At 50.7% G+C, this 230686-nt stretch carries 197 protein-coding genes and 1 tRNA gene (2 of these 198 running past the window's edge); 84 read left to right on the top strand and 114 right to left on the bottom strand.

The genetic code is table 11. From position 1 onward, the window contains the following. Positions 1 to 21: the final stretch of a TonB-dependent receptor domain-containing protein gene (locus tag KJY73_RS04615; RefSeq protein ID WP_214340734.1), read on the top strand. 2760 nt of this gene lie to the left of the window's left edge; only the last 21 of its 2781 coding nucleotides appear in the window; its start codon lies off the left edge, out of view; the stop codon is at positions 19 to 21. Between the two features lie 126 nt (positions 22 to 147). After that, positions 148 to 822 carry an N-acetylmuramoyl-L-alanine amidase gene (locus tag KJY73_RS04610; protein ID WP_214340732.1) on the top strand — a complete coding sequence of 225 codons (675 nt, stop codon included), beginning with the start codon at positions 148 to 150 and terminating at the stop codon, positions 820 to 822. Between the two features lie 96 nt (positions 823 to 918). Here KJY73_RS04610 and KJY73_RS04605 read toward each other — a convergent pair whose 3' ends face one another. The 6 genes from KJY73_RS04605 to KJY73_RS04580 form a co-directional block, all read right to left on the bottom strand. Then, positions 919 to 3102 carry a carbohydrate-binding protein gene (locus KJY73_RS04605; protein ID WP_214340730.1) on the bottom strand — a complete coding sequence of 728 codons (2184 nt, stop codon included), beginning with the start codon at positions 3100 to 3102 and terminating at the stop codon, positions 919 to 921. A 225-nt stretch (positions 3103 to 3327) separates the two neighbouring features. After that, positions 3328 to 5898 carry a TonB-dependent receptor gene (locus KJY73_RS04600; RefSeq protein ID WP_214340728.1) on the bottom strand — a complete coding sequence of 857 codons (2571 nt, stop codon included), beginning with the start codon at positions 5896 to 5898 and terminating at the stop codon, positions 3328 to 3330. Positions 5899 to 6008: 110 nt separating this feature from the next. Then, complete coding sequence (locus tag KJY73_RS04595; protein WP_214340726.1) at positions 6009 to 7607, bottom strand: glycoside hydrolase family 3 protein; 1599 nt, start codon at positions 7605 to 7607, stop codon at positions 6009 to 6011. Positions 7608 to 7621: 14 nt separating this feature from the next. Continuing rightward, complete coding sequence (locus KJY73_RS04590; protein ID WP_206592650.1) at positions 7622 to 8410, bottom strand: ATP-binding cassette domain-containing protein; 789 nt, start codon at positions 8408 to 8410, stop codon at positions 7622 to 7624. Then, entirely contained in the window at positions 8403 to 9377 is a 975-nt protein-coding gene (locus tag KJY73_RS04585) for an ABC transporter permease (RefSeq protein WP_214340724.1), read from the bottom strand. The genes KJY73_RS04590 and KJY73_RS04585 overlap by 8 nt, the downstream gene beginning before the upstream one ends. A 1-nt stretch (position 9378) precedes the next feature. Further along, positions 9379 to 10446, bottom strand: coding sequence for a substrate-binding domain-containing protein (locus KJY73_RS04580; RefSeq protein ID WP_214340722.1), 1068 nt, complete (start codon positions 10444 to 10446; stop codon positions 9379 to 9381). Between the two features lie 160 nt (positions 10447 to 10606). Here KJY73_RS04580 and KJY73_RS04575 point away from each other — a divergent pair, with 160 nt between their 5' ends. Next, positions 10607 to 11797: an ROK family transcriptional regulator gene (locus KJY73_RS04575; protein WP_214340720.1), complete on the top strand. Its 1191-nt coding sequence runs from the start codon at positions 10607 to 10609 to the stop codon at positions 11795 to 11797. Positions 11798 to 11894: 97 nt separating this feature from the next. Further along, positions 11895 to 12341, top strand: a complete 447-nt coding sequence (locus tag KJY73_RS04570) for a YybH family protein (RefSeq protein ID WP_214340718.1) — start codon at positions 11895 to 11897, stop codon at positions 12339 to 12341. Between the two features lie 21 nt (positions 12342 to 12362). Here the strand turns inward: KJY73_RS04570 and KJY73_RS04565 are convergent, their stop codons facing one another. Continuing rightward, entirely contained in the window at positions 12363 to 14405 is a 2043-nt protein-coding gene (locus tag KJY73_RS04565; protein ID WP_214340716.1) for a S9 family peptidase, read from the bottom strand. Between the two features lie 204 nt (positions 14406 to 14609). Between KJY73_RS04565 and KJY73_RS04560 the strand changes: the two genes are divergently transcribed. Genes KJY73_RS04560 through smrA form a run of 4 tightly spaced genes read left to right on the top strand, consistent with a single transcriptional unit; the run spans position 14610 to position 18580 of the window. Continuing rightward, positions 14610 to 15752 (top strand): paraquat-inducible protein A, encoded by a 1143-nt coding sequence (locus KJY73_RS04560; protein ID WP_214340714.1) that lies wholly within the window; start codon positions 14610 to 14612, stop codon positions 15750 to 15752. Beyond that, on the top strand, positions 15742 to 17394 hold the full coding sequence (gene pqiB, locus KJY73_RS04555) for an intermembrane transport protein PqiB (protein WP_214340712.1): 1653 nt from the start codon (positions 15742 to 15744) through the stop codon (positions 17392 to 17394). The genes KJY73_RS04560 and pqiB overlap by 11 nt, the downstream gene beginning before the upstream one ends. Continuing rightward, positions 17394 to 17954 carry a PqiC family protein gene (locus KJY73_RS04550; RefSeq protein WP_214340710.1) on the top strand — a complete coding sequence of 187 codons (561 nt, stop codon included), beginning with the start codon at positions 17394 to 17396 and terminating at the stop codon, positions 17952 to 17954. The genes pqiB and KJY73_RS04550 overlap by 1 nt, the downstream gene beginning before the upstream one ends. Positions 17955 to 17998: 44 nt before the next feature. Beyond that, positions 17999 to 18580: a DNA endonuclease SmrA gene (gene smrA / locus KJY73_RS04545; RefSeq protein WP_206592641.1), complete on the top strand. Its 582-nt coding sequence runs from the start codon at positions 17999 to 18001 to the stop codon at positions 18578 to 18580. Here the strand turns inward: smrA and KJY73_RS04540 are convergent. Then, positions 18552 to 18698 carry a hypothetical protein gene (locus tag KJY73_RS04540; RefSeq protein WP_206592640.1) on the bottom strand — a complete coding sequence of 49 codons (147 nt, stop codon included), beginning with the start codon at positions 18696 to 18698 and terminating at the stop codon, positions 18552 to 18554. The two genes, smrA and KJY73_RS04540, sit on opposite strands and share 29 nt — an antisense overlap. A gap of 884 nt (positions 18699 to 19582) precedes the next feature. After that, entirely contained in the window at positions 19583 to 23464 is a 3882-nt protein-coding gene (gene purL, locus KJY73_RS04535) for a phosphoribosylformylglycinamidine synthase (RefSeq protein WP_214340708.1), read from the bottom strand. Positions 23465 to 23730: 266 nt separating this feature from the next. Between purL and mltF the strand changes: the two genes are divergently transcribed. Both mltF and KJY73_RS04525 read left to right on the top strand, forming a co-directional pair. Continuing rightward, positions 23731 to 25170 carry a membrane-bound lytic murein transglycosylase MltF gene (mltF, locus tag KJY73_RS04530; RefSeq protein WP_232848391.1) on the top strand — a complete coding sequence of 480 codons (1440 nt, stop codon included), beginning with the start codon at positions 23731 to 23733 and terminating at the stop codon, positions 25168 to 25170. Positions 25171 to 25284: 114 nt separating this feature from the next. Continuing rightward, a complete protein-coding gene (locus KJY73_RS04525) occupies positions 25285 to 25437 on the top strand; it encodes a hypothetical protein (protein WP_206592637.1) in 153 nt (50 codons plus the stop codon). Here KJY73_RS04525 and tadA read toward each other — a convergent pair. Next, entirely contained in the window at positions 25434 to 25904 is a 471-nt protein-coding gene (gene tadA, locus KJY73_RS04520) for a tRNA adenosine(34) deaminase TadA (protein ID WP_214343237.1), read from the bottom strand. The two genes, KJY73_RS04525 and tadA, sit on opposite strands and share 4 nt — an antisense overlap. A 194-nt stretch (positions 25905 to 26098) precedes the next feature. On the opposite strand from tadA, the gene KJY73_RS04515 reads away from it, so the two are divergent. Continuing rightward, on the top strand, positions 26099 to 26308 hold the full coding sequence (locus tag KJY73_RS04515; protein WP_373284977.1) for a hypothetical protein: 210 nt from the start codon (positions 26099 to 26101) through the stop codon (positions 26306 to 26308). Between the two features lie 62 nt (positions 26309 to 26370). Here the strand turns inward: KJY73_RS04515 and guaA are convergent, their stop codons facing one another. Together guaA and guaB are read right to left on the bottom strand one after the other, a co-directional pair. Continuing rightward, positions 26371 to 27948 carry a glutamine-hydrolyzing GMP synthase gene (gene guaA / locus KJY73_RS04510; protein ID WP_214340706.1) on the bottom strand — a complete coding sequence of 526 codons (1578 nt, stop codon included), beginning with the start codon at positions 27946 to 27948 and terminating at the stop codon, positions 26371 to 26373. A gap of 145 nt (positions 27949 to 28093) precedes the next feature. Beyond that, positions 28094 to 29563 (bottom strand): IMP dehydrogenase, encoded by a 1470-nt coding sequence (guaB, locus tag KJY73_RS04505; RefSeq protein ID WP_214340704.1) that lies wholly within the window; start codon positions 29561 to 29563, stop codon positions 28094 to 28096. Positions 29564 to 29662: 99 nt separating this feature from the next. On the opposite strand from guaB, the gene xseA reads away from it, so the two are divergent. Then, a complete protein-coding gene (xseA, locus tag KJY73_RS04500; protein ID WP_214340702.1) occupies positions 29663 to 31000 on the top strand; it encodes an exodeoxyribonuclease VII large subunit in 1338 nt (445 codons plus the stop codon). Positions 31001 to 31007: 7 nt separating this feature from the next. On the opposite strand, the gene KJY73_RS04495 is transcribed toward xseA, so the two are convergent. From KJY73_RS04495 to ndk, 10 genes are all read right to left on the bottom strand, one after another. After that, entirely contained in the window at positions 31008 to 31490 is a 483-nt protein-coding gene (locus KJY73_RS04495) for a SixA phosphatase family protein (RefSeq protein WP_214340700.1), read from the bottom strand. Between the two features lie 9 nt (positions 31491 to 31499). Continuing rightward, on the bottom strand, positions 31500 to 32945 hold the full coding sequence (gene der, locus KJY73_RS04490) for a ribosome biogenesis GTPase Der (protein ID WP_214340698.1): 1446 nt from the start codon (positions 32943 to 32945) through the stop codon (positions 31500 to 31502). A 322-nt stretch (positions 32946 to 33267) separates the two neighbouring features. After that, on the bottom strand, positions 33268 to 34515 hold the full coding sequence (gene bamB / locus KJY73_RS04485; RefSeq protein ID WP_214340696.1) for an outer membrane protein assembly factor BamB: 1248 nt from the start codon (positions 34513 to 34515) through the stop codon (positions 33268 to 33270). Positions 34516 to 34526: 11 nt separating this feature from the next. Next, a complete protein-coding gene (locus KJY73_RS04480) occupies positions 34527 to 35150 on the bottom strand; it encodes a YfgM family protein (RefSeq protein ID WP_214340694.1) in 624 nt (207 codons plus the stop codon). A gap of 12 nt (positions 35151 to 35162) precedes the next feature. Continuing rightward, positions 35163 to 36446 (bottom strand): histidine--tRNA ligase, encoded by a 1284-nt coding sequence (gene hisS / locus KJY73_RS04475; protein WP_214340692.1) that lies wholly within the window; start codon positions 36444 to 36446, stop codon positions 35163 to 35165. A 90-nt stretch (positions 36447 to 36536) separates the two neighbouring features. After that, positions 36537 to 37652, bottom strand: coding sequence for a flavodoxin-dependent (E)-4-hydroxy-3-methylbut-2-enyl-diphosphate synthase (gene ispG / locus KJY73_RS04470; protein WP_214340691.1), 1116 nt, complete (start codon positions 37650 to 37652; stop codon positions 36537 to 36539). Positions 37653 to 37688: 36 nt separating this feature from the next. Beyond that, complete coding sequence (locus KJY73_RS04465; protein ID WP_214340690.1) at positions 37689 to 38597, bottom strand: RodZ domain-containing protein; 909 nt, start codon at positions 38595 to 38597, stop codon at positions 37689 to 37691. A 43-nt stretch (positions 38598 to 38640) separates the two neighbouring features. Next, positions 38641 to 39669 carry a type IV pilus biogenesis/stability protein PilW gene (pilW, locus tag KJY73_RS04460; protein WP_214340689.1) on the bottom strand — a complete coding sequence of 343 codons (1029 nt, stop codon included), beginning with the start codon at positions 39667 to 39669 and terminating at the stop codon, positions 38641 to 38643. Between the two features lie 23 nt (positions 39670 to 39692). After that, on the bottom strand, positions 39693 to 40814 hold the full coding sequence (locus KJY73_RS04455) for a bifunctional tRNA (adenosine(37)-C2)-methyltransferase TrmG/ribosomal RNA large subunit methyltransferase RlmN (protein ID WP_214340688.1): 1122 nt from the start codon (positions 40812 to 40814) through the stop codon (positions 39693 to 39695). A gap of 112 nt (positions 40815 to 40926) precedes the next feature. Continuing rightward, positions 40927 to 41358, bottom strand: coding sequence for a nucleoside-diphosphate kinase (gene ndk / locus KJY73_RS04450; RefSeq protein ID WP_206592624.1), 432 nt, complete (start codon positions 41356 to 41358; stop codon positions 40927 to 40929). Between the two features lie 186 nt (positions 41359 to 41544). Between ndk and KJY73_RS04445 the strand changes: the two genes are divergently transcribed. The 8 genes from KJY73_RS04445 (at position 41545) to KJY73_RS04410 (ending at position 48755) form a co-directional block, all read left to right on the top strand. Continuing rightward, on the top strand, positions 41545 to 42330 hold the full coding sequence (locus KJY73_RS04445) for a hypothetical protein (protein WP_214340686.1): 786 nt from the start codon (positions 41545 to 41547) through the stop codon (positions 42328 to 42330). A 308-nt stretch (positions 42331 to 42638) separates the two neighbouring features. Continuing rightward, complete coding sequence (gene sufB, locus KJY73_RS04440) at positions 42639 to 44075, top strand: Fe-S cluster assembly protein SufB (RefSeq protein ID WP_214340684.1); 1437 nt, start codon at positions 42639 to 42641, stop codon at positions 44073 to 44075. 103 nt (positions 44076 to 44178) lie between these two features. Then, on the top strand, positions 44179 to 44940 hold the full coding sequence (gene sufC / locus KJY73_RS04435) for a Fe-S cluster assembly ATPase SufC (RefSeq protein ID WP_214340682.1): 762 nt from the start codon (positions 44179 to 44181) through the stop codon (positions 44938 to 44940). Continuing rightward, positions 44937 to 46184 (top strand): Fe-S cluster assembly protein SufD, encoded by a 1248-nt coding sequence (sufD, locus tag KJY73_RS04430; protein ID WP_214340680.1) that lies wholly within the window; start codon positions 44937 to 44939, stop codon positions 46182 to 46184. The genes sufC and sufD overlap by 4 nt, the downstream gene beginning before the upstream one ends. Then, complete coding sequence (locus tag KJY73_RS04425) at positions 46181 to 47398, top strand: aminotransferase class V-fold PLP-dependent enzyme (RefSeq protein ID WP_214340678.1); 1218 nt, start codon at positions 46181 to 46183, stop codon at positions 47396 to 47398. The genes sufD and KJY73_RS04425 overlap by 4 nt, the downstream gene beginning before the upstream one ends. Positions 47399 to 47407: 9 nt before the next feature. Further along, a complete protein-coding gene (locus tag KJY73_RS04420; protein ID WP_214340676.1) occupies positions 47408 to 47764 on the top strand; it encodes a HesB/IscA family protein in 357 nt (118 codons plus the stop codon). A gap of 8 nt (positions 47765 to 47772) precedes the next feature. Further along, positions 47773 to 48306 (top strand): putative Fe-S cluster assembly protein SufT, encoded by a 534-nt coding sequence (gene sufT / locus KJY73_RS04415; protein ID WP_206592913.1) that lies wholly within the window; start codon positions 47773 to 47775, stop codon positions 48304 to 48306. Positions 48307 to 48347: 41 nt separating this feature from the next. After that, entirely contained in the window at positions 48348 to 48755 is a 408-nt protein-coding gene (locus tag KJY73_RS04410) for a SufE family protein (RefSeq protein ID WP_214340674.1), read from the top strand. Positions 48756 to 48771: 16 nt separating this feature from the next. On the opposite strand, the gene KJY73_RS04405 is transcribed toward KJY73_RS04410, so the two are convergent. The 4 genes from KJY73_RS04405 to trmJ form a co-directional block, all read right to left on the bottom strand. Further along, positions 48772 to 49935, bottom strand: a complete 1164-nt coding sequence (locus KJY73_RS04405; RefSeq protein ID WP_214340672.1) for an IscS subfamily cysteine desulfurase — start codon at positions 49933 to 49935, stop codon at positions 48772 to 48774. A gap of 8 nt (positions 49936 to 49943) precedes the next feature. Continuing rightward, a complete protein-coding gene (iscR, locus tag KJY73_RS04400; RefSeq protein WP_214340670.1) occupies positions 49944 to 50417 on the bottom strand; it encodes a Fe-S cluster assembly transcriptional regulator IscR in 474 nt (157 codons plus the stop codon). Positions 50418 to 50508: 91 nt separating this feature from the next. Further along, positions 50509 to 51312 (bottom strand): serine O-acetyltransferase, encoded by an 804-nt coding sequence (gene cysE / locus KJY73_RS04395; RefSeq protein WP_214340668.1) that lies wholly within the window; start codon positions 51310 to 51312, stop codon positions 50509 to 50511. Between the two features lie 16 nt (positions 51313 to 51328). Continuing rightward, complete coding sequence (gene trmJ, locus KJY73_RS04390; protein ID WP_214340666.1) at positions 51329 to 52042, bottom strand: tRNA (cytosine(32)/uridine(32)-2'-O)-methyltransferase TrmJ; 714 nt, start codon at positions 52040 to 52042, stop codon at positions 51329 to 51331. Positions 52043 to 52215: 173 nt separating this feature from the next. On the opposite strand from trmJ, the gene suhB reads away from it, so the two are divergent. Continuing rightward, positions 52216 to 52992 carry an inositol-1-monophosphatase gene (gene suhB / locus KJY73_RS04385; protein ID WP_214340664.1) on the top strand — a complete coding sequence of 259 codons (777 nt, stop codon included), beginning with the start codon at positions 52216 to 52218 and terminating at the stop codon, positions 52990 to 52992. Between the two features lie 105 nt (positions 52993 to 53097). On the opposite strand, the gene KJY73_RS04380 is transcribed toward suhB, so the two are convergent. The 9 genes from KJY73_RS04380 to queA form a co-directional block, all read right to left on the bottom strand. Then, positions 53098 to 59127, bottom strand: coding sequence for an Ig-like domain-containing protein (locus KJY73_RS04380; protein ID WP_214340663.1), 6030 nt, complete (start codon positions 59125 to 59127; stop codon positions 53098 to 53100). After that, entirely contained in the window at positions 59124 to 60359 is a 1236-nt protein-coding gene (locus tag KJY73_RS04375) for a TIGR03032 family protein (RefSeq protein ID WP_214340660.1), read from the bottom strand. Before KJY73_RS04375 ends, KJY73_RS04380 begins: the two co-directional genes overlap by 4 nt. Before the next feature lie 5 nt (positions 60360 to 60364). Continuing rightward, complete coding sequence (locus tag KJY73_RS04370) at positions 60365 to 61549, bottom strand: S8 family peptidase (RefSeq protein WP_214340658.1); 1185 nt, start codon at positions 61547 to 61549, stop codon at positions 60365 to 60367. Between the two features lie 30 nt (positions 61550 to 61579). Continuing rightward, a complete protein-coding gene (locus KJY73_RS21900) occupies positions 61580 to 63538 on the bottom strand; it encodes a TonB-dependent receptor plug domain-containing protein (protein WP_214340657.1) in 1959 nt (652 codons plus the stop codon). Positions 63539 to 63649: 111 nt separating this feature from the next. Continuing rightward, positions 63650 to 64591: a protein translocase subunit SecF gene (secF, locus tag KJY73_RS04360; RefSeq protein ID WP_214340655.1), complete on the bottom strand. Its 942-nt coding sequence runs from the start codon at positions 64589 to 64591 to the stop codon at positions 63650 to 63652. Positions 64592 to 64602: 11 nt separating this feature from the next. After that, the gene (secD, locus tag KJY73_RS04355) at positions 64603 to 66447 is read right to left on the bottom strand and encodes a protein translocase subunit SecD (protein WP_214340653.1); all 1845 of its coding nucleotides are present in this window, start codon (positions 66445 to 66447) and stop codon (positions 64603 to 64605) included. A gap of 62 nt (positions 66448 to 66509) precedes the next feature. Continuing rightward, positions 66510 to 66848: a preprotein translocase subunit YajC gene (yajC, locus tag KJY73_RS04350; RefSeq protein ID WP_206592608.1), complete on the bottom strand. Its 339-nt coding sequence runs from the start codon at positions 66846 to 66848 to the stop codon at positions 66510 to 66512. A 139-nt stretch (positions 66849 to 66987) separates the two neighbouring features. Then, positions 66988 to 68103 carry a tRNA guanosine(34) transglycosylase Tgt gene (tgt, locus tag KJY73_RS04345; protein ID WP_214340651.1) on the bottom strand — a complete coding sequence of 372 codons (1116 nt, stop codon included), beginning with the start codon at positions 68101 to 68103 and terminating at the stop codon, positions 66988 to 66990. Positions 68104 to 68243: 140 nt separating this feature from the next. Then, positions 68244 to 69287, bottom strand: coding sequence for a tRNA preQ1(34) S-adenosylmethionine ribosyltransferase-isomerase QueA (queA, locus tag KJY73_RS04340; protein ID WP_214340649.1), 1044 nt, complete (start codon positions 69285 to 69287; stop codon positions 68244 to 68246). Between the two features lie 208 nt (positions 69288 to 69495). Here queA and KJY73_RS04335 point away from each other — a divergent pair, with 208 nt between their 5' ends. Beyond that, positions 69496 to 71136 carry a methyl-accepting chemotaxis protein gene (locus KJY73_RS04335; RefSeq protein WP_214340647.1) on the top strand — a complete coding sequence of 547 codons (1641 nt, stop codon included), beginning with the start codon at positions 69496 to 69498 and terminating at the stop codon, positions 71134 to 71136. A gap of 47 nt (positions 71137 to 71183) precedes the next feature. On the opposite strand, the gene KJY73_RS04330 is transcribed toward KJY73_RS04335, so the two are convergent. Beyond that, positions 71184 to 71456 carry a DUF6471 domain-containing protein gene (locus KJY73_RS04330; RefSeq protein ID WP_214340645.1) on the bottom strand — a complete coding sequence of 91 codons (273 nt, stop codon included), beginning with the start codon at positions 71454 to 71456 and terminating at the stop codon, positions 71184 to 71186. Between the two features lie 167 nt (positions 71457 to 71623). On the opposite strand from KJY73_RS04330, the gene KJY73_RS04325 reads away from it, so the two are divergent. From KJY73_RS04325 to KJY73_RS04275, 11 genes are all read left to right on the top strand, one after another. Then, positions 71624 to 72013, top strand: coding sequence for a YjfI family protein (locus tag KJY73_RS04325; RefSeq protein WP_206592603.1), 390 nt, complete (start codon positions 71624 to 71626; stop codon positions 72011 to 72013). A 13-nt stretch (positions 72014 to 72026) separates the two neighbouring features. Beyond that, a complete protein-coding gene (locus tag KJY73_RS04320; protein ID WP_206592602.1) occupies positions 72027 to 72707 on the top strand; it encodes a PspA/IM30 family protein in 681 nt (226 codons plus the stop codon). Between the two features lie 65 nt (positions 72708 to 72772). Then, positions 72773 to 73771: an ion channel gene (locus KJY73_RS04315; protein ID WP_214343235.1), complete on the top strand. Its 999-nt coding sequence runs from the start codon at positions 72773 to 72775 to the stop codon at positions 73769 to 73771. Beyond that, positions 73761 to 74408 (top strand): YjfK family protein, encoded by a 648-nt coding sequence (locus KJY73_RS04310; RefSeq protein ID WP_214340643.1) that lies wholly within the window; start codon positions 73761 to 73763, stop codon positions 74406 to 74408. The genes KJY73_RS04315 and KJY73_RS04310 overlap by 11 nt, the downstream gene beginning before the upstream one ends. A gap of 82 nt (positions 74409 to 74490) precedes the next feature. Further along, positions 74491 to 74907 (top strand): DUF350 domain-containing protein, encoded by a 417-nt coding sequence (locus KJY73_RS04305; RefSeq protein WP_206592600.1) that lies wholly within the window; start codon positions 74491 to 74493, stop codon positions 74905 to 74907. 9 nt (positions 74908 to 74916) lie between these two features. Further along, positions 74917 to 75531, top strand: coding sequence for a DUF1190 family protein (locus KJY73_RS04300; protein WP_214340641.1), 615 nt, complete (start codon positions 74917 to 74919; stop codon positions 75529 to 75531). 124 nt (positions 75532 to 75655) lie between these two features. Next, positions 75656 to 76054, top strand: a complete 399-nt coding sequence (locus KJY73_RS04295) for a hypothetical protein (RefSeq protein WP_214340639.1) — start codon at positions 75656 to 75658, stop codon at positions 76052 to 76054. A 3-nt stretch (positions 76055 to 76057) separates the two neighbouring features. Further along, positions 76058 to 77221 carry a glutathionylspermidine synthase family protein gene (locus KJY73_RS04290; protein WP_214340637.1) on the top strand — a complete coding sequence of 388 codons (1164 nt, stop codon included), beginning with the start codon at positions 76058 to 76060 and terminating at the stop codon, positions 77219 to 77221. A gap of 54 nt (positions 77222 to 77275) precedes the next feature. Beyond that, on the top strand, positions 77276 to 77836 hold the full coding sequence (locus KJY73_RS04285; protein ID WP_214340635.1) for a rhomboid family intramembrane serine protease: 561 nt from the start codon (positions 77276 to 77278) through the stop codon (positions 77834 to 77836). A gap of 163 nt (positions 77837 to 77999) precedes the next feature. Then, on the top strand, positions 78000 to 78722 hold the full coding sequence (locus KJY73_RS04280) for a YebC/PmpR family DNA-binding transcriptional regulator (protein WP_214340633.1): 723 nt from the start codon (positions 78000 to 78002) through the stop codon (positions 78720 to 78722). A 133-nt stretch (positions 78723 to 78855) separates the two neighbouring features. Continuing rightward, positions 78856 to 79728 (top strand): substrate-binding periplasmic protein, encoded by an 873-nt coding sequence (locus tag KJY73_RS04275; protein WP_214340631.1) that lies wholly within the window; start codon positions 78856 to 78858, stop codon positions 79726 to 79728. Positions 79729 to 79730: 2 nt separating this feature from the next. On the opposite strand, the gene KJY73_RS04270 is transcribed toward KJY73_RS04275, so the two are convergent. Together KJY73_RS04270 and KJY73_RS04265 are read right to left on the bottom strand one after the other, a co-directional pair. Continuing rightward, positions 79731 to 80147: a VOC family protein gene (locus KJY73_RS04270; RefSeq protein ID WP_214340630.1), complete on the bottom strand. Its 417-nt coding sequence runs from the start codon at positions 80145 to 80147 to the stop codon at positions 79731 to 79733. A gap of 98 nt (positions 80148 to 80245) precedes the next feature. After that, positions 80246 to 81841, bottom strand: coding sequence for an isocitrate lyase (locus tag KJY73_RS04265; protein ID WP_214340628.1), 1596 nt, complete (start codon positions 81839 to 81841; stop codon positions 80246 to 80248). Positions 81842 to 82003: 162 nt separating this feature from the next. On the opposite strand from KJY73_RS04265, the gene KJY73_RS04260 reads away from it, so the two are divergent. After that, the gene (locus tag KJY73_RS04260; RefSeq protein WP_214340626.1) at positions 82004 to 82942 is read left to right on the top strand and encodes a LysR family transcriptional regulator; all 939 of its coding nucleotides are present in this window, start codon (positions 82004 to 82006) and stop codon (positions 82940 to 82942) included. On the opposite strand, the gene KJY73_RS04255 is transcribed toward KJY73_RS04260, so the two are convergent. Next, positions 82934 to 83689 (bottom strand): hypothetical protein, encoded by a 756-nt coding sequence (locus tag KJY73_RS04255; RefSeq protein WP_214340624.1) that lies wholly within the window; start codon positions 83687 to 83689, stop codon positions 82934 to 82936. The genes KJY73_RS04260 and KJY73_RS04255 overlap by 9 nt on opposite strands. Before the next feature lie 272 nt (positions 83690 to 83961). On the opposite strand from KJY73_RS04255, the gene KJY73_RS04250 reads away from it, so the two are divergent. Further along, positions 83962 to 86136, top strand: a complete 2175-nt coding sequence (locus tag KJY73_RS04250; RefSeq protein ID WP_214340622.1) for a malate synthase G — start codon at positions 83962 to 83964, stop codon at positions 86134 to 86136. Positions 86137 to 86179: 43 nt separating this feature from the next. On the opposite strand, the gene KJY73_RS04245 is transcribed toward KJY73_RS04250, so the two are convergent. After that, on the bottom strand, positions 86180 to 86557 hold the full coding sequence (locus tag KJY73_RS04245) for a 3-phosphoshikimate 1-carboxyvinyltransferase (RefSeq protein ID WP_232848390.1): 378 nt from the start codon (positions 86555 to 86557) through the stop codon (positions 86180 to 86182). Between the two features lie 61 nt (positions 86558 to 86618). Beyond that, the gene (locus tag KJY73_RS04240; RefSeq protein WP_214340618.1) at positions 86619 to 87755 is read right to left on the bottom strand and encodes a beta-ketoacyl-ACP synthase III; all 1137 of its coding nucleotides are present in this window, start codon (positions 87753 to 87755) and stop codon (positions 86619 to 86621) included. A gap of 538 nt (positions 87756 to 88293) precedes the next feature. Between KJY73_RS04240 and KJY73_RS04235 the strand changes: the two genes are divergently transcribed. After that, entirely contained in the window at positions 88294 to 88989 is a 696-nt protein-coding gene (locus KJY73_RS04235) for a PEP-CTERM sorting domain-containing protein (protein ID WP_214340616.1), read from the top strand. Positions 88990 to 89351: 362 nt separating this feature from the next. Here KJY73_RS04235 and KJY73_RS04230 read toward each other — a convergent pair whose 3' ends face one another. Both KJY73_RS04230 and KJY73_RS04225 read right to left on the bottom strand, forming a co-directional pair. Beyond that, positions 89352 to 90164, bottom strand: a complete 813-nt coding sequence (locus KJY73_RS04230; RefSeq protein ID WP_214340614.1) for a PIG-L deacetylase family protein — start codon at positions 90162 to 90164, stop codon at positions 89352 to 89354. A 42-nt stretch (positions 90165 to 90206) separates the two neighbouring features. Further along, a complete protein-coding gene (locus tag KJY73_RS04225) occupies positions 90207 to 92765 on the bottom strand; it encodes a TonB-dependent receptor (protein WP_214340613.1) in 2559 nt (852 codons plus the stop codon). A 186-nt stretch (positions 92766 to 92951) separates the two neighbouring features. On the opposite strand from KJY73_RS04225, the gene KJY73_RS04220 reads away from it, so the two are divergent. Next, positions 92952 to 94997, top strand: a complete 2046-nt coding sequence (locus KJY73_RS04220) for a winged helix-turn-helix domain-containing protein (RefSeq protein ID WP_214340605.1) — start codon at positions 92952 to 92954, stop codon at positions 94995 to 94997. Between the two features lie 3 nt (positions 94998 to 95000). On the opposite strand, the gene KJY73_RS04215 is transcribed toward KJY73_RS04220, so the two are convergent. Beyond that, positions 95001 to 96386, bottom strand: a complete 1386-nt coding sequence (locus KJY73_RS04215; protein ID WP_214340599.1) for a TonB family protein — start codon at positions 96384 to 96386, stop codon at positions 95001 to 95003. Positions 96387 to 96677: 291 nt separating this feature from the next. Next, positions 96678 to 99242 (bottom strand): TonB-dependent receptor, encoded by a 2565-nt coding sequence (locus KJY73_RS04210; RefSeq protein ID WP_214340598.1) that lies wholly within the window; start codon positions 99240 to 99242, stop codon positions 96678 to 96680. A gap of 763 nt (positions 99243 to 100005) precedes the next feature. Between KJY73_RS04210 and KJY73_RS04205 the strand changes: the two genes are divergently transcribed. From KJY73_RS04205 to KJY73_RS04180, 6 genes are all read left to right on the top strand, one after another. Further along, positions 100006 to 100413, top strand: a complete 408-nt coding sequence (locus tag KJY73_RS04205) for a GFA family protein (RefSeq protein ID WP_232848389.1) — start codon at positions 100006 to 100008, stop codon at positions 100411 to 100413. Positions 100414 to 100550: 137 nt separating this feature from the next. Continuing rightward, complete coding sequence (locus KJY73_RS04200) at positions 100551 to 100859, top strand: hypothetical protein (RefSeq protein ID WP_214340597.1); 309 nt, start codon at positions 100551 to 100553, stop codon at positions 100857 to 100859. A 398-nt stretch (positions 100860 to 101257) separates the two neighbouring features. Then, the gene (locus tag KJY73_RS04195) at positions 101258 to 108601 is read left to right on the top strand and encodes an Ig-like domain-containing protein (protein WP_214340591.1); all 7344 of its coding nucleotides are present in this window, start codon (positions 101258 to 101260) and stop codon (positions 108599 to 108601) included. A gap of 166 nt (positions 108602 to 108767) precedes the next feature. Then, positions 108768 to 108959 carry a hypothetical protein gene (locus KJY73_RS04190; protein WP_214340588.1) on the top strand — a complete coding sequence of 64 codons (192 nt, stop codon included), beginning with the start codon at positions 108768 to 108770 and terminating at the stop codon, positions 108957 to 108959. Continuing rightward, positions 108950 to 109588 (top strand): hypothetical protein, encoded by a 639-nt coding sequence (locus KJY73_RS04185; protein ID WP_214340586.1) that lies wholly within the window; start codon positions 108950 to 108952, stop codon positions 109586 to 109588. The genes KJY73_RS04190 and KJY73_RS04185 overlap by 10 nt, the downstream gene beginning before the upstream one ends. 81 nt (positions 109589 to 109669) lie before the next feature. Next, a complete protein-coding gene (locus tag KJY73_RS04180; RefSeq protein WP_214340585.1) occupies positions 109670 to 110014 on the top strand; it encodes a hypothetical protein in 345 nt (114 codons plus the stop codon). Positions 110015 to 110132: 118 nt separating this feature from the next. Here KJY73_RS04180 and KJY73_RS04175 read toward each other — a convergent pair whose 3' ends face one another. From KJY73_RS04175 to KJY73_RS04160, 4 genes are all read right to left on the bottom strand, one after another. After that, positions 110133 to 111050, bottom strand: coding sequence for a hypothetical protein (locus tag KJY73_RS04175; RefSeq protein WP_214340577.1), 918 nt, complete (start codon positions 111048 to 111050; stop codon positions 110133 to 110135). A gap of 21 nt (positions 111051 to 111071) precedes the next feature. Then, positions 111072 to 111719, bottom strand: coding sequence for an anti-sigma factor family protein (locus KJY73_RS04170; protein WP_214340575.1), 648 nt, complete (start codon positions 111717 to 111719; stop codon positions 111072 to 111074). Further along, the gene (locus KJY73_RS04165) at positions 111712 to 112254 is read right to left on the bottom strand and encodes an RNA polymerase sigma factor (RefSeq protein ID WP_214340573.1); all 543 of its coding nucleotides are present in this window, start codon (positions 112252 to 112254) and stop codon (positions 111712 to 111714) included. The genes KJY73_RS04170 and KJY73_RS04165 overlap by 8 nt, the downstream gene beginning before the upstream one ends. A gap of 113 nt (positions 112255 to 112367) precedes the next feature. Beyond that, on the bottom strand, positions 112368 to 113273 hold the full coding sequence (locus KJY73_RS04160; protein ID WP_206592576.1) for a hydrogen peroxide-inducible genes activator: 906 nt from the start codon (positions 113271 to 113273) through the stop codon (positions 112368 to 112370). A gap of 184 nt (positions 113274 to 113457) precedes the next feature. On the opposite strand from KJY73_RS04160, the gene KJY73_RS04155 reads away from it, so the two are divergent. Genes KJY73_RS04155 through KJY73_RS04140 form a run of 4 tightly spaced genes read left to right on the top strand, consistent with a single transcriptional unit; the run spans position 113458 to position 119063 of the window. Then, positions 113458 to 115716 (top strand): TonB-dependent receptor, encoded by a 2259-nt coding sequence (locus KJY73_RS04155; protein WP_232848388.1) that lies wholly within the window; start codon positions 113458 to 113460, stop codon positions 115714 to 115716. Between the two features lie 3 nt (positions 115717 to 115719). Next, the gene (locus KJY73_RS04150; RefSeq protein ID WP_214340571.1) at positions 115720 to 116673 is read left to right on the top strand and encodes an alpha/beta hydrolase; all 954 of its coding nucleotides are present in this window, start codon (positions 115720 to 115722) and stop codon (positions 116671 to 116673) included. A gap of 20 nt (positions 116674 to 116693) precedes the next feature. Next, a complete protein-coding gene (locus KJY73_RS04145; RefSeq protein WP_232848387.1) occupies positions 116694 to 117941 on the top strand; it encodes an esterase/lipase family protein in 1248 nt (415 codons plus the stop codon). Positions 117942 to 117989: 48 nt separating this feature from the next. After that, positions 117990 to 119063 (top strand): helix-turn-helix domain-containing protein, encoded by a 1074-nt coding sequence (locus tag KJY73_RS04140; protein WP_214343221.1) that lies wholly within the window; start codon positions 117990 to 117992, stop codon positions 119061 to 119063. Positions 119064 to 119274: 211 nt separating this feature from the next. Here KJY73_RS04140 and KJY73_RS04135 read toward each other — a convergent pair whose 3' ends face one another. The 6 genes from KJY73_RS04135 to KJY73_RS04110 form a co-directional block, all read right to left on the bottom strand. Further along, positions 119275 to 120543 carry an inorganic phosphate transporter gene (locus KJY73_RS04135; protein WP_214340569.1) on the bottom strand — a complete coding sequence of 423 codons (1269 nt, stop codon included), beginning with the start codon at positions 120541 to 120543 and terminating at the stop codon, positions 119275 to 119277. Positions 120544 to 120555: 12 nt separating this feature from the next. After that, the gene (locus KJY73_RS04130; protein ID WP_214340567.1) at positions 120556 to 121233 is read right to left on the bottom strand and encodes a TIGR00153 family protein; all 678 of its coding nucleotides are present in this window, start codon (positions 121231 to 121233) and stop codon (positions 120556 to 120558) included. Between the two features lie 92 nt (positions 121234 to 121325). Beyond that, complete coding sequence (gene phoU / locus KJY73_RS04125) at positions 121326 to 122042, bottom strand: phosphate signaling complex protein PhoU (protein ID WP_214340565.1); 717 nt, start codon at positions 122040 to 122042, stop codon at positions 121326 to 121328. A 138-nt stretch (positions 122043 to 122180) separates the two neighbouring features. After that, positions 122181 to 122993: a phosphate ABC transporter ATP-binding protein PstB gene (pstB, locus tag KJY73_RS04120; RefSeq protein ID WP_214340563.1), complete on the bottom strand. Its 813-nt coding sequence runs from the start codon at positions 122991 to 122993 to the stop codon at positions 122181 to 122183. Positions 122994 to 123011: 18 nt separating this feature from the next. Next, the gene (gene pstA / locus KJY73_RS04115) at positions 123012 to 124571 is read right to left on the bottom strand and encodes a phosphate ABC transporter permease PstA (RefSeq protein ID WP_408611359.1); all 1560 of its coding nucleotides are present in this window, start codon (positions 124569 to 124571) and stop codon (positions 123012 to 123014) included. Positions 124572 to 124578: 7 nt separating this feature from the next. After that, positions 124579 to 126726, bottom strand: coding sequence for an ABC transporter permease subunit (locus KJY73_RS04110; RefSeq protein WP_214340558.1), 2148 nt, complete (start codon positions 126724 to 126726; stop codon positions 124579 to 124581). 152 nt (positions 126727 to 126878) lie between these two features. On the opposite strand from KJY73_RS04110, the gene KJY73_RS04105 reads away from it, so the two are divergent. The 4 genes from KJY73_RS04105 to KJY73_RS04090 all read left to right on the top strand — a co-directional run bounded on the left by KJY73_RS04105 (position 126879) and on the right by KJY73_RS04090 (position 131580). After that, on the top strand, positions 126879 to 127382 hold the full coding sequence (locus tag KJY73_RS04105; RefSeq protein WP_214340556.1) for a glycine cleavage system protein R: 504 nt from the start codon (positions 126879 to 126881) through the stop codon (positions 127380 to 127382). A gap of 79 nt (positions 127383 to 127461) precedes the next feature. Next, positions 127462 to 129543 carry a polyphosphate kinase 1 gene (ppk1, locus tag KJY73_RS04100; protein WP_214340554.1) on the top strand — a complete coding sequence of 694 codons (2082 nt, stop codon included), beginning with the start codon at positions 127462 to 127464 and terminating at the stop codon, positions 129541 to 129543. Further along, positions 129540 to 131069, top strand: coding sequence for an exopolyphosphatase (ppx, locus tag KJY73_RS04095; RefSeq protein WP_214340552.1), 1530 nt, complete (start codon positions 129540 to 129542; stop codon positions 131067 to 131069). Before ppk1 ends, ppx begins: the two co-directional genes overlap by 4 nt. A gap of 238 nt (positions 131070 to 131307) precedes the next feature. Beyond that, positions 131308 to 131580 (top strand): HU family DNA-binding protein, encoded by a 273-nt coding sequence (locus tag KJY73_RS04090; RefSeq protein WP_188692109.1) that lies wholly within the window; start codon positions 131308 to 131310, stop codon positions 131578 to 131580. Positions 131581 to 131632: 52 nt separating this feature from the next. Here KJY73_RS04090 and KJY73_RS04085 read toward each other — a convergent pair whose 3' ends face one another. The 3 genes from KJY73_RS04085 to KJY73_RS04075 form a co-directional block, all read right to left on the bottom strand. Beyond that, positions 131633 to 133495, bottom strand: a complete 1863-nt coding sequence (locus KJY73_RS04085) for a HAMP domain-containing methyl-accepting chemotaxis protein (protein ID WP_214340550.1) — start codon at positions 133493 to 133495, stop codon at positions 131633 to 131635. A gap of 145 nt (positions 133496 to 133640) precedes the next feature. After that, complete coding sequence (locus KJY73_RS04080) at positions 133641 to 134567, bottom strand: porin (RefSeq protein ID WP_214340548.1); 927 nt, start codon at positions 134565 to 134567, stop codon at positions 133641 to 133643. Between the two features lie 121 nt (positions 134568 to 134688). After that, a complete protein-coding gene (locus KJY73_RS04075) occupies positions 134689 to 135789 on the bottom strand; it encodes a PQQ-dependent sugar dehydrogenase (RefSeq protein WP_214340546.1) in 1101 nt (366 codons plus the stop codon). Positions 135790 to 135911: 122 nt separating this feature from the next. Between KJY73_RS04075 and KJY73_RS04070 the strand changes: the two genes are divergently transcribed. After that, on the top strand, positions 135912 to 136352 hold the full coding sequence (locus KJY73_RS04070; RefSeq protein WP_214340544.1) for a hypothetical protein: 441 nt from the start codon (positions 135912 to 135914) through the stop codon (positions 136350 to 136352). Positions 136353 to 136364: 12 nt separating this feature from the next. Here KJY73_RS04070 and KJY73_RS04065 read toward each other — a convergent pair whose 3' ends face one another. The 7 genes from KJY73_RS04065 to KJY73_RS04035 all read right to left on the bottom strand — a co-directional run bounded on the left by KJY73_RS04065 (position 136365) and on the right by KJY73_RS04035 (position 142907). Then, positions 136365 to 137573, bottom strand: coding sequence for a methyl-accepting chemotaxis protein (locus KJY73_RS04065; RefSeq protein ID WP_214340542.1), 1209 nt, complete (start codon positions 137571 to 137573; stop codon positions 136365 to 136367). A 124-nt stretch (positions 137574 to 137697) separates the two neighbouring features. Then, positions 137698 to 138480 carry a YggN family protein gene (locus tag KJY73_RS04060; protein ID WP_332874160.1) on the bottom strand — a complete coding sequence of 261 codons (783 nt, stop codon included), beginning with the start codon at positions 138478 to 138480 and terminating at the stop codon, positions 137698 to 137700. Positions 138481 to 138596: 116 nt separating this feature from the next. Beyond that, entirely contained in the window at positions 138597 to 139079 is a 483-nt protein-coding gene (locus KJY73_RS04055) for a PAS domain-containing protein (protein ID WP_214340538.1), read from the bottom strand. 2 nt (positions 139080 to 139081) lie between these two features. Beyond that, the gene (locus KJY73_RS04050; protein ID WP_214340536.1) at positions 139082 to 140077 is read right to left on the bottom strand and encodes a response regulator; all 996 of its coding nucleotides are present in this window, start codon (positions 140075 to 140077) and stop codon (positions 139082 to 139084) included. 562 nt (positions 140078 to 140639) lie between these two features. Next, positions 140640 to 140969 (bottom strand): hypothetical protein, encoded by a 330-nt coding sequence (locus KJY73_RS04045; RefSeq protein ID WP_206592555.1) that lies wholly within the window; start codon positions 140967 to 140969, stop codon positions 140640 to 140642. 150 nt (positions 140970 to 141119) lie between these two features. Beyond that, positions 141120 to 142205, bottom strand: coding sequence for a methanobactin export MATE transporter MbnM (locus KJY73_RS04040; RefSeq protein WP_214340534.1), 1086 nt, complete (start codon positions 142203 to 142205; stop codon positions 141120 to 141122). Next, positions 142206 to 142907 carry an MbnP family copper-binding protein gene (locus tag KJY73_RS04035; RefSeq protein ID WP_214340532.1) on the bottom strand — a complete coding sequence of 234 codons (702 nt, stop codon included), beginning with the start codon at positions 142905 to 142907 and terminating at the stop codon, positions 142206 to 142208. It lies immediately after the preceding gene. Between the two features lie 143 nt (positions 142908 to 143050). On the opposite strand from KJY73_RS04035, the gene KJY73_RS04030 reads away from it, so the two are divergent. The 4 genes from KJY73_RS04030 (at position 143051) to KJY73_RS04015 (ending at position 148037) form a co-directional block, all read left to right on the top strand. After that, positions 143051 to 145753, top strand: a complete 2703-nt coding sequence (locus tag KJY73_RS04030) for a choice-of-anchor B family protein (protein WP_214340530.1) — start codon at positions 143051 to 143053, stop codon at positions 145751 to 145753. A 43-nt stretch (positions 145754 to 145796) separates the two neighbouring features. Beyond that, entirely contained in the window at positions 145797 to 147197 is a 1401-nt protein-coding gene (locus KJY73_RS04025; RefSeq protein WP_214340528.1) for a YdgA family protein, read from the top strand. Positions 147198 to 147415: 218 nt separating this feature from the next. Then, positions 147416 to 147492, top strand: a tRNA-Ile gene (locus tag KJY73_RS04020). A gap of 227 nt (positions 147493 to 147719) precedes the next feature. After that, entirely contained in the window at positions 147720 to 148037 is a 318-nt protein-coding gene (locus tag KJY73_RS04015; RefSeq protein ID WP_214340526.1) for a hypothetical protein, read from the top strand. A gap of 17 nt (positions 148038 to 148054) precedes the next feature. Here KJY73_RS04015 and KJY73_RS04010 read toward each other — a convergent pair whose 3' ends face one another. Continuing rightward, a complete protein-coding gene (locus KJY73_RS04010; protein ID WP_214340524.1) occupies positions 148055 to 149464 on the bottom strand; it encodes an aminotransferase-like domain-containing protein in 1410 nt (469 codons plus the stop codon). A gap of 116 nt (positions 149465 to 149580) precedes the next feature. On the opposite strand from KJY73_RS04010, the gene ccoG reads away from it, so the two are divergent. From ccoG to KJY73_RS03995, 3 genes are all read left to right on the top strand, one after another. Continuing rightward, a complete protein-coding gene (ccoG, locus tag KJY73_RS04005) occupies positions 149581 to 150954 on the top strand; it encodes a cytochrome c oxidase accessory protein CcoG (protein WP_214340522.1) in 1374 nt (457 codons plus the stop codon). Between the two features lie 349 nt (positions 150955 to 151303). Continuing rightward, positions 151304 to 152338 (top strand): AraC family transcriptional regulator, encoded by a 1035-nt coding sequence (locus KJY73_RS04000; protein WP_214340520.1) that lies wholly within the window; start codon positions 151304 to 151306, stop codon positions 152336 to 152338. A gap of 85 nt (positions 152339 to 152423) precedes the next feature. Beyond that, the gene (locus KJY73_RS03995) at positions 152424 to 153581 is read left to right on the top strand and encodes a nuclear transport factor 2 family protein (protein WP_232848386.1); all 1158 of its coding nucleotides are present in this window, start codon (positions 152424 to 152426) and stop codon (positions 153579 to 153581) included. Between the two features lie 76 nt (positions 153582 to 153657). Here the strand turns inward: KJY73_RS03995 and KJY73_RS03990 are convergent, their stop codons facing one another. From KJY73_RS03990 to KJY73_RS03975, 4 genes are all read right to left on the bottom strand, one after another. Then, on the bottom strand, positions 153658 to 155724 hold the full coding sequence (locus tag KJY73_RS03990; protein ID WP_214340516.1) for an amidohydrolase family protein: 2067 nt from the start codon (positions 155722 to 155724) through the stop codon (positions 153658 to 153660). Positions 155725 to 155834: 110 nt separating this feature from the next. After that, the gene (locus KJY73_RS03985; protein ID WP_214340514.1) at positions 155835 to 156740 is read right to left on the bottom strand and encodes a DMT family transporter; all 906 of its coding nucleotides are present in this window, start codon (positions 156738 to 156740) and stop codon (positions 155835 to 155837) included. A gap of 147 nt (positions 156741 to 156887) precedes the next feature. Continuing rightward, entirely contained in the window at positions 156888 to 157382 is a 495-nt protein-coding gene (locus tag KJY73_RS03980) for a DUF6436 domain-containing protein (RefSeq protein WP_214340513.1), read from the bottom strand. Continuing rightward, positions 157379 to 158860: a methyl-accepting chemotaxis protein gene (locus tag KJY73_RS03975; RefSeq protein WP_214340512.1), complete on the bottom strand. Its 1482-nt coding sequence runs from the start codon at positions 158858 to 158860 to the stop codon at positions 157379 to 157381. Before KJY73_RS03975 ends, KJY73_RS03980 begins: the two co-directional genes overlap by 4 nt. A 226-nt stretch (positions 158861 to 159086) precedes the next feature. Here KJY73_RS03975 and KJY73_RS03970 point away from each other — a divergent pair, with 226 nt between their 5' ends. After that, on the top strand, positions 159087 to 161204 hold the full coding sequence (locus KJY73_RS03970; RefSeq protein WP_214340511.1) for a TonB-dependent siderophore receptor: 2118 nt from the start codon (positions 159087 to 159089) through the stop codon (positions 161202 to 161204). A 59-nt stretch (positions 161205 to 161263) separates the two neighbouring features. Here the strand turns inward: KJY73_RS03970 and KJY73_RS03965 are convergent, their stop codons facing one another. The 3 genes from KJY73_RS03965 to KJY73_RS21995 form a co-directional block, all read right to left on the bottom strand. Beyond that, complete coding sequence (locus tag KJY73_RS03965) at positions 161264 to 163846, bottom strand: TonB-dependent receptor (RefSeq protein ID WP_214340502.1); 2583 nt, start codon at positions 163844 to 163846, stop codon at positions 161264 to 161266. Between the two features lie 248 nt (positions 163847 to 164094). Next, positions 164095 to 165777: a M20/M25/M40 family metallo-hydrolase gene (locus KJY73_RS03960; protein ID WP_214340500.1), complete on the bottom strand. Its 1683-nt coding sequence runs from the start codon at positions 165775 to 165777 to the stop codon at positions 164095 to 164097. A 125-nt stretch (positions 165778 to 165902) separates the two neighbouring features. After that, on the bottom strand, positions 165903 to 166709 hold the full coding sequence (locus tag KJY73_RS21995; RefSeq protein ID WP_214340498.1) for a transporter substrate-binding domain-containing protein: 807 nt from the start codon (positions 166707 to 166709) through the stop codon (positions 165903 to 165905). A gap of 169 nt (positions 166710 to 166878) precedes the next feature. Between KJY73_RS21995 and KJY73_RS03950 the strand changes: the two genes are divergently transcribed. From KJY73_RS03950 to KJY73_RS03920, 7 genes are all read left to right on the top strand, one after another. Beyond that, positions 166879 to 167832: a DUF1835 domain-containing protein gene (locus KJY73_RS03950; protein WP_214340496.1), complete on the top strand. Its 954-nt coding sequence runs from the start codon at positions 166879 to 166881 to the stop codon at positions 167830 to 167832. Between the two features lie 115 nt (positions 167833 to 167947). Further along, positions 167948 to 168598 (top strand): signal peptidase I, encoded by a 651-nt coding sequence (gene lepB / locus KJY73_RS03945; protein WP_214340495.1) that lies wholly within the window; start codon positions 167948 to 167950, stop codon positions 168596 to 168598. A 188-nt stretch (positions 168599 to 168786) separates the two neighbouring features. Next, the gene (locus tag KJY73_RS03940; RefSeq protein ID WP_232848385.1) at positions 168787 to 169263 is read left to right on the top strand and encodes an HPP family protein; all 477 of its coding nucleotides are present in this window, start codon (positions 168787 to 168789) and stop codon (positions 169261 to 169263) included. 67 nt (positions 169264 to 169330) lie between these two features. Then, entirely contained in the window at positions 169331 to 170197 is an 867-nt protein-coding gene (locus tag KJY73_RS03935; protein WP_214340494.1) for a LysR family transcriptional regulator, read from the top strand. 93 nt (positions 170198 to 170290) lie between these two features. After that, on the top strand, positions 170291 to 170929 hold the full coding sequence (locus KJY73_RS03930) for a DsbA family oxidoreductase (RefSeq protein WP_214340493.1): 639 nt from the start codon (positions 170291 to 170293) through the stop codon (positions 170927 to 170929). Continuing rightward, complete coding sequence (locus KJY73_RS03925) at positions 170926 to 171942, top strand: cyclase family protein (RefSeq protein ID WP_214340492.1); 1017 nt, start codon at positions 170926 to 170928, stop codon at positions 171940 to 171942. Before KJY73_RS03930 ends, KJY73_RS03925 begins: the two co-directional genes overlap by 4 nt. A gap of 133 nt (positions 171943 to 172075) precedes the next feature. Next, positions 172076 to 172987 carry a sensor domain-containing diguanylate cyclase gene (locus KJY73_RS03920; RefSeq protein ID WP_214340491.1) on the top strand — a complete coding sequence of 304 codons (912 nt, stop codon included), beginning with the start codon at positions 172076 to 172078 and terminating at the stop codon, positions 172985 to 172987. On the opposite strand, the gene KJY73_RS21710 is transcribed toward KJY73_RS03920, so the two are convergent. Then, on the bottom strand, positions 172956 to 173744 hold the full coding sequence (locus KJY73_RS21710; protein WP_232848384.1) for a hypothetical protein: 789 nt from the start codon (positions 173742 to 173744) through the stop codon (positions 172956 to 172958). The two genes, KJY73_RS03920 and KJY73_RS21710, sit on opposite strands and share 32 nt — an antisense overlap. 134 nt (positions 173745 to 173878) lie before the next feature. Then, entirely contained in the window at positions 173879 to 174901 is a 1023-nt protein-coding gene (locus KJY73_RS03910; protein WP_214340490.1) for a LysR family transcriptional regulator, read from the bottom strand. A 134-nt stretch (positions 174902 to 175035) separates the two neighbouring features. On the opposite strand from KJY73_RS03910, the gene KJY73_RS03905 reads away from it, so the two are divergent. From KJY73_RS03905 to KJY73_RS03890, 4 genes are all read left to right on the top strand, one after another. Continuing rightward, complete coding sequence (locus tag KJY73_RS03905) at positions 175036 to 176277, top strand: efflux RND transporter periplasmic adaptor subunit (RefSeq protein ID WP_214340488.1); 1242 nt, start codon at positions 175036 to 175038, stop codon at positions 176275 to 176277. Between the two features lies 1 nt (position 176278). Further along, positions 176279 to 179452, top strand: a complete 3174-nt coding sequence (locus KJY73_RS03900; RefSeq protein ID WP_214340486.1) for an efflux RND transporter permease subunit — start codon at positions 176279 to 176281, stop codon at positions 179450 to 179452. Continuing rightward, on the top strand, positions 179445 to 180866 hold the full coding sequence (locus tag KJY73_RS03895) for an efflux transporter outer membrane subunit (RefSeq protein WP_214340484.1): 1422 nt from the start codon (positions 179445 to 179447) through the stop codon (positions 180864 to 180866). Before KJY73_RS03900 ends, KJY73_RS03895 begins: the two co-directional genes overlap by 8 nt. A 198-nt stretch (positions 180867 to 181064) precedes the next feature. After that, a complete protein-coding gene (locus tag KJY73_RS03890) occupies positions 181065 to 182507 on the top strand; it encodes a DUF3300 domain-containing protein (RefSeq protein ID WP_214340482.1) in 1443 nt (480 codons plus the stop codon). Between the two features lie 61 nt (positions 182508 to 182568). Here KJY73_RS03890 and KJY73_RS03885 read toward each other — a convergent pair whose 3' ends face one another. Both KJY73_RS03885 and alr read right to left on the bottom strand, forming a co-directional pair. Continuing rightward, the gene (locus tag KJY73_RS03885) at positions 182569 to 183120 is read right to left on the bottom strand and encodes a carbohydrate binding domain-containing protein (RefSeq protein ID WP_214340480.1); all 552 of its coding nucleotides are present in this window, start codon (positions 183118 to 183120) and stop codon (positions 182569 to 182571) included. Positions 183121 to 183398: 278 nt separating this feature from the next. Then, the gene (alr, locus tag KJY73_RS03880) at positions 183399 to 184481 is read right to left on the bottom strand and encodes an alanine racemase (protein WP_214340479.1); all 1083 of its coding nucleotides are present in this window, start codon (positions 184479 to 184481) and stop codon (positions 183399 to 183401) included. Between the two features lie 130 nt (positions 184482 to 184611). Between alr and KJY73_RS03875 the strand changes: the two genes are divergently transcribed. After that, entirely contained in the window at positions 184612 to 185346 is a 735-nt protein-coding gene (locus KJY73_RS03875; protein ID WP_214340477.1) for a L,D-transpeptidase family protein, read from the top strand. Positions 185347 to 185496: 150 nt separating this feature from the next. Here KJY73_RS03875 and KJY73_RS03870 read toward each other — a convergent pair whose 3' ends face one another. The 12 genes from KJY73_RS03870 to ccmA all read right to left on the bottom strand — a co-directional run bounded on the left by KJY73_RS03870 (position 185497) and on the right by ccmA (position 195821). Beyond that, positions 185497 to 186516 (bottom strand): SDR family oxidoreductase, encoded by a 1020-nt coding sequence (locus KJY73_RS03870; protein WP_214340475.1) that lies wholly within the window; start codon positions 186514 to 186516, stop codon positions 185497 to 185499. Between the two features lie 3 nt (positions 186517 to 186519). Continuing rightward, positions 186520 to 187809: a Vi polysaccharide biosynthesis UDP-N-acetylglucosamine C-6 dehydrogenase TviB gene (tviB, locus tag KJY73_RS03865; RefSeq protein ID WP_214340473.1), complete on the bottom strand. Its 1290-nt coding sequence runs from the start codon at positions 187807 to 187809 to the stop codon at positions 186520 to 186522. 223 nt (positions 187810 to 188032) lie between these two features. After that, a complete protein-coding gene (locus tag KJY73_RS03860) occupies positions 188033 to 188833 on the bottom strand; it encodes an MlaA family lipoprotein (RefSeq protein WP_214343215.1) in 801 nt (266 codons plus the stop codon). A 5-nt stretch (positions 188834 to 188838) separates the two neighbouring features. After that, positions 188839 to 190047, bottom strand: coding sequence for a c-type cytochrome biogenesis protein CcmI (gene ccmI / locus KJY73_RS03855; protein ID WP_232848488.1), 1209 nt, complete (start codon positions 190045 to 190047; stop codon positions 188839 to 188841). Between the two features lie 2 nt (positions 190048 to 190049). Further along, entirely contained in the window at positions 190050 to 190508 is a 459-nt protein-coding gene (locus KJY73_RS03850; RefSeq protein ID WP_214340470.1) for a cytochrome c-type biogenesis protein, read from the bottom strand. Then, positions 190505 to 191074, bottom strand: a complete 570-nt coding sequence (locus tag KJY73_RS03845; protein WP_214340469.1) for a DsbE family thiol:disulfide interchange protein — start codon at positions 191072 to 191074, stop codon at positions 190505 to 190507. The genes KJY73_RS03850 and KJY73_RS03845 overlap by 4 nt, the downstream gene beginning before the upstream one ends. After that, entirely contained in the window at positions 191071 to 193050 is a 1980-nt protein-coding gene (locus tag KJY73_RS03840) for a heme lyase CcmF/NrfE family subunit (RefSeq protein WP_214340468.1), read from the bottom strand. The genes KJY73_RS03845 and KJY73_RS03840 overlap by 4 nt, the downstream gene beginning before the upstream one ends. Before the next feature lie 3 nt (positions 193051 to 193053). Continuing rightward, the gene (ccmE, locus tag KJY73_RS03835; RefSeq protein ID WP_214340467.1) at positions 193054 to 193530 is read right to left on the bottom strand and encodes a cytochrome c maturation protein CcmE; all 477 of its coding nucleotides are present in this window, start codon (positions 193528 to 193530) and stop codon (positions 193054 to 193056) included. Beyond that, complete coding sequence (gene ccmD, locus KJY73_RS03830) at positions 193530 to 193760, bottom strand: heme exporter protein CcmD (RefSeq protein WP_214340466.1); 231 nt, start codon at positions 193758 to 193760, stop codon at positions 193530 to 193532. The genes ccmE and ccmD overlap by 1 nt, the downstream gene beginning before the upstream one ends. Positions 193761 to 193762: 2 nt before the next feature. Next, positions 193763 to 194509 (bottom strand): heme ABC transporter permease, encoded by a 747-nt coding sequence (locus tag KJY73_RS03825; protein WP_206595200.1) that lies wholly within the window; start codon positions 194507 to 194509, stop codon positions 193763 to 193765. A gap of 23 nt (positions 194510 to 194532) precedes the next feature. Further along, the gene (ccmB, locus tag KJY73_RS03820; RefSeq protein ID WP_206595199.1) at positions 194533 to 195201 is read right to left on the bottom strand and encodes a heme exporter protein CcmB; all 669 of its coding nucleotides are present in this window, start codon (positions 195199 to 195201) and stop codon (positions 194533 to 194535) included. Next, entirely contained in the window at positions 195198 to 195821 is a 624-nt protein-coding gene (ccmA, locus tag KJY73_RS03815) for a cytochrome c biogenesis heme-transporting ATPase CcmA (protein WP_214340465.1), read from the bottom strand. Before ccmA ends, ccmB begins: the two co-directional genes overlap by 4 nt. Before the next feature lie 187 nt (positions 195822 to 196008). Here ccmA and KJY73_RS03810 point away from each other — a divergent pair, with 187 nt between their 5' ends. Together KJY73_RS03810 and KJY73_RS03805 are read left to right on the top strand one after the other, a co-directional pair. Then, positions 196009 to 198162, top strand: a complete 2154-nt coding sequence (locus KJY73_RS03810) for a flagellar hook-length control protein FliK (RefSeq protein WP_214340464.1) — start codon at positions 196009 to 196011, stop codon at positions 198160 to 198162. A 4-nt stretch (positions 198163 to 198166) separates the two neighbouring features. Further along, on the top strand, positions 198167 to 198478 hold the full coding sequence (locus tag KJY73_RS03805; protein WP_214340462.1) for an EscU/YscU/HrcU family type III secretion system export apparatus switch protein: 312 nt from the start codon (positions 198167 to 198169) through the stop codon (positions 198476 to 198478). Between the two features lie 206 nt (positions 198479 to 198684). Here the strand turns inward: KJY73_RS03805 and KJY73_RS03800 are convergent, their stop codons facing one another. The 12 genes from KJY73_RS03800 to flhA form a co-directional block, all read right to left on the bottom strand. After that, positions 198685 to 199107: a DUF2802 domain-containing protein gene (locus tag KJY73_RS03800; RefSeq protein WP_214340461.1), complete on the bottom strand. Its 423-nt coding sequence runs from the start codon at positions 199105 to 199107 to the stop codon at positions 198685 to 198687. Between the two features lie 72 nt (positions 199108 to 199179). Beyond that, a complete protein-coding gene (locus KJY73_RS03795; RefSeq protein ID WP_206595195.1) occupies positions 199180 to 199668 on the bottom strand; it encodes a chemotaxis protein CheW in 489 nt (162 codons plus the stop codon). Positions 199669 to 199691: 23 nt separating this feature from the next. Next, positions 199692 to 200369, bottom strand: a complete 678-nt coding sequence (locus KJY73_RS03790; RefSeq protein ID WP_214340460.1) for a chemotaxis protein CheW — start codon at positions 200367 to 200369, stop codon at positions 199692 to 199694. Next, positions 200366 to 201145 carry a ParA family protein gene (locus tag KJY73_RS03785; protein ID WP_214340459.1) on the bottom strand — a complete coding sequence of 260 codons (780 nt, stop codon included), beginning with the start codon at positions 201143 to 201145 and terminating at the stop codon, positions 200366 to 200368. Before KJY73_RS03785 ends, KJY73_RS03790 begins: the two co-directional genes overlap by 4 nt. Positions 201146 to 201180: 35 nt before the next feature. Further along, the gene (locus tag KJY73_RS03780) at positions 201181 to 202287 is read right to left on the bottom strand and encodes a protein-glutamate methylesterase/protein-glutamine glutaminase (protein WP_206595192.1); all 1107 of its coding nucleotides are present in this window, start codon (positions 202285 to 202287) and stop codon (positions 201181 to 201183) included. Further along, complete coding sequence (locus KJY73_RS03775; protein WP_214340458.1) at positions 202287 to 204488, bottom strand: chemotaxis protein CheA; 2202 nt, start codon at positions 204486 to 204488, stop codon at positions 202287 to 202289. The genes KJY73_RS03780 and KJY73_RS03775 overlap by 1 nt, the downstream gene beginning before the upstream one ends. 13 nt (positions 204489 to 204501) lie before the next feature. Beyond that, a complete protein-coding gene (locus KJY73_RS03770) occupies positions 204502 to 205248 on the bottom strand; it encodes a protein phosphatase CheZ (RefSeq protein ID WP_214340457.1) in 747 nt (248 codons plus the stop codon). Positions 205249 to 205283: 35 nt separating this feature from the next. Then, the gene (gene cheY / locus KJY73_RS03765) at positions 205284 to 205667 is read right to left on the bottom strand and encodes a chemotaxis response regulator CheY (protein WP_206595189.1); all 384 of its coding nucleotides are present in this window, start codon (positions 205665 to 205667) and stop codon (positions 205284 to 205286) included. A gap of 46 nt (positions 205668 to 205713) precedes the next feature. Next, positions 205714 to 206439, bottom strand: a complete 726-nt coding sequence (locus tag KJY73_RS03760; RefSeq protein ID WP_206595188.1) for an RNA polymerase sigma factor FliA — start codon at positions 206437 to 206439, stop codon at positions 205714 to 205716. Beyond that, positions 206436 to 207308, bottom strand: coding sequence for a MinD/ParA family protein (locus KJY73_RS03755; RefSeq protein WP_206595187.1), 873 nt, complete (start codon positions 207306 to 207308; stop codon positions 206436 to 206438). Before KJY73_RS03755 ends, KJY73_RS03760 begins: the two co-directional genes overlap by 4 nt. Beyond that, on the bottom strand, positions 207305 to 208606 hold the full coding sequence (gene flhF / locus KJY73_RS03750; RefSeq protein ID WP_214340456.1) for a flagellar biosynthesis protein FlhF: 1302 nt from the start codon (positions 208604 to 208606) through the stop codon (positions 207305 to 207307). The genes KJY73_RS03755 and flhF overlap by 4 nt, the downstream gene beginning before the upstream one ends. A 19-nt stretch (positions 208607 to 208625) precedes the next feature. Beyond that, complete coding sequence (flhA, locus tag KJY73_RS03745) at positions 208626 to 210725, bottom strand: flagellar biosynthesis protein FlhA (protein ID WP_214340454.1); 2100 nt, start codon at positions 210723 to 210725, stop codon at positions 208626 to 208628. A gap of 565 nt (positions 210726 to 211290) precedes the next feature. Here flhA and leuA point away from each other — a divergent pair. The 6 genes from leuA to KJY73_RS03715 all read left to right on the top strand — a co-directional run bounded on the left by leuA (position 211291) and on the right by KJY73_RS03715 (position 218521). Next, positions 211291 to 212844, top strand: a complete 1554-nt coding sequence (gene leuA / locus KJY73_RS03740) for a 2-isopropylmalate synthase (RefSeq protein WP_206595184.1) — start codon at positions 211291 to 211293, stop codon at positions 212842 to 212844. After that, complete coding sequence (gene leuB / locus KJY73_RS03735; RefSeq protein WP_214340452.1) at positions 212845 to 213942, top strand: 3-isopropylmalate dehydrogenase; 1098 nt, start codon at positions 212845 to 212847, stop codon at positions 213940 to 213942. It begins immediately after the preceding gene. Next, positions 213942 to 215342, top strand: a complete 1401-nt coding sequence (gene leuC / locus KJY73_RS03730; RefSeq protein WP_214340450.1) for a 3-isopropylmalate dehydratase large subunit — start codon at positions 213942 to 213944, stop codon at positions 215340 to 215342. Before leuB ends, leuC begins: the two co-directional genes overlap by 1 nt. After that, entirely contained in the window at positions 215339 to 215938 is a 600-nt protein-coding gene (leuD, locus tag KJY73_RS03725; protein ID WP_214340448.1) for a 3-isopropylmalate dehydratase small subunit, read from the top strand. The genes leuC and leuD overlap by 4 nt, the downstream gene beginning before the upstream one ends. Before the next feature lie 442 nt (positions 215939 to 216380). Continuing rightward, complete coding sequence (locus tag KJY73_RS03720) at positions 216381 to 217091, top strand: hypothetical protein (RefSeq protein ID WP_214340447.1); 711 nt, start codon at positions 216381 to 216383, stop codon at positions 217089 to 217091. A 236-nt stretch (positions 217092 to 217327) separates the two neighbouring features. After that, the gene (locus KJY73_RS03715) at positions 217328 to 218521 is read left to right on the top strand and encodes an HD-GYP domain-containing protein (protein WP_214340446.1); all 1194 of its coding nucleotides are present in this window, start codon (positions 217328 to 217330) and stop codon (positions 218519 to 218521) included. A gap of 19 nt (positions 218522 to 218540) precedes the next feature. On the opposite strand, the gene KJY73_RS03710 is transcribed toward KJY73_RS03715, so the two are convergent. The 8 genes from KJY73_RS03710 to KJY73_RS03675 all read right to left on the bottom strand — a co-directional run bounded on the left by KJY73_RS03710 (position 218541) and on the right by KJY73_RS03675 (position 223982). After that, positions 218541 to 218945: a GFA family protein gene (locus KJY73_RS03710; RefSeq protein WP_214340445.1), complete on the bottom strand. Its 405-nt coding sequence runs from the start codon at positions 218943 to 218945 to the stop codon at positions 218541 to 218543. A gap of 66 nt (positions 218946 to 219011) precedes the next feature. Further along, positions 219012 to 219998 carry a general secretion pathway protein GspB gene (locus tag KJY73_RS03705; protein ID WP_214340444.1) on the bottom strand — a complete coding sequence of 329 codons (987 nt, stop codon included), beginning with the start codon at positions 219996 to 219998 and terminating at the stop codon, positions 219012 to 219014. After that, the gene (locus KJY73_RS03700) at positions 219991 to 220902 is read right to left on the bottom strand and encodes an ExeA family protein (RefSeq protein ID WP_214340443.1); all 912 of its coding nucleotides are present in this window, start codon (positions 220900 to 220902) and stop codon (positions 219991 to 219993) included. The genes KJY73_RS03705 and KJY73_RS03700 overlap by 8 nt, the downstream gene beginning before the upstream one ends. A 147-nt stretch (positions 220903 to 221049) precedes the next feature. Beyond that, entirely contained in the window at positions 221050 to 221304 is a 255-nt protein-coding gene (locus tag KJY73_RS03695; protein ID WP_232848383.1) for a hypothetical protein, read from the bottom strand. A gap of 95 nt (positions 221305 to 221399) precedes the next feature. Next, the gene (locus KJY73_RS03690; protein ID WP_214340442.1) at positions 221400 to 221756 is read right to left on the bottom strand and encodes a hypothetical protein; all 357 of its coding nucleotides are present in this window, start codon (positions 221754 to 221756) and stop codon (positions 221400 to 221402) included. Further along, the gene (locus KJY73_RS03685) at positions 221756 to 222433 is read right to left on the bottom strand and encodes a hypothetical protein (protein WP_214340440.1); all 678 of its coding nucleotides are present in this window, start codon (positions 222431 to 222433) and stop codon (positions 221756 to 221758) included. Before KJY73_RS03685 ends, KJY73_RS03690 begins: the two co-directional genes overlap by 1 nt. Positions 222434 to 222442: 9 nt before the next feature. Further along, positions 222443 to 222775, bottom strand: a complete 333-nt coding sequence (locus tag KJY73_RS03680; protein ID WP_214340439.1) for a hypothetical protein — start codon at positions 222773 to 222775, stop codon at positions 222443 to 222445. Positions 222776 to 222827: 52 nt separating this feature from the next. Further along, on the bottom strand, positions 222828 to 223982 hold the full coding sequence (locus KJY73_RS03675; protein WP_214340436.1) for an esterase: 1155 nt from the start codon (positions 223980 to 223982) through the stop codon (positions 222828 to 222830). A 163-nt stretch (positions 223983 to 224145) separates the two neighbouring features. Between KJY73_RS03675 and KJY73_RS03670 the strand changes: the two genes are divergently transcribed. Beyond that, positions 224146 to 225384, top strand: a complete 1239-nt coding sequence (locus tag KJY73_RS03670) for a multifunctional CCA addition/repair protein (RefSeq protein ID WP_214340434.1) — start codon at positions 224146 to 224148, stop codon at positions 225382 to 225384. 173 nt (positions 225385 to 225557) lie between these two features. On the opposite strand, the gene KJY73_RS03665 is transcribed toward KJY73_RS03670, so the two are convergent. Further along, positions 225558 to 226430, bottom strand: coding sequence for an AraC family transcriptional regulator (locus KJY73_RS03665; RefSeq protein WP_214340432.1), 873 nt, complete (start codon positions 226428 to 226430; stop codon positions 225558 to 225560). A gap of 168 nt (positions 226431 to 226598) precedes the next feature. Between KJY73_RS03665 and KJY73_RS03660 the strand changes: the two genes are divergently transcribed. After that, positions 226599 to 227402, top strand: coding sequence for an NlpC/P60 family protein (locus KJY73_RS03660; protein ID WP_214340431.1), 804 nt, complete (start codon positions 226599 to 226601; stop codon positions 227400 to 227402). Further along, the gene (locus KJY73_RS03655; protein WP_214340430.1) at positions 227338 to 227883 is read left to right on the top strand and encodes a hypothetical protein; all 546 of its coding nucleotides are present in this window, start codon (positions 227338 to 227340) and stop codon (positions 227881 to 227883) included. Before KJY73_RS03660 ends, KJY73_RS03655 begins: the two co-directional genes overlap by 65 nt. Positions 227884 to 227897: 14 nt before the next feature. Here the strand turns inward: KJY73_RS03655 and yghU are convergent, their stop codons facing one another. After that, the gene (gene yghU, locus KJY73_RS03650) at positions 227898 to 228740 is read right to left on the bottom strand and encodes a glutathione-dependent disulfide-bond oxidoreductase (RefSeq protein ID WP_214340429.1); all 843 of its coding nucleotides are present in this window, start codon (positions 228738 to 228740) and stop codon (positions 227898 to 227900) included. A gap of 176 nt (positions 228741 to 228916) precedes the next feature. On the opposite strand from yghU, the gene KJY73_RS03645 reads away from it, so the two are divergent. Next, on the top strand, positions 228917 to 229816 hold the full coding sequence (locus KJY73_RS03645; protein ID WP_214340423.1) for a dienelactone hydrolase family protein: 900 nt from the start codon (positions 228917 to 228919) through the stop codon (positions 229814 to 229816). A gap of 28 nt (positions 229817 to 229844) precedes the next feature. Here KJY73_RS03645 and KJY73_RS03640 read toward each other — a convergent pair whose 3' ends face one another. The 3 genes from KJY73_RS03640 to KJY73_RS03630 form a co-directional block, all read right to left on the bottom strand. Further along, positions 229845 to 230063, bottom strand: a complete 219-nt coding sequence (locus KJY73_RS03640; protein WP_214340421.1) for a DUF6500 family protein — start codon at positions 230061 to 230063, stop codon at positions 229845 to 229847. Between the two features lie 48 nt (positions 230064 to 230111). Next, on the bottom strand, positions 230112 to 230447 hold the full coding sequence (locus tag KJY73_RS03635; protein WP_232848382.1) for a hypothetical protein: 336 nt from the start codon (positions 230445 to 230447) through the stop codon (positions 230112 to 230114). A gap of 91 nt (positions 230448 to 230538) precedes the next feature. Continuing rightward, on the bottom strand, positions 230539 to 230686 hold the 3' end of the coding sequence (locus KJY73_RS03630) for a LysE family translocator (RefSeq protein ID WP_214340420.1). The gene runs 485 nt beyond the window's last position; the window shows 148 of its 633 coding nt (coding positions 486–633); its start codon lies off the right edge, out of view — the gene reads right to left on this strand; the stop codon is at positions 230539 to 230541.

Raw genomic sequence — 230686 nt, 5'->3', positions numbered from 1 at the left:
GGCTTTACCCATACTTTCTAATTGAGACCTTCCCATAATCAAGGCGCATATTGGCAACAGTATGCGCCTGTCTTATTGTTAATCCCGCTACGTCTCGCCTCTGGGGCAATAAGGAACCTAATACCAGTCCCACATCAGGAGAATAATATGAAAAAGTTACTACTTAGTTTGTGCGCAATCAGTTTGACAGCGTGCGTGCCACAAAAGCACGCCACGGACATCGAGATAGTGCAAAAGCCGATTATTTTTGATCAGCAACGTAAAGCGCTGACTTTGCAGTACATGCAAGAACGTTATGGTATCGAACAGGACGAACCTACCATTAACCCGACTATGGTAGTGGTGCATTGGACGGTCATTCCAACGCTGGAAAAAACCTTTGACGCATTCAACCCAGCCGTATTGCCTTCACACCGGGACGGCATCAAAGCCGGGGGAGCGCTGAATGTATCCAGCCAATTTGTTATCGACAGAGACGGTACTATCTACCAATTTCTGCCAGAGACCACCATGGCACGTCACGTCATAGGCCTTAACTATACGGCGATTGGCATTGAGAATATTGCCGATGGCAAAACCTTGCCGATGACAGATGCCCAGTTAGACGCAAATGCCAAGCTTATCCAATATCTGGCGGCAAAATACCCTATCGACTATGTGATAGGACATAGCGAATATCAGCAGTTTAAAGGCACGGAATTGTGGAAGGAAAAGGACGATAACTACCTGACTCATAAGACGGATCCTGATCTTGCCTTTATGCATAAGCTGCGAGACAGATTGTCAGGTTTGAATCTAAAACCATTGCCACAAAGTAAATAAACCAGCCGGGACGAGAGGGCCAGTCCCGGCCGGTTTGACCTATCGTTACATCAATCATTGATTTGGCACTGGGAGCTTCCCCAGTGCCGACAAGCCTTAGCTACAAGGCCCAATGACTTTCCAGGGGTCGCCCGCGGTTGGCAGATTATTCTGCGACCACCACTTGGCTTCATATATCACGCCGTTATAGGTAGCTTGCATTCCACCGGTATAAACAGCGCCCGGGTCCCATGCAGCCGGACAAGTTGGCCCGGTGGTACCGACCTTGAACGTTACCACCAAGGAATGGGCGGCATTCAGGTTATTGAAGGTATAGCTTGAGGCTGCGGCAACAGCGACGCCATCCACGGTGATGGTATCGACGGTATAACCACTATCAGGCACAAAAGTCAGGGTAAAATTCTGCCCCCCCTGTGCACTGATAACGCCGCCGACCGGAGCCGGGCTGATGCTACCGTTTCCACCAGAAACACTGGCTGAAATATCAAAGTACACCGGATTATCTATGGTGATATCGCTGAAATTGCCAGATACACCGGAGAAGTTGGCAGCACTCAGCTCTGAGACCAGGGTATTTTTCAGCACCACTTGCTTATTATTGCCACCGGATGCGGCTGGTGTCAGAGACAAAACCGTGTCAGCGCCACTTTGCGTCAGTTGCAATTGACTGAAGCTATACTGGAATACGCCCAGGCTGATTTCCGTTTTTGCTGGCAAGAAGGTGTCCACTGTCACCACCATATTCCATCCCCAGGTTTGCCAGCCGAGCGACACAATGTAGCCCAAGCGGTCAAAGCTGCCGGTCATATTGTCAAACATGCCAACATGCAAATCAGCCAATCCGAGTCCAGGCATTTCCACATAACTGTAAATGCCACCATCAGCGGCCTGCACACCAACGAACAAGGAGCCATTGCTCTCATAAGCTTTCAGGTGTTTAAAGCCGATGCCCGCCGTACCACGGATCTTATCTACCGCCGGATTGAAGTTGTTCGCTACCTGCGTGCCACTCCAAGCCATAGTGTAAACCTTGGACTGCACAATGACGGCGGAGGTATTGGCATTCACTTGAGCCGCCGTAGCGCCTTTGAGCAACACAGATTGAGAAGAGAAGGACAGTAGCGCTCCGTCGGTGGTATCAGAGACCACCAGATTTGATAACGGCGCAGGATCAGCCCAGTCTCGCAGGATGATCAGGTCTTCTCCCAGGGTAAAATCATTCACCGTTACTGCTGAGCCAGACTGTTCATTTAGTAACAGAGTGTCAACACCGCCACCGGTAATCACTGTGTCATTACCCCATCCGGCTGACAGGGTTTCATCGTAGCTGGAACCTTGGATGGTTTCGGTAGCGGGGGTATCGAATAACGTATTGAAACCACCGAACTTATGCACGTACTTGGTGATACAAGTACCCAATTCATCACAGGTAATCTGGTCGTTAGTCAACAGCGCACCGGTTCCCCAAGCACCGCGTAGATGAGCTGCCGCCAACAAACCCGACATGGTGGCCTGTACTTGTATCGGATTACCGTTATCATCGGTGTCTGGCCAGCTTTTCGCTAGCGCCTGGGCCCAGGTCATGTTGGCGTCTTCGAGTAGCTGGGACATAACGTTGTAATTAAAACGCATGGCATCGCGCATCACTAATTCCTGTTTCTCAGGAATACGTAAATCAGCAAAAGAGTTAATACCGTTTTTACCTATAAAGGTACCTTCCCAGTTATTCAGGGAAGTGGCCACCACCTTGTTACCACCAGAGCCCACGACTTCGACCAAGGCTTCGGTCTGACAACCAATCCAGTTGCTGTCATCCACGAAGATATAGAAACTGTCGTACTCAACACCATTAACCACTTTGGTGACTGGGCTGTAGTAACCGGTGTCAATAAGTAGCGCTTCTCCCAACTGATAGCCCACAAAGCCCCAGGCATTTAGCGAGTTGTACTGCATATTGCGGTACATTTGTGCGTCATAAGGCGTTTGCGAATTGTAGTAGCCATCTACTCCTAATTTGGTGAAAAACTCACTGATAGTGGTTGGCTCCGGGATCATACTGCCTGTGGTACAGTCTCGCACCATCTTGCCCGGCGCTGATACTTGCGCGTAGGTATAAACAGGATTATTCAAATTCTGCAGATAGAAATCTGCCAGATTGGGGTTAATGCCTGATTCAAAGTTACGTAACGCATCCAGGAAGTCCTGAATGCCACCATTGTTGGCTTGTGCGCTGACAGATACCGCACAACAGGCGGCCAGCAAAGACAATCTCAATTTCATATCCGATCCTCTGGTTAGTGATGGTATGAGACCGACAGCTACAGCATCTCAGTGGGTAAGTTGACCGTCCTTTCCAAAAGCACGTATTCGCTAAACACTGGATTAAGGTTACTGTGCAAAAGCCAGCAGCACTTCCTTCTGCGCTAAGGCAAAATTGCTCTCAAAAAAGAAAATGGTCAGTGAAACAAAAGAGAGGTGAGTCTGATGACTCACCTCTGCAAGTGGTTACATTTTGAAACTTGCGCCAATAAAGTAACGCGCACCAAATTCATCCAATGCGTGCATGTAGCCAAACTCCGGGCGGTTAATTCGGCGTACTTCATTGAAGATGTTGACGGCTTCCAATGAGACATCTATGCGTTCACTGACATGCCACACTAGAGATGCGTCAACCTGTTTAAATGGTTCAGTTGTACCTTCAACACCATTGTACTTCTGGCGCCATTCATCCCTGCCATTGTATGCAATACGGGCACTAATGAGCTCATCTTCGTAATAGGCCGACAGGTTGTAGGAGTTTTCCGAAACACCGTATACAGGACCTTTACCAGACACGGCACTGTTTAATTCGCTGTCTGTGTAGGTGTAACTCGCCTGGAAACCAAAACCATTACCCAAATCTTGTTGATATTGCAGCTCCAAACCTTGCACATCTGCATCACCGGCATTGCGATAAGTTGTAACCAAGCAACCTTCACAACCAGGTATGCTGTCCAGTTCCTGTGTCTGCTCGATATAATCACTGATGTCTTTTCTAAACAGTGTCGCACCAAACAAAGATGTTTCATCGAAATACCACTCAATGCCTAAATCAAACTGACTGGACTTATAAGGATCAATGTCCGGAGAACCAACCGTTGCGGTCTTTTGCTGAATGGTAATGTTAGAAGACATCTTCATCTGTTCATACTGCGGACGAGATACCGTTTTACTGGCGGCAAAACGCAGTAACAAATCATCCTGAATGTCGTAAACCAGATTAACACTCGGCAACAGGTTGCTGTAGTTCTTGCTTCCTTTGTCAGTCAGGTTACTGGACAACACATCAGTATCAACCCAACGAAGGCCAATATTGCCTCGCAGGTTCTCACCTTCAAAGTTACCTTTGACGTAGGCAGACGTGATTTCTTCGTCAATGTTAAAGAAGTTCAAGAAGCTCACACTGCTACTTTTATTGGCATCACCGAATGCCAAGACACTTGCATCAATAACCGCGAAGTCACTTAAAGCACCACTGCCTGACACTTCGCCCAGAATGCCACTCACAGCGCCGCCATCAAAATCTGCCATCGTCAGGCCAGCCGCCACACCTTTTTCTAACAAACCCGCGTCTCGGGCATGCTGAGAATTATGAAAGCTTTGTTCTTGATATTTAATTCCAGCATCAATACTGGTAAAACCCAATACGTCCAGATGGTATTGCGTATCTAACTGGTAATATTCGATTTCATTGTCCCGAACGATGTCGAGATAAGAGAACTCTTGAAATAACTTCATTTGGTTGTGGTCGAGCAACACCGCCGGATCATCTGGGACAAACTTGTGCGGCCCACGAAGATCAAAGGTCACGCCAGCATTCTGCTTGTTGTCTAAGTCACCCCACCAAGTGCTAGACTGCAGCCCCCGAGTCTTTGCCTTTGAACGCCCTACAAGAGCAGTTAACTCCCAGTTATCCCCCTCATAATCCGCTCGCAGATTAATAACATCAGAGATCATGTTGGGTGTCCTGACCACAGTATTGTTGAATACCGGCATCGACGCGCCATTTTCATCACGGATTTCACTGCGACCAGCTACTAATACTCCTTGCTGATTGTATACCGCTGAGTCAGCGTCAATTTGTCCATTGATAAACACAAAATCAAAAAGTGCTGTGTTTACGTGTTCATTGTCTAGTTCAAAACGGAAGTAGTCGGCAGAGAACAGCAACTTATCACTGGCCTGATATTGAAAAGAAAGCTGTGAACTGCTGCGCTCTCGTTTTTCGTCAAACAAAATGGAAGCAAAACCCAGTGGCATAACAGGATAGCCACCATCGGTGTCAGGGATCTGTGGTCCTCCCCCCGCACCTGTCCAGCTGATTGCACCACCGAAGGTACTCTGGGTTTCACGCACGATATCGCTCTTTTCAATAGAATGGGCAACCAAAATACCTATCTGTTCATTGTCGTCCTTCCAACTCACCAAACCAGATAAACCAGGCTCCCATCCGTCACCATTGGTGTTTTTACTGGCTTCCACCGAACCAAAAACAGTAAAAGCGTCCATATCTAGGGGTTTACGTGTTTTAAGATCTATCGTTCCCCCCATAGCACCTTCATTAACATGCGCTTCTGTAGATTTATATACATCCATGCCCGCGATCTGCTCAGCCGACACCAACTCGAAGTTGAAGCTACGTGTGATACCGTCATTGTCGAACCAACCTGTGGACGCAACGTTTTGTCCATTAAGCAACAAAATGCTGTGCTCTGGAGCAGTACCACGGATATTGACACCATCAACCTCACCGTAAGTCCGGTTTACCGTGATGCCAGGTATACGTTGCAAGGCATCACCGATATTTTTGTCAGGGAAATCGCCGATGTCTTCAGCCGACACGCTGTCCAAAACAGAATCGGACATACGTTTGGTAGCTAGCGCCTGGGTAAGGCTTCCGCGAATTCCGCGGACTTGAATAACTTCGGTATTGTCAGCCCCCTGAGCGCCAGCAGCGGCAGTTTCCTGGGCGGTAACGGGTAAGGCGCAACAGCCGGCCAGAATGGCCAGAGTCAAGCGGCTAAATGATCTGTTCATGTTCCCTTTCCTCTCGTAGTAATTGCTATCTGGTGTTGAAAGATATGTCATTCAATTTTACTTATTATTTATCCATCATTTAGACTAATGTCAACTCTTTGTTAAAAAAGTTAATGATGGGTTATTAAAAACTCAGCCAGGGCCTGGGCTGACACCCAGCGACTTGAGTAAGTGCAGATACAACTTTGCACATCAGAGAAATGGCGGAGCGGGTAATCCGGACCTAACAACAACAAATGCAGGTTGTCCGGATACAGCGTGATTAACTGAGTCAGTCTCTGTCTTTGCTCAGGGTCAAAATCTTCACCGGGTAAGGGGTAATCTTCCCAAACGGCAAAAATAGGCTTGTCGGCGAAGCGTCCGTCAGGGGCATGCAAAAATGCCTGAAACTGCGTGAAACTCACCGGAATCAACTGATTTGGTCTTTTAGCTTGCAGCGCACTATACAACTCAGTGCTGGCTGCACGGGGATCATTGGGACCAATCCCACGGCTGTTCACCAGCAGCTCCTGGTTGGCAGGGTCTGCCAATGGAATAAAGTAGCAAGGCTGGTGCGGCGGTGGCAGTGGGGTTTGGGCACGAAGCTGCCTGATGGCCTTCTGTGCGGCCAGCAAAGACAAGGCTGCGTCCTGTTCTTGCCCAATAGCAGCAGGAGGTTTTTGCAGCTTCTGATAGCGCAATGTCAGTGCGTCACCCAGGCGGCTGTTTAGTACAGACTCGCTCAGTCGGCCCGTTTTAAACGCTGCAACCACCCCATCCAAAGTCGCTTGCTGTATGGCCTTATAGTCAGTTGTCTGATTCTCGTAGTGCTCTTCTGACAACATAATTAGGTGTGCTCCAGCCTCCAGAGCCATCAGAACCGCTTCCACCGGATCGTATTGGCGACGCATCGCCCACATATTCATACTGTCGGTAATAATGATGCCATTGAAGCCCATTTGCTGTTTTAGCAAATCCGTGAGAATAGCACTCGACAAGGTAGCAGGCTTAGCCGCATCCAGCTGGGGGAAGCGGATATGGCTGGTCATGACCAAATCGACACCGCTGTCCACTGCGGCCTGAAAAGGCGCGAGATCCTCATTTATTAAGTGTTCTAGCGGCTTATCCACCACTGGTAAGGTTTGATGGCTGTCTTCGGCGGTATCACCGTGACCGGGAAAATGTTTGGCACAGGCCAGTACACCGCCTTGATGCAGCCCCTTAACCGCCGCTTTGACCTGACGACTTACGGCCTCAGGCCGCTCACCAAAGCTGCGCTGACCAATAATAGGATTATCCGGGTTAGCATTAACGTCTGCGCAAGGACCCAGAATACAGTTATAGCCGAGGGCCCCTATTTGCCGGGCGAACATCTGATAGACCTCACGGGTCAGGGTGTCGTCATCAGCTTTGCCCAAAGCCAGATTACCTGGTCCAAGATCCAGGTACTTAGTCAAAATACCCCAGGCACCTTCCTGATCCACTGCCAGCAATAAGGGCGCATCACAAGTACGAAGACTAGCCACATGTTGCAGATGACTGGCTAATGCGCTTGCCTGCTCCAGCGTGGCAGCATTATCGTCGGTGAGATAGAAGCCCCCCACATGGCGCTCTCTGACCAGATAGCTGGCATAGTCTTTATCCTGGCCGGCGAAAGCCAGTACAAAGAGTTGCCCGACTTTTTCCTCCAAGCTCATGGCGTCGATAAGCTGTTTGATATTACGCTGCATATCCTTTGCTCCTTTTATGCCGACTCAGCCAATTGCAATCCAGAGGCACCGGTAATCAGCGACACCAAATCGTTCTTGTCCACATCGGCAATGGCCACGTCTGCACTGCAGCGGCCTTGATAAAGCACTACGGCCCGGTCACAGGTATCCATCACATGCTGCATATTGTGGCTAATCAGTACCACAGCCACCCCCTGTGAACTGATTAACTTAATCAGTTCATTAACCTGAGCACTTTGCTCAACGCCCAAGGCGGCGGTCGGTTCATCCATAATCACTACTTCCGCACCCCAGCTGACCGCCCGGGCAATAGCCACAGCCTGGCGCTGCCCACCGGAAAGATTAATGATCTTTTCACTCAGGCTTGGGATCCGGCTATTCAGACGATTCAGGGATTTCTGACTACGTTTGGTCATGGCCTTGGTATCCAGCCAGCCAATCCAGCGCAGCAGCGGATTAGATGAACGGATCTCACGATTCAGATAAAGGTTCTGCACCACATCAAATTCGGGCACGATGGCCAGGTCCTGAAACACGGTTTCCACCCCCGCGTTTCTGGCGTCCATGGGTGAGTTAAATCTGACTGGTTTATCGGCAATCAGAATGTCCCCTTCATCGGGTGGATGAATCCCGGATATACACCTGACCAAGGTGGATTTACCGGCACCGTTGTCGCCCAACAGGCCAACCACTTCACCTTTATTGACTTTAAAGCTCACTCCACGCAGGGCTTCAACTCCGCCAAAACGTTTGGTGATACCTTTAACTTCCAGAATGGTCTGGCTTAATGCATTTCTAACCATTTCTTGCCTCCCTGGCACCAATGGCCACAGCGGTGATTAAAATCAGACCACGGGTGATCATTTGCTCGTCAGTTGAAAAGCCGGAAAGGATCAAGCCGTTGTTTATCATGCCCATCAGCCAGGAGCCGATGACCGCGCCAATAATGCTGACCCGTCCTCCAAACAGGCTGGCACCACCAATGGCCACGGCGGCAATCACGGTCAGCAAGTCAGCTTCCCCTAAGGTATAACGGGCACCAGCCAAGCGACCGGCGTACAGCAGACCGGCGATAGCGGCACATAAGGAGCACACCACCAGCGCTTTGATACGCACATTTTCGATACGAATACCCATGGCTCTTGCTGCATCAGGGCTGCCGCCCACCGCCAGCAGATGGCGACCAAACACTAATTTGTTCATCACCAGATAGCCGATCAGGGCGAAGATTATCGTCCACCACAGTAAGCCGGGAATACCCAGAAACTCACCATTACCAAACAAGGCCCTGAACATAGGATCGATAACAGGAATGGACTCAAGGTTACTGACCTGGCGGGTAATACCGGTGATCACCCCCATGGTGCCTAAAGTGATAAGTAAAGAGGAAACACGCAGCCGCTCAATCAGTAAGCCGTTAATCAGGCCAACCAATACGCCGGTTAGCAAAGCACCGGCCACGGCCAAAGGCATGCCCACATACTGCAACAAAATCGCCCCGACAATGGCACTTAGCGCCACCACCGAGCCGATGGATAAATCAATATGTCCCACGGCCAGCGCAAAACTCAGGCCCACGGCCATGATGGTTATAGGTGCCGTCTGGCGGATAATATTCATAAAATTGCTGAGGCTTAAAAAGCCCGTATCATTTAAGAACAGGGCAAAGCCCGCCAGCACAAGAATGAACATGTAATAAATAAAGTACTGTCGCTTTAGCAGCCTGGCACTCCAGTCATGGCGCCCCAGTACAGAGGAAGTGGTGGACATCTTAGTCTCCAAGAGCAAGGTTAATAATTCGCGGAACATCGGCCTGATAAGCTTGCTGCCAGACGTCCTTAATATTGTCACGGGTTACCAGGTCAAAAGGCACCAGAGTGAAAAGCGGAGCCTGTTCACCTAACTTTGCCAGCATGGCGATTCTGGCCATAGTAGCCCCTATTTCGTAAGGCCTATCAGAGACTGAGGCGAGCATATTGCCGCGCTGTGCCATATCCAGCAGGTTATTAACCCCCAAATCGTGAGACACCACTTTAACCTGCGTAAAGCCATCTCCTCTGAGGGCCTCTACCACACCTTCGGCGGCTGCATCCCAGGCCACATAAATCACATCAATGTCCGGGTGCCTAAGCATCATGGCTGAGGCGATGGCACTGGTATCTTGCTCTTTGACAAAGCCTTTGCGCGCCACAATGTCGATACCAGGATAAGCTTCCAATGCCTGTAAAAAGGCATTATCTCTGGTGTTGGTTACAAAGTAGTTCACATCATGGAAAATCACGCCCACCTTGCCTTTACCCTGCAAATACTGATTCACCGCCTCGGCCGCCATGTTGCCCATCCCCTGCATATCGTCAGATACGATACCGGCGTACTCTTTACCATGTACAAAACCAGGAATAGGATTACTGAGCAGTACAAGCCCGCTGCCATTATCTACGGCTTTTTGTAGCCCGACTTTGGCGCTGACACCGTCGATCACTAAAGACAGCAGCATGTCAGGCTTAAGTGCCTGGATATTTTCAATATCAGCCACCTGTTTGGCCGGGTCATATTGCGCATCCGTGGTCACCAGCACTTTTACACCATGACGCTCGAATGTCTCCTTAGCGCCACGGTTAACCGCACTGATCCAAGGGCTAGCGCCATGCCAAGCCATTGCTGCAGTCAATCCCATGCCTTTTAGTTTATACTGCTGAAGTTCATTAATGATGACCTCATTGGCTTTGGCAGCCTGCGCCAACGCCGCAACGAAATCCGTGTCGCCGTTGGTCTGGGCGATGGCCGGTGCCGCCAGCATCATCAGGCCACTCAGTAGTGGTATCAACTGCTTTCGCATTCACAACCCTATTACGTTAACTTTACATTTTCAGTTAGTGTAGAGACCACGAAACATATGTCAATCATTTTTACTTAACTATAAAAACGCGAAATAGTGCTGGCAGGGGTTGGCATAATACGTACAATGATCGCGCTAATTTGTACCCAGAGATCCTTAGTTGCAGGCTTCAAATTCCAAACAAAACAAAGCGTTAAATCTTAGGCTGGTGTTGTCGCATATTGCCACCCTTAGTCCCATTTCACGGGCTGAGATTGCCAAGATTACCGGACTGACCAAGCAAACCATTACCAATATGGTGGATGAACTGTTGGCTGCAGAACTGGTTGCTGAGTTAGGAATAAAGAAAGAAGGCGCTGTCGGCAAACCGTCAAAAATGCTGGCATTATCTGCCAAAGGCACATACAGCCTGGGCTTTCGGGTTTTCAGTGGTCACTGCCAGGTTGCCCTGTATAACCTCACTAACAACAAGTTAGGTGAAATGCAGATTGAGCGCACTACGCCGTTGGAGCAGGGTTTGCAGCACGCTGCGCAAAGCTTGTTGAATGAGCATAAGGTCAGCAATGAATCTGTGCTTGGGGCAGGCCTTAGCTTTGTAGACCAGTTCGATCAGCACTATCCCAGCCATCAAGCCAGGCAGAAATTTGCCCAATTACTGGCTGACAAGCTCAGTCTGCCAACGGTATTGGAAACAACCGCCGCCGCCTGTGCGGCCTGCCATATGCTGCATGGCGAAGCCAAGGGGTTGAACAGCTTTGTTTATATTCACCTGGGTTTACAAATTGAAGCCGCGGTGGTGCATAGCCGCAGAATTATGCTGGGTCATAATCAGCTGACCGGCGCCCTGGGTGAGATTTTTGTGACACCAGAGACCAGCGGTAAAGATGCAGAGTTAGGTAGATTAAATGATTTTGCCTCCCTGGATGCCCTGCGCCAACAAAGCCGTCAACCCAATATGGATTTGGCCGCCATGTCGTCCTTGCTGGATGAACAACCTCAGTTAGTTCAGCGCTGGCTGGAACTAGCGGCAGAACCCATGCGCATTGCCATACATATGCTGGAATCTGTGCTAAATAGTCAGACCATTATATTTGGTGGAGATATCACTCCCGAATTGCTGGACTTGCTGATAGCTCGGTTGCGCCCATTGATCCCATCCATTGCCCAGCATGGTGAACGGGATGTGCCAAGAATGATCAAAACCCCCAATGTGCAGGATATTGCCATCAGTGGTGTCGCCACCCTGCCCTTGCACAGTGCGCTGGATATGACCCAACCCTATGCCGCGTACTTGCCACAGATGTCTGAGCTGTCAACAAAGCAAGCATTACTCTTTGTTGGCCCTCAATAACAAGCACTTAGCCCGTATCCCCGTATTTTACCTGTTTGCCTTGGCCTGACCTCTGAACATGGCTTATACCTAAGGCCAGACAAAACAGGAGTTAGCCATGTTAAAACCCACCGACGTAACAATTGCGACCTTATTAAGCTTGTGTATTCAGTCTGTCCAGGCCTCAGACACGGCCATTAAGCAGGTATGGCAAGCGGAAGCCGCGTTTGCACAAAGCATGGCCGATAGAGACTTTGCACGTTTCGCGACTTTGGTCTCAGAGTACGCCGTCTTTTTTAATGGAGAGTCCGTATCCAGGGGAAAACCTCAGGTACTAGCACAGTGGCAAGGCTACTTTAATAGCGAAGCCGCGCCATTTTCCTGGCAACCAGAACAGGTGGAAGTATTAGCATCCGGGCAACTTGCGCATAGCAGTGGACCGGTGTTCAATGCTGCCGGACAACAGGTTGCCACCTTTAATTCGGTGTGGCAAAAAGAAGCGGATGGGGTATGGCGAGTGGTGTTTGATAAGGGCACCCCGCGGTGCCCTTCAAAAGAACGCTAGATGCGCTCTGCTCTTCTATCATTAGTGGTTTTGCGTTTTTTTATAACGTTCAAACCACGCCAGGGTATGCTCAATTTTCGCTATCATTCTGGACGGCTTGCCCGCAATACCATGGGGAGCACCAGGCACTCTTACCAGCACAGTGTCCACTTTTTGTAGCTTAAGCGCCTGATAGTACTGCTCTGATTCAGATATTGGCGTACGTCTGTCGGCTTCGCCAGTCAGAATCAGGGCTGGCGTCTTCACATTAGCGACCAAGGATAAAGGCGAACGCTGCCAGTAATGCGCCAGATTATCCCAAGGCATGCCGGGAAACTGGTTGCGGATCTGGCCAAGGTAGCTGTCGGCAGTTAATACCTTACTAACCCAGTTAATCACCGGCTTGGTAATTGCCGCGGCATTGAACCTGTCGGTTAATCCAATAGCATACGCGGTGGCAATACCTCCCGCAGAGCCCCCCGCAATAAACAGATTGTCCTGGTCGATAAAGCCCTTGGCTATCATGGCATCCACCCCGGAATTATGATCGGCAAAGTCTTCCTTGGAGCTGTATTTGCCATCCAGCAACATAGCAAATCGCTCTCCGTAAGAGGTGCTGCCGCGATGATTGTCGTAGAAAACTACATAACCTTCTGCGGCATAGCGCTGTAGCTCAGCGGCAAAATGCGGACCATAGGCCAGATGTGGACCACCATGGATCTCCAGTAGCAAAGGATACTTTTTGGTCGGGTCAAAATCAGGCGGTGTGATATACCAGCCCTGAATTTTCTCGCCGTCAAAGGAAGAGGCATACTCAATTTCATGCACCTGCCCCAACTCTTTGTGGGCAAGCAAGTCTTCATTTAGTGCCGTCAATTGACGCGTCTTACCTTTGTACAGATAACCAACGTCTGCAGGGCGCTGTGCATTGCCACTGGTAAAGGCAATGGCGCCGTTATCTGCCAGGCTGAACTGGCCACTAATGTAAGGGCGCCCTAAACTGGTTCCGGACAGGGTGTCGGTCAATTCTTTGAGTTTTCCTGACAAGTTCAGCTCGGCAAGCTTACGTTTACCCTTGTCGTCATATTGGATCACTAAATTACGGCTGGCCTGCCACGCCAGGGCATCCACTGAGCGGTCCAGCTTCTCGGTTAACACTTTCGTGTCTTTGCTGTCCCATTTCATCAGCGCCACTCGGCTGGTGTGATATGGTACGGGCTCATTCCCTTCTTGCAAGTAAGCCAGGTATTTACCGTCCGCACTGAAGCTTGGCTGACTTTCACTGCCGGGCTGTTCCGTCAAGGTGGTTAGCTGACCACTTTGCACATCCACCTGGTGCAGGTCGGACTCACCAGTTTGATATTCCCACTCTGGGTGGAAGTTAGCGGAAAAGACAATAGACTTGCCATCAGGATGCCAGGCGAGCGGCCCTTGGTGCTGAAAATCGCCATGAGTTAACTGTCTGGGCGTACCGCCGGTGGCTGGCAATACAAAAATTTGTTTAAACACAGGCTCAAGCAGACCTCGGCCATCAGCCTGGTAGCGCACCTTATCGACAATAATAGGTTCCTCCGCCCACTTAGCCCCTTTAGGCTTAGTCAGGCGTTTCACCGATTTAGCATAGTCAGATTTCCCTTGGGGAACATCCATGGTAAAGGCCAGCCACTGACCATCAGGCGACCAGCTTAAGTTGCTCACACCGCGTTGCAATTGTGTCAGTACGGCACTCTTGCCCTGTGCCAACCAATAAAGGTGAAGTTGCCGACTACCGCTTGCATCCGAGATATAGGCCAATTTACTACCGTCAGGCGACCAGCGAGGCTGGCTGTAGTTGTGCCCATCGGCCAGCAGAGGCAAGTCGAGTTGCTTATCCAGATTGTACAGCCACAGACTATGACGATTACCATCGGTCATAATGTCGTAGCCACTGCGCACATAAGCAATTTGCTCACCATCACGGCTTATTTGTACATCACTGGCATATTCCAAAGCGAAGATGTCTTCGGCGTTAAACTTGCTGTCCTGCGCTATGGCGTTGCCTGCCAATAACACTGACCCGACTAGCAAGGTGGTTTTTATTGTCATGTTAGTTATTCCACTGATTGGGTTTTCGCTACCTTAAGAATAAAAGCCGCGGGGAACAAGTCTGGGCAGGATTAACCCCAGACATTTCACGCCCGGCAACCTGTACAAGCTGGGCGACAAATCTAAACAATTCTTGGGCTTGCAGATCTTAAGGTGGGATGATTACACTGGGTCTATGTCCGCAAAGGAACCGTCGATTTTCCGATGTCTGCCACCCAGCATATCCGCTGCCACGAATGTGATCTCAAGGTTCAGATCCCGCTTCTGGCACATCGCCAGAAGGCGGTCTGTCCCCGATGTGGTTACCTGCTTAGCCAGTACCGATACCTGGCGCTGGATAAGATCCTGGCATTCAGCCTGGCTGGCTTGTTCTTTTTAGTGGCCTCCCTGCCATTCGATTTTATGATCTTCGATGTACGTGGCCAGTTTCAAACCATGAGTATGCCGCTGAGCATAACGACCTTGGTAGAGCAGGATTATCTGATGTTGGCAGTACTGCAAATTCTGGCCATCTATGTGATTCCTGCCTGTATTCTCTGTGGCCTGACATACCTGACAGTGTTTATCCGAAACGGCCAATATCCACCGCGCGGAGCCTGGGTAAAAAAGCTGGTGTTTACCTTACTGCCTTGGAGCATGGCCGAAATCTTTTTAATCGGAGCCCTGATCAGCCTGATAAAAATGCAGTCAATTGCGGTGATTGAGCTAGGTATGTCGTTCTACGCCTACCTGCTATTTACCTTGTGCCTGGTCACTGTGGTGCTGTATCTGGATGAATTTCAACTGACCGACCGCCTAAGAGAATTGGGGGAAGACCGCTGGCAATCTGCCAAACGCATTCCCCCCTCTCGCCGCAAGACAGTGCAACGTACCTGGGCCCTGCTGATAGCCTCGGTCATTTTGTATATTCCTGCCAACTTGTTTCCTATTATGACCACCATGTTGCTTGGTGTTGAAGAGCCCAATACCATATTGGGTGGTGTAATTACCTTGTGGCGGGGCGGCTCTTACCCTATTGCCTTGATAATTTTTGTCGCCAGCCTGTTTATTCCCATCGCTAAATTGCTGGTGCTGGCGTGGCTGAATTACAGCATCCAGACCAACAGCCCGAGCTTGCGCCTATGGCGAACCCGGCTCTACCGAATCACCGATTTTATTGGTCGCTGGTCAATGATTGATGTCTTTGTCGTTGCCATACTGGTCAGTCTGGTACAACTGGGTAATACCATGGCAGTGTATCCGGGACCGGCAGCCCTGGCTTTTTCCGCGGTTGTGCTGCTCACCATGCTGGCGGCGAACAGTTTTGATGCACGATTGATTTGGAACCATAAACAAGATGACAGATAACTCTGAACTACAGCAAGCCCGTGTCGAACCGGTCACCAGTTGGTCCAAGGTTTGGCTGATCCCGCTGCTCGCTTTAGGGGTCGGGGTATGGATGGTTTATCATCAACTAAGCCAGCAAGGACCAATGATTCAAATCGAGTTTCGTTCAGCAGAAGGGTTGGAACCAGGAAAAACCAAAATTCGCGCACGGGATGTAGAAGTAGGATTGGTCAAAGAGATTACGCTTGGAAAGGACCTCAGCAGCGTTTTGGTGACCGCCAGAATGACAGCAGATGCCGCCCCTTTGCTGACACAAGATGCTAATTTTTGGGTGGTCAGACCCAAGGTTAGCCTAAGTGGCATCAGCGGTCTGTCGACATTACTTTCAGGCGCTTATATCAAGCTTGAACCAGGCAACAGTAGCGAGCAAGCCTTGCAATTTAATGGCCTGGATACGCCACCGCTCACCCCTGCTGGTGCGCCAGGCTTACATCTGACCTTATCCAGTGGGCAAGACTTTGCCTATGCGGCCGGAGACCCGATTTTGTACAAAGGCATGGAAGTGGGCAAAATTGACCATGTACATTTCAACGTGGCCGAGCGCACGGTTTACTACAATGCCTTTATTCAAGCGCCCTATGACAAACTGATCACCACCCATACCCGCTTCTGGAATATCAGCGGCGTCAAAATGGATCTAAGCGCAGAAGGGGTTAGCGTACAATCCGGCACCTTCCAAACTTTACTGACCAACGGCGTCACCTTTGGCGTACCTGAGCATCTGCCCCAAGGTGAGATTGTCAAAGAGCGCACCTATTTCAAAGTGTACCCAGACTATGAGCAAGCCACAGCTCCGGACTACAAGTTCAGTAAAGAGTTCTTATTGCTGTTCAATGATTCAGTGAAGGGCCTATATGCCGGCGCCCCTGTTACCTATCGGGGCCTGAACATAGGTAAAGTCCTTTCTGTGAATCTTCCCTTGGGACTGCCTAAGGCCTATTTGGACACCCACTATCAGATCCCGGTACTTATCGCGCTTTACCCTGGACTGGTCGGAATGAGTGATGATGTCGCCGGTCGTCGGTTGTTGGTTGAGCAAATGGATGAATGGCTGCAAAACGGCCTGCGAGCCTCTCTTGGTAACGGCAATCTGCTAACCGGCAAGCAACTGATTGAGCTGTCTTATGCCCCAACCCAGGAAAATGATATGCAGCTCGCCAAAGTGCAAGATTACCGGCTTATTCCCACAGTTTCTGGTGAGCTATCCCAACTTACCGAGAAGTTCTCAGCACTGCTGGATAAGTTCAATGCCCTACCACTGCAAGACTTAAGCAACAACGTTAATGACATGCTGACCAGCAGCGCTCAAACCATGCAGGAGCTGCAGACCACCTTGCAGGATATGCAATCCATGCTGGGCGATGTTAAGGAACAAAAGTTAATCAGCCAGTTAAGTGCCACTTTGAACAGCGTAGAGAAATTTGCGCAAGACTTCTCCCAAGGTTCGAGCACCCAAGGGGACATTCAGCAAACCTTGCAGCAAATCCAACGCACCTTGCAACAAAGCCAGCCACTGCTGCAACAATTAAACCAGTCACCTAATCGCCTGATTTTCTCAGGTCAGGGCGAAGAGCCCACACCTAAGGCCAAAGGAGCGCAATAATGCGAATAATCATCACGCTATCTACCCTGTTTGCGCTGGCGGCCTGCAGCAGTGCGCCGCCATCTTTGCAGTACTATTTGCTTGACTCCCCGGCCAAGGTCTCAGCGCCACACACCCAGACCAAAAGGCAGATACGTCTTGAGTTACTGCCCCTACCCGAATATCTACAACAAGATGGTCTGGTCATGCGTTTGTCAGACAGCTCACTGCATGTCTCCCGCCAACACTTGTGGGCACAGGCCCTGCAACAAAGCGTGCCACAGGTGTTAGTGGATGCGCTGAACAATCACCAAGAAGTACGCTTTGTAACCCAAAACGAGCCTGGCGCGCTACAAGCCGGAGAGCGTCTGGTAATACAGATCCGTCACTTACTTATCGACCAGCAGCAAGGTGCGATATTAAGTGCGCAGTACTGGTTGCTCGACCAACAAGGAAGCATCCATTTTCAGGGCAGCTTTAACCAATCCCAGCAGATGGCACATGACGGTTATCCACATGCGGTGGAAAACTTGCAGCTGTTACTTAAAAACCTGGCTGCACAGATCCAAACCGAGCTGTAAGGCGTAATCCCTTGGGTATAATAGCAGGCAAGAGGAAGGGTGATATGCAAGACAACCAGCAATCCGACGATTTTCTGCAAGCAATGAGTGATGTCACACCTATTGCACAGGACAACAGGGTTATCAATCTTGCTCCCAACACTATCACGCTGGCGCAGCACTTAAAGCGTCAGGCCCTGGAAAAACAGCAACAGCAAGACGGCAATTATCTGAGTGTGGAAAAGGTCGATCCCATCGATCCCCATGATTTTCTCGACTATAAAAAAGACGGAGTACAAGAAGGGGTACATAAAAAACTTCGCCTTGGCCAATATCAGATTGACGAGATCCTAAATCTGCAAATGCAGCCCATCGAAACTGCGCGACATAATTTGTTTGAAACTCTGATGCAGTCGCACCGGCGGGGAATTCGGACTCTGTTGATCCAACATGGCCTGGGGTTACACAGCAAACCTTTTCCCGCCTTACTGAAAAGCTATGTAAATCAGTGGCTAAAGCAAATTCCACAGGTGTTGGCCTTTCATACGGCGCAAAAACACCATGGCGGCCTGGCAGCCACCTATGTACTGTTAAAGAAAAGCGAGCAACAGCGTCTGATTAATCGTGAACGTCACCAGAAACGCTAAACTCTTGCTGCGTCATGGCCGCAGCGTCGGCCCTGGCACCAAAGAACGCGGTGATAACCATAATGATCACCACAAATACCACGCCTGCCAGACCAAAACCTCTCGATGAGCGATTCATAAACTGTCTCTGTTATTATTTTTTACTGTCTACAAATCCATGCTCGGCTCCCTCTCCCTCCGGTATTTCCGCATCTGCCAAACCGACAGCTGAAAGAGCCTGGTTTCGAAACCAGCAACAAGTCATCACACTTAGTTACGAAACGGTACAAATACTAAACACAGTTTATTTATTTAACAACAGCTTAGCGAAAAAAATGTCAATTTTTTGGCGAAAAAGATGGTTATCCCCACAAAATTCTCAAGTTCAGCCCCATTTCAGCAACTTTTCCTGAAAGATCAAAGCCTGATCGCCTCACCTCAGCAAATCTTGCAAGAACTAGGGTAGAACAGGTAGCTAAAATCATGGAAAGGGTGAAAGCAAAGAAACGAAGGTAGGCGCTAACCCCGCTTAGGTAGATGGAACGCAGATTAGTAACACTGCCTATTGGTTGCAGATTCACAAGCGGCATTAGGTATATCAAAGAAGGGTAGCAGACTGGGAGCAAGTACTAAGCCTTCGTGAACATCGTTGTGCCAGAGAGAGTGGCGAGAATGCACGACTCCAAGGATGGAGGAGGTAGAGCGACTCAGTAGACTAAGCCGAGGAGCACCATAGCACCGGAGTGCTATGGAACAGCTTTAGCTGGCCTGCATTGCAGGTAAGCTACATGGAAGTAGCTTATAATTTTCGGCCCGTTCGTCCTGAACATCGCTGCCCCTTGGCATCCGTGCCACCGCAGCATACGCGCTCCAGGGATGGAGTTAGTGGCGAAAATGCAGGAGCAATTTTCGGCCCGTTCGTCCTGAACATCGCTGCTCCTTGGCATCCGTGCCACCGCAGCATACCGTTCGTCCTGAACATAAAAGCGGACCTGATGGTCCGCTTTTTTTAGCCTTTATGGCTTATCCGACAAACACTCTGGCGTTGCGGAAGATGCGCATCCATGGGCTGTCTTCCTGCCACTCATCCGGGTGCCAGGAGTTAGCCACAGTACGGAAGACCCGCTCAGGGTGCGGCATCATAATAGTGGCTCGCCCATCGGCGCTGGTCAGCCCCGTGATCCCAAGCGGTGAACCATTAGGGTTAGCCGGATATTGCTCAGTGACCTTGCCATAGTTATCCACATAACGCAGGGCTGCCGACTGGTTGTCCAACACCGCCTGAGGACCAGATTGCAGTGCAAACTCGGCACGTCCCTCACCATGAGAAACCGCTACCGGCATTCTTGAACCCGCCATACCTTGCAGTAGTACAGAGTTAGACTCCATCACTTCCACCATGGCAAAACGCGCTTCAAAACGCTCGCTACGGTTGGTCACAAAGTGTGGCCACAAATCGGCGCCGGGGATCAGGCTCTTCAGATTAGACATCATCTGACAACCGTTACACACCCCCAACGAGAAGGTCTCATTGCGATGGAAGAAACGGCTGAACTGCTCGCGCGCCATGTCATTAAACAGGATGGACTTGGCCCAGCCTTCGCCGGCACCCAGTACGTCACCGTAAGAGAAGCCACCACAAGCCACCAGGCCTTGGAACTGCTCCAGGGTAATACGACCCGACAGAATGTCGCTCATATGCACGTCGATGGCATTGAAACCGGCGCGGCTAAATGCAGCCGCCATTTCCACATGGGAGTTAACCCCTTGCTCACGCAGGATAGCCACCTTAGGCTGAACACCTTTAGCAATATAAGGCGCCGCTACATCCTGATTTAAGTCGAAGCTTAAACTGGCGTGCAAGCCTGGGTTTGCTGTATCGGTTTTAATTGCCAGCTCTTGGGCAACACAGTCTGGGTTATCACGCATAGATTGGATTTGATGCGTGGTTTGCGCCCACAGTGCACGGTAATGACTGCGGGTTTCAGACAGCACACTCTGACCAGCTAAGGTGAACTGCAATCGATCATCGCTAACCGGCTCACCAATCACATGTACTAACGCCGCCAAACCATTGTCAGCAAATACCTGCTTAATGTCATCCAGCTTGGCCGCCGGCACTTGCAATACCGCACCCAGCTCTTCGTTGTAAAGCGCGGCCAGGGCATCCCCCAAACCATCCAACTGAACATTTGCACCACAGTTGCCGGCAAACGCCATCTCAGCGATGGTGGTAAACAAACCACCGTCTGATCTGTCGTGATAAGCCCATACCAGTCCCTGACGGTTCAGGGTCTGCACGGCATTAAACATACCACGCAGCAATTCAGGGTTATCCAGATCCGGTGCTTGGTCGCCCAACTGGTCATAAACCTGAGCCAAACAGGAAGCACCCAAACGGTTCTGACCGGCACCCAGGTCAATCAGCACTAACTTAGAGTCACCTTTATCCAGTCGCAGTTGCGGGGTCAGGGTACGGCGTACATCTTCAACCCGGGCAAAGGCAGTAATGACCAATGAGAGCGGCGCAGTGACGGCCTTTTCGGCACCATTATCCTGCCAACGCATCTTCATAGACATGCTGTCTTTACCCACAGGAATAGTTAAATCCAGTGCCGGGCAAAGCTCTTCGCCCACGGCTTTCACCGCTTCATACAATCCAGCATCTTCACCAGGGTGACCGGCTGCGGCCATCCAGTTAGCGGAGAGTTTAATGCGTTTCAGCTCACCAATATCGGCGGCAGCAATGTTGGTAATGGCTTCGGCCACTGCCATTCTTGCAGAAGCACCGTGGCTAAGCAGTGCCACCGGGGTGCGCTCACCCATGGCCATGGCTTCACCGTGGTAAGTATCATAACCGGCGGCAGTAACTGCCACGTCGGCCACCGGGATCTGCCAGGGACCCACCATCTGGTCACGATTAACCAAACCGGTTACCGTGCGATCGCCTATGGTGATCAGGAAGGTTTTTTCAGCAATAGTCGGCAATTGCAGCAAACGCTCTGCCGCCTCGGCCAGGCTAATCTGCTCAGTTACCAGTGCTGAGCCTGTCACTTGCAGCGACTGTACATCGCGATGCATTTTGGGTGGTTTGCCCAGCAATACATCCAGCGGCAAATCCACTGGCTTATTGCCAAAATGGCTGTCGGCCAACGTCAGGTGAGGTTCTTCGGTAGCTTCGCCAACCACAGCAAAAGGTGCGCGCTCACGCTCACAGATTGCCGCAAAGCGCTCTAGGTTATGTGGCGCAACGGCCAGTACATAACGCTCCTGAGACTCGTTACACCAGACCTGCAAAGGTGACATACCCGGTTCATCGTTAGGGACATTGCGCAGTTGGAACTGACCGCCACGACCACCGTCGTTAACCAGCTCAGGGAAGGCATTAGACAAACCACCCGCCCCCACATCGTGGATAAACTGGATTGGGTTGTCTTCGCCAAGCTGCCAGCAGCGATCAATCACTTCCTGACAACGACGTTCGATTTCAGGGTTGTCACGCTGTACAGAAGCAAAATCCAGATCTTCATTGGACTGACCTGCCGCCATGGAAGAGGCTGCACCGCCGCCCAGACCGATATTCATCGCCGGGCCACCCAGTACAATCAGCTTAGCGCCAACAGGGATATCGGCTTTTTGCGTATGTTGAGCACGAATGTTGCCCATACCACCGGCCAGCATAATCGGCTTGTGATAACCACGCACTTCTTCGCCGTTAAAGCTATTAACTTGCTGCTCGTAAGTACGGAAGTAGCCGAGAATGTTCGGACGACCAAATTCGTTATTAAAGGCAGCGCCGCCGAGCGGGCCTTCAATCATAATATCCAGGGCGCTAGCGATATGTCCGGGTTTACCGAAGTCTTGCTCCCAGGGTTGCTGGTTGCCCGGCAAACGCAGGTTAGATACGGAAAAGCCCACCAAACCAGCTTTAGGTTTTGCGCCACGGCCGGTTGCCCCTTCATCACGGATCTCACCACCTGAGCCGGTTGCGGCACCAGGGAAAGGTGAAATAGCTGTTGGGTGGTTATGGGTTTCCACCTTCATCAGAATATCGATATTCTCATGGTGGTATTGATACGAACCTGAATCCGGAGATGGGAAAAAACGTCCGGCATAGGAGCCTTCCATCACCGCAGCATTGTCTTTGTATGCGGAATGCACATAGTCAGGGCAATGTTCAAAGGTGTTTTTAATCATTTTGAACAGTGACTTGGGCTGCTGCACACCGTCTATGGTCCAATCGGCGTTAAAAATCTTATGGCGACAATGCTCGGAGTTAGCCTGCGCAAACATGTAAAGCTCGACGTCATTGGGGTTACGACCCAGACGCTGGAAACTGCCAACCAGGTAGTCAATTTCATCTTCGGCAAGGGCCAAACCTAATTCCTGGTTGGCCTTTTCCAGGGCCGAGCGGCCCTGTCCCAGCACGTCCACACTGCTCATGGGTGCCGGCTGCTGTTCAACAAATAATGCCTGAGCCTGCTCCAGGCTGCTGAAAGTGGCTTCTGTCATGCGATCGTGCAACAACGCGGTAACTTCGCTTAACTTACCTGCTGGTACACCCTGCAGATAAAAAGCAATACCACGCTCTAAACGTTTAACCTTACTTAAACCACAGTTGTGGGCAATATCAGTTGCTTTGGATGACCAAGGCGAAATGGTACCAGGACGAGGCACAACCAGAACCAGTTCTCCATCGTTACTGTGGGCCCCGGCTTTGGGACCATACACCAGCAGGCTGTTTAACAGCTCGGCTTCGCGGTCAGTCAATTCACCACTCACTTGGGCAAAGTGGACGTACTCGGCGTACAGGCCGTTCACCTCCAGTTGCTGTTCGGCCAACTGCGTCAGCAGTTTTTGAATTCGAAAATCGGAAAGGGCTGGCGCACCGCGGAGGATTAGCATGTTTTAGTCATCCAAGTTGGTAGTTTAAGATTCATCCGCGCAGCTGCTATGGCGGATGATTCGCTCGTCAGGATTTTGCGCGGCGGATTATAGTCGAAAATGCCTCGTCTGATAAGCTTTGCGCTGCTCCGACCTTGAATCAGCTGTTTATGCAAAAATCCCTTACATTATTGGTGCTTGCCAGAGGGCATGAATCAACTCCGGGACTGGCACCAGCGTCTATTTTTCGTCACAATGGCGTCCTTCGGATTTTAAACAGGCAACCGATGGCCGTACTGCTGCCCCCCAAAATAATGCATAAACTCAAGGTTTTGCTGGTCGTTGCAACAGCCGTGTTGTTGGCATCCTGCGATCGCACACCGCCGCAAAGCAGCCTGGGGTTGGTGTTAGAGCGAGGCGTATTAAAAGTCGGTACGTTATATGGTTTAACGACTTACTATACCGGTGCAAGTGGTCCCGAAGGCTTTGAATATGAGCTTGCCAAAGGCTTTGCCGACTATCTGGGCGTTAAACTGGAAATATTTCCTTACTACAGCCTAAGTCAGTCTTTTTATCATTTAGAAGAGCAAAATCTGGATCTCTTAGCAGCGGAGCTCACCGTTACCGACCAGCGGGCCGAAAAATTCCGCTTCGGTCCCCCCTACCAGCAAGTCAGCCAGAAATTGGTGTTTAAACAAGGCAAAGAGCGGCCCCGGGAAGTCAGTGATTTAACCGGCAGCCTGGTCGTTGTAGCCGACTCCAGTCATACCGATACCTTGGAGCATTTAAAACAGCAGTATCCAGGCTTAAACTGGCAGGAAAGCAACGATATGGACTCCGAAGAACTGATGGAGGCCGTTATTGCTGAACAGTTTGATTACACCATCACCGACTCTAATATTCTGGCTTTGATGCGTCGCCGCCATCCCGAGCTTGCTATTGGCTTTACCCTGCAAGAACCTCAACGGGTGGCCTGGGCCATGAATAAGCAGCTTGATGACTCGTTATTTTCTGCCCTGCTGGACTACTTTGGCACGCTGCACCAATCCGGTCGACTGGCAGCGTTAGAAGATAAATACTTTGGTCATGTCAGGCAGTTTAATTACGTCGATACCCGACTGTTTATCCAGGCTGTGGATAATATTCTACCTAAATTCAGAAAATGGTTTGAAGGGCACGCGGGCGGCCTCGACTGGCGATTGCTGGCAGCCATGAGTTATCAGGAAAGCCATTGGGATCCCAAAGCGAAATCCCCCACCGGCGTGCGCGGTATGATGATGCTGACCTTACCTACTGCCAAGGATTTAGGTGTCACTTCCAGATTAGATGCCGAACAAAGTATTAGAGGCGGCTCCCAGTATCTGCAGGAATTGCTGCGGCGCGTACCCGATCGCATACGCGATCCCGATAGAGTCTGGTTTGCCCTGGCGGCCTATAACGTAGGCATGGGGCATCTGGAAGATGCCAGAGTATTAACTGAGCGTCAGGGTGCCAATCCCGATCTGTGGGTGGACGTTAAACTGCGACTGCCCATGTTACGCCAGAAAAAACACTACAAAACCACCAAGTACGGCTACGCACGTGGAGACGAGGCCGTAACCTATGTATCTAACATTCGTCGCTATTACGACACTCTGGTATGGCTAGAAGAACAGCGAGAGAAACAACTGCCACAAACGGAACCTGAATCGCAAAACGGAGAAGAAAAGTTACAAACTACCGATTGAAAGGGAATTAATCGCCATCATATCCTGTCTAACAAACAGCCTATGAAGAAAGCTTCAAAAAACTGTCACACTGATATGTAACAGTAAGGCTGTGATTAAGAGATGGAGATAGATATGCGTAAAAGAAGTTTGTTTAAGGCACGTAAACCTGTTGCTTCAGGTCAACGTCGCCGCCAAGTGTTGAAGAAAGTACTGAAAAAAGTCCAGCTACGTCGTCAAACCTTTCAAGCCACCGACCTACCTGAGGGGATGGCGCAAGCCTGCTAATCCTGCTCTTGCTGCTTTAGGGCTTTTTTCTGTGCCCGGCGCCACCTGAAAAAATCAGACAACAATTCTCCGCAAGGCTCGGCCAGTACACCGCCAGTGACTTCTAACTGATGGTTAAGCTGAGGATGACGCACTAAATCCATTACCGAGCCACAGGCCCCGGTTTTCAGGTCTGATGCACCGTAAACCACACGTTGAATACGGCTGTGCACCAACAAGCCAGCACACATTGAACAAGGTTCAAGGGTGACGTACAAGGTCGTATCAAGCAGACGATAATTGCCAATCTTCTGCCCCGCATCCCGAATTGCCAGCATTTCTGCATGGGCAGAAGGATCATGACTGCTAATGGGTCTGTTCCAGCCTTGGCCAATGATTTGCTCATCTTTGACTAAGATTGCCCCGACCGGAATCTCGCCTTCCTGCCAGGCATGCTTGGCCAGTTCAATGGCTTTTGCCATCCACATCTCATCGTTCACAATCAATCATCCGGTTTACTTGGCGAAATTGGCTATCTGTTAGCTTGATTCACTAACTTTATGCAAAGACGCTTTCTGCATATAATTTTAATTGCATGAATTATATAGCATTTTTGATTGGCTAACTATTTGCAAAAAGAGTTAGGATACTAATCAAACAAGCTTAAGGATAAACCATGAATTTGACTGCCGTTGCCATTGTAGCCATCGTTTGTTGGGCACTCGTTGAGCTGGTCAATTCCAGACATAAAAAAGCACCAAAGCTTAACGAAACAGAGCTAAATAATCTCAAACAGGAACTAAGTACTTTAAAGGAAAGAGTGCAAACCTTGGAAAAAATCGTTACCGACGAAAACTACGATCTAAAACGTCAGTTCGATAACCTGAAATAACCACCGAATGAAAAGAAAAGGCGCTTATGCGCCTTTTCAATTCAATACCCGCTCAGCTGGGATTATTCCCACTCAATAGTGGCTGGTGGCTTACCTGAAATATCATAAACCACACGGGAAATTCCGTCGATTTCATTGATAATGCGGTTAGAAACCTTACCCAGAAAATCATACGGCAGATGTGCCCAGTGGGCGGTCATAAAGTCGATGGTCTCTACTGCACGCAGTGACACTACCCAGTCGTATTTACGCGCATCGCCCATGACCCCAACCGAGCGAACCGGCAGGAATACAGTAAAGGCCTGACTGACTTTGTTGTACAAATCGGCTTTGTGCAGCTCTTCGATAAAAATAGCGTCGGCGCGGCGCAGCAGATCGCAATATTCTTTTTTCACTTCGCCCAGTACACGTACACCTAAGCCTGGTCCAGGGAAGGGGTGGCGATACAACATATCGTAAGGCAGGCCCAATTCCAGACCGACTTTGCGTACTTCGTCTTTAAACAGTTCGCGCAGTGGTTCAACCAAGCCCAGTTCCATATCTTCCGGCAAACCACCGACGTTGTGGTGAGACTTAATCACATGTGCTTTGCCAGTGGCAGAGCCAGCAGATTCAATCACATCCGGGTAGATAGTGCCTTGTGCCAGCCATTTAGCATTAACGCACTTACCCGCTTCTTCATCGAAAATCTCCACGAAGACACGGCCGATAACCTTGCGCTTGGCTTCAGGATCTTCAACCCCAGCCAGCTCACTTAAAAAGCGCTCCTCAGCATCAACCTTAACAATATTCAGACCGAAATGGTCACCGAACATGTCCATGACCTGCTGGCCTTCGTTCAGACGCAACAAACCGTTGTCGACAAATACACAGGTCAGCTTCTGACCTATGGCGCGGTGCAGCAACATAGCAGTTACCGACGAATCTACCCCGCCGGAAAGGCCCAGGATCACTTCATCATCGCCCACCTGAGTGCGAATACGCTCTACCGCATCTTCGATAATAGACGCCGGGGTCCAGAGCTTTTCGCAACCACAAATGTCCAGTACAAAATGCTCCAGCAAACGCTGCCCCTGGCGGGTGTGGGTCACTTCCGGATGGAACTGCACGCCATAAAAACGCTTATCTTCGTTCGCCATCGCCGCGAAAGGACAGCTATCAGTGCTGGCCAGGGTGCTGAACCCTTCAGGAATTGCACAAACCTTATCACCGTGGCTCATCCACACATCCAGCAAGGCATTGCCGTTGTTGCCGATATGGTCTTCAATTTTGTCCAGCAGAGGGGAGCTTTGCAGCACTTCTACCTGAGCATAGCCAAACTCACGGATATCTGAGCCTTGTACTTTGCCACCTAACTGCTCGGCCATGGTTTGCATGCCGTAGCAGATACCAAACACTGGAACCCCAGCATTAAATACATAATCAGGCGCGCGCGGCGAACCTGCTTCGGTAACCGACTCGGGGCCACCTGACAGGATAATCCCCTGCGGATTGAACTCGCGAATTTGCGCTTCAGTCACATCCCAGGCCCATAGTTCGCAATATACGCCGATTTCACGAATGCGACGTGCGATAAGCTGAGTGTACTGGGAGCCGAAGTCCAGAATCAGTATGCGGTGATCATGAATATTTGCAGTCATGGAGTTCCCATTTTGAGTTAATCTGCGGCCAGGCCGCCGGAAATAATTACTACCTATTCCACTAAGCTTTTCAGTCTTATGAGTCCTAAAAGCCTAACGGAATAAGTAAGGGGGCGAAACCGCCCCCTTGGCAAAGACAGCGTGCTTAGCCTAAACGGTAGTTAGGCGCTTCTTTGGTAATAGTCACATCATGCACGTGTGACTCGCCCATGCCTGCCGAGGTTACCCGCACAAACTTCGCCTTGGTGCGAAGTTCGTCGATAGTACCGCAGCCGGTTAAGCCCATGGCACTGCGCAGACCGCCCATTTGCTGATGTACGATATTGGCGATAGGCCCTTTATACGCCACACGACCTTCAATCCCTTCAGGTACCAGCTTTTCGGCGTTCTTGCTGTCCTGGAAGTAACGGTCAGATGAACCATGGCTTTGATTCATGGCACCCAGTGAGCCCATACCACGGTAAGACTTGTAGTAACGACCTTGATACAGTTCCACTTCCCCTGGCGCTTCTTCAGTACCGGCCAGCATACTGCCAACCATCACGCAGCTAGCACCAGCGGCAAGGGCTTTAGCAATATCGCCAGAGAAACGAATACCGCCGTCGGCAATGACAGGTACATCAGTCCCCTTAAGGCCTTCGACTGCATCAGCAATCGCGGTAATCTGCGGAACACCACAACCTGTTACAATACGAGTAGTGCAGATAGAACCAGGGCCGATGCCCACTTTCACTGCATCCACACCTGCATCGGCCAAGGCTTTGGCGCCCTCTGCCGTAGCGACGTTTCCGGCAATCAATTGTAGCTGAGGGTAATCAGCCCGCACTTTTTTCACGCGGTCAATTACGCCCTGCGAATGACCGTGAGACGTATCAATCAACAACACATCAACGCCGGCTTCCACCAGCAGCTTGATACGCTCATCAGTACCCGCACCAACGCTTACCGCTGCACCAACACGCAAGCGGCCTAGCGCGTCTTTACAGGCGTTGGGTTTACTTTCGGCTTTTTGGAAATCTTTAACCGTGATCAGGCCTTTTAGTTTAAAGGCACTGTCGACCACCAGAATCTTTTCAATACGGTGCTCATGCATCAAACTCAATACTTCCTCCGAGCTGGCACCTTCTTTCACGGTAACCAAGCGCTCTTTGGGCGTCATCACATTGGAAATAGACAGGCTGAGGTTATTCTCAAAACGCAGGTCACGGCCGGTGACAATACCCACCAGGTTGTTGTCTTTGTCGACGACCGGGAAACCAGAGTAACCGTGTTGCTTGCTTAGGGTATTGATTTCACCTATGGTGGCGTCCGGTGTGACGGTCATAGGATCGGAAACCACACCACTTTCGTACTTCTTAACCTGACGTACATGGCTGGCTTGATCTTCAGCGGTCATGTTTTTGTGAATAAAGCCGATGCCGCCTTCCTGGGCCAATGCGATAGCCAAACGGGCTTCACTGACAGTGTCCATTGCGGCAGAAATCATCGGAATATTCAACTCAACGCCACGTGTTAAACGTGTCTTGAGATTAGCGGTATGAGGAAGGACGGTAGAATGACCTGGAACTAACAAAACATCATCGAAAGTCAGGGCTTCTTTTTCGATTCTGAGCATCGCAACAACACCTATAGAAAGAGGATTTAGTTGCGGCGCAATTGTAGCTGTTTTGCCCTTTAGGGTAAACTTGTTTTCTCTTCGTTGGATAAGTTTTTTATGTCGTCCCCCAACCAGCATATTTACACCATCAGCCATTTGAATCGTCATGCACGTCAAGTACTGGAGTCGGAGATCGGCCAGGTTTGGGTCAGGGCCGAAATATCCAACTTTGTTGCGGCCAGTTCAGGCCACTGGTATTTCACCCTTAAAGACGAGCGAGCCCAGGTACGTTCGGCCATGTTCAAAAATGCCAACCGCCGCATTCAACAGCTCCCCAAAGAAGGAGACAAAGTACTGGCAAGGGCATCTATCAGCTTGTATGAGCCCAGAGGCGACTACCAGCTGATTGTCGAACATATGGAGCCCGAGGGCGAAGGCTTGCTCAAGCAGCAATTCGAACAGCTCAAACGCAAACTGCTGACAGAAGGGTTATTTGATCAAAGTCACAAGCGCCCGCTTCCCCACCCTATTTTAAAAGTAGGAGTCGTCACCTCGCCAACCGGCGCGGCCATGCACGACATCCTGACGGTACTCAAACGACGCAACCCGGCCATTGAGGTCATACTCTATCCCAGCCAGGTACAAGGCGAACAAGCACCGTATCAGTTAATTCATGCCATCGAAAACGCCAACCAGCGCAACGAGGTCGATGTACTGATTGTTGGACGGGGCGGCGGCTCACTGGAAGATCTCTGGTGTTTTAATGATGAACGGCTGGCCCGCTGCATTTTTCACTCCAATTTGCCTATAATCAGTGCCGTAGGCCACGAAGTAGATGTCAGCATTGCGGATTTTGTTGCCGACCTGCGCGCGCCAACTCCGTCGGCGGCGGCCGAGCTGGTCAGTCAGGACAAAGACGAGCTGCAAAACCGTATTCAGCAGTTGGCCATTCGCTTGCGCCAACGTCTGCAGGCATTGCTGGAAGCCAAATCATACAATGCCCAGTTACTGGAAAGCCGCCTGACCCGCCACCATCCGCAAACCCGCTTACATCAGCAGGCCCAGCAACTGGACAGACTGGCAGAAAACCTAGGCTTTTATATGCAGCGAAAGCTGGCTAATTTGCAAGAAAATCAGCAGGCCTTGGATACTCGTCTTAGCAAGCAATCTCCGGCAGATCGTATCAAAGGGGAAAGCCAACGTTTGCGCTTTATGCATCAGTCTCTGCTTCGCAGTATTCAACAGTTACTTAACGAGCGCAGGCAAATGCTGGCCAGTACCGCACACCTACTGGATACTGTCAGCCCTCTGGCTACGTTATCGCGTGGCTACAGTATCAGCCTTAAGCAAGGCAACGTGGTGAAAAGTGTCGACGATGTACAGGATGGCGATATGCTGACCACTAAGCTGGCAGACGGTGAAATCGTCAGCCAGGTTAAAAAGCCTTCGCCCTGAACAGGCCCTAAAGCGCCGGAATACGTAAAGGGATAAGCCTGACGTTATCGCCTTTAATATTGAGCTGGTACAGATCGCCATAATTGGACTCATTCATCTGCATATCGCCCGCACCAAGCAGCTTGAGCAATTGTGGGGTGGTATTGCTGTGTCCCACCACCAGCGCATCCTTTCCCTGCGCAGTAAGTTTAGCAGCCAGTGCCGGTAACTCGTCAGGGGCATACAATTCCACCGTCAAATGACGAACCTCGGCAAGTGGGGCAACAGTTTGCTTGGTACGCTGATAGTCAGTGCTGTAAATATGCCTAAGCGGCACATTGGCCAGTAGCTGCCCCAAGGCCTTTGCTCGCTGCAGCCCCGGCTCAGATAAGCCAGGGTCCTTGCCTTGTGCGGATTGCTTTTCGGCATGTCTGAGTAAGTACAAGCTATACTCTTCAGCCAGCGTAAACTGGCTGCACAGTAAGCTCAACATGACCAGCATCCAACGCATTTCAAACACCTACTTTTTCTTGTGGAAAGACATCAAACGCTTACGTTTACGCTGCTGCGCCAAGGTGAGCTGATTTTTCTTGCCTTCAAAAGGGTTGGCCCCTTCACGGAACTCAATTCGGATGGGTGTACCCATAACCTTCAGCGACTTTCTGAAATAATTCATCAGGAAACGTTTGTAGGAGTCGGGCAAATCCTGCACTTGGTTACCGTGTATAACAATAACCGGCGGGTTGTAACCACCCGCATGAGCATATTTCATTTTCACCCGGCGACCACGTACCAAAGGCGGCAGGTGATCTTCCTGCGCCATTTCCATAATGCGGGTCAGCATGGAGGTATTAATACGGCGGGTGGCCGACTCATAGGCCTCCTGAACAGATTCGAACAGGTTACCCACCCCCGTACCATGGCGAGCAGAAATAAAATGCAGGCGGGCAAAATCAATAAAGCCCAGTCTTCTGTCCAGCTCACGTTTTATCTCATCTTTGACCGAGGTATCCAGACCGTCCCATTTATTTACTGCCAACACCAGAGAACGACCAGAATTTAATACAAAGCCCAGCAGGCTTAAATCCTGGTCGGTAATACCTTCGCGGGCATCCACAACGACCAACACTACGTTGGCTTCTTCAATGGCTTGCAGTGTCTTTACGATGGAGAACTTCTCCACCATATCCGAGACTTTCTTACGTCTGCGTACCCCGGCTGTGTCAATTAGCACATATTCGCGCCCGTCACGCTGCATAGGGATAAAAATACTGTCTCTGGTGGTACCTGGCTGGTCAAACACCACCACCCGCTCCTCGCCCAAAATGCGGTTAGTCAGGGTTGACTTGCCCACATTGGGTTTACCCACTATGGCCAGTTTAATTGGCAGATTAAGCAGCTTTTCCAACTGTGCTTCAGCGTCCTGCTCTTCCTGCTCGGGGTCTGCCTCAGGTATCAGCATATCGGGGAACTGTTCAGACAACGGCTGAACAAGAGTGTCCAGCAACAGGCCGATACCACGCCCATGAGCCGCCGCAATCTGATGCACGTCACCCAGCGCCAGGCGGTAAAACTCAGCCACTTCGCTGTCACCGTCGATGCCGTCAACCTTGTTGGCCACCAGATGTACGGGCTTATTTTGCATGCGCAGATGGTGGGCAATGGCCTCATCGGCAACGGTCAGCCCGGCCCTGGCGTCGAGTAAAAACAACACCACATCGGCTTCCTCGATAGCTAACAGTGATTGTTGTGCCATCTCGGCATCAATACCGTTTTCATCGCCGCTGATACCGCCAGTATCCACCACAATAAATTGCAGCCCTTCATATTTGGCCTGACCATACTTACGATCACGGGTTAAGCCAGGGAAATCAGCCACTAGGGCATCTCGACTGCGGGTCAAACGGTTAAACAAGGTAGACTTGCCCACATTGGGCCGTCCCACCAGAGCAACAACTGGTAGCATATAAATTCCTACTTGCCGACCACCTACAGGGTGGCACTTGGCTTAAAGTTTACCGTATCAACACCAAATTGCTGGCACGGCCTAACGATTGTTTTTAAATTCCCATTCGATTAACCCGTCACCAGAGGACATACGGCAACACACTTAATCGAATGAGCGACATATGACGCAAATGCAGATCACGCAGGAGCGCATCTGCACAGCCTATCCTGGACATCGTCGCTCCTGAACATCCATGCGATCGCGACATACCGTCCATCCCTGGACATAAAAAAGCGGCCCTGGATGGGCCGCTATTCTATCAGCTTTCAATCCACTTGGATCAGGGGGTTTGAATAGCTCTTAACTGACCATCTCGGGTTAAGGTGTATAGTACCTTACCTTCCACTACCGGCGCGGCAAAAATAGCTTCGTCTTCATCGTTATCGCCGACTTCCAAACGAGCAACCAATTCGCCCCCAGTTTGGCTGAGCCAGTGCAAGTAACCAAACTTATCACCCACTACCAGGTAATCACCTACAGGTTCTGCGGCGGTTAACTGACGACCACGCAAGCTGGTTTGGCTCCATAACTCAACACCATTGCGGCGGTCTAATCCGTAAACAACGCTATCGGCATCGACCACATACAGATTATTGGCATCCATAGTCACACGGCGATAAGAGCGATATTCACGTTTCCAAATCACTCGGCCACTGCGCAGCTCAACTGCCGCCAGGGTACCGTCGAATGACACCACATAAATTACGCCGCCCAGAATAAGGGGCTCAACATCGATATCCACCATACGGTCGAGTTCGGTGGCACCCGTTGGCGCGGTTACAGCCTGCTCCCAGGCTACCTGACCATTTTCCATAATCACAACAGCAAGCTTACCTGATGCCGTTCCCACCATGGCGCCACCAGAAGCCACTGTTGGGGCTGAAATACCGCGCAAGGACAAAGGCGGTACCTCGGACTCATACAACCACTTCTGCTCACCGCTTTCTGCGTCCAGAGCAAACATGATCCCTGCGCCGGTATTCACTACGACCAGACCTTCAGATACCGCAGGTTTAGCCAGCACTTCACCTTTTACCTTAGTGTGCCATTTGGTTTCGCCGGTGTTGGCATCAAGTGCGACAACATCACCATTCTCGGTACCAAAGAAAACTTTCTCATATGAAGCGGCCATGCCACCTGCAATACGGGCCGATTCGCCCGATTGCCAAATGCGCGAAACACCTGAATACCAGTCGCTATCATCAAACTGTGCGAAGTTACGCTGCCAGACCTGCTTACCTGTTGTCTTGTCAAAGGCGACAACTTCGCCATGACGGTCCGCAGCAAAAACCTTGTCATAGGCAACGGCAGGCTTTAATCGGGAGAAGTGGCTGCCGACACCATCACCGACTTCTTCTTCCCACAAGGTTACCGGCACAAATTGCGCATTGATGGGTTTAAGCTCTTTGATCTTAAGCTCTTCCTCATCAGCAAACCACGTTGTCGGATCCATCCACTGTGGCAGAATAGAACACCCTGACAGGCCCAGCACTGACAGTAGGCACAGCGCCCTGATTGGCTTTATCACTGCAGCACTCCTTATACGCTGGCAACAGCTGGCAAATTATCCAACTTCATTTTTATCAAATTGTTGCCACTATGGATTTCCATTGCAGCACTGTAGGCTGCCCGAGCCTTATCCAGATTACCTTGCTTGACGAACACATCGCCACGCAATTCCTGCACTTGCCCCTGATAGTTATCAGCGCCAATAGCATCCAGCACAGCCAGAGCCTCAGGATATTGTTCTAACTGCACATGCACACGGGCCAAACGCAGATTGGCGATGGCAGTAATAGCCGGCACACTGGATTTTTCCGCGGCAAACTTCAGTTGCTTGGCAGCTTCACTTAAATCATCACGAGTAACCGCTTTATTAGCCAGCTGCATGGCTGTCAGCAACGCATAGTTATTGTCGGAATGGGTATTCACATAGTCCAGCGCTTTACTGAACCCCTGGTCATCGCTTTCCAAGCCCTGCATCACCTGCTGGTATTGGCCAGAAGCCTGATCCATGCCAACAATGCGTTGCTCATTGTAATAACGCCAGCCCCACAGCCCACCTAACCCAATCACCGCCCCCAAAATGATGGCGGTACCGTTGTCTTTCCAGAATTTTTTGATGGCTTCAACTTGTTGTTCTTCGGTAGTGTAGATTTCCATCCCATTCCCCTATTAATGATTCTGCTTCAGCTCATCGCTCAACAGCGACGGCAACTGCTCAATACTGACCTGTAATTGCGGTTTGTCCTCGCGCAGGTACTTTACCCCCGCCACACCCGCATCAACTTCTTGCTCGCCAATAACAAGGGCAATACCTGCCCCACTTTTATCCGCGCGCTTCATTTGCTTTTTCAAGTTGCCGCCACCGCAATGGGTCTGCAGCTTAATTCCTGGCACGGCATCACGCAGTGACTCGGCTAATGTCAAACCAAAGGCTTCGGCTTTTTCGCCCAGCAAACTCAAATACACATCGACTTCAGCTGGCAACTGCACCAGTTGCAGAGATTCCAGCAACAGCACCAGACGTTCCAGGCCCATGGCAAACCCAACTGCTGGTGTACCTTTGCCCCCCAGTTGCTCGACCAAACCGTCATAACGGCCACCGGCACACACTGTACCTTGGGCCCCCAACGCATCGGTTACCCATTCAAAAACGGTGCGGTTGTAGTAATCCAGTCCACGAACCAGGCGCGAATTAACCCGGTATTGGATACCCGCCTGAGTTAAACGTTCACATAACAGCTCAAAATGTTGTTTGGACTCCTCATCCAGATAGTCCAGTAAGTCTGGAGCATCCTTCAACAGAACCTGCACTTCCGGATTTTTACTATCCAGTACCCGAAGCGGGTTAGTAGTCATGCGACGCTTACTGTCTTCATCCAGCTGTTCTGCATGCTGAGACAAAAATGCAACCAAAGCATCACGGTAGTTAGCTCGCGCTTCACTGGAACCCAAAGAGTTAATTTCCAGACTGACCTTATCGGCCATGCCGAATTTCTGCCATAACCTGGCAGTCATCAAGATCACTTCAACATCAATGTCTGGTCCAGGCAAACCGAAGGTTTCCACACCAAACTGATGGAACTGGCGATAGCGGCCTTTTTGCGGACGTTCATGACGGAACATTGGCCCCATGTACCATAGGCGCTGCTGTTGATTGTATAGCAAGCCATGCTCGTTACCGGCACGCACACAGCTGGCCGTACCTTCCGGACGCAAGGTCAGACTGTCGCCATTACGGTCTTCAAAGGTATACATTTCTTTTTCAACGATATCGGTCACTTCACCGATAGAGCGCTTAAACAGCTCGGTGCTTTCGACAATTGGAGTGCGGATTTCCTGATAGCCGTAACTTTTTACGACTTCTCGAATAGTCTGCTCTACCCACTGCCAAAGACCGGATTGTTCCGGAAGGCAATCGTTCATTCCGCGAATGGCCTGGATTTGCTTACTCACCTGTGCAATATCTCAATTCGTTTCGGCGTTTCTAAATTAAACGCTGGTTAAAAATAAAAGCCGCGATTATAGGGGCTTGTTGGCTAAAGGTCAGGCATTTTTCACGTCAATGCGGTTCTTCTCGTCAAGCACCGCAGCTTTAGCACGAATACGCTTTTCCAGCTGTTCAACAAGATCATCATTGGCCAAGCGTTCTTTCTGACGCACGCCGTCAAGATAATAACCACTCATATTGCGTGCTCCAGTCAGGCCCAAATCAGAAACTTCAGCTTCCCCTGGTCCATTAACGACGCAGCCAATAATAGACACATCCATTGGCGTCAATATGTCTTCCAGGCGCTGCTCCAGGGCATTGACCGTGCCGATGACATCAAACTCCTGACGGGAACAACTTGGACAGGCGATAAAATTAATACCACGAGAACGTATGCGCAGGGACTTAAGAATATCAAAACCGACCTTGATTTCTTCAACAGGATCCGCGGCTAGCGATATGCGAATGGTATCGCCGATCCCCTCAGCCAGCAGCATACCTAACCCCACCGAACTTTTTACTGCGCCGGCTCGTTGGCCACCCGCCTCGGTAATGCCCAGATGCAAAGGCTGATCAATCTTCTGCGCCAGCAACCGATAGGCCCCGACAGCCAGGAAAACATCAGAGGCTTTGACACTGACTTTAAACTGGTCAAAGTTGAGTCTGTCGAGAATATCCACATGGCGCATCGCTGATTCCACCAACGCCTCAGGGGTTGGTTCACCATATTTCTCCTGCAAATCCTTTTCCAGTGAACCACCATTTACACCAATGCGAATAGGGATGTTCTTATCGCGAGCACAATCCACCACCGAGCGGATACGTTCCTCATTGCCGATATTGCCAGGGTTTATGCGCAGACAATCCACCCCGTACTCGGCTACCTTCAGGGCAATGCGGTAGTCAAAATGAATATCTGCAACGAGAGGTATATCCACCTGAGCGCGAATATGTTTAAAGGCTTCCGCAGCATCCATAGTAGGAATAGAAACCCGCACAATTTCCCCCCCCACGGCCTGAATACGCTTAATTTGTGCCACTGTTGCCTCAACATCAGTGGTCGGCGTATTGGTCATAGACTGCACCGCAATAGGCGCACCGTCACCGATGGGCACCTTCCCTACATAAATACGGGTGGATTTGCGACGAATGATAGGCGATTCAGCAAACATGGTAATGGGAGTCCAGTAAAGGTCTAGGAAAACGAATTAGTTAAGCGGCAAATTGAATTTTGCTGTACGTCCTTTAGGGAAACCTGTCATATCTACAGCTTCACCGTCATATTGGATCTGTACGACATCCGGTGCGCCCAGCGTAATCTCAAAGGGAGGAACACCGCTTACCGGCATAGTGCGTCCGGCCTTTTTAACACCAAAAGCAATGGCCTCGCCGGTTGCATCCATAATATTCACCCAGCAATCCGCACTAAACTGAAAAACTAACTCCACCTGGGCAGGTAGCTCACCAATCAACTCTGGCAAGCTAGCCTCGGCAGCCTGAACTGTCGTATCGTCGTTCAATTGAGGCTCAGCAGCTGGTGTATCTTCAGACGCGACCACATCTAACGAGGGTTGCTCAACCACTTGCTGTTCCTCTAGGGGCGCATCTGGCTGAACAGGTTGCTCGGATTGTTCGGATTGCTCGGACGCTTTGGTTTGCGGAGCAGAAGTAACAGTTGAGCTTGCCGGTACAGTCTCTGTGGCGCTGGTGTTGCTTTGCTGAAGCCACCAAACCACAACCAAAGCAAGAATAATGGCCAGAATAACGTAAGACACCATCATCAGCCGATCATCACTGGCTTGCTTGGCGACCTTGCGGGAAAAGCTTTGTAACTTGGCGGGTTCCTGCTTAGCAGCATTCAGAGCATCAAAGGCTTGCTGTACGTCAGCTTGTGGAACATCGAGTAATTTAGCGTAGTTTTTATAGTATCCGCGGATAAAGGTAACAGAGATGCGTTCATCAAATTTCTCGGCTTCCAGATCCTGGACATTACTGGATTTCAGGTTAAGCCTGTTTGCCACATCTTCAACCGTCAGGCCTTTAGCAACACGTGCTTCCCTGAGCATTTGTCCCGGTCCCATGGCTTGTGTCTGCTCGGCTACCTGTTCATCTGTCATAATACTGCTGATACCTGCTTGCTAAAAATGTTCGCTCTACCTGTTATGGCTGAGCGACCAGAAGTTTCATCCCAACATAAATGGACGATGGATCCTGCATTTGGTTCCATTCCATCAGTGTTTTCATTTTTATATTGTACTTGAGTGATATCCGATACAGGTTTTCACCTTCAGCCACTATATGATATTGGGGCTGCGCATCTTCGGCGGCGTCAACATCCTCACTGACTTCAACGTCCTTGGTGACGACTTTAGGCTCAGGCTCCGGCTCTGCCAAAACAGGCTTAGAAGCTGGTCTCTGGGGAGCCACAGGCGTCGATACAAGTTGCTGATATTGGGTCGTGGCCGAATGCTGAGGATACAGCTCTTTGAGCATATTACCGTATCCCTGAGCACTTTGCAGATTTCCTTGGCCTGCTTCAATTTTGTAGCCAAGTAACAGCATTTCGGGAGACACACGTCCAAGGCGTTCTAACTTAGTCAGACTTGCTTTCGCCTCGGCCCAATTCTGTTGTTGCACCAACACTTCGGTCAACAACAACAAACTCTTACCTCTTGATGGCTGATGATTAAGGGCCGCCTGCAGATACTGGCGGGCGTCATCCAGATGATGCTGATTCTGAGCGCACAAGGCCATATTTTCATAAGTCTCAGCACTGCGAATATAAGCTTGATTATCTAAAGCTTGCTGGAAGTACTGTTTGGCATCGTTGTAACGGCCTTGCTGGCAAAGAAAAGCACCGTAACTATTCACGATGTCAGGGTTATTCTTATCCAGGCGCATTGCTTGCTTGTATGCGTCTTCCGCATGTTTATTCTCTTCGACTAGCTGATAGTAGTAAGCAAGGCTGTAATGAGCATCCGCCATACCCGGCGCATACTCCAAGGCTTTATCCAGATTAAATTTAGCCTGGGTATAGTTGCCATTTTTAAGGTAGGTCAAACCCAATGAAATACGCGTTCTGGCCGCATCTTCTGCATTAAAATCCGTATCCGTCACACGCCCATTGACCTGAGTCTGGCTAGCGCAGGCAGTCAGCAGGAACAACAAACAAAAGAATAACTTGCGCATCAGAACCCCAATATTTAGGTGAATCAGGCCATTTTTACTGAAATTGGCTCACCCTTCATCTGTTTTTTTAACATTCGTTTGGTTCGGTCAACCACATCGCCTACTAATTGACCACAAGCGGCATCAATATCATCGCCGCGAGTTTTACGTACCACTACGGTAAAACCGTATTCCATCAGTACCTTAGAGAAACGGTCAATACGAGAATTACTGGAACAGGTGTAAGGTGAGCCAGGATAAGGGTTAAAGGGGATCAGGTTAATCTTGCTGGGAGTGTCTTTCAGCACTTTTGCTAGTTGGTGAGCCTGGTCCGTGCTGTCATTAATACCGTTGAGCATGACATATTCAATGGTCACCCGCCCCTGGTTGGCATTAGATTTAGTCAGATAACGACGCACACCAGCCAGCAGCTCTTCAATAGGATACTTTTTGTTGATCGGTACAATCTCATCGCGCAGTTCATCAGTAGGCGCATGTAAAGAGATGGCTAATGCCACATCAATCTGATCGCCCAACATGTCTAAGGCCGGCACCACACCGGAAGTACTGAGAGTGACCCTGCGCTTGGACAAACCAAAACCAAAATCGTCCAGCATGATGTCCATGGCTGGTACCACGTTTTTGAGGTTCAGCAGCGGCTCGCCCATGCCCATCATCACAACGTTGGTAATAGGACGTTTTGATGTATCCTTGGACAACCCAATGGTTTTAGCAACTCGCCATACCTGCCCAATAATCTCGCCCACCGACAAATTGCGGTTAAAGCCCTGTTGAGCCGTTGAACAAAATGTACATTCCAGTGCACAGCCTACCTGAGATGAAACACAAAGGGTCGCTCGATCGGTCTCGGGGATCCATACCGCCTCAACTTCCTGGCCACCTTGTAACAGCAACGCAAACTTAATAGTACCGTCAGAGGCATTCTGCTGACGGGAAATGACTGGCGCCTCGATAACGCAACCTTCCATCAACTTGGCCCGCAGCACCTTGTTAAGGTTGGTCATCTGCTCAAAATCATCAACGCCCGCCTGGTAGATCCATTTCATGACCTGATCGGCACGGAACGGCTTCTCACCTATACTGGCAAAAAAGTCACGCAATCCCTGACGGTTAAGATCCAACAGATTGATTTTAGCTTGGGCCATGAATGATCACCTCTTCAAGGGGCGGAATTGTACATTTTTTAGGCGCGATTGAAAACCAACCGCTACTGGCAAAAAAGGGAGCCGCAGCTCCCTTTTTCCACTCGTCAACGAATTAACGAGTACGAGGACAAATTTCTTCGTCAGCGAAGAAATAAGCAATTTCACGCGCTGCAGATTCAGGCGCATCAGAACCGTGAACTGCGTTCTCATCGATAGATACAGCATAGTCTGCACGCAAGGTACCGGCCAGTGCATCAGCAGGGTTAGTTGCACCCATAATTTCACGGTTCTTACGAACAGCATCTTCACCTTCCAGAACCTGAACCATAACAGGACCAGAAGTCATGAAAGCAACCAAAGCGCCGAAGAAAGGACGCTCTTTGTGTTCTGCGTAGAAACCTTCCGCTTGCTCTTTGCTCATGTGCAGCATTTTAGAAGCAACAATGCGCAGGCCAGCAGACTCGAAACGGTTGTAAATAGCGCCAATTACGTTTTTCGCAACGGCATCAGGCTTAATAATGGAAAAAGTACGTTCCAGAGCCATGTAAAAGTCTCCAAATAAAGGGGTTAAAATTTTTGAGGGCGGATTATATGCAAATTTATAGCGCTTGACTATTCACCACGATGAATTCTTATCAAAAGCTAAATTAACGGTGTCAAATTGAAAGATATTTTTACAGCGAAATAAGTTTGGCTACTATTGAGTAATAGTCCTCTGCGATGTGAACAGATGTCTGCCTGCAAGATATTGAACTTCCTGATATTAGCGTTCATTTGCCAGATGAGCTGGGCGAAACCCGCAGATAGTATTGTGGTGGCAACGGCGCTTTGGTCACCTCACTTTGTCAATGATCAAGAGAATGGCATATATCAGTTGCTGCTTAGCGAAGTTTATCCTGGTAAGCATATCCGATATATCTACACCAGCTATGCGCGTTCAAAGCATTTAGTCTCGACAGGCAGGGCTGATTTGTGGCTGGGTTCCTATGAGCAGGAAGAATCCTGGGCGCTGTACCCGCATCATGCCCATGATGCTGATTTGGTCGCAGCAATTCACCTCAAGGATACCCCATGGGAGGGTTCATCAAGTCTGTCGCAGCAGACCGTTTCTTGGATTAGTGATTACGGATTTGAAAAGTATCTGGCCAAATGGCAAATGACATTTTACGAGGCCTCAGATCTCGATATCGCACTTAAGCTCCTGCACGGAAAACGTGTCCGCTATGTGTTGGATGACATATGGGAAATCAATACCTATCTGAATGAGCATCCCGCTATGCGAAACGAGCTGCAAGTCACGCCCTTTGCCATCATCAAGATCTACCCGGCCTTTAAAGATAACGAGAAAGGTCGAGGTTTGGCCAATCAATGGGACAAAGCCATGCAACGCTTGTCACAAGGAAAGTTACAAGCAATCTTTGCTGAAAAGGACGAAGAGTTTCTGCTGGACGCTTGCAACCACCCCGCCGCTACCCCGCAGCAGTACGAATGTCTCGAAGCACCAGGCGTTCCCTGACTCACTATTCGGCTTACCAATATCAATGACATGATGGTATAGTGCGCGCCCTGTTCATACAGGACGGTTTTGGCCGAGTTAATACTTGAGTAAAATGCTCAGGTAATATAAAATCCGCCCTGTAGTGAGCCCTTATTTGTTTCGTGCCTGGGCACAATCATAACAGGCCAATAGCCTGACAATTCTATAAAATACCGGTACGGCAGGCTTAACTAGTAGTAAGGCGTGGACGCATTCCTCGCCACCAAGGTCAGATTGCGTTAATTAACGACGTCACAGGCCAAAACCGATGATAGAGACCAGATCCTATGAGTGAACAAATCGAACAGGCGCTTTCGCGTAAATATGAGGCGGGTTTTGTCTCTGATATTGAGTCAGAAACCTTCGCAGCCGGCCTGGACGAAGAGGTAATCCGTAAGATTTCCGCCATGAAGAACGAGCCCCAGTGGCTGCTTGAATGGCGGCTCAAGGCTTTCGAATCCTGGCAGAAAATGGAAGAGCCAGAGTGGGCGCATCTGCACTATGCCAAAATAGATTATCAGGCGATATCCTACTACTCCGCGCCCAAGAGCATGAAAGACAAGCCAAAGTCGCTGGATGAAGTTGATCCAGAATTGCTACGCACATATGAAAAGCTTGGTATTCCTTTATATGAGCAGCAAATGCTGGCCGGTGTGGCGGTAGACGCGGTATTCGATTCAGTATCCGTTGTCACCACCTTCAGAGAGAAGCTCGAAGAGGCCGGGGTAATATTCTGTCCTATCTCCGAAGCGGTGCATCGCTTCCCAGATTTAGTGAAAAAGTACCTGGGTACGGTAGTTCCCCGCTCTGACAATTATTTCGCCGCACTGAATAGTGCCGTGTTCACCGATGGGTCCTTTGTTTACATTCCCAAAGGTGTGCGCAGCCCCATGGAGCTGTCTACCTATTTTCGTATCAACGAACAAAATACCGGTCAGTTCGAGCGCACCTTAATCATTGCCGATGAAGGCAGCTATGTGAGCTATCTGGAAGGTTGTACTGCACCACAGCGTGATGAAAACCAATTGCATGCGGCGGTAGTTGAGTTGGTCGCACTGGACAATGCCAAGATTAAATATTCCACGGTCCAAAACTGGTACCCAGGGGATGAAAACGGCAAAGGCGGTATCTACAATTTTGTGACCAAGCGTGGTATCTGCCACACCAATGCCCATATCAGCTGGACCCAGGTGGAAACCGGTTCGGCCATCACTTGGAAATACCCAAGCTGTATCCTCAAAGGTGACAACAGTGTCGGTGAATTCTATTCAGTAGCGCTGGCACGCGGTAAACAGCAGGCGGACACCGGCACCAAGATGATTCATCTGGGTAAAAACACTAAGTCCACTATCATCTCCAAGGGTATCAGCGCAGGCGATGCCAACAATGCTTATCGTGGTCTGGTGCAAATGGGCCCGAATGCCGATGGCGCGCGTAACTTTACTCAATGTGATTCGCTATTGATCGGCGATCAATGTGGTGCACACACCTTCCCTTATATCGAGAGCCGTAATCCAAGCGCCATTGTTGAGCACGAGGCGACCACGTCCAAGGTCAGCGACGAGCAGCTGTTTTTGTGTCAGCAGCGTGGACTGGATGCCGAGAAGGCGGTGTCGATGATAGTGAACGGTTTCTGTAAAGAAGTATTTAAAGAATTACCGATGGAGTTTGCCGTGGAAGCCGGCAAATTGCTGGAAATCAGCCTCGAAGGCTCGGTAGGCTAAACCGAATTAAAGTTTAATCCGGCGCTTGGCGCCATCAGGCCGGAAACGGCCAGTAGTCAGCCTGAGAGCAATGGCTACGACAAACGTATTATTGGGGTATTTCATGCTAAAGATTCATAACCTGCACGCCAAGGTGGAAGACAAAACCATTCTCAAAGGCCTGAGCCTGGAGATTAAACCCGGTGAAGTTCACGCCATAATGGGCCCCAATGGTGCGGGTAAAAGTACCCTGGGCTATGTGTTATCCGGGCGTGACGGCTATGAAGTTATAGATGGACAAGTTGAGCTGGGTGGTAAAGATTTACTTGAGCTGGAAACCCAAGAGCGCGCCCGCGAAGGCTTGTTTTTAGCCTTCCAATACCCGGTAGAAATACCCGGCGTCAGCAATATGGAATTTATGAAAGAGTCGGTTAACGCCATGCGTGAGGCCCGTGGTGAAGAACCGCTGAGCGCCGCCGAATTTTTGAAAAAAGCCAAGGAAGCCTGTAAGCAAGTGCATCTGCCGCTAGATTTTTTGAAGCGCGGCGTTAATGAAGGTTTTTCCGGCGGTGAGAAAAAGCGTAATGAAATTATGCAAATGATTTTGCTGGAGCCCAAGTTGTGCATCCTGGATGAATCAGATTCCGGCTTGGATATCGACGCCCTGCAGGTGGTTGCCGATGGCGTTAACAGTCAGCGCAGCCCAGAGCGCAGCTTTATTGTCGTCACCCACTACCAGCGTTTGCTTGACTACATCAAGCCCGATTTTGTGCATATTCTGGCCGACGGCAAAATTGTTAAAAGTGGTGATGCCTCCCTTGCCCTTGAAGTTGAGAAAGAAGGCTACGCCTGGCTGGGTGGTAAAGCCCAGGAGGCAGACGCATGAGCCAATGGCTTGAGCAAGTAATTGCCCGTGGCGAGCAGGCCAACCTCACCGGCCCACGCTTACAAGCATTAACCGCCTTGAAACAGCAGCGCTGGCCGACCCGTAAATCGGAAGCCTGGCGCTATACCTCGGTGACGCCCGTTGAACAGCTTGAGCTGTCTACAGAGTCAGCCGCACCTGCCAGCCCCACAAACATCGCCGGGCTGGATAGCCTGGATCTGGTGTTTATCGACGGCGTATTGCAACAGCAGTTGAACACCCTGTCTTTACCTGAGGGCCTGACCATTCAAGCGCTGACCGCGCTCAACACCGAAGAGCATTCCGCTGCTGCACTTTTTGCCCAAGTAAAACCCGCCCATCATTTGTTTGGTCTGGTTAACGATGTGCTGGCCGAGCAAGGGCTGATTATTGATGTGGCACCCGGCGCTGATATCACACTACCGGTGCGTATTATCAATCTCTCCACTCAGGGTAAAGAGTCTCACGTGCGGGTTGTAGTTCGCTTGGGTGAGCAAGCCAGGCTTTGTGTGATTGAGCAAGGTGAAGGACAAGATCCCTGCTTGCATACCTACTTTGCGGAATACCAGATTGGCGCCCAAGCGCATCTTGAACATTATCGTCTTGCGCTGCACACCGCCAAAGCCTTGCAAGTGGGCGGTAACCATTTCCGCCTTTTAGAGAAGGCTCAGCTGAACAGCACCTTGGTGGCTTTTGGCAGCGATTTATCCCGACTGGACGTGGATATCGAACACGCTGGTGAACACGCCAACGCAAAATTCAACGCTATTTACCTGTTAGGTACCGGCGAGACTTTCGATCTGCATAGCTGTATTGAGCATGCGGTGCCAAACGGTACCACCGAAGAAAATGCCCGCGGCATTGTCGGCGACCGTGCTAAAGCCGTATTTAACGGTCGCATCCATATTCATCGTCATGCACAAAAGACCCTGGCAGAGCTGAATAACCGCAACTTGTTGCTGTCCCGTCGCGGCCAGATCAATACTAAGCCGGAGCTGGAAATTTACGCCGACGACGTAAAATGTGCTCATGGCGCCACGGTTGCTGAAATTGAAGAAAAGGCCCTGTATTACCTGTTGTCGCGCGGCATCTCCCGCTCACAGGCTTTGATCATGCTTAACTTTGGTTTTATCCAGGAGCTGATCAACGAAATCCCGAATGCACCGCTGGCGAACTGGTTGCATGACAAACTCCGGCATAAGTTCAGCCAGATGGAGGTCAAGTGAGCCTGGATCTTGCTGCGCTACGCGCACAATTCCCTATTCTGTCCCGTCAAATTGACGGTAAGCCACTGGTTTATCTGGACAACGCCGCCACCACGCAAAAGCCGCAGGCGGTAATTGATGCGCTGGTAAGTTACTACACTGAATGTAACGCTAATGTGCACCGCGGTGCCCATGCACTGGCCGATGAAGCCACCCGTCGTTATGAACAAGCCAGAGACACCGTTGCGCACTTTATCCACGCCGCGAGTCGCCAGGAAGTCATCTGGACTAGCGGTACGACTGAGGCCATCAATATTGTCGCCAACGGTATGGCCCACCGCCTTAAGGCTGGGGATCAGGTGCTGGTCACCGAAATGGAACACCATGCCAATCTGGTCACCTGGCAACAAGCTTGTCTGCGTAGCGGCGCCGAGCTCCATATTGCTCCTATTCATGACAATGGCGAGTTGAATGTAGAGGCTTTTGCCAGACTGCTTAGCCAGCACACCCGTTTTGTTTCCCTGCCCCATGTGTCCAATGCCTTAGGCACAGTCAATCCCATCAAGGATTTGACCGCCATGGCGAAAACCGTGGGTGCGCTTGTCTTGATCGACGGCGCTCAGGGTATAGCGCACGGACAGGTAGACGTGCAGGATATTGGCTGTGATTTTTATGCTTTTTCCGGTCACAAGCTTTTTGGTCCCACTGGTATAGGGGTTTTGTGGGGGCGCGAGGCGCTGTTAGAAAACTGGCCGGTGTGGCAGACCGGTGGTGAGATGATTGCCAAGGTCACTTACGAGTGCTCGACCTGGGGCAGCTTGCCCAACCGTTTAGAAGCTGGCACCCCCAATATTGCTGGCGCCATTGGTATGGCCGCCGCTATTACCTGGTTTATGCAACTGGATCTCAAAGCCGTTCAAGCCCACGAACATGCTTTGATCCAAGCCGCCACTGAACAGGCTGAGGCTTTTAATAGTCTGACAATTATCGGTAACGCCAAAAACAAGGTTGGCGTGCTTAGCTTTATATTGGATGGCAGCCACCCTGCTGATGTGGGATTTATCTTGGACAGACAGGGTATTGCGATTCGTACCGGCGATCATTGCGCTCAGCCTTTGATGCGCCGATTAGGCGTGCCTGGTACCGCCAGGGCGTCGTTTTCAATCTATAACAGCCTGGACGAGGTCAACGCACTCTTTACCGCGTTGAAGAAAGCTCAGTCCATGCTGGCCTAGGAGTGTGTTATGACGGTTGAGACCTTTGTACCCAGTACGACAGTGATCAGTCTCACTGACGCTGCAGTCAAACATTTTGAAGCCAGCCTGGCGAATAAGCCGGGTAAACTGGTGCGCTTGTCCACTAAAGTCAGTGGCTGCACAGGTTATGCTTATGTGCTGGATTTAGTAGACAGTGCCAAAGCCGACGACCTGCTGATAGAAGCCAGTGACAAGCTGACTGTGGCGGTAGCTGCAGATGCGGCAGATCTACTGCGTAACACCGAGATCGACTATGTCAGGGAAGGCATCAACGGTATGATCAAGTACAACAATCCCAACGTAGTCAATGAATGCGGCTGCGGTGAGAGCTTCAGCGTTAGCTGAGAGGCAGTCTGATGCAGAGAATGGTTGTCACCCAGCGTGACTGTAAAGCCAGACGCGTACCGTCCGGGCAGATCCAGGTTATTCCGGAAGGTGAATTTGTTAACCTCACCCAGGATCTCGGCGGCAATTACACCGTCACCTGGCAAGGCAACATGCTGCGCATAGATGGCACCGATGCCGACGCGTTGGGGCGTAAACCTCAGGTGCTGGAATTTGAGCCGCCAAAAGATGATCAGATCATTGAGGCTCAGGTTTGGCAAGCGCTGGAAACCATCTTCGATCCCGAAATTCCCATTAACCTGGTATCACTGGGTTTGATTTACCAGGTTGCCATTGAGCAAAGCAGTAAAACCGTCACCATCCAAATGACCCTGACTGCACCAGGTTGTGGAATGGGCCCGGTTTTGGTTGGCGATGTAGAGTATCGGGTCGCTATGGTACCGAACGTTGAACAGGTTAAGGTAGACTTGGTCTTCGACCCGCCCTGGTCACGCGAAAGAATGAGTGAAGAAGCGCTGCTTGAAGCAGGCTTGTTTTTCTAATCCGGTCAATTGGAAAATACAAACAGGACAGCATTATCAGTATGAGCTTACCGACTACCGAGGAAATCATTGACGATCTGGCTTTTTTTGACGATTGGGAACAGCGTTACCAGTATATTATCGACTTGGGTAAGGCGCTGCCCGCCATGTCGGAGGCAGATAAAACCGAGGAACGTCTGGTGCGGGGTTGTCAAAGCAGTGTATGGCTGAAAAGCCAGAGCCAGGGTGAACAACTGCATTTTGACGTGGCCAGCGACGCCATTATTGTTAATGGCTTACTGGCGCTGGTGATGGCCGCCTATCAGGACAAAAGCGCCGCCCAAATTCTGGCCTTTGATATTGATGGGTATTTTCATTCCCTGGATCTGGAGCGTCATATCTCCCCCACCCGCGGCAACGGCTTAAGAGCGATAGTGGCTATGATCCGCGCACTGGCCGAACAACACTAAGCCTGCGTTTCGCAGGCTACCATCCAAGATTCATACTACGCAGGGCATGCAGACTCTCACGGATATGCGTGATAGCAAAGTCCACGTCCTCATCACTGGTAAAACGTCCCAGGGATAAGCGAATGGCACTGTGCGCCAGCGCATCCGACATGCCCAGTGCTTTTAGCACATAAGAAGGCTCGACACTTACCGAATTGCAGGCAGAGCCGGACGACACCGCCAGGTCTTTTAGCGACATCAGCAGCGCTTCCCCTTCCACATCGGCAAAGCTAATGTTGAGGTTACCCGCCACACGCAAAGTGGCATGGCCGTTTAACACTATGCCCTGAATATCCTGGATCCCCGCCCATAGTTTCTTGCGCAGCGCTAAGAGCCGAACGCCTTCCTCGGCCATTTCCTGGCGGGCTAAGGCAAAGGCTTCCCCCATGCCGACAATTTGATGGGTAGCCAGGGTGCCGGAACGCATTCCGCGCTCATGGCCGCCACCGTGAATTAACGCGTGCAATTGGACTTTAGGTTTGCGCCTCACATAGAGTGCGCCTATGCCCTTTGGCCCATATACCTTATGGGCAGAAAATGACATCAGATCAACCGGTAAGCTCTGCAGGTCAATGGGCTCTTTGCCAGCACTTTGGGCGGCGTCAACGTGAAACAAAATACCGCGCGCTCGGCAGATTTCTCCTAGCGCATGAATATCCTGGCACACGCCAATTTCATTATTGACGTGCATCACTGACGCCAGAATAGTGTCGTCCCTTAGTGCGGCGGCAAACTGTTGGGCATCCACCAGCCCGTCTTTATCCGGGCTTAAGTAGGTTAGCTCGAATCCTTGCTCTTCGAGCTCCGCACACACATCCAATACCGCTTTATGCTCGGTGGTAATTGTGACTATATGTCTGCCTTTTTCGCCATACTGATGTGCCACACCTTTGATGGCCAGGTTATTTGATTCAGTAGCCCCCGAGGTGAAAATAATTTCCCGGGCATCCGCGTTGACCAATTCAGCAATCTGATTACGCGCCACATCTACCGCTTCTTCGGCTTGCCAACCGTATTTGTGCGAACGGGAGGCTGGGTTGCCGAAGATACCGTCCATTGTCAGATGCTTCATCATTACATCCGCCACACGCGGATCAACAGGGGTGGTAGCGGCGTAATCCAGGTATACAGGCTTTCTCATGGAAACAGTTACACTTGCAGAGTTATTTTCAGATCGGGGTGAGATTTATGTTTGTCCTGGCGCTGTGAGACTTGCTGAACATCATGCTTGGCCATCAATTCACCCAGGGTGATACTGTCCAGAAACAGCGCAATACGTTCGCTTAAATCACTCCACAGGCTGTGCGTCAGGCAGCGTTCACCGCCCTGGCAATCGGATTTGCCGCTGCAGCGCGTCGCATCCACCGACTCATCTACCGCATGGATCACTTCACCTACCGAGATATTGTTCGCGTCACGGCCTAACTTATAGCCACCGCCAGGTCCGCGCACACTGGAGACCAGTTTATGGCGACGCAGACGGGAAAACAGCTGTTCAAGATAGGACAGGGAAATCTCCTGGCGCTCAGAGATATCTGCCAGCGGCACGGGGCCGCGTTGGGAATGCAATGCTACGTCCAGCATGGCAGTAACAGCATAACGTCCTTTGGATGTCAGTTTCATGCCAAAACCCTAAGTTTTTCAGGGTTCAAAGCATGCCATACCTGACTAATTTAGTAAAGTATAAGTCCCTACATTCCACTCAAGTATTCACCTAAATCTTAGGATCAAAGTCGTCCAACTTAGCATGGCTTTCAGTGCTGTTAGCTAAGCCATCAAATTCATCCAGATCAATGCTGGGAAGTGCATCGGTGCAAACATTGCCGCCGACCTCATTGACCGCTTTACAAAGCTCTTCGACTTTGGTGTCGAGCAAATGCACATGATCCAACATCCGGCCAATAGCATTGGCGACCGGATCAGGGTTGTCGGGAGAAACGGCATAGGCATCAAAGCCATATTTTTTGGCAATTCTATCTCTGTGGCTGGTTTCGGCGTCGGCCGTTTTGACCGTGACGATACGGCCAGGGATCCCCACCACGGTGGCCTCGGGCGGCACATCCTTGACCACCACTGAATTGGAGCCGACCTTGGCGCCTTTGCCAATCCGGATGGGTCCCAGCACTTTTGCGCCAGCGCCCACTACCACACCGTCTTCCAAGGTGGGGTGGCGCTTGCCCGACTGCCAACTGGTCCCCCCAAGTGTCACGCCGTGATACAGCGTCACGTCGTCACCAATCTCGGCGGTTTCCCCAATCACCACACCCATACCATGATCGATAAAGAAGCGGCGCCCCAAGGTAGCGCCGGGGTGAATTTCCACGCCGGTTAACCAGCGGGCTAGTGTAGATAAGGTCCGGGCCAGCCATTTCCAGTTTGCTTTCCATAGTTTGTGACTAACACGATGCCACCAGATGGCCTGCAAGCCAGGATAATTCGTCAGTACTTCAAAGGTAGTGCGGGCCGCCGGATCACGGTGAAAGACACTTTGGATATCCTCTTTAATACGTTCGAACATAACAGGCTTCCAATAATTAAGATGAGTGCTTCTTATCTATCGAGGCCAGGATGCCGCGCAGAATATTCAACTCCTGCGCTTCCGGGCGGGCCCGGTTAAACAATCTGCGCAATTTGGTCATCACCTGGCCCGGATGGTTTGCCACGATAAAATTCGTGTCGGTCAGCGTTTGTTCAAGATGAGTATAAAAGCGTTCCAAATCTTCAACCAGCGGGTATTCATTCTCCATGGCTGGCAGGGCTTCCCGGTTCAGATGCGCCATGCGCACTTCATAGCAAAGGGTTTGCACCGCCGCCGCCAGATTCAGCGAACTGTATTCGGGATTAGCGGGAATGCAGACATGGAAATGACATTGCTGTAGCTCTTCATTGGCCAGGCCATTATTTTCCCGTCCAAACACCAGCGCAACCGGATAATTGTCAGCCTCCACTACCAATTTCTCACCGCATTCACGGGGATCCAGCATCGGCCAGGGTAAAGTACGGGAACGCGCGCTGGTGCCCACTACCAAGCCACAGCCGGCAATCGCGTCTTCTAAGGTGGGGACTATTGTACAGTTGGCCAGAATATCGGTAGCCCCTGCCGCTAATGCACTGGCCTGACCGTCAGGTGCCTTTACCGGGTCAACCAGATAAAGCTCCTTCAGCCCCATAGTTTTCATCGCGCGGGCGGTAGAGCCAATGTTGCCGGTATGGGAAGTGTTGACCAGTACAATTCGGATATTCTGCATTCAGGGGTTCTCTTGATTCAAAACTGCTGCGCATCATAACATAGCCTTTGCAATTTTCTGTTGGTCTGGTAGACTGCGCGCCGCTTTTGACGCTGGTGATTTTTCCATCAAGCCGTTTAGGCCTGACAGAAACCAGCACAACTCTGTTCTTTCAAAATTGGTGGTGACTCTCTATGCATGCAATGCTGAATATTGCCGTGCGCGCAGCTCGCGCAGCCGGAAACGTTATTGTCCGTGGTTATGAAAACCGCGCCGACCTGATGACTGAAGCCAAAGGTGACAATGATTTCGTCACACGCATAGATAAAGAAGCCGAACAAACCATTATCCACAAAATCAAACAGTCCTATCCTGAGCACAGCTTCGTCGGCGAAGAGGGTGGTATCGTGGATGGCGACGAAAACTTTAAATGGGTTATTGACCCATTAGACGGCACCACTAATTTCATCAAAGGCATCCCCCACTTCGCAGTTTCTATTGCATTGCTGCATAAAGGCAAGCTAGACCAGGCCGTGGTATTTGATCCGCTGCGTGGTGAGCTGTTTACCGCCTCTAAAGGTGCCGGTGCCCAATTAAACGGCTACCGCGTACGTTGCACTAAGCCTCGTGACCTGAACGGCACCGTACTGGCTACCGCCTTCCCCTTTAAGCGCAAAGAAAACCTCGGCCAATACCTGAACAGCTTTAACCAGATTTTTGATCAGTGTGGCGATGTGCGCCGCAGCGGTTCAGCGGCACTGGATATGGCCTATGTGGCCGCCGGTCGTTACGACGGCTTCTGGGAAAAGGGCCTGAAGCCCTGGGATATGGCAGCAGGTACACTGCTGGTACAAGAAGCGGGCGGTCTGGTTACCGACTTTGACGGCGGCCACGAGTCTATGCGCACCGGCAATGTTGTATGCGGCGGCCCGAAAGTGGTGCAGTCCATAGTAAAAAGCCTGAAAGCGTAAAACTTCCAAATGTAAAAAAGGGGACCTAGGTCCCCTTTTTTGTTTCGGTTTCTCTGACCAGACCAGCGTGAAAAGGTAATCTCGCCAGCCTGGTATCGAATCGCCTTATTTGGCCGTTATCGTCAATCGACGCCAGGCCCCCAACGCGCCAGCCATCAGCAATAACCATAACGGCAGACTACCGCCGCTGTCGCGGGTTACAACAACCTCTTCAACCACAGTAACCGATACTTTCACCTGCCCCTGAGCCTGCACCCCCAACTTATCGCTGATGGTATAGGTAATCACATCGGTGCCGGCAAAACCGGTTTTGGGCGTATAAGCCAACTTGCCGTCGCTATTGACACTCACGCTACCCTGCTGGGCAGAGGCCGTCACAAGAGTGAGGCTATCATCATCCGCATCCGTATCATTAGCCAGAACATCGATCACAATCGCGCTGCGATCATCTGTACTGGCCACATCATCCATGGCTTGTGGCGCGCGGTTAAACAGTACAGACACAGTTACCTCGGCAACCGCCACACCACCTTTACCGTCGCTCACGGCATAGTTCAGCGCAATGTTTCCTGCTACATTCTGTGGAGGCGTGAAGGCCAGTTTATTATCTTCCACCGCTATCTCCCCCAGGTCGGCAGAGGCGCTGAGAATATACAGGCTATCCCCATCGGCATCGCTGTCATTAGCCAGCACATCAATCAGTGAGGTGGAATTCCAGGCCATCTCTGTGCTGTCGGCAACGGCAACCGGTATCTGATTGCCATTATTAGGTACCGCTACACCGCCAGGGTCAACCACCGAGCCATTGACAGAGCCATCATCGTCATTGGGGCCACCATCTTCTATTTTCAGTTGCACACACCAGTGACCTTCGGTTAAACCTGGTTGGTAGAGGACATCCCCCGGCGGCGGACAATAACCCGGCTCACCCGAGTAACTGAATACTTCATTGTTGTTATCCTCAACAAAGGTGTGCCAGTTGCCGCCTTTGAACTTACGATATACTGCCCCAGCAGGAATTGGCATCTGTTGCGGGATAGCCAGGTAAGTGTGCTGATTAATAATGGGGGTGACACTAAAATCGAATACCCCCCCCACAGGGATAAACGAGTTGTCTTTCGGCAGATTAGGCTGTCCCGGAGGGGCTATCTGCAAACCCGTATCTTCTAACATCCCGGTACTACCTTTACGCAGGCAGTTACCAGGCTGCGATTCAATCAATAGGCTGGTCTGATTACCCAAAGTCTGCGGCATAACATTACAACCGTTGGCGCTGTTATCCTTGAAGTTGGCAATACCATCCCTATCATCATCACCCAGCCCTTCCTGTGCATCAGGTGTTGAATCGCCGTCGCTATCACCGTTGCCTAACTGCGGTTTACTGTCCTTGATGGCAAAGTTCACGGTTTTAGCGGTGGGGCTGAGTCCGCCATTCTTCTCGAAATAACTCAGACTGACAGACCCTGAGCGCGCAAAAGGAGAAACCTGTTTGGGATCGAACACATATTCCGTGGCGCTCGAAGAAACCTGCCCTTCGGTTACATTGGTTAACCAGGTAGCCGATTCTGTATAACCATCAGGGTCGGTAATATCTGCCTTAACCGTTACATGACCGTCATCGCGATATACGGTGCTGCGCTCTTCCCCACCTTGCATAACGCTAAAAATGATAACAGGGGGAATATTGATCTCTTTGATAGTAACCGTAGTGCTACTTCGCACACCAAGATTCAGTTGATTGCCCAGGCTGAAAATTACGGTTTCATTGTCATCAGAGATAGAGTCAGAGATGGTGTTAAAACTGACTTCACCCTGCAGGCCGCTGTTAATGGTCAAGGTACCACTGCGCGCACTATGGTCGAGCGTATCTATTGATGACGCCGTGCCACCGACTGAATAAGGAACTTCTAGCGGGTAAACCGGGCTGGGGCCGTTTAAATGCACAGTTACCGTGGCCGGGTCGCCTTCTCGTACGAATTGGCTCTTGCCGAAAGAAATAATCGGGTTAACCTCAATGAGCTGCTGCGCCGTCGCGCTCAGACCGTTACTCCCTGTGGCTCGCCACGTCAGGATATGGCGCCCCGGTGCAAACTTATCGTTGTCTTTATCGGGGGTAACTGCCAAAGGATTCCCCTCGTGATCCGTTGCCGATGGCGCGTCAAAAGGCACCTTAGTAAGCAATCCGATGGCGTCTACACGTTTAACTGTAGGCTCACTGATAATCGGCAGTTGTGAGGCGTCTGCATCAATACTCACCTGCACTACCGCCTGACTCGTCCCTTCCTGGGTTTGTAACTGGTAACTTAAGTTAACCTGGCCGGTAAAACCAAAGTCCGTGCTAAGCAACAAGGCTTCAGCCTGCGATGATATGGTGACGCTGCCGGTATCGGTTTGCGCATTGGTAATGACCAGTGCCGCAGCATCCCCTTGCTTATCGTTTGCCAGTACATTCAGGTCGTATAACCCATCTTCGCGGTAGGTCAGAAGGAAGCTGTCATCCACCGCCACTGGCTCTTCATAGGGATCGGATTCAATTACTTCAATATTAAATGCTGGCAAAGAGCTGGTGTTTTGCCCATCACTCACTCGAATAACAATAGCGGGGTAGGTTCCAACCTCCGTTGGCGTGCCGCTGAGTGTGCCAGTGACAGTGTTAAAACTGGCCCAAGCAGGTTGATTACTGATGCTAAAGCTCAGTTCTGCAGCTGGGCTGTCATTGTCCACCACCTGCGGGGTGAAACTGTATAGCTGCCCTTCCTCAATTTGCGTGGCAGGGCTGCCGCTAATAGTTGGCGGCATACTGGGCTCTTCGACCAATATGCTAAATGGGTTAAGAGATGCGCTCGCCTGACCGTCGCTGACCCGGATAATGATATTGTTGTACAAGCCAGCATCGGTAATAACAGGTGCACCGCTTAGCTCACCCGTAATAGGGTTGAAATCCAGCCAGGCGGGCTTATTGCTGATAGAGAAGGTCAAGGTATCGCCATCCGCATCGGACGCGGTAGGCACGAAAGTGTAGGAAAATCCGGCGACAATAGAGCTCGTTGCTGTGCCACTGATTAGCGGCGGATTATTTGGCGGAACCGGATTGGTGCGGGTAATTGTCGGCACATTTACATCAGCAGAGGTATTACCGGCTTTATCGCTGGCCGCTACCACATAATTATTTGCCCCCACACTTAAACTCGGGACGGTTAGATTCCAGTTTGTACCGGTCACCTCTGCACTGGCCAATGCCGTGGTATTGTCTGCTATGTCATTATTGTCTGCGTCTGCGTAAAGCTTAACCGTCACACCGTTTTCAGTATGTGTACCGCTGATGGGATAGCTGCTGTTACTGGTCGAGCCTAAGAAAGCTGAAACCACTGGGTCAACTGGCGCAGTTGAGTCTTCGGTAATCAGGCTTAGCACCACATAAGCAGAAGCATTGCCAGCGCTATCTACGGCACGCACCCGGTATTGATGTTCGCTATCCGGTGTTAAGGGCTGACTAAACTGCCAGCTATTCGCTGCGACAGTGGTGGTGGTGACAGGCACATAGTCCATGGCAACAGCACCATCATAGATTTCTAACTCAATAGTGACGCCATCATCAACATGAGAGCCCTCTATCAGGTAGTTATTGGCATTGATAAACACCGCTGAAGTTGGCGCACTCAGCACAGGTAACACTGGCACAATAGTATCTGCGGTGGCATTGCTGGTATCTGCGGTGGTGATACTGTTACCCACATCATCGCTGGCCGTCACAGAGACATTCAGGTTATTAGTACTGAGGTTATTTGGCAGTAGGAAAGTGGCCGTCCAGATATCGCTGTTATTGGTGGCAGTTACCGCCGCGCCGCCACCAAAATCGGTAAAGTTGACAGTAACACTGCTAATGGTATCGCTATTATTATCTCCCGCCCCACTGTTATCCCAGGAAACGGCTAGCGTATCGCCAGCTTTATACGCACCACTGGTGCCCGTTGCTCCTGAAATCGCAATGTTCGCGTCGGTTAGCACAGGTGGCTGATTATCTACCGTGGCATTGGTCGTATCCGCGGAGGTCGTCACGCCACCAGTGCCGGTGGCAGATACCGATACATTCAGGTTGCTGCTGTCTATGGCACCACCAACAATCACATATGTGGCCGTCCACACCCCAGCATTTTCAACCGCACTAACCGCTGCGCCACCGCCAAAGGCACTGAAGTCCACGGTAACATTGCTGATGCCGCTGTTATTGTCGCCACCGGCGGTATTATTCCAGGTCACGGTAACAGTATCACCCGTTCTGAACGCGCCACCGGGCCCGCTAGCGCCACTAATGGCAATATTGCTATCGGTTACTGTGGGGGGAGTTCCGGAGGTAATATTGGTGCTGTTTGCCGTTGTTAATCCGCCAGATGTCGCCTTTAGTGCCAGGGTGTCTGTTGCTGCATTATTGGTATACTGAATTGCCAGTCCGGTAAATGTCGCCGAACCTGATGACGGAGTTAATGTCACTGTTGTTCCTGAACCATCACTATCACCGGTGCCGGTCAGGCTATTTACCGTACCGTCCACCACGCCATCATTTGGGTCTGTTACTGACAGCACAATATCTGTGCTGTAGCCACTATCCAGGATGTTGTTCCCATCAAGCGCTTGTACCACTGGCGGTGTGCTAAAACTGCTCGACACCCCTGTAGTAATTGAATTTGGTGCAGGTTGAGTAGTAAATTGCAGCCTTGTGGCGATGACATCTGAAACAACAGATGCAGAAGTTCCGTCGTTCAATCCACCTGAGGTTGCCGTCAGGGTGAAGCTCTGCTGGTCTGCCGTGGCGGCATAGACTAAATCAGTAAAAGTGGCTACGCCACTGACAGCGGCGACAGTAGTGGTACCGCTCAAGGAACCGGCACTGGCCTCAGTCAGGCTGACGTTACCAGTGAAGTCCACATCCGGATTATCATTGGCATCAACTGCCTTAACCACCGGCTGTGTTGTTAACGATGAGCCAGACACCGAGCCAGCAGGCTCGGTGGTGAAGAGCAGCTTAGTAGCCGTCACCTCAATGCTGCTGCCCGAACCGTTAGTTACGTCACTCTGCGATCCTGCCATCTGCGTACCGCCAACGGTGACATCAGCAGCATTCAAGCTAAGGATTATCGTATTATCTTCGGTTAAACCTGTTGTATTGTTGTAATAGGCGTTTATTGCATAAGTTTCACTATCGCCATCGGCAATGGAAATGCTCAGGCTAGAAAAAGTCAGGGTATCGCTACCACTATTGTAAATGCCGGTAACATTGTTGGCGTCAGGGCCATTTAAGCGCCAGGTAATATTGTCCCGTTCGCTATCTGAAGACGAACCTGACACCTGGACAATCAACTGGCTAATTGTCATCGCCATAGCGTCTGAAGTCCCCCCGTCACCCAAGGTAAAATCAAACACATCAATTGCTTCTAAAGTAGTGTCAATGTTGGTATTGATGCTGACAGGCTCAGAAACACCCGTCGCTGTGGTAAGGCTGCCATCACTGTCAGGGCTTGCAGAACCACCCAGACAACTTTTATACGCTACGACGCAGGCGTTATTAGTTTGAGGCCTTCCTATTATTGTGGATGTTGATGTTGATACTCCACCAGAAACCTTATGACACATAAGGCTATTGGTGCTCGCCGTAATTAAAAACACTTCACCAGGTGCCGAACAAGTCACGGTTTGCAAAGCAAAGTTACCTTGAAAGCTGGTATTGGCGGTATTTAGCAGCGGAAAGCCTGCCCCGGCGAACAGTTTGCGCCCTTGCAACGTATTACCGGATAAAGACACGGCTTGTTTACCCGCACCAGTAATAAGCTGCTGCTGTTTTAAAAAGGCCAGAGTTTGTCTGACGGCAGCATCGGCTGTTGATTTATCGGTGACCGCTACCTGCTTGGCAGAGGACTGGGTGGAGAAGGTCGCAAAAGGGCTGTGGGCTGATGCTTCACTATGCTTTGCAGTTGAAAACGGTGACGTCGACACCACCGCCGTTTTACTGCGTACCCCACTTCGGCTACTTAAGGTGCGGCTTGATGCATGTCCCAGCAATGGCTGCGCCAACAACAAGGCAGGCAATGCCAGTTTCAGCGATGCTTTTTTGACAGGTTGGTTGTTTTTATAGCTCATAAAGACTCTCGCTCCGGCTGCCCAGGCAGGCAGAAGTGGTTACGCATTCGAGGATGTTGAGGTTCAATTAATTCAGGAAAACTGCAATCCGGCAGCACCGCGATATCATAGATTTGATCTACATTGCCGGTAAAACTCAGGCTGGCGACCAGGCTATTATCATCCAGATTTAGCACCCAAATACCTGAGTAAGTTTGTTCGTACATATCACTCAAAGGTGACGATTTGGTCTGCTCAGATTGACGCACCTTGGACAAACCTAAAAACAACAGCGGGCCGTAAAAGTCCATGCCGCGGGTAAAGCCAGGCAAGCGGGCAATCACCTCGACGTCACCCGTCGTTGGGTTGTAGGTGCAAAGTTCGCCAAAACCCGAATTACAAAAATACACTTTCCCGTTGTACCAGCGTGGTGAATGTGGCATCGCCAATCCTTCAACCAGCACTTCATTACTGGCCACATCCATTAAGGTACCGCAGTGGTCTTTGTTGTCCCGCCACTTTGCCAATTCATTGAACTGAGAAAAGGTAGTGACATAAGCAGGGACCCCATCTTTAAGCGCCATGCCGTTTAAATGACAACGATCTTCAGGTACCAGCTCAGTAATAAAATGCGGTTGCCAACGGGGCACAAAACTAAAATCAGGTTCAAGCGTACAAAGGCAAGAAAAGCTGGAATTGACAGCCCATAAACCATCCGTCCCCCAGGCAATATCATGAATATTAATCATGCCGGTATAGTGGCTGGCGCGGGTAATAAAGCACGCATCAGTGCGTTCATCCACAGGTTCAAAAAGCTTAGCCTGATAGGCTTGCCATTCAGCCTCTTGCTGCGCTTGCTCGTCCGGCGCAGCGTTGTTGTCCTGCTCTTGTTCAGGACGGGTTTTCATTCTCGGGGCCGTGATATCGTCTTCAATGGGTGCCAGCGACTGTTTGATTTGTGTCAGTAAGGCGTCTTCACGACTAAAGCGCAACACTTGCGTAAAAGTACCGAGGGTCAGGCTGTTGGTATCGGCTGCCAACCCCATTGGACGGGGGAAACTTTTATAGCTTATATCCAGTTCGGCACCATCGCTGCGCACCAGCATAAGCCTTGACGCCTGGTAAGAGGTAAACGCCAGGGAAATATTTAATTGTTTTAGAAGCCCCGGTAAATTTCCGGAACATTCTGCGCGAAAATCCATTTCCTCATAGTAATCCTTCAAATTCGTCAAGGATTGCTGAGCTTTGGGCATACTTACTACCGTACTGTTAACTTCCGCTCACGAACAATCGCTTCGATATCGTGCAGAGATAGCTGAGGTTTTTTGGTTATCAGTTGTGCAATATACCCGCTGGCTAATGCCGTGGCCAGCGATGTACCAGAAAAGTAACTATATTTCATATTGTTATCTAAAGACAGCTGATTTTCGCCGTAAAAATAACCATCAATGGTAGGCCCCCAATTGCTAAATGAGGTTTTGTTTCCTTGCTTATCAACGGCACCAATCACAATAGCGCTGGCCAGGCCTGCCTCAGTCTGATTTTCTTGCACCGGCTTACCTGCATTTCCTGCCGCAAACAGCACTGCGACGCCTTTGCCAGCGCGCCCGTTCTCTGCCAAATCATCAACCACATCTTTTAACGGCTCAACTAACCAGGGGCTATTCCAACTGCAATTAATAACATCCGCTTGCATAAGCTTAGCGACTTGAAAGGCCAGCAACGTATTGGACGTCCAGGTATCGGGTTGACGAATAGCAACGAGTTCAGCATCAGGAACTAATCCGTTTACCCTTTGGCTGTTCGCAAATAAGACACCTAGCACTTTCGTTCCGTGGGTATCAGAAGGGTAAGCCGGGGAAACATCCTGGCTTTTGGATTGTGTATCATAGCTGAAGGCCAGGTTAACACCTGCCAGTGCAGGATGGGATAACACAAACCCATCATCAATCACTGCGATTCTGACCGCGCTGCCCTTTCCACTCACTGATCTAGCCAAGATACCAGGGGATAAAGGTGCAGTCATTGCCATTCTCGCTGCATCAAGTTGAAGCAGATCCGGCTGCACCAGCAGCACCCCTGTATCGAGCCTGAGTGCCTCAAGGATTGCCACCATGTCGGTGAGGCTCGATAACTCCCACAGGAAGTACGAAAAACCACGCCCCTGGTAAAGTAAGGCCACGCTGTTAACAGCGTCAAAGCGAGCAGCAAGCGCATGACCATACTGCTCGGAACTGACTTTCACCACTAATCGGCTAGCCAGTTGTAACTCAGCTTCCTGACCAGGGATCTTAAAGTGCCCGGCATGAGCAACCAGCTCTATGCTCTGCCCGAGGTTATCAAAACGAATCAGAGCGTCTTTAGTGGTTGAGTTGGCCTGAAGAAACGGGGAATGAAACGCTAACAGGCTAAGAAGCACAAAAGCGCCAACTTGCTTTAGCATAGTGTGTCAGTTTTCATTAAAAGCCCTCATTTACCACGCGAAGGTCAATCCCAGGTTCGCTCGGAGGCCACTGCGCATGGGGTGGCTGTTAATCGTGCGACCGGCTATCTCGGGCTGATACACCTCTTCGTCCAGTAAGTTACTGACCGTCAGTGCCAATTCGGCGTCGTGTTGCCACCAGTAAAGATGATGTGAAAGCTTAAAACTGACTAAGTGATACGGACTAGGTTCAGGATTGTAGAATTTGGTATTGGAATTTCGAATTTGATTGGAATGAAAAGCACTAAACCAACTGTGCTGTAGACCGAGATGCCAGTCCTGCCCCAGGGCATAAATCAGACTCCATTTGAGCATATGATTCGGCATTAGGGTGTAGTCTTGCTTCCCGTCAGATTCATTGTGCTGATAGCTATAGGAGTAATTCAACTGCCCCGCATCAAACAGCCACTTGCCTTCCAGCTCAAGTCCTTGGCTATGCAGTTTGCCCATATTGATAAAATCCAGAACCCGATCACTGGCACGTAAGCGCGAAACTAAATTAGACAAATCACTGTGAAACAAGGTCAGCGCATGGCGGCTGTTTTCTGTAGTGCGATAATACTGCAGGTTAACGGTTGCGATTCGCTCGGGTTCCAACTGAGGATTACCCCGTAATCCTCCAGTGTTGTTACCCTGCTGGTCGCAACAAACAATGAGGTTAAAGTGGGTTTCCACCCCATAGGCGGCACGAAAGGCACCACCGTAATCTAACTTAACGCCACTACGCTCATTCAGCCGATAAACCACGCCGGCACGCAATTCATAATTGGCATCGACATCGGGCACTTTGTTGTACTGGGCGCCAAAACTCCAGTTCAGGGCGTCATCCGATGCGGTCTGATACTGGCTGTACAAGCTATACCAGGTACGTGAAAAACGCGGAATAGGCGCGGCAGCTAAACCCGGCTCTGTGCTGACTTTTTGCCGCCAGGCTGTACCACCCAGCAGCCATCGCCCCTGCTCCAGCATGTCATAATCAAGCAGCGCTTCGAATAACAAATTATCTGAGTTGGCATTGTAGTTGTAATGGCTAAAACGCGACGCATTGTAACTAAGGTCAGTATCCAGACGCAGTTGCCTGGTTAAATCCCAACTACGTCCCAGTTCAAGCAGTGAACGCCTGGAGCGAACCTGGCGGGAATCCTGCGCCGGCCCTTGCCAGTTCGACACACTGCCCCAGAAACCTTGCTCACTAACAAGGTTCATGGCGCTCAAGCGCCAGTGTTGCCATTCTCCCTGCAACATCAAGGCATGATTTTGCTGGCGGGCCTCAAAGTGTCCGGGATTACCGTTATTATCCAACGCTTCAAATTGCCAACCATCATCTTGATAAAAACGCGCAGACCACTGCAAAAAACCTTCATCCCCTATTACTGCATCATGAACTTGTAGCTCCTGGCTCCCCAGATTGCCCGCTGCCGCTGTAACCCTGCCTAGCGATTCCGGCGGTTGAGTGACCAGATTAATAACACCAGCAAACGCATTGCTGCCGTACAACACCGAGCCGGGTCCGCGAACAATTTCAATACGCTCCAAACTGTTGACTGGAAACGCCGTATAGAAAGCGAAGTTCTCACCGCCGGTAAAGCTGTCGCGCACAGGTCGACCGTTTATCAGCAGCAGAACCTCGTTATTGGAATGGGTGAGCTGTAAGCCACGGATAACCGCCAGGTTATTCGGGTAAAAGAATGACCCCATCATCAACAGCCCTGGCGCGCGCTCCAGCACGTCCATCAGGGATGTTGCCCCCAGGGCCTGGATTTCGCTGCGACTGATCACTGTGGTTACGCCTGGGGCGCTATCTAACGGCTGGCTGAACTTACCGGGAGCCTGAACTTCAACGTTGAGAAGCTGCTCAAAAGACAGCGCAAAGAGCGCATCCTGATTGCCTTGTTGAGCGGCAATGCTTGCGGTGAAGCCTATTCCAAACAGCCAAAAAGGTACTTTCATGAATTCGCCGTACATGGCAAAAATTAAGAGGCGTAATGAAAAACTAACTCAAGGAAGAATATTTCACAACCGTGAAATATCCCGGCCCGTGCTGGGCCGGGTCACTTAGATTTAAGGCAGAGGATCGAGATCTGCGCCTTCTTTCTCTACTTCTGTGGGCATCAGGTCTTCTTTACTGATACCTAACATCAGGGCTACAGAACTGGCGATATAGATTGATGAATAGGTACCGACAAAAATACCGAACAATAATGCCGTAGCAAAGCCATGGATCAGCGCACCGCCTTTAAAGAACAAGGCCAGCAACACCAATAACGTCGTACCTGAGGTAATGATGGTACGGCTCATGGTCTGAGTCAGAGAAATATTGATAACTTCCTCAGGCTCGCCTTTTCTCAGCTTACGGAAGTTTTCACGGATTCGGTCCATCACAACGATGGTATCGTTTAGCGAGTAACCTATTACCGCCAACACCGCCGCCAGTACCGTCAGGTCGAATTCCAGCTGCAATACCGAGAACAGGCCTAAGGTTATGATAACGTCATGCGCTAACGCCGCAACGGAGCCCAGACCAAAACGCCATTCAAAACGCATCGCCACGTACATCAGGATACAGACCAATGCCACCAGCATGGCCAGGCCCCCCTGCTCGGTCAATTCTTCACCAACTTGTGGACCAACGAACTCAATACGGCGCATATCGACTTGCTCGCCGCTTGCGCGCAAGGCAGCCATAACCTGATCGCCCAGGGTATCTGACTTAACGCCTTCACGAGGTGCCAGGCGAATCAAAACGTCTTCAGAGCTGCCGAAGTGCTGTACCACGGCATCGCCAAAGCCCACTTCGTTCAATTGCTTACGCACCTGTTCCAGTTTTGCTGGCTGCTGGTAACCCACCTCAATGACTGTACCACCGGTAAAATCCAGGCCCCAGTTCAACTGGTTCACCGCCAGTGACACAATAGAGCCAAGGATCAACAAGGTGGAAAAAATCATCGCCGGCCAGCGCAGGGACATAAAGCGGACTTCTTTATCGAAATCAAAAACTCTCATCTTTATCTCCCTTAAATGGACAGGTTGTTGAGACGCTTGCCGCCCCACACCGCGTTAACGATGGCACGTGTGCCCACAATCGCCGTAAACATGGACGTCAGAATACCGATAGCCAAGGTGATAGAGAAACCTTTCACAGGACCGGTACCCACGGCGAACAGGATTACAGCGGCAATCAGCGTAGTGATATTGGCATCAGCAATGGTTGACAAGGCACTGTCATAACCATGGTGAATCGCCTGCTGCGGGCTACGACCATCACGAAGCTCTTCACGAATACGCTCGAAGATCAGAACGTTAGCATCTACCGCCATACCAACAGTCAGTACGATACCCGCCATACCAGGCAACGTCAGGGTAGCGCCAGGGATCATAGACATCACACCAATGATCATCACCAGGTTAGCCAGCAGTGCGGTATTGGCCACTAAACCGAATTTACGATAGTAGATAGGCATAAAGGCCAGGATTAGCACCAGCCCCCAGAAAATCGCCTGCATACCCAATTCGATATTTTCCTGTCCCAGGCTTGGGCCAACGGTACGCTCTTCCACGATAGAAATAGGTGCGACCAAAGCACCTGCACGCAACAACAATGACAGATTTTGCGCTTCGGCAGGTGAATCAATGCCGGTGATACGGAAGCTATTACCCAAACGCGCCTGGATAGTAGCAACGTTGATCACTTCCTCATGCTTCTCAAATACGATCTTGCCGTCTTTGTCTTTTTCGCTGGTAGGTTTGTACTCAATAAATACCGTCGCCATCGGCTTACCGATATTGTCTTTCGTACCGCGCGACATCTTATTGCCGCCTTCTGAGTCCAATTTGATATTGACCTGAGGACGACCATACTCGTCAAAGCTGCTGCTGGCATCCACGATATGATCACCGGTCAGCATAATACGCTTATCCAGCAGTTGTGGTTGCCCCTTACGATCCATCAACAATTGAGCACCGGGCGGCACGCGACCTTCTACCGCATCCCGAACATCATGTTCGATATCTACCATACGGAACTGCAAGGTAGCCGTAGCGTTAAGGATTTCTTTAGCACGCGCGGTGTCTTGAATACCAGGTAACTGCACCACAATACGATCAGAACCCTGACGCTGGATAACTGGCTCAGCCACACCCAACTGGTTAACACGATTGCGCATGATGGTGATGTTCTGTTTCAGCGCGTACTCGCGAATTTCCTTCAGACGCAGCTCAGATAACGTGGCGGTCATCAACAGATCGCCTTCATCTTTAAACAGCACACCCGGATTGTTCTTTTCCAGGAAGGTAATTGCCTGGTCCAGGGTTTCCTGATCGCGGAATTGCACGTCTACGCGGTCGGACTTTTGTTCAACACGACGATAGCGCAGCTTTTCTTCACGCAAGCTGTTACGAAAATCATCTTCCATCTGTTCGATGGAACGGGTGATAGCCGCTTTCATATCCACTTCCATCAGGAAGTGTACGCCACCGCGCAAATCCAGACCCAACTTCATGGGGCTGGCACCTAAGCCTTCTAACCACTCAGGCGTCGCTGGTGCAAGGTTAAGGGCCACAATATAATTATTGCCCAGGCTGGCTTCCAGTTTCTCTTTCACCACTAACTGGTCGTCACCGCTTTTCAGGCGAACCAAAAGGTGTGACTCTTCCAGCGCAATGCTTTTAATGTCGATACCGTCTTGCTGCAGCTGTTCTTTTACCTGCTCAAACAGTCGGGTATCCACTTCGGCATTGCGGCTGGCGGAAACCTGTACCGCATAATCTTCGCCGTATAAATTGGGCGAGGCGTAAAGTGCACAAACAGCGATCACTATGATCACCATCAGGTACTTCCACATCGGGTATTTGTTTAACACGAACTTATCCTTCAATACTCAGCAAAAATTAAAGAGGCGAACTGGTCGCCTCTTCATTATTGTCAGATGTTTTTCATCGTACCTTTGGGAAGTACCGCGGATACCGACGCCTTCTGTACCACAATGTTAGTGGTATCGTTCAGGGCGATTTCGATGAAGTCTTTGTCGTCGCCCACTTTAGTGATACGACCAACCAGACCACCTTGCGTCAGCACTTCGTCACCTTTACCCAGCGAGGAAATCAGGTTTTTGTGCTCTTTAACACGCTTGGCCTGCGGACGATACAGCATGAAATAGAAGATCAAGCCGAACACACCCAACATGATCAGCATCTCAAAGCCACCGCCTTGCTGACCTGCTGGTGCTGCCTGGGCGTACGCGTTAGAAATAAACAAGCTCATAAACTTCCCCTAATTTTGTTTTTATATTTACCTTTTGGCGTCCTGCCTTAAGGCAACATTGCTTTAAAAAGCGTGGTCTTCTTTGCGACATCGTTAATCAGGAATTAACGATGGTGGAGCATCCTACCCCACTGGCCAACTAACTTAACTCTGGTACCGGCATGCCTTTTTGGGCATAAAACTCGGCGACAAATTCATCCAGTGTACCTGCTTCAATGGCAGCTCTCAGCCCTTCCATCACGCGCTGATAATACCGTAAATTGTGAATAGTATTCAGCTGTGCACCGAGGATCTCATTGCACTTATCGAGATGGTGTAGATATGACCGCGAATAGTTTTTACAAGTGTAACAATCACATTTTTCGTCCAGCGGCCCCGTGTCGGTTTTATGCCTGGAATTGCGGATCTTAATCACGCCCTCCGTCACAAACAGATGACCATTTCGGGCATTACGGGTTGGCATAACACAGTCGAACATGTCGATGCCGCGGCGCACCGCCTCAACGATATCTTCAGGCTTACCCACCCCCATTAGATAACGGGGCTTATCGGCCGGGATTTTATGTGCGGTGGAGTCCAGGATTCGGATCATGTCTTCTTTGGGCTCACCCACCGACAATCCACCAATGGCGTAGCCGTCAAAACCGATACGCTCCAAGCCCTTGAGGGAGACTTCACGTAGGTCTTCGTACATCCCGCCTTGCACAATACCAAACAGCGCAGACGGATTATCGCCATGCTCCTGCTTGCTGCGCTCTGCCCAGCGAAGCGACAATTCCATCGAGGTGCGTGCCTGCTCATAGGTAGCAGGATAAGGCGTACACTCATCAAAAATCATGACAATGTCTGAGCCTAAATCGCGCTGCACTTGCATAGACTTTTCCGGCGTCAGCAAAATCTTCTCGCCGTTTATCGGTGAACGGAATGTCACCCCTTCCTCACTGATTTTACGCAGATCGCCCAGGCTGAATACCTGGAAACCGCCGGAGTCGGTCAGAATTGGCTTCTGCCAATGCATAAAATCATGCAGGTCGCCGTGCAACTTCATGATCTCAGTACCGGGGCGTAGCATCAGGTGAAAGGTATTTCCCAAACAAATTTGCGCACCGGTGACTTCCAGCTCTTCAGGGGTCATGCCTTTTACGGTGCCATAAGTGCCTACCGGCATAAAAGCGGGCGTTTCTACCACACCCCGATCAAACACCAGGCGGCCACGACGGGCTTTGCCGTCGGTCGTCATCAATTCAAATTTCATCGTTATCCTCTACGGCGAATCGGAAAACAGTCCGAAGCCGATAAATTACGTTTTTACACGCGAGCAAACTCAACCGGCGATTATAAGGGATCTGACTAGGCGCGTAACCCTTTTCTGCCATGTCCATTTAACAGGCGGTATTAACCCGCCTTGTTGATAAACATCGCATCACCATAGCTAAAGAAGCGATAGCCCTGTTCGATGGCCTGTTGATAGGCATTCATCACATGAGCCTTACCGGCAAAGGCACTGACCAACATAATCAGTGTCGACTCAGGTAAATGGAAGTTGGTTACCATGGCATCCACCAGCTCAAAGCGATAACCAGGGTAAATAAAAATATCGGTGTCGCTGAAAAAGGGTTGTAACTCAGTCCCGGCGTCCAGCGATGCCTTAGCAGCAGATTCCAGGGAGCGCACTGACGTGGTACCTACGGCCACGACGCGTTTACCGGCCGCCTTGGTTGCCAACACAGCATCCACCACCTCCTGAGGAACCTCGGCATATTCAGAATGCATCTGATGGTCGAGAATATTGTCCACCCGCACCGGCTGAAAGGTTCCGGCCCCCACATGCAAGGTCACAAACGCCGTATTTACCCCTTTTGCTGCCAAAGCCTGCAAAAGGTTGTCATCAAAATGCAGTCCCGCCGTAGGGGCTGCCACGGCACCAGGCTTTTGGTTATACACCGTTTGATAACGTTCTTTATCGGAATCCTCATCCGGTCTGTCGATATAAGGCGGAAGGGGCATATGGCCATAACGCTCCAGTAAGGTAAGTACAGGTTCGTCATGCAGGAAAGTGAGCTCAAACAAAGCATCATGGCGGGCCGTCATTTCGGCGCGGACTTTCTCTTCAAGCACCAGAACATTGCCTGGCTTGGGGGACTTATTGGCGCGCACATGGGCCAGCACGCGGTGTTCATCCAAAATCCGCTCCACCAGCACTTCCACTTTGCCGCCACTTTCCTTTTGGCCCAACAACCGAGCCGGGATCACCCGGGTATTGTTAAATACCAACAGGTCCCCTGCTTCCAGCAGAGATAAAACATCTGGAAACTGTAAATGCTGAATCTGTCCGTCCTGGCCGTTTAAATGCAACAAACGACTGGCCGTACGCTGTGCCTTTGGGTAACGGGCAATAAGTTCATCGGGCAGGTCAAAATGGAAATCAGATACTTTCATGCAATCGGCCTTTCAATCAGGGCCGCATATTTTAGGGGTAAGCCAGGTAAAATCCCACCTTTTCCGGGCTAAAAGCGATATTCTTACCTGCACAGAGTAAATTATAAATACATCACATATTTACATTTAAGATCAAAGCGATAACCTTTTATTCTCATGTTAGGCTGAATACTCATTGCAACGTCGCACTAAGCGGCCAGAGGTGTAAATGCTACCTGCACAATTAAAAAAACTACGTCCGAAGATTATTGGACTGCTGGGCCTTGGCATACTACTGGTTGGTTTACTGGCAGAATACGGCATATCACTGCTCGCTTCAGAGATTAAGCGATACGATCAATTGATTCAGCAGGAAGTTGCTGCCACTAATCTGGCCGATAAGATTAATCTGAATTTCAAGCGCCAGGTGCAGGAATGGAAAAATGTTCTGCTTAGAGGCGAAGACCAGGCCAAGCGCGACAAATACTGGAGCAGCTTTCAGACCTATCACAAACAGATTCAGCTGGATGTGGACGCTTATCTGGCCCTCCCCTTAGACAATAATCTGAAACAGATTATGCAGGACTTTAAGCATACACACCAACAGTTGCTGAAGAGTTACCAGAATGGATTTCAGGTTTTTCAACAAGCTGGTTTTAACCATACCGCGGGGGATAAGGCCGTAGCGGGGATCGACCGCGAGCCCACCGCGCAATTAGAACAATTGAGTGAGCAGTTAAATAACTACATTATCACGCGCAGTAAAGAAACCAGCGAGGCATCTCAATCTGCCGAGCGGATAAGCGCAATAGGGCTTCTTATTGCCATTGTTGTAGTAACTTCGCTGACAGCCTGGTTTATGAATGCCAAAGTGGTAAAACCGCTCACCACGCTGATAACCCATTTGCGTGATGTCAGCAACGGCAAGCTCGATAAACAAGTACTGGTGTATAGCGAGGACGAAATTGGCCAAATGTCCAAGGCCATTGAGATTTTGCGCCAGAATACCCTCAATATCTGCGAGGGCTTAGACAGCACACAGAAAGATCTGGATAAGGTCTGCTACAGCTTGGTAGACAGCGCCGGTGCCATCAGCCAGGGGGTAACTGAGCAAAACCATGGCACCAACAGTGTACAGATTTCCGTTCAGGGCATGGTAGACACAGGCCAAACCATTGCAGCGGATGCCCACAAAGCGGCCGATTCGGCCAGACAGGCAAACCAGGCGGCTGATGACAGTATTCAGGCCATGCAACATACCATTGAAGCCATTACCGCCTCTTCGAATCAAATTCAGGATACTGCCGAAGTCATCACTAAACTTGATGAAGACGCGCGTAAGATTGGCTCGGTGCTGGACGTGATAAAAGGTATCGCAGAGCAAACCAACCTGCTGGCACTGAATGCGGCTATTGAAGCTGCCCGGGCGGGTGAGCAAGGCCGGGGCTTTGCTGTGGTGGCTGACGAAGTTCGCACCCTGGCTGCCCGCACTCAGAAATCGACAGAAGAGATTCAGCAGATGATTGCTAATGTGCAACGTGGCGCTAACAGTGCCGTCAGCGCTATTCAGCAAGGGCAAGAACGGACCAGCCAAAGTGTTGATAAAGTACATGCGGCCAATAGCCAACTGCAGGATGTCACCAGTACCGTCAACTTGATTGCCCAGTTAAACGATCAAATAGTCCAATCCGCGGGGCAGCAGGCTGTGATCAGTGAACGTGCATTGGCCAATCTGTCTGAATTGCTGGATATCGCCAAGCTTAACGGGGTGCACGCCGACTCCTGCGCCGAGGACAACCAAACCTTATTGGAAGTGAAGAACCGCATGGCGGCGGTAATAGCCCGGCTAACTAACCAAGCAGCCCGCTGATACTGCATAGGCACCAAGGTCGTATCGCTCCCGTCTGACGGGTCAGGTTATTCAGGTAACCTGACCCCCATATCCGCGAAGATATCGAGCAGATCATCCCTTTCAATACGACGCACATTCAGCACCGTAATAATTTGTAACAACAAGTCGGCCCCCAGAATGCCCTTGTTAACTTTATTTCGCAGGTTATCTGCGCTTTGATTAACCCCAATGCGCGCCAGTCTGTCACTCAGATCCTGATACTTGACGCCACGCTTGGACATTTCAGCTTTAATCAGTCTTTGCACCAGTTGTCGCCAATCGGCACTTTGATTTTGCATATTCACCCCCACTAAACGTGACGTATAATTTACAACAAGAATTCATTTTATACAAAAAGAGAAAAAAATAATTTGACGAATAAGAAATTGCCTGACTAAGATTAGCGGCAATTAACGACCGCCTTTGTGGCAGTTATCACAACTACCTTAATCTGAAGGAGTGAACCATGAGCTGGGATCTTGATCAGCTTGACAGTCTGCTGACACAGCACAATGACCTGGTAGTAACCAGACAGGAAGATTGCCTGTTGATTGCCAATTCAGACGGCATCGATGCCTGGCTGGCTATCAGCGGCGAGCAGATTATTGTGGAAACCTTACTGTTCTGTTCGTCAGAGGTCCGCGACCGCGCTGCACTGAACGACGAAATTCTCAAGACCCATATGCTGTTCCCACTGACTACCGTTGGCATTTCTCAAGTGGCCGGTGAAGAGTATTACACCGCCTTTGGCGCGCTTAGCTCGCAATCAAAAGCGGAAAGCATAGTGATTGAAGTCGAAACACTGTTCCAAAACGTAGCGTCATTCCTGGATGCCTACCAGGATCATTTGAAGTAACGAGGAGCCTATTATGTCTGTTTGGAAAAAATTAATTACTGCGGTTAAAGGCGGCGTCACAGAAGCAGCCGAGGCGGTTGCTGACAGCCAGGCTATCCGCATCCTTGAACAGGAAATCCGTGAAGCCAAAGAAGAATTACGCAAGTCAGATCATGCTCGTACGCAAATCCTGGCTAAGTGCAAATTGTCGCAACAGAAAGTAGAGAGCTTGCAGCAATCCATTGCCACTTATGAGCAGCACGCTCGTCAGGCGGCGGATTCTGATCGCCAATTGGCGCTGGACTGTGCCCAGAAAGTGGTTGAGCTACGTGGTGACATGGACACCGAGCAAAGCTATCTGGATCAGTTTAAAGCGTCTGAGCAAAAACTGGCGGCCAATATCAATCAAGCCAAGGCGAATCTGCGTCGTCTTGAGCAGCAGGTAGATATGGTAAAGGCCACTGAGTCGGTACAAAAAGCCCAGGTCGCCGTTTCTTCGCGTCACCTTGGTGCCAACAGCAAGATGAAAACGGCCACCGAGTCACTGGATCGTATTCAAAAGCGCCAGACCATGCGTAGCGCCGAGTTGGAAGCAGCGGAAGAGCTGGCCAGCAGCGAATCCAATGATGATCTGGAAGCGCGCTTGGCGGCAGCGGGCATCAAAGGCGGAAAAAGCAGTGCCGATGATGAGCTGAGCCGTATACTCGGCAAGTAAACGAGAGGGAGATAAGCTTGACGTTTCATAAACTACGCAAGCTGGTTGCCCGCTATTTCCAGGATATGCGCTGGTACAGTATTGTACTGGCGTTTTTTTTGTATGGTCTGAGCTGCTGGTTATTGCTGGCCTGGGCCGACGAGCAGGCCCTGACCCAGTGGCCCGATTTTCTGTATTTCCTGGTGGTTACCAGCTCAACCGTGGGCTACGGCGATCTGTCTCCGGCAACGCAAGCCGGGCGCTATGTCGTTTCTCTGTTTGTTATCCCCGTTGGCCTCAGCCTGTTTGCCTTGATATTAGGGCGAGCAGCCGCCTGGGTATCCAGCCAATGGTTTAAAGGAGTAAAAGGTTTGAAACAACTGCATGTAGATAACCATATTCTGGTCATGGGCTGGAACGGCCAGCGCACTTTGCATTTGCTCAATCTGTTGTTGCGCGAACGTCAGCACACCGCAGAGCAGCAAAGTATTGTGCTGTGCGTGAAGGCAGAAATAGACAATCCCATGCCAGACCACATTGAGTTTGTGCGCGTGGAATCATTCAATCAGGATGGCGACATGAATAAGGCCTGCATCAGCCAGGCTGCAGTGATTATCATTGATAACGAACATGACGATATCACCATGACCACCGCGCTATATGCCAATCAGCGCAATCCTCATGGCCATATCCTGGCCTATTTTCATGACGAGAGCCTGGCCCGCCTGCTGCAAACCCACTGCCCGAATGTGGAATGCACACCGAGTGTAGCGGTGGAAATGTTGGCCAAATCGGCCTTTGATCCCGGTTCAAGTGCCTTGCATCATGATTTGTTAAGCGTGCAGGAAGGTCAGGCGCAGTATTCGGTCACCCTGCCAGAGCTTGGTAAAAAGCTAACTGTTGGCCAGGTTTTTCGTGCCCTCAAAGAGAAGCACGATGCTACCTTGATAGGCCTGGCAGACCAGCAAAAGCGTATTGAGCTTAATCCGCCGCTGGATAAATCGCTCAGTACCGGTGACAAACTCTATTACATTGCCGTCAACCGTATTCGTCAGATTGACTGGGAGAGCATGCATGTTCAGTAAATGGTTCGGCTCAAAAGAGCCGGTTAAGGGTCCCAAGGCACCAGAAATTATGGGCTTGTATCTGGGAGGCTCATTTCAACTGGATGATCTGCGCTTGCGTTTGCTCGAGCCAGAGCTGACCATTGACGGCGCCGCTCGCACGCATCTGATTCAGGCTGTGGGCGAAGTAAACTTGGATACAGGTGGTAAAATTCTGCGTTTCTACACCGATGATGACGCCTTTTTGCAAGTGGTGTTGGATGGTGGCGACACCGAACAACATATCACCGATGTAAAGCTCTGGTACTTTTATGAAACCAAGACAGTCGGCTCAGACAGCCAATGGCAGCAACTGATAAACAGCGAAATTTCGCAGCCGTCTTACGGCTTGGAAGATAATAGATTCAATCGTGTTTGGGATGCGGTTGGCGAGCAATCGCCCCCGGTTGCAATGACCGAGAAAACCTATGAACAAGACGGTGATATCAGCGAGACCGACCAGTTTGTGATGCTCTATGAGCGCCCGATTGGCCATGATGATGTAGAAGCCTTGCTGGTGTGTGGCGAGGAAAAAATTATCGATAACCGCGCCGACCGTTGCTTGGTAATCAGTACCGGCTTTAATCTGCAGCCGGCTGATATTCGCATAAATGGCTAACGGCCTGGAACCATGCCACAGAGTATCAATCAAACAGTCCATGCTTTAGCATGATAACAGAGATAATAAAGAAGGAATAAAAATGGACGTAATTAGCCAATCACTGGCCGGACTGGGCAACTTCGCCTTGTATTTCGCCGTATCTATTTTGTTGTTGTTTGTATTTAAGATCCTCTATGCCTTTGTCACCCCGCACGACGAGTGGAAGCTGGTTAAGGAAGAAAAAAGCGTGGCCGCCGCGGTCGGTTTTGGCGGCGCTATGGTGGGATTCAGCTTGGCCCTGGCCGGTGCAGCCACCAATGCCGTTTCACTGATAGATTTTGCCATCTGGGGCGCGGTAGCCTTGGTTGCGCAGTTATTGGCCTTTGCCTTGCTGCGTTTTACCTTTATGCCCAAGATTGTTGAGCGGATTAACAATAACGAAATTTCAGCCGGTGTGATGCTGGCAGCCATGTCGGTAGCCGTGGGCCTGCTTAATGCGGCCTGCATGTCATACTAGGAGCCGGCCATGACCCAAACCAACAGAAAACGCTCGTCAGGTATTAACCTGGCCAGTATGCGTAAAGGATTTGCGCCCAAGCCTCTGGCCGTTGGTGTCGCGGCGGTATTTTTAAGCGCCTGTGGCGGCAATCGTCAGGATGCAGATGTGTATACCTCTGCCAATGATTGCATCGACAAGAATCCAGAGTTTACCGAGCAGTGCACAACGGCGTATCAGGATGCGCTGACAGAAGCGTCACGCACCGCCCCAAAATACACTAGTGCAGCAGACTGTGAGTACGACTTTGGCCAGCAACAATGCCACCAGGTGCAAAGTTCTGGCGGCTCGTTCTTTGTGCCCATGATGGCCGGCTTTATGCTCGGAAATCTGATGTCACCACGCGGCTATTACTCACAGCCCTTGTTTACTTCCTATTCGCCTTACTCTCCCTATCGTTACCGCTGGACCACCTCGGATGGCTATGATTACGGCTACTACAAAGACCGCCGTTTAAAAGTGGATAAAGACGCCTTTAAACCCAAGCCTGAGGTAAACCGCACGATAAAACGCGGTGGTTTCGGCAGTACCGTCAGGGCGAAATCCAGTTGGGGCAAATCCAGCAGTAAGAGCTGGGGAGGCTAAAAGTCTCAAACACTTATGGGGTTTAATGTAAAAGCCAACGGCGCCTTAGCTCGCCGTTGGCGGCGTTACTCCACAAATTAGCTATTCGATGGTTTTGCGCTTGGTTACACATACAGGACGTCGCATGAAAAAACTATTCCTTCTCTGCCTGCTGGCCTTCCCGGTTTTGGCCGGCCAAATCCAATCCCTACCCACCATCCGGATTAATCCAGCGAATAACAGCGAGTACCAGGTGACCGCCAAAGTACATATTGTCTGGGAGCAGACTTATGTGGACACCCTGGACAGCCTGGAGGCAGAAGAGATTGTGGTAGCAACGCTTAAAACCCTCCGCGCCAACGAGTTGGCCAAAGACAACAGTGTTGATGTGCTAAAGGTGAAGCTGTTACAACAATTAAGTGGCCGGGGCAAAAACAACAAAGTGCAGGACGTGTTTGTAACCCAGGTGCTGGTTGAATTTATCGGCCAGGAAAAAACTATTGTCGAGCTGGGCAGAGAAAGACCCAGCAAAGAAAAGCATTAGTCTATGCTGAGAATACCCATTCCCCCCCGCCCGCATTGGCAGAAAACCGCCGCCGAGTTCGGTTTTTATTTCCATACCATGTACGGCGAACCTTATTGGGATGAGAGCGCTTACTACCAATTTACCCTTAAGCAAATTGAAGAGGATTTAGAAGGCCCCACCGAAACGCTGCACCAAATGTGCCTTGAGGCGGTAGATGTGGTGGTGCGGGATGCGCGCTGGTTGCAAAAATTCGCGATTCCCGAGCCCTTCTGGCAGCAAATTGCTGACTCCTGGCAACGCCGCGACCCTAGCCTCTATTCACGACTGGATCTGGCTTATCAGGGCAATGGCCCGGCCAAGCTTTATGAAAACAATGCCGATACCCCGACCTCCTTGTATGAGTCAGGATTCTGGCAATGGCTGTGGCTGGAAGACAGAGTGAATCAGGGCCATATCAGTAAAGGGGCTGACCAATTCAATTCCCTGCAAGAAAAGCTGGTCAGACGCTTTAGCGACATCGCCCGGCATTACCAGATAAAGCAAATGCACTTCGCATGTTGTGAAGACACAGTGGAAGACCGTGGCACTGTACAATATTTGCAGGACTGCGCACGCGAAGCCGGCCTTGTGGATGATTTTGTCTTTATTGAGCAGATAGGCCTGAGCGACACGGGATTATTTACCGATATGCAAGACCGGGCTATCAGTACCTTGTTTAAACTCTACCCTTGGGAGTTTATGCAGCGCGAAGATTTTGCCGAGCATATTCCTGGCGCTCAGGTAAATTGGATTGAGCCGATGTGGAAAAGCATCTTGTCTAACAAGGCCCTGCTCCCCATGCTGTGGCAACTATTTCCCAACCATCCCAACTTATTACCGGCTTGGTTTGAAGACAACTTACCAGGAAACTACAGCGGCAAACTGGTGAAAAAGCCGCTTTATTCAAGGGAAGGCGCCAATATCAGTGTGCTGGAAAACAACCAGCCCATTTTGGCAAGCGAGGGCCCTTATGGTGAGGAAGGCTTTATCTGTCAGGCCTGGCATCCCCTGCCCCGCTTTGCTGACAACCATACCTTGATTGGCTCCTGGCTGGTTAACGATCAGGCAGCCGGTATTTCGGTACGCGAAGACACGCAGGCCATTACTCAGGACATGTCGCGCTATCTGCCGCATATTATATTGTGAGGCGTGAGGCGTGAGGCGTGAGGCGTGAGGCGTGAGGCGTGAGGAAAAGAATATATGCTTAAAAATCAGTTAAAAGTCTTGTTGTGGTTATTGGCCTCCTTTGCCGCGGTAGAGCTTATCAACCTGCTAAGCGGCCGTGCGCTCAATCAGTTTGGCATATTACCCAGAGAAGTTACCTCACTTCCCGGCATTTTGTTTATGCCCTGGTTACATGGCAGCCTGGCGCATTTTCTGTCGAATATAGTGCCGCTGGCCATTTTCTGGCTGCTTATGCTGGAATACGGGCTAAAACGCACTTTGTGGGTCAGCCTTTGGATTGTGCTTTGCACCGGCTTGCTGGTGTGGCTGTTTGGCCGTTTTGCCTACCATATTGGTGCCAGTGGTTTGGTTTATGGCCAGTTTGGCTTTCTGGTACTGGCAGGGTTTTACAGCCGCCAGGTCACTAAACTGCTGATATCTCTGACTGTGGGCTTTTTATATGGCGGAATGGTGTTTGGCGTGTTACCCAGTCAGCCCTTTATCTCCTGGGAAGCGCATTTATTTGGTTTTGTCAGTGGGCTGTTGGCCGCCCGTTTCTGGCATGGCCGCCCCAAGACCACAGCTAGCAGTTCGTAATTGCCAAGGCGCTTTAATAAGGCACCTAGCAAAAACTGGTCAAAACGCCCCGTATAGCGTTAAAATCCCAGCCCTTCGATGCCCATTCGATTGGTTATCCAGATTCCAGGTAGCTAATGGAATGGGGTTATCCCACGAATTAAACAATTGAGAGAGCATTCCCATGGGTAGAGCGTTTGAAGTCCGCAAGGTAGCGATGGCCAAAACCCAGGCCGCCAAAAGCAAAGTATATTCAAAGTACGGTAAAGAAATTTACGTCGCAGCTAAAAACGGTGGCCCGGATCCTGATACCAACGTTGCCCTGAAGCGACTGATGGAAAAAGCCAAGAAAGATCAGGTACCCGCCCACGTAGTGGAAAAGGCCATTGAAAAAGCCAAAGGTGCCGGCGGCGAAGACTATACCCCAGCGCGCTATGAAGGCTACGGTCCAGGTAACTGCATGGTGATCGTTGACTGTCTGACCGACAACAACAACCGCACTATTACGGATGTACGTAACTGTTTCACCAAAACCAATTCCAAAATTGGTGCACCGGGCGCAGTAATGCACATGTTTGATCATCAGGCGATTTTTTCCTTTAAAGGCGACGACGACGAGCCAGTACTGGAAGCTCTGATGATGGCCGATGCCGATGTGACGGATGTGGAAGTAGAAGACGGCATGGTCACGGTATTTGCACCGCATACCGAGTTCTACAAAGTCAAAACCGCCCTGAGCGAAGCCTTTGACGACATCGAGTTTGAAACCGAAGAAATTACCTTCGTACCGCAAACCACCACTAAGGTAAGCGGCGACGACGTGGCTATGTTTGAAAAATTTATGACCATGCTCAACGATTGTGATGATGTACAAGACATCTACCATAACGCTGAAGTCGACGAGTAAATCTTGTTCTGCCGCCGGGTTCTCCGGCGGCAATGTCCCCGCCAGTTCTCTTATTGCATCCTGTCTATAAAAAGCGCAAGATTGAACAACTTACCATTGCCTTGGATGGGCCGAACCAAAGTTGTCTGCCTGAATGAGTCAACGCCAAGTTCTATGTGACCAACAGCTTACCTTACGAACAGGTAATAGCGGCTGGTTGCGGCTGGCTTGGAGCAAAACAAAGTTATGGTATGGCCGCCTTCTGCTTGGCACTTTATTTATTTCAACGCCAAGTCAGGCTGAGCAGCCAACCTGGCAACTGGTTACCGAGCATTTCCCCCCCTTTAATTATCAGCAGCAAGGCAAACTGACCGGCTTTTCTACCGAACTGCTGAAAAGGATGATGGAAGATAATCAGCTGGCCTATCAGATTTCTATTTATCCCTGGGCCAGAGCCTACCAGATAGTATTAGACAGCCCCCACACCCTGATTTATTCCATTGGCCGAACCAAAGAGCGCGAAGACGCCTTTTACTGGGTTGGTCCTTTAGCGAATGTGGATGTGTATCTTTGGCAATCAGTTGATGCACCGCCACTGGATCTTAAAGATCCGATGCAGTTTAAAAGAGCCCGTCTGGCCTTTATTCGTAAAAGCGCTATTGAAAAGCGTCTGCTGTCAGACAAGCGTTTTAACAAAGAAAACAATTATCCGGTCACGGAAATCGAAGACGCCCTGATGATGCTTGCCCATCGGCGCGTTGACGGTGTGTTGATGGCAATCAACATGGAGGAAGAAAAGGCCCAGCTATTAAAACGTCTTGCCGATAAAATTGAGCGACGCCAAAAAGTATTGACCTTGCCCTTATACGCAGCGCTGAATAAAGCCAGCGGCAAACAAACCGCCGAGCTACTGCAACAATCCTTATACCGACTCCGTGCTAAGGGAGACTACCAGCAGTTGTTAGATGAATATGGGCTGGGTGACGAATTGGTTAATCAGCCAGTTCCTGCACTTACCGAGCAATAGGGTTACGACCAATACTGTCCGGGCCGGTAATTACCGAAATACCACATATGCCCTTGGGGATCTTTAACCATATATCCCCTCGCGCCATATTCCTCGTCTTGCAGCTCCCTGACTACCTCTGCACCAGCCGCCACAGCCTGTTGAAAATGGTTGTCTGGATCAGCCACATACAAACTTAACATCATGGGCAAACCACCGGCCGTCTGAGGGCTAATCCAATTAAACTCCTGTTTGGGTGAACTGAGCATAATCACAGTGCTGCCCAGCGACAGCTCGCAGTGAATGACCTCCCCACTCCCTCCTAGCACCACAAAACGACAGGTAAAACCAAATGCCTCACATAACCAATTAATAGCTGACTGGGCATCGGCATAGATTAAACATGGGTAAACATCTGAACATGGAGTGTCTTGGCTCATATCATTCCTCAACGGGTAAAAGATGCGTCTTTGAGGGTAGTTGGCCAGCATAAAAAAGGCCACCGACTAGCGGTGGCCTGAGCTTAGCAAAGTGGCAATCAGCCAAATTGATTCATGGTGTTGTCTTTACCTGAGGCTTTAAGCGCAGCATCACCAGAGAAGTACTCTTTGTGATCGTCGCCCATATCCGAGCCCGCCATATTCTGGTGTTTCACGCAGGCAATACCTTCGCGGATTTCCTTACGCTGTACCCCTTGAACATAGGCCAGCATACCTTCATCACCGAAATAGCCCTTAGCCAGATTGTCGGTAGACAGGGCCGCCGTGTGGTAAGTTGGCAGCGTAATCAGGTGGTGGAAAATACCGGCTTCACGGGCCGCATCGGCCTGGAAGCTACGGATCTTCGCATCGGCTTCCTGCGCCAGTTCAGTGCTGTCGTACTCTGCGCTCATCAGGCTGGCACGATCAAAACCACTCAGGTCTTTACCTTCTGCCTGCCAGGCATCAAACACCTGCTGACGGAAGTTAAGCGTCCAGTTGAACGATGGGCTGTTGTTGTACACCAACTTGGCATTAGGCACAGCTTCACGGATGCGTTTTACCATACCGGCGATCTGGCCGATATGTGGCTTCTCGGTTTCAATCCACAGCAGGTCTGCACCATTTTGCAAGCTGGTGATGCAGTCCAGCACCACGCGATCTTCGCCGGAGCCTTTCTTAAACTGGAACAAACCGGATTGCAGACGCTTAGGCTTTAACAACTTGCCATTGGCCTTAACGACTACATCACCGTTTTGAATATCCGCAGCGCTTTCAATGTAATCGCCATCCAGGAAGCTGTTGTATTTGTCACCCAAGTCGCCCGGCTCATTGGTCACGGCAATTTGCTTGGTTAAGCCAGCGCCCAGTGAGTCGGTACGTGCCACAATCACCCCGTCTTCCACACCCAGTTCCAGGAAGGCATAACGTACGGCATTGATCTTGGCCAGGAAGTCGGCGTGAGGTACGGTAACTTTACCGTCCTGGTGACCACATTGCTTCTCGTCAGATACCTGGTTTTCAATCTGAATGGCACAAGCACCGGCTTCAATCATTTTCTTGGCCAGCAGGTAGGTGGCCTCTTCGTTACCAAACCCAGCGTCGATATCAGCAATTATAGGTACTACGTGGGTCTCAAAGTTATCAATCTGGTTTTCCAAGCTGGCGGCTTTGGCGGTGTCACCACTGGCACGGGCATCATCCAACTGGCGATACAGTCCACCCAATTCACGGGCATCGGCCTGACGCAGGAAGGTATACAGCTCTTCAATTAACGCTGGCACTGAGGTTTTCTCGTGCATGGACTGGTCAGGTAGCGGGCCAAATTCACTGCGCAGCGCAGCAATCATCCAGCCGGAAAGGTACAAGTAGCGCTTGGCGGTGGTGCCATGATGTTTCTTAATGGAGATCAGCTTTTGCTGACCGATAAACCCATGCCAGCACCCCAATGACTGAGTGTAGGCACTGCTGTCTGCATCATATTCTTCCATATCACGGCGCATAATGGCGGCCGTGTAACGCGCAATATCCAAACCGGTTTTAAACTGGTTTTGCGCCTTCATACGCGCTGCGTATTCGGGATTAATAGCACCCCAGGTGTGGCGGCTTTTGAGCAACTGTGTGAAATGTTCAATATCCTGTAAATAGGCTGACATAAGCGTTCTCCGGTTATCGCTGGCCTTGCCCGACCAGCCGCTTCAACTTTGCTGTGTACAGATAGTGAAAGTGCCTCTAATGGGCGAATCTGCTGATGACAAGCATAGACATCCGGGGTAGGATTCAACCAATTTATAAATCTCATACCGGCCATTAGTTTTATGAATATAGCCAAGGTTGACCTGAATCTGCTGGTGTATTTTGATGTGTTAATGCGTGAGCGCAGCGTCACCCGGGCTGCCGCACAGCTGTCTATTACCCAACCAGCCATGAGTAACGGCTTAAAGCGCTTACGGGAATTGTTTAACGACCCGATTCTGGTGCGCACCAGTGACGGTATGACCCCCACCCAGCGGGCCTTACAGTTACAACCTGTGGTGCGTGACGCCATCTCCCGTCTGGAAGCAGCCATACAGCCGCAAAGTGATTTTGATCCCCTCACCAGTGAGCGGACCTTTCGCATCATGGCCAGCGATTATGCCGAATCGACCCTGTTGCTTGAGGTGATTCGCCAGCTAAATCAGCAGGCCCCGAATATTACCCTGGATGTGATTACCCCGTCGGATGTGACCTTTCATGATGTGGAGCATGGCAAGGTGGATATGGCCATTAACCGCTTTGAAGAGTTGCCACTGTCTTTTCACCAGAAGGTGATCTGGTACGACAGTTTTTCCTGCGTGGTGAATAAACAAAACCCTGTGGTGAAGCATTTCACCTTAGACAAATACCTTAAAGGCCAGCATATCTGGGTGAGCAAAACCGGCTTTGGGGTTGGCGTGGGTATCGACCCTAATGAAGTGCAAAAGCTCGGCTGGGTGGACCTGGAACTGGCCAAGCTCGGCAGAAAGCGGCATATCCGGGTGTTTACCCGCCACTATCATGTGGCGCTGCAGCTGGCTCGTGAGCAAAACCTGATTGCCACGCTGCCAAGCCGCGCCGCCAAGATCTACAAAGACGACAGCAATATGGTGATCCTGGAGCCGCCCTTTGATATTCCGCCTATCGCCCTGAAAATGGCCTGGAGCGCCTTACTCCAGCACGATGCCGGGCATATCTGGCTGCGCCGCTTAATTATTGATATTGCTAAAGAATTATCCTGATTTTTGGATAAGGTAAAAAGAGACTTTTAGCGCATCCCCGGCTTTTGGCGGGGCGCTGCTGGAACTGAATGTCAATTGCAGAGGGAAGCGCTCTACCACATCATGGGAATAGTCATTGAGCAGTGAATTCAGGTAAAAATCTTTTTGCTGTGTGGTAAGCAACATACATTGCGCTGATGAGCAAATAACCGCATAGCTTTTGACTCCCCAGGTCACCGCTACCTGCGCAATATATTCGGAGATTTGTTGCTCCAACGCCTTATTGCGGCCCGCCTCATTTTCAAGCAACTGATTGATTTGTCTAGCATTGGCAAAGCGATAGCGAGTCTGGGCAAATGCCCCGGCAAGAGGCTCCGGCAAGTGATGTCGCGCCGCTTCCATATTAATGTCACCCAATTCAGCATCGCGATGCAGGTCATCCGTGCTCTCCACCGTCAAGGTAGGCGCTTGATCGGTTATCGCCTCACGAACAGATAAACCCGCGCTTGTTTCAATAGTGCCAGGCTGATTGTCATTTGCCCGATGCGAGTCTATCGCCTTAATGTGCTGCTCAGCGCTGTCCTGCTGCCCTGCTATAACGAAGGGGTTGTGTGCAGGGGGTTCGGTGTTAGAAGGGTTTGAGCCCTTCTCTAGCGTGGCATTATCCCCCACAAAAGTAGTATCTGCGGGTGACTGAGGCCCTAGATACTCATAGGCCAGCCAGCCAAGCAGTAATAATCCTATTCCCAGCCACAGATTCCCTTTCATAGCATCCTCAAGCGATTGTTTAAATCCTAAGCAACCTTATCATCTATGCACAACACTCTGTCAATCATGCTGCCCGGCACCTAAAAAGGTCTTCATAGCATGCATACGCACAACACTATAAACAGGGTGAATACCGAAAATACAGTCCATAAACTCTACAAACACAGCTGACCTGTCTAGACTGGCCAAACCAAGATTTTTCGCTGCCAGTTATTGGCGCACACATAAATATAGAGCCACTATTGGCTCAGCCCTACACAAAGGAGCCCAGCATGGCGGAAACAATCAACAAGGGTCGCTTGGCCATTTATCCCGGTCTGTATGAGTTTATACAGCAGCAGGCCTTGCCCGGCTCACAAGTAGACGCTGATGCATTCTGGTCTGGTTTTGAAGCGCTGCTTGCCGACCTTATCCCCGTTAACCAAACCCTGCTGGCCAAACGTGATGTGCTACAAGCGCAGATTGACGACTATCACCGCCAGCATCCTCAGCTTGACCCTGCCCACTACAAAGCCTTTTTACAAGACATCGGCTACCTGCAACCCGTACCGCAAAGCAGCCAAATCAGTACCACTCAAGTGGATGCTGAAATCGCCACCATGGCCGGCCCGCAGTTAGTGGTGCCAATTAACAACGCCCGCTACGCCCTAAATGCCGCCAATGCACGTTGGGGCAGCTTATATGATGCCGCCTATGGCACAGACGTGATTGATGAAACTGACGGTGCTGAAAAAGGCAAAGGTTATAACCCGGTACGCGGACAAAAAGTGGTGGCCTGGGCCAGAACCTGGCTGGATAGCATCGCCCCTCTTGCGAAGAGCTCGCACCAACAAGCAGTAAGCTACCGCCTGGATAATGGCAGTTTGCTGATTGATCTTAAAGACGGCAGCACTACAACTCTTCAAGATCCTGCCAGCTATGTGGGTTATCAGGGTAGCACTGATCAGCCTGATGCCATTTTACTCAAACACCATGCCCTGCATGCTGAGCTGCAATTTGATCGCAATCACCCGGTGGGCAAAACCGACCCGGCGGGCATTAAAGATATTCTGCTGGAGTCTGCGCTTACCACTATTATGGACTGCGAAGACTCGGTGGCCGCGGTAGATGGCGAAGATAAAACCCTGGTCTATCAAAACTGGTTAGGATTAATGCAAGGCAGCCTGAGTGCCGATCTGGAAAAAGGTGGCAAAATTCAGCGCCGTACCATGCATGCAGATCGCAGCTATCTATCGCCAGAAGGGCAGCCATTTAGCCTGAAAGGCCGCAGCCTGATGCTGGTCCGTAATGTTGGCCACCTGATGACCAACCCGGCCATCTTGTTTGAAGGCGAGGAGATTCCCGAAGGTATTATGGATGCGGTGATCACCTCACTGATTGCCAAACACGACCTGCTGGGGCTGGGTAAGTTTAAAAACTCACAAAGCGGCAGCGTATATATTGTTAAGCCGAAAATGCACGGCCCGGAAGAAGTGGCCTTTACCAACCAGTTGTTTGGTCAGGTAGAAGCCTTGCTGGGCTTGGCTGCCAATACCTTAAAGATGGGCATTATGGACGAAGAGCGCCGCACCAGCGTGAATTTGCGCGCCTGTATTGCCGCCGCCCCTGAGCGGGTGATCTTTATCAACACAGGCTTTTTAGACAGAACCGGCGATGAGATTCATACCAGTATGCTGGCCGGTGCCTTTGCCCCCAAAGGCGAACTGAAAACCCTGCCCTGGATCCATGCCTATGAGCGCGCCAATGTGGCCGCCGGCCTGGTATCAGGTTTATCCGGTAAGGCCCAGATAGGTAAAGGCATGTGGCCGATTCCGGATCAAATGGCCAATATGATGCAAGCCAAGCTGGGGCATCCACAAGCCGGGGCCAATACCGCCTGGGTTCCCTCACCGACCGCCGCTACCTTGCATGCCTTGCATTACCATCAGGTGGATGTGTTTGCCATTCAGAAGCAATTAGCCAGCGAGGACTTTGACGGCCTGGATACCATCTTGCAGATCCCACTGATGGCGAAAGACAGACAGCTTAGCGCCGATGAGTTGCAACGAGAGCTGGATAACAACGTACAGGGTATTTTGGGCTACGTAGTGCGTTGGGTACATCAGGGGGTGGGCTGCTCTAAAGTGCCGGATATCAATAACGTGGGTTTGATGGAAGACCGCGCCACCTTGCGGATTTCCAGCCAGCATATTGCCAACTGGCTGAAACACGGTTTATTGGATGCCCAGCAAGTGCAGGCGTCACTGGCGAAAATGGCGGTGTTAGTTGATGAGCAAAATGCCGGCGACCCTGAGTATATCCCCATGGCGCCAGACCTGGATAACGCCATTGCCTTCCAGGCAGCTTCTGAACTGATTTTCGCGGGTGCAGAACAGCCCAGCGGCTATACTGAGCCTGTACTACATAAAAAGCGCCGCGAAATGAAAGCACGCGTGCAGCAAGGCTAAGTTTTCAGCTTGACGGGTAACGCTTCGACCCCAACCCGAAGCGTTACTCGAAGAGCTTTTTAAACTCTGACCAAATCCCCAGCGAGAAATCGTCAAATAAGTTAATCCCCAGTGCCGATTTAATCAGGTACAGCACCAGCAAGCCCAGCAATACACAGAACACAATAAATGCACTTAACAGCGCCGCAGATGCCAGGGCAGACAGGGCTTTTTCCCGCTCGGATAATTCCCGGCGGTTCTTACCCATTAAAAACACCAGATAATAACGCCAGCGGGTAAAAGGCACCGGCAAGGTGGTACGAACATCCACCGCATGGCGACCCCAACTGCGGGCGCCCAGTGCCAGTTTCAGGTGGTTAAGCTGCTCGTCATTAAAGCTGTCGGCCACCGTCTTGGGCATACGGCCAAGCAAATTCTGCATAGCCGGTTCCTGGCGGACATCGCCGCCAGTGTTCGATTTTTGCGTCATCCCTGAAGCTCGCTTAACGTTTACGTACAACCAGACTACCGATGGAATACCCTGCTCCAAAGGAGCACAGCACCCCCACATCGCCGGATTGCATATCCTGATGATGTAAATTAAAGGCAATCATTGAACCGGCAGAGGCGGTATTGGCATAGCGATCCAGCACTATTGGTGCTTCATCTGCGCTGGCATCCCGCCCCAGCAGCTTTTTGGCAATCAGCAGGTTCATATTGATATTAGCCTGGTGTAACCACCAGCGGCGCACATCCGTAGCGCCCAAACCATGCTGCGCCACATGGCTTTCCAGGTGTGCGGCGGCCATAGGGCACACTTCTTTAAATACGCTGCGGCCATTTTGGTGAAAGAGCTTATCCACGGCAAAAGGATCGGTGTCCTGGGCACGGCTCATAAAACCAAAATTAGAACGGATATTGTTGGAAAACTTAGTTACCGCTTTGGTGCTTAAGATTTCAAACTGGTGGTCGCTGCTGGCCGTGGCGGCAGACTCCACCACCTTAGCGGTGGCCACATCGCCGAAGATAAAATGGCTGTCACGGTCGGTGTAATTAATCTGCGGCGACACCAGCTCTGGGTTAATCACCAATACCGCTCTGGCGGTGCCAGCCTTAACCATTTCATAGGCGCGGTGCAAACCAAAAGTCGCCGCCGAACAGGCCACCAGCATATCAAAGCCAAAGCCTTCAATGCCCAGGGCTTCCTGCACTTCAATGGCAATGGCCGGATAGGCGCGCTGGGTATAAGCGCAGGACACAATCACCGCGTCGATATCCTGCGGCTGCTTATTGGCTGCTTTTAATGCGGCCTTGGCCGCTTCTATGGCAATTTCAGCCTGCTGTGAAACCTGTTCATCACTGCGCTCGGCAAAGTGCGGATACATACGGTCGATATCCAGCACGCCGTCTTTACAGTAGATAAACCGGCTTTTTATGCCTGAGGCTTTTTCAATAAACTCCGCACTGGAATGCGGCTTGGCTTCCAGTGTCCCGGCCTCAATGGCGGCCTGGTTAGTTTGGTTATATTTATCGGCCCAGGCATTGTAAGCGCTGACCAATTCTTCATTGCTAATGCTGTGAGAGGGGGTCCAAAGACCGCTACCGCTAATAACGACGGCTTGAGAGGCTGCTTGCGACATGGAAAATTCCCGCTGTAATTCAGCCCATAGAATACTGAAAAGCCGCCATCTTGTCATGCAATGGCCAGACCTGTGACCTGTTAGTGACGATTTACATGCGCAGGCCCAGTAAACTTGGTAGATAAAACACGCCTTGTAGTGGGTAGTTAGCTTCTTCCAAGGCATTAAGCTGAAAGAACGGCGATCAATTAGCGCCAACGTTCCTAGTCCCACTATTTGGCTATTTTGCGTTCAAACTGCGGCACTTCGCTTTCCTCAGTTTAAGAGGAATAAGGTGCCAACTAGCGCCATAAGAAAGCGGTAAATCGACATAGGCAGTAACAAACATCCGTATCATAGCAACAGTACGGACAAGCGCCGAATTTAAACACCGTACTTGTCCGGCAAGTAAATTGTTAAGCTTCCACATCAGTGTCGACTTATTTTACAGTCTCAGAGATGTTCAATATTAAATGCTAAATAAAACAATTGGCTGCACATTGGTGTGAATTTTGAATATCCTTAATGAACAGGAGTTATAAACAACTAGGAGATGGAGATGAATAAGTTTTTTTCAGCTTCTTTATTAGTAGTTATTTCAACTTTTGGCGGCTTTGCAAATGCTGGTCTAATTGACACTACAACTGGATGGGATGGGGTAAGCAGCGTAGGGGTTTTTGGGGAAATGAGCACCGCTACCTATGGCCAGACATTCTTAGTCAATGGTCCGGACACTCAATTGGATAGCTGGACGTTTTACATAGATGACTACGTAAACCCGGATTTTGTGGACTTTGCTTTTTACATCATGGATTGGGATTCCGCAACCACGAGGGCAACTGGCTCTATTCTGTATCAAAGTGCTGCTGTTTCAACAACAAATAATGGCGGTTTTGATGGGATGGAGGCAATTACTTTCAATACAGGTGGGTTAAACCTAGTATCAGGCAACGATTATATAGCATTCATTAGTACGAGTGAGTTGTTTGATGGTTCAAGTGGAACTTCTGAGATTGGTTCTTTGCTTGATGAAACAGCTTATGTAGATGGCGGCTTTTTTTGGCAAGATAACCATAGTTCCGCTGGAACTTGGGATACAGAAGCATGGTTTCATCGGTCACCAGGTTCAGACTTCGGGGATTTAGCTTTCACCGCATCGTTTAGTTCAGCAAGTGTTCCAGAACCAGGTGGCTTTGCACTGTTAGGTTTAGGTTTGGCGGGACTTGTTCTTTCACGTAAACGAAAGGAAGTCTAACAACCGCGTAAACACGGACGGTAGAAATCGGGGCTGATGCCCCGTTTCTGATTATCAGTTTTGCAGGGCGTTACGATACTGAGTTTCTCTGTTCTAATCCTTTAGCTATCGTTTTTCTAAGTTGGTAAATCCACATTGTCGGCTCAAATTCTTGAGTGACTTACCCCGTACCCCTTAAAGGATCAAAGGGTCAGGTTTATTGAACTCAGCTATTTGTCCGAATAATCACTTCAATCAGAAAGCATTCCTAGATCAATTTCGACAGATGATGTGTTATTGCCACAAGGTCGAAGGTAGATTGTTCTAAGCTCGGTACGCCACTTGGGGCCTACACATTACACGTATCTCAGCCCCCAAACCTATTACTCAAACAAACCTTGTTTCTGCGACTGTTCAATATGTGATTGGCGCAAATAAATGTGCCTTGAGGCGCCCTCTACAAAGCGGGAGATAGCCTGTATATCAGCTGGGGTAAACTGCGATTTATGGCAGGCGATGGCCTTGGCGGCCCGCTGCATATCCGCTTTGGTAAAGGCGACTTTATGGGTTAGCCACTTATCTTCGCTGGTATGCCAGATGTTTTTAATCAACTGGCCATATGCAGACTCGCCGCTACTGTACTTGTGCAGTTCCAGCGCTGAGGCGGCGGCAAAATACAGCGCATCCGGGCTGTGTTCAGTGGCTTTTTGATAAACCTGCGCCACCAGATTGCTGACCATACGATGGTCAGGATGCCCATAGCCGCCTTCCGGCCCCCAGGTGATCACCACATTGGGTTTCACTTCGGCAAATAGCTTGGCAATGCGGGTATCGAGCGGCTCAAGGTTTTGCCACTGGGCCAGGCTGCCATCGACAAACTCGAGCATAATGGGCGGATTAATCCCAAGCGCCTTGGTGGCACATTGAGTTTCCGCCAGGCGGGCTTGCTTTAAGGCATCCCCTGCCGCAATACCGGCATGTTCGGCAACCCCGTGCTGTCCGTCTGTCACCACCGCCAGATACACATCATGACCTTCGCGAGCATAGCGGGCCAATAGCGGCCCCACGGTTACCTCGTCATCGGGGTGGGCAAAAATCGCCAGAATACTGGGCTTGGCGGGTTCACTGGCCATCGCAGGTGACAGAGCAGTAAATGCCAGGCCCAGGCTGATTGCAAATTGAGTAAGTTTGTTCATAAGTACATCCTTTTACTGATTACGTCTCAAACAGCGCTGGTATCAGAAGCGATAGCTAGCACCCACATAAAAGCGTCGGCCGTTTTTATAGATGCCCAGCGGCGCGCTGCGCACCCTGTCGTAGGAATACAGCACTTCGTCGGTCAGGTTGATGGCTTCCAGCAGTAGATCCCAGTTGTCATTGATATGCACTGTCACGTTCATATCCAACTGGCCGGTATTGTTGGCCCGCTCTTCCCCAAGCCCGGTGGCGTAACTGGTCCGGTAGTTGTAAGACAAACGGGCGCTCACCAGATCATTTTCATAGTAGCCGGAGAGGTTAAAGGTGTGTCGTGAGTTACCCGGAATTTCCGACAGCTCCTGACCCGGCGCGCCGGAGTCACGGTCGCCATCCACCAGGGTGTAGTTTGCGATGACGCCCAGCCCATAGATAAATTCATGTTGTAGGCCCAGCTCCAGGCCTTTAATGGTGCCACCCGGGCCGTTAACCGGCCGGTCGATACTCATCTCTATGCCTTCATGCACTTCCAGCGAGCGGGACACATCCACAAAAGAACGCACATTTTTGAAAAACAGCGCAACCGAGGCCAGCGAGGCTTCCTGCCAATACCATTCCAGGCCAAGGTCAAACTGGGTGGCCCGGAAAGGATCTAAATCCGGATTACCGGCAATGCCCTGAGCCTGGGTTTTGTTGTAATTGACCGACGGCATAATATGTTCGTAATCGGGTCTGGCCATCACTTTTGCTGCGGCGGTGCGCAGCACCAGATCTTCACTAAGATCGATGGATAAATTCAGGCTGGGCAGAATATCGGTATAACTGCGCTCACGGCTTAGCCAGCTAAAGTCAGGGATGCCCTCGCCTGGCAGCTGCTGATAGCCGGAGGACTGCTGGCGGGTATGCACCATTCGCAAGCCCAGATCGCCGCGATAATCCCGCCCTTTGAGGTCGAGTTTGAGGTAACCGGCCAGCACTTTTTCATCAATGATAAAACGGCTTTCTTTTTCCTCACTGACTTCAAACGGCAGGTCCTGATAAGCGCTATCCAGGGCACCGGTATCCACAAAAGCGAAATGCTTAAGTGTGTGCGCCGAGCCGATACCTTGCAAGTAACCTGTGGGGAATGCAGCGGCGTAGTCACTCATACGCCACCCCAGTTCACCTGCCAGCCCGTCATAACCGCCATTGCGGGTACGCAGCCTTTGAAGTTCACGACCATGATCTTTGTATTTGGCACCAAAACTCAGTTCCGACAGGATGGGATGGTCCATGGAACGGCTGAAATCCAGTTGCAGGTAGCTTTCCTCATCTTCGGAATAGCTGGCATCCTGACGCACTTCGCTGATAAACCAGTCCTGCCCCCGCTCGGGTGAAACCCCGTAGTTAACGCGGATATCCCGCTCCACACTGGTATCTACCCGGTAGTCGGTATTAGCCGACCACTGGGAGGTTGAATCGGCGCTGGTGTCTCCGGAGCTGGCCGTTACCCCGGCTTGAAGCTGGATTTTCCAATACTCGACAAAATGCTTCAGATGCAGCTGCGCGCTTTTTTGGTCTATACGGGAATTGCGCCAGATAGCCTCCATAGAGGTATTGAAAGCGGCATCGGGTAATTGATGATAGGTTGCCGCCAGCAAGGCGTTATCTTGAATCCGCACATCACTGATACGGCCACCGGCGCGATAACTGTTACTGGGCAGCCACAAAAAATTCTGGTTGGAATTGTCGGCATCCAGCACCGAATACAGCACATTCAGGGTCAGATCGGTGTCTTTACTGATGCGCCACTGGCCAGACAGCAACGAGCTGGTCAAATCACGGGATTGCTGGAATAAGGCCGAACCGCCACCGCCAGGTGTCCATAAGCCTTGGATGTCGGCATCGTCTGCATCAGATTGACGCAAGCTGCCATCGCTGTCCCGGTCAAAGTTGCGCTCGGCCCAGCCCCAGGACTCCAACCCATCACGGCGCAGGTTGCGCTGGTGTTTAACCAGTGCCAGCAGCAATCCCAAATCATTACTTTCGTCCCGCCAGTTATACAAGGCAGAGAATTGCGGAGCCCATTTGTCGGCAAGGTCGGTATATTGCAACTGGGCTTTGAGCATCAGTTTGCCCGGCTCAGTATCCAGAGGTTTAGGCGTGTTCAGCACCACAGCGCCACCCAACGAGCCTTCATCCAAGTCAGCCTGGGGTGACTTATTCACTTCCAGCGAGGCCACCAGTTCAGAGGGGATCATCGTATAGTTAAAGCCGCGACTAGGCTGAGAGGAGATCCACCAGTCAGAAGAGGCAATGCTGTGGCCGTTAAGTAAGGTCAGGTTCTGGCTGGGCGCCGTACCCCGTACCCCTACCCGTTCGCCTTCGCCCATGACCCGATAAAGCGACACCCCGGTTAAGCGCTGCAAGGATTCGGCAACGTTCTTATCCGGGAACTTACCGATGTTTTCTGCTGAGATGGCGTCGATGAAATTGCTGGTTTCTTTTTTACTGTTGATAGCCTCGAGCAAGCTGCTGCGAATGCCGCGGATCTTGATATGTTCAAAGGCGTCATCGGCCTGTTGGGCATAGCTACCCGACGCCACAATTGACAACGCTGTCAAAATAAAACCCCGCCCTCGCATTCTGTCTTGCCCTCGATGATGCTTAGTTTTTAGGGAGCCATTGTGTATTTGGCTTCATCCGGCACAGATTGGCCGTTGCCTTGGCGCTTCCGGAACCATAAAATAACATTGTACAGCAGTGATTTACCAATATTTTCACAAACTTACAGGGATGCTGACAATCCGTTGACAAATCAGGGTAGCAACAACCGGATCCGACTTAACCAGGTCTTGGTGGATTTCGCCGCCCTGAAGTTACAGATTGACGGGATTTGGTATGACATTGAAGCCAGGCAACTGGCCTTACTCAGGCTGCTTATCGAGCATCAGGGCCAGGCCGTTTCCCGTCAGCAAATCATGGATAATATCTGGCCAGACGTTGTGGTTAGCGACAACTCGGTCAGCCAGGCCATTACCCAGTTACGTAAATCCCTGCAGGAGCCCAAAGACAGCCCCACCTTTATCCGTACTGTGCCGCGCAAAGGCTATCAGCTGATTGCCGATATTCACTACCCTGACGACACGCCCAAGCCACAGGCCAGTATCACGCTGCGCCAAGCCGCGGGGTGGACGCTATTTTTGTTGCTGATTGTAAGTCTGTTGGTCTGGTGGCTATGGCCAATGAGCCCGCATCCTTACCATCACAAAGCGCAGTTAACCGCCAGCCCGGGGGATGAAGCATTTTTAACCCTATCGCCGGATAAGCGCTATTTACTCTTTACCCAGCAGGATGCACAAAGCGGCTTACGCGACCTGATGGTATTTGACCGCCAAAGTGAGAATATTCATGCCCTGCGCCAAAGCGGTTATGACGAGTTGTCGCCGGCCTGGTCACCGGATGGGCAAAGCCTGGCCTATATCCGCCAAAATGCCTTTAGCTGCCAAATTCGCACATTGACCTTATCCGGCCCGGTAGAAACCTGGCGACTTAGCAAAGACCTGCTGCTGACGGATTGCCAAACCGATGCCGGCCAAAGCAAACTGCGCTGGACACAAAGTGGTCTGTTCTACCTCGACCCGGTTAGCCGCCAGTTGATGCGCTTAAATCTGGATACCACGCCTGTTGAAGCGGCCGAGCACTGGCAGAACGTGGCGTATTTTGATGTGGATGTCACAGGTCGCCATTTACTGCGCGCCAGTCGTCGCGGCAAATTGCTGCAGTTGGATTATGACGATCTAAAAACCGCTGAGCAGCAATATTTACAAGCCCTGACACCGCCCATTGCCAGCCTTAAATGGCGGGTACCTGGCCAGCAATATTGGTTGGCCGGGCAACAACTGCGCCTAGCCGATATTGATGGTACTCAGCAGAATCTGGCCGCGCCACCAGGTTTTATTATGGATATGGCGCAGGTGAGTGACGAAAAAAGCGAGCAGCTCTTTCTGGCTTCGGGCACCTTGCAGGCCAACCTGGTGGTGATGGATATGCAAGCTCCGCAGCAATTGCATGCCCTGACCTCCTCGCCCAACTTTGAATACTTACCCGCACTGTCTGCCGATGGGCTGCAAACCGCTTATATCTCGCAGTACTTTGACTATGTTGACCAGCAAATACATCAGGAAGTGTGGGTTAAGCATAGCCAAAAGCCTACAGCCACCCTGCTCACCGCCCTGCCGGATGATGTACAGCCGGATTATCTGGCCTGGTCACCCCAGGGCAGTTTTTTATTGTTGCAAGACAAACAGCAAAGAGTATTTCTGCTGAACCTGTATGCGCGCAGCTTGCATCCGGTACTGACGGATTTTAAACAGGTGTCGGCATTGTACTGGCTGGAGAACGAACAGCAGCTTTACTTCAGTGCCGTGCAAGGAGATAAAGCCGTCAGTGGTCAGCTTGATCTGCAAAAGCAGCAGGTGGATTTAATCGCCCCGCAAGCCGGTGAGCCGGTGCTACTGAATGCCAGCTTCAATGACTTTAACGAACGCATATTGGAGATACTGCAACAGGCGCTACCTGAAGTGCCTGCGGCGCGGCTCTCTCAGGCCATTAGCCGGATCCGCCCGGCGCTAACGCCTAACAATCTGTATTTTGTGCTGCCCGGCCTGACTGAGTCAGACCTATTGAAACTGGACAGACAAACAGGCGAGGTACAGCTGATTCATCAATTGGCGATTCGCCAGCAGCATCTGGGCTTAACCTTAAATCTGGCGGTCAGCCCGGATGAAAAACAAATGGTGTTGAGTGTGCTAAGCTCCCAGCAGAACAACCTGATGCTCAGGGAGCGTCAGTAAGCACTAGTTACCAGTTTGTGTAAGCCAGTTCTGAATATCCTGCCGGTACCACTCTCTATTCTCGGCTTGTTTCAGGGCTTGCTCCCCTATCCCTTTGGCAGCTTTCCCCTGCCCCTGGAGCGTCAGTAGGCGGGCCTGAATAAACAGCAGTTGTGGATGCTGGTCATCCAGCGCTAGCCCCTGCTGCAGTAAAGGCTCAACGTCATTGAGCAGACCTTGTTGCAGGTTCAGTTCGGCTAAATCACGAATGGCACGAAAATGCCCCTGCTCGGCGGCCTGGGCTAACCAGCGGGCGGCCTTTTGCCATTCCTGTTGTACGTCTTTACTGTCGAGAATTTCTCTGGCCAGTCGGTACTGCGCCACCGCCAAACCAGACTGAGCGGCCTGAAGTACCCAGTTCAAGCCTTTATGGCGGTCCGACTCGGCTAGCTGACCTCTTAGCAGACTGCTTCCCAGGCGATACTGCGCCAGCGCGTAGCCATTTTTTGCGGCCTCCAGCAACACTTCTCCGGCGGCGTAATCCTGCTGATAATGGCGACGCAACAACATGGCGGCATTGCTTTGCTCAGTCATCAGCCAGTTAGAAATATAGTATTGCACCAGCGCATCCCCTTGTTCGGCGCGTTCGATCAACTCACTAATACGCTGCTGGTAGGCATTACTTTGGCGGGAAAAACTCTCCCGATAACGGCGACCTTTATGGGTGCTGAAATGATAAAGCAGTGAACGGCTGTGATATGGCTGCGGTTGACCCTCTTTAAGCAGTGGCTGATAACGCCAGCGACTCACCGCATTGTAGATAGACCGCTCAAATTCACGGGGCGGGTAGCCGTCAATAATTTCCAGATCTTTGACCGCGCCGCTGGGATCAATATCAAACTCTACCCATACCCAGCCTTCCAAGCCCTTTTTGTAGGCCTCCTCTGGATACACAGGCTCCAGAAAATGGCTGCGTTGGGGGGCCAGCAGATCTTGCTGCTCGCTGTGGGGCATAAACACGGGCTGCAAATTATGTTGATAACTGAGGTAACCGAACTCGTTGTCCAGTTGTTGCTTAAGTTCGGTAAGTTGAGTTTGCTCGGGTAATTGCTGATACACCAGGCTGGCAGCCGAACCGGCTTCAGACAGACCAAAGTCGGCGGCAATGGAAAACCAGGCGAAGGCTTTGGCGTAGTCTTTGTCCTGTCCCTGGCCATGCAGATTCATGACGCCCAGATTATACAAGGCATCCACATTTCCCAGCCGGGCCAGTTGCATAAACTCCTGCCTGGCTTTGTCAAATTGTTCCTGCTGGTAGGCAACGGTGGCCGTCAATAGATCTGCTCTCACCATCATGCTGGCGAGCAACAAAGCCGCTGAGGCAAACAAACCGCACAGAACTGATCTCAACAATAGCTTCCCAATGGTCGTAGCGTCCACGCTCGTTCCATTTTACTCAAATAATCGCCATTGTCTGCTATATACTTGATTCAAAATAAAAATTTAAAACAACTCCAGGAATGTTCGCAACCACGGCGGCATACCGGCCATCCGGAGATCGCCGCTCCTCCGCTTCCATGCGGTCACGGCATACCGTCCATCCATGGACATAAAAAAGGCCCCTGACTTGTTAGTCAGAGGCCAACACCAGACAGCAATATGAGAGGGCATCTGTTTACGCTGTCGTCGGATTCAAGTTACCTAGAAGCTGAAACGCATCCCGGCAACATAGCGGCGACCATCGCGATACAGGCCTGTCAGAGCATGTTCCACGCCTTTCTCCTGATAACTGAAGATCATCTCATCGGTGAGGTTGATCCCTTCCAGTACTAGCGTCAGATTGTCATTTACCTTGTAAGCGATATTGGCATCCAACTGACCGTAGTCGTCGATGTAACCTGGCCAGTCAAAGCCAGAGTCATAACCGGTACGGTAGTTATAGGAAATGCGACCGCTCAGGTACTCATTCTCGTAGTAAGCACTAACGTTTACGGTATGCTCCGAGTTACCAGGAATAGTAATGTCGTTACCCTGATCATCCTTGGCTTCACCATCAACGAAGGTGTAGTTAGCCATCAGACCCAGCCCTTCATAGAGTTCTTGCTGATAACCCAGCTCAATACCCTGAATGGTGCCGCCTTTACCGTTGCTGGGGCGGCTGATACGAATATCTTCACCTTCAAACTGTTCAAAGGCAGTGACGCTATCCAGGAAAGATTGCACGTCTTTATGGAAGTACGCCGCTGAGAAAATACCGGCCTCGCTGAAGTACCATTCGATACTCAGGTCAAACTGGTTCGCATAGTAAGGGTCGATATTGGGATTACCGCCTGTACCAGTGCGGGTCTCGGTGTTGTACGAGGTAGACGCCGTCATCGCGTTGTAATCCGGGCGCGACATAACGCGAGCAGCACCAAAGCGCATAATCAGATCGTCATCCAGATCAATGGCCAGGTTCAGGCTGGGCAACACATCCAGATAGTCTTTGTCTTTGGTGACCCACAGCTCTTCACCTGTCGGGCCTTCATAGGCGCTGGACGACTGCTGGGTTTGTACCACCCGCACGCCCAGATTACCGCGCATGCCTTCCACATCAATGTCGGCCATGACGTAACCGGCCAGGATCTTCTCTTCCACCTCAAAAGTACTGGCTTTCAGCACCCGGTAATTCCAGCCCAGTGCATCGCCTTCGGCGCGTACCTTGTTAGAATCGGTAATAGCATAATCACGCAAGGTGCCTGCCGTGCCTTGGCCAGACAGGAAACCACTTGGCATCGCCAGTGAGTAGTTAGCCAGGCTCCAGTTCAGGTCGGTGCGCGCGTCGGTGGTGTTTTTGGTGTTAAAACGTGAATGATCACGATACTTCACGCCAAATTTCAGCTTATTGAATACCGATAAATCCAGCGCACGGGAGAAATCGGATTGCAGGTAGTATTCTTCGTCTTCTGCCAGGTTATTGTCGTAGCGCAGGAAGCTCAGATCCCACTGATTACCGTCTTTAGGATCGGCATCATAGCTGGTCTCAATGCTCTTAACCTGGGATGCATCGTAGCTATGAACATAGTTGCCACCCCAGCCCACACTGCGGTCCGCTTGTGAACCCCCACTACCTTCGGTATAACCGGCTTGCAAGCTGCTGGTCCAGGTATTGCCTTCATGCTTGAGGCTAAAATCATACACCTTGGTCTTCAGCTTAGAGTTACGTACCTTGGTTTCATCCAGAATGTTGTCCTGACCATCAGGGGCCAGGCCCAGCGTACCGGCGGAGAGGAATTTACCCACCACATCATGGTTAGTAATAGTGACATCCTGGTACATGGAGCCGTTGTATTCCGGCAACCACAGGAAGTTCTGGTTTTCGTTATCCGCTTCTAAGGTGGAGTCCAGAATGTTCAACGTGGTTTCCAGATTGTCCTGCGGACGCCATTGCAAAACGGCATTCAGACCGGTTCTGACCCGCTCCTGACTAAAGCGCGCTGAGCCGCCGCCACCTGAGCTGTATACGTCTTCATAAACTGTGCCATCTTCTAGGGTGATATCACGGTGTCCCCAGCTCCACGCCTCAATACCGTGGCGCTGCAAATTGCGCTCCTGGCGAATAAGTGAGAACAAGGCACCGAAGGTTTCGTCTTCATTTTTCCAGCTGTAAAGACCAGACAGTACCGGGTCGGTTTCACCCGACACCTGGCTATGCTGTGCCATGGCTGAGCCAAATACCGAGTTGGCATCCAGGTCAAGTGGCTTGCGGGTTTTAACAATAATAGTCCCGCCGATGGAGCCTTCATCCACATCCGCCTGGGGCGATTTGTATACTTCCAGGCCGGAAACGATTTCGGCCGGTAGCATAGTGTAGTTAAAGCCGCGGCTGGGTGCCGAGTTGGTCCACCAGTCAGCCGAGCCAACCGCCTGACCGTTCAACAAGGTACGGTTCTGGCTTTCCGTGGTACCACGAATGCTCACCCGCTCACCTTCACCGTAGCCACGGGTAATAGACACTCCTGTGATACGTTGCAGTGATTCCGCCACGTTTTGATCCGGGAATTTACCGATATCTTCCGCCGTAATCGCATCCACTATGCTGTCTGAGAAGCGTTTGGTATTCAGCGATTTAACCACACTGCCGCGAATACCCTGCACCTGAATGGTTTCCACTTCTTCGGTGGCCGTTTGTTGCTGAGCCAATACCGCATGGCTTTGTAAGCCTAATCCCGCCATTAAGGCCAGTTGAATGGCGCAGGTTACCCTGGCCTTGTTGAACTGATGCATTGTCATGATCCCCTTGTATTTTTATTTGCTTTGCACACCCATCCCGGACGTCTCGGCGTTGCCATAATTGGTTACCGGGAGAACCCACCAAGGCCATTACCCCGGCAGATGCAAATTTTTTGTAAATGAGGCCAGATGAAGTGTCTTGAAGTGCTGTGAAAAGTTGTGAATGGGAACCTAACCAATTGAATTTACTGATGTTAAACAATTCTTCATTTGGGTTCCCATTTGCTCAACACAGGCCAAGGGAGAGCTAATTTGCTAACAACAAACCAGACGGTCTTGGCTAAAACCCAAGGAAAGTGTCTGGTATTAAGGAGCAGAGATGGAGAAAAGGATGCGGTGGATGATGCAGGATAAGCGGACAAATAAAACCGCTAACTCTGCACTTTTATTTCGCACCACTAGCAAGAGCTTAGAGATAAAAGTATGGCAACCCAACGCCAAGAAATAGCCATGTTAATAGATAGCTAGGTCACTCCCCTTATTGGCTACGCCTGAATACAACGCAAAAAAATGCTAGTTATCACTCCCCTAAAGCTCTGTATATAAACAGCGCCAAGCACATATCCGTAAAACAGCAATAGTACGGAACACATCCGACTTTCCCCGTCACCAAATTGGTGCAGCCGTCAAACTCTTGCTAGGCAAGGGCCACAGAGCATGCTAAAAAATGACCATGCAAAAGTACGGCGAAGCGCCGTGTTTAAACAAGGAACTTGTTCGTCTATTAACCTGTTATGCAACATGGAGGAAGCTAAAGATGAGTAAGACATATAAAGGTTCTTGTTTGTGCGGAGGCATTCGGTTTTCTGTTAGTGGTTTCAGTGAAAAAGCCGCAAACTGTTACTGCTCAATGTGTCGTAAATTTCATGGTGCGGCTTTTGGAACTTTGGTCGGGGTGCGAGGGTTACAGTGGCTTTCAGGTGAGCAATTGCTAAAAGAGTTTGTTGCATCGAATGGTACTATTCGAACCTTCTGTTCTGATTGCGGTTCGAGTTTAGGTTTCCGTGTTAAAGGTTCAACTCATGATGAAACTGAGTTAGCTATCTCTGCGTTCGACGATGATATACCAGTAAAAATAGACGCCCAAATTTACACAGCCTATAAGGCAAATTGGTGTCACCTAGACCCTAAATTACCTGCGTTCACAGAGGGGCGTGAAGGATAGGCGCACACCATCGCATAACAAAGCGTTTAAGAGCGATTTATAGGGGGAACATCAATTCCTCAACCTTTGCCGGTTTCGCTTCGCTCAAGATTATGGCAAACGTATCGTCACGCCTTAATGCGGCGTTAAGGGGAAATATGAATCATCGCAAACCATCGAATATAGCTCTTAAGTGTGGTGTCGGAGCGGCAGTAGTTGGTTTGATTGCATTTGCTTTAAGTTGGAGCATTTGGGATTTTTGGGGCGGCCCGATGCCCGGTATCGAAATATTGCTTTTCCCTGGGAATGTCACACTTGCTTATGTCTGGCATCCATTATTCACCGAGGAAGTAACTTTTTGGCCAAAGTTGTTGCTGCTTATACTAGGTCAGTTTTTAGTTGTTACGTTCGTTGTAGCAATATTTACCAGCATCGCAAAAAAGGGCGCTAAGTGCTGGCAGCCCTGAACAAACGCATTAACTCGCTCGCAGGCTCGCTGATATATAAAAAATGAGCATTGGCTCGACTCCCTCGCAGCTGGTTCTCTGTGGATCGTTTGGGCAACGCCATGGCTCGGGTCGCGGTGCTGAATAAAATGACCTGTTTAGGGATGCCTGAGAGCAAGATGATCCGCTAAGCGGACTGGGTAAGGGGAGCTCTGGCCTTGACGATGATTTGCTCAACAAGGCCCTGAATATATCTTGACCAATATAAAAAACCAGGTTCAAATCAAATAGTTACTTGCTTGGAAAAAGAGCCACTTAATGCCAGCTAACTACCACTATAGCTCTGGGTTCCCGCTCGGACATTAGTCAAATTTAAAAGTAGTCACCCACTTACACTTCGTAGCACCTTAGGGAACATGATGGATACACAACAAAAAACACCAGGCTATTTTCATCTGATAATACGCGGTGTATCAAACAAGCTGTTTGGTGGTGAAATGCCTAGTAACATATCCGCCAATAAAGCACCGCACACAACAAACCTAATTAGAAAAAGTGCAGTTTTGTTGGCCGGATTGCTATCTCTGTTTGCCAGCCCAACCTTTGCCACTCAAAAAACCATCAACTATGCCACCGGCAGTGGTTCCGGATTGAATGATTTAAGAGATGGTGCTAATAACGTATTAGATGTAGTACTGGATATTGCGGGCAACGTCACCTTTGTTTTTGATGGCGGTTTAGCAAACAGCTATACCGATATCAATGACTGGCAGTTTTTTAACCCAACTGCAGCTTATAGTTTGTCTTTTAACACCCAAACAACTGAGCCAAGCATTGGTATGGTGCTGTATGAAGCAAACAGCGTTAATTTTAGCTTCGACGCCATAACCTTCTATCGACAAACCAGCACCGTTGGCGATCACTCCATTAAAATAACGGGGTATTCAGATGGTTTACAACAAGTAACAACTACCTTTGTTTTGCCATACGATGCCACATCAAATACGGCATTTACCTTAGTCAGAGGGACTGATTTTCCAGATGATCCAGCCTGGAAAGACGTTGATAGGGTAACCTTTGACTTTCCCTACTCTAATACAAATAACAACATTACTTACGACAATAGATTTGCGATAGTCAATATCACCGTAGATGATGCTAGCGCGAGCGACACCACCCCACCAGCCGTTTCCAGTATTTCCAAATCTGGTTCACCTGCAGCTAATGCCGCCTCCATAACCTACGTGGTTGCATTTGATGAGTCGGCCAGCAATGTAAGCACAGATGATTTTCAGCTGACAACGACAGGATCTGCGACAGCTACGATAACGGGGATTACAGGTTCAGGTACTACTTATAATGCCACCATCGGCTCTATTTCCGGCACGGGATCTATCCGGCTGGATTTAAAAGATAATACCAACATCACTGATGCTGCAGGCAATGGTAATAATACCAATGGCTATGTGGCGGCTTATACATCAGGCGCAGTGCATAGCGTGGACAGGGATGTGCCTGCCGCACCCAGTACGCCAGACTTGGATGCGACCTCCGACACTGGCGTTTCCAATACTGACAATATCACCAGCGACAATACCCCTACCTTTACCGGTACTGCCGAGGCAAATTCTACTGCTACGCTGATTTCATCGGTATCGGGCACACTGGGCACCACCGCCGCCGATGGTTCTGGCAACTGGTCTTATACAGCAGCGGCTCTGGCTCAGGGTGACCATACTATTACCGCTACAGCCACTGATGCTGCCGGTAATACCAGTACAGCATCGTCAGGGATAAGCATAACTATAGATACTGCATCACCAACAGTGTCATCAGTGAATTCCAGTACTGCTAACGGTATCTACAAGGCCGGAGACTCTATTGGCGTCCAGGTCAACCTCAGTGAAGCAGTAACTGTTACAGGCACACCACTGTTAACGCTGGAAACGGGCAATACCGATCGCACTATTAATTACGCCAGCGGTACTGGCACCAGTACCCTAAGTTTCACCTATACAGTCCAAGCCGGTGATGTGACTGCTGACCTGGATTATATTGGAACCAACGCCCTTGTGTTAAATGGCGGCTCTATCGCCGATGCGGCCGGCAATAACGCCACCTTAACCTTGGCGACACCCGGCGCAGCTAACTCTTTGGGTGCAAATAAAGCGCTGGTGGTGGATAGCGTAGCCCCCAGTGTCACCAGTATCGCCCCTACGGGCTCCCCCGCTGCCAATGCGGCGAGTATGGATTTTGCGGTGGCCTTTGATGAGTCGGTCAGCAATATCTCTACCGATGACTTTACTTTGGTCACGACAGGAACAGCGTCAGGTGCAGTTGCCAGTGTCTCTGCTGCTTCTGGTTCCAGTGTCAATGTGACGGTTAATACCATCACAGGTACAGGAACGCTCAAGTTAAATCTCAACGGCTCAACCAATATTGCAGATGCAGCAGGTAATGGCGTAGCTACCTATAGCAGTGGCACTCCCCACAGTGTCGATCGCGATACGCCTGCCGCGCCATCAACACCGGATTTAGATGCCGCGTCGGATACCGGCGCTTCCAATACCGATAATATCACCAGCGACAATACGCCAACCTTTACCGGTACAGCTGAAGCCAACGCAACTGTGACTGTTATATCTTCCCTAAGTGGTACGCTTGGCACAACGACAACTAATGGCTCAGGCAATTGGAGCTATACCGCGGGCGCTATGGCCAATGGCGTGCACAATATTACTGCGACAGCGACCGATGCCGCTGGCAACATCAGCAGCGCGTCAGCGGCACTGGCTGTCACCATTGATGGGCCGGTGACGGTAACTACCAATGCTGATTCAGGCGCCGATGCCACTATCGATGGCAGCCTGGCGACAGATATCGCCGATGGTGCTGGCTTATCCCTTCGTGAAGCGCTTGCCTATGTTACCGCCAATGGCACATTGGATTTTGCTGTAGGCTTAAGTGGCACCACCATCACCTTAGGGTCGCCGTTAATGGCTCCAGGGGGCATTACCCTGGATGCCGATGCACTGGGTACTGCAACCATCACCGGCAATACGTTCACTCTGGGTGGCAGCCTCAGCATAAATAATGGCACTGGCGATCAATTAACCCTGGCCAGCGAATTAACGGGTGTAAGCGCATTGACCAAAACCGGTGCAGGGCGCTTAACGCTGACCAATACAAACAATTCAACCAGTTACTCCGGCGCTGTCATTATATCGGCGGGTGAGTTGTGGATTGGCAGCGACAGTGCGTTCTCTTCGGGAACCCTCACGCTGAATGGCGGCACACTCAGCAATAATATGGCGAGCTTCAATTTTGATAACCCAATAGTACTTGGTGCAAGCGGTGGCGGTGTGCAGGTGTTGAATGCCGCCCAAACACTCATTTTGTCGGGCTCAATTAGTGGCAGTGGTGCGTTAAGCAAAACCAGTGGCGGTAATTTAACGCTAAGCGGCACTAATAGTTTCTCCGGCGGCTTAACCATTTCGGGTACAAATGGTGTATCAGTAGCAGATTCTACCAATCTGGGCTCGGGTACAGTCACAATCAACGCCGCCAGCTTATTAACCCTGACCGGTACTGCCCAAAGCATTACCAATGCCATCGATCTTGCTGGTGATGCGACTATCAGCAACACCAATGCGATGACAATTAACGGTGTTATTAGTGGTTCCGGTACGTTAAGCAAAGCAGGCGCAGGGACCTTAACACTAAGCGCGACCAATACCGCCACAGGCGCAGTGAACATTACAACTGGCAGTTTAGCGCTGGCGAATGGCGCTGCACTGACAGATTCAGCGCCCGTTTCGATAAGTGCCGGCGCCAACCTGATACTACCAAGCGGCAGCGAAACCATCGGTTCTGTAGCTGGCGCAGGTAATCTGGTATTAACCAGCGGAACTCTGATTACCGGAGCAAACAACAGCAGCACGTCGCTTACTGGCGTAATTAGTGGTGCAGGCTCAATAACTAAAACCGGCACTGGTAGCTTTACGCTCGGCGGCACCAGCACCTTTAGCGGCGCGATTCAGGTATCTGCTGGAACCTTGTCAGTTACCGGCAACCTGTCCAGCAGCTCAGGTGTTAGTGTCGCATCAGCAGCAACCCTGGCCGGTACGGGTACTGTCCCGGCAGTTAACGTTGCCAATGGCGGTAATCTTTCTCCTGGCAATGCGGGACCGGGTCTGTTAACTGTTGCCGGAAATCTGCTACTTAACAGCGGTGCTAATCTGTTACTGGATATCACTGGCACTGCCGCTGTAACCCAGTACGACCAACTGGATATTGCTGGAGTTGTGTCGCTAAGCGGCGCCAATATTTCAGCAACGCATAGCTATGTTGCTGCGAATGGCGATCGCTATGACATCATCAGCAATGATGCGGCAGATGCTATTACCGGCACTTTCACCGGCCTCGCAGAAGGTGGCGCTTTTGCCTCTGGCGGCAACTCGAGCAATTTGATTGTGAGTTATGCCGGCGGCGATGGTAACGATCTGAGCCTGACCAATACGCTGCTACCGGGCGCTCCCACAGCGGTAACTGCCGTAGCAGGTAATAGTGCAGCCCAGGTTAGCTTCAGCGCCCCCGCTTCTAATGGCGGCTCTGCGATCAGCGGTTATACTGTGACGTCGAATCCCGGCGGCCTGACAGCAAGCGGCGCCAGCTCGCCGCTTACAGTAGCAGGTTTAACTAACGGTACTGCCTACACATTTACCGTTACGGCAACCAATGCTACCGGCACAGGTTCGGCTTCTACTGCGTCAAACAGCGTTACACCACAGGCGCCTAACTCAGCCCCTACCATCAGCGGCTCGCCAGCGACCAGCGTGGCACAAGGTACAGCGTATAGCTTTACTCCAACAGCCAGCGACGCCGATGGCAATACGTTGAACTTTAGCATTAGCACTGTGCCAGCGTGGGCCAGCTTTAACAGCAACACCGGTGCCTTAACCGGCACACCATCGGCTGAACATGTCGGTACAACCAATGGCATTGTTATTAGCGTGTCTGATGGCAATTTAACGGCTGCACTGCCGGCGTTTAGTATTACTGTAACAGCCACGAATACCGCACCAACTATCAGCGGTGCTCCGGCAACGTCGATTAAACAGGATGAAGCCTACAACTTTGCCCCAACGGCAAGCGACCCGGATGGTGACACGCTGACATTCAGTATCAGCAATAAACCCAGCTGGGCCAGCTTTAATAGCACTACCGGCGCGTTAACCGGCACCCCACTTAAAGAGCACGTCGGCAGCAGTAATGGCATAGTGATTAGCGTGTCTGATGGGGAACTCTCTGCTGCACTGCCGGCGTTTAACCTGCAGGTAGTTAATGTCAATCATGCACCAACTGCCATTGATGACAACTTCAGCTTGCCGTTTAGCCTGGATGGTTTTTATCCACTTGGCGTGTTGGCTAACGATACCGACCCGGATGACGATGCACTGACGATTACGTTCGCTACGACCAGCATTGGTACTGTCACGATCGTGGATAATCAACTGCGCTTTAGTGCGCCAGATAACTTTAACGGCTTAGTCAGCCTGCGTTACAGCATTACCGATGGCGAGTTTAGCGCCAGCGCCAATGTTACACTGCAGATTGATGGAGTTAACCCGGATGCACCAGTTATTACCGTGCCAGATGATTTAACCGTTAACGCCACCGGCCTATTCACTAAAGTGGATGTGGGTGTCGCCATAGCACTCGACCGCAACGGCAACCGAATAGCGGTGCACCTGGATAAAAACACCTTGCTATTTAGCCCGGGTGAGCACCTGCTTTACTGGTCAGCTACCGATGCTGATGGCCTAAGCAGCACCACAACCCAGTTGTTACGTGTGCTGCCACGGGTATCACTGAGTAAAGCGCAGACGGTAGCCAATCACAGTGCGGTAAGTGTCGACGTCATTCTTAACGGTGAGTCGCCCATTTATCCGGTTGACGTGGGTTACAGCGTCGGCGGCTCTGCCAGGGCAGGCGAGCATGACTTAATCGCCGGTACAGTGCGAATTAGCTCTGGAACGCGCGCCAGTATTAGCTTTAACGTCTTTGCCGATCTGATACCCGACGCGACAAAAGACCTGCTGATCACCCTGGTTAGTGGCCCTAACCTGGCTGTCGATGCCAGAACTAGCGTCACTATTACCGATGCCAACCTGCCACCTCAGGTTAATCTGGCAGTAATGCAGCGAGGGATTACCACGTCACTAGTCACTCCAACCGGTGGTCCGGTCACCGTCATGGCAACCATCACCGATGCCAACACAGCGGATACGCATAGTCTTACCTGGCAGTTGCATGACGACATAGCGTTTAACGAAGACGCTGCCAGCATAAGCTTCGACCCGGCTGACCTGGCAGGTGCGCATCAGGTGCAGGTATCGGTAACTGATTCGGCCGGTGCTGAGGTACAGGCGTCGACCTACTTCCGCGTTATCACCGCCTTGCCAGTACTGGATGCCAACAACGATACCGACCGTGACGGTATTAACGACGCGCTTGAAGGCAGTGACGATAGCGATGACAACGGTATTCCGAACTATCTGGATAATATGCCGTCGCCTAATATTCTGCCGCAGCAAATCAATACCACCAGCAGTTTCCTGGTTGAATGCGACCCCGGCGTGCGCTGTGGCCTGGGCTTATTTGCCCGCAGCGGTAACTCGGGCGGCGTGCAAGTTCTCGATCACGAGCTCGGCACCCTGAATGATTTAACAACCGACCCGATCTTTGAGCCTGTCGGTGGTATTTTTGACTTCACTATCCGTAGCCTGCCTACACCGGGGCAATCTGTTCGCATAGTGCTACCACAACGCGCAGCAATACCAACGAATGCGGTCTATCGTAAATTCCAGAAAGGCAGTTGGGTGAGCTTTGTGACTGATGCAAATAACAGTATTCACTCTGCAGCAGGCAATCCTGGCTATTGCCCACCGCCGGGCGCGGCGGATTGGACTCCTGGCTTAGTCGAAGGTCATCTGTGTGTGCAGCTTACCATTGAAGATGGTGGACCAAATGATGATGATGGCCTGGTTAACGCAGCAGTTGTCGACCCGGGCACCGTATCAATGCAGCGCAGCGATAATAGCAAACCCGTCGCCAATGCCGACAGCTACAACCAGCAATGGAACCAAACGCATCAGCTAATGGTGTTGGATAACGATACCGATGCAGATGGCGATAGCTTAACCATCAGCCAGGCGTCTGCCGCTTTTGGTGTGGTAACGATTAGCGAGGATGGCTTAAGCCTATGGTATACCGCGCCGCAGGATTTTATTGGTAATGACACACTGAGTTACACTATCAATGATGGTAACAACGGCAGCGCCAGTGCCACAGTGACAATTGCGCTGTATTACAACATGGCACCGGTAATCACAGACAGCAGCGCCAGCACAGATGATCAAACCCCAATTGACATCAATGTGTTACAACATGCCAGCGATGCCGACGGCGACACGCTAAGCATCAGTAGTGCCACGGCACAAACCGGTAGTGTTAGCATTAGCGCGTCGCAGCAGTTACGTTATACGCCTAAAGCCGGTTTTAGCGGCACGGATACCATTCATGTGCAAATCAGTGATGGTCGTGGCGGTGTGGCCAGTGCAACTGTGTCGGTAACGGTACAGGCTGTGCCAGTAGTGATCCCACCACCGAAAGAAAAATCCTCCGGCGGCAGCGTCGGCCAGTGGCTGCTGGCAATGTTGGCATTGGTATGTTTACACCGCCGAAGCTCTCTCAACCAATAACAGTTGCAACTATAGTAAGGCGCCATTGGGCGCCTTTACTTTATCTGTGCGGCCATATCGTTAATACTGACGTCAGCTTAGCCCAGCATACTGTAGGCCGGAGGCGGTTATAAACTTTCTGAATAAACTCAACGCAGTACAACGGCTGTTTGCACTGCTACTTTGTGTGCTAGCACTGGCAGCCGCTATTTATTCCGGCCTGCTGCAACAACCTGTAGTTCCACCCATACTGGTACCGTTAGATGACACTGCCAATAGCGCGTCGAAACAGAGTTTGATGCTTAGCAGCCCCTCTTTCGCTACCGCGCGCTTAATTGATCGCGGTATTGCTTTTGTGTTTAAAGCCGAATGGAACTAGTCCTGATTATCTTTCTGCTGCTTATGCTAAGCGGCATCTTGTTTCTAGGCGTTAGGCTAATTCTGTGGATCCTAAAAAATAAAACGCGGGCCAGAGTGTTGTACGCCACGCTGATACTGGGCCTGATTGGGTTAGGTGTTCACAATGTTTTTTATAAAAATATGCGCTTTATCCAGTCTGAGGTTTATCCCAACCTATACCTGGTAAAGTACCCTGATGAGGACGTGGACGTTCTTTATCAAGCCATACGGCAGCGCGTTATCACACACTTAAAAAGCGAGTTTCCAGCGGGTAAAACACTGGCCTACGAGAAAGAAACCTCGATTTTCTTTTATCAGTACTATAAGGCTTTCCCCATTAGTGTTTTCCAGGATGAAGGCACCGCCTATTTTCTTGAGAACGAAGAAGACCTGGGCGGAATGGTCACGGAAGAGCTAGGCATGTATGGAAAGTACAAGTTAGCGGAGTTTAACTATACCCCCTGCCAAGCCGAGGCTTATGGGCACTGTGGTGAGCTTCGCTATTTCGACGAGAATGGTTTGGTTAAATCTGACCGCCTTTCCAACCTCGTTACGCCCGTACAAACCACTAAAGATGCCAGTGACACTGCGGCTAGCCCTGGGTTTTAAGCATTGCGTGACAGCGATATTTACTGTCAAGACAGACATTTTTGCCTGTCAAATGAATACCAACATTAAGGCTCTGATTATATGACAACTATAAGAAAGTCATTGCTGGAATACCTGCTTTGGACTGTGGCAGCACTGCTACTTGGCGTTGGCTATATGCACCTGATTCTCGGTTCTGCACCAGAAGAAACCAGCAGCCTGTCGTTTCTGATTGCAAAAATATACTTCTTTGCCCTGCTTTATGTGGGGGGCATTGTCGGCTCCATCTTAGCCGTGCTTTTTATACTGTTTGATGTCTTTTATCTGAAAAGAAAATGGCAGTCATCCACTCACTTTTTCGCCATTCGTGCTGTTTCCATGTTGTTTATACTGGTGGTTGTAGCGACCTTGCACTACCTGCTTGAAAAGACCTTTGATGTGATATGAGCTTAAAGCACATTGACGTTAAGCGAAGCACAAGACTCACTCATCGCATAAAAAAGCCCGCTTTGAACAATAGCGGGCTTTTTCTCAACATCAGGCGACGTCATTTTCGCCCCTGCAACTAGAACTCGTAGGTATTGGCCTTGCCTAGCAGCTTTTGTGGGTCGAGTTTACCGCTTACACAAGACTGCACGTCTTTGTAGTCAAACACGTAAATACGATCCTGACTCTTATTGCGGCCTTTACCATCGGCATAACTGTCCAGTACCAGGGTAATATGCTCACCCGCGGGAAGACTCTTCAGGCCGCTGCCGTATTTACACAGAATATCGGCACTGTTGTGTTCAAACTCGGCCAAAAACTTTTTGCTTTGCTCCTGCGCCGCCGCCATACGTTTGTTGTTGGCTTCTCGCTGTTCTTCTTCTAACTGCTGGGCATATTTCTCCACTTCACGCTGACGCTCTTTAATCTTGGCCAGCTCTTTTTGCAGTTCCTGGGTTTCCTTTTCCAGCTCAGCACGGCGTTCACCTTCTGCGTGGCGCTTCTCAAACTCATTGTCACGGTTACGGCGCTCAACCTCACGGGCTTCCCAGTTTAATTCACGCTGTTTGTCTCGCAGTTCACTAAGCTTGTCATTAGACTCAATAAACAGTTCGCGCACGCGCTCCAGCTCGTCGCCAATGGACTCATATTCAATCACATGCCCTTCATTTTCGATCACTACTGCATTACCACGCACTTCGATTTGCGGCTCAATCGGGGGTACAGGAATGACATGGTCCAAGCCATTGAAGGAAAAACGAAAGCGATTGCTGCCGCCTGAGGTCTGGATCCTGAACACCACGCCCTGCCCAGCCAGATAGGTGCTTTGCAAAGAACGCACGCTGATGCCTTTCTTATCGCGATTTTGTTTGTAGCTGGTTTGCATGATACTGCTCATGATCTCCAGTTCTTTACTTAGCTCATCAAGCTGGGAAGCGGCCTGCACGCTGGCTGCAAACATGCCGGCTAACAACAAACAAATAGATGACTTTTTCATGGCTGACCTCATAGTTACTGGTTACAGGTTTTCCTGGGCCACAGGCTCCGGGTTTTGAAAAACCTGCTGCTGAAGCTTGTTAAACTGACGGGCATAGAACTGTTGATCGTCTTCCCGTTGCTGATTGACGAACTTAATCAATTCGGCAAAATCTTCCCGCCGCTCACTGCGGCTGGCGGTGAGCAAGTAGCTGGTCAGCTGACTGCTGACATCCTGCTGTTGCTGGCGCATGTCGCGGCTGTAATCGGCCAGTAGCACTTGCTGCTGCTCACGGAACTGGGCAATTTCGGCATCCACCTGTCGGCGAATCTCATCCTGTTGACCCTGACCGGCAAAGCTGACCGTCAGCGCGCCACTTTGTATCTGCACTTCAACCCTAAACAGCACCATCACCAGCGCTAACATGGACATACCGAAAGACAAAGACGGCATGGCTCGCAATCGCCACCAGGATGACGAAGCAGCTGGCTGTGGGCCTATGGCCGGTATTTGCCAGTTAGGCACAGGCTGTTCTTCATAGCGCTTGGCCGCATGGCTAACCTGTTTAGCCATTGCCACCTGCCGGGCAAACTCGTCGTCCCGAGCGCAAAGCTGTTCAAATGCCTGTTGCTGTGACGCCGAGAGTTGGCCGTCTAACCACAATGCAAACAATTCATGCTTGTCAGACATATTGCACCTCCATCAATTCTTTCAATTTACCCAGCCCCGTGTATAAGCGGGACTTCACCGTATTGCTGGATACCCCAAGCTGTTCGGCAATTTCTTCAAAAGTAAACTGACTAAAAAACTTCAACTCCACCACCGCCTTTTGCTCCAGTGACAGCTTTTGCATGGCCCTGATCAGTTCCCGCGATTCGGCGTCGGCAATGGTAAGGCGACTAACACAAGACTGTTCATCCATCAGTGGGTTTTCATCATCCAGCGGTTGGTAATCACGCTTACGCCGGTAAAACTCCACCATTCGATGATGGGCGATACGAAACAACCAGGCCTTAAAACTGCCTTCACCACGAAAGCTGGCCAGATTACGGAACACAGACAAAAACACTTCCTGCAACAAATCCATCGCATCATCGGCATTACCGGTCATACGCAGGCCATAGTTGTAGACAGCTTTGTCGTAGCGTTTAACCAGTTTCTGCCAGGCTGCATTGTTGCCGCTCATGGCCTTGCTGATCAGCTTCTCATCAGATTGTTCGAACAAGGCCTTCCCCAGTCATGCTCACTTTCCGTGCCGTGTTGTTATTCTCTGCTCTTAATGTCGAGGCCAGTCAGAAAATAGTTTGGTGAGATTTAAAATAATTTTAAAAAATTTAATTACAGCACCGCTTTAGGCATGAGCGGCTGCAGCAGCTCGGCTATGCGGCGGAACAAACGTACCCTGGTAGTGCCGTTACGCCACACCAGACCAATCTCTCGGTACGCCTTATCTTCGGCGGGAAAGGACACCAGCGCACTGTGTTGCAGTATGTCGCTTTTCAGCGCCAGCTCAGGCAGGAAGGTTAGGCCCAGACGGCTGTTGGCAAGCTGCACCAGGGTAAACAAACTGCTGGCTGCCAATGCGCTAACCTGCTCTTTGTGTTTCAGACCACAAGCACTCACCGCATGGCCGGTCATACAATGTTCCTGCTGCAATAAAAACACGCTGTCTTTAGGTAGGGCGCTAAAATCCATAGGTGAGGGCAGCAGGCTCAGCATGTCAGGATGAGCAACCAAATGAAAAGGATCATGGCCAATGACCATCTGCTTACAGCCGGGGGTTTCCATCGGCAAGGCCAGGATCAGCAAGTCCAGCTCACCACCGTGCAGTTCGCGCAATAAGTTTGCCGTGGTGTTTTCCTGCAACTGCAGACTTAAGTCAGGCAGTGCCTCGCCAAGCGTGCCGATCAAGCCCTCCAGTAAGAACGGGGCAATGGTGGGAATAATACCCAGTTTTAGTTTTCCGGCCTGCCAGTTACCCGCACTGTGGGCGTAGTCCACCAGCTCGCTGGCACCGTTTAGCAGGGTTTTACAGCGCTCCACCATTTCCAGCCCCAACGCAGTAAAAATAAAGGTTTTATGATCCCGTTCCAGTAGCTGGCAGCCCAACTGCTCTTCGAGATTCTGAATAGCGGTGCTTAAGGTAGACTGACTGACAAAACAGCGCTGGGCGGCACGATTGAAATGCTGTTCTTCATGCAAGACCACCAGATAGTGCAAATGTTTAAGATTGGGCCACTTCATCCCGAACTCCTTCGTGATTTAACCTATTAAAAGATATTAAGTTAATCTAATTAGCTAATCCTAACAGAAAGCACCATATTTGCCTGAGCGTATTTGTCCCCTTAGATTGAAGTTTTTTGTCCTTGTTGTTGCTCCCCCCTTACCGCAACAATCTCCTCACAAGTTAACAAAGCGTTTACACAAAATGATGTCACACAATAACAATTCATTCACATTATCGCTTAAACCCCGCAAGCAACTGCTTGCTGTGGCCGTAAGTCTGGCGTTAAGCCCAGCCGTTAGCGCACAAGAACCAGCCCAGCAGCGAGCCGAGCGCAGTATTGAAGTCATCGAGGTATCGGCCACCCGACAAACCGAAAATCTGCAAGATGTGCCTATTGCGATAACGGCACTGTCGGCCAATGAACTGGAAAAGATGCAGATCCTGGATCTGGGCGACCTTGAGTCCCATGTGCCGAACCTCAATCTGCATGTGGGAGATGCCTCAAACGCGGTGATTTATATCCGTGGTGTAGGGCAAATCGACTCCATCTCCTTTAACGACCCAGGCGTTGGTGTGTATCTGGACGACGTTTATATGGGCAGGGTACAAGGCTCGTTTCTGGACGTGGTAGACCCCCAGCAAATTGAAGTGCTGCGTGGCCCTCAGGGCACCTTGTATGGTCGTAACACTATTGGTGGCGCGGTGAAATTTACCAGTGCCAAGCCTACCGATGTAACCGAAGGCTATGTGGATGTAGGCGTCGGTAACTTTGGACTGCTGAACCTCAAAGGCAGCATAACGGGTGCCTTAGTGGATGATAAACTGCTTGGCCGTTTTGCCATGGCCAGCAGCAAGCGTGACGGCTACGCCGAAAACACCCTGACAGGTGAGGACGATTACGATAAAGACACCTTGGCCTGGCGTGGCAGCCTGCTGTATCAGATCAGCGATAATTTGTCGGCTTACCTGGTTGTAGACGGCTCTGACAGCTCGCCCAATCACTCCCGCACACCACACCGCGAAACGGCCATTTATTCAGTGTCACAAGGCAAGATGCTGCCGCCGGGTGATGATCCTTTTAAGGTCAATGTGAATTACAACGATCTGGAAAGCCTGGAAACCAGCGGCGCGGCGCTGACGCTTGAATACCTGAGCGGTAATAGTACCTTCAAGTCCATCAGCGCTTACCGGCAAATGGACTACCGTACCCACCTGGATCTGGATGGCAGCGCCGATAGCTCATTCGGGATTTACAACTTTGAGGATCAGGACCAGCTCAGCCAGGAGTTTCAATGGCTGTACAACTTAGACGGCATGTCACTGGTTTCCGGGGTGTATTACTTTAAGGAAGACGATCTGACCTTCGGTGGAGCGGTTGCACCGGAGTTTTTCGTACCGCTGGGCAATGATGTGTATTTCCCCTTCCCGGTTGTCAATGCCGGACTGCGCGACCAGACCAATACCAGCAGTGCGATTTATGCCAACCTGAGCTGGGATTTAACCCCTGAGCTGGGTTTGACCTTAGGCGCTCGTTATACCAAAGAGAAGAAGCAAGTATCCAGCCGCGGCGAAGAGTTTGCCGGTACAGGCATCAATAGTGCCGAAGAAATGGAACGGCTATTCGGCACAGGCGTTGGTTACAGCCCCTCCGGCTATGATGCCGAGCAAAGCTGGAACAACTTTTCACCCAAACTGTCGCTGGACTACAAGCTCAGCGCCGATCACCTGTTGTATGCCAGCACCAGCCGAGGCTTTAAGAGCGGCGGCTTCAACGGCCGCTTGACCTCTTTCGCTCAGCCTTTCGACCCGGAAACCATGTGGAGCTATGAGGTTGGCTCTAAGTCCATGCTCAATAATGACAACGTGCGCCTGAACCTGGCCGCCTTCTATAACGACTATAAGAACTTCCAGCTCAGTCGCTTCTCTATCGATCCAGATACCGGCGCCTTTTTATCGCTGTTCGAAAACGCCGGTAAAGCCACAATTTATGGGGCAGAAATGGAGCTAAGCGCCGTGCTCACCGATGCACTGACACTGAATATGAACGCCGGTTACCTGGGTGGCGGCTACGATGAACTGATCGGCGATTTTGATGAGGAAATCAGCGACAAACGCGAACTGGTGAACGCGCCAAAATGGAATGGCCGACTTGGTTTGGAATACTGGATGGATTTGGATAGCGGCAGTCTGAGCTGGTCGGTGTCAGCCAGTTATCGTAGTAAGACTTATCTGACCGTCAGCAGCAGTGAAGTACTGGCACAATCGGCCTACACCCTGATGGATATGTCGGTGACTTATCTGTCTGACGACGAACAGTGGCAGGTCAGCCTGTATGGCAACAACCTGACTGATAAAGAATACCGTCAGCATGGCTTCGACTTGAGCGCATCGCCTGGTGTGCAACTAGGTTACTACGGCGCCCCCCGCACTTATGGTCTTAACCTCAAATACAGGTTCTAACAGATGATGGATAAGGAAACCCAAGCGCTGCTGGCGCAATTTAACCAGCATGTCCCCAGTACCGATGAAGCACAAACCGGTATTGAAGCGTCCAGAGCCGGCGCCAGAGCGATGTTTATCGGCCTTCAGGGGCCGGTGAATCCCGATTGCCGGGTAACGGACCTGGCTATCCCAGGCAAAGACGGCAAAGTTCCGGCGCGCCTGTACCGGCCATTAGGTGACAGCCAAAAACCGCTGCCACTGGTGTTATTTATCCATGGCGGTGGCTGGGCACTGGGCGATCTGGACTGTTATGACGCACTTGTCAGGGATCTTTGCCAGCAAAGTGGTTGTTTGTTTATCAGCCTGGACTATCGCCTGGCCCCCGACCATCCCTACCCGGCAGGACTGGATGACGTTAGTCAGGCACTGGAGTGGGTATTCAAACAGGCCGAGACCTTAGGCGCTGACCCAAAGCGTATCGCCATTATGGGCGATAGCGCCGGCGGCAACCTGGCCCTGGTGGCCAGCCACCGTTTGCACAGCCAGGGGAACCAACAACTGGCAGCCCAGTACCTGATTTACCCAGTACTGGATGTGCATAGCAGTCACGACCAGTATCCGTCACGCTTGATGTTTGGCGGCGGTGACTATCTGCTGGCCAACGCGGCCATTGACGGCACCCGCGACTGGTACATTGGTGGACATGCCGGTAGCGACAATCCTGAAGTCTCTCCCATGCAGCTCACCGATCTCAGCCATCTACCCCCCACAGCACTGATGGTGGCGGGTTTCGACCCGCTTAAAGACGAAGGAGAGCGTTTTGCCAGGCGCTTGCAGCAAGCCGACGTGTTGCTGCGCTTCCAAAGCTTTGAAAGCACCATTCATGCCTTTCTGTCCTTTGGTGACCTGCCGGTTGCCAAGGAAGCCAGGCAGGCACTGGCCAGTCAGCTTAAACAGGATCTGACCACCCCGTAAACAGCACCAAGGAGAACCTAATGCGTAAGCCCGCCCCGTTGTTTCGACTTTCCCATTGGCTGAGAGGTATCAGCCTGGCCCTTTGCAGCCTAAGTATGTCGGCGCTAGCCGGCCCTACCAGCCTGCAGGCAACCTTCACCAGCGGTATCAGTAACGGCTGGGTAAAAGTGGAACGCTGGCGGGATACCAGCGGTAATATTGGTCAGGAAGCCTTTCCCAGTGATGGCCGTGGCGATCAAAGTGGTCAGCGGGCCACCTTCTTTGCCGACTCCAGCCCATCATCAGACAACTTCCTGCTTTATTACGCGCCAAACTGGAATACCAACAGCAAAGCCGTGCCTGTGCTGCTGATCCATGGTGCCAATCAGGATGCCGATCTGGCCTGGGCAAACCCTAATGATGCAGGAGACTATGGCTGTGGCCAGCAAAGCTGCCCGAGTACGGGTTTGATGCAAGCCCTGGTGGCCGACAACTTCAAAGTATTTGCCTTGTCACTGGCGCATAAAAACGGTGATGGTTATATCTGGGCAGAACAGATTGCCAATGCCATCAGCATCATCAAAAGCCAAACCGGCGCGAGTAAAGTCGACCTGGTTACCTGGTCGAAAAGCGCCTTTAACGCCCGCATGTATATTTCATCCGTTACCCAATCCTGGGGCACCAGTTACCAGGGCGATGTCAGGCGTTTGATTATGCTGGGCGGGCCAAATAACGGCATCGACTGGTCATTTCGTCATGGCTGGACCCATACCTTTGCGGTTTATCCAGGCTGTGGCGGTGTAATTAACGGCCCTACCGCTCACGATGCCATTTTATGCTACGGCATCTGGCAAAGCGGCAGCCAGTGGAGTTACGCCTCCAGCTACTTCCCAGGCTCGGTGCAAATGCTTAAACGTTGGGACAGCACTTATGCATTGCCCGTCAGCGAGCAGGATTGGTACACCACTTACGAAGGCGGCTGGGGTTTCTACACCCATGGACAGGGCATTGATGCCTTCCTGCCCTACTCGCTGGTTGATGATGTGCGGGCAGCGGGCACCGATCCTGCCGTACGGGTACACAATTTATGTGGCAACAAAGCAGATATTGCCTTGATCCACAATGAGCATACCGGCCCATCTGACGGCGTCGTATTTGTATCCAGCTGTAACGATGCCAGTGGTCTGGGTAATCACGGTGGCTCCGCCACCATTAACGTCAATCATTTGAAGCTTGGCTGGTCAAGCAGCGGTATCAACCAAATCAAAACCTGGTTGAACGCGCTCTAGCCAGTTTACGGCACCTAACGTAAGCAGGATTGATATGGCGTGACCTTTATGCTCTATTTTGCTCAACCGTCTACCATGGGGTGCCGTTTTCCCGTGACAGAAAAACAACCATTCAGCCCGGATCTCCCCATGATCCGGGCCAATGCCGTAAGTACCCTGGCACAGATTTTATCCAGTGCCGGGATGCGCCTGGACGAGCAACTACAAAAATCCGGTTTGAGTGACGCCACCCAGCTGAATATTGTGGACTTCCTGCGCATTCTTGAATCCTTCGCCGTAGAGGTAAGGGACGAGTCTTTGCATATGTCCAAGCGTCCGCTGCTGCCCGGCACCAATGATCATGTGTTATCTAACCTGGGCAAATGTCGAAGCCTGCAGGATGCCTTGCAGGAGCTGGCCGCGTCCTACAATTTTATCCATGGTGGAGCCTACAACAGAGTCGAACGCCGTGACCGGGAATTGCTGTATATCATTGATGATCGGCAATTTCCTTATCTGGATGACAGTGACCCCATACATATCCGCTTTAATCTCGACTGCGTTTTACTCTACGTTCACGGGGTGGTCTGTTCACTGGGCGGACACGCTGCTGCCAACAGCCTGGTAAAAGTACAAAGCCGTGCAGACAACGGCGATAACTCGGTACTGCAGGCCGCATTTTCGCATTTACCGCTCAAATTCGGTGCCCCCTGCTATGTATTGCATTACCAATTAGATATGGCTGACCAACCGCTACAGTGGCAGGCGCCTTTGACCTTAAGCAGTGTCTACAACCAGTTGCAGTTTCATTTAGGTCAAGGCAACGGCGACAACAATCTGGTGACCAAAGTGCGCCATTTACTTGAACAAGGTATCCAGAGCCAGGATGCGGTAGCTGCCGAGCTGGGTTACAGCGTGGCCACCTTGCGGCGCAAACTGACTGAAAGCCACAGTAGCTTTCGCCAGTGCCGTGAACAGGTGTTGAATCAGGAAGCCAAGACCCTGTTGGCTCAGCAACTGGCCCTGGAAGACGTTGCCCAGCGACTGCATTTTTCTGACGCGCGTAGCTTTAACCGGGCGTTTAAAACCTGGAATGGCGTGACCCCCAGGGATTACATAGAAAAGCTGCAAGAGGAACAATAGCCAACCGCCAGGGATGGAGGAGGTATAGCGACTAAGGAGGCAGTTTTTCTGCCCATTCGTCCTGAACATCGGCGCTCTTTCACATCCATGCCACCGCGGCATCCATCCTGAACATCGCCGTTCTCTCGCTTCCATGCGATCACGGCATACCGTCCATCCATGGACATAAAAAACCCGGCGGGTGCCGGGTTTTTTAATAAGATTCTTAGGCTTAGGCTGAGAAGATACCTTTCAGCATAAAGAAGAACATAATAGACAGGGCGGCACCAATCGGCAGAGTCACAACCCAGGACACCACAATATTGCGGATAACGCCCAGATTCAGGGCCGCGATACCACGGGCCATACCTACACCTAATACGGCACCAACCAGAGTTTGGGTGGTGGAGATAGGCAAGCCGGTACCAGAGGCCACTACAACAGTGGTAGCAGCAGCCAGCTCGGCAGCAAAACCACGGCTTGGCGTCAGGTGAGTAATACCTTTACCTATGGTTTGGATAACGCGGTGACCAAAAATAGCCAGACCCATTACGATACCGACGGCACCTAAGGGTAATATCCACCAGGCCAGTTTAGCTTTGCTGGCAATCTCACCGTGGTTTTCCACCACACTCACAACCGCAGCCAGGGGGCCGATTGCGTTAGCCACATCATTAGAACCATGGGCAAAGGCCATACAACAAGCTGTTACCACCATCAAAATGGCGAATACCTTTTCAACGCTGGCGAACTGCATCTTACGGTTAGCTTCCTGGTCAATCTGGATACGATTGATATACAGCTTACCAACCACACCGACTGCAACTGCTATAGCAAGGGCAATCAAATAACCTTCCATATTACCGATATGCAGGCCAATGTGCTTTAGGCCTTTCTTAATGGTTACCAGCGACATTACAAAGCCAGCCAGCGCCATGTAGAAAGGTACATAACGTTTGGCATTGGCAAAAGGTGTATCCGTATCAAAGATAAGGCGCTGGGCACTCATAAATATCAGATAGGCGAGGAAACCGGATATGGCAGGGGTAATAATCCAACTGCCAACAATACCCACAACCTGGCCCCATTCAACGGAGTCGGCACTGACGCCCACAGCCGCAAAGCCCACAATAGCACCCACGATAGAGTGCGTTGTAGATACTGGCCAGCCCAGATAAGAGGCGATAACCAACCAGATACCGGCAGCCAGCAAGGAGGCAATCATGCCGTAAACTAAGATTTCAGGTGTATCGACAAAGTAAGCACTGTCGACAATGCCCTTACGTATCGTAGAGGTCACTTCACCGCCCGCCAGATAAGCACCGGCGAACTCGAATATCATGGCGATAAAAATGGCTTGTTTAATAGTCAGTGCCTTGGAGCCTACAGAGGTCCCCATGGCATTGGCTACGTCATTCGCACCAATACCCCAGGCCATTAGGAATCCCACGACCGCAGCCGTGACTATCAGCATAAAGCCGTAAGTAGTTAAAATATCCATCAGAACTGCCCTTTAGCTGGCTAGCATCAATTCGAGTCGCGACCCAACGCGTTGTGATATGTCGGCAAGATCGCCGATCCATTCAATGACCTTGTACAGGAACATTACGTCTACTGGGTTCAACTGGCTCTCCAGCTTCCACAGTTCACGACGCAATACCACCTGCATTTTGTCCGTGTCGTCCTCAATCTGGTCAAGCTGGTCGATCATATCTTCAACCACCTTGACTTCACGTCCTTTGAAGCCTGTTTCCAGCAACTCGTCCAGTTCGTTTGTGACGTTCTGGGCTTGGCGGGTGGCGTCAATGGAGCGCATAACAAAATTGCGGAATAGGTCGTGCAGAGATTCGTGGATCCCCAGTTCCCGGCCTAACATCAAACCGGAAATATCCCGTGCGCGGTTGGCGATCTTGTCTTGCTGACTAAGCAGGTCCAACAGATCCTGGCGCTGAATGGGCATAAATATGCCAGCAGGCAGGTTAGCCCTCAATTCACGTTTAAGGTCGTCAGCCTTACGTTCAAGGTGGGAAATATCATGTTGCAGTTTTTCAGCGGTTTTCCAGTCTTTGCTGAAAACGGCTTCAAAAAACGGTAACAAACCCTGACTACACTCGTAAACGGTGTTGATGTGTTCTTCCAGTGGTTTTAGCGGAGATTTCGCAAAAACCTCTAGAAATGAATTAGTTGACATAAATGGCACTGTTTCTACCTTCAACGTGGTGGCGCATGATACACCACAGAATATGAACGAAATATTTCAGTTTTATGACAATCCTGTCTTAACTATCGTAGTTCTTGCATTTTCTCCTGCATTGCCTGACGGGAGATATGCCGGACATCCTTACCCTTGACCAAATAGATTATATACTCACAAACGTGTTTACACCTGTCGCCAACACGCTCTAATGCACGCATTGCCCACAGAATATCCAGCCACTGTGGCAGGGCTTCCGGCTCCTGCTGCATCTCGGCAACGGCCTGTGTCAACAGTTGCTTGTATTGCTCATCTATTTCCTGATCGCCAATGTGAATGGCCAAAGCTGCATCGGCATCCAGACGCGCAAACGCATTTAAAGTCTGACGCAACATTTCCATCACATGATTGCCGGTCGCGATCATACCGTTTTTGATGTCTTCGGACACGGGTAAATTGCCTTTCACGATCAGTTTGGCGATTCGTTCGACATCATCACCGATACGCTCAATATCCACAGTGGCTTTGTTTATCGCTAAAACCAGGCGTAAATCGCTGGCGGCAGGGTGACGCTTGGCAATAATCCGGGTGCATTCCTCGTCAATCTGCACTTCCATATTGTTGACCATTAAATCATTGAGCATGACCTTTTCAGCCAGCGCGCGATTATTGTCTCGCAGGGCACTAATGGCATCACATAGCTGCTGTTCGACCACTCCGCCCATGGTCAGCACCGAGTTACGCAGGTTTTCCAGCTCCTGGTTAAAACGCCCGGATATATGGGTATTGAGTTTTATCTGTTGCATCGTTACCTCTTCGAGTTTCGAGTTTCGAGTTTCGAGTTTCGAGTTTCGAGTTTCGAGTTTCGAGTTTGCAAATTCTGTTATATGTCCCCGAACGCCAAGTTCTGAGGAATATTTTCCATCACTCTGATATCCGTCATTTTAGCCATAACGGCCGGTAATATACTCTTCGGTTTGTTGCTGTTTGGGCCGGGTAAACAAGCGGTCAGTATCCGAGTACTCAATCAAATGGCCCTGATGCAGAAACGCGGTGAAGTCCGATACCCGGGCCGCTTGCTGCATATTGTGAGTCACAATCAATACGGTGTATTTCTCTTTAAGCTGGGTGATCAGCTCTTCGATAGTCAGGGTGGAAATCGGATCTAAGGCCGAGGTGGGCTCGTCGAGCAGCAAAATTTCTGGCTGCAGGGCTATGGCCCTGGCAATCACCAAGCGCTGCTGCTGGCCACCGGATAAGGTCAGCGCCGACTCGAATAAGCGGTCTTTTACTTCCCGCCACAATGCCACATCTTTAAGGGCTTGCTCCACCGCATTATCTAGTGTGCGCCTGTCCTTAACCCCTTGAATTTTAAGTCCATATACCAGGTTTTCATAAATCGACATGGGAAACGGATTGGGCTTTTGAAACACCATGCCCACCTGCCGACGCAGCAGCGCCACATCCTCTTTGCGGTTGTATATGTTCCTGCCGTTTATCAGCACTTCACCGTCCACCCGACACTCTGGCACCAAATCATTCAGCCGGTTAAAGCAGGTCAGCAAGGTGGATTTCCCGCAGCCACTGGGGCCAATCAGTGCGGTAACATGACGCTTGGGAATTTTCAGACTGATATTGTGTAAGGCCCGTTTGGCACCGAAGGTCAGGGTCAAATCGCGCACGTCGATGGCCACCTGCTCATCCTGCAGGTTATCTAATTCCAGGCCTTGCCGTGAAAGGTCAAAATACTCAAACATAATGCACTAACTCTGTCATTACCCCTGCCCTGCCATAGCCTGATACTGGCGGCGCAACTTGGCGCGCACCACTACGGCAACAATATTCAGGCTCAACACTACCAATAACAACAATAAACACGAGGCAAACATCATGGACGAGCCATGGCCAATACTGTTGCTGTGAAATGCGCCATCATAGATCAGCACACCTAAATGCATAAATTGCCGGTCCAGATGCAGATAGGGAAACTCCATATCCACCGGCAAGGTAGGTGCAAACTTTACCGCACCGACCAATAACAACGGCGCCACTTCCCCCGCGCCGCGGGCAATGGCCAAGATCACGCCGGTCATAATACCGGGGCTGGCCATAGGGATTACCGTGCGCCATAAGGTCTCAAACTGGGTAGCGCCCAGGGCATAACTGCCCTGGCGTAAACTATCCGGCACCCGCCTCAAGCCTTCTTCTGTGGCCACAATGACCACGGGTAAAGTCAGCATGGCCATGGTCAGGGCCGCCCAGAAAATGCCTGGCGCACCAAAGGTAGGCGCCGGCAAATGCTCGCTAAAAAACAATTTGTCGATGTTACCGCCCACCTGGTAAACAAAAAAACCTAAGCCAAATACCCCATACACGATGGAAGGCACGCCAGCCAGGTTATTTACGCCGATACGGATAAGGGAGGTAACAGAATTATTCGGGGCATACTCATTGAGGTAAATGGCCGCCATCACCCCTAGCGGAGTAACGATCAGTGTCATCAGCAATACCATCACCACAGTACCAAACAAAGCGGGGAAGACCCCACCGGCGCTGTTGGCCCGCTTCGGCGTATCGCTGACAAACTCCCAGATGTTACCCAAAAAGGTGACAAACTTTTGCAGATTGCCCTGCTGATTGATCTGTAAGTATTTTTCCACGTCGGCCAGGGGCAAATGGTAATGCTCACCCGTATCAAATACTAACAACAAACGTATTTGCGCCAGGGTTTTGCGGCGCGCATCCAAACTCGCCATCAAGGTGGAAAATTCCTGCTCAAGCTTGACCCTGGCAGGGGCTTCTTCCTCAACGGCCCGACGGTTATATTGCGCAATCTGTTGGTGGATCGCCGCCAGTCTGCCTTGCTCCACTTCTGAAATCGCCGCCACTTCTGCGCTGACCTGATCCAAAAGCTCGGGCAACTGCGCAAGCGGCAGCGGCACTTCACCGTCATTTACTCCCAACAGTCTGGCAAAGAGTCGGTTGCCGCTACGCAGTTGAATATCTATTAACTCAGGCAAGGTTTGCATGCGCAGAATCTGCTGCTCTTCCAACAGATGCTGCTGATCACTGAACTGATACAAGCGAGCCTGATTGAACAACCAACGTTTGTGTCCGCCGGTGGTGGTGAAATCTTTCGACAGCAAGGAGGCATACATACTTTTTGGCTCCCCCTTGGCGTCCTGATAAGTCACCTCGTACAAAGGCGCCGGCCAGAAATGCTGCATCCCTTTAACCAGCATAATGCCCACCATGCCACACAGCAGTAGCAGGATGATGGCCACCAGTGCCGCACCACCAACAATGGGCAGGCCCTCTTTTTGCCTGTTCAACAAGAAATGCTTAAACACTTTGATAATGCTTCCGCAGTCTGCCCCTGACCAGCTCAGCCAGGGTATTGATAACAAAGGTAAAACCGAACAATAGCAAGGCGGTAAAGAACAGCACACGATAGTGAATACTGTTAACCTCCGACTCGGGTAACTCAATGGCAATATTGGCCGTCAAGGATCGCATACCAGCAAAAATGTCCCAGTCAGCCACTGGGGTATTACCCGTGACCATCAGCACTATCATGGTTTCGCCAAATGCCCGCGATAAGCCCAGAATAATGGAGGAAAAAATCCCTGGATAAGCGGCCACAAGTACCACTCTGCGCAAGGTTTGCGCGCGGGTTGCACCCAATGCAAAAGAGGCCTGGCGTAAATGCCCCGGCACCTCAAAAATAGCGTCTTCGGCCAAAGAATAGATGCTTGGCACTATGGCAATTCCCAGTGCTAGCGCAACAACCAGGGCATTTTTGCTGCTGTGATTGTCCTGCCCAGGAAACCAGCCATCCGGCCACAGCCAGCTCTGCACTTCACCGCCCAGCACAAAGGCTCCCCAGGCCAATAGCAAAACCACAGGCACCAGCAGTAGTAATTCCCATCCTGACTGCCAGCGGATGGATAATCCGCGAGATAAGGGCTGCTGCAACATGGCCAGCGCAAATAACGACACCGGCAACAACAGCAAAAACATCAACATACCTAACAGGTAGTCTTCCACTATGGGGATAAGCCAAATTGCGGCAATAAAACCTATCACCACAGAGGGCACGGCTTCGAGCAGCTCGATGCCGGGCTTCAGCCAGTTGCGTAAGCGAGCCGGTACAAAGTAAGCCGTATAGATGGCAGCGCCGACGGCCAGCGGAATGGCAATAATCAAGGCCAGAATGGCAGCCTTCAGGCTACCTATCACCAAAGGCACCAAACTGTATTTGGCCTGACTGACATCTTCGGCTGCCGATGACTGCCACACATAAGCAGGCTCGGCATAGCCTTCGTACCACACCTTCTGCCACAGCCGTTCAAAACTAATGATGGAGCTGATATTGTCCACCTGCCACTGCTGCACACTCTGCGGCCCCCAAACATAAAGGCGCTCATTAACCAGCCACATGCCCTGCGCATCTGTCGCCACCTTAGTGCGCAAAATGGTCTCACCTGTGCTACTCAGAAACAGCCAAAGTTGTCCCTGGGCGCCAAGCAACATCCCCAAGTCCTTGCCTTGTGCCATCTGCAACTGGCTGATTGCCAAGTGTTCTTCCAGCGCATAGATAGGCCGAAAACGGAAATGACCGCCATCATTAAACGCCGACCACTTTTCGATACGGCCATCAGCGTAATTGAGCAAAAAGGCTTTGCTGCCGGGAAAGGCCAGAATGGTTGCGGCGGGTTGATTTAACTTGGCTGTGAAGCTGCTGCTCATATCGGTAAACAGCAGTTGCTGGTGGCCGACCTGCACGGCGGTGCGGATAGAGGGCAGCAAGGTCGGCATACCCGATAGGGGTAACTCAAGTTGGCTAAGCTGCGTCGGCATTTGTCTGGATGCCCAATATACCCGCCATTTTCCGGCGCTTTGCACCGCCAGCCCCAGCCAATCGTCAGACAAGGCAACCTGCCACTGCTCAGCATTCAGCGTTGTGGGCAAGTCAGGGATGAACAGCGACATCTGAGGCTCACGCAGTACCTGTCCCCCTACTCGGGTTAGTCGCTCAACCCGCAACATGCCATCAGCCCCAAGCATAAACAAATAACGCCCGCCAAGATGATGTTTGGCTTTAACCTGAGTCTGGCAACTTATTGGCACATGTTTAAGCGGCGTCAGCCCCGCCCCGTGATTGGGCTGAACCTGAAAAAAACCGAGCTGACAATCGGCTGCCCGGGTAATAAGTGCACGTTCCTGCTGCAAGTCTTCCAGCAACAACACCTGCTCCTGAGGTAACTGCCATACGGCTCCAGGCTGCAAAGAAGGTGACTGTAACAGGGGAATAGTGACATACAGCAAATGCCAAATGAGCATCGCCAGGGTAGCCAGTACTGTCCAGCCACCTATGGTAATAATGCGTGCGGCCAGCCGATCCCGGGTTCGACGCCGTCGTAAGCTTGACGATGGATTTGGGTAATCAGTTTGCACGATACAACCATTGGAACGCTGAGCTGGCGACATTGTAAAGGCCGTTTGGGCCAATTACTAACGCTTTGACTACTCAGGTGATCTTTACTCGCCGCCAGAGCGCTTGTGGATTATAGTTGGGTCATTCGGCGGTGAAGCCATCTGCGCTGCCAACCGCCCGCCCCTTCGTTGCACAGGAGAACAGCATGGATACCGTTATTTTCACACTGATAGGCAAAGATAAACCCGGCATCATGGAGGCAATATCTCGCACGGTCAGGCAATTAGAGGGCAACTGGTTATCCAGCAACTTTGCACACATGGCCGGCCATTTTACCGGGTTTGTGCAAGTGCAGTTGCCAAAAGATAACGTTCAGCCCCTGCTCACTCAGCTGGACGCCATGCCGGAATTGAATATCCGCCTGATGCAAGGGGTAGAGCCTCAGACCAACACAACCCGCCAGGTGGCAGTAGAAATTATGGGTAATGACAAACCCGGCATAGTGCAGGAGTTGACCAAAGTGCTGCATCAGTTCAATTTGAACATAGTGCGCTTTACCTCGCACTGCGAGCCTGCACCTAACTGGGGAGGCAATTTGTTTAAAGCCCAGGTGATCATTGATATTCCCGAAGATTTCGACACCGATCCCTTAGGTGATGCCCTGGAGCAGATTGCCAACGATTTGATTGTGGATATCGACTGGCAATAGCCCGTCATAAAAGCTTCACATTAACCCGCTGGCAGTATTGCTAAAATTTTGCGAATTTTTGATAGCCGTAGCCTAGAAGATGAGTATCAACACAATCTATTACCCCAAGGAATTAAGCTGGTTGGCCTTTAACCAGCGGGTGCTGCAGGAAGCCGCCGACAAACGCAATCCCATCGTTGAACGGATTCGTTTTCTGGGTATTTACTCTAACAACATGGATGAGTTTTATCGGGTACGGGTGGCTGATGTAAAACGCCAGATTTATATCCACCTGAACGATCAGAATCAGGAAGCCGCAGCGCAAACCAAACAGTTAATGGACAAAATCCAGGAACGAGTGCTGGTGATGACGGACGATTTTGAGCGTATCCATGCTGAGGTGGTAGCACGTTTGGCTAAATACCAGATTTATCTGATCGGCAAAGATGAACTGGACAACTACCAAACCCAGTGGCTCAGGAGTTACTTCCAGAACAAGATCTTGCGCTACATGGCACCAGTACTGCTGAGCAATAAGGTAAAACTGGTAGACAGGTTAAACGACGCGGCTACTTACCTGTTCGTGGCCATTCGCAAGGAAGAGCAGAAAACCCAGTACGCCCTACTGGAAGTACCGACCGAATATATGTCTCGCTTTGTGCTTATCCCGCCTGAGAAAAGCCGTAAGAAGAAGCACATTGTGCTGCTGGATGACATTATCAATTTGTGTCTGGAACAGATTTTCCGCGGTTTTATCGAGTTTGATATGCTCGAAGCTTATTCCTTCAAGATGACCCGGGATGCGGAATATCGCATTAACGACGAGATTGATGAAAGCTACGTAGAAAAAATGTCTGAAAGTATGAAGCAGCGCTTGATTGCCGAGCCGGTGCGCTTTGTCTATGACGGTGATATGCCGCAAGACATGCTGGACTTCCTCAAAAAGCAACTGAAGATATCCAACTACGACAGCCTGATTGCCAGTGGTGCTTACCGTAACTTTAAAGACTTTATCGGATTCCCCAATGTGGGCAGGGAATATCTGGAAAACCCGCCTCTGCCAGCTATCAACACCAGGGAATTTGCCGATCACCATACGGTGTTCGACGCTATCAGTAAGCGGGATATCCTGCTGTATTACCCCTATCATCGCTTCCTGCACCTGACCGAGTTTGTCCGTCAGGCCGCCTTCGACCCCAGTGTGAAGCATATTCGCCTGAATATTTATCGGGTCGCGAGTAAATCACGCATTGTTAACTCGCTGATTGACGCGATAAATAATGGCAAGCAGGTCACGGTCGTAGTGGAACTGCGCGCGCGTTTTGATGAAGAAAATAATATCGAATGGTCCAAAATGATGACCGATGCGGGTGTCAAGGTTATCTTGGGTATTCCCACCTTGAAAATCCACTCCAAGCTTTGCGTGATAAGCCGCGAAGAACATGGTCAACTGATACATTACGCCCACTTCGGCACCGGCAACTTCAACGAAAAAACCGCAAAAATCTACACCGACTTCAGCCTGTTTACCCGTGACCAGGAACTGGCTCAGGAAGCGGTGGATGTATTTGATTTTATCCAATACCCCTATCGACGCTTCAAGTTCCAGCATTTACAAGTTTCCCCGGTTAATGCCAGAACCAAGATTCAGTTACTCATCCGTCAGGAAGTACAAAACGCCAAGGAAGGGCTTAAAGCGCAAATACTGCTGAAGGTAAACAACCTGGTAGATATTCCGCTGATTGACGACCTTTACCGTGCCAGTCAAGCTGGGGTGAAGATCCGCGCCATAGTGCGGGGGATGTGCTCTCTGGTGCCTGGGGTGAAAGGTTTGAGTGAAAACATATCCATCATCAGTGTGGTAGACAGATTCTTAGAACACCCCCGGGTTATGGTGTTTGAAAACGGGGGCGACCAGAAAGTATTTATTTCCTCGGCCGACTGGATGACCCGTAACATGGACAACCGTATTGAGGTGGGCTGTCCAATTCTGGACCCTGTGCTGAAAAAACGGGTTTTGGATATTTTACTTATCCAGTTCAGGGATACCATCAAGGCCAGGGTGATAGACCAGGAACAAACCAATAAATATGTGCGTCGTGGAAACAGGAAAAAGTTGCGCTCACAGGTAGAAATCTACGATTATCTGAAAGCTCTGGAAATGAACAATCAGACTCAATGAATCAATTAGCCAATGCATTTTCCGATGTCGAAGCCAGAAATGTCACCCATGTGGCAGCTCTGGATATTGGCTCCAATAGTTTTCACCTGGTAGTTGCGCGCATTAATGCGGGCAGTCTGCAAATTCTCTATAAGGTAAAACAACGGGTCAGGATGGCCGACGGTTTGGATAAAGATGGCTATCTGGACCAGCCCGCCATTGACCGAGGCATTGCCGCCCTGGAACAGTTTGCCGACAGCCTGCGCGGCTTTAAACCTGACTCGGTACGTATTGTTGCTACCCACACACTGAGAAAAGCGCACAATGCCCGGGACTTTATCCGGGCTGCACGACGTGTATTGCCCTACCCGGTTGAAATCATTTCCGGGGTGGAAGAAGCGCGGATGATTTATCAGGGTGTCGCGCATACCACCGAGGATAACGGGCAACGCCTGGTTGTGGATATCGGTGGTGGTAGTACCGAATTTATTATTGGTAAAGGTTTTAAGCCGGCTCTAATGCGCAGCCTGCAAATGGGCTGCGTCAGCTTTACCCAGCGCTACTTTAAAAATGGCGAGCTTAAGAGCAAAGCCTTTAACCGCGCCATCATGGCCGCGAAGCAAGAGCTGGAAATGATTGACCGTCGCTATCGCCAGCTTGGCTGGGATGTGTGTATCGGCACCTCAGGCACCATCAAAACCATTATTAGCCTGGCGCAAGAAATTAATCCTGACCTGAAAAACGGTACTCTATCACGCAATGAACTGCGTAAGCTGGTAGATGCTTGCGTCAAAGCTGAACAGCTCGACAAGCTCAATTTCAAAGAGCTGGGGGACGACCGCAAACCTATCTTTGCCGCCGGTCTGGCTATTCTGCTGGCCATTTTTGAAAGCCTGGATATTCAGTTGATGGAGTTTTCCATGGCGGCGCTGCGTGAAGGGGTCATCTATGAAATGGAAGACCGCCTGGAGCATCAGGATATTCGTGAACGCACCGCCGAGAGCCTGGCAGTTCGTTACGATGTGGATACCGAACAGGCCAAACGCGTGCTGAATACCACTATGGTCTTATACCATCAGGTGGCTGAGGACTGGGATATTAAGCACGAGGAGTTACAAAGCCTGTTAGGCTGGTCCGCGTTGTTGCACGAAGTGGGATTACAGATAAATTCCCGTGGCGTCCAGCGACATTCAGGTTATATACTCCAGAATGCTGATTTACCGGGCTTTAATCAGGAACAGCAAGACCTGCTGGCAACCTTGGTACGTTTTCATCGCAAAAAGATAAAGACGTCCGATTTCCCGGAGTTTTCTCAGTACCGCAATGAGCAGGTGCAACGACTTATTTGTATATTGCAACTTGGCGTGGTGCTAAATATCAAGCGATTGGACGATTTTTTGCCCCAAATCAAGGCAAAAGCCAAGCAAGATAAGTTATTACTGGAATTTGCCAACGACTGGTTGCAGAATGCGCCTCTGGTGGTGGCAGACTTGGAACTGCAAGCGGAATACTTGCAAGGTTGCGGGATCCGGCTGGTTGTGCGTTAATGGCAGCGGCTGTTAACCGTAGTGTCATACCTGTCCGGCAGAATCACCCTATCCGATACTCTATGACGGATAGCGATGATGTTAACGAACAAGTAAAGAACTGTGCCGATGGCACGTTGAGGTATAGAAATGCTGACTCAGCGTCTCAGGAATATACCTCACAAACATCGCCAATGAATTGAGTCTGGGGTAGCGTATCTCCAGCTCATTATCAACATAAAACAAAAGGAAGCATCCAATGAACAAAACTGATCTGATCAATGCTATCGCTGAGCGCGCCGACATCTCCAAAGCCTCTGCTGGCCGTGTTATCGACGCCTTCACTGGTGCTGTGACTGAAGCGCTGTCCAGCGGTGACGAAGTTGCCATCCTGGGTTTCGGTACTTTCAAAGTATCTGAGCGTGCAGCTCGCACTGGTCGTAACCCTCAGACGGGCGCAACTATCCAGATCGCTGCCTCTAAGCTGCCTTCATTCAAAGCTGGTAAAGCTCTGAAAGACGCCTGCAACTAAGCGTTTTGTGGACACGGCCTTGCTGCCGTGTCCTCCTTTTTATTTCCCCTGCCTAGACTCTGAACCTATTCACCGACGTTTTTAAGTTAGCCGCCTGTTCAGCAACCATTTCACTGGCTTGTTTGTTATGAATAGAGGCGCCATTGACCTGTTCGGCCAGATCGCGAATCTGCACAACATTTTTACCCACCTCAGCGGCCACGCTGGATTGTTCTTCAATAGCCGTTGCAACCTGGGTTGCCATGTCCATAATACTGTTCAAGTCACCGATAATACTGCTTAGCAAATCACCCACCGTACTAGCACGCTCAGCCGCTTCCTGCCCTTTACCATGGCTGCTATCTACCAAATGTACGATGGACTGCGTGCGGCGCTGTAAATTGCCCACAATGGTGGTAATTTCTTCGGTGCTTTGCTGAGTACGAATCGCCAGGTTACGCACTTCATCAGCCACCACCGCAAAGCCACGGCCTTGTTCTCCGGCTCTGGCCGCCTCAATGGCAGCATTAAGTGCCAGCAAATTGGTCTGCTCAGCAATGCCGCGGATCACATCCAGTACCGAGCCGATAACCTGACTTTCCTTTTCCAATTCGCCAACCGCACCCGCTGACTCAGTCAACTGAGTGGCCAACTCGCGGATCTGCCCAACACTCGCCTGCACCTCTCCGGCGCCGGTTGACGCATAGTGACTGCTGTCTCTGGCCTTGCTGGCTGTGTTCTCGGTATTAAGTGCTATTTCGTCAATGGTATGACTCATCTGCGTCACTGCCGTTGCCACCATATCAGTTTCCTGCAATTGACTACGCATATCATTGGCGGTCTGTTCAGCACTTTGTGCCAGCTCAGTGGAGGCATCATTGAGCATGTTGACCGAGCGGTTAATCTCTATCACCACATTACGAAACGACTCCACCAAACGGTTAAGATCTGCCGCCATATCGGCCAGTTCATTACGTCCTTTTACCTCGAGTTTCAGGGTAAAGTCATTTTCATTGCGGATGCGATGTACGGTACGACTCACATTTTGTATAGGGATAATGATGCTGCGGGCAATTAACCACGCAAGAGCAGCCACCAACACGGCAATAAACAAGGTTAAGGTAGTCACCATCAAATTGTTGAATTCGACAGCGGACTGAATCTCGTCCCGTGTATGCTCAACGACGGATTCCAATACCGCTTCGGTACTTTGGATGGTTTGTCTGAGTTTCCCTCGAATGCCGGCCTGCTCATCCAGGCCGATGATCTCTTCGGCGCTAACCAACTGCTCAAACTGCATAACGTAAGTTTTCAGAAGTGGCAGTAAGGCCTGCTGCTTCGCCGGACTCAACGCACTTTGAGAAATATGCAGGTTGAATGCATCGGCATTGCTGTGAAAGTCTTGCAGATACTTCATGTCCCGGCGCAACATAAAATCTTTTTCATTGCGGCGTAATTGCAGCATATCCACCAGCAGCGCATCGGCATTGGCACTTTTTAGTTCCTGCTCAATACCATGTACCGCCTGCCGCAAACTGCCGTACAAGCCATCCTTGTGATCCAGACCGATAAGCTGCTGCTGCTCAACCAACTTATGCATACCTTCGCGGTAAGCCGAAAATGTCTGTTTTAGGTTCTGCAATTCCTGATCTGCCAAGTCTAATTGCTGATAGGCTGCACGCAATTCATCGATTAACGCTACCGACCTCCCCATCTCGGTATCAAAGCGCTCGATATACTTCATGTCTTTTCTGGCCAGAAAGTCTTTCTCATGACGCCGCAGCATCAACATGCTGGCATTCAACTGCTCAGCTTGTGCCAGGGTATTGGCGAGATGATTTAAGGTTGAGGAAGCATAACGGGACAGCAAAAACATCAGAATGATAGCGACTAAAACGATAGCCGCATTGCTGAAGAGACGATTCTTAATAGTCATGGCTACTTACTCCATCTGCTGTCGGGCAGATTTTGGGAAACGCTGATAAACCGGCTTTCTGGCCGGTTTATCAATCCAGAGTCAGTGCAAATTGTCCATGCTGCACTTTACCTACCACACATCGCATGCGGAACGAAAAACGTGCTTAAAAACGAAACTCCAAGCCAAGACCCAGCCAATCTTTGTCTGGTAACTCCTGCTTGTCCTGACGGGTTACAAAGGCATAAAGCTTAACTTGCTTGGCAAGCGGATAATCAATGCCGGCTGACATACTCCAGTCCTGCTCCAGTTCCTGATATTGCAGTTTCAGGGCAAGTTGCTGAAGCGTATAGGCACTGCTCAGCAGCCAGCCATTTCTGGAATCCCCATCGGATTCTCTTTCCTGACGCTGTGCCATAGCTCCAATGACCCAATCGTCCAGTTTATATTGGCCACCCAAACGCTGAATATCATAGCCAGACACATTACTGTCATTAGCCACCACCAGATACCAGGGCAGGGATTTCAATCCAGCATCGCCGTAGGTGATGGAAGCTGAATAGGTAGAGGGACCATCTTTTTCACCAGCAATAAAAGTACCGGTAAATTGCAGATCCTGCCACTTGGGGCTGCGGTAAGTAATAGTGTCGCTGGGACGATTCTCGCCCCGCCACAGGTTCTTAATATCACCTTCCAGATCATTAAACTGATCCAGCTTCCCCTGCGCCATCTTAAGCGCGGTATCCTGACGTCCGAGGGAAACCTCCCCCCAATTACCGCGCAAACCAACATACTGGTTGCGGGATTTAATATTATCGTCACCAGATAGATCTGCCAGATCCACCTGCCATTCAAGCAAATAGAAAGCGGTCAGATTATCTTGTAGTGCCAATTCACCCTTTACGCCCAACCTTGACGAATTACTCTTTAAATCACTGAAGCTTCCCTCACCTTCATCGGCGTACTGGTAAGAGACGTTCAACTTTCCATAAAAGGTAAATGGCTCGGCAAGAGCATTAGAAAAAGCAGGTAAGCTCAACGCTGCTGCATAAGCTAACCGGCGAATTACAGGAGATGAATACTTTTTGGCCATACACAAACCTACAACTATTGTTGTTGCAAGTATGCATCAAAATGACGTTTTCATGACAGTTTTGTGACATTTTTTTTAATACCAGCGTATTCCAAAGGACTATCTACTCAGCAAAAAGCCTCTAACGTTCAACCACAAGTAATTGCCCTTGAGCGCTATCAGTGAGCAGGTAGATCTGACCGCGATTACCAATATGAATGTCTCTGAGACGACTTTCCAGCTCAGTAAACAAGCTTTCCTGACGAACCACCTGCAGCCCGGATAAAATCACGCGGCGTACTTCCTTTGATTTAAGCGTGGTGGAAAGCAAGTCGCCCTCCAGCTCTCTGAACATGGCTCCCCGGTATATCACCAGCGCAGAGGGGGCAATGGAAGGTGTCCAATCCACCAAAGGCGGCTGCATGCCAGGATAGGTTTTATACGGGCTGATATTGGCCCCTGAATAATCTTTGCCGAGCGTGGTTACCGGCCAGCCGTAATTCGCTCCGGCTTGGATCAGATTGATCTCATCACCACCAGCTGGGCCATGCTCGTTGGCAAATAGCTGCTCACGCACCGGATCCCAAGCCAATCCCTGGGGATTCCGATGCCCCAGTGTATAAAGTCCTGCGAGCCCTTGATGAAACGAGGGATTATCAGCAGGCAGACTGCCGTCATCCTTGAAGCGAACCAGCTTGCCGAGATGATTAGCGGGATTTTGCGCCTGTTCACGATAATCAAACCCATCACCACTGGCGATGACCAGTGATTGGTCGCCCAGGAAAGCCATTCGGGCTCCGTAGTGAACTGGTGTGGCCTTATCCGGGGTAGCGGTGAATAAAGGCTCAACTTGAACAAGACGCTCGTTATCCAGGCGAGCCCTGACAACCTGCAGATGGTTTGCCTGCTCGTCGCCTTGGGCAAAACTTAGATAAATCCAGCCATTCTTGATATAGTCGGGATGCAGCACCACATCCATTAAGCCGCCCTGCCCTTTAGCAAATACCTCCGGCACTCCGCCTACAGGCGTTACTGCGCCATCCGCACTTAACAGGACTAACCGACCGCCTTTCTCACTCACCAGCAATCGCTCGTCCGGCAGTTGCGTCACGGCCCAGGGAAAGGACAGATTGTCGGCCAGCACCCTGATCTGATAATCCCCAAACGGCTGCTCCGTGGCTGATACCCGTCCCAGACACAACCCAACCATTAACAACAACGTAATTTGATAAATCTTATACATGGCCTGTATCTCCTTGTCTGTGGATGGCAAGATGCTGACATAACCATAACCTAGTTTGCTATACGGGTTAATGTCGTTGCATGGTTATGGTGAATAATCTTTACTCTTTATGGGAGAGCAGCATGCGAACGCGCTTCTTGATCATTCGTTTTCTTCTGGCGTGGCTTGGCTGCTTTAGCCTGGCCAGCCTGATGCACAGCCAGTTTGTCCTGGCGGGCCTGGCCGGGCAAGGTATTCAGGTTGCGCTAACAGACAGGTTGCAAATGAGTTTAAGTGATTGGTGGGGATTACTGCCCACCTATGGGCTGATAATTGCCATTGGCCTGCTTTTGGCCTTCAGTATAGCCGGATGGCTGAGTAGACGTTTCTCCATTAACGCTGTGTTTTTATATCCCTTAGCAGGTTTTGTCGCCCTGCTATGCATCCACCTGGCCATGCAGCCGATTATGGATATTACTCTGATTGCCGGCGCCAGAGGCGCACTGGGTTTGCTTACCCAAGCCGCCACAGGGTTAGCTGGCGGCTGGATATTCGCAAAGTTTAGGAATCAAAGACAAGCCTGAGTGGGATGTCACCTAGACAAAACGCTGCAATTGTTTCTGGGTGGTCTCTGTTTCGACTTTTAGCTCCTGAATTTCCTGTTCAACCTGCTGCATGTCATAACGAATCTCGGCGCCTAACGTCGAGATATTCGCCACAGATTCATGTGCCGCATCATAGGTGCGACGCAGAGCGTGCACAGACTCGCCAATGGCGGCAAGACGTTCTGTATTCAGCTCAAGCTGTTCGACCATTTGACCAAACTGATCATTGGTATGTGAAATATCGCTTTGCGCTTTGTTCGCCACTTCGGTTAGCTTTGATGACTCTTGCTGGGTGTTTTTAACCAAGCCTTCCATTTGGTTAATGAAGGTATTGATTTGGCCGGTTGCTTCGTTCACTTTCACCGATAAGGTGCGAACCTCGTCAGCCACTACGGCAAAGCCTCGTCCCGCTTCTCCTGCACGCGCAGCTTCAATGGCGGCATTAAGTGCCAGCAAATTGGTTTGATCGGAAAATTCCTGCACCATTTTCAGGATGTTGCGAATATTGTCGGCATTTTCCTTCATACCGCCGACGGTATTATCGAACTCTTTGAGCAAACTGTCGATATCACCCACATCCTCTGACAACTGAACCAGTCTGGTCATAGATGACTGAGCAGCGCCCAGATTATCCTTGGTAGCATCAGCCACTTCGTCAGTACGAGTGACAATGGCCTGAATTTCATCATTGACTTGCTTGCTGGAGGCAAAGATCTCATCACTGATCTTGTCCTGACGCCGGGCATTGGCCGAGGCGTTGTTCACTTTAAGCAATACCTGTTGGTTCTTGCTACTGGCGCTGGCAGCCTGGCTACCAATCCCCTTAAGCAGTTGTGACAGATTATCCACAAAGGCATTGTAACCATCTGACAACTGGCGGAATTCATCATGGGTAAAAGCAGGCAAATGTCCGGAAAGATCACCCTGCCTGTGGTTAATCTCGTCCAGATTTTTCACCATTGCACGTACCGGACGCACAATCAGGTAATTCATATAAAAAAGCGTAAACAGAAACACCAGTACACTCATCACACCTAAGGCAATATGCAAGACCGATGATTGAGCCCAACTGGCATCAGAGAATGCCAGCCACAAGGCAAGCACCTGAAACAGATACAGGAAAGTCAGATTGCCGATAATTTTGCGGCTGAGAGTAAAGAAGAAGGTCTTCTCTATGAAATGATAGAGTTCTTGAAACATGTCCGCTCCTGAGTGACCTTTGGCGCTTAACGCTTAATCCTAATCTAAAACATTTACAATAAACATTATAAATATCATGTTTTTAGTCTTATCAGACAAGATCAATATCGTCTCGGCTTACAGGTTACTTAAGCGGATTTGCCTGACCGGTGACAATTAAATCGTAGGGAGCCAGAGCGGGTACCGTGCGGCGCAGCTCTTCCTCAACCCCGTCCAAACGTTTAATTTCATTGCAAAACCATTCAGCTTTCAGTCGCAGGCTGTTGGCTTGTGGGGCGATGTGTTTTTCTATCTCCGCGCCCATATTCTCTAGCTTGGCAGACAGCATCTCCATACGTTTTTCCAGATTTTCGTCGCCCTGCGCAGGTAATCCGCCAATAGCAGACAGAATGCCACCCACCGAGGTGGTCAATGCTTCCTCAATCTGGCTTTCTAGTTGGTTGTCCATCAGCTCGTCGACATTTTCTAAACTGCGGGGACCAATGTAATAGTTGTCGCTGGCACGAATGAACTTGGTTTTAACCTTCTGCTTAACCCGCCACAAGGCCTTTTGTAAACGCTCATAGCTCTCATGATCACTGCCAACCAAACCCACATAAACGTGATCAACTGCCCCAATGGCTAAGTCCACCCCTTCACTGGCTAATAACACCACCTTGGGCACGGCATAATGCAGACCATCAGCCAGTTCCTGAAGCATCTCCTGCTGCTCAGGTGGCAGCTCAACCCATTCACCGCGCACAATCAACTGCTTGCTCTGATTAATTTGGTAAAGCGTGCGGGAAGAATTGATCACACGAATATAGCGGTCATTCACCGCTAAACCGTATTGCAGGTCAGCTTCACATTTAAACGCCGCCTGAGCCGGTAAGCCCAGCAGTCCAAGCAGCACAACACACCATTTCACGTTGTGGATCCCATTAACCATTACGCTAACTATTTTGCCTTGACATAAGTAATTGGCATAGGGTCAGCAGACCAGCAGGATAAAAAATGGGGTAATCGGCATAACTGACATCAGGGTTAAGTACGCTCTTGCCATTCACTCAGTGTTACCTGTGTAGACTCAAGCAGTTTTTTGCTGGCTGCCACATCCGTTACGTCATAGATCATCATGCAAATATTGTCGACCTGCCCCGTAGTGCTAGTGAGAGGCGACAAGGTGATATTCTGATACATAAAATCTTCGGTACCGGTTAATGGTCGATAGTTAGAAAACCGCAGTAAATAAGGACGTTGTTCCCAGATAATAAATGCCCGGTTTCTTAGTTCGAACACGGGGCGGCTTTTATTGGTAAACCATTTTTGGTCTATTTCAGGAAACAGATCAAATAAGCACTTCTCTCGCACCTGGCTGGGCAGCAAACCCGAATGGCTCTCCATAAAACCATTCCACAGCTTTACCTTAAAATGTCTGTCCAATACCACCAAACCAACATCAACGGTTTGCAACATATCCATCATCCAGTGGAACTCTGTCATATCGCTTAGCAAGGCGTTACTCATGGTCAGTCCTCCAACAGATGGGAAAGCTTGTTGTTCAATACCTTGAGTGACTCTTCTGTAAGAAGCAAAATCAGGTCACATTGCACCTTGTATCCTTCAAGCCCGTAACTCAGCTCGATCGCCAGCGTACGTCGCCAGCGGGTGCGATTGGTATTAATCAGCTCAGTGATATTGCGGTGCTGTCCAAGTACAACCGGGTGACCTTGGCTAAAATGTATATCCAGTTGATTGGCCAGCCCATTCAAACAAGTACCAATCAGGATATTGGCAGCATCCATCAGCAGCTCCAACTGCACCCGGTCGTCCACCTCCTCTTCGATATTGAGGATTTTCGCCACGTCATTGAAGCTGGAATCACTGAGAATAAACAGCGCCTCACCACAGACTCCTGGGCCGACAAACCCCTGACAAATCCCGGATACCGTTTCTTTGTCCTCGATATCCTGCAACATCATCAGAAGTTCAGAAGCTTCAATCAGGTTTACATTCGGAATGGGGAGTTTGACAAAGACGTTGAGGATACGCGCCAGATGGTCGCCGGCCTGGCCCATGGCGATATTAGTGATTTCCTGATAACAGTCACGCAGGGCAGGATCCAGCCGGTCTAACTCTGGCGCAGGCTGAGTGACTTCACGAACGAACAGTTGATGCTTAATTAGCAGGTTACGAAGCACCTCAGGATTGATAGGTTTCTCGATAAATTCCAGTGCCCCGAGCCGCTTAACACGCTCGTGGGCCTCCGGCTGAACGTCGCCAGAAATGACCACAACAGCGGTTTGCAACCCAGCTTGCTGAATATGTTCCAAGACTTGGTAGCCATCCATAACCGGCATATTCAAGTCCAATAACAGTAGTTGGCCCTTTCCCTCTGCCAAGGCCGTCACAGCTTCTTCACCATGGCGGGCAAAATGCACCGCTACCTCCCAGTCTTGTGGAAGGCATTTGGCAACCTGCTTACGCGCTACTTGTGAGTCGTCACAAATCAATACAGAGAACATAGAGGAAAACCTGCAGATTCTGATGGATTACAACTCTGTCCATGAAATGGCACAACGCAACGGCCTTGTTGAACCTAAACTTATTGATAGCAAGATTCTTTTGAATTAACAAAGATTAATCTCTTCTCACCCCTTGGATGCACAAAAACACAGCAATTTTGGGGCGCAAGGCGTTAGTCAGCGACCACCATCTGGCTGAACAAAACGAAAAATGCGGGGTGCAAAGATCTAGCAACAAGAGAAATGACAAGCATTAGTAGCGAAAAGCGGGGGCCAAATAGGCCCCCAATCAGGGAAACAATACATATCTATAAAATATGTACAGGTTGGTTCACTAGGCCAACATAGTAAGTCTAGCGAGGGATAAGCTGTAATTGGGGGACTAAGTGACGAATTGACCGTATTGGATGACAAAAACTCAAAAACAGGCGTTCCTTAAAATAATTTTTCAGTTCACCAGCAAAAAATGTAACAAAAATACTTTCTGAGAAAACAAGTCACAGCCTGAGAATCACAAAAAAGGGCCTTAGAAGGCCCTTTTTGAAAACAGCATTAATATCTATCAGATGATACTGTCTTGGTGAATACGGATAAACAACTCAGTACCGACTTTGCTATAGTCAATTTTGTATTCTTTACCATTCAGGGTTTGAATAAACAGCAGTATCTTTTCTTCACCAAAGAAATCACCCAAGGTGACATCCAGCAGCTCCATATCCATCAGCTTAGCGTCGCGTTTACTCTCTGGAACCTGACCGGTGAATTCCTTGATTCCTTTGTGCGTCACCAGGATAGGGGGATTGTCATCACCATTGAGAACCAGCAAGTCAAACTTGCGCAACTTGTGAATGATGGTATTACGACCACTCAGCAAATAAGGCTTTTCAGTCATGTTCGTCCTCGTAGCAACTGACGTTATTGTTATAGTATGGGCTTGGTAATTGGCCAAAAGATATCAGAGTTTTCCTGACTTCGCACCCCATAATTTACCCACTTTCAGTAGAAAAAACCGGGTTTTAGCTTTGGTTTTCGAATTTAGCATTCAGGGTTGGGCATGCTGAGGATTAGTCAGAAAGTTGTCATCAGTCAGGCTGTGTAAAAACGCCAGCAAGTCCTGCTTTTGCTCTTCGCTCATGACAAAGCCCTTGATAAACACACTCTTATGCGGATTATCCTGCCCTTGGCTGCGCCCTCCTGCGGCATACAGTTCAATCACCTCTGACAAAGTTTTTACACTGCCATCATGCATGTAAGGTGCAGAGCGGGCGACGTTTCTAAGCGTGGGCGCGCGAAAATTCCCCATGTCCCTTAACTGCCCGGTCACTTCATACAATCCCTGATCAGATTTAGGATAGGCTCCTCTGTCATCTTCATCATACAAACCGGTATTGTGGAAGGGCCGCAACATCAGCGTCTGCTCTGCGTGACGGCTGGACTGACTAAAGTTAAATCCGCCATGACAATGGTGACATTCCAACTGTTCCGAAAAGAACAAGGCCATACCGCGCTTGGCTGACTCAGACAAGGCATCGTCCTGCATCTGATAAGCGTAGCGGTCAAAGGGACTGTCAAACGACACCAGGCTACGCACAAAGCTCGCCAGCGCCATCACAATACGCTCAAAGCTGGCTTCGGCGTCACCAAAGGCAGCCTTGAATAACGGTGCATAGTCGTCACCGCTAAAGCGCGCCAGCACCTCTGTGTCATGGCTGTTAATCCCCAACTCAATAGGATGTTCACCAAACAAGGGGATCAACAACTGCTGTTCCAGCTTCGTCAGTTTAGGGTTAGCCCAGGTTAAGGTGGCATTGTAGGCCACATTGACCAGTGCCAGGCTGTTACGCCTGTGCAACTCCCCTGTGCTTCCTACCGCCACAGCGGTAGGCTGGGCAAAGGCGAATGCTTGCTGATGGCAGCTTGCACAAGCCTGGCCTTGATTGGCAGATAAATTGGGGTCGTAAAATAGTTTGCGTCCAAGGGCAACTTTGGCGTCAGACATGGGGTTGTCGGCGGGAACATCCGGCTCGGGAAAGCCAGGAGGCAATTTCCATTGATAGGTAGGTTCAACAGGGGAACAGGCAACCAGTACCCACAGCCAAGTGAAAATAAGGGCCGCCGCAGGCCGCATTTAAATCCACTCAATAACGGCTTGCCGCAAATTTCCTAATAACTGCTCACAGGTGGCGCTTTCATCGGGGTGAAAGGTACAGCTGTTTTCCTGCCCCACCCGGATGCCTTCCAGCAATCTATCTATATGAAACACCAGCGTTTGTGCCTTGCCTTTAGGGCGCTTAAGGTTAAATACCAGTAAATTGGGATGCTCGCAGGCCTCAGCCGGTGCACGCATGGCTGAATCAGCGTCGCAGCCGGTGCTGCCAAGATGGAATGCCCAACTATCTGCCACAGCTTTCAGTTCAATACGTGCGAACTTATGACCGCTTTGCCAGGTCCAGAACATGCTCGACAGATTCAATGGCGAGGGTTGAGCCAAGGGGTTTTGATGATTCTGTGCAAACGGGATCCCCAGCACAAACTGCAGCTCAGACACCTCAGATAAATCCACCTCGCTATCAAAAACAACTTTGTGGTTACCAGCCATCTCCCCATCCTGCCAACATTCGCGCTGTTCAATGGAAACCAACACAGTCTCGCTGGTCTGCCACTTATTGTTGACTAAGGGTAACGCCTTGCCGTCCTGATCCCGCCATTCACTAAGATAAAACTTAGAATGCTCCAGATACCAGGGTGCGCCTTGCAGGCTTAACGCCGTGCCACAGGGCAATGCCCTGCCGTCAAAACGAAGCTCAACCTGAAGTTTGTGGGATGGCATAAAAAAGCCACACCCCGTTAGCAAAAGAGGACCACACAACACAAACAGAAAAACCCTGAGAGAAGGTTTTAAAGGTTGAAAAAATGCTGCTATGTTTGCCACAGGATTAAATGTCATATTGCTATTTTTATTAAGGTTTTAGAATGCGGCCACTGCTTCTGCCTATGATGCTGGTTTCTGCGCTATTCAGTCAAGGCGCTTTAAGCCATAGCGAACACGATAAGGCCAGATTTGTGGCCATGGATGGAAAAGATCAGGGCGTCTGTGACAATCGCTTGCGCCCTTGCCAAACTATTGCCTATGCTGTCAGTCGGGCCAATAAGGGCGATAAAGTGCTTGTAGCAGCAGGACGCTACAACACGCTGGCAGAGCCGGAACTTTTGGCATTGCTAAGCAGTTTAGTGCCGGTCCAGGGTGGCTACAGCCGTGTCGATCTGTATCAATCGCAGGCGCCCGACAGCCATCCAACATTTATAAGTGGCATTCCCCCTGAATATCTACAGCGTGTTACTGAGCAAGGCTTTATTGCCTTACAAGACCGCCACCAAGCAGCCTCCGCTGAAGTAACGCGAAGCTTGCATACCATCCAGTCATTGAACCAGCAGCAAACTGCGCAGGCATGTATGGATGGTAAGGCAGGAAGTTATAGCTGCAGCAATGTCGATTTGGTCGGGCATCTACCACTTAGCGCCCTTGGCTCCCCGTCGTCAGCCAATGATATCTGGGGGCATATCGACTTAAATACCGGCATAGAATACGCACTGATTGGGCTGGCCAACGGCGTGTCAGTGGTTAGCCTTGCCACGCCTGAAAACCCCGCGGTAGTTGGGCATATCAGCGGCGAGTCGACCTTGTGGCGGGATATCAAAGTTTATCAATATTTTGAGCCGCAGCTCGGCGTCTGGCAAGCTTACGCATACGCCACGGCCGATTCGGTCACCGAAGGTCTGACCATCATTGACCTAAACCAGTTACCTGAACGTGTAAGTTTGGTTAAGCGCCAGGCGTTGCACAATGCAGCGCATAATGTGTACATCAGCAATGTGGATTACAGCCTGAACATTCCGTTATCCGGCCAAACCCCATTGGTTAATATCAGTGGCGCCGATAACCGCTCAGGCTCCTTGCATGGCTTCAGTCTTGCCGACCCAACCAACCTAACGCTGGAGTACACCACGCCTCGTGCTGGGCGCGAAGACTACAGCCATGATGCCGCATCGTTGGTTATTACGGATGAACGGGCCACCACGCAATGTGAGCAAAATCAGCTTGGCTGCCTGGTGTTGCTGGACTTTAACGAAGGCGAATTCCGGCTATGGCAGCAAAAATTACCTGAAGCCACGCAGCTCAGCAGCACCACCTACCAAGAAGCCAATTATGTACACTCGGGATGGTGGAGCGAGGATAAAGGCTACATTCTGGTACACGATGAGCTGGATGAAGCCAGACTGGGTTTAAACACCACACTGCGAATTTTTGATATCAGTGACCTGACCGCCCCGCAATTGGCTGGCACCTGGACTGGCCCAACCCGAGCCATTGATCACAACGGTTTTGTGCGCGGCAACCGTTACTATATGTCTAACTACGAACGCGGCCTGACGATTCTGGATATCAGTGACCCAGCCAACCCAACCGAAGCCGGCTTTTTTGATACCTACCCCACCAGCGACCAAACCACCTTCAATGGTGCCTGGGGTGTTTATCCTTTTCTGCCAAGTGGCCTTATCCTGGTCAGCGATGTCAACACCGGGCTGTATATATTGCGCGACAATAGCCGCCAAAGCCCCCTTGGCAGCGTGAGTTTGAGTCAAGCCCAGGTCAACACAGAAGAAGGACTCACCCTGAACCTAGTTGTAGAACTGCAGCGCACCGCTGATGGTCTGGTTGATGTGGGTTACGAAACTCTGGAAGGCTCAGCAACCTCTGCGGATTTTACCGCCACCAGCGGCCGCCTTACCTGGAATGGTAGCGACCAGACATCCCGTACCATTCAATTGCAAATTCAACCCGATAGCTTGGATAACGAACCGCCAGAGAGCTTTTTTGTACGTTTATTTGACCCAAGAAGCGGTGTCACCCTTGGGCAGACCAACCTGACCCGGGTCGACATTGCCGGCATAGTGCCGCCTGGTGTAATTGCCTTTAGCCAAAGTGCCCTCACCTTGCTGGAAAATCAGCCTAGCTACAGTGTGCAGGTGCAGCGTATCGGCGGGCAAAGTGGCGAGTTACGTGTTAGCTACAGCCTGGTCAGCCAAACCGCTACTGCGGGTGAAGATATCCAACAAACCAGCAATACCCTGGTTTGGGCAGACGGAGACAACACGCCAAAAACCATTCAGTTACAGCCCCTAAATGACAGCCTCAGTGAAGCCACTGAAACTCTCGAACTGGTTTTACAAGCCGCGGGAGAAACGCAGCTTGGGCAACCCAGCACCTTGCAACTGAGCATATTGGATGATGACAGCAATCAGGCCCCCAATGTTAATGCAGGGCCGGATATGCAAGTAAATACCCGCGCTCAGGTGAATCTGTTGGAAGCTACTGCCTCTGACGATCAAGCCAACCTAACCTACGCCTGGCAGCAAACAAGTGGAACCTCAGTGCAACTGACCAGTGACGGTCTAGTCACCCGCTTTGTTGCGCCCAGTAGCGCCGGCACAATCACCCTGCAACTTACCGCCACAGATATATTCGGTGTAAGCACTAGCGACAGCGTCACGATTCAGGTTAATGCTCCGGCCACGAGCAGCCCAACCGACAGTGGTGGTGGCGGTACATTAGGTTATTGGCTGCTTTTGACCCTGCTGGCCTACAGAGGACTGGATAAGCGGCGCAGAATCTAGTAGGTTTCGCGTCCGCATTATATCTCCTCAACAAGGAACATTCGTGAAAAAAGGACTCATCGCCAGCGCGGTAGCCATGACTGTCGCCGGTGCACTTATCGCCCCACATTTTATTGGCCAACAAATAGAGCAACTGGTCAATGAACAGGTTGCTCAGTTAAACCAACAAGCCGGTTATCAGGCCAGCGTGAAGGAATACCAGCGCGGCTGGTTCGACGCCAAGGCCGTGATCGAAGTCCATTTTGACATGCACGAACTGGATCCCACCGCGGAATTACCAGCGTTTCCGATGTTTAACATTAATCTCACCCTAACCCACGGCCCGGTTGTCCTGTCCTCTCAAGGTCTGCTGGGATTAAGTGCCTGGCAAGCTGATGTGGCCGCTGACACCTTGCGCGAAAAGCTTAGCTGGGCAGACGATCAGCCCATTTATCGCCTAAGTGGTGTGAGTGGTTTGTTTGGCGGGCACAGCTTCAGCGACCAAATGCCAGCCTGGCGCTTCCAGGAAAAAGACAACAGCCAGATTCAATTCAGTGGCTATCAGGGCAGTGGTGAAATCTTAAGTCAGCGCATGTACTACAGCGGTAAAGCGCAGAGTCTGCTGGGTGAAGAAAATGGTGAGCGTCGCCTGGCCGTCAATGACCTGAAAATTGATATGCATGCCGATGTCGGCCTTGCCACCATGATGGAAGGGGGATTTTATAACAGTAAAACCCGCATCAGCCTGGCACAGTTGCTTATCAGCGTACCCGGCACCGAAATTGGTGAAGTGGACGCAAGCGGCCTAGCCATTGAAGTACAAAGCAGCCGCAATGCAGATAAAGGCACAGGAAATATGGAACTGGCCTATTTGGCAGACAACATCGCGGTAGCCGGTCAACCGGCCAGCGACCTGGTTATGCAGGTGCAACTGCAAGACATCAATGAAGGCGTATTGATGGAATACCAGAAACTGGCTCGCACCGGTGACGCTGCCGATCCCCAGACCATGATGCAGTTTATTGAAGAAAACCTGCCCATCGCCCTGCTGGATAGCCCAGCTCTGAACCTGTCTAAACTCAGCGGCAATTTGCCTATGGGTAAGTTTGACGGCTATATCAACAGCCGTATCAAGTTGCAAGACGACGCCATGGACAGCGACTGGATGTACCGCGAGTTCTGGCTCAGCAACCTGCTTGTGGATGCCCAGCTAAATGCGGATAAAGAGGTACTGCTGTTTGTGGCCAAGCAACAAATGCTCGGACAGATGCAAGGTGCCATCAACGCAGGCCAGATAGACGAAGAGCAAGCAGAACAAATGGCAGCAGAGCGCGCCCCTATGATGCTGGAAATGCTGCAGCAGCAAGGTTTACTGGTGGAAACCCCGGAAGGCTATCAGAGCACCTTTAGTCTTAAACAAGGTGAAGCGCTGCTAAACGGCGAGCCAATGCCTCTGCCATTGTAGATGCATTAAAGGTAAGCCCGCAGATGCCCCTGCTCTGCGGCTTACCTGTTTCGCTGTAAAAGCAATTAAGTCACAGCACATCGCCCAACACAGACCAGATTGCACAATTATTCGCCTCTTGTGCCGCCCAGACTTTGCAAACTGATGACAGCACTGACAAAACTGCTTATACTGCGCCTCGCTTTTACACCGCAATGGCGTAAAACGCGTCTCAAAATGGCCCTATAGCTCAGTTGGTTAGAGCACCCGACTCATAATCGGTAGGTCGCTGGTTCAAGTCCAGCTGGGGCCACCATTTTTAAAGGCTTTAAGCCGAGAGATTTTACCAAGTAAAGGCAACTAGACCGGGGCGGTCCACTCCATCCGCCAGCGGTGAACGCGGGTAATAATCTCACGGCCTAGGTGGGCAACGCCTTTTAGCTTCCTCACCAATTCCCCATCAAACCAGCTTTGCCATAACTTATCACTTTGACTAGGTTTCTATCTGTTACAGCCCTTCGCAACCACTGATAAGAAGGTTTCATGAATACGCTTCCTAAAGCTTCTATGCGAAAAGCACTATTAGTTTGGATTGGTGGCCTGCTAGCCATAGTGGCAGTAGATTATCTGCTAAGACTTAACTGGGATAATTTCTACCGTTTGGGACTGGGCGAGAATTTGTGGTTTATCTCGCATTGGCTTCTGGCCATGCTCTCTCTTGTCGTGCTGATTAGGGGTTGGCGCAGCCAATTGCCGAAGGGAAATTTCATGTCATTACTTGGTGCATTGCTTCTGGCCGTGGTGTTTTATCTGATGACTATCTATCTGTACGTGCTTGGCAGTGGTATTGACTCGCTTTAATGGGTAGTCGAATTCCCTTAACTGCCACCAGCAAACACCCCAGCCAATCTGGCCAGGGCCTGTCGCCGTTGGCCAGTGGCCGGATGGGCGAAGCTTAGGCGCAGGTAGTTGTTAAAATGCCCTTGGGTGGAGAACAGTGCGCCGGGGGTAATCACAATGTTTTCCTTCAGCAGCGGCTGGTAAAAACGGGCGGTGTCCTGCTGTTTTTGCAGTTCCAGCCATAGCGCAATGCCGCCTTCTGGCACGGTATAACGGAAAGGAAAATGCCATAGCTCGTTTAAGGCCTTGAGTAAGTCATCGCGCTGGCGCTTAAGTTGCTGACGATATTGCAGCAAATGGCGTTTGTAATGTCCTTCGGCCATAAAGCTGGCTAGTCCTTCCTGTATGGCCTGGCCGCTGGCCAGTTGGTTAATCAGCTTTAAATGCACAATTTTGTCATGGTGGCGGCCACCGGCTATCCAGCCCAAACGCAAATCCCTGGATAGCGATTTAGAGATCGAGCTGCATAAGATCACGTTGCCCTGTTTATCGAAGGCTTTAAGCGGTTCAGGGCGAAAGTGAAAACCCAAGTCGCCGTAGATATCATCTTCAATCAGGGTTAGAGAATATTGGTCTGCCAGTGCCACCAACTGACGTTTTTCCTCGCCAGGAATCGACGCACCTGTGGGGGTGGCAAAACTGGCCGTGATCACGCAGGCCTTCACCGGCCATTTGCGCACCACAGCTTCCAGATCCGCGGCTTTCAGGCCCAACGTGGGTGACACAGGTATTTCCACCACTTTCAGCCGTAACTGTTGCAGCAACTGCAACACCCCATAAAAGGCCGGGCTTTCCACCGCCACCGTATCACCGGGTTCACAGCAGCTCATCAGAGCAAGGAACAAGCTATTTTGACAACCCGCAGTAATACACAGCGCCTCAGCATCGAGCGGGCAGCCACGCCCCTGGTAAAGCAGCGCGATTTGTTCTCTTAAGGCAAAGCTGCCTTGAGGGCCGGTGTAATACACCGCTTTGTGCAGCGGTTGCTGGCGCATCGCCCTGCCGATATGGCGATTAAGCTGCAACAAGTGACTGGCCGGTTCGTTAAAGGGTGCGCCAGGGCACAGATCAAAAGCCGCACTTCTGGCCATAATATCCTGAAAAATCAGCGGCATATTAACCAGGCTCGGCTCTGTGTTCAGCAAACGTTTAGACGATGGCGCAGCCGGGATGGGACGCAGGCAGACAAAATAACCGGAGCGTGGCCGGGCTTCCACCAGCCCACTGGCTTCGAGTTTATGCAGAGCATGCTGGACGGTGATCTTGGCCACCCCAAACTGCTCACTCAACTGGCGAATAGACGGCAAACGCTGCTGCGGGCGCCAAAGTCCGGTGTGAATCTGTTCGCTAAAACGCTGGGCCAATTGCTCGTATATAAAACTCGTCATGCGCGTGCGTCATCTATCCAATCTGTACCTATTGTAATTTACTTTATTGTATCTATTACAGACAGAATTAATCCTTACACTTTCGCGGGTCTTTCACCAGATCCTGTGGGGGTAACATGGATAATTCATCCATCGCTGAGCAGCACATTATTCTTAAGGTGCCTGCCTCGCCGGCCAAGATTTACATCCGAGAGCAAAGCGGCCGATTCCAGCGCATCCGCCGCTATTTGAACTTCCTGCTAGTCGGGATGTTTGTGCTGCTGCCGCTGCTGCAATTCAACGGCCGACAGGCCATACAGTTCGATATCGCGCAGCAGACCCTGACGGTATTTTCCGTCACCTTGTACCCGCACGACCTGGCGATATTTGCGCTGCTGTTTATCCTCGGTGCCTTTATGCTGTTTTATATCACCCAGCTGTATGGCCGGGTTTGGTGTGGGTACGCCTGCCCGCAAACGGTGTGGACACTAATGTTCAACTGGGTTGAACGCCGGGTGGAAGGTAGTCACAGCCACAGCCGTACTCTGGATAGTCAGCCCTGGAGCACCCAGAAACTCGCCAAGAAGAGCCTCAAGCATAGCTTGTGGATTGCCCTATCTCTGGGTACGGCGCTGGTGTTTATTTCCTACTTTGTACCGGCCAGGCAACTCTATACCGAATTTTTTACCTTAGAGGCCAGCCTGCTTATCCAGGGCTGGGTATGGTTCTTTGCGGTCTGTACTTATATCAACGGCGGCTGGCTGCGCGAGAAAATGTGCCAGCATATCTGCCCCTACTCGCGCTTCCAGTCTGCCATGTTCCACAAATCCACCAAACTGGTTGCCTATGATGCAGCCCGCGGTGAGTCGCGCGGGCCAAGAAAGCGTGGGGTGGCAAAACCCAAAGGTGCCGGTGATTGCATCGACTGCAACCTGTGCGTCCAGGTGTGCCCGGTGGGTATCGACATTCGCGACGGCCTGCAATACGCCTGCATCAACTGTGGACTGTGCGTGGATGCCTGTGACGCCACCATGGATAAGTTCAACTACCCCAGAGGGCTGATTCGTTATGCGCTTGAAGCAGGCAGTAAAAGTAACTGGCCCGCCCATCTTGGCTATGGTGCCGCAGTGCTGCTGACGTTAACCATGATGTTTGTCTGGGCCACGCACCGTTTTGACTTTGAAGTTAGCGTAAACCGCGATCGCCAGTCGTTGTACCGCATCAACAACCTGGGCGATATAGAGAACACTTTTGTGCTGAAAACCCTGAATAAATCCCAGCACCCCAAGCAATACAGTATTCGTGTGGATGGCCTCAATGATCTGCAGATTAAAGGCCCAACTCAGATTGAAGTGGGCGCCGGAGAACACGCTACCACCGTACTGGCGGTGTCGGTACCGGATGCGCCAGAGCAGGAGAAAAACGACATTCACTTTTACATAGAAGAACTTACCAGCGGCGAATCTCAGGCCCGGGACACTGTTTTCTACGCTGGCAGCGGTGCCTGGTAGCCAACGGCCTTAACTGGGAAAAGGGGCAGAACACCTGCCCCAAAGCCCTGAATATAAAAGATACAAAATCCCCTCAGCATTCCCGCAAATACCTAAACAGCCAGGCTCAACTCGGATGCGTTGTTGGCATAGAGGCGGGGTTAAACATCCTATTTTATCTGGCTCAGCAGGCCAGCCGTTTGGCTCCATGTTAATAAACTGGCTTCCCCCGCTTAGTCAGAGACTTGCCACTTGCGCAGTGAAACCTATATAGCCAGTTACACTTTACGGTTGCCCTGCCCGCTCCAGAAGATATAGTTGTCGGCGAAAACCACCGCTTCAGCCATAACAATAATTTGAACACACACTGATGACAGGACAACTGCTTTTCTTTTTTAGCGCCCTGGGGGTATTTAACGCCTTATTGCTGGTAGGTTACCTGCTAAGCAAAGCTCACCGCAGCCAAAGTGACGTGCTACTTGGTGGTCTGCTGCTGATGCTTAGTATTCGTGTGGGTAAGTCGGTGTTTTTCTATTTCTCGCCGGATCTTGCCAAAGTCTTCCTGCAAATTGGGCTGTCTGCCTGTTTGCTGATTGGGCCCTTTTTATATCTGTATTGCCAGTCGATAAGCCATCAGGCCCCCCTTCCCAAGTCTCGCTGGCTCCATGTATTGGTGCCACTGTCGGCCATCCTCATTATCGGCGTGCTTTATCCATATCAAACCCACGCCCCACTCTGGGGTGATGTGCTGTATAAAGTGGTGAACTATGTGTGGCTGTTTTACCTGCTACTCAGCCTGCGGCACGTTAGCCCCTTGCTGCAGCAAGTCAGGCAAAAGCCGCTGGATTTATCCAACCCACAGACACTTTGTTTAAGTGTATGGCTGGGTACCGCGGTGATCTGGCTTGCCTACTTCACGGGTGCCTATACCTCTTATATCAGTGGTGCACTGAGTTTTTCGCTGATCTTGTATCTGAGCATCATGATGGCGGTTCTTGCCCGCCGGGAACGCCAACAACACCGCTATCAGGATAAAAAAATTCCGCATGATGATGCGGCCGCTATGCTGGTCAGGCTTAACCAATTGATGCACGACGAGCAGTTGTTCCTAAATCCCAACCTGACCCTGGCGCAACTGGCCAAGCGCCTGGGCACTAACACCTCCAGATTATCGCAGTTTGTTAACGACAACCTGGCTATGTCCTTCCCCCATTACCTGAATGAAAAACGTATTGAGCATGCTAAGTCTTTGCTGCTGTCAGATGCCTCGTTAAGTGCCGAAGATATCGCCGATGCCTCGGGTTACAACTCCCTTTCCACCTTTTACTCGGCCTTTAAGAAATTTACCGGCACCACTCCGGCCAAATTCCGCCAGCTCACACCAGCCAAGGCTTCGAAAGCATAATTCGACACTACGGAATTATCATTTCGTAGTGTTTTTCAAGGCCTTTTCGTTAACGTGGCCAGCCACTTTAACGGAGGGTACTATTTTGAAACATCGATTTTTCGCACTTATCACCTGGCTGATTTTGCTCACCTATACACAGGTAGCAGCAGCCCGGTCAGACGCAGAATTAACCGCAGCAACAGAACATGCAGCCATAGAAACCGCCATCCAAGATTATTTCCACGGCAGTGCTTACAGCGATAAAGCCAGACTAAAACAAGCCTTTCATAGCCAGGCCCGCTTGTATCTGGAAAAGCCGGACACGCCCTTTTGGGAAGTACCGGCCACTGACTATATCAATTGGTACAAGGAGGCTAATCAGGGCAAGTTCAACGGGCGTCTTGGCCGTATTCTGCATATAGACAGGGAAGGCAACCTGGCCACAGTAAAAGCCGAAATCCTGATGCCAGCCAGGCAGCAGCGCTATATCGATATGTTTTTACTGAAAAAGCTCGATGGGGTGTGGCAGATTTTAAGCAAAAGCGCGGTAGGCGAAGCCAGCCCACATAATGGCAAACGCATCCTGTTTATTCTATCCAGCGCACACTTTCATGGTGATTCCAACCTGCCTACCGGCGTTAGCTTCTCGGAAATCGTCAATGCTTACGACGAATTTGCCAAGGCAGGCTTCAGCGTAGACTTTGTCAGTCCGCAAGGTGGCGCGTTGCCACTGGCGTACATCAATACCTCAGACCCCATGCACAAAAAGTATCTGTACAACAGCGACTTTATGTATGCCATTGGCCATACCCTGAAACCCGAGCAAGTGGTGGCACAAGACTACCGGGCCGTCCATTACGTGGGCGGCACCAACGCCATGTATGGGGTAGCTGACCATCCACAACTGCAAAAAATCAGCATGACCATCTATGAACAGCATGGCGGCATTATCTCTGCGGTTTGCCACGGCACCGCCGGCATTGCCCACCTTAGGTTGAAAAACGGTGAATACCTGGTTACGGGGCGACGTATCAGCGGTTATCCTGACGTGTATGAGCATCAGGACAGGCCTTACTTCCAGGAATTCCCGTTTCTTATTACCAAAACCATTGAAGAGCGCGGTGGCACCTTCCTGTATAGCCCGCGCAACACACCACATATTGAAATCGATGGACGGATCATCACCGGGCAAAACTACCTGTCATCGGCCGGGGTAGCCAAAGCCATGATCGATATTCTGACAAAAGAGACAGCCAACTAGGGCAAATGTGACTGAACTGATAGGAAACAGGCTGGCGATATGGAAATTGCGTCGCCAGCCTGTTCATCCCTTTGAACTACAAGCTGGCGGGCACTTGCACCTTGGGAATATCGGTAAAGGGTTTAATACCAAAGCTCGGATACACCTCACTGGGGTAATAGAATACGCCACCGCGAGACACCAGGCTGATGGTTTTAATGGCATTGATATTTTCAGTCGGATTACCTGGCACTAAAAAGAAGTCCGCTAGTTTACCCGGCTCAATACTGCCGCGGTCACTATGGCCGAGGTAATTGGCCATATCATAACTGCCAAGCTTTAACAGCTCGGCCGGGCTAAAGCCCAGTTGCTCATAAAGCTCCAGCTCCCGATGCAGGTTAAATGCACCGCCCAGGTCGGTACCAGGCAACAGTTTGATGCCCCGCGCTTTCATCATTTTTAGTACCGTCAGGATTTGCTCGTAAGCACCGCGGTACGCTTGGTCCTGCTCAGGGCTGGCAATTTTTGCCAGTGACACCTTGGCGCTACGCTGCACACCTGGCGGCATATGTTCGATATAATCTCTCACCCCGGCACGGGTCTCGCCATTACGCGACAACAAAAGATATTCGTGAATAGCCAGGGTGGGGTCGATGGTAACATTATGCTCCACCATCAAATCCAGGGTTTCCTGTACCGCCGGGCTGGTCAAATCCAATGCTGGCAAGCGGTCCAGCGCAGTCAGCCGCAATAAGGTACGAGTGTCTTCATCGGGCTTTAACACCCAACCCAGCATCACCTGATTGATGTGAGTCATTTCATCAAAACCAGCGCGGATCATGGCATTGGCGTTAGAGAACGCTGGCACATGACCTGTTACCCGCATATTCAGACGTTTTGCTTCCTCGGCAATAGCCGGGGCCCACTCCCCTTTCATGCTGTTGTAGAGTTTTACCCCTTCAAAACCGTGCTTGGCATAGGTATGTACCGCTTCAATAGCTTGCTCCTGGCTGGCTACCAAAATACCGTTGTTGTTATTGGACGGGCTTTTGCCTTCAATCATGCCATAGCGGGTAATACGCGGGCCCGCCAGTACACCACTGTCGATTTTGTCTTTAAGTTCATCCAGTACTTCCAGGGCATTGCCCATATCTCGCACTGTGGTTACACCGGCCAGCACATTCATCAGCGCATCGTCATCGCCGGTATGGCTGTGCATCTCATACAGTCCGGCCACTAAGGTGCCGCCTGCACCATCAATTTCGGTTTCACCGGCCTGGGTGGCCACCTCCAATGGCTCAATGGCAGCAATTTTTTCGCCCTCAACCAGCACAGAGACTGGCGCACTCAGGCTTAAGGTTTGAGGTTCAAAAATCCGCACATTGCGGATCCGCACCGCCCCTTGGTATTGATGGGCAAATTCAGATTGAATAGCCTCAAAACGTTCGGTGGAATACTTGGCCGATAATTGGCGCAGCTTGGCTTCATCGGCTTCATAGCCTTCGCGGATCACAATAAGCCGCGGTGTAATATAGGCAAAAAACTGCTTCTTATCGTCCAGGATCAAATAGTCGGGATCCAATTGCGCGCCGCTTAGGGCAAAGGTATTGAGTGTCACCGGCCCCTTGTCGTTATCCAGGGTTAAGGTTTCCAGTGCAGTCAGGCGCATGGTACCGGCCGGCAGCGCTGCCATGCGTTTGCCTTCGGTATTCATCAAGGCCCTTGTCATTATGTAGGCTTGATAAGGGCTGCTGTTTTGCGGCACGTAGAGAGCACTGCTCTCTACTCTGGCTTCTCCCGGACCTGTAGCGTCGCGCCAGGTGGCTTGCCCGGCATGGATCTGCATTTGCTCTTCTACCGGATTACCGAAGGTGGTGTTGCCGCTTATTTGCCAGCTCTGAGGAATGCCCTGGTCATTCAGGCTTATCTGCTCTTTGTAGGCAGGCCCCCGACCATTGCTTTTGAAGTCGAAATCGATGCTGATGTCATTGCCCTGCTGCGTGGCATACAAGTGCCCCACCACATTACCGTTTAATAGCACATTAAAACGTTGTTCCTGCTGAACCTTTGCGGTGTCCGGCTGGCTTTTGGCCACATCCGTCACTGGCGGTTTGGAACACCCGGCCAGCAAGCTCAGTAAGATCCCCAGAGTCACAATACGCATGGCACACTCCCGACTTAATCAGTTTCAGTAAGTCCTCAGTGTATAAGCATATTTTGTTTAGGTACAAGGCTTTGCAAGGCTGGCAAGCTAAGGTGGTTCCGATACTTGTACTAGCTTCGCTTGGGTTTGTTCACCACCATAACCCCGATAATCACCAGGGCAGTACCCACAAATTGCAGTAAAGTCAGGGGTTCGGTCAGGATCAGCCAACTGAAAAACAAGGTGAGAACCGGTCCCAGAGTGCCAATCAACACGGTTCGCGGAGCACCGATACGTCGCACGGCGGCAGACTGAAAGAACACCGGCAGCACAGTGGAGAATACCGCCATCGCAGCACAATACAGGTAGACGGGCATGGGCTGAATTAAGTTTTCCAGCGGATTTACCAGCAGAAAGTGGGTTTGTACGGCCAAAATAGAGACCAACATGGCCAGTACTGAGAAACGCATTGAGCCAAGGCGTTTTATTGAGACTTCAGAAAATGCACTGTAGAAGGCATAGGCCAAAGCCGAGCCAAAAATCAGTAAAACGCCGGTAAGCACGGCTGAATCATCGTCTGACGAACCAAAGTCCGTGGCACATGCCAGGCTAATACCCATAGAACAAAGCAGCAGTGCCAATACCAATCGCTGGTCAAAGCGCTTACCCAAGAACAGCACGCCGAGCAAAATCGTCAGGGTGGGATAGGTAAAAAGGATTAAACGTTCCAGCCCTGCGGTGATATAAGCCAGCCCCATAAAGTCCAAAATGGATGCGCCGTAGTAGCCCGCTAACCCAAGCAGTACCAGCAACAGCCAGTCTTTTCTGGTTAACGCCGGGCCACCGCGCAGCGCCGAAAAGCCGACAATAAAGAAAATCGGAAAGGCAAATAGCATACGCAGGGTAAGCAAGGTCACCGCATCGACCTCGGCACTGGCGTACGCCAGCTTGACGAATATGGCTTTGAAGGAAAAGCCAAAGGCGGCCAGAATGGCCAGACTCACACCAAAACGTTCAGGTACATCGGCCTGCTGCAATCACCACCATCCATAAATCGCTTCTTGTCGGACAGGCATAATGGCGCAGGGCCAGAGTCAGCGCAATCAAAGGCTTAGCACAGAATGTCTGGATGGCTTGACCTAAGTGAATAACCGCCAGGGCAATTAGGTCTGGTGAGTTGCCAGTTAAAGGCGACAGTAGCAGCCCTGGGCATCATCCAAAATGCCCGTCGCAAGCCCGGCACGCTGATAGTTATTTATCGCTGCCACCACAAAACTGTTATTCGCACTGCAATATAATCCAGCACTATAAGGACCCAAATACACTATCTGCTTGTTCTCCCCAACAACCAGAACCGCTGGTGCAGAAGGTAGCCAGACACGCTCCTCGTCTCCCGGCGTTACCACCCGCAAGGTTTTTCCCTGCTTGGCAAAGTCGTGCCGCAGTTCCTCACGATGCTCGCTGGAAAAGGGGTTGCAGTAGCATCCAGGCTCAACAAACTCGATAACTGTATTGTCGGGTAAATCGACAATATAAGCTTGCAGGGCGCTTTGCTGGACGGTCAGCTTCTGCTCCGGGTCAAACCAGCGCAAATGCCTGTCACCCATCAGGAAAAATGCCCCTAGCATATAGAGCAGCCAGATACCGATAGTCACTGGCCATAACCATGCACGCTTCACTGGCTATCAAAGGCCTTAACCTGATTGAACAACACATCGGCAGACTGCGCCACCTGCCCGGCAATGACAGTCGCCTCTTCAATAGCTTGTAGTTCGGCGCTGATGGCTTCTTGCTGGCGCACCGACATATCGGAGACATCGGCGGCAAATTTGGCGCCGTGCTCTGCGCTATATTCCACTTTGGATGTCACGCCTTGTACATCCCCCATTGCTTGGTCTACTTCCTCAATCAGCTTGGTACTCTTACTGATGTCGTCACTCATCTGCGACACTTGCTGTTCAGACTGCGCGAAAGCATCCACAGTGGATCCCACAACCTGCCGTAGCTCAGTGGTCTGCTGCGCGATCACTAAGGTGGCGTCTTTGGTTTTGCCCGCCAACGCTCTGACTTCGTCTGCCACCACCGCAAAGCCCCGTCCCTGCTCGCCAGCCCTAGCGGCTTCAATCGCCGCATTCAAGGCCAGTAGGTTGGTTTGATCAGCAATGCCCTGAATGGAATTGAGCACATCAACAATACGATCTCCCACCTGCTGCAACTGCGCGATCTGAACGCGACTTTGCTGGAACTGGGAGACCAGATTGTCCGCGCTCGCCGATGAGGTTTTCAGGGCCAGATTAACATCGGCGTTTTTTTCCACCACGGAATCAATCAACTTGCTAAGGCTTTGCACGCTGTCACTTAAATTGGCCATATCATCAGCCAAGGCTTCGGCCGTTTGTGACGCGTCCATGGCTGTGGACTTCTGGGTATTGGCAGAAGCATGCAGCTCCTGGGTCAGATTAGCTAGCGTGTCAGACTGTGCTTCCAGATGCCGGGTTTCGTGCGTAACCTTCTCTATTTGCTCATTCAGGGTCTGCAAAAAACCACCAAAGGCTGCCAGATTATGTGTCTGACAGTAGGCAAGCGCCTGTTTCAGGCGAATCTGCTCTGGCTCTGCCAGCATTTGCTCAATACTGGCACGCAGGTGCATGCCCGCCATGCCTTCCTTACGGCTTTGCTCTGCCACCAAGCCAAGAATAATGGCCTCGGTCACGGCGAAAACCGCATGTAAAATCAAAAGTCCCCAGGTGGCATGGCTTTCTTCCAGCACCATCAGTGGCAAACCATTGGTTTGCATGGCAAAAAAGCCGATGTGATGGACAGCAACCACCAGCACCGCGGTAACCAGAACTTTCCAATCACGGTAAACCAACAGGAAAGCCATAAAAGCAAAGACTTCAAAATGGAATTCCAATAGGCCATTACTTTGATGGATATGCAGTGCGGTAAACAACATCAGCGCAATAGCCACCACATGCGGGGTACTGGCAGAATCACCATTCCACTTCATTGCGGCCATAGGCATGGCAGCCAGAGGTAAGCCGATAAGCAGTGCCACTCCCCAGGTGTCATACCAGAACGCCAACAGCAATGTCTCCATTACCAACAGACTGAATATGATGAAGAACAAAGGATGCGATGTTTTATTCCAATACATGACAAAACCTCAAAACATGTGAATGGCGGCTATTGATGCTATTCCTTAATCGGCTTATACGCCAATTGCTGTAGTTCAGATCCTTCAGCTCAGAATATAAGCGAATTTAATTTTAGAACATTTGAGGAAAATCAAAGCTCTTAGACACCTCAAAGCGCATTACTGATAATCATTCTTATTTACACAAAAGAGGTAATTGAATATGATCCCGCTCATCTTAAATTAGATGACCACAAACACAGCTATGCCAAAAACACCGACACTCAGTACCACAGCGCAAGTGGTAAAACTTGCCTTAATCGCCTCTTGTGCAGTGAGCACCACCACCTTTGCCAGCACCATCGAAGACCAGGCAAACAAGGTAGAAGTTATTCAGGTATACGGTAATCAAGGAGTCAGCCGCTCGGCAACCAAGCTCGACTTGACTGTTTATGAAACCCCGCAAACCGTCACTGTGGTATCTCGACCACAGATGGACGATTTTGCCCTGCGTTCGGTCAACGACTTGCTGGCATACACCCCTGGGGTAACAGTGGAAAAGGTGGAAACCGATAGGATCTACTACACCGCCCGCGGTTTCGACGTGGTAAATTTTCAGTACGACGGCATCGGCGTACCTTTTTCTGCCGGTTTATCTCATGGCAACCCAGATACGGCGGTGTTTGAACGGGTGGAAGTACTCAAAGGAGCAGCTGGCTTGGTTACAGGGTTGGCCAATCCTTCGGCCACCGTTAACTACCTACGCAAACGCCCAAACGAGCAGCTAAGCGGTTATGCCAGCCTGTCAGCAGGCTCAGAGAGTCGTTTACGCTTTGAAGGAGATGTATCAGGCAACCTTAGCGATAGCCTAAACGGCCGCGCTGTGGTGGTAAAAGAGCAAGCCGATTCCTATTTGGACCGCAAACAAGACGATAACAGCCTGATCTATTTGGTGGGCGAATACCTGTTTAACGCCAATACTGCCGTTACCCTTGGCCATAGTTACAATCTGAATAAAGTGGACGGCAGTTTATCTGGTGCCCTGCCCCTTTTTTACAGTGATGGCAGCCCGACCGATTTTGACGTGTCTACCAGTACCGCCCCCGAATGGGCCTACCGAGATGTAAAAAACAGCCAGACTTTTGCTGAACTGCGCCATCAGCTTGGCGATAATTGGAGTCTGAATGTGCTGCTTAGCCACAACAAAGTGGTGCAGGATTCAGCTGTGATGTACGTATATGGTGCGCCAGATAAGCACACCGGCCTTGGCATGATAGGCCTGCCGAATCAGTATGATCTGGATGAAACCCAACGTATCGCCGATGTGTATTTAAGCGGTACTTACAACCTGTTCGGTCGCCAACACGAACTGATGGCCGGGATAAACTACGCTCACATTGAGCTCTTTGGTCAGTCGTTTTACGACAATGAATTCAGCGGTGCCATGCTGGGCGCTGACTGGGCAGCGGGAAAAACCCAAATTGGCGAATTTGATCCCTCAGATCCATACAGCAGTGGGCATCAGGATAAGCAGATCCACCGTTCGGTTTACCTGGCAACCCGCCTGCATTTAAGCGACGCATTCTCTTTGTTACTAGGCGCCCGCACTATGTCGGTAGCTCAGCATGGCTATAGCTATGGTACAGACTCAAGTTCTGATGCCACCGAGACAGTGCCTTATGTTGGCGGCTTGTATGAACTGAATGACAGCATGGCGTTGTATGCCAGCTACAGCGAAGTATTTACCCCCCAGTCATTTGTTGACCCGGACTTTAAAGCACTGGGCGTAGCCAAGGGCAACAATGCCGAGATAGGTGCCAAGTTCAATCTGAATAACAATGCCACCGCCACCCTGGCGGTGTTTCGCGCCGATTTGAAAAATGTTGGCGAATTTGCCGCCGTCAATAATGGCGTAAACACTTACCTTGGCCTGGATTATCAATCTGATGGTGCCGAACTTGAATTGGTTGGTTCCATCGCAGACGTGTTTAATGTCAGCTTTGGTTACACCTGGTTAAACAGCGTAGAAGGTCATGAAGGCCAGCAGGTTCGCACTTATGTGCCACGTAACATGGCTAAGCTGTCTGGTGTTTACTACCCCAAAACCTTGTCAGAACTATCGGTGGGGGCGAGTGTAAAATGGCAGGATGATATCTATACTGCGGCACAGCCCACTCAAAGCCGGGAGCAGCCGGGCTATGCGTTAGTGGATGTATTTGTTCGCTACGATGTAAGCGAGAATCTCAATCTGGCGCTCAATGTCACCAACCTGACGGATAAAAAACACCTGGCCAGTCTTTACTGGGATCAGGCTTTTTATGGTGCACCAAGACAAGTTCAGGCTTCACTAACCTGGCGTTACTGATTATCACCCGTTATGAAAAAGGCCACCCTTGGGTGGCCTTTACGCATACGGGAACGTTATTAGAACTTCATCTGCACGCCGGCGAATAAACGACGGCCGTAGTGATTGATAAAGTAAGGGCGATTGCCATCTCCCACATCCGCTTCTTGCTTGGAGTCACTCAGATTAACCCCCTGAAGCAACAAGGTGATGTTGTCATTGAGGTTATAGCTGAGGTTGGCATCCAACTGGCCGTAGCCTTTCTGATACCAGCGCATATCCCCTACCACCCCGGCGTAGTAACTGCCGCGATAGTTGTATGACAGACGTACTGAGATATCACCTTTCTCGTAGTAAGCCGTGGCGTTGTAGGTGTCTTTTGAGTTGTTGGGCAACTCTTTACCTTCTTCATCCATGTCCGCATCGGCGTAGGTATAGTTGGCCAGTACCCCAAAGCCGTTGTCAAAGTCATGCTGGATGTTGACTTCGATACCCTGGTTTACCCCACCGTTACTGTTTACCGGTGTTTTCAGGTTGTACTCGTCCACATTACCTTCATCATCGGGCAGCATAACCGGGAAGTACTGTTCATCGATGTAAGTGCTGATGTCCTTGTAGAAGAAGGCCAGTGACAAAATCGACGATTTAGTGAAATAGTACTCGGCCGAGATGTCATACTGGGCGGCACGGTAAGGATCCAGATAAGGATTGCCCTGGAAACCCGGGTTTTTCGGGTTGGACCAGGCACTCTTACGATAACCCCTACGGCTGGTCAGCAGATCATAGTCAGGTCTGGACATGACCTTGGCCGCTGCGAAACGGATGATCACATCATCATCAAGCTGATAATTCAGGTTTAAGCTGGGCAATACATCTGAGTAATCGCGTTCAACAATCACAGGTACCCACACCCAGGATGCCGGATCCCAGGTATATTTCATCCAGAAATCCACCCCTTCGCTGCGCTGATCGGTACGTGCATAACGTACGCCCAGGTTTCCGCTTAGCTTATCAAAGGCAAAGTTACCCTGCACATAAGCACTAGTGGTCTTTTCGGTCAGATCAAAACCATACTGCATATGGTCATATTCGCGCAGTGGTGCCGTAGTGGCGGTCCACTGATCCCAACTGGCATAACGGAACTGGTACAAGTCAGACTGCTCACGGCCTTCGCCCATAAAGTCGTCCACCAGCGAACCGTCGGTGAAGTCAGCCAGGGTCATGGCCCCTACATCATTGGGGTGCCATACCACTTTGTACAAGCCGGAGGTTTTGTTGTGGTCGCGGTATTTCACCCCAAAGTCCACAGAGCGCAGCCATTCAGAGTCTAGCAACCAGTTAACGTCGGTTTGGATATAGCTTTCTTTTTGCGCATTGCTGATCAGGTTTCTGTGGGTATACAGACCGCCGTAACCGGCGGGCGTCAGGTCATCGGGCAGGTCGTAATGAACCTGACCGCCACTAAGATCAAAACCTACCAGAGCTGAAGACTGAAACTCTACCTGATCATCCTGAATATCCCCCTCGGCACGAGTATGGCCAAGCTGCGTGGTCCAGGTAAAGTTATCACCACGGTATTCCAGATGCAGATCATGCACTTTGGTTTCATAGCTGCCATCGTGGCTACCAGCGCTATACAGCACTTCCTTGGCCCAGTTTACGTCGGCGTCATTGGCCTGCACCTGACCAGATACAATAGTGTCACCCACCACCTGAGCGTTAGTGATGTCATTGACACTACCAACCACATAGGCACCGTTGGCCACTTGCTTATTGCTGACATCGACCTTGGATAACATGTTGTTGAAGGTCAGCTTCAGATTATCGGTGGCCGCATATTCAAAAGTGGCGGTAAAAGTGTTCAGATCTTTATCTGATTCATAGCGGGAAGCTCTGACCTCAGAGGGGGCATACAAGGTTTTTCCGTCAACCTGCGCCTCAACAAAACCGGCGGTATTTAAGCGGTCACGACGAATACTGTTGTCTTTGTAAACCGCACCGACGTTCAAACCAAAGTTGCTGTCTTCATTCTTCCAGGAATAGAAACCAGACAGCAATGGGCTGTGCTCACCGCTACTTTCCTGATAAGCATCACGGGCCGACAGCACCAGATAGTTTTTGTCGGTTGATAATGGCTTACGGGTTTTCACAATGACGGTTCCGCCGATAGAGCCTTCGTCTACCTTGGCCTGCGCGGATTTATGCACTTCCAGGGTTTCCACCACTTCGGCGGGCAACAATGAATAGTTAAAGCCACGAGACGGCGTCAAAATGGAGGTGGATGCGGTGGCAGACGCCACATTCTGACCATTCAATAGAGTCAGATTCAAGTGAGGAGCAGTACCACGAATGCTCACCTTGTCACTCTCACCGTCGGTTTTTTCCACCTGCACACCAGTAATACGCGACATGGCATCGGCAACGGTTTGATCGGGGAACTTACCAATATCCTCGGCTGAAATAGCATCCACTATGGTGCTGGATAAGCGCTTGATGTTTAAGCTTTTCTGCACCGAGCCGCGGAAGCCTTTGACTTCCACTACTTCGACTTCAGCCTGCTTTTCTTCAGCTTGCTTTTGTTCTTGCGCCAGGGCAGGTAGGGCACCGGCAATCAGAGCCGCTTGCACGGCCAACAGAATCTTATTGTGCTTACGCATTGTCATGATGTTCTTTTCCTGTAATGCAGCGTGTTCTCATTAACAACGCTACAGCAAAGAATTATTTATTACAACATTTCGATCACAATAAGAATAAACTACCTTTATACAGTCGAACAGCGATGCCAGACAAACTTAAGGAAAATAGAGACTAATAGCCGCTGCAGCCCTTCAACGAACCAAAATGGCTTTGCTCGCTGTGGCTAACTCTGGCGGGAGAAAACGCCTCGCAGCACATGCTGCGAGGCTGATAATCAGATACCGTAGGGTTTGGTATCCAGGGCTTGACGTGCATCACGCTCGCGGGTGCGGCGCTCTTTTTCAGTTTCAAGCTGCTGACGCTCTTGTTTGAGCTTGGAAGGGGCTGCCGGAATAGGCTTGCGCGGCATACGCTCATCGGCCATCGCGGCTTCATAGAGGAAACCGGCCATAATCACCGAGGCCTGCTTAAGGTCGTCTTCAATCACGTGATCGATAGAGTCGATATGGGTGTGGTGCAACCTGGTGCTGTAATCCAGCGGATCCTGGATGAACTGGAAGCCAGGCAAACCAACATCGTCAAAAGATTCATGATCCGTGCCGCCGGTGGACAAATTCGAAATCGCGCCTGTGCTCAGGTCGGTATAAGGGCCGAACCAATCATTGAACATGGGTTTGACCGCCACATTGCCCTCGGTATAAATACCGCGGAATCGCCCACTGCCATTGTCCATATTGAAGTAGACAGACAGCTTGTCATAGGCCGGTTTAGTTTCAATTGGCCAGCCAGGACTTTTCCACAAGTAGCGGGGCAACGCACGCTCGGCTTTGTCAGTCGGCTCTGGACGAGTGGCAAATTGCTCTTCCACATACGCGCGCGAGCCGTGCAAACCTTGCTCTTCACCCGACCACAGCGCAATGCGTATAGTGCGTTTGGGCTGAACATCCAACGCCTTTAAGATACGCACCGCTTCCATCGCCACAGCAACACCAACGCCATTGTCTACTGCGCCGTCACTGGCATGCCAGGAGTCCAGATGCCCACCTACCATAACAATTTCAGGATCACTGTCAGAGCCAGGAATCTCAGCAATGGTGTTATACGCATCGGTATGCTCGTCGTGGAACCTGGCTTTGATATCCAGAGCAAGCTTGGGGGTTTCCTTGCGATCCAACATACGCTGCAGCAGGCTGTAATCTTCCTGCTCAATAATAATGGCCGGTACCGGGAAGGTTTCACCAACCCTGTGGCTCTTACCAAATACCCTGACCAAACCACCCTGACGGCTGGAACGATAGATCACCCCTGCCACCTTTTCTTTAGCCAAAAAGGCTTCCAACGCCTTGTTGAAGTTGTAGCTTTGCAGGCGGCTGTCTTTACGCGCCGGTGTCATCCAGCCTTCGTGGCTGGCGGGACGACTTGGGTCAAACTCTTTCAGGTCGCTGAGCTTTTTGCTGTCGTGACGCTCGAAAATAATGGTTTTCGGTTTGCCGATAGGTGGTGGATCGCCCATTAACAGGATTTTACCTTTCAGCTTACCTTTATACTGCTGTAACTCCGCTTCAGTCACCGCATCCAACATGACCACTTCACCCTCAATGCGGCCTTGCGTGCCAGGCGTCCAAGCCACAGGAATACCGTGCAAAGACTCGTCACGAGGCGCAATCAGATTGATGCTGGCTGAATCATGAGACCATCCTCGGCCAAAATCGAAGGGGTCCAGATGTGCGTTCTTCAATCCCCAGCTCTTTAATTGCTCCATGGTCCAGCGGTTGGCTTCATCCATCTGCGGAGAATTGGTAATTCTGGAGCCGATTTTATCGGTCAGGTGCTCTAAGGTATGCATCACATGAGAATTATAAAAACCCTCATTGCGGATCTTATTCGCCATATCCAAATCAGCGGCATGTACTGCACCGACAGATAAGCAGGCCAATGGAACAAAAAGACGTTTCATGCTTGAGTAATCCTTTAATTGTTATTCTAACCTCACCAGGAGACTACCGAGAATATCAAGCAGATACCATGCAACTTGCGACCAAATCCCGGATCACAAGTTTAACGCCATCTTTACCTCCGCCGTTATCTCTGCTTGTCCACATCGACATCCAGTAGCTCTTCCAGCTCCAGCTCAAAAGGGTTCATCAAACCCTCCACGCCCCACTTCATCAGTTGCGCTCGCCACATTGCATCTTGCTTGGATACCGCAATAAATTCGTTTATCAAGCGCAGTAATTCCGCATACTCAGCACTGGCCAGCACGTGGCGGGAATAGCCGTCGTGAGGCTCACTGGCCACATACAACAAAGTTTCATCCAAGCCGTTACTTCGCCAGTAGTACCAAGCTGAACGCTGCATAATAAACAAATCAACCTCTTGCTGGAGCAGCCGCTCGTAGTTCTGATTATCGTTGTCAGCATCAATACGCGTTAACTTGCCCTCATCACTCAGTTCATTCAGCCCTTTATAGTAAAAGCCTCGCCGCCCACCTAAACGATAACCAATCAGGTCGGACGGCTTGTGATAGTCAATTGGCTGCTGCTTACGGCTAACCAGAATATCTGCATCCCAAAAAATCGTATCAGACGAGAGAAGCATGGGGTCCCGGCTGACAAAGAACAGCGGGTTGGCCCATAAAATAAGGTAGGGGTTACCTTCTTCAATCCGTTGATTCAAGACGCCTCTTTCTATGTGCTCAACTCGCAGTTGAATTTTAGACTGCCACTGATTGAAGCGGTCAACCCAAGCTCGACTGAGATCCGTTGGCTGATCTGGCAGGAAAAATGGGGGATCCGAATGGTAAGTATAAATAACCACCTGTGGCGAAACCGTTTGGGAAACCTGACAACCGCTGAGTAAAAACACAAAAAAGACTAGATATCGCGTCACGCACACCTCAGTTATCGAAACGACCCGCCGCGTTATAAACAGCATAGAAGCTGGTATAGGATACAATCCAATCTTATCGAGCTTTTTTGCACAGGCCAGCAATTTTTCTTGAGGAGCCGGAAACAGTCTCCTACGCTGTAGGCCATACAATCCTAAATCAGTCTGCCCCATGACCACCCTGGATACCCCAAACACTTTGCATATTCGCTGCGGCAGCGATATTCAGCGAGGCCTTCAGGCAGCCGGCTTTATTGGCGATTTTCTGGAATTTTCTGACCCTTTTTGCCAGGGACCGGTTGGCGGTGACGGTGACTGGACAGCCAGACGCAATGCATTCTTGGCAACCCACTACGAAATCCCCCTGGCTGACCTGCAACAACGACAAACGCTAGCTTACAAGCGCCTTTGCTCGGTTTCTCAGTATGCCCATATCGTCTTGTGGTTTGAGCATGACAACTATGACCAGCTTATCCTTGCCTATTTATTAACCCGACTGGCGGATGCCAATCTGGGAACTCGTCTGGAACTTATTTGTATTTCTGCCTTTGCTGGCATCGAACCTTTTATCGGCCTGGGCCAGCTTTCCCCGGATCAGCTAGAACAGCTATACACTGAACAGCGTCAGGTGGTATCTGCCGCTCAGTACCAGGAGGCACATAAACTGTGGTATGCCTTTGAACAGGGCAATCTGACCGAGCTAAACCGCATTATTCGTCAGGGCACACAAGCACTGCCGTTTTTGGCTGCTGCGCTGAAACGGCAAATGCAAGAACTGCCCTGGACAGACTGCGGCATGGGCCTGACCTTACAGTTAACCTTGCAAATGCTTCGGGACAAAGGCCCTTGCACTTGTGGGCAGCTATTTCGCGAATTGACACTAAAGCTTGAACCTTTGCCTCACCTTGGCGATTTGATGTTTTGGGCGCTGCTTAAACAAGCAGCTGTGCAAGGTCTGATTGAGATAGCGCCATCACGCACAGACTGGCCACAGCGTATGGTCAGTATAGCTACGCCCACTGGTGCAACCAGTACAAGCAGTTGGTGGGTCGGTCCCTTTGATATCAACAGAACAGATTGCCCACGCTGGGATCCAGTCACCGGGCAAATTGTTGTAACAGAGTAGCAGACTGATTAAGGCATGCATGCCTGGCATTTTGTTACATTTATCCCACGCCCTGGTGGGAATTTTTGTCAAAAGCAGCACTCAGAGCCTCTTAGTAACAAGGACTGAATTCACTATGAAACTAAAATTAAAAAATTTGCTAAAAGAAAACAAAGGCCTGCTGATTTTTATTGCGCTGATGCTGGTGTTTCGCAGCGCAGTAGCGGATTGGAATGACGTTCCTACCGGCTCCATGAAGCCAACTATCCTCGAAGGTGATCGTATTTTGGTTAACAAAATGGCCTACGATATTCGCCTTCCTTTTAGCCAGATTTCCCTGAAAAAACTCGCCGACCCGGCCCGTGGCGACATTATTGTGTTTGAGTCACAAAAAGCCGGCAACCAGTTAGTTAAACGGGTTGTGGGAATACCCGGAGATGTGGTGGAAATGCGAGATAATCGACTGTATATCAACGGTGAAGCGCTCACTTATGTCACCCAGCGGGCACACACAAACGGGCAGGATCTGGTTGAAAACTTAGTTGGCATAGAGCATAGCGTGCGGATTAAACGCGGCCACCAGCCCCTGGCAAATTTCCCGCCGGTTCAAGTACCAGAAAATGCATATCTGGCACTGGGAGACAATAGAGATAACAGCGCCGACTCCAGAGTTATCGGCTTTGTACCCCGACATGAGATTCGTGGCCGTGCCCATCATGTGCTGTTCAGCCTCAACTACGACAACTTTTATTTGCCACGTGGCGACCGTTTCTACCATCCCATTTAATCCATCTAATCGCGGTACCGATGCAAAGTGCCGCGATTCCTCCATTCTCTTTCATTCTCAGACAAGACGACAAATTCACCTTGACGCAATGCCCGATACTCCGGCAAACAAACTCTGTTTTGCGTTGATAAAAATGCACAGATCTGTCTACCATATAAATATACAGACTTGTCTACTTGAGGTAACCTTTGAAATATGCTCGCTTAGTCTTAACTCACCCGGCCCTGATTGCAGGAATTGGCGCCACCCTTTGCACCTTGGTGCTCACCCATCTGGATGAATGGCAGCATGAGTTGTGGCTGATGGCCCCCTTTGGTGCAACCATGGTTATTCTGTTTGGTTTACCCGCCAGCCCGCTTGCGCAGCCTAAAAACATTATCCTTGGCCACCTGCTGACAACTTTAGTTGGCCTGGTAGTACTGCATACCTGGGGAATGACGCCACTGAGCCTGAGTGTTGCTGTTGGCATGGCAATCAGCTTGATGCTGCTAACCAAGACCACGCATCCTCCGGCCGGTGCCAATCCACTAGTGGTAATGCTAACGGCCCAGGATTGGCCTTTCCTGATTGCACCTGTACTAACTGGCGCTTTGCTTATTACCTTAAGTGGCTGGCTGTATCACAAGTGGGTTAGCGGTCAGCCTTATCCGGTCAGGCAAAACTAGAATTCCCCCCTTGGCGTTATCCGATAAAGCCGGTATAACCCTGAGCAACAAATGGATGGAGCGGTTTATGAGTAAAATCAGTCTGGAACAATGGAAAATGTTTGTCGCCGTAGTTGAAGGCGGAGGCTTTGCCCAAGCCGGAGAATTGCTGTTTAAGACACAACCGGCCATCAGCCATGGGGTGCGCAAGATTGAGCAGTTGCTGGGTAAATCACTATTTGATATTCAGGGTAGAAAAGCTGTACTAACCCCTTTTGGTGCTACCTTGTTACCCCAGGCCAAACATCTGGTCAGTCAGGCTAATGATCTGGAAAACCAAGCCATGAGCTTCACTCAGCCAGCCAGACTTATCAGCATAGCCGTCGATGTTTTACTTCCCAGTGATAAATGGTTAGGAGCGTTAAACAAGGTACTTGAAAGGTTTCCTCGCACACAGGTTAAAGTTCAACACAGCAGTTTATCCAGGGCGGCTGAACTTCTGGAAGACGGACAGGTTGAATTAGCCATTGCCAGTCGCCTGCCCGGTCACATCCTCAGTCATCCCTTAACAGATATTAAACTGGTCGCCGTCGCCGCCTCGTCGCACCCCCTGGCAAAAGAAGCCAGCCTGAATATTGAAGCGCTAACCCCATACCGACAAATTGTTATTTCCGATATGGGCCTGCGCAGCAATGCCAACTCTGGGTGGCTGGGCAGCGATCTTCGCCTGTCGGTTCAGGATATCCCATCCGCGTCGGCGGCAATAAAGTCCGGGTTGGGCTTTGCCTGGCTGCCTGAGTGGGCCATAACGGCTCCCTTGGCACAAGGCGTAATGCAGAAACTGGCGTTAACTGACGGAGCAAGTAGGCACGTTTCCCTGCAGTTGGGCTACTATCCCAATGTGAAGGATGATGAATTACTTATGACCTTACGGGATGCCCTGCTCAGTACATAAGTTATTTGCATCAATAACCCAAAAAAGCCTCATTATTCATTCAGACTGACATTATTTACTCTGCCTGCACTTGAGCCAGAAGAGTAAAACACAATGCAAGTAGAGTTTTTCCACGACGCCGTATGCGGCTGGTGTTATCTGCAGTCACCGCGACTGCGCAAGGTAGCCCAGAATCTGAATATCAAAATTGTACATAGGGCCTTTGTCCTACAGCGCAATGAACAGGAAATGATTGCCCGTTTTGGCTCCATGCAAAGCGCCAAGGATGAAATCCTGCGGCACTGGCAGGCCTGTCAGCAACATGCCGAGCAACCGGAACGGTTCAATATTGAAGGTATGCGAGCCAAACCTTTCAATTACCCCAGCGGCTATCAGGCAGCATTAGCAGCCAAGAGTGCGGAAATTCTGGCTGGTCAGGCCGGTCACTGGCAGTTATTCGATGCCATTCAAACTGCCCATCTTAAGGAAAATCGCAATATAGCAGACACAGACACGCTGCTGGATATCGCCACGGAACAAGGATTCGAGCGCGCGGAAATAGCCAGGTTGATGAGTAGCGAACCCATTATCCATGCCGTTGAGTCAGACAACCTAAGGGCCAGACAAATTGGTGTGCGCTCTATACCCAGCCTGTATATCAACAATCAGCGGTTGATTTCACAAACCCTGACTCAGGGCGAGATGTATACCCTTTTTCACAACCTGAACAAGCTTGAAGGTGCTCTGGTATGAACAAATATTCATTGATAAATCTGCCCATTTTAGTCGCGCTGCAATTACTAACGGCCCAAAGTTTGGCTCATCAAAACGCTGACACCCGGGTTTCTGCAGATGCGCAGGTTGGTAAAAGTCCTTGGGGCGAGGAGGATCAATTAGGTCGCCTTAACCTAATGGAACAAATTGACCGAACTAAACTACTGGCCACGGCTGATTGGTCTGAGGTGCATGACCTGTCGGTTGACTATTTTGTCGGCATGCCGAGCTGGCAGGCTGCAGGTGATCCAAGCTACCAGATATGGATGACGCACACTCCCCGGGGCGCCGTAGTTGATAACGTGCTCGGGCAGGGTGAAGCCATCAACAAACATGTGAGCTATTCTGGCAGTGCTATATCTATGTATACCCACACGGGCACACATATCGATGCCCTCAGCCATTTTGGTCTGAACGGACAGATCTACAACGGCTTTAGCGCAGATCAACACTTAGGAGACAGAGGCTGGCGTCGCAGTGGCGCAGAGACGCTTCCGCCTATCATTGCCCGCGGCGTGATGATAGATATTGCTGCTAGTTTAGGCGTTGATCAATTAGCAGATAATTACAGGATCAGCGCTGAAGATATAAAGCTGGCCTTGCAAAAACAGCAAGTTGCTTTGCATAAAGGCGATGTGGTGATGATTCGAACCGGGCGTATGCAAAACTACGCGCAGGCCCAGCAGTTTATGCACAATGCCCCGGGACTTGGCATGCAGGCAGCCCGCTACCTGGCAGAAGAAGGGAACGCCATGCTGGTAGGGGCTGACAACCTAAGCTTTGAAGCCTTTCCTTCTGAGGTGAGCGGTAACTATGTACCAGTCCACACGTATTTATTGGCACAGCAAGGGATCCCAATCATGGAATTGGTTAATTTGGAGTCCTTGGCCAAACAACGAATCTATGAGTTTGTATTTATAGGTGCCTCACTCAAACTAAAGGGTGCAGATGCCGCACCAATGCGCCCTTTGGCTATTCCGCTACGTCGTTAATTAATTGGGCAGGAAGCATGGAAGTAGCCTCCTGTCCAGTTCAGCTTATAGATCCAGATCAAAAAACAGGCAGAAAGCTGATATTACTATGGTAGCCACACAATTAGTGTGGTTAAAAAGCCTGAGATAACTGATGCTGGATCCATCCCTGCCGCTAAGTACACTGCTAGATGCCATGCCCGATGCGACACTGGTGGTCAATAATCAGGGGCAAATATTGATGTGTAACCGCCAACTTGAGCAGATGTTTGGCTATCCCAACCAGTCTTTAGTCGGCGAACCCGTGCATACTTTGATTCCAAGCGAATACCATACTAAGCATGCCAAACATGTGCATGAATACATGCAGTACCCGAGACGCAGAATGATGGGCTCGGTGATGACCTTGTACGGGCAGCACCTAAATGGCCAGACATTCCCAGTGGATATTATGCTCAGTCCACTGGAATTGGATGACGAAAGATTTGTGATATGTACTATCCGCGAGATGCGCGAGGTAAAACAAATGCAGGATGCACTGACCGAAGCCCTGCGCCGCGAGCGGCAATTGGCCCGCAGAGATCCACTAACCCAATGTGCCAATCGCCGTGCATTTACCGAGATGGTGGAATACGAGATTGAGCGTTGCAGTCGTTATCATCGGCCTTTCAGTATCGCTTTTGTAGCATTAGGTAATTTTAAGCGGGTCAATGAACATGAAGGACATTTGGTTGGCGATCAATTGCTCCAATCTATTGCCAGACAATTGGAAGGTGCCCTGCGAAGCAGCGACACTGTGGCAAGAATTGACGGCGACGAATTTGCCCTGCTACTGCCCGAGGCCCCGCAGGATCTTGCTAAAGGCATACTGGACCGCTTACATAGACAATTATTGGATAGCCTAGCCAGTCGTTACAGCCCTGTTTCTGTGAGTATCGCCGTTTTGGTCTGCGAGCAGGCGCCGGACCATTTAGATACTTTACTGAAATCTTTGTACAACCTTATGAGTGAGGTAACGCAGGAGAGCAAGGGGTCTATCCGTTACTGCCAGTATCCTCAGCGCTAAACCATTCCCGGAAGAATACCTTGGCAGGTGCCGTTTCAAACTGCTTATGTAAAGGGACGAACAGCGGTTTCTGCAAAAGACCATCCCAGGAATCCAGCAGTTGTTCGACATTTTGGTCTGTCATCCGGCAACATTCCTGATAACGACTTAGCAACTGGGTTAACGACTTACCATAGTCTTGCTGTAATTGGCGATCTGCCAACACAAAAAACCAGGCACCTCCCCAATATGCTGGCGGATACTGACGATTTTGCATTAGCCTGCGCGCCACCGTCGCGGCACTGTACTGGCTATTGTACCAGCGTACCTGTGGAGCAATTTTGGCTCGATAAGCGGCTTCCAGACTCGTATCCAACACACCAGCTTCTGCCATTATCTGATATTGCATAAAACTGGCAAAACCTTCGGCAAACCAGCTGTTCCAGCTGCCAAGGTAGGGAATAGCAAGGTGGCTAATCTCATGATAGGCAGTCCAATCATCGATAAACTTCTGCTCAGTAAAACGCGGATCTACATAAAAATGCACCGTTTGACGCCCTTCACGCCAGGTATTTGCCCAAGGCACCGGCTGATTGGCTTTGCGAGGATGCAATATCAGTTGCATCTCGAAGGGATAGGGCCCAAGTGTCTTTCGAGTGGCACTAACGGCATGTTCAAGCCATTGACTCAACTTGGCTTGCTGTATTTCATCAAAAGCCTGTCGCCCTTGAATTTGATAGCCACCGCTCTGCCCGGCCCAGGCAAACCAGTTGAACATCAACAATAACCACAAACAAATGGAACGCATAGTCCTGAATAAATTGAGAAACATCGCCTAATAGTGGCAGGCGTTGCTCAGACAACAAGCCCTGTCATCGTCTGCCCCCTGTCGTTGGTCTTGTTATCTCGCGCTTATTCCATCTCTGCAGTGTGAACATCGGCAATTTTACTTTTATCACAGGTCGCCAGCATTTTAGCCATGGCATCCGGACAATAGCCTTTACGGCAGCAACGTGACAGGTCAGCAAAATGCTGATTAGCGCGCTTGCGCAAAAGGTCGCCAATCACCCCACGAAGCCACATCAAACCTTGATCGCCATCCTGACGTTTATGCCAGAGCATGCCTAATTGGGTGGGCGGTAACTCAATGGGAGTTTCATATACCGCCAATTCGCCATTAAAGATTTCCTTTTCCACGGCCATGGACGGCACCACACAGATAAGATTGCTATCTCTTAACAGGGGGGCCACCGCAGAGAAATGGTTCACTGACATGGCAACCCGTCTGGTCATACCCAATTGCAGCAGCGCGATATCGGTGATGCCAGTGGTATCGCCGGACATGGATACCAACAGATGTTCGGCACGGATAAAATCTTCCAGACTCAGTTCTTCACCAGCAAGGGGATGACCTGGGCGCATGGCGCACACATAACGCGGGGTGAACAGGTATTCGCTGCGGATCACGCTGGACACCATAGTTTGCCCTGCCGCAATCATATCCACTTCGGCATCGTTCAGGGCTTTTTCGTTATTCACTATGGTATTGGGAATGGCGTGGATATTAATGTTAGGTGCGTGCTGTTCAATGTAACGTCGCAGCGGCGACCACACCATGCTAACGGTAATATCAGAAATCACCAGGCGAAAGGTACGTGTCGCCGTAGCCGGATCAAAAGATGTCGGGTCGACAGCATCCTCCAATTGACGCAAAGGATCACGGATCTGGCTCCACAGGTTTTGTGCAAATACGGTAGGCTGGATGCCCCTGCCGTCTTTCACAAACAGCTCATCTTTCCAGGCGCTACGCATTCTGGATAGCGCATTTGACACCGCAGGCTGGGTCATGGCTAAACGGTCGGCTGCCCGGGTAATAGCGCCTTCCGTCATGATGGCGTCAAAAATCATCAGTAGATTCAGGTCTTGATGTCGCATCACATACTCCTATCCCATATTGCGCCGCATAATACATCAAATATCATGATATGTATCATGCAAAATTATAATTTTTTTTATAACAACTAAACTCCCATACTTGCCAGCGTCGCAAATGGCTTATGGAGAGACACATGTCCACTAAACACATACTCGCAGTTGCCCTTTTGGCAGGAACTGTCAGTTTACTCAGCGCCTGTGGTACGGAACCATCCGGCGCACCACAAATGCACGCCCCGCAAGTTTCCGTTGCCCCGGTTATCAGTCAACGTATTACCGAATGGGACGAGTTTACCGGCCGGCTGGAAGCACCACAAACCGTGGAACTGCGCCCCAGAGTGTCCGGCTATATTGATATGGTCGCCTTTGAAGAAGGCGCTTTGGTCAAAGCCGGCGATCCCTTGTTCTTTATTGATAACCAGCCTTTCAAAGCCGAAGTTCGACGCTTGGAAGGAGAACTGGAGCAAGCACAAAGCCAAGTAGAATTGGCAAAAAGTGAGTACGCTCGCGCGCAGAAATTGGCTGCGCAATCGGCAATATCAGAGGAGATACTGGATAATCGCCGCGCTCAGCTTCAACAGGCCACCGCCCGCATTCACTCGGTTAGTGCCGCACTCGACGTAGCTCGCTTGAACCGTGGCTATACCCGTGTGGAAGCACCGATTTCAGGCCGCGTATCACGCGCCATGATTACCAAAGGCAACTACGTGAACGCCGGTCAAAGCCTGCTCACCACTATCGTCTCCACCGACAAGGTGTATGCCTACTTTGATGCAGACGAGCAAACCTACTTGCAGTACCTGAAACTGGCTAAAGAAGGCAGCCGCGCCAGCGCCCGTGATGGCGAACACCCGGTATTTATGGGACTGGCAAATGACAAGGGGCATCCGCATCAGGGGGTGGTGGATTTTATGGATAACCAGGTGAACCCCGCCACAGGCACCATCCGCGCACGAGCGGTTTTTAACAACAGCGAAGGGCAATTCCTGCCCGGCCTGTTTGCCCGCATCAAGCTGACCGGCAGTGCCAGCTATAACGGTATTTTGATTGAAGACAGAGCCATTGGCACTGACCTTAGCAACAAGTTTGTACTGGTATTGGATGAAGCCAATCAAGTGCAATACCGCGCGGTAGAGCTGGGTGAGAAGCTACAAGGCCTGCGCATCATCAAGTCCGGCTTAACCGCTGCTGACAAGATTGTTGTAAATGGTCTGCAACGGGTGCGTCCTGGCAGTGAAGTGAATCCCCAACTGGTGAATATGACCAGCCCACAAAAACTGGAGCAACTACAAGCCATGCAAGACCGCCTGGATACCCTCCTTCCCGGTACTCAACTGGCCAGACAGTCGGGTTTGACCGGCGAGTTCGGAGGCTAAAATGAACTTTTCCCAGTTCTTTATTCAGCGTCCCATTTTTGCCGGTGTATTGTCGCTGATGATCTTTATCGCAGGCGCCCTGGCGGTCTGGAAACTCCCCATCACTGAATACCCGGAAGTGGTGCCGCCCACGGTAGTGGTCACAGCCAACTATCCCGGTGCCAATCCCAAAGTGATTGCTGAAACAGTGGCATCCCCATTGGAGCAGGAAATCAACGGCGTGGAAAATATGCTGTATATGTCTTCCTCTGCCACCTCTGATGGGCGTATGACACTCACCATCACCTTTGCCATAGGCACAGATCCGGACGATGCCACGACCTTAGTACAAAACCGTGTTAACCGCGCCATTCCACGCCTACCGCAGGAAGTACAGCGCTTAGGTGTGGTAACCGAGAAGTCCTCACCGGATCTGACCATGGTAGTGCACCTGATTTCCCCGGATGAGAGATACGATATGTTGTATCTGTCCAACTATGCACACCAGAACGTAAAAGACGAGTTGGCACGCATCGAAGGCGTAGGTAGCACCCAGCAGTGGGGCGCTGGCGAATTCAGCATGCGTGTTTGGCTGGATCCTGAGAAAGTGGCGGCCCTAAACCTAAACCCGGGTGATGTGGTTGCTGCAATACGCGCGCAAAACCAGCAGGCCGCGGCCGGCAGTCTCGGCGCACAGCCAGCCGGGGATAGCGATTTTCAATTGCTGATCAACGTGAAAGGCCGTCTGGCAGATGAAGAAGAGTTCGCCAATATCATCATCAAAGTCGGTGAAGATGGGCAGATCTCCCGTATTCGTGATGTAGGTCGGGTTGAACTGGGCTCCAGCTTCTATGCCTTGCGTTCTTTACTGAATAACCAACCAGCGGTAGCCATTGGTGTATTTCAGGCACCGGGCTCTAACGCCATCCAGATCTCAGATGATGTACGGGCCAGTATGGCCGAACTGAAGAAAACCTTCCCACAAGGCGTGGACTACCAGATTGTTTATGACCCAACAGTGTTTGTGCGCGGTTCCATTAAAGCCGTGATCAATACCCTGCTGGAAGCCATATTACTGGTGGTGTTGGTGGTTGTGCTGTTCCTGCAAACCTGGCGCGCCTCAATTATCCCTTTAGTGGCAGTACCTATCTCACTGGTTGGTACCTTTGCCATTATGCATCTGATGGGCTTTTCCCTGAACGCTCTCTCGCTGTTTGGTCTGGTTCTGGCCATAGGTATCGTGGTGGACGACGCCATAGTGGTAGTCGAAAACGTTGAGCGTAACATCCATGACGGTTTAAGCCCGATAGAAGCGACCAAACAGGCTATGCGCGAAGTAACCGGGCCTATTGTGGCTACTACCTTAGTGCTGGCGGCAGTATTTATTCCCACCGCCTTTATGTCGGGGTTGACCGGCCAGTTCTATAAGCAGTTTGCGTTAACCATCACTATCTCAACAGTCATCTCAGCCTTTAACTCCCTAACCCTCAGCCCTGCCCTGTCGGCTTTGTTACTGAAAAGCAAAGACGCCCCCAAGGACTGGCTAACCCGAGGTATGGACAAGGTCTTCGGCGGCTGGCTGTTTGGTCCATTCAACCGTTTGTTTGACCGTGGTGCCAAAGGTTACACCCAAGGTGTGGGCAAGCTGGTACGTATGAGCGGTATTATTCTGGTGCTGTATGCCGGCCTGATGGCGCTGACCTATCAGCAGTTCTCAAGTACCCCAACAGGTTATGTACCGGGTCAGGACAAAATGTATCTGGTGTCTTTTGCCCAGCTACCGGATGCCGCCTCTTTGGACAGAACCGAAGCGGTGATCCGCGAGATGTCAGACATTATGCTTAAACACCCAGGTGTCGCCAATGCCGTGGCCTTCCCGGGCTTGAACATCAACGGCTTTACCAATAGTCCCAGCAGCGGCATTGTATTTGCTGCACTAAAACCTTTTGAGGAACGAAACAGCCCTGAACTTTCTGCCGGTGCCATTGCTGCACAATTAAATCAGCAGTTTGGCGCTATTCAGGGAGCCTTTATCGCCATTTTCCCACCGCCACCAGTGCAAGGGCTAGGCACAATTGGCGGCTTCAGGTTGCAAATTCAGGACAGAGCTGGTCTTGGTTATGAAGAGCTGTATCGCGTCACCCAGGAAGTTATAGGTAAAGCCTGGGCCGCCCCAGAGCTCACGGGTAATTTCACCAGCTTCCAGGTCAATGTGCCGCAACTTGATGTGGAACTCGACCGAACCAAAGCCATGAGCCAGGGCGTGGATATGAATACCCTGTTCCAGACGATGCAGGCTTATCTTGGCTCTGTGTATGTGAACGACTTCAACCAATTTGGCCGTACCTATCAGGTCAATGTGCAGGCAGACGAGCGTTTCCGTCAGGAGCCTGAGCAGATTGCCCAGCTAAAAGTGCGCAATCAGGACGGCCATATGATCCCGCTGGGCTCATTCTTAAGTGCGAATCACAGTGCCGGACCGGATCGGGTGATGCACTACAACGCTTATCCGACGGCCGAGGTTAACGGTGCACCGGCACCAGGCTATAGCTCTGGTCAGGCTAAAGCGGCGATTGAGCGAATCCTGAATGAGACCCTGCCGCTTGGCATGACCTATGAGTGGACAGAACTGACCTATCAGCAAATTCTGGCCGGTAATACCGCGATGCTGGTGTTCCCGCTGGTGGTGCTGCTGGTGTTTATGGTGCTGGCTGCCCAGTACGAGAGCCTGACACTGCCACTGGCTATCATTCTGATTGTGCCTATGACGCTGCTGTCGGCCATGACCGGGGTGATTATTTATGGAGGGGATAACAATATCTTCACCCAGATTGGCTTTATCGTGCTGGTCGGGCTCGCCACCAAGAACGCCATATTGATTGTCGAATTTGCCAAAGAGCTTGAGGACAAAGGCCTGAGCACCATGGATGCCATCAAGGAAGCCAGTCGTCTGCGTTTGCGTCCGATTCTGATGACCTCCATCGCCTTTATTATGGGTGTGGTGCCCATGGTGTTGTCCTCCGGTGCCGGTGCAGAAATGCGCCAGGCCATGGGAGTGGCGGTATTCTCCGGCATGATTGGGGTAACCATATTCGGCTTGATTCTGACCCCGGTGTTTTACCACTTGCTGAGAAATCGCAAAGCGAAAAAGCAAGCCGAACAAGTTGCTATGCAAGGAGCTCTGGCCCATGACTAACAGTATGCTCAGAATGCCACTGGCCGCCTTGGCCACTGCGATCCTCAGTGCTTGTGCGGTAGGACCGGATTACCAGGCACCGGAACTGAAGGCCAGTGAACTGACTAACCTGACTGCTGCTGCGCAGTCAGGGGTCAGCCAGGATCCGCTCTGGTGGCGTCAGTTTGATGACCCACAACTTAATCAGCTGATTGAAGCGACTCTTAAGAACAACCCGTCCCTGGCCGCCGCCAGGGCCAATGTGGATGCCGCTTACGCCCAGTTTATGGACACTAGCAACGATATTCTGCCAAGTGGTGACATCGAAGCCAGCCATCAGGCGCAAAACCAGCTCACTCCCGGTATGGGCGATGCGCGAATTCACAGCCGCTCTGCCCGTTTAGGGGCAAACCTGAACTGGACACTGGATCTGTTTGGCAAGCTGCGCCGGGCCACCGAGGCGGCGCAGGCCGACGCCCAGGCGAGCGAGCAAGCCTGGCAGGAAGTGCGCATTAGTTTACTGGCCGAAGTGGCTAACCAATACGTCACCAGCCAGGCCTTAAACAGTCGCATCGAGGTGGCCAGGCAAAACCTGCAAAGCCTGACGCAAACCCGCGCCATTATTCAGGCCAGACTCGATTCAGGCTATGCCTCACAATTGGACTTACTGCGAATGGATGCCCAGCTAAAAGGTGTAGAAGCCAGTATTCCGCAGCTTGAAGCACAGCGGCTGCGTAGCCGTAATACCTTACTGGCCCTGGCAGGCGGCAGTCAGCAACTGCCCGACTGGCAATGGCAAGACCGGGCGCTGCCCAAGCTGTCTCAGCCGGTGGCCATTAGCCAGCCTGAACGCTTGCTGCAAGCACGCCCCAATGTGCAGCAGGCAGAGCGTCAGCTGGCCGCCGCTACGGCACGCATAGGTGTCGCCAAAGCCGCCCGCTATCCAGAGCTGTCAGTAAATGGTTTTCTGGGCTTTTTATCTTTGGGTACTACCGAGTTTGACAGCCAAACCCGGGCCTGGAGTCTGGCCCCAAGCTTGCGCTTACCTGCCTTTGATATGTCTTCTGTGGAAGCACAAATCGATGTGGCCAATGCCAGACAAAGAGCCGCCCTGGCCAATCTTCAGCAGCAGTGGCTAAACGCCGTGGCGGATGCGCAATCTGCGTTAACCGATTACAGCTTCAGCCAACAACAAAGCCATTTATTGCAAGCCCAGGTTGATGCCAGCCAGCAGGCCTTGCAATTGGCACAGTTGCAGTATGACGCTGGAGCCATTGAATTGCTGGATCTGCTCGACAGTCAGCGCACCTTGCTGGCCGCCCACGACAATCTGGTGCAGGCCCAGCATAGAACTTTCTCTGCACTGACCAATGTGTATACCGCCTTTGGCGGCAGCTTAACGTTGCCCGAATCGGACCTATTGGCCAGTCATTAACCCCTTGCCCTCTTGAGGCACCCGGCGGCGACCGTCCCTCCGAACCAAGCCAATCGCCGGGTTGCCTCACTTTTTCAACCAGCCAGTTCAAACATGGTTCAGTTAAGGTTAAGCGCCTCGCGCCTATAACCCTAAAACAGGTTGAACTTCGCCGTTTATTTGTTCAACGCCCGCAAGCTTTATCAAAGGAGGCACAAGATGCTTAACCTAGCTTACTGGAAAGCACATTTGCGACTGTTGGCGGTGCTACTGCTGGGATTTACCTTAGTATCCCTTAGCAGTGCATGGGCACAGGAGGTCAGGGTAGTTGAGGAAGATGCAGCCCTGGATGTGGAAGAACTGGATGCTCTGCTGGCACCGGTTGCATTATATCCGGACACCCTGCTGTCACATATTCTGATTGCCGGCAGTTATCCGTTGGAAGTTGTAGAAGCCGCGCGCTGGCGTGAAAAAAACGCGGATCTGGACGCCGAGGATGTACTGCAGGCCAGTGAAAACAAAGACTGGGATCCCAGCGTGAAGGCGTTGCTACCATTTCGCGACCTGCTAACACGCATGAGTGAGGATTTAGACTGGACGCGCGATCTTGGTGAAGCCAATCTGGCTGATGAAGGGCTGGTGCTTGCACGTATTCAGCATCTGCGTCGCCAGGCTTACAGTCAGGGCACTCTGTCCAGCAATGATCATGTGGTGGTGGAAGAAGAACCTGAAGTAATCCGCATCGAAACGGTAAAACGTGAAGTGGTATATGTGCCCTATTACGACAGCCGTGTGGTATATGGTGATTGGTGGTGGCACCGCCCTCCGGTTTATTGGCCATCCAGTAGTTTGTCAGTGGACATTCACTGGGGTCATAGTGTTTGGGTACGCCCCGCGTTCTACTTCAGTGCCTTTCATTGGCACAACCGTCATATTGTGGTGAATTATGATTATTACCGCACGCCTCGTCACTACTACCCCAGCCATTATTGGTATCGAAATGATGCCAGACGCTGGCACCACGATGTGCACCACAGACGCGGCGTTCGTTACCACCAGCCCCGCGCTTACCGTCAGGTTACCTATAACAGGGAAAGCGGCCAGCCTGGTGGCACGGTACATGTGAACCGGGTAAAGCAAAACCCCAGGTTTAAATCGGTTGAGCACCATAGCCGCACGATGGAAAGCAATAGCAGGCACCTTGTAAAGCCAGTTAAAAGCCGGGAGATTGTGCGTCATCCAGACAAACCGGCAGTAAGCCGCACATTGCAAGGACAAGTTCCAAAGCGCGACATAGACAAAGCAAGACGCCCAGTGGATAAAGTCCAACCCCGGGAAGAGAAAACCATCCGCCGTATTGAGGAAAAATCACCGCGCAGCGAGCCCAGTAAACGCCATCAGGAAAAGCCGCTACAACGCCAGCAGGTGCCAGAGCGACTGAAAGATAAGCCAAGCTCTCGGGCTGAAAGTCGAGCCGTATCCGGTTTCAGTGCCTCAACCGAAACTCGCAGGCAAAGTTACTCGCAGCCAAGCAAGCCAGCTCGCGAGATTCATCAGCAGCAAAACAGTCGAAAAGCAGATCGCAGCCAGCACAGCAATCGCCAGCAGGTCAAACACAATAGCCATGAACGACAGAACAAAAAGGAAATGCAGCAAAGATAAAGCACACAACCTGGCGATGGGGATGTCGCCAGGTTTTGACTCGCTGGAATAGTGAGGCCTTTTATTGCAACTCAACCGCTTTTATCTTTATCCAGGCCTGCCCACCTTCTGCATCGGTAAGATCTGGAACAAAGTAAAGGGCTGATACACTGTCTTTGACTATACCTTGGTCTGTTGACCACTGTGGTGTCCAATCAGGTCTGCTGAAATCTGCCAACTTAACACTAAGGGTTTGCCAATCGGTGGCACTTGGCAGCAAGGTTTGATAGTGAGCGTAACTTTTATCCCCATCCCCGCCATACTGCTTTTGAGACAGCTTAATCACCAGCGGTTTGTCGCTTTGGTAAGTCAGCTTAACGCTGTCTACTCCTTGCAATGATTGATTAGGTAAATCGTAGATAAGCTCCACCCAGGAATTATTTTGTGCGTCGACACGCGGCACCCGAACAAAGGAAATAGCCACTTCATCTTGTTTTACTAGAGGGTGGCTATAAGTGGCAGTACTACCATGAGGATCGGTGGCATAGCGCCAATCGGCTGGGTTTAACTCGGCATGCGCTTTGCCAGCAACAGCGGCGACTAACATTGCAGTGATTAATGCCTTTAGCTTCATCGTTCATTTCCTTATGCTCAGCAATTCAAGTCGTTTCTGTATTATTCACAGTAATTCTAATCAAGTAGAAAAATATAATAACACTTTGTTTTAATTAAAAAAACGCACCTAAATAGATGGATATCGATTTAATCCAGAAACTGCACTTACTGCAAACTGTCTTAGAAGCGTCCTGCAGACTATTTAGCTTGATACAGGCTTTTGCAACGATTCTGAGTATTACCGCCCAGCAAAAGACAACGGCAATATACGCCAGCAGACGCAGTATCGATAACGACTTAATCCCTTAGGTAAGCTCTGTGCATGCGTTGAGTCACACGAGTCAGCAGCTCATAGCCGATGGTATTAGCATGGGCGGCAACCTCATTAACCGGAATATTGGCCCCCCAAAGCTCGACCTCGTCACCGACCTTAGCTTCAGGGATATGGCTGATATCAATGGTCAACATATCCATAGAGACAGTGCCCACCACCCTGGCCCGCTGGCCATGTAAAAAGACCTCGCTGGCACTGTTAGTTAAGCGTGGGTAGCCGTCTGCATAACCGATCGCCAGCGTCGCAATTCGGCTCTTCTGCTCAGCCTGCCAGCGGCAGTTGTAGCCCACAGCCTCACCCGGCATAACCTCGCGAATGGCAATAATCTGACTGGTAACCGTCATCGCCACCTGTAAGTTCAGCTCAGCAGCAGTCTTATCAGCAATGGGCGGACAGCCATAAAGCATGATACCTGGTCGATTCCAGCCAACAGCGGACTGGGGCAAGGTGACAAGGGCTGCACTATTCGCCAGACTCACTTCACATTCCATATGTGCTGCCAGCGCAAATAACTGCTGCATCTGGTGTTTGCTAATGGGGGAATCTAACACCTCGGCGCAAGAAAAGTGACTGGCCAGCACGGGTCTTTGTTTCATTTCCCTACAGAGTTTGTCTGCCCAACTCTGTGCTTCTACTGGTGTTAGCCCAAGCCTGTGCATACCGGTGTCCACTTTTAACCAACACTGCAGCTCAGGAGTTGGCGTTAAAGACATTAAGGCTAACAATTGCTCGTTGCTATGCAGCATGGGCCAAAAATTGAATTGCTCCGCTAAACGCAACTCTTCTTCGCCAGTCAGCCCTTCGAGGATCAGTATAGGTTTTCCAATACCTGCCGCCCGCAACGCCAGTGCCTCATCAAGAAAAGCCACAGCAAATGCTGGCACATGAGGTTCAAGATACGTGGCCACTTCAATGGCGCCATGCCCATAGGCATCGGCTTTGATCACCGCAACTTGTCTGGCTTTGGGCGCAAGCTTACAAGCTTGCTGATAATTGCTCAGTATTGCTGACAAGTTAATTTTGGCCAGAGTGGGTCGGTGATGCATTGTTATCCAAATCAGAAAAAGCAAACAAGAATATTAATTTACCAAAAATGAATACAAATTAAATATTTTATTCACAGAGGTACTTGTTCTATTATCGGACCATTACCTCTATACCAACGGGCAGAGTAACATGAAACACTATAAGAAACTTCTCCCCCTGGCGGCCTTACTGGCATGTAATGTCGCCCTGGCAAACTGGCAAGTTCCGAGCGATGTGAAACAGTTGGTGGTCGTCACCACCAAGGACTGGCAAGCCATTCAGGGACAAATGCAGGTCTATCAGCGTCAAGACGGCCAGTGGCAAGCCGCAGACATAACGACCCCTGTGACTATTGGCCGTACCGGCATGGCGTGGGGAATTGGCCTGCATCCCGAACAACCTGGGCAGCAAAAACAGGAGGGTGACGGCAAAGCACCAGCCGGAGTATTTCGCCTGACCACAGCCTTTGGTTATCAAGCGCTGAACAATTTGCAACTACCCTATGAGCAAATGCAATCCAGCCACTACTGTATGGATGTGAACGGCTCCCCTTATTACAACCAGATAGTAGACAGCCAGAAAGTGGGTGAAAAGGCCGTTGAGGGTTCAACAGAAGGGATGCGCCGCGACCTGCATAATGGTGATGACTTGTATAAGAAGGGCATAGTGGTGGAACACAACGGCGGCAATATCTCCGGTGCAGGAAGCTGCATATTCATGCACTTGTGGCGTGCAGAAGACAAGCCTACCGCAGGATGTACCGCGATGCCGGAAGGCGCTATGGATAAATTATTAGGTTGGCTGGAAGCGGAAAAACACCCGGCACTACTGCTGTTACCCGAGGACGAATATCAGAAGTTACGCAGTGAGTGGGCGCTGCCTTAATGGCTTGTGCCTTAAACAATTTGCCTTTATGCCCAATCCACAGCTTCTGAATGTGCAGGGGCACTAAAAAGACAAAAGGGCAGTATCACTGCCCTTTTTTACTTTTCACACCCGCTTTTGAAAATAAATACGGGTAATACCGCCTAGTCATTAGCCCACATTGGCCACATACCAAGGCATGGTCAGGCTGATGCCTTCAAAAATGCGGTACTGAGGAGCATAGCCGAGCAGATTTTCAGCTTTACTGATATCCGCTTGAGAATGGCGCACATCACCAGGTCGGAAATCACGATAGACGGGCTGCTTGGGGTACTTCACACCTTGCTCATCCAGTGCATCTTTAATAGCCTGGAATAGCTGATTCAAGGTGGTTCTGTCACCTACTGCTACATTAAACACTTCACTGTTATCCAACTCTGTCATGGCCGCCAGCAAATTAGCCTGGATCACGTTCTCAATATAACAGAAATCGCGACTAGTTTCGCCGTCACCGTTCACAATCACTTCGTCACCACGCTTCATAGCCGCGGTCCATTTAGGTATCACCGCTGCATAAGCGCCATCTGGATCCTGGCGACGTCCGAACACGTTAAAGTAACGCAGTCCTACTGATTTAAAACCATAAGCCCTTGCAAATACATCGGCATACAGTTCGTTAACATACTTAGTCACAGCATAAGGCGACAATGGCTTGCCAATATTCTCTTCAACTTTGGGCAAAGCCGGATGGTCACCATAAGTTGAACTGGACGCCGCATATACAAAGGCTTTCACCCCGTGCTCTTTGGCGGCTACCAGCATATTCAGAAAACCGCTGATATTCACTTCGTTGCTGGTAATAGGATCGTTTAACGAACGAGGTACCGAACCCAGCGCCGCTTGATGCAGCACTCTGTCAACTCCGTTCACCGCCGCAAAACAGGTGGCTTTATCGCGAATATCGCCCTCAATAAAACGAAACTGTTGCCAGCGCTCTTCGCCCACCAACTGCTGCACTTCGTCCAGATTACGTTGATGACCTGTGGCAAAATTATCCAGCCCTACCACTTTCTGGTTGGCCATAAGCAAGGCCTCCAGTAAGTTCGAACCAATAAACCCGGCAACCCCGGTTACCAACCAGGTTTGCGGGTTAAGTTTAAGTTCGCTCAGTAAGCGGGAAAATCTATCCATTCTTTACAGCCTCATATCCGTCAGCGATTTATCCAGTGCATACTTAAGGTCGTATACTACGCGCTTGTCCTTACACAAAGAGGCGAGTTTCTCACTGCCCCAGTCTTTGAATTCTTTATGCGCCACAGCCAATATTACTGAATCATAAGTACCACTGGCTGGTTGTGCGGTTAGCTCCAAGCCATACTCATGCATGGCCTCTTCCGGAGAAGCCCAGGGGTCATGGATATCCACGGCCACACCGTATTCTTTAAGCTCATCAACTATGTCTACCACACGGGTATTACGCAGGTCGGGACAGTTTTCTTTAAAGGTTAATCCCAGCAACAGTACCTTAGCACCTTGCACCTGAATACCCTTTTGAATCATGGCTTTAACCAGTTCAGATACCACATACTGCCCCATACCGTCGTTTAAGCGGCGGCCGGCCAGGATCATCTCCGGATGGTAGCCAATAGCCTGCGCCTTATGCGTCAGATAATAGGGATCGACACCGATACAGTGACCACCAACCAAACCGGGTCTGAATGGCAGGAAGTTCCATTTGGTACCTGCCGCTTCCAATACTTCCAGTGTATCTATACCCAGGCGGTTAAAGATAATGGCCAGTTCATTAATCAGGGCAATATTTACGTCACGCTGGGTGTTCTCAATCACCTTGGCGGCTTCCGCCACTTTAATAGAGCTGGCCAGATGCGTTCCGGCGGTGATGATTTCGCGATAGATACCATCCACCAACACGCCCACCTCGGGGGTGGAGCCAGAGGTCACCTTTTTGATGGTGGACACCCGGTGTTCTTTATCACCCGGGTTAATTCGCTCTGGGCTGTAGCCGGCATAAAAGTCCTGGTTGAACTTCAGCCCAGACACTCGCTCCAGCACAGGCACACAGTCTTCTTCCGTTGCACCCGGATAAACCGTGGATTCATAAATTACGATATCCCCTTGCTTAAGCACCTTGCCAATAGTTTCACTGGCGCGGATTAAGGGGGTTAAATCTGGACGCTTAAAATCATCAATGGGAGTCGGCACAGTAACAATAAACACATTAGCCCGACGCAAATCTTCAAGGTCACAGGTAAAGCTAAGCTGAGAAGCCTCAGCCAATTCTTCCTTGCTGACTTCCAGGGTAAAATCCACCCCTTCCTGCAACTCTTTAATACGTTTGGCATTAATATCAAAACCGATAACCGGTCGTTTCTTGCCAAACTCAGCCGCCAGCGGCAATCCCACATAACCTAAACCGATAACAGCCAGACTCACTTCCTGACCATTGAGCAACTGCTTTTCCATTGACTTGTCCCTCAAAATTCCATCAATTTTTTGATTTTTGCTATGGTGATGGATCTGGATAGTAAGTCAACGGCAATAGCCAATTTTTTGTCACTTAGTGACAAAATCTGGCAAATGAAAAGACCGGATCCAGGAAATGTAGAAGAAGTGCTATTGATTTACTGTCACTGGATAAACAGGGGCGGCACAGAATCCGCCCCAAAGGTAGTTAAAGCATCTAAACTCAGAGTTGGTCTAAGTAGGCATCAATATCATCGTCGAGCTGTTTGTCTTCTTTGCTCTGTTCGACCTTACCGTCTTTCACCTTAAACTCTGTATTCTGGAAATAGATATCTTTAACTAAAGCGTAAGGATCTACCGCACCATCCAGTAATTGCTCCTGGTCCATCAGCTTGATACGGGTCTCAACCGCATCAATCCCCCAGCGAAACAAACTTAAGGGGAGACTCAGGGTATCCATTGGCCAGTATGCAGAATCAACTAAATCCCCGACACCGCCACGCACATCGTTGGCACCGTATACTGGCAGCATAACGTAAGGCCCATTGCCAACTCCCCAGACCCCCAGCACCTCACCGAACTCTTCGTCCTTGCGGTCCATACCAATCTCACCAGCAACATCAATGGTGCCGAGCAGACCTACGGTAGAGTTAAGCAGGAAACGTCCCAGGCTGACCATGGAGTCACCCACCTTGCCTTGCAACAAGTTGTTGACCGTGTTGGCTGGCTCTTCCAGGTTGGAGGCGGCGTTATGTAAGCCGGTACGGGCAAACCCTGGCATATAATCGCGGTAAACCACAGCGACGGGGCGGGCAACATAAGTATCCAGGTAATCCCAGTTGAAGGTCCACATGGCGCGGTTAAAAGACTCTAGTGGATCTCTTGGATCGCCCTTCACGTCATTATTCTGTTCCACTGCATTGGTTTGTGCAGCGGCAGCTTGTTCAGCAGCGCCCTGATTGGCACAGCCGCCCAAAAGCAAAGCGGGTAACAATAAACACAAGCCCAATTGGCACTTGTTCAATCTCATTAATTCAGTTCCTTATCGATCAGTATCTCGGCACGCATGGTGGTGCCTTTCGCCACCTCAAGCTGAATTTCGCCCTGCAATTCACCGGGTGCGGTTTCGACATTCTCGTCCCGGGAAACCCGCGCGATCACCTGAGCATGCGCAAGACTGGATAGATTGTAGTTGGGCAACATTGCATTGCTATCAGACAACTCAATTTCAATAGGTAATGCTGACAGCGGTTGTTTAATCACGGCTGCCGGCATTTTCATGGCGCCATCACTGCTGCGGGCAAATACAATCAGATAGCCCTGTTCCGGTAGTTGCGCTTTCACCTCTTCACTAAGCGCGACTTGCACCAGCAGACGAGTGCTGGACATGCCGTTTAGTTCACTAATACGCTGCTGTATGGAAGCCTGCATGGGATCGTCGACGGGCAACATCGCGCCTAGCGCAGTCCAACTTTTTATCGCCAGAGGGGTATCACCTAACTGAGACGCCGTAATAGCAAGCAGCCCAAGACTGCTCTGATTTTCCGGCTCCCGCAACTGAAGTTTTGTCAAAAGTTGTTTCGCTCTGATCAAGCTTTCTTCACTGCCTACCATCACCAATGCCTGACTCAGACTTAGCAAGGTGCCCCCCCGCTCAGGATCAAGGCTTAGGGATTTTTCGTAGGCTTCAATTGCACTGTCTAAGCGACTCAAACTGGCATATAAGCGCCCCAGCAATAACCAGCCTTCTGGCGCCGCGGGTTCGGCATTCAACTTAGTGCGCAAAGCAAGTGCGAAGCGTTGTAATTCATCCACCGTTACGGTCGGATCGGCTTCCACTACCACTCGGCGTCCCAGCTCTGCTAACTGCGAATTAGCCTGTTGCCAATCCTGTAGCGCATCAATCTCATTAGCCTTCCAATAACTCAATGCACTCACCATCACAGCTATCAGTAAACCAGCAATCAGTATGGTTTTGCTGCCTGTCGCACTTTGTTGCTCAGCCTCACCTTGCTCAACCGCCAGGGCCAGCTTTAACTCCTGTTCGGCAGTTTCCAGATCCTTACTTTCAATTAACCCTTCAGCCACCTCTCGACGCAATTCTTGCAGGCGCTGGCGGGTTAACGCCACATTTAACCTTTGGCCATCCACTGTCTTATTAAAGGTCTTACCCAGCCAGGGCCAGGCGACCAGAAACGCGGCCAGTAAAGCCATAACCGCGACGGCAATCCAAAACATGGTCAAGGTTTGTTCTCCTGCGTTTGATCTTTGTCCAGCAGTTGTTCAGCCTGGGCTAAAAGTGCCGCATCCAACTCGGACGCTGTACTACGGCGCCTTCTGACGACCATCAAGGCTGCCCCACCGATAAAGGCGATGGGCCCAAGCCACAGCAGTATGGTGGCTGGATTTAGCGGTGGCTGGTAATAAACAAAATCACCGTACCTGTCTTTCATGTAATCAATGATTTCGCCTTTGCTTTTACCTTGTTGCATCAACTGATAAACCTTACGTTTCAGATCCTGGGCAACCAGCGCGTCAGAATCCGCGATATTCTGATTCTGACATTTCGGGCAGCGCAACTCTTCGGTCAGTTCTTTGAACTCCTGACGCTGTTTATCACTGGCAAAGCTATAGACTTCTTCAACAGCAAAGACCGACAGGGGTAGCATCATGGCCAATGCACATAGCAGTTTTCTCATTGGCTTAGCTCCTGGTACAAAGGCAGAAACTTGGCTTGCCATACCCGCTCATTCAAGTCACCCACATGGTGCAGCCGCACCTTGCCTTCGCGATCAATCAGAAAAGTTTCAGGCGCCCCAGTGACACCGAAGTCCATAGAGGTATCCCGCTGTTCATCAAAGATATTAAACACATAGGGGTTACCTAATTGAGACAGGGTTTTGTCGATATCCAATCGAATCTCAGGCAGGGTCTTACCGCCAAAGTCGGGATCCATGTTCTGCTCGTAATAAAGACCGACAATGCGCACGCCCTGTTGACGCAGCTCAGTTAAAAACGGCAGTTCAATAGCACAAGTGACGCACCAAGTACCCCACACATTCAACAGTGTTACCTCACCGTCAAACACTTCAGGGCCATATTCGATGGAGGCATCCATCACATCCGGCAAGCGAAACGTTGGCACTGGTTGATTTAGCAGGCTGGACTCAATATCCCTGGGGTTTGAGAAAAGCCCCTGTAGCAAAAACACCGTGATGAGTAGAAACAATCCCAGCGGCAACAAAAACAAGCCTATGCGCTTCATGCAGCCTCTCCTGCCATGGCATCGGACTGAACACGAACCTTAGCCAGTTTGCTCATCCGATAGCGCTTGTCACTCATGGAGAGTAAGCCACCTATGGCCATCAGCGCAGCCCCACCCCAAATCCAGCGGATATAAGGTTTGACATAAACACGTAAGGCCCAGTCGCCGTTGTTAAGTTGTTCACCCAGGGCGACGTATAGATCACGGGTAAAACCAGGATCTACCGCCGCTTCGGTCATAATATTGCGCTGCACCGTATAGAAGCGTTTTTGCGCTTCCAAATGGCTGACCTTACGACCATCGTCATATACATCAAGCTTGGCAACATGGCCTGAATAGTTCGGCCCCTTAAGAATTTCAACCCCCAGAAAACGGAACTCATAACCTTGCAGTTCAATGCGGTCTCCGGGAGTCATACGCACATCCCGCTCAACGCTATAGCTGGTTACCATGGCTATGCCCATAATCATGGCGGCGAATCCCAGGTGCCCCATTACCATCCCCCAATGACTGGGTGTCAGAGAAGTCAGACCGGCCAGCCCTTGTTTACTTGCGGATAAACGCTGGCGAATCTCCTGCACGGTTGCAATCGCGATCCACACCGACAGTGCCATACCCAACGTGGCCATGTAAGACAATCCATCACGACCAAAGCTCAGCAGTGCAACGGCCACGACACTCAGCCCAAGACCAGCCAGTATCTGATTACGTAGTGCCGGCAATGTCTGGTGCTTCCAACGGCTCAGCGGTCCCATCACCATCAGCAGCACAAAAGGTACGATTAGATAAACAAACATCTGGTCAAAAAAGGGCGCTCCAATACTGATAGAACCCAGTCCTAACTCTTTATGTACCAAAGGTAACAAGGTCCCCATCAATACCACTAACGTGGCACTGCAAAGCAGAATGTTATTGCCTATCAGCATGGTTTCCCGAGACAACAACTCATAGCGTCCGACACTACGCAGCTGCGGTGCACGAAGCGCATACAACAGCAATGACGCACCGATAACCAGCACAAGCAGGCCCAGAATAAACAGACCACGGGTAGGGTCAGAGGCAAAGGAGTGTACCGATACCAACACGCCGGAACGCACCAGGAAGGTACCCAACAGGCTTAATGAGAAAGCCGCAATAGCCAGCAAAACCGTCCAGGATTTAAAGGCTTTACGTTTTTCGGTAACCGCCAATGAATGCAAAAGCGCAGTACCGACCAACCAGGGCATAAAGGAGGCGTTTTCAACCGGATCCCAGAACCACCAACCGCCCCAGCCAAGCTCTTTGTATGCCCACCAACTGCCCAGAGCAATGCCTAGGGTCAGAAATACCCAGGCGGCCAGTGTCCAGGGCCTTGACCAGCGAGCCCAGGTAGAATCCAAGCGGCCAGCCACCAAGGCCGCAATGGCAAAGGCAAACACCACAGAGAATCCCACATAGCCCATATACAACAAAGGCGGATGGATGATCATGCCAAAGTCTTGTAACAGGGGATTCAAGTCGCGTCCATCAACCGGAAAGAAGGGTAATAAACGTTCAAATGGGTTAGATGCCAGCAGGATGTACAGATAAAATCCTATTCCGACCATGCCCATAATCGACAATACCCGTGCCAGGATATCCTGCGGAATGCCACCACTGAACATGGCAACGGCCACCGCCCAGGCAGCAAAGATCAATACCCACAGCAGAAACGACCCTTCATGTCCCCCCCACACCGCGGTTATTTGATAATACCAAGGCAGTAAGCTGTTGGAGTTATGCGCGACATAGGCGATGGAGAAGTCGTTATTCAGAAAGCTCTGGGTTAAACACAGATAGGCAAACAGGGTAAAAAGAAACAGCCCGACAGTTAGCGGCTTGGCTGTTTGCATCAGTAGTACCTGACCACGCTGGGCACCCCACATGGGATAAATAGCCAGCAAGATGGCCATCAGCAGCGCCAGAACCAGCGAAAAGTGACCTAATTCTGCCAGCATCACCTACCCCTTATCGCCGTAGACGGCCTCGGATGGTTTAACGTGTTTAATCCCTTTCATGGCTTCTGCCAGCTCTGGAGGCATATATTCCTCATCGTGCTTGGCCAGGACTTCTTCTGCTTCGATATGGTTCGCAGCAGTTAATACGCCGGTGGCGACAATACCCTGCCCCTCGCGGAACAGATCAGGCAGAATGCCCTGATAACTGACAGTAACAACAGGCCCGGTATCGACCAGGTCGAAGCTCACTGCCAGGCTGTCGTCAACTCGTTTCACCGACCCGGGTACCACCATACCACCAATTCGCAGGCGCTGACCGACCTGGGGTTTCACGCCCTTTTTGCCTTCTACCAACTCGGTTGGGGTGTAGAACAAATCAATGTTCTGCCCCAGGGCATAGAGCATTAGACCAATAGCACCACCGACCACCAGGATCACTGCGCTAAAGGCCATCAGCCGTTGTTTACGTCTTGGATTCATCAATCCACCTCTTCAGCAAGTTTAGAATTCTGTTGCTGGCGGGCGCGGCTGGCAGCAATACGCTGCTGCCTGGCCTGTTCGGCCTGCCAGGTTATCTGCAGACTACGACGCGCTTTGACGCTCTGTACAATCAACAGCAGCAAGGCCAAACCGCTGACACCGAACGCCAGCCAGACATAAAATGCATATCCACCCATGGCCCAGAAGGCTGACCAACTCTCAAAATGCATGGTTACTGGCCCTCTTGTTGGCGGTACATGGCTTGCACCCAGGGGCGGTGCATTTCACGGCGGATCATTTCACTTTGTAATCGATACAGACTCAGCGCTGCAACCAGCAGCCCTAAGCCGACAATACTGATAAGAAGCGGCCAGAGCATTTCTGGCGCAATAGAGGGTTTACCAAATTTGGTTATAGTTGCCCCTTGGTGCAGGGTATTCCACCACTCTACGGAGTAATGAATGATAGGCAGGTTCACCACCCCAACCAGGGCCAAAATACCAGCCGCTTTGGCGCCTTGTTGCTTGTCTTCAAAAGATTGATAGAGCGCCATCACACCCAGGTAGAGAAACAGCAGAATAAGCTCTGAAGTCAGTCTGGCATCCCACACCCACCAAGTGCCCCACATGGGCTTGCCCCAGGCAGCTCCGGTAAAGAGGGCAACAAAAGTGACCACCGCCCCTACCGGCGCGATAGCGGCAACCGCCATATCGGCACTACGGATTTGCCAAACCAGCCCAATAAAGGCAGCAATAGCCATACCGCTGTATGCCCCCATTGACAGAATTGCGCTGGGTACATGCAAGTATATGATTCTAAATGAATCGCCTTGCTGGTAATCGGCCGGGGCAAAAGCCAGCCCCCAGACCAGGCCGATAGCCAAGCCTAATGCGGCACCACCCCAGCACCATGGCAGCAGTTTGCTACAAAGGGCAAAGGCCCGTTCGGTTTTAGCGTATGGATGTAACCATTTCCACATAGTCAGTTGCACCTGATAGTTTTTTAATTCTGACTGATTTTCAAAGCATGTGCGGTGGCCACTGGCGTCAACGCCAGTGCCAGCAACAACAGCGCCCCTATAATGGCTAGTTGGCCATTATAGGGAAGTTGCATTGAGGCCGCATCCACCGCCGAGGTGGCAAAAATCAATAATGGGATGAACAGCGGCAACAGTAACAGCGACAGTAATACGCCGCCACGTTGTAACCCCAGAGTCAGCGCAACGCCCGTAGCACCCACAAGGCTCAGTAGGGGGGTACCAACCAGCAAACTGCACAGTAGCGCGACATACATCTCAGGGGTGAGGTTCAAAAACAGGGCCAGCAGTGGCGAAATCAACAGCAGCGGTAATACGCAGGTCAACCAGTGAGCAGTCACTTTCACCAGCACCACCGCATACAGTGGCAAACCGCTTAGCATCATTTGTTCCAACCAGCCATCGCTGAAATCGTCACGGAACAGCCGCTCCATACCCAGCAGCGAAGACAGTAACACCGCCACCCAAATTACACCGGGGGCAATTTTTTGCAGCATCTGCGGGCCGGGTCCTACACCAAGAGGAAATAAACTAATTACCAATACAAAGAATATCAGTGGCTGGATCAATTCGGATTTCTGTCGATAGGCCAGCGCCATCTCACGCCCTAATAAGCCGGTTAGTCTGGCTATCATAAGCGGTACTCCAGGTGCAGCTCGCGCACCGGCAAGGGAAAGTCCAGACTCTGATGAGAGGTCATAATGATCAGGCCCTGACTCTGCAAATGCTCAGCCAGTCGTGATTTAAGTAACGCGACCGCCTGTTTGTCTAAGGCGGTAAAAGGCTCATCCAGTACCCACAAAGGGCAGGATTTTAACCAGAAACGAGCCAGGGCAATACGACGCTGCTGACCAGCAGACAGTTGCCCGGCGGGAAGCTCTTCTAATCCCACCAAACCCAGGGTTTCAAGCAGTGGATAAAGATCCTGATTGGCAGGTAACCCTTGCATACGACACCAAAAACGCAGGTTATCTATGGCGTTTAACGCCAGATTCACACCCAGTTTATGGCCGAAATAACAGAGTTCACTCTGATACTGGCCAGGAGTTCGGCGGATATCTTCTCCACGCCACTGGATGCTGCCACTATCCGGTAGCGACAACCCCACAAGCAACCGCAATAAACTGGTTTTGCCTGCGCCGTTGGGACCTTGAACATGCAGCAGTTCACCCGCTTGCATACTAAAGCCCAATTCCTCAAACAAAATGCGATCACGCTTTACGCAAGATAATTTGTTAACCGATAGTAAGGACAAACTTAGCCTTTTAGGTGGTTGGCATTCTTAATGCAATGCACTACACAAAAACCGGCGGATAATAGCATAGACAGTCGCCGTTGGGGATGTTTTCACGGCCCTTGATATACTGATCGAGATCATCAAAAATTCTATTAAATAACCCACCTGACATTCAGCTAAGCGCGATGTCTGTCGATAAGAGCCTATGTCAGAACTGCAATTATCTCCTCAGTCAGCCCTGCTCAATGCCATGCGACAAATGCAGCAGGCCGGTTTAGCCCTGCCCGATAACGTCGCCGCACAGCTTAGTCAGGTAGAAGTCAAACTGTTACCCGGCAACCAACTGCTGTTGAGCCTGGCTAACCGCCAGGTCGTCATCAATGCCAAGGACCTGCAGGGTAAGCTACAAAACGGCCAACTCTACCAGTTGCTCACCGACAATAAGGACGGGGGACGTTTACTTTTCTATCCGCAGATTACTGCCACCCCGGCCCCAACAAGCCAGCAGTCCATACCACTGGGGGGCGCTGCGTTCAATAGCTTGCTCACCGCTATCGTCAATAATCAGCCAGGGTTGCCCGACACGCTGAGCTTTCCCGCCAGGGTGCTGAATCAGCAGGCTGCCGCGCTTATACTTGATATCCAAGGTCAGACGCTCAAGTTGGCATTGTCTGCTCCGCTCCCAGAACTGCGTCCGGGCCAGCCGGTGGAAGTCAACTATCAACGCCAGCAAGGTCAATGGACAATAAAAATTGATGCACAAAATGTGAAACTGAGTGAATCAGGTTCAGCAGAACCTAAGCTATCCTCGTCCAGCCCCCCAAGTCATACACCTAGCGCCAAGGCAGCGACTGCCGAATGGCCAATACCAAAACAAAGCACTGAGTTGCTTCGTTTTGCACAAGCACTGAGTAAACCTCAAAATCTGGACCTTGCTCAGCTTAAACAATGGGTTGGTCAACTGCCCGTCGCTCAACAGAAGTCTCTGATGCCCTTACTGCTTGGCCCGGAGGGACAAGTGCAGTCAGTCAAATTGCAATGGCCGACCGGTAGTCAGCCCGAACTATTGTTAAACAGGGCACAACCCGTCGCGACGCTGGTAGTTGGAAAACCGGTACTGCAGCAGATGATTTCCAGCCTGCAGCCCACAGTGGGCTCAGCCCCCCCTGTGCCAACTCCCACTTCCGCTGCTGCACCGCCTACAACCCTGGACACCAGCAAATTGCCCCAAGGGATACAGGCACCCGCTACGCCACTTATTCAGGCTCAAACCCCAATTAAAGTGGAAGGTCAGGTTCTCGCCGGGCCCCCCTCACCAACACAGTTACAAAATGGGCCTGTCACATCGGGAACGGTACAGGAACAACAGCCAAGCCTTAGCAAAACCCAACAAGCAGCCCAAAGAGTTGATCCACAAGGCCCCTTGCTGCAAAAATTCCAGGACCTGGGACGCCGTTTGATGAGCCAGCAGGACTCTCCTGCCCGGCTTTTCAACCAGATTGATACGGCATTAGCGGATAACCGGACCGTTGCCACGGATACCGGTAAGCTTTTGCAGCAACTTAGCCAACACCTGAAACAGAGCTTGCCGCAGGGCAATGAACAAGATGCTGCAGCACTGCGCAGCCTGCTGACTACACCGGCATTGAATCTAACTCCGCTGCAATTGGTCAGCAGTAACAACAGCCAGGGGTTGGTGGGCGCATTAGTGACCTTGTTGCAGGTTGCGCTGACATCCAGGCTGGCCAATCAGAGTGGTAAGTTGCAAGCCGGTCAGGGGCAGAAACTACTGGACGGATTAAATGCCTTGTTGGAAACAGTGCGCCCAAGCACCAGTTCAACGCCAGTTAACCAGCGAAATCTGTCGGATATGGCTCAGCTTGAGCAACGACACCAATTACTCAACACTTTGGGGCGGCTGCTTGGCGGGCATAGTCACGCTAAATTACGTGGCGTTGAAGCTCAGCTTCAAGGCCAAGATAGCTTTTACTACAACTTACCCATAGGTCAGGGAGAAGTCCGTCGTGATATTGAGTTGCTGATACGCCGCGAACCACCACCTGATAAAAAGAGCAAGAGCAAACACTCGGCTGACAGGCAATGGAACCTAACCATGAAGCTGGAAATTGGTGAGCTAGGTGGTTTACTGGCCAAAGCGCGGCTCTACCAGACCGAAGTGGAACTGGACTTTTATGCCGCCAATGCCGCCCTTCGGGATCAGGTGATCCAATTCATTCCACATTTGAAAAAACGCCTGACGGCACTGGGTATTCAGGTTAATCACAGCCAATGCCAATTGGGTAAAATTCCTGAACATCTGCAACAAAGACCCTACCAGGTCTTTGAGACACAGGCTTAGTGATATGACAGACAAACCTAAAAGCGCCGTCGGTATCCAATATCAGGCAGATAACCCTAAACAAGCACCGCAGATTATTGCCAAAGGCTTTGGCGAGTTAGCCGAAGAAATTATTGCCCTGGCGAAAGAACATGGTGTTTTGGTCCACGAGGATGAGCAGCTGGCAGGCTTTCTGAATAGTCTCGATCTGGGTCAGGAAATACCGCGGGAGCTGTATATTGTCATCGCTGAACTGATCGCTTTTTCTTATGTGCTACAGGGTAAATTCCCCAACAGCTGGAACAATATGCATGGCAAGGTGGATGACAAGGCGTGAGGCGTGAGGCGTGAGGCGTGAGGCGTGAGGCGTGAGGCGTGAGGCGTGAGGCGTGAGGCGTGAGGCGTGAGGCGTGAGGCGTGAGGCGTGAGGCGTGAGGCGTGAGGCGTGAGGCGTGAGGCAGATAAGTATTGACTGAGCGCTCTGATATAACAAATATTTTCCTAACTCCTAACTCCTAACTCCTAACTCCTAACTCCTAACTCCTAACTCTGCTTGCCGTGAATACTAAACAATAGTTCGGCTTCAGCACGTGGCAGTTCACATTCATGCATCAGTTCATCTACCGATGCCCCTTGTTGCAGTAGTTTCACCGCCCTGTTGTAGAGCTTAGTGTCGGGATCCATCTCAGCTAATTCCTGCTGTTGTTCACGGGTCTCCCGCAAACTGTTGTCAAAGGCCCTTTGTCTGCTTTCCAGTTGTTTGATCCTCTGCCCCATACCAATACTACCGGCACGCAATTCATGCAACTCCGCGGCCAAGGCCTGACATTCCTTTCGCAGGGCTTGAACTTCTGAGTTTTGCTGTCCGGCCTGAGTTTGGCTAATGCTTAACGCGGCCTGCTGGCGTAAAAGAACCACCACCAGCATAACGCCGACCAGTAGTGCCAATCCTATTCCAATACCCATCCAAGCCATGTGGTTCCTTAGTCAGATACAAAAACACCCGGCTAAGCGGGTGTTTATTTACCGAATCAGCCGTTACATACTGCTGATTTCATCCCATTCTTCGTCTGTCAGCAACTTATTCAAATCAACCAGGATCAGTAGCTCGCCATCGCGGTTGCTAACGCCCTGAATAAATTTGGCGCTTTCTTCAGTCCCCACATTCGGGGCACTGTCGATTTCGGAGGATTTCAGGTACACCACTTCAGCGACACTATCCACCAAAATACCCACTACCTGCTGTTCTGACTCAATAATCACAATACGGGTGTTGTCAGAGACATCATTGGCGTCCAAACCGAATCTGGCACGGGTATCAATGACCGTAACTACGTTACCGCGCAGGTTAATAATACCTAACACGTAATCCGGCGCTCCCGGTACCGGAGCAATCTCGGTATAACGCAGCACTTCCTGCACTTGCATCACGTTGATGCCGTAGGTTTCTTCTCCTAATCTGAAGGTCACCCACTGCAGGACTTCGTCGTTATCTATGGCTGCATTACTGTTTCTGTCATCACTCATATGCTTCGCTCCCGACTAGCGGATTAATCTGCATCTTTACTGCCCAGCCCCTGTTCAAACAGTGCGACCAATGCGCCAACATCGATCAGGGCACACATTTTCTCCTTGACCAGCCCAGCTAACCAGGGACGCTTGCCCTGATTCTCGCGCCATTTCACATCATCCTGATGCAAGCTGACCGTATCTACCAATGATTCGCAGCAAAGCCCCCAACCACTGGTTCCTAACATAATAAGATATTGATAATTTAAGGCTTCTGCCAGTGTTTCTGAGTATTTTTCTGGCATCACCCAACGTGCGGTATCCACAACCTTGAGCTTTTCATCACGGTGCAGCATAACACCTTTAAACCAATCCGGCTTACCGATTAAGGGTGAGGCCTTTTCAAACTGGTGGATCCCACCCAACTCAGTCAAAGGAACAGCCAGGGTTAAACCCGCCACATCAAATAACAGCGCCTGAAACTGGCCCTGGCGATATTCAGGTGTCTCTTGCTCCTGTGGCCTGGCTTCAATAGGCTCAGCAAGCTGCGGGGCTTGCACCTCTGTTACTATCTCGGGTTCTTGAACAAAGGGCTGAGCCTCTTCAAGCAATTTAGCCACAGTTTGGCGCTGCGCTTGTTCAATCACTACCTCTTCGGTAAGCAGAGCTGACAGGTAATCCTCCATCACCTTTTCATTGGCGAACTGGCCCTTGCTCATTGATTCGGCTCCTGACTCAAAAGGAAATTCAGTAAGCTGTTATAAGCATAGACCCCCCGGCTACGAGGGTGAAAAACCGGTAGCGGGCTTTGTGCCTGACTGGCATCCCGAAAACGCGTGTCTACAGGTACCACACCATTCCAAACCAAATCCCCGTAGGTCGCACGCAATTTCTTATAGGCTTCTAGTGCCGCGTTAGTGCGTTTGTCGTACATGGTGGGAACAATAGTGTAAGTGTAATCACGCGGCTGTGACTTTTTCATAATCTCCAGGGTGTGCATCATGCGCTCTAGGCCCTTGAGGGCCAAAAACTCGGTCTGCACCGGAATCAATATTCGCTCACAGGCCGCCAGTGCATTGACCATCAATACACCCAGTACCGGAGGGCAATCCATAATCGCAAAGTCAAACTCGTCCTCTACCAGTTCCAAGGCTTTTTTAATTATCAGCCCCATTCCGCCCTGATGGCCCATACTGCGATCCAGCGTTGCCAGAGCCATAGTGGCGGGCAGAATAAACAAGGAGTCAAACTTGGTTGGGCACAAACTGTCCAACACTCTGTCGGCAGTCAGGTTCTTATGCGCCAAAAACACATCATACAAACTGGAGGAGAGTTCTTCGGAATCCACACCGAAGTAATAGCTAAGCGAAGCATGGGGATCGGTATCGACCAGCAATACCTTTTTGCCCTTTAGGGCCAATAAGGAACCTAATGTCACTGTCGTCGTGGTTTTACCTACCCCACCTTTTTGGTTCGCCACTGTCCAGACAATCACAACTCAGCCCTTACAGGAATAGAAGCCAGCCCGCCTCAGGCAGGCATCTCGGCCAAAATATGCGAAGCAACATCACCCAAAGCCAGACTGGCTGAAGACAGTCCAGCAGCCGTCACGGCCTGAGGCATTCCGTAAACCACACAAGATTTCTCGTCTTGCGCCCAGATAGTCGCACCACGTTGCTTAAGAGACCGACAGCCTTCACGACCGTCTGCACCCATACCGGTCAAAACAACAGCTAATAGATCGCCGCCATAAACCCGACCCAGTGAGGCAAAGCTTAAATCGACACTGGGCTTATAGGTAATATTGTCCAGACCAGGGTCATCCACAATACGAATTCGACATGAGCGGCTGGTGCCGTCGACCAACATCTGCTTACCACCAGGGGCCAGATAAGCACAGCCGGGTTCAATCAGATCGCCGTTTTCAGCTTCCTTAACCTTAATCTGACAAAGATTATTCATCCGCCCGGCAAAGGCCGTGGTAAAAGTGCCCGGCATATGCTGAACCAGGAAAATAGGATAAGGAAAGTTCGCTGGCAACTTGGTTAGAATAGTTTGCAGTGCCACTGGGCCGCCGGTGGACGCGCCAATGGCCAAGGCGGAATAGCGTTTGCCGCTGGCTTTAGGTGGACGAACAGATTCAACGCTAACCGTTGGCTTTGTCTCTGCAGCCCTACTGTCTCGCAAGCTGGCAACCGGGCTGGGTGTTGTCCTAAGTAAACTGGGTCGGGAAAATGCCCGGCGTCTGGCTAAGGCTTTAACACGCTGCTGAAGCAAACTAATGGCTTCTTGCCGCTCTTTAGCAATATCCTCGAACTTCTTCGGCAGAAAATCTAATGCACCGGCATCCAATGCATCTAAAGTAGCTTGAGCACCGTCTTTGGTTAAAGAAGAAAACATTAAAATCGGCGTCGGATTACTGGCCATAATGCGCTTCACCGCACTAATACCATCCATGATCGGCATCTCGACATCCATGGTGATCACATCAGGCCGCAATTTAGCGGCCATATCTATGGCTTCCTGGCCGTTTTTGGCCTCTCCCACTACCGTCAGGCCCGGATCCTGGTTGAGGAAATCAGAAACCCGTCTACGAAAGAATGTCGAATCGTCGACAACCAGAACCTTGTATTGCATCAGTTAATTGCTTTTTTTGTCTTTAAGGCCTTTTTCGCATAACGCTTTAGTAGGCTTGGAATGTCCAGAATCAATGCGATACCGCCGTCACTGGTAATAGTCGCACCAGCCATACCTGGCGTACCTTGCAACAATGCGTCCAAAGGTTTAATTACCACTTCTTCCTGACCAATCAGGGCATCTACGACAAAACCTACTTGTTGGGTGCCAATCTGCACTACCACAACATGACCTTTACTGCGTTCAATCTGTACTTTTCCTTTACTACGATGCAACCATTCCTTCAGATAGAACAGCGGTATCGCTTTTGAACGAACAATCATGGTGAGCTGACTATCTACCGTGTTGGTCTTGCTCATATCCACATTAATAATTTCGCTCACCGCTGCCAACGGCAGCGCAAAGGTTTGCTCACCGACAATAACCATCAGGGTTGGCAATATCGCCAAGGTAAGCGGTACCTTAATCTCCAGTCGTGTTCCCACACCTTTTTCGGAATGGATATGCACAGTACCGTTTAGCTGGTTGATCTTGGTTTTCACCACATCCATACCCACGCCACGGCCGGAAATATCCGAAATTTCTGTTTTGGTAGAGAAACCAGGAGCAAAAATCAGATTGAAGGCTTCCACATCCGACATACGAGCGGCCGCATCGACATCCAACACGCCACGTTTAATCGCGATGTCCTTGAGTTTGTCAGGGTCCATCCCTTTACCATCATCTTCGATGGTCAGTAAAATATGATCGCCTTCCTGAGAAGCTGACAAGGTCACTGTACCTGTGCGTTTCTTGCCTGATGCTTCTCGTTCATCGGGCATCTCAATACCGTGATCAACAGAGTTTCTAACCAAGTGCACTAAAGGATCAGCCAAAGCCTCGACCAGGTTTTTATCCAGATCTGTCTCTTCACCAACCAGATTAAGGTTAATTTCCTTTTTCAGGCTGCGAGCTAAATCTCTAACCACCCGCGGGAATCGACCAAAGACTTTCTTGATGGGCTGCATGCGGGTCTTCATCACCGCACCTTGCAAATCACCCGTTACCACATCCAGGTTGGCAATAGCCTTGGACATGTCTTCGTTATTCAGGTTAACCCCAAGGCTTAACAAACGGTTACGTACTAATACCAATTCACCGACCATATTCATTATCTGGTCCAGACGTTTGGTATCCACCCGCACTGTGGTTTCCGCAGGCGGTGGAGCAGCCGCAGCTTTCTTATCTGCGCCTCGTAAAGCAGTACTAGCAGCCTTATCCTCATCTTCGTCTTCAGCGGCTTTGGCAACCGGCTTGCTGACAGGTTTAGCTGGCTCGGCTTTAGCCACCGGCGCACTGGCAACTTTGGCGTCGGTTTTAGGTTTAGCAGCTTCAACTTTAGCCACAGGTTTGGCATTGGCCTTTTCGGCCCCTGGCCCTTTGCCGGAACCATGTAACTGATCCAGCAAAGCTTCAAATTCATCGTCAGTAATATCGTCGCCGTCTACCGGTTCTGAAATAGGTGAGGCAGGAGCAGATGAAGCAGCCTGTTTTTGTGCGTTAAACTTGCCTTCACCATGCAACTGGTCCAGAAGGGCTTCGAATTCGTCGTCGGTGATATCTTCATCACCCACATTCAAGTCTATTGCAGGTGCCGTTGTATTGGCTGCTGAAGGGCCACCGGGGCCATGAAGTTCATCAAGCAAGGCTTCAAATTCATCTTCGGTGATATCGTCAATGCTGCCACCAGTTGACGCTTCACTACTAATCTCGGGTTCAGGAATAGGTTCTGGTTCGGGCTCGACAGGAGTACTGGCCACCTCATCTTCCGATTCAGGCTTACTTAAACGATGCAGGGCTTCAAGTACCTCGGGGGCCGCCGGTTCCAGTGGCTCACGGGCTTTGACGTTAGCGAACATTTCATTGATGCTGTCTAACGCTTGCAGGATGACATCCATCAATTCTGCGGTTACCTGACGCTTGCCGGTACGCAGAACATCAAACACGTTCTCCGCACCGTGACAGGCATCGACAAGTTCTGTCAGTGACAGAAACCCGGCACCACCTTTGACGGTATGGAAACCACGAAAAATGGCATTGAGCAGGTCAGCATCTTCAGGATTATTTTCTAAATCAACCAGTTGCTCTTGCAGCAGTTCGAGAATTTCTCCCGCTTCAACCAGGAAGTCCTGCAGGATATCCTCATCAACGTCAAAGGCCATGCATCAATTCCCCTTAAAACCCTAAGCTTGAAAGTAGATCATCAACGTCATCCTGACCAGTTACCACATCGTCCCGGCTAGCCGCATCAATGATTGGCCCTTCGGCCATTTCCTTGCTGGCCTCTTTTTTAGCTTGCTTGGCATCTTCGTCGATCTCAGGCTCGCCAAACACCGTTAGCATATGCACTAAGCTATCTTCTACTTCTTTAACTAGATCAATAACTTTGCGAATAACTTGGCCGGTGAGGTCTTGATACCCTTGTGCCATCAGCACTTCGGTCAGTAGCTCATTGAGTTTGGCAGAATCGCCGCTGGCCTGGTCAAGGAACTTGTCCATATCATGGCAGAGGGCTTTAAACTCGCCCAACTGTAGCTGCCGGGTCATGAGCTTCTTCCACTCAGGCAAGATACCGTTTATTTGGGCATTCAAGCGTTCTGCAATTGGCATACTGGTCTCAACCGCATCCATAGTGCGGTTGGCAGCATCTTCAGTGGTTTCAATGACGTAATTGAGGCGACTCTGCGCGTCAGGAATATCTTCCTGCGCCAAATCCGCGATACGCGCATCTAATTGAAAGTTATTCAGGGAATCGTGCAGCTGGCGGGTCAGCTTACCCACCTCGGCAAAAAGTTCCATGGAATCCGCCATAGTGATGGACTCCAATAACTGTGCCGCTCCCTGATTATCTCCCTGCTCAAGCAATGCCACCAACTGGCGGGCATCCTCAAGCGAAACAGGAGCTTGCTCGGTAATCGTCATTAAGGCGTTCCTTATGCGTTAGGATCCGCCAGGGACTACCCAAGGCGCTCAAATATCTTTTCGAGTTTCTCTTTTAGCGTGGCTGCGGTGAAGGGCTTCACAACATAGCCATTAACACCGGCTTGGGCCGCCGCTACGATCTGCTCTTTCTTCGCTTCCGCCGTGACCATCAGCACGGGAGTATGTTTGAGGTTGTCATCGGCTCGGATAGCGCGAAGCAGGTCGATACCCTGCATTCCCGGCATGTTCCAGTCCGTAATGACAAAATCAAAATCCCCCTGTTGCAGCATGGGCAATGCGGTACTGCCGTCATCAGCTTCCTGAACATTGGTAAAGCCCAGGTCTTTCAGTAAGTTCTTGATGATACGTCTCATCGTCGAGAAATCGTCGACAACAAGAATTTTCATGTTTTTATCCAAAACTGCCTCCAGTGAGGATTCAACCAACTGTTATTCTTATTAAATTTTATTCCATTTGCCAGCTTTGCATGCGAGTTCTAAGTCTCAACATGGCTTGGCTATGGATTTGACTGACCCGAGACTCACTGACTTCAAGGACTTCGCCGATCTCTCTGAGGTTCAGTTCTTCGTCATAATAGAGTGAGAGCACAATGGCTTCCCGTTCAGGCAAGGTAGTAATAGCATGGGCCAACGCTTTTTGAAACGATCCTTGTAACAAATCATCAAAGGGTGCATCCGTCCCTCGTGTTTGCTCAGTACTGATTACATCCTCAGTCACCCCAAGGTCTTCTATACCTACCAAACGACCTGCATTCACTTCATTGAGCATCTGGTGATATTCATCCAGGCTAACCTGAAGCTTAGCGGCCACATCGGCATCACGGGCATCTCCGCCAGTTTCACGCTCTACAGATTGAATAGCCTCAGCGATAGCGCGACTATTTTTATGCACAGAGCGGGGCGTCCAATCACCTTTTCGAATTTCATCCAGCATGGCACCCCGTATGCGAATGCCTGCAAAGGTTTCAAAACTGGCACCTTTAGAACCGTCAAAGTTTTTGGCCGCTTCCAGCAAACCAATCATGCCAGCCTGAATCAAATCGTCAACCAATACACTGGCAGGCAGGCGAGCCATCAGGTGATGCGCGATACGTTTAACCAGCGAGGCGTGTTGCTCAACCAGCTTGGTTTTACTATCGAATTGCTGATAGGCGGCTGCTTTATTATTCACTCTTTATCTCTGTGGACCGCGGAATTCTGATTTACCAACTGTTCCAGGAAAAATTCTAAGTGCCCCCCCGGCTGGGTAGGAATTGGCCAACGTAGCGCCTGCTTGGCCAGATTAGAAATAGCCACAGCAGCTGGAGAGCTTGGGTAAGCCTCCACTATCGACTTCTGACGACGCACCGCTTTACGAATATTTTCATCAAACGGAATGGTGGCCACTAATTCCAAAGCAACGTCCAGGAAACGGTTAGTTACTTTGGACAGTTTAGCAAAGAGTTCCTGACCTTCACGGACGTTACGCACCATGTTGGCAACAATTTTAAAACGAAACACACCATGGTCACGGTTCAGTATCTTAATTAGCGCGTAAGCATCGGTGAGCGAGGTAGGCTCATCACATACCACCACCATGATATCCTGGGCTGCCCGTGAAAAGCTCAGCACCATATCCGAGATACCGGCAGCGGTATCTACAATCAACACATCAATTTTGCTGCGCAGTTCGCTAAAAGCGCGGATTAAACCGGCATGCTCCGTGGGCGTTAGTTCTGTCATGGACTGCGAGCCCGATGTCGCCGGAGCGATTTTCACGCCATACGGGCCTTCAACCAAGACTTCTTCGAGCAGGCATTCACCTGACAACACATGGGAAAGATTCTTTTCGACCCGCAGGCCCAACATAACGTCGACGTTGGCCAACCCCAAGTCGGCATCCAAAACCAGAACCCGTTTTCCTTGCTTAGCCATCGAAATAGCAGTGTTCAGCGTGATGTTGGTTTTTCCCACCCCGCCTTTGCCACCGGTGACGGCGATAACTTTAATGAGATTGGGCTGGTTCATTCGTCTTAAGCTACTCGCTTGATCCTCAATCATAATGATACTGCTGAGTTTACAACCTGCTGAGTTCTTGTGGGAGTTAAAGCATACTGCTTAAACAGCCTTGCTGCACAAGAAATTATGTACTTGGCATCAGCCACTTTAATGTCCTCGGGTACTTTCTGTCCATCCGTCAAATAACCGACGGGTAAACGATGCTCCAAGGCCAGGCTGATGGCTTCGCCGAGACTGTAACACTCATCCAGTTTAGTGAAAATACAACCTTGCAAAGAAATCTGCTGATAAGTTGCCAACTGGTGCTCCATTACTCGATGTTGAGCATTAGCAGCCAGCACCAGATAATGTTTGATATTAGCATAGGATGATTGAGTCAAAGTATCTAACTGTTTGATTAGTCTGGTGTCTCTTTGACTAAATCCGGCGGTATCAATCAATACCAGGCCCTTATTACGGAACTGGTGAAGTAAATCGGATAATTCCTCCGCACTGGCGGCTTTCTTGACGGTACAGCCGATAATCTTGCCGTAAGTAGACAATTGCTCATAGGCCGCAATGCGATAGCTGTCGATGGTAATCAGGGCAACCTGATTAGCACCGTGGCGTTGTGCATATTGCGCGGCTAGTTTGGCAATAGTGGTGGTTTTACCTGTACCTGTTGGCCCCATCAAAGCCACTACGCCGCCTTTGCCCAGAATATCATTCTGCGTGGTATGCAAACGGTTGGCTAACAGCTTGAGTAAGAAAACCCAAGCATCTCGCTCTTCGCATTGGGCGGGCGCATAGGAAACTACCTGCTCGGCCAGGGACGGGGTAATGCCCATGCGAACCAGCTTGTCGATAAGATAACCATGCAAAGGCCTGGCCTGCTGTCTTTCCTGCTTTATCAGTCCCGCTACCTGGAATTCCAGCACATTGCGCAGAGATTTCAGCTCCTGACGGATATCATTCAGTTCTGCGTCATCATGCCGTGTAACCGGCGCACTTTTTGGACTGGCAGAAACGCTCTGTTCAACCACAGGTTGAGCCGCTGGAGTCTGCTGGCTTTGTTTTTCTAACAGTGCTTTGAGGCTATCTGGTCCTGAGTCACCGATGATCTCGCTAAGGCTGGGAGTTTTGGGCAGACTGCTGGCTGCAACTTTAGGTTTAGCGATGACATCTGCGCCGGATTTAGGAGCTGGTGTTTTTCTTACCGGTTCACGATCATAGGCCGCCACTATTTCGATACCATCTGCCACTTTCTTGTTTGACATAATGACTGCATCGCCACCCAGTTCATCTTTGACCTGAGCTAAAGCGTCGCGCATATCTTTGCCATAGAAACGTCTGATCTTCACATTTACCCCCTACGTCAGCTTACTGGCCTACGGCACTGACAATCTTAATCTGTTTGTCGTCAGGAACTTCCTGATAAGACAATACGTGCAATCCTGCGATGGCGTGTTTTAGGAACCTGGACAGTACCGGTCTCAACATACCTGAGGTCAGAAGTACTGCGGGCTCTCCCGCCAGTTCTTGCTGCTGTGCGGCATCCGCTAGAGATTGTTGCAGTCGCTCAGCCAGACCAGGTTCGATACCGGCTCCATCGCCACCACCCGCCTGTAACGACTGATGCAACATCTGTTCCAATTCGGGTGCCAAAGTAATAACAGGTATTTCTTTGCTGCTGCCGTTGATTTCCTGGGTGATCAGACGCTTAAGAGCGATACGCACGGCGGACACCAGCACGTCGGGATCTTGACTCTTAGGCCCGTATTCGCACAGCGTTTGTACAATGCTGCGCAAGTCACGGATGGGGATGCCTTCATACAACAAGGTTTGCAGCACTTTGACCACCGTGCTCATCGGCAGAATATCCGGCACCAGACCTTCTACCAACTTAGGATTTTGTTTGGCCAGCATGTCCAGAAGCTGCTGCACTTCTTCATAACCCAGTAATTGATAGGCATTATTGGTCAATAGCTGGCTTAAATGGGTAGCCACTACGGTTGCGGCATCCACCACTGTGTAACCTAAGGTCTGGGCATGTTCACGCTGGGAAGGTTTAATCCATACCGCATCCAAACCAAAAGCTGGATCCTTTGTGGGCTTGCCCTCTAACTTGCCGAATACCTGGCCGGGATTGATAGCCAGTTCCTGATCATGGGTGATATCCGCTTCACCAATAGTCACACCCAACATAGCGATAGTGTAGGTGTTGGGATTCAGATCCAGATTGTCACGGATATGCACAGGAGGAATAAGAAACCCCAGCTCTTGGGATAGCTTCTTACGCACCCCTTTGATACGAGCCAACAACTCGCCACCCTGGGTTTTATCCACTAGAGGAATCAAACGATAGCCAACTTCCAGGCCGATAGTGTCAACGTGCTGAACGTCATCCCAACCCAGTTCTTTGGCTTCGGCAGGGGCGCGCGTTTGTTCGGGTACCAGTTCACCGGCAGCCGGTTGTTCCAGCTCTTTTTGCTCACGCCACCAATCGTAATAAGCGTAACCACCAATTAAGGCAGCAAAGCCTAAGAAAGCCAAATGCGGCATGCCAGGTACAATGCCCATAACAAACAGAATGCCGGTCGTAATGTACAATGCGCGTCTATTACCCAATTGTTTCTTTACTTCGCCGCCCATGTCTTGGGAGTCATTTTCTCGAGTCACAATAATGGCAGTAGCAACAGACAAGAGCAGCGACGGAATTTGAGCAACCAGGCCATCACCGATAGTCAGAATAGTGTAGATCTCAATAGCGTTACCGAAGGTCAGGTCATGCTGAATCATGCCGATGAATAGCCCACCGACAATATTGATCAACATAATAAACAAGCCGGCAATGGCATCCCCTTTAACGAATTTGGAGGCACCATCCATAGAGCCGTAAAAGTCAGCTTCTGTGGTAATTTCCTGACGGCGGCGACGCGCTTCATCTGAGTCGATATAGCCTGCGTTCAAATCCGCATCAATGGCCATTTGCTTACCCGGCATAGCGTCCAAGGTAAAACGGGCGCTTACTTCGGAAATACGCCCAGCACCGGCGGTCACCACTTTAAAGTTGATGATCAAGAGGATGGCAAACACGACGATACCCACAGCAAAATTGCCGCCGATAACCACTTCACCAAAGGCCTGAATCACTTTACCAGCGGCATCTCCCCCTTCATGTCCTTCCAGCAGTACCACCCGGGTAGAGGCAACGTTCAGCGCCAGCCTGAGTACCGTAGCAATCAGCAGAACCAGCGGAAATGCACCAAAATCGATAGGGCGCTTGGTAAAGACCGCGACCAGGATGACCACCAATGACAGGGCAATATTGAAACTAAACAGAATATCCAGCAAAAACGCTGGCATCGGCAGTATCACCATGCCCATGATAGCCAGCAGGATTATCGGTGCGCCCAGGCCCGAGGTGAATTGCTTGACGCTGTTCTTATCGAATCGATTTAGGTATGTGCTCAGTTCCATACACTTACAACAGAATTTTGACGGCTGAACAGGTTTAGCAATAAGCGCGCCAGACTTTAGTTAGGTGTTAGGTGTTAGGTGTTAGGTGTTAGGTGTTAGGTGTTAGGTGTTAGGTGTTAGGTGTTAGGTGTTAGGTGTTAGGTGTTAGGTGTTAGGTGTTAGGTGTTAGGTGTTAGGTGTTAGCAACTAGGATGCTTCTCAGGACAAGACTGGGCGACCAGAAAACCAGGGGAAATTAGGATATTCATTTCAATCACACCGCTTTGATGTCATCAAGCATATGCTTATGCCAAATAAACCCGCTCAATTTCGAATTAATTTACCTCTTGCGGTTGACGTGCAGGCCTTAAAACGATACTAATATGCCTGTTTGAAACACAGGCCAGAACAAATGCAAAAGTTCCTCTCTCTACTCCTCCTTATGGCAGCAAGATTGCACGGGTAGGTTGTAGCCGAGAGACAGGCAAAATTTTAGAAAAACCCGTGCACTGCACGGGTTTTTCACTTTTCGAACCAAGTAAAAACCAGTGTCAGTGTGGCGGGTCAACCAACAAGAGGAAAGACCATGACAGATAGAGTCAAGATATTCGATACCACGTTAAGAGATGGCGAGCAGGCCCTTCCGGCTAGTCTGAGCGTAAAAGAAAAGCTGCAGATTGCCCTGGCCCTCGAACGTCTGGGCGTGGATATTATCGAAGCTGGCTTCCCGGTCTCCTCTCCTGGTGATTTCAAATCGGTGCAAACCATCGCCCGTGAAATCAAGAATGCCACCGTCTGTGGTCTGTCCCGGGCGGTGATGAAAGACATTGATGCCTGTGGCGAAGCCCTGAAGGTGGCAGAGCAGTTTCGTATCCATACTTTTATCGCCACCTCAGATATCCACGTCGGCTCAAAGCTGCGTAAGTCTCAGGATGAAGTGTTGGACATGGCCGTTGCTGCCATCAAACACGCCAGGCGCTACACGGATGACGTGGAGTTCTCTTGTGAAGACGCTGGCCGCACTAATATCGACTACTTGTGCCGCATGGTGGAAAACGCCATCAACGCCGGTGCCACCACAGTCAATATTCCAGATACTGTCGGCTACACCATTCCCAGTGAGTTTGGCGCCATTATCCAAACCCTGTTTAACCGCGTCCCCAACATCGACAAAGCCACTATCTCCGTGCATTGTCACAACGATTTAGGTCTGGCTGTGGCGAACTCCATTGCCGCCGTACAGTTTGGGGCACGTCAGATTGAATGTACCATCAACGGTATAGGTGAACGGGCCGGTAACTGCTCGCTGGAAGAAGTCGCTATGATCCTGAAAACCCGCGAAGCCATGCTGGGTTTGCAAACCGGTATCAACAGCCAGGAGATCTTCCGTACCTCCAAGCTGGTCAGCCAAATGTGTAATATGCCGGTGCAGAGCAACAAGGCCATAGTTGGCGCTAACGCCTTCAGCCACTCTTCCGGTATTCACCAGGACGGCATCCTGAAAGCCCAGAACACTTATGAAATCATGACACCGGAAAGTGTCGGCATTAATAAGAACCACCTGAACCTGACCAGCCGCTCCGGCCGTCATGTGATCAAGCACCGCATGCATGAGCTGGGTTACAAAGACGAAGATTACGATTTGGATACCTTGTATCAGGCGTTTTTGAAACTGGCTGATAAAAAGGGCCAGGTATTCGATTACGATTTGGAAGCGCTGGTATTCTTCGACCAGCAAAAGCAGCAGGAAGCCAACTATGAGTTGCTGTACCTGCATGCCAATGCCGGAAAAGGCATGATCCCAAGCGCAACAGTCAAAATGCGCATGGGCGATCAGGAAGGTACCGCATCAGCCACCGGCAATGGTCCGGTAGACGCCGCGTTTAACGCCATTATTCAGGTCACAGGCAACAACGACATAGAGATTGTTGACTTTAAGCTGGACTCCAAAGGTGAAGGGGCCGATGCCCTGGCCCAAGTGAGCGTAGTAGCCGAATACCGCGGCCGCCGTTTTAACGGTATTGGCCTGGCCACCGACATTGTCGAAGCCGGCGTAAAGGCGTTGATTTACGTACTGAATAACACCTGTCTGGCTGACCAGATAGATGAAAAGAAACAACAGAAAATAGCAGGGGTGTAGATGAAATCGTATTCCATAGCTTTACTGCCCGGTGACGGTATCGGTCCGGAAGTCATGCGTGAAGCAGAGAAAGTGCTGGCCGTCATTCAGCGCAAGTTTGGTCTGAATCTGGTTTTGAACCAGTTTGATGTGGGTGGCGCTGCCATAGACAAACACGGCCACGCCCTGCCTGAAGACACCCTGAAAGGTTGTGAACAAGCTGACGCTATCTTATTCGGCTCTATCGGTGGCCCCAAGTGGGATAGCTTACCACTGGATCAGCGCCCCGAGCGCGCCGCGCTGTTAAAACTGCGCAGCCACTTTGACCTATTCAGCAATTTGCGTCCGGCCAAAATCTACCCCGGACTGGAAGCCTTATCTCCGCTGCGAGCGGATATCGCTGCCAGCGGGTTCGATGTAATGGTGGTGCGTGAATTAACCAGCGGTATCTACTTTGGTCAGCCCAAGGGTATGGCCGGTGAAGGTGAAGAAGAGTACGCCTTTGACACTATGCGTTATTCGCGCCGTGAAATCCGCCGCATTGCTAAAATCGCCTTTGAAGCAGCACGCCTGCGCGGCAAAAAAGTAACCTCGGTAGATAAAGCTAACGTATTGGTATGCAGCCGGTTGTGGCGCGAAATTACCGAGGAAGTCGCCAAAGACTATCCAGATGTAGCGCTGGAGCACATCTACATCGACAACGCCACCATGCAACTGCTGCGTTACCCCAATCAGTTTGATGTCATGCTGTGTTCTAACCTGTTCGGCGATATCATCAGCGATGAGTGCGCCATGATCACCGGCTCCATGGGCCTGCTGCCGTCCGCTAGCATCAACGCTGACGGTTTCGGTATGTACGAACCAGCAGGGGGCAGTGCCCCGGATATCGCAGGTAAAGGCATTGCCAACCCTATTGCGCAAATTCTGTCTGCTGCCATGTTGCTGCGTTACAGCCTGGGCGAAAATAGCGCAGCAGAAGCTATTGAGAATGCCGTACAGCAAGCGCTGAATGACGGTTATGTAACCGCCGAACTGCTAAGTGCAGAGCGCAGAAATGAAGCCAAAACCACGGCACAGGTGGGCGATTACATTGCCGCCAAATTGGAGGAGTTGGTCTGATGGGTAAGACCTTATACGACAAAATCTGGGACATGCATTTAGTGGCCCAGGCAGGTACCGACAACCTGATTTATATCGACCGTCACCTGATCCACGAAGTCACCTCTCCGCAGGCCTTTGCCGGCCTTGAGGAAAAAGGCCGTAAGCTGCGTCGTCCGGATCGCACTTTTGCCACTATGGATCACAGTATCTCTACCCGCTCTTTGGCCTTGGATGCCTGTGGCCCGGCCAACCAGTTGCAACTTCGCACCCTGATGGATAACTGCGAAAAATTTGGCGTGGAACTCTTCCCGGTCGGCCACCAAAAACAAGGTATCATCCATGTTATCGGCCCCGAACTGGGCTTAATTTTACCTGGTATGACAGTAGTATGTGGTGACTCGCACACCGCTACTCACGGTGCATTTGGCGCCCTGGCCTTTGGTATCGGCACCTCAGAGGTGGAACACGTATTTGCCACCCAGACCCTGAAACAGGGTAAAGCCAAGGCTATGAAGGTGGAAGTTAACGGCACCCTGCCTATTGGTGTTACCGCCAAGGATATTATCCTGGCTATCATCGGTAAGATTGGTCATGCCGGTGCCACGGGTTATGTACTGGAATACGCCGGCAGCGCCATTGAAGCGCTGTCCATGGAAGAGCGTATGACCATCTGTAATATGAGTATCGAAGCGGGTGCTAAAGCCGGACTGATTGCCCCCGACCAAATCACCTTTGATTACCTCAAAGATAAAGAGCGCGCCCCCAAAGGTGCAGACTGGGATGAAGCGCTGGCCTGCTGGCAGAGCCTGAAATCCGATGCCGATGCCGCCTTTGACACTGTTGTCACCTTGAGTGCCGAAGATATCAAACCACAGGTTACCTGGGGCACCAACCCAGGCCAGGTGGTGGCAGTTGACGAACCCATTCCGGCCCCGGCAAGTTTCACCGATGCGGTTGAGCGCACCTCAGCAGAAAAAGCCCTGAAATACATGGGCTTGGAAGCCGGGCAAAAACTGTCAGATGTGGCGATCAGTCATGTGTTTATCGGCTCTTGCACTAACAGCCGCATTGAGGACTTACGTGCCGCCGCCAAGATTGCCAGCACCGGCAAAGTCGCTCAGGGCGTGAACGCTATTGTAGTACCCGGCTCCTACGCGGTAAAACAGCAGGCGGAAGCTGAGCAACTGGATAAGGTGTTTCTGGACGCCGGCTTTGAATGGCGTTTGCCTGGCTGCTCTATGTGTCTGGGCATGAACGATGACCTTCTGCAGGCAGGTGATCGCTGCGCATCCACCAGTAACCGTAATTTTGAAGGCCGTCAGGGCCGCGGCGCCCGCACCCATTTGGTCAGCCCGGCGATGGCCGCCGCTGCTGCACTGGCAGGCCGTTTTGTTGATGTAAGGGAGTTGGATAAATGACAGGCATCACACAACTAAGCGCTAAAGCGGCGCCACTGAATCGTGCCAATGTGGATACCGATCAGATTATCCCTAAGCAATTTTTAACCGCTGTCACCCGCGCCGGCTACGGCAAACACTTGTTCCATGACTGGCGCTATCTGGATCTGGAAGAAAAAGTCCCCAATCCGGAGTTCGAACTGAACAAGCCTGAGCATCAGGGCAGCGAAATTCTGCTGGCCAGAGAGAACTTTGGTTGTGGCTCCAGCCGTGAGCATGCACCTTGGTCGTTGACCGATTTTGGCTTCAAAGTCGTGATTGCCACCAGCTTTGCCGATATTTTTTACGGCAACTGCATGAACAATCAACTTTTGCCTATTGCCCTGAACAACAGCCAGATGGATGCCCTGTTTGCTGCGGTTGAAGCCGACCCGCAAGTGCAAATAGAGATAGATTTACCCGCACAGCAGGTACGGGTAGCCGACCAAAGTTTTGACTTTGAGATCAAGGAACACCATAAGTACAAGCTGATTAAAGGCTTAGATGCTATCGGTGAGACCCTTGAACTGGTGAGCAGTATTGATAGCTACGAGAAGGCAATGCCAGCCTGGCGTTAATCCCGAAAAGACGGTTGCCGGTATTCCCGACAACCGTCTGTTATGCCCGACAAGGTAAAATTCCATCCAGCCCCTAAGCACACTTGCACCTGTAATAGAGTGTACCGCTCCACTTATATTCATTAACTCATCAAAACATGCAAGGTATCCCAATCAGGGGCAATTTCATCAAACAAATATAAACGACTAAACCAGCTACATTGTTTACTACTGGACTTATTAACGCTTCGTTTGAAACTGCACCGGTTATTTCTACAAAAGATGCAGACAAGACATTTGAAAAAGTTGAGGCAGCACAAAAAACTCCGGCTTAGTTACTAGGGTCATTTTAGGCGCTGCCGCTGCTCGACTACTTTACGTCGCTATCGCTACGACTATTGCGGCTCTAACCTAATAAAAGACTACACTGTGCATGTAGATTTTGAATTGCGGTAAATTTTCAATGAAACACTATGTATTAGTCTTTTTTATCTTAATAGTTTGTGCCACTGATTGTGCTAACGCTCAACAGAAAAAAGAGGCCTTGCTCATTAGTACTGCAGACGAAGGACCAATCATTGCGTGGTATAAAAACTATATCGCCAGAGCGTACGACAAGCTGGGAATAGACATTGATTTTAAGTTTATTCCTACGGGGAGAGAGGGCGTAGAAGCAGAAAAAGGGTATGTTGATGCGTTGACCATTAGAGTCTCATCGGCTGAGTCTTCCTTTTCGGACTTTATCCGCGTGCCCGTTATCCTGTCTAAAGGCGAGCTGTCTTTGTATTGTCAGAAAGACGTTCATTGTGGTTCTGACGTTTTAATGCAACCCAATGTCACCATAGGAGTAGTGAGCGGCTCAAACGCAAGTACTTTTTATATGAAAGATAAAGCCGCGCATTTGTACCATGTAAAAAGTGGTAAAGCGCTGGCAGAGCTGCTCTACAGGCAGCGCTTCAAGTACATCATATCCATCGATAGTCCAGATTTTGGCAACTATGCATCAATTGACCCAAACACATATTCCAAAGTGAAGTTAACTAACATCGAAGCCTACCATTACCTGCATAAAAAGCATCAGGACTTGCTGCCGAAAGTCACTCTAGCCCTGCAAGAGGCGATTAAAGAGATTGGTCCGTTGCCGATGCAACAACTAAGAGAAAACGGAAATTAGCGAATGCGTTTGTGTGACGGCACTGATTCTAGTCAGAGTTGACCGTAACCTTTGGTTTTCAAGCATGTTATCCAAACCGGAGATTTTACCTACGCCTCTTCATTACATAGTGACCGTTTCGTTGATTAAGCTCAACTTCTGAGCAAATCCTCTGATTCTGTCTTGTTTTCCCTTGATACTTAGTGGGTTCTGGTCAATATTCTTGGCTGTTCCTTGCCGTTAAAAAAACATCCAACATGCTAAAACTGTTCTCCATCGATGAAGTTAGACCCGGAATGTTCGTCAATCGGGTTACCCGTCAAACCGCACAACTGAAAATCAAAACCCAGGGATTGGTAAAGGAGCAAGGACTGATCCAAAAACTTAAGGCACGTGGCATTCTTGAAGTAGAAATCGACCTTTCCCGCAGTATTTTGCATGAAGAGCTGACCATGGAAAGTCCGATGGAAGACGAGAGCCCGGTAACCACTGCAAAGCCGCAGCAAACCGAAGGAGAAGCGCTCAATGAGTCGCATAAACTCTATGAGCAGGCCAAATCGGTTCAATCCAAATTTTTCAAGAAAGTACGCAAAGGCGGCAAAGTCTCCATCTCAGAATTAATGGGAACCAGTGCCGATATTATTGATTCGGTGTTCGATAACCCCGACGCTTTGTGCTGTTTGACTCTGATAAAAGAACGCGACCAATATCTGTTAGAGCATTCACTGAACTGCTCCATCTTGATGGCTGTATTTGCCCGTCATTTGGGCTTTGATAAAGAACTTATCGACGAACTGGGTTTGGCTGGCTTATTGATGGATGTAGGTATGGCCACTATCCCTGATGATATTCTGAGTAAGTCCGGCCGTTTGGATCAGGCCGAAATTCAGATTGTTGAAGGCCATGTGGACTTCGGCCTTGAATTGCTGGAACAGTCAGAGATGGATTTGGATGTGGTTCGGGACGTAATCGCCAATCACCACGAACGTATGGACGGCTCCGGCTACCCTCGCGGCAAAGGCGGTGATTACTTATCGGTTTATGCGCGCATGGCCGCCATTGTAGACAGCTATGACGCCATGACCTCTGACCGCCCATGGCGCAAAGGGTTACCCCCAACTCAGGCGCTTAAGCGCCTGCTGTCATCCAGCCAGGGCTTACTTGATCAGTCTTTGGTGCAGCAATTTATCCGCTGTGTCGGCGTGCATCCGGTGGGCTCGTTGGTCAAACTGAAAAGCGGCAAATTGGCCATCGTGGTCAGAGCCAATAAGCAAGACCCCTTATGCCCGGTGGTGATGAGCTTCTACTCCGTGCGCACCAATATGTACAACGAGATTAAACGACTGGACCTGAGTAAAGTCGGTGATGAGATAGAAACCAGCGTCAGGCCGGAAGAATTTAAAATAAACCTGACCAAGTTCTTTAAAGACGTGTTGCTACAGCAGGTTTAACTCCTGCTGTACAGCCGACTCACTGCCCAGGCAAGGCATCCAGTTTGTGCACCTTTTCCAGTTCGTTATCCCAATCGGCCCGGCTTGCCATAAACAAGTGGGCATTGGGTTTCATCTGCAGGTTGTCGTCCAGACTACCCGCAGGTACCACTAACATGGAAAACTCGCTGAGCAGATAAGGCATTGCTGAACCACACTGCGAACAAAACGCGCGCTGATGATGGGTGCCCGGCAGCCGAAAAGTTTTAACCAACCCCTGCCCTTCATGCCACTTAAGGGTGGCGGTATGGGAGAACAGATTAGCGGCATGGGCCGAACCGGTATCTTTCTGACAATGCTGACAATGACACAGAAAGAACTGTTCAAAGTCGCCATCAATCTCAAAACTCACCGCCGCACATAAACACGAACCTTGTCTTTTCATCCTTTTTTCCTTTTGCAGTTATCCCATCAGCGCAAGTAACTTAGCGAGTCAGACAGCCGTAGGTATTTACCATTCACCCAGCGCAGGTAGACTGAATTCCTGGCCCTTGTAAGTCAGTATCACCTTCTGCGGTTCAATTCTGGCAATGCGCAAATTGTCACTAATCCAATCACCCTCACCAAGCTCCACACCGTTAACCCGCACCCGACGTTCAGTCGGTACTGAGGCGTATAAGTGGGTGGAAAAACTCATGGACGGCAGCTCAGCTAACACCCAGGCTGGCAACTGATCTACCCGCAGTGTTTGAGATGTTTTAGCCGCGCCGGGAGTTTGGTGTTCTTCCGTACTTTGCTCAGTTTCAGATACGGCCTGTCGGAATCGCCTTAATAATTCGGGGGAAACACTGTCCAGTGGCACCTCAGCATCGGTATTCACCACATCTACCGGCACGGCCCCGGCTTCTTCGAGCTGTTCTGCCTGTGTTAACGTATTTTCTGGGGTTAACGCTGTTTGTGGGGCTTCTTCAGCCACCGGGGTTGGCTCAGGTTCTAAGGCTGGGCTTGGCACGGCATTTTGAGGCTGTTCAGCCACCATCACTACAGTCGGCGCATCCCTGGGCGCTAGCAACTGTTGCCATGGCGTTACCGCAGCGGTATAGCCTAGTCCCATACCACCAAACAACACCAAGGCAGCCACCAAAGTTTTACGTCCGTAATAATGCCAGCGTCCCGGCAGTGACTGCACCGACGGTAGAAACAAACTGCGGTTAAAATGCTCTGACAGTTTATGGTCAACATTGGCTTGCTGCGCGCCTTGCATCAGCAGGGTTTTAGTTGGTGAGCTGGCCGTTGGCACCGAATAAGTCGACTCCAATTCGACCGTTTGCGCCGTATCGATTTCCAGCTCCTGCACACCCATTTCTTTTAGGCCCTGCACCATTTCCTGGCTGCTGACCAAACCTGACTTACGGATACGTACCGGGCCGTTTTGTGCGGTGATTTGCACAATCACCATGCCAGGCTGTAAATCGTCTACCCTGATACGCTTAAGCATGAAGACTCCCTATCCAATAGCCCAGCGCCAGCCCCGTAAACAGCAGCCCAGCCAGGATCAGTGTCCATTGCTTACCCTGGCGCTGACGCACAACATCGTCCCCCAGGATCTGAGAGGCCGCAGCCAGAAAAATATAGCGGCGTACCACCGGATGCTGCTTAGTAAACGACAAGGTTAATGCCCGGTCACACAACAGATTAATCACCCGCGGTATGCCACCACTAATCTGATAGACCGCCTGCAAGGCGGTAGCAGCAAAAATACTGACATCGCCACCGGCCACTTGCAGACGATGAGCGATATAGGCTTTAACCTCGTTGCCACTGAGTGGCAGTAAGTGATAACGCGCGGTAATGCGCTGGGCTAATTGACGCAACTCATTGCGTTTAAGTAATTGCTGCAACTCGGGCTGACCAATCAGCACGACTTTAAGCAGTTTTTCTCGGTTGGTTTCTAAATTGGTTAATAGGCGCAGTTGCTCCAGCACTTCGGGTAATAAATGCTGGGCCTCGTCAATAATCAGAACGGTATTGATACCCTTTCCATGATTGGCGGCCAGATGCGCCAGAATTTTATCGGTGAAGCTTTTCAAACTGGCCTGATTATCCTCATAGGCAATGCCCAGTTCATCACAAATGGTCGCCAGCAATTCCAGTGCAGACAAGGTGGGATTTAAAATCATCGCCACCTGGGTATTTTCAGGCAACTGCTGCATCAGCTTTCGGGACACTGTAGTTTTGCCGGTCCCCACCTCGCCGGTAAGCATCACAAAGCCGCCGCTTTCACGCAAACCAAAGGTCAGGTGAGCAAGCGCTTCTTTATGGCGGGGACTCATATACAAATAGTCAGGATTGGGCGCGATGGAAAAAGGATTGTCCGCTAATCCAAAATAGTTCAGATACATGCAAAACCGTCTGCTATGCAGGCTGTGATAAGGGCGGCAACTAAGGTAACGATTCGACGAAGGCAAGTCAAAGGCGGCCTGGGAAAAGCAGTGAAATTGCCTTGCGACGGCGTCAAGCTAACTTAGGAGTGAAAACTTAGGATGTGACTAGCTATCTAAGTAGAGCCAGGTACTAGGCCCCAAAAACAGTACCGCAGACGTCATAAACAGCACAAAGTACAACTTGAACCACCAGCGTACCCGAACAGGCACATCTGCACGCTTTTCAAGCACCTTATATCGACGTGCCGGCCTGTCAAATAAGAAGAGGCTACCGTAGTGCAAAGCCCCGTGACCTGCCATAAATATATTCAGTGAGAAAAAACGTATGCCACCTTCAAGCGCATCTTCCACATCCCTCATTGGTTTTCCTTTCAGATACAACAACACTGGAAAAACCACAAAGATCGCCATTAACAACCCAATAGCAGCAAATAAGAGCAACAATTCAGACAGTACTACTGGGCAAAATACAGCGCGCAAATTGCCAACACCGCAAGCAGAAAACTTCCCAAAAACAGTAAGTAATAGCATTTAAACCAGCTTCTCACTTGTTCTGGAACATTTTCTCTAAGCGTTAATAAATGGTAACGCTTTGCATACCAATCAAATAGAAAAACACTGCCGTAGTGCAAAGCCCCCTGGCCTGCCATAACTATGTTCAGCGAATAAAATCGCTTTCCATTGTCCAACTCGTCTTCCGCTAACATCATTGGCTTTCCTTTTAAAAACAACAAAAATGGTAGGAGAATAAAGAACAATACTGCCAGACTGATGGCAAAAGAAATAAGAAAGAAATATTCAGCAAAAGACATCAATTAAACACTCCGTAGAGGAGATCCCCCCCTTTTTCGCCAGCCCATTCACCAACTTTGGCACCAGCGTATCCTCCAGTAGCACCCGCAACCACTCCACACCAAAAAAAGCTAGTACCTGCTGAGGGAAGGCCGAATACCAAGTTGCAAACACCATAACTTGTAGCAAACCCTCCAAATGTTCCTATACCCACAGCGCCAATTCCTTTACCTGTTTCTAAATAAGTTGCCTTAGTGCACTGCTGTTCACTCCCTTCCAGGCAGGCTTTACGAATATTGGCATGGGCTTCCACACCGGTTAAGACAATCCCGACATAGCCAAGCTGCTTAAGATTTTTCGCCATATTGGCGGTGGTTTTATAGTTTTCGGCAAAACCGGGAATACTCTTTGCCGGGCCACCCAGCTTGTCCCATTGGTAGACTATGCTTTTACTACTAAGCCCCAGGTTTCGGCGCATATCACCGGGCACCAGATTACCTCCCAGATCCGGCTGGCCAAAGCGGCTTAGCGCCCCATTAAGTCTGGAAAAAATTTGCTGTCGACGGGTAAAGAAACGTTGATTGCGCAGATTTCCTTGGCTGTTATAGGTATGCACATAAGCCTGTTCCAACTCCTTAAGCATCGCTTCTACATTTTTTACCTGCGCGCCCCAGGAATTATTTGCCAATCCCAACATAAGCCCGTTCTACTTAGCAATATTGGAAAGTAGATCATATCGCTCCGCCAGCAGTTCCTGCTCTGCAAAACTTAGCTCTTTAAGCTTGTCATCAATCTGCCGGGCATAATTCAAAAATTCCTGCTCAGCCGGGGTGCAGGCCATGGAATCTGCTGGCGAAATCAACACGACCTGGCCCGGCTTAGCCACACCGTTTTGAATATGGCTATTTACAAATATAAAGTGCTCAATGGTTTGTGCTGTCGGTTGACTGTAGAGTTCCTGAGCCAGTGCAATGGTTGGAACCAGGCGCTGTACAACATGCACAGCATAGTTATTGGGAATAGCAGTAGAACTTGTCATAAGCCGTATCCTTACGAAAGCAAATGTCCAAATTCAAAGTATAGCCGCCAATTTACTCCCTGTGCTGCCGTCCATCCTGGTTCTGATACTCCTGCAACGCTGCCTTCATCCTTTTTTTATGCCAATCCAACATCGAATCAGCTAACGCTACGGCCTGATGTTGATACTGCAATGCCAGAGCATGTTGCCCGCGCTTCGCATAAGCCGCCGCAAGATAGTGATAGCTGTATGCGTCCTCTGGATATAGTGCCAACTGTTGCTTTAGTATTTCCACCGCTTTGCCTGGCTCTTTGTCAAGTTGATAATCAGCCAAGCGCTGAATAGAGGCTTTTGGAGACACATCAAAGCCGTATTTCTGAGCGGAGAGTAATTTATAGTGTTCCACAATGGCCTCAACCCCCTGGTTGGCAATCTCAGAATCCGGCGCTAAGCCCTGATGAATATCATCAAACAGCAGCTCAATCCCTTCTATAGTAGAAAGCACAGGTAATGACATAAAATAGCGATGCGCATATTGACGGTAGTGCCAGGTTAATTGTGATGGCGCAGAGGCTCGCAGCAGACGCTGCAGCTTGGCGTAATCCTGCAACTGGTGCTCTTCCTTCACACCGTCACCATGGCTGAAGAATAAAAAGGGTTGACGTTTTTTGGGGAGCATTTCCAGCTTCTTTGCTGCACTGGATAAAATACCGGCATAGTCATCCTTCAGCTCAGGACTCACAGCAATATAAGCGTTAGCCAAAGTAGGCTTATTAAGCAGTGCTGAGAGCACCAAAGTGCCGTTTACTCTAAAGCCACTGAAAATACGAAAACCATTGGTTCTGTAGGTGCGTTCCAGTCTGGGAAACAGATCTGACTCAAAAAAGTCCAACAAAGGGGTAGTGTTACCGCTCGGGTCGAACAGCCTTCCCACTGGATTCCCTGGTGCGGGGGTTACGATAATAGTTTCAAGCCAAGGCCACTCACCATTGTGACTAAGCCAATCATGCACACCACCCAAAAAGTTACCAGCGCGAGGATGGAAGTCCAACATCAGCAAATAGGATTTTTCTGGTTTGTGCTGATAACTGGCGGGTAACTGAACATTAAACAACAAGGGCTCAGAAAATTGAGGATGACTTAAACTAAGCTGCTCAGCACCTGCCCTGGCGCTTAACAACAGCAACCATCCAATGCTCCACAGCGTTACCCATTGTGCTTTTTTCATACATTCTCCCTTTTTTGTCCAGCATCCCATACTAGTTGCCACCTGCCAAGCCGGATACACCTGTCTGGCTGCCCTTGGCTTGCTTTGGCATAATGGCGGCATAGAAGGCATGATGGCATATTGATGTGCCCAGCCAATGTTGTGTTCTGGAATCCTTTAGCCCATGAAAATTTACCTGGTAGGCGGCGCTGTCCGCGACACTTTGCTTGGTCGCCCCATCACTGAACGCGATTATGTGGTGGTTGGAGCAACGCCTGAGCAGATGCTGGCGCTCGGCTATAAGCAGGTGGGCAACGATTTTCCGGTGTTTTTACACCCCGATACCAGTGAAGAGTACGCACTCGCGCGCACCGAGCGTAAAACCGGAGTGGGTTATACAGGTTTTGACTGCATTGCCGACCCCAGCGTGACACTGGAAGAAGATCTGCTGCGGCGCGATCTGACGGTGAATGCCATGGCCATGGATGAGCAAGGTCAGATTATCGACCCCTATGGCGGCCAGCAAGACTTGCACAATAAAGTCCTGCGTCACGTATCGGCGGCGTTTGAAGAAGACCCTCTGCGGGTTTTGCGTGTCGCGCGCTTCGCGGCCCGTTATCACCATCTAGGCTTTGCCATTGCTGCCGAAACCCAGGCACTGATGAGCACTATTTCCGCCTCTGGCGAACTGACTGCCTTAACCACGGAACGGGTATGGAAAGAAACCAGTCGCGCTTTGCTCGAAGCCAGCCCGGAAGTTTACTTTGAAAGCCTGCGCAGCTGCGGCGCCCTTAAACATTGGTTTGCCGAATTGGATGCCCTTTGGGGCGTGCCCGCACCGGAAAAGTGGCACCCGGAAATCGATACCGGCGTGCATTGCATGATGGTGTTACGCATGGCCGCCACCCTCAGCCAGGATTTAGCCGTGCGCTACGCAGCACTGGTGCACGACTTGGGTAAGGCCCTGACCCCGCCCGAGCAATGGCCAGCCCATCACGGCCATGAAAAATCAGGCCTGGCCGCGATTACCCGCTTAAGCGAACGGCTTAAAGTACCTAACGATTGTCGTGAACTGGCGTTGTTGGTGGGCGAATTTCATACTCATATACACAAAGCCTTAGAGCTGAAACCCACCACCGTGCTCAGAGTATTAAATCACTGTGATGCGTGGCGAAAACCGGCCCGGTTTGAGCAATTGTTACTGGCCTGCGAAGCTGACGCCAGAGGCCGGTTGCATTTTGAGCAGCGACCCTACCCCCAGGCCGACTACTTTCGCGCCGCCTATCAAGCCGCCGCCGCGGTGGATGTTCAATTGATTATCGCCAAGGGTATTCAGGGCAAAGCTATAAAAGAGGCGCTGGACCGAGAACGCACCACCGCCATTGCAACGATAAAAGCGCAGTGGCAAGCACCTCAGCCCTGAGCAAAAAGCCTCTGACCAGGAAGGCAAGACAAAATACCCAGAACCTCTTCAAGACATTGCTGTCTTCTTGGTGAATTTAGCTTTTCAAAAATGGGTTAACCACGAAGAGCACGAAATACACGAAGAGGGCTGACGGCCCTAACGCCTAGATTCACAGCCAAGACACAGCGATTTTATTCGCTGTCAGTTTGTATTACAGGCAAATAAATATCGGTTCTAAGCTGCTCCTCTTCGACCATATCCGGGTCATCCAGATAGTGATAGATACAAGGCGTATCCGCCGGCCAAAGCGCATCCATCCCCAACAGGGTCAGATACAAGTTATCCACCGCCGCTTCCAGTCCGTCGAAGCTGCCGTTATGGCGGGTTCGCAGATACAGGCCCGCTGCGCTGTCCTGCCAGAATAAGTCATCCGGAACACCCGTCACCGCTTCACTCAGTAACAGGGCACTGTCGAACACCCCAGCTTGCTGCGCTGAATCATCCCGAGGTATACCAATAATAGCCTCCAGATGCTGTGGACCTCCCACAGCCTCGAACAAGCGGGTATAAGTATCGAACAAATCCGGATACAAATGCTCGGTGCGCACCGTTATTAAATGCATCGGAGCCAGAGAAACCAGCTCTACCGCCAACCAACCCTGAGGGTTCGCCTGGTTACCGCTGGCTGGCTGCGACAAGCGATTGATGATGTTATCCAATAACTCTGGATCATCACGAAGCTGAGAAGGACTGAGCGCAACCTGGCGTTTCATCGCTTTGGCAAACGCCTGGCTGGATGAAAAGCCGCATTGCAATGCCGCCTCCGTCACGCTGGCGGCTGCCGATAAATGCTTGGCGCCCGCCGCTAAGCGAAGACGGCTTTGGGTTTGGCCACAGGTCTCGCCAGTAACCAGACGATACAGCCGGTGAAAATGAAAAGGTGAAAGCGCTGCCGCCTCAGCCAGTTTTGCCAGCTCCAGCGGTGGCTCATCAAACAAATGGGCTTGCAGCAGGACAACCGCCCGTTCAATCCGCGCTAATACCAGGGCTTCACGATCTATCATTGAGAGTTCCTCTTGGTAGGGTGTTTGCCAACTCTAGCCAGCATTGTGCTTATTCGCGTGTCCCAGCTTGCGGTTTTATTTGCCATGTGTTGGACAACAAGCCATCGCCCTGCTTGACTGAATAATCGCCAGTGCAGTTCATTCAAGTCAAGCTTGGGAGGCCACTTCATGGCACCGCTCACACTTAATCACTCTGTAGGTATGGGGGGCACTAACCATACCGAAGACATCCGCGCCTTGCAGATTGCGCTTAATCAATTGCTCAGCCCCGCGCATATCGCCCCGCTCAGCGTCGATGGCAGTCTGGGTAGTGATCCCGACAAAGCCAAAACCGTTGCCGCTATCAGGTATTTTCAGGCTCAGGTAGTCAAGATGCAGACGCCGGACGGACGGGTTGACGTCAATGGTAAGACACATAGAACAATTAACCGCGAGCTGGCCGCATTAACCAGTAATGAGCCTGCGCAGTCAGTTCGGTCTGATGTGCCCTGGATGACTATCGCCATGGCTGAAATCGGTCAAACAGAAGTGCCAGGGCCCCAGGCCAATGCGCGTATCCTGGCGTATTTCAAAGCCGCCGGTTTTTGGGGAACAGACGACTCTGGCGGAGAAAATGCCTGGTGCGGCTCATTTGTCGCCTGGGTAATGCAACAAAGTGGCTTCACACCTGTAGCTCAAGCTTACCGGGCCAAAGAGTGGCGGCACTTTGGCCGGCAGATTGCCCAGCCGGTATATGGAGCCATTGGCATTAAAAGCCGTCAAGGCGGTGGACACGTGGCCTTTGTGGCAGGAACAAGCGCCGATGGAAAATCACTTTATATGCTGGGTGGAAATCAGCGCGACAGCGTCAACATCGCCCGCTATAGTCGTGACGTATGGGACAGCTTTGTGGTACCGGAAGGCTTTGATGAAACCAGGGTGGACTTACCCCTTTATTCGCAGCACGCCGCAGCCGCAGGCAGCGAAGCATAATGCACGGCGAGGATGGCTGATTTTGGCCGCGCTGACAGCTGGCCTGTGTGCATGTAGCCAGACAAACCAGCTTGAACATGTTGCTCTGGACGAGGCCCAGCAACAGGCTCTTTACACCGCCGTGCAGCAAACGCCCTTTAGCGCTGTGGTAAAGATCACGCAGGTGCAAACTAAGCATGATCATCACGAGCCAGAGATGCAGTGGCATATTTATACGGCCGAAGTGCAACAGATGATCCGTGGAACTCCCACCCACTCGCTGCGTTTTGCCATGGCCCTTGAGCAAGGCGAAGACGCACTTATCCCTGACTATCCCGTGCTGCTTACCCTATGCCAAGGCCAAAATATGCAGTTAGGCACCCATTACTATTGGCCTGGCACCGGCGCGCAGTTTGACGCCAGTGCCCAGCTCAAGCAGGTTGCCATATCGGCAGCCCGCGAGGCTGACCAGGCACAAGTGCATTTCGCTCAGTGTGATTAAAGCCTGCTAACGCCTTAGTCCAAATCAGCCGCGCTATGGCGCTCGGCTAACTGCTCTTGTTCTTCACCCCAGGTACGATTCACCCGCCTACCACGTTGCACCGCCGGGCGCTGGGCAATCTGTTTTGCCCATCTCTGCACATGGGTATATTCCTGAACCTGCAAAAACTCGGCGGCGTCATAAATATTGCCCAGTACCAGATCGCCATACCAGGGCCAGATCGCAATATCAGCAATGGAATATTCATCACCTGCCATATATTGATGCTCCGCCAGATGGCGGTCGAGCACATCCAATTGGCGCTTCACTTCCATAGTGAAACGATTGATTGGGTACTCCATCTTAAACGGCGCATAAGCGTAGAAATGCCCGAAGCCGCCACCTAAGTATGGCGCAGCGCCCATCTGCCAGAACAACCAGTTGCGGCATTCGGCTTTGCCTTTCGCATCGCTTGGCACCAACACACTGAACTTGTCAGCCAGGTACTGCAAAATCGCCCCTGACTCAAACACCCGGATAGGCGGCAGTGAACTGGTATCCAGTAAGGCGGGGATCTTGGAGTTGGGGTTTACCTCTACAAAGCCAGAGGAAAACTGCGTACCCTCACCTATATCAATCAGCCAGGCATCATACTCAGCCTCCTTGATACCCAGCGCCAGTAGCTCTTCGAGCATAATGGCCGCCTTCTGACCATTGGGGGTAGCCAGCGAGTAAAGCTGCATCGGATGCTTGCCCACCGGCAGGCTTTTATCATGGGTTGCCCCGGCGATAGGACGGTTAATGCTGGCCCACTTGCCGCCACTTTCGGCGTCCCAGGTCCATATTTTTGGTGGAATGTAATCGTTGTTGTCGGTCATCACGAGTCCTTGATTGGAAAATGCGTCAGGCAATTAATGCGCACGAAAGGAACCAGATTCAAGTCATTGCATTGCCTATTTTGCGACCAATGACTTTGTAAAGTACGATAAGTTGCTTGAGGCTATACACCTGTTGATCAGGTTTCAGCGTACAACTGACATTTTAGGGAATAAACATGAGCAAACCACGCCACCCCGCCCTGACCGATGAAATGTTCCATCTTTACGACCGGTATGCCCACGGTCAGATGGACAGGCGTGCATTCTTGCAAGGCTTGAGCCGCCTGGCGGTTGGCGGCATTACCGCGTTAACTCTGTATCAGTATCTCAGCCCGGATTATGCGGCTGCCGAACAGGTATCCTTTAATGATCCTGGCCTAAAAGCCACTTATGTCACCTACCCCTCCCCTGACGGCCATGGCGAAGGCAAGGGCTACCTGGTGCTGCCCCAGCCATTGGAAACACCGCGCCCTGTGGTTTTGGTTATCCACGAAAACCGCGGGCTCAATCCTTATATCAAGGATGTGGCCAGGCGCTTTGCCAAGGCCGGTTTTATCGCCCTGGCACCAGACGGTTTGGCGCCGCTTGGCGGTTATCCTGGCAATGACGACCACGGTCGCGCTATGCAGCGCAGCCTGGATGCCAACAAGTTGCGAGAAGATCTGTTCGCCGCCGCCCGCTATGCCAAAGCACTAACCCAAGGCAACGGTAAACTGGGAGTGGTAGGTTTTTGTTTTGGTGGTGCCATGACCAACCGCATGGCCGCCGTCCTGCCTGACTTGGTCAATGCTGCCGTGCCCTTTTACGGCTCCGCCGCACCGCTGGAGCTGGTTGAACAAATTCAGGCACCACTACTGATCCAATATGCAGAAAATGACGAGCGGGTAAACAGCCAGTGGCCAGCCTATCAGCAAGCCCTGAATCAACACAACAAAGCCCATCAAGTGCACTTTTACCCCGGCACGCAGCATGGTTTTCACAATGACTCGACGCCGCGTTATGCTAAAGACGCCGCCGAACTGGCCTGGCAACGCACCCTGGCGTTTTTCAATCAGCACCTGGCGAGTGCTGGGTAAATTTCGCCATGGCAGATGCAGGCCTGCTTTACAGGCCCTGCTCAACCATCTGCTTAATGGTTTTAGCCTTAACGAAGTGATCCAGTTGATGGGTTTGGATCCACCAGGTAGCCGCTTCCATCAGCAGTGCCGGGTTGTCATTTTTATTGGCAAAAAACGCATAAAATGACAACCCGACATTCTCACCCTTACTGGCCATCTTTTTATCGCATACGTGAATAATTTTCACTCTAAGCTCGGCTCTCACAGCCCATCCTTTTGTTAAACCACATCGTTCCTAAACAGCCAAATAGGCTTAGTCAGGGCTGCGGGTAAGTCGCACCCCATCCACTACCATCTGCCATTGCCCGTCCACCAAATACGGCGGTTCGCTTACCTCAAAATTGGAGTTAAATGGGCCAAACCCCACCACAAAATTATCACCGTTGAATTCTTTTAGTGGCCCGTTTATCGAGGTGGTACCGCCATTTTTAAGCCGCTCATAAGCCACCGTACCATCAGGCAAAATCAGCAGATACATTTCCTTGCTTTGCCACTCGCCAGCATACATCAGCTTGTCGTCAGGCAGCGGTTTACTGCAACCACTTAATAGCATCAATAACAATAAAAACGGGGCCATCCTTAAAAACATCAACTTCTCCTGATAAATGGGCAAAAATGAACGGCGTAACCTGTCGCCGTCCGTTTAAACACAGCGCCGTGTCACAAAAAAGCAAACCGGCTTAGGGCTTGAGATAAGCGAGCTTGGCACCAAAACCAATAAACACCACCCCAGTGACCGACTTAAGCCAGCGGCTGAAGGTTGGACTACCGGCCAGCCCTTTAAGCCGGGACAGCAGCATCACCATGAAAGAGAACCAAATAAGGTTA

It is taken from the genome of Bowmanella yangjiangensis, assembly GCF_018531185.1.
In the GTDB taxonomy this organism is placed as follows: Bacteria; Pseudomonadota; Gammaproteobacteria; order Enterobacterales; family Alteromonadaceae; genus Bowmanella; species Bowmanella yangjiangensis.
Note: the sequence above shows the minus strand (reverse complement) of the source record. Positions and strands in the feature narration are given on the sequence as shown.

Coding starts and splice junctions, on each gene's coding strand:
- KJY73_RS04610 (WP_214340732.1), top strand. CDS start 148: ATGAAAAAGTTACTACTTAGTTTGTGCGCAATCAGTTTGACAGCGTGC.
- KJY73_RS04605 (WP_214340730.1), bottom strand. CDS start 3,102: ATGAAATTGAGATTGTCTTTGCTGGCCGCCTGTTGTGCGGTATCTGTC.
- KJY73_RS04600 (WP_214340728.1), bottom strand. CDS start 5,898: ATGAACAGATCATTTAGCCGCTTGACTCTGGCCATTCTGGCCGGCTGT.
- KJY73_RS04595 (WP_214340726.1), bottom strand. CDS start 7,607: ATGCAGCGTAATATCAAACAGCTTATCGACGCCATGAGCTTGGAGGAA.
- KJY73_RS04590 (WP_206592650.1), bottom strand. CDS start 8,410: ATGGTTAGAAATGCATTAAGCCAGACCATTCTGGAAGTTAAAGGTATC.
- KJY73_RS04585 (WP_214340724.1), bottom strand. CDS start 9,377: ATGTCCACCACTTCCTCTGTACTGGGGCGCCATGACTGGAGTGCCAGG.
- KJY73_RS04580 (WP_214340722.1), bottom strand. CDS start 10,446: ATGCGAAAGCAGTTGATACCACTACTGAGTGGCCTGATGATGCTGGCG.
- KJY73_RS04570 (WP_214340718.1), top strand. CDS start 11,895: ATGTTAAAACCCACCGACGTAACAATTGCGACCTTATTAAGCTTGTGT.
- KJY73_RS04565 (WP_214340716.1), bottom strand. CDS start 14,405: ATGACAATAAAAACCACCTTGCTAGTCGGGTCAGTGTTATTGGCAGGC.
- KJY73_RS04560 (WP_214340714.1), top strand. CDS start 14,610: ATGTCTGCCACCCAGCATATCCGCTGCCACGAATGTGATCTCAAGGTT.
- pqiB (WP_214340712.1), top strand. CDS start 15,742: ATGACAGATAACTCTGAACTACAGCAAGCCCGTGTCGAACCGGTCACC.
- KJY73_RS04550 (WP_214340710.1), top strand. CDS start 17,394: ATGCGAATAATCATCACGCTATCTACCCTGTTTGCGCTGGCGGCCTGC.
- smrA (WP_206592641.1), top strand. CDS start 17,999: ATGCAAGACAACCAGCAATCCGACGATTTTCTGCAAGCAATGAGTGAT.
- KJY73_RS04540 (WP_206592640.1), bottom strand. CDS start 18,698: ATGAATCGCTCATCGAGAGGTTTTGGTCTGGCAGGCGTGGTATTTGTG.
- purL (WP_214340708.1), bottom strand. CDS start 23,464: ATGCTAATCCTCCGCGGTGCGCCAGCCCTTTCCGATTTTCGAATTCAA.
- mltF (WP_232848391.1), top strand. CDS start 23,731: ATGGCCGTACTGCTGCCCCCCAAAATAATGCATAAACTCAAGGTTTTG.
- KJY73_RS04525 (WP_206592637.1), top strand. CDS start 25,285: ATGCGTAAAAGAAGTTTGTTTAAGGCACGTAAACCTGTTGCTTCAGGT.
- tadA (WP_214343237.1), bottom strand. CDS start 25,904: ATGTGGATGGCAAAAGCCATTGAACTGGCCAAGCATGCCTGGCAGGAA.
- guaA (WP_214340706.1), bottom strand. CDS start 27,948: ATGACTGCAAATATTCATGATCACCGCATACTGATTCTGGACTTCGGC.
- guaB (WP_214340704.1), bottom strand. CDS start 29,563: ATGCTCAGAATCGAAAAAGAAGCCCTGACTTTCGATGATGTTTTGTTA.
- xseA (WP_214340702.1), top strand. CDS start 29,663: ATGTCGTCCCCCAACCAGCATATTTACACCATCAGCCATTTGAATCGT.
- KJY73_RS04495 (WP_214340700.1), bottom strand. CDS start 31,490: ATGCGTTGGATGCTGGTCATGTTGAGCTTACTGTGCAGCCAGTTTACG.
- der (WP_214340698.1), bottom strand. CDS start 32,945: ATGCTACCAGTTGTTGCTCTGGTGGGACGGCCCAATGTGGGCAAGTCT.
- KJY73_RS04480 (WP_214340694.1), bottom strand. CDS start 35,150: ATGGAAATCTACACTACCGAAGAACAACAAGTTGAAGCCATCAAAAAA.
- ispG (WP_214340691.1), bottom strand. CDS start 37,652: ATGTTTGCTGAATCGCCTATCATTCGTCGCAAATCCACCCGTATTTAT.
- KJY73_RS04465 (WP_214340690.1), bottom strand. CDS start 38,597: ATGACAGATGAACAGGTAGCCGAGCAGACACAAGCCATGGGACCGGGA.
- pilW (WP_214340689.1), bottom strand. CDS start 39,669: ATGCGCAAGTTATTCTTTTGTTTGTTGTTCCTGCTGACTGCCTGCGCT.
- KJY73_RS04455 (WP_214340688.1), bottom strand. CDS start 40,814: ATGGCCCAAGCTAAAATCAATCTGTTGGATCTTAACCGTCAGGGATTG.
- ndk (WP_206592624.1), bottom strand. CDS start 41,358: ATGGCTCTGGAACGTACTTTTTCCATTATTAAGCCTGATGCCGTTGCG.
- KJY73_RS04445 (WP_214340686.1), top strand. CDS start 41,545: ATGTCTGCCTGCAAGATATTGAACTTCCTGATATTAGCGTTCATTTGC.
- sufB (WP_214340684.1), top strand. CDS start 42,639: ATGAGTGAACAAATCGAACAGGCGCTTTCGCGTAAATATGAGGCGGGT.
- sufC (WP_214340682.1), top strand. CDS start 44,179: ATGCTAAAGATTCATAACCTGCACGCCAAGGTGGAAGACAAAACCATT.
- sufD (WP_214340680.1), top strand. CDS start 44,937: ATGAGCCAATGGCTTGAGCAAGTAATTGCCCGTGGCGAGCAGGCCAAC.
- KJY73_RS04420 (WP_214340676.1), top strand. CDS start 47,408: ATGACGGTTGAGACCTTTGTACCCAGTACGACAGTGATCAGTCTCACT.
- KJY73_RS04410 (WP_214340674.1), top strand. CDS start 48,348: ATGAGCTTACCGACTACCGAGGAAATCATTGACGATCTGGCTTTTTTT.
- KJY73_RS04405 (WP_214340672.1), bottom strand. CDS start 49,935: ATGAGAAAGCCTGTATACCTGGATTACGCCGCTACCACCCCTGTTGAT.
- iscR (WP_214340670.1), bottom strand. CDS start 50,417: ATGAAACTGACATCCAAAGGACGTTATGCTGTTACTGCCATGCTGGAC.
- cysE (WP_214340668.1), bottom strand. CDS start 51,312: ATGTTCGAACGTATTAAAGAGGATATCCAAAGTGTCTTTCACCGTGAT.
- trmJ (WP_214340666.1), bottom strand. CDS start 52,042: ATGCAGAATATCCGAATTGTACTGGTCAACACTTCCCATACCGGCAAC.
- suhB (WP_214340664.1), top strand. CDS start 52,216: ATGCATGCAATGCTGAATATTGCCGTGCGCGCAGCTCGCGCAGCCGGA.
- KJY73_RS04380 (WP_214340663.1), bottom strand. CDS start 59,127: ATGAGCTATAAAAACAACCAACCTGTCAAAAAAGCATCGCTGAAACTG.
- KJY73_RS04375 (WP_214340660.1), bottom strand. CDS start 60,359: ATGCCCAAAGCTCAGCAATCCTTGACGAATTTGAAGGATTACTATGAG.
- KJY73_RS04370 (WP_214340658.1), bottom strand. CDS start 61,549: ATGCTAAAGCAAGTTGGCGCTTTTGTGCTTCTTAGCCTGTTAGCGTTT.
- KJY73_RS21900 (WP_214340657.1), bottom strand. CDS start 63,538: ATGAAAGTACCTTTTTGGCTGTTTGGAATAGGCTTCACCGCAAGCATT.
- secF (WP_214340655.1), bottom strand. CDS start 64,591: ATGAGAGTTTTTGATTTCGATAAAGAAGTCCGCTTTATGTCCCTGCGC.
- yajC (WP_206592608.1), bottom strand. CDS start 66,848: ATGAGCTTGTTTATTTCTAACGCGTACGCCCAGGCAGCACCAGCAGGT.
- tgt (WP_214340651.1), bottom strand. CDS start 68,103: ATGAAATTTGAATTGATGACGACCGACGGCAAAGCCCGTCGTGGCCGC.
- queA (WP_214340649.1), bottom strand. CDS start 69,287: ATGAAAGTATCTGATTTCCATTTTGACCTGCCCGATGAACTTATTGCC.
- KJY73_RS04335 (WP_214340647.1), top strand. CDS start 69,496: ATGCTACCTGCACAATTAAAAAAACTACGTCCGAAGATTATTGGACTG.
- KJY73_RS04330 (WP_214340645.1), bottom strand. CDS start 71,456: ATGCAAAATCAAAGTGCCGATTGGCGACAACTGGTGCAAAGACTGATT.
- KJY73_RS04325 (WP_206592603.1), top strand. CDS start 71,624: ATGAGCTGGGATCTTGATCAGCTTGACAGTCTGCTGACACAGCACAAT.
- KJY73_RS04320 (WP_206592602.1), top strand. CDS start 72,027: ATGTCTGTTTGGAAAAAATTAATTACTGCGGTTAAAGGCGGCGTCACA.
- KJY73_RS04315 (WP_214343235.1), top strand. CDS start 72,773: ATGCGCTGGTACAGTATTGTACTGGCGTTTTTTTTGTATGGTCTGAGC.
- KJY73_RS04310 (WP_214340643.1), top strand. CDS start 73,761: ATGTTCAGTAAATGGTTCGGCTCAAAAGAGCCGGTTAAGGGTCCCAAG.
- KJY73_RS04305 (WP_206592600.1), top strand. CDS start 74,491: ATGGACGTAATTAGCCAATCACTGGCCGGACTGGGCAACTTCGCCTTG.
- KJY73_RS04300 (WP_214340641.1), top strand. CDS start 74,917: ATGACCCAAACCAACAGAAAACGCTCGTCAGGTATTAACCTGGCCAGT.
- KJY73_RS04295 (WP_214340639.1), top strand. CDS start 75,656: ATGAAAAAACTATTCCTTCTCTGCCTGCTGGCCTTCCCGGTTTTGGCC.
- KJY73_RS04290 (WP_214340637.1), top strand. CDS start 76,058: ATGCTGAGAATACCCATTCCCCCCCGCCCGCATTGGCAGAAAACCGCC.
- KJY73_RS04285 (WP_214340635.1), top strand. CDS start 77,276: ATGCTTAAAAATCAGTTAAAAGTCTTGTTGTGGTTATTGGCCTCCTTT.
- KJY73_RS04280 (WP_214340633.1), top strand. CDS start 78,000: ATGGGTAGAGCGTTTGAAGTCCGCAAGGTAGCGATGGCCAAAACCCAG.
- KJY73_RS04275 (WP_214340631.1), top strand. CDS start 78,856: ATGAGTCAACGCCAAGTTCTATGTGACCAACAGCTTACCTTACGAACA.
- KJY73_RS04270 (WP_214340630.1), bottom strand. CDS start 80,147: ATGAGCCAAGACACTCCATGTTCAGATGTTTACCCATGTTTAATCTAT.
- KJY73_RS04265 (WP_214340628.1), bottom strand. CDS start 81,841: ATGTCAGCCTATTTACAGGATATTGAACATTTCACACAGTTGCTCAAA.
- KJY73_RS04260 (WP_214340626.1), top strand. CDS start 82,004: ATGAATATAGCCAAGGTTGACCTGAATCTGCTGGTGTATTTTGATGTG.
- KJY73_RS04255 (WP_214340624.1), bottom strand. CDS start 83,689: ATGAAAGGGAATCTGTGGCTGGGAATAGGATTATTACTGCTTGGCTGG.
- KJY73_RS04250 (WP_214340622.1), top strand. CDS start 83,962: ATGGCGGAAACAATCAACAAGGGTCGCTTGGCCATTTATCCCGGTCTG.
- KJY73_RS04245 (WP_232848390.1), bottom strand. CDS start 86,557: ATGCAGAATTTGCTTGGCCGTATGCCCAAGACGGTGGCCGACAGCTTT.
- KJY73_RS04240 (WP_214340618.1), bottom strand. CDS start 87,755: ATGTCGCAAGCAGCCTCTCAAGCCGTCGTTATTAGCGGTAGCGGTCTT.
- KJY73_RS04235 (WP_214340616.1), top strand. CDS start 88,294: ATGAATAAGTTTTTTTCAGCTTCTTTATTAGTAGTTATTTCAACTTTT.
- KJY73_RS04230 (WP_214340614.1), bottom strand. CDS start 90,164: ATGAACAAACTTACTCAATTTGCAATCAGCCTGGGCCTGGCATTTACT.
- KJY73_RS04210 (WP_214340598.1), bottom strand. CDS start 99,242: ATGCATCAGTTCAACAAGGCCAGGGTAACCTGCGCCATTCAACTGGCC.
- KJY73_RS04205 (WP_232848389.1), top strand. CDS start 100,006: ATGAGTAAGACATATAAAGGTTCTTGTTTGTGCGGAGGCATTCGGTTT.
- KJY73_RS04200 (WP_214340597.1), top strand. CDS start 100,551: ATGAATCATCGCAAACCATCGAATATAGCTCTTAAGTGTGGTGTCGGA.
- KJY73_RS04195 (WP_214340591.1), top strand. CDS start 101,258: ATGGATACACAACAAAAAACACCAGGCTATTTTCATCTGATAATACGC.
- KJY73_RS04185 (WP_214340586.1), top strand. CDS start 108,950: ATGGAACTAGTCCTGATTATCTTTCTGCTGCTTATGCTAAGCGGCATC.
- KJY73_RS04180 (WP_214340585.1), top strand. CDS start 109,670: ATGACAACTATAAGAAAGTCATTGCTGGAATACCTGCTTTGGACTGTG.
- KJY73_RS04175 (WP_214340577.1), bottom strand. CDS start 111,050: ATGAAAAAGTCATCTATTTGTTTGTTGTTAGCCGGCATGTTTGCAGCC.
- KJY73_RS04170 (WP_214340575.1), bottom strand. CDS start 111,719: ATGTCTGACAAGCATGAATTGTTTGCATTGTGGTTAGACGGCCAACTC.
- KJY73_RS04160 (WP_206592576.1), bottom strand. CDS start 113,273: ATGAAGTGGCCCAATCTTAAACATTTGCACTATCTGGTGGTCTTGCAT.
- KJY73_RS04155 (WP_232848388.1), top strand. CDS start 113,458: ATGATGTCACACAATAACAATTCATTCACATTATCGCTTAAACCCCGC.
- KJY73_RS04150 (WP_214340571.1), top strand. CDS start 115,720: ATGATGGATAAGGAAACCCAAGCGCTGCTGGCGCAATTTAACCAGCAT.
- KJY73_RS04145 (WP_232848387.1), top strand. CDS start 116,694: ATGCGTAAGCCCGCCCCGTTGTTTCGACTTTCCCATTGGCTGAGAGGT.
- KJY73_RS04140 (WP_214343221.1), top strand. CDS start 117,990: ATGCTCTATTTTGCTCAACCGTCTACCATGGGGTGCCGTTTTCCCGTG.
- KJY73_RS04135 (WP_214340569.1), bottom strand. CDS start 120,543: ATGGATATTTTAACTACTTACGGCTTTATGCTGATAGTCACGGCTGCG.
- KJY73_RS04130 (WP_214340567.1), bottom strand. CDS start 121,233: ATGTCAACTAATTCATTTCTAGAGGTTTTTGCGAAATCTCCGCTAAAA.
- phoU (WP_214340565.1), bottom strand. CDS start 122,042: ATGCAACAGATAAAACTCAATACCCATATATCCGGGCGTTTTAACCAG.
- pstB (WP_214340563.1), bottom strand. CDS start 122,993: ATGTTTGAGTATTTTGACCTTTCACGGCAAGGCCTGGAATTAGATAAC.
- KJY73_RS04110 (WP_214340558.1), bottom strand. CDS start 126,726: ATGTCGCCAGCTCAGCGTTCCAATGGTTGTATCGTGCAAACTGATTAC.
- KJY73_RS04105 (WP_214340556.1), top strand. CDS start 126,879: ATGGATACCGTTATTTTCACACTGATAGGCAAAGATAAACCCGGCATC.
- ppk1 (WP_214340554.1), top strand. CDS start 127,462: ATGAGTATCAACACAATCTATTACCCCAAGGAATTAAGCTGGTTGGCC.
- ppx (WP_214340552.1), top strand. CDS start 129,540: ATGAATCAATTAGCCAATGCATTTTCCGATGTCGAAGCCAGAAATGTC.
- KJY73_RS04090 (WP_188692109.1), top strand. CDS start 131,308: ATGAACAAAACTGATCTGATCAATGCTATCGCTGAGCGCGCCGACATC.
- KJY73_RS04085 (WP_214340550.1), bottom strand. CDS start 133,495: ATGACTATTAAGAATCGTCTCTTCAGCAATGCGGCTATCGTTTTAGTC.
- KJY73_RS04080 (WP_214340548.1), bottom strand. CDS start 134,567: ATGGCCAAAAAGTATTCATCTCCTGTAATTCGCCGGTTAGCTTATGCA.
- KJY73_RS04075 (WP_214340546.1), bottom strand. CDS start 135,789: ATGTATAAGATTTATCAAATTACGTTGTTGTTAATGGTTGGGTTGTGT.
- KJY73_RS04070 (WP_214340544.1), top strand. CDS start 135,912: ATGCGAACGCGCTTCTTGATCATTCGTTTTCTTCTGGCGTGGCTTGGC.
- KJY73_RS04065 (WP_214340542.1), bottom strand. CDS start 137,573: ATGTTTCAAGAACTCTATCATTTCATAGAGAAGACCTTCTTCTTTACT.
- KJY73_RS04055 (WP_214340538.1), bottom strand. CDS start 139,079: ATGAGTAACGCCTTGCTAAGCGATATGACAGAGTTCCACTGGATGATG.
- KJY73_RS04050 (WP_214340536.1), bottom strand. CDS start 140,077: ATGTTCTCTGTATTGATTTGTGACGACTCACAAGTAGCGCGTAAGCAG.
- KJY73_RS04045 (WP_206592555.1), bottom strand. CDS start 140,969: ATGACTGAAAAGCCTTATTTGCTGAGTGGTCGTAATACCATCATTCAC.
- KJY73_RS04040 (WP_214340534.1), bottom strand. CDS start 142,205: ATGCGGCCTGCGGCGGCCCTTATTTTCACTTGGCTGTGGGTACTGGTT.
- KJY73_RS04035 (WP_214340532.1), bottom strand. CDS start 142,907: ATGCCATCCCACAAACTTCAGGTTGAGCTTCGTTTTGACGGCAGGGCA.
- KJY73_RS04030 (WP_214340530.1), top strand. CDS start 143,051: ATGCGGCCACTGCTTCTGCCTATGATGCTGGTTTCTGCGCTATTCAGT.
- KJY73_RS04015 (WP_214340526.1), top strand. CDS start 147,720: ATGAATACGCTTCCTAAAGCTTCTATGCGAAAAGCACTATTAGTTTGG.
- KJY73_RS04010 (WP_214340524.1), bottom strand. CDS start 149,464: ATGACGAGTTTTATATACGAGCAATTGGCCCAGCGTTTTAGCGAACAG.
- ccoG (WP_214340522.1), top strand. CDS start 149,581: ATGGATAATTCATCCATCGCTGAGCAGCACATTATTCTTAAGGTGCCT.
- KJY73_RS04000 (WP_214340520.1), top strand. CDS start 151,304: ATGACAGGACAACTGCTTTTCTTTTTTAGCGCCCTGGGGGTATTTAAC.
- KJY73_RS03990 (WP_214340516.1), bottom strand. CDS start 155,724: ATGCGTATTGTGACTCTGGGGATCTTACTGAGCTTGCTGGCCGGGTGT.
- KJY73_RS03975 (WP_214340512.1), bottom strand. CDS start 158,860: ATGTATTGGAATAAAACATCGCATCCTTTGTTCTTCATCATATTCAGT.
- KJY73_RS03970 (WP_214340511.1), top strand. CDS start 159,087: ATGACCACAAACACAGCTATGCCAAAAACACCGACACTCAGTACCACA.
- KJY73_RS03965 (WP_214340502.1), bottom strand. CDS start 163,846: ATGACAATGCGTAAGCACAATAAGATTCTGTTGGCCGTGCAAGCGGCT.
- KJY73_RS03960 (WP_214340500.1), bottom strand. CDS start 165,777: ATGAAACGTCTTTTTGTTCCATTGGCCTGCTTATCTGTCGGTGCAGTA.
- KJY73_RS03950 (WP_214340496.1), top strand. CDS start 166,879: ATGACCACCCTGGATACCCCAAACACTTTGCATATTCGCTGCGGCAGC.
- lepB (WP_214340495.1), top strand. CDS start 167,948: ATGAAACTAAAATTAAAAAATTTGCTAAAAGAAAACAAAGGCCTGCTG.
- KJY73_RS03935 (WP_214340494.1), top strand. CDS start 169,331: ATGAGTAAAATCAGTCTGGAACAATGGAAAATGTTTGTCGCCGTAGTT.
- KJY73_RS03930 (WP_214340493.1), top strand. CDS start 170,291: ATGCAAGTAGAGTTTTTCCACGACGCCGTATGCGGCTGGTGTTATCTG.
- KJY73_RS03925 (WP_214340492.1), top strand. CDS start 170,926: ATGAACAAATATTCATTGATAAATCTGCCCATTTTAGTCGCGCTGCAA.
- KJY73_RS03920 (WP_214340491.1), top strand. CDS start 172,076: ATGCTGGATCCATCCCTGCCGCTAAGTACACTGCTAGATGCCATGCCC.
- KJY73_RS21710 (WP_232848384.1), bottom strand. CDS start 173,744: ATGTTCAACTGGTTTGCCTGGGCCGGGCAGAGCGGTGGCTATCAAATT.
- KJY73_RS03910 (WP_214340490.1), bottom strand. CDS start 174,901: ATGCGACATCAAGACCTGAATCTACTGATGATTTTTGACGCCATCATG.
- KJY73_RS03905 (WP_214340488.1), top strand. CDS start 175,036: ATGTCCACTAAACACATACTCGCAGTTGCCCTTTTGGCAGGAACTGTC.
- KJY73_RS03900 (WP_214340486.1), top strand. CDS start 176,279: ATGAACTTTTCCCAGTTCTTTATTCAGCGTCCCATTTTTGCCGGTGTA.
- KJY73_RS03895 (WP_214340484.1), top strand. CDS start 179,445: ATGACTAACAGTATGCTCAGAATGCCACTGGCCGCCTTGGCCACTGCG.
- KJY73_RS03890 (WP_214340482.1), top strand. CDS start 181,065: ATGCTTAACCTAGCTTACTGGAAAGCACATTTGCGACTGTTGGCGGTG.
- KJY73_RS03885 (WP_214340480.1), bottom strand. CDS start 183,120: ATGAAGCTAAAGGCATTAATCACTGCAATGTTAGTCGCCGCTGTTGCT.
- alr (WP_214340479.1), bottom strand. CDS start 184,481: ATGCATCACCGACCCACTCTGGCCAAAATTAACTTGTCAGCAATACTG.
- KJY73_RS03875 (WP_214340477.1), top strand. CDS start 184,612: ATGAAACACTATAAGAAACTTCTCCCCCTGGCGGCCTTACTGGCATGT.
- KJY73_RS03870 (WP_214340475.1), bottom strand. CDS start 186,516: ATGGATAGATTTTCCCGCTTACTGAGCGAACTTAAACTTAACCCGCAA.
- tviB (WP_214340473.1), bottom strand. CDS start 187,809: ATGGAAAAGCAGTTGCTCAATGGTCAGGAAGTGAGTCTGGCTGTTATC.
- ccmI (WP_232848488.1), bottom strand. CDS start 190,047: ATGTTTTGGATTGCCGTCGCGGTTATGGCTTTACTGGCCGCGTTTCTG.
- KJY73_RS03850 (WP_214340470.1), bottom strand. CDS start 190,508: ATGAGAAAACTGCTATGTGCATTGGCCATGATGCTACCCCTGTCGGTC.
- KJY73_RS03845 (WP_214340469.1), bottom strand. CDS start 191,074: ATGAAGCGCATAGGCTTGTTTTTGTTGCCGCTGGGATTGTTTCTACTC.
- KJY73_RS03840 (WP_214340468.1), bottom strand. CDS start 193,050: ATGCTGGCAGAATTAGGTCACTTTTCGCTGGTTCTGGCGCTGCTGATG.
- ccmE (WP_214340467.1), bottom strand. CDS start 193,530: ATGAATCCAAGACGTAAACAACGGCTGATGGCCTTTAGCGCAGTGATC.
- ccmD (WP_214340466.1), bottom strand. CDS start 193,760: ATGCATTTTGAGAGTTGGTCAGCCTTCTGGGCCATGGGTGGATATGCA.
- KJY73_RS03825 (WP_206595200.1), bottom strand. CDS start 194,509: ATGTGGAAATGGTTACATCCATACGCTAAAACCGAACGGGCCTTTGCC.
- ccmB (WP_206595199.1), bottom strand. CDS start 195,201: ATGATAGCCAGACTAACCGGCTTATTAGGGCGTGAGATGGCGCTGGCC.
- KJY73_RS03810 (WP_214340464.1), top strand. CDS start 196,009: ATGTCAGAACTGCAATTATCTCCTCAGTCAGCCCTGCTCAATGCCATG.
- KJY73_RS03805 (WP_214340462.1), top strand. CDS start 198,167: ATGACAGACAAACCTAAAAGCGCCGTCGGTATCCAATATCAGGCAGAT.
- KJY73_RS03800 (WP_214340461.1), bottom strand. CDS start 199,107: ATGGGTATTGGAATAGGATTGGCACTACTGGTCGGCGTTATGCTGGTG.
- KJY73_RS03795 (WP_206595195.1), bottom strand. CDS start 199,668: ATGAGTGATGACAGAAACAGTAATGCAGCCATAGATAACGACGAAGTC.
- KJY73_RS03790 (WP_214340460.1), bottom strand. CDS start 200,369: ATGAGCAAGGGCCAGTTCGCCAATGAAAAGGTGATGGAGGATTACCTG.
- KJY73_RS03780 (WP_206595192.1), bottom strand. CDS start 202,287: ATGCAATACAAGGTTCTGGTTGTCGACGATTCGACATTCTTTCGTAGA.
- KJY73_RS03775 (WP_214340458.1), bottom strand. CDS start 204,488: ATGGCCTTTGACGTTGATGAGGATATCCTGCAGGACTTCCTGGTTGAA.
- KJY73_RS03770 (WP_214340457.1), bottom strand. CDS start 205,248: ATGACGATTACCGAGCAAGCTCCTGTTTCGCTTGAGGATGCCCGCCAG.
- KJY73_RS03755 (WP_206595187.1), bottom strand. CDS start 207,308: ATGATTGAGGATCAAGCGAGTAGCTTAAGACGAATGAACCAGCCCAAT.
- flhA (WP_214340454.1), bottom strand. CDS start 210,725: ATGGAACTGAGCACATACCTAAATCGATTCGATAAGAACAGCGTCAAG.
- leuA (WP_206595184.1), top strand. CDS start 211,291: ATGACAGATAGAGTCAAGATATTCGATACCACGTTAAGAGATGGCGAG.
- leuB (WP_214340452.1), top strand. CDS start 212,845: ATGAAATCGTATTCCATAGCTTTACTGCCCGGTGACGGTATCGGTCCG.
- leuC (WP_214340450.1), top strand. CDS start 213,942: ATGGGTAAGACCTTATACGACAAAATCTGGGACATGCATTTAGTGGCC.
- leuD (WP_214340448.1), top strand. CDS start 215,339: ATGACAGGCATCACACAACTAAGCGCTAAAGCGGCGCCACTGAATCGT.
- KJY73_RS03720 (WP_214340447.1), top strand. CDS start 216,381: ATGAAACACTATGTATTAGTCTTTTTTATCTTAATAGTTTGTGCCACT.
- KJY73_RS03715 (WP_214340446.1), top strand. CDS start 217,328: ATGCTAAAACTGTTCTCCATCGATGAAGTTAGACCCGGAATGTTCGTC.
- KJY73_RS03710 (WP_214340445.1), bottom strand. CDS start 218,945: ATGAAAAGACAAGGTTCGTGTTTATGTGCGGCGGTGAGTTTTGAGATT.
- KJY73_RS03705 (WP_214340444.1), bottom strand. CDS start 219,998: ATGCTTAAGCGTATCAGGGTAGACGATTTACAGCCTGGCATGGTGATT.
- KJY73_RS03700 (WP_214340443.1), bottom strand. CDS start 220,902: ATGTATCTGAACTATTTTGGATTAGCGGACAATCCTTTTTCCATCGCG.
- KJY73_RS03695 (WP_232848383.1), bottom strand. CDS start 221,304: ATGAGGGATGTGGAAGATGCGCTTGAAGGTGGCATACGTTTTTTCTCA.
- KJY73_RS03690 (WP_214340442.1), bottom strand. CDS start 221,756: ATGTCTTTTGCTGAATATTTCTTTCTTATTTCTTTTGCCATCAGTCTG.
- KJY73_RS03685 (WP_214340440.1), bottom strand. CDS start 222,433: ATGTTGGGATTGGCAAATAATTCCTGGGGCGCGCAGGTAAAAAATGTA.
- KJY73_RS03680 (WP_214340439.1), bottom strand. CDS start 222,775: ATGACAAGTTCTACTGCTATTCCCAATAACTATGCTGTGCATGTTGTA.
- KJY73_RS03675 (WP_214340436.1), bottom strand. CDS start 223,982: ATGAAAAAAGCACAATGGGTAACGCTGTGGAGCATTGGATGGTTGCTG.
- KJY73_RS03670 (WP_214340434.1), top strand. CDS start 224,146: ATGAAAATTTACCTGGTAGGCGGCGCTGTCCGCGACACTTTGCTTGGT.
- KJY73_RS03665 (WP_214340432.1), bottom strand. CDS start 226,430: ATGATAGATCGTGAAGCCCTGGTATTAGCGCGGATTGAACGGGCGGTT.
- KJY73_RS03660 (WP_214340431.1), top strand. CDS start 226,599: ATGGCACCGCTCACACTTAATCACTCTGTAGGTATGGGGGGCACTAAC.
- KJY73_RS03655 (WP_214340430.1), top strand. CDS start 227,338: ATGAAACCAGGGTGGACTTACCCCTTTATTCGCAGCACGCCGCAGCCG.
- yghU (WP_214340429.1), bottom strand. CDS start 228,740: ATGACCGACAACAACGATTACATTCCACCAAAAATATGGACCTGGGAC.
- KJY73_RS03645 (WP_214340423.1), top strand. CDS start 228,917: ATGAGCAAACCACGCCACCCCGCCCTGACCGATGAAATGTTCCATCTT.
- KJY73_RS03635 (WP_232848382.1), bottom strand. CDS start 230,447: ATGTTTTTAAGGATGGCCCCGTTTTTATTGTTATTGATGCTATTAAGT.